We start from the raw sequence: 230,686 nt of genomic DNA, 5'->3' as shown, positions 1-230,686 counted from the left end.
CGAAAAGCGAGCCGATGCGCTGTTGCATGCCGTATCTGCGCACGTAGCCGAAGTCGAAACGATCGCCGATGAGGTGACGGCGAGCGTGGGCATCGCAAGCGCGCGCCCCGGAGAAGATTACGACGATTTGTACCGTCGCGCCGATGCTGCGCTCTACCACGGCAAAGAAGGCGGCAAAGGATGCGCTTCTATCGACGGGTAAGGGAGGCGTTGTGCAGACGAGCAAGGTAAAAAGCCGTTAGCGGTCGATGGCGTTGAACCCGCCACTCGTACGATCGATGCCCGGGAGCGGCCGAAGCACGTACGGCAAGTTCATCGAACCGGGTTAGTACTCACCGCTCTTCTCTATGCGATCGATGAGTTCCTGCCTACCGCCGGTGATCTCCATTTTCGAGTAAATATGGCGCACATGGGTTTGTGCGGTGCTTTTTGCAATGAACAGCTCATCGCAAATATAGGGGATGCTCCGCCCCTTGAGCAGCAATTCAAGGACTTCGGTTTCACGGGGTGAAAGGCGGTACGAATGTGCAATGGTATCCAAAGTGGACATTTTGTAAGAAGGCCCTTTTTCTCCAGACGACCCCTGTATGTCGAAATCGAAATACTGGCCTCCCATTTCCTTCGTCTCGTTGGCAAACCGCGATCCGTCCGACATTTGCCACGCCATTGCAACGAGCAAAAACAGAGAAACAATGCTGAGTGTTGCGACGTAATCAAAGCCGGGCTGCCGTATCGAGGTCAGAAACCAAGCGATAAGCTCCCCGACGGCGATACCTGCCAGCAGGGTGAGAAATCCCTGCGCGTACACGCGCAGAAACGGCAGCTTCCATTTTTGCGTGATGTTTCCCATGACGATCCAAAAGAAGACCATGAAGCTTCCGAATCCTGCAAACGCGATGGCCATGCAAAAAAGAGCGATTTCGGGGCTTGCAAACGGTAAGAAAAAAAACGCTACAGCTACGAGAATTGTAGCGGGGCGATAAGCGACAACGGGGTTTTCCCGGTGGATTCTCTTAACCATGTACACCGAAAGTGCAATTTCGATAAGGAAGAACGCGCCGACGTTGATAACGCCCGGCACCACCGATAAAACCCACACGGATTCTGTTTCAGGAAGTACGTGGCCAGCCAAGACGAAAAGCATTCCATAGAGGCCTATTGCCGCAGAAAGCTCTCGCCCGTACGGATGAAGAAAGGTGCTGCAGTTAGGGCGCGCAAACTTCGTTGGATGTTCCTGTTCCTGTTTGGTCATCTCGCTTGAATGCGGCGTGGCTGTGGCCGACTCTGCGTCGGATCGAACGCCTTCGGGTTCTGCCTGTTTCGAGCGCAGCGCGATCCAGCACATTGCCGAAGCGATGGGCAAGCACGCTCCGATAAACAGTGCGAAAGGTTGGGGAACGGCAACAATGCAAAAGTAAAGTACGCAGCCGCAGATGGCGCCGGCAGCTGAGGCCACGACGCGTTTTCTCAATCGAATCTCTGAAAAAGGCAGGGCCCAGCCAAAGCAAAGCGCTACAACCCCGAAAGCGACGAAAGCTGCTCCGAGGTCGTCCATGAACTGGTGAGATGCGAAGCGGTGAAGCAATACTCCGAAAAACGCAGCGGCACAACCCGCAATGACCGGTACGGTGAATCGCAGATTTCTGGAGCCTCCAAACCTTTTTGCTGCGAGGAGCGATACCGAAAACAGGATCGCGGTGCAGGCGACTGCGACGAGTCGCCAGGATATGCCTTGGGCAATGAGTGTCGGGGCCGCTGAGAACACCGGCGAAACGGCAAGCAAGAGCAGCCAGCAAACTGCAGTGGCCGTACCCGCCATCATGCGTGTGTCGCAGCTTTCCTGTAGATTGTCCCACCATGTGGCTAGCATTGTGCACCTCCATCGGTTTTATAGTCGCATAGCGGCGAAATCGGGTCAATCGTTGCTTTTTACCGATGCATTTTCCTGCGAATACACACTTCGCATCGATGGTAAAACCCCGTATTGATGCCAAGCTTAAACCATGATTGAACCGATGATCGGAGGGGTTTCATGGAAGAGACAAGAAGGAGTTTGAGTAGGCGCAGCTTTTTGGGATTGGGCGCCGCATCGATGGCTGCTGTGGCGGGCGCAAGCCTCGCTGGATGCGCACCGCAGGAATCCCAGGCGGTAGCTGACGCGAAAGCTGGAACGAAAACGTATTCATGGGAAACGGAGCCCGAGGCGATTGGTGAGACCGAAAGCAGGGAGACTGTCGACGTTGTCGTGGTAGGCGCTGGCATGGCGGGTCTTTCTGCAGCTTGTTCGGCAGCGGAGAAGGGGGCGAGCGTTCTCGTTCTTGAAAAGACGGGTATTGCGAATTTCCGTGGCATCGACTATGGGGCTATCGGAGGAACTTTGCAGAAAGAGGCTGGCATCGACCTTACTTCGCGCAAGGAAGACGTGTTGCAAGAAGTGCTTCGTTGGGGAGGCCATCGGGGTGATTATCGTGTGGTGAAGGCGTGGGTGGATCATTCAGCCGAGGCGCTCGACTGGGCTGCGAATATGCTTTCAAGCCATGGCGTGACCGTTGCGCCCATGCCTGAGGAAATGCAAGTCATCCCCGATGCGTGGTACGAGCACTTCGCGACCGATGCGTTCCAAATCGTTCCGACCGAAGAGCTTATAGCTGAGGGGGCCGAAGCGGGTTATGAACCGCCATTTGCCATCGGATGGGCAAAGGCATTTACCGCTTACGCCGAAGAACTTGGGGTGGAGATTCGTTTCAACGTAACAGCTGAGCAGTTGGTGCGCGAGGGGGACGGGCCGATAACCGGTGTCATCTACAAAGACGGATCCCGGTACGCGCAGATCGATGCGAAGAGCGTGGTGCTTGCTGCGGGCGGTTACGGAGCCGATACCGAGATGATGGATGCGTTCGTTCCCCATCACGAAGAAGACGTATACAATATCACGACGCCCGCCCACAATACGGGCGATGGAATCCGCATGGGCGCATGGGTGGGGGCTTCGATCGATCCCGCTCCCCATTGCCCAATGTATTTCGACGAGGGTGTCGAAGGGCTTGAGCATATGCCCTCGATTCCCTTGACGCGTCAGCCGTGGTTATACCTGAACGATTTCGGCGAGCGCTTCTGCAACGAGGACATGCCCTACGCATACGTCTGCCGTGCCCACAATGCCCAGCCGCGTCATATGAAGTGGGTTATATGGGATGCGAAATGGGAGACCGACGGGCCGGCTATGGGCATGGTTGTGTGCAAGGATTTCCGCTCGCCGCTTCACAACCCCGAAGAAGTACAGCAGTTTATCGAAGGGGGGCAGATTCTATCGGCCGATACGATCGACGGACTGCTGGCGAAGATGGAAGGCATCGACCAAAAGACTGCTAAGGCGACGATAGGGCATTATAACGAGCTGTGTGCGGCGGGAGTCGATACCGATTTCGGCAAACGCGCGCAATGCCTGAGCTCGATCACCGAGCCGCCGTTTTATGCTGTGCATTCGGGTACAACACTCCTGATTACGCTCGGGGGTCTGGAAATAAACGAATACCAGCAGGTGCTTGATGGCGATAAGAATCCGATCGAAGGACTATGGGCAGCAGGCAATTGCTCGGGAAGCTTCTTCTTCGACGACTACCCGATTACTATTTCGGGAGTAAGCCATGGGCGAGCATGTACGGGCGGACGTCGCGCGGGTCAATTCGCCGCTGAACGGGCGGTGGGTGCGTAGCGATCTGTTGCACCAAACGAAGTATTGAGTCCGCTGCACGGCGTGAAGCTGTGCAGCGGACTTTTCAGCGAAGTGCGACTAGGTTTTCCTTGAGCGAGATATTCTGTAAGAATTCGAAGTAAGAATTCAAGAACACATTCCTGCTTGTTTTGGCAAAGCGCGGCGTGCGCTATCATAGTGCAGCCGGTACGTTCGGCATGTTTTGGGCGGTGTTGGAAGTGGTGAGCTATGAACCATCTATTCGGAGAGCTGTCGATCGGGTCTTTGCGGGCGAAGAACCGGTTTGTGCGCGCGGCAACCTACGAGGCGCTCGCCACCGATGACGGCCACCTCACACCCGAACTGCTCGCGATTTACGAAGCGCTTGCCGAGGGTGGTGCGGGAACCATCATCACCGGGTACGCGTACGTGATGGCCGACGAGCATCCGAACCCGAACATGATGGGCATCTACGATGATTCGTTCGTGCCCGAATACCGCGAACTCGTCGATGCCGTGCATGCGCACGGGACGCGCATCGTTTTGCAGATCGTCTACGGAGGCTCGGGAAGCAAGCTCGATCCTCCGAGCAAGCGCATCCTCGGCCCCTCGGCACTCGCTAACCCGAAAACGGGTATCGTACCCGTTGAGGCGAGCCTGCGAGACATCGAGGCGCTTGTCGAGGCGTTCGCCGCCGCAGGACGGCGGGCGTGCGAAGCGGGCTTCGACGGGGTTGAGCTGCATGCGGCGCACGGGTATCTGCTGAGTCAGTTTTTGAGCCCGTTTTTCAATCGGCGCACTGACGCATACGGCGGATCCGTCGAGAATCGGGCGCGTTTGGCTATGGAGGCCGTTGAGGCGATTCGGGCATGCGTTGGTTCGGATTTTCCGATTATGGTGAAGATCAACAGTTCCGACGGTATCGACGGCGGCTTGACCGAGGCCGAGAGCCTGGCGGCAGTACGGTTGCTTGCAGGGTGCGGAATCGATGCTGTCGAGGTGAGCGGCGCGTGGCGGTCGTGCAGGACGAAGGACTTCGACGGAGAGCCCTTCTTCGCTGAGTACGCGAAGCGGCTTGCTGACGTTGTCGACATTCCGATCATCCTTACCGGCGGCAATCGCCGGTTCGAGGCGATGGAGCGCCTGGCTGCGAGCGGGGCGGTCTCCGGTTTCGGGTTGTGCCGACCGCTCATATGCGAACCCGATCTCGTGCGCCGATGGGGTGCCGATACGCAGGCGATTCCCCGATGCGTCTCGTGCAACGGCTGCGATGCCACGTACGGTCATCGGTGCATCCTGCCGAGCGCATAGGCTCAGGCGTCCGCTTATCGGCGGCTTGCTTTGCGGAGCGCTTCGGTTGAGCAACCAGGTCGCGTGCGGTGCATCGGCTTTTTTGCACAGTGCGCGGTGAGGCGCTCAATTTGGCCGCTGTTCGTTCGCGAAGTCTTTGGCCCTGCGTTTTGAGGTATCATACCGTTCATGAGTGGGACGTTTGGCCATGCGCTTGGTTCGTTCGGGCGTACGACCGCAATAATTCGCGCACGAAGGAGAATCCATGCAGTACATCCATTGCTTGAACAACATTTCGAATTACGGCACCGACCTTTTGCCCGGCTCCTACGAGCTCACCGACGAGTTTGGCAAGGCCACAGGCGTCTTGGTGCGCAGTGCCGCGATGCACGACATGGAATTCCCCGAGAGTTTGCTCGCCATTGCCCGAGCGGGTGCAGGCGTAAACAACATTCCGCTCGATCGATGCGCCGAAGAGGGTATCGTCGTCTTCAACACGCCGGGTGCCAATGCGAATGCGGTGAAGGAAATCGTCATCTGCGCGCTTCTGCTTGGCAGCCGCGGTATCGTCGAGGGCATCGAGTGGTGCCGCGATAACGCCGACGACGAGAACATCGCGAAATCGGTGGAGAAAGCCAAGAAGGCGTTTGCGGGCCGCGAGATACTCGGCAAAAAGCTCGGCGTGATCGGCCTCGGTGCCATCGGCGCGCAGGTTGCCAACACGGCGATCGATCTCGGCATGGACGTGTACGGCTACGATCCGTACGTGTCGGTAGGGGCGGCATGGCGCATGGCGAGCTCCGTGCATCACGTGACCAACCTCGACGACATTTTCCGCGAATGCGATTACATCACCATTCACGTGCCGGCGGTCGAGGGGACGATCGGCATGGTCGATGAGCGGGCCTGCTCGCTTATGAAAGACGGTGCGGTGTTCTTGAACTTCTCGCGCGACACGCTCGTGAACAACGAAGCCATGGCTGCCGCGCTCGAGTCGGGCAAGGTGCACGCCTACATCACCGATTTCGCTACCCCCGACGTCATGAAGATGAACGGCGCGATTGTGCTGCCCCACCTCGGTGCGTCGACGGCTGAAGCCGAGGACAACTGCGCGATGATGGCGGTACGCGAACTCGTCGACTACATCGAGAACGGCACTATCGTGAATTCGGTGAACTATCCGGCGTGTGACATGGGCGTCTGCCCCGAGGGTGCAGGTCGCGTCGCTGTGTTCCACGAGAACGTTCCCAATACGGTCAGCCAGATCACGAACGTGTTCGGAGCAAGCGGCGTGAACATCGAGAACCTCACGAACAAGTCGAAGGGCAACCATGCCTACACGCTGCTCGATCTTTCCGAGCCCGCTCCCGAAGAGGTTGTCGCCAAGCTTCAGGCGATCGAGGGGGTTCGCCGCGTGCGCGTGGTGTGCTAGCGGTTCCGTAGCGCAAGCGTTCAGGTTGTCGTATCATAGCACCCATGGCAAACGGACTCACATATTCAAGGCTGACCACCTCGACCGAGGCGACCAAGCAGTTGGCGGCAACGCTTGCTCCGTACCTGCGCGAGGGCGATGTAATCGTGCTCAACGGCGATCTCGGTGCGGGTAAAACGCAGTTCGTCCAAGGAGTCGCCGCGGGCCTCGGCATTGTGGGGCCGGTTACAAGCCCGACGTTCAACATTCTTTTGAGCTATATGGACGGCAAGCTGCCCCTGTTCCACTTCGATCTGTATCGGCTCGATCGCTCCGATCAGCTCGAGGATATCGGGTATTACGAGACGGTCGACGGACCGGGTGCGACGTTCATCGAATGGGGAGAGAAGTTTCCCGATGCGCTGCCGTACGGCTATCTCGAAATAGACATCACGGTTAACGACAGCGGCATCAGGACCGTGCAGGCGCACTCGTTCGGCGAGCGCTCGCGCAACCTTCTGTTCGTGTGGGCGAAAGATTCCAAATCGCGTCTCGCGCAGACTCAATAGCCGCTTCGGCGAGCGTGATGATCGGCGCGTAATCGGCGAAACCTGAGAAACGAAGACAGGCAGCATGAACGAACAGAACACTTCTTACCTCCTTGCGTTCGATACGGCAAACGAGGTTATCGCAATCGGACTCGGCATGCTCGATGCCGATGATTTGGCCATCGTCGAGGTGGCTTCAGTTGAAGTCGAGGCGCATCGTGCTTCGAATACCCAGCTGTTGCCCCGGATCGATGCCCTGCTTGCCGAGCACCGTATCGGCCGGGATCAGCTTGCGTGCATCGTCTGCGGACGGGGCCCTGGATCGTTCACGGGGGTGCGCATCGCCATGGCGACGGCGAAGGGAATCGCTTCCGCACTCGAAGTGCCGCTGTACGGCATCTCGACGCTCGACGCCCTTGCATGGAATATGCAGGATGCGGGGCTGCGGGGGTCTGCGGTCGTCGTGGCAGATGCCATGCGCAAAGAGGTGTACCCCGTACGGTTCGAACTGACGGATGCGGGCATCGAGCGCCTCGAAGCGGACAACGTGGTCAAGGCGGAGGTAGCAGCAGGGAGGCTTACGAACGCCCCGTCTGCGTCTGTCATTGCGGGGGATGCGCTCAAGAAATACGCCGAACTGTTCGAGGCGTGCGGCCGCTTCGCCGACGAGGCGCTGTGGACGCCGACTGGGCACGGCCTGTTGCTCGCAGCCCAGGCGGCGTGGCGCAAGGGCGCGATCGACCCGTTTGATGCGGCGTTCGGCAACCCCGCGTTCGCCCTGCCCGTATACACGAGGTTGTCAGATGCCGAAGAGAACGAGCGCATCCGTCTGAGCAAGAACGAGCCGAAGAACCTGCGCACCGGCGTGCAGGATGCGGGCATACGGCGCGACCAGCGTGCGACGGCGCACGATTCTGCCATCGCGAACGCGCAAGCCGATGAGAACGGTATCGTCTACCGTCCGCTCGACGCAGCCCATGCCGGGGCGGTAGCCCGGCTGGAGCAGGAGCTTATGGGATCCGATGCCTGGAGCGAATCGCTCGTGCTCGACGAGCTTCCGCGCAAAGATCGCGTGTGGTGGGCGGCCTTCGCGCCGTCCAAGGGGGGGAGCGCTTCGGAGTCGCATGCCTTGTCTCATCAGCTGGTGGGCTACGCAGGCGGCTGGATCGTCGACGGACAGGTGCAGATACTCAAGGTCGCAACCGTTCCCGAGGCGCGCAGGCGCGGCATCGCCCGCGGCTTGCTTGCACGGGTGGCAAGCGATGCGCGCGATCTCGGGGCGAAGGGCTGTTCGCTTGAGGTGCGCGCCTCGAACGAGGGAGCGCAGGCGCTGTATGCCGCCCTCGGGTTCGAGGTCCTCGGCACGAGGCCGAAATACTATTCCGACCGAGAAGACGCCGTCATCATGGAAGGCCCCTTGCCGCTTAACCATCACGATGTTGCCGGTATGGAACTCATGGTGCACGAGAGCGCTGGCGCCTGCCGAGTCGAGCCCGCTGCGGAATCCGCATTCGCCGCATCGGCCGCCTCGCCGTCTGCTTTGGCGAACGGAGCCGCGTCTGCGGCCGCATCGGCCGCAGTGGGGGAAGCCCTCGCCTCGTCCCAGCCGCTCATTCTCGCCATCGAGACGTCGTGCGACGAAACGGCTGCTGCCATCGTCGACGGAAGCGGTTCGCTCGTATCCGATGTGGTTGCTTCCCAGATCGATTTCCATGCGCGTTTCGGCGGTGTGGTTCCCGAGATCGCAAGCCGCAAGCACATCGAAGCCATCTGCGGTGTGACCGACGAGTGCCTCGATGTCGCCGCCGCCCGGCTCGAGGTACCCCGTCTCAGATGGCGCGACCTGTCTGCTGTGGCGGTCACGTATGCGCCGGGGTTGGTGGGTGCGCTTGTCGTGGGCGTTGCGTTCGCGAAAGGGGCCGCGTGGGCGCTCGACGTGCCGTTCATCGGCGTAAACCATCTCGAAGGACATATCTACGCTAACAAGATCGCCACGCCCGACATCACGCCGCCGCTCGTCGTGTCGCTTGTTTCGGGTGGCCACACCATGCTCGTGCACGTGAAGGCGTGGGGAGAGTACGAAACGATGGGCTCGACGCTCGACGACGCGGTGGGCGAGGCGTTCGACAAGGTGGCGAAGGCCATGGGCCTCGGGTATCCGGGCGGGCCGGTCATCTCGAAGCTCGCTGCCCAGGGTGATCCCGCCGCCATCGATTTCCCGCGGGCAATGCTCCACTCGGGGGATCTTCGCTTCTCGCTTTCCGGTCTCAAAACCGCCGTCATTACGTATCTTCACAACGAGGAAGCGGCGGGGCGCGTAGTGAACAAGGCCGATGTGGCGGCGTCGTTTCAGCAGGCTGTCATCGATGTACAGGTTTCGAAGGCCGAGATGGCGCTCAAGCTTACCGGTGCGAAGGAGTTCTGCCTCGGCGGCGGCGTGGCGGCCAATCCTGCATTGCGCGCAGCATACGCGGCGCTGTGCGAGAAGCTCGGCGTGTGCCTGACGCTCCCCCCGATGAGCGCGTGCACCGACAACGCAGGCATGATCGCGCTCGTGGCGCTCGATCGCTTCCGCGCGAAGAAATTCTTCGGCCTCGATGCCGATGCGCATGCCCACGTAAACATCGACGAGCCGTACTAAAGGAGGAAAGGACACAAAGGGACGGTCCTTTTGTGTTCCTCTCTTTGTGTTTTCATCGAACATCGCAGAATGAATAGGGTGGATCCGCGACACAGAAGGACCGTCCCTCTGTGTCCCCTCAGAAGGACCGTCCCCTTGTGCTCTTGCCCTTGTGCTCCCAAAATCTCCGATGGCTTTCGGGTGCTCGGGCTAGGCGCATGCCTCCCGCTTCGCCCGCGTTGCGGCGAACGCGTCGGTGAGCGCTTCCTCGAAGGTGGGATGGGGACGGATGACGGCTTCCATCTGCTCGATCGTGAGCCCGTTTGCGATGGCGGAGGCTGCTTCGCCGATGATGTCGGTGGCGCGCCCGCACATGAGATGTGCTCCCACAACTTTTCCGTCCTGGTCGGCGATCACCTTCATGAAGCTGCGGTCCAGATCGGCGATCACGGTTTTCGCATTGCTCGCAAGCGTGTACTTGCCGATGGAACTTGAACCTGCGTCTTTTGCATCGGCCGTCGTTATGCCGACGGTTGCGATTTCGGGGGTAGTGTACACGCATGACGGAACGACGGCAAGGTCGATCGCGCACGGTTCTCCTGAAATCGCCTTCGCGGCGATCGTGCCTTGAGCGGAAGCGGAGTGCGCCAGCTGCGGCTGCACGTTCGTCGCGTCGCCGACGGCGTACACGTTTTCGACCGAGGTGCGCATATGGTCGTCGACCGCAATATGGCCGTGGTCCAGATCGAGCTCGAATCCGTCTATGAACAGATCATCGAACGAAGCCTCGCGTCCGGTTGCCACCAGCACGGCGGCTGCCTCGACGGTGTGGGCCTCACCGCATCCGTCTTCGTAGCACACCGATAGGCGGCCGTTGTCGGTCTGCCCGATGGCCTTGACGCGCGATCCGGTCGCCAGATCGCACCCGCGTTTCTTCATGACCATCGCAAGGCTCTGCGAAAGCTCTTTGTCCATGGTGGCAAGCACGCGGTCGTCCGCCTCGATTACGGTGACCTTCGTGCCGAACGAAAGGTAGATGCCTGCGTACTCCATGCCGATGAAGCCGCCGCCCACGATGACGAGGCTGTCGAGCTCGGGAACCGTATCGAGCATCTCGTCGGAATCGTACACGCCCGGAAGGTCGATCCCGTCGATCGGCGGCATGGCGGGGGTCGTGCCCGTAGCAATGACGAGGGTGTCAGCCGAAAGCTCTTCGGTTGTGCCGTCTTCGAGCTCGACGACGATGCGGTCGGGTCCCGAAGTCGACGCCGTACCGTACAGCACCGTTATTCCGAGCTTGTCGAACGAGGTTTCAAGTCCCTGGTTCTGGCGCTCGACGACTTCTTCTTTACGGGAGCGCAGTATGTCGAAATCGATGGAAGCGTTTTCGATGCGCAAACCCATGTCATGTGCGTTGGCGGCATCGTGGAAGAGGTTTGCCGTGTGCAGGATCGTTTTCGTGGGGATGCACCCGCGATTGAGACACGTGCCACCGAGTGCGGATTTCTCGATGAGAACGGTGTCCACGTTGTGGCGCGCAGCTTCACGTGCGACCGCATTGCCGCCTGGGCCTGCGCCGATGATAACGAGTTCGTGATGGGCCATGAGATTGTCCTTTCGGTCTATGAGTAGAATCCTCCACAAATGAGCTCGGAACAATCTGCCCGCATCATCTGTTGGTCGGGTGTTTCCGTTTCGATGCCCATCAGTCGATTTTCCAGCGATGCACGGTCGTATCGGCAGCCTTCGAGCGCTGAGGCAAGCCCCGCGATGAGCTCGGCATCGAGCGCGTCGGAGGATATCCGAGCCGTATCGATGACGCCGCGGTTCACGACGAGCTCGACATCGAGGTTGCCCCATGCGTAGCGCTCGCCGAAGGCGTGGGTGAAGGGGATCGCCCTGCCGAAGCGCCACTCCCACGCGGAAAGCCGTGCTACACGCGCTTGCACATCGGCCTCATCGAGACGCTTGGTGGGGAAAGGCTGCGCGGGTGAGAGGAATCGCGCGGGAAGGAAGGGAGGCGCAGGCGTAGCGATGTGCGCGGGCGAGGCAACGCGTGCGGTTTGACCGTCGGTGGACGCAGCGACGTGCGCTGATAGCATGGCACTTTCGGGTAGAGAGACCTCTGAGGGCACAGGCTTGCCGCAGGCGGTCGTCAGCGCTTCGATGAGTGCAAGGGAGAGCGACTCGACAGTAATGCGCGGGCAAAGGTCGGACAGGTTCGCAACACGCGAGCGAAGGGAGTCAACCCCCTTGCTTGCGAGCTTCTTCGGATCGGGGTTGAGGTAGCGGGCGAGCTTAGCCGTATCGACATCGATCATGAGCGTGCCGTGATGGCAACGACGCCCGCTCGACCGGTAAAACGCATTACCCGAGAACTTGGCACCATCGATGGTGACGTCGTTGCGGCCCGAAAGCTCGGCTTCAAGCCCAAACGATCGTACGGCATCACAGATAACCTGCATGTTCATTGCAAGATCGTAGTCCTCGTCCGCGGCGATGAACGTGAAATTGAGGTTTCCCGTGTCGTGATAGACCGCACCGCCCCCCGAAAGGCGACGTGCGATCGTGCCGCCATCCTCTTCGAACTCGGCCACACGGCATTCCTTCCACGCGTTCTGATTACGGCCGATCACGATGGTATGGGCGTTCTGCCAGAGAAACAGCAGGTATTCTCCGGGCTGCACAGCATCCATGAGCGCTTCCTCGCAGGCGATGTTCGCGAACGGATCGGTCGTCTCGCTGATGAGGAAGAGCGGCTGCAAGCGCGCAGTTCGGAGGGCGGGTTCGGTGGGCGTTACGCGTGCAAACACAGCACTGTTCGCACGCGTGGGTTCGGTGAGCGTTACACGTGTGCAAGCATCGCCGCTCGCGGGTGCGGACACAGCCTACTCCCCCTCGCCGGATTCGGGCTTCCAGCGCACGATGGGCGAGCGGGCGGCCTGCACCTCGTTCGGGCGGCCGATGCGCGTCGTGTGGGGTGCCTCGGCGAGCACGCCGGGACTTTCGTGCGCCTCGTGCCAGATCGTGCGAAACGCCTCGGCTGCTGCATCCAGCGTCTCGCGGCTTTCGGTCTCGGTCGGTTCCACCATGAGCGCCTCATGCACGATGAGCGGGAAGTACATGGTTGGGGGGTGCATCCCGAAATCGAGGAACCGCTTGGCCACGTCAAGAGCGCTTGCGCCCGTTTCGTCTTTGAGCGGTCCGATATCCATGACGAATTCGTGCATGCAGGGGCCGGAAAACGGCATGGCGTAGAGATCGTCCAGCTTGCGCATGAGGTAATTCGCATTGAGCACGGCGGTTCGGGCTGCTTCGGGAATGCCCTCCTTGCCGAGTGCAAGCATGTAGGCGAGCGCGCGAATCGCAACGCCGAAGTTGCCGTAGAACGATTTCATACGCCCGATCGAATGGCGGGGTCGCTCAAAGGCGAATGCGCCGTCTTTCTCAACGACGATGGGCGAGGGCAGGAAGTCTTGCAGGTGCGCCTTGCAGCCGACGGGGCCCGAGCCGGGGCCGCCTCCCCCGTGCGGTGTCGAAAACGTTTTGTGCAGGTTCAGGTGCACGCAGTCGAACCCCATATCGCCCGGCCTTACGATGCCCATGATGGGGTTGAGGTTGGCACCGTCGTAGTAGCACAGCCCTCCCGCCTCGTGCACGATCTCGCAGATTTCGAGGATGTTGGGGTCGAACAAGCCGAGCGTGTTGGGATTAGTGAGCATGAGCCCTGCCGTATCGGGCCCCACGACTGCGCGCAGCGCCTCGAGGTCGACCCCGCCTTCGGCATTCGAGGCGACGTTGACCGTATCGAACCCAGCCATCGAAGCGGTTGCGGGGTTGGTGCCGTGCGCCGAGTCGGGCACGATGATCTTCGTGCGCGCGTCGTCGCCTGCAGCTTTGTGAAAGGCGCGGATAAGCAGCAGCCCTGCGTATTCTCCCTGCGCGCCTGCGGCGGGCTGGAGTGTGACGGCATCCATACCGGTTATCTCAGCGAGCGCATCGCACGTGAGCGCCATGGCCTCGAGTGCGCCCTGAACCGTGTTCTCGGGTTGCAACGGATGGATGTCGGAAAAGCCTGGAAGCGCGCTCAGCTCCTCGTTGATGCGCGGATTGTACTTCATGGAACAGGAACCGAGCGGATAGAATCCGTCGCACACGCCGAACGCTTCGTCGGCGAGATGATTGTAGTGGCGGTTGAGGTCGACTTCGGCAACTTCGGGAAGCGCGGGCGCGGTGTTTCGCAAGAAGGTCGCATTCGGAAGGGAGGTGGGCACATCGCATTCCGGCAGCAGCGATGAGGCGCGGCCCGGTTTGGAAAGCTCGAATACCACGTTCATCGCAGGACCTCCTTCACCAGATCGATCAGTTCGTCGATCTGGGCTTTCGTATTCACTTCGGTGGTGCACCATAGCATGCCCTGTACGGGCGAGTCGTCGGGTTCGGGGCATGCGGCGCTTTGGAAGATCTCGGGGTCGTCGCTGGTTTCTGCGCCTGCTACGGCTGTCGAAGCGGCGGCATCGGGCGGAAGGTTCACGGGCAATCCGCACAGCACGCCCGCATCGGCAAGCGAAGCCTCGAGCGTTCCGGCATCGATCGGGCAGGTGGTGACGAACTCGTGGAAGAACGGCTGGTCCCACAAAAGCCCGAACCCGATCTCTTCCAAGCGTTCGGCTAAGTAATGAGCTTTCGAGCAGCTGAGCTGGGCCGCCCGAGCAAGTCCTGTCGGGCCCATCGAGGCCAGATACGCGCCTGCTGCCAGTGCGCAGAGCGCTTCGTTGGAGCACACGTTTGACGAAGCCTTCTCGCGGCGGATGTGCTGTTCGCGCGCTTGCAGGGTCAGCACGAACGCGCGGTTGCCCTGCGCATCTTCGGTTTGGCCGACGATGCGGCCGGGTAGCTTGCGCATGAGCGCCTTCGTGCAGGCGATGATCCCGAGGTACGGACCCCCGAACGAAAGCGGCAATCCGAGCGACTGCCCCTCGGCTACGCAGATGTCGGCTCCGAGTTCACCGGGACTTGCGAGGATGCCGTGCGATACGGGATCGGCCGAAACGATGGCTTTCGCACCTGATCCGTGCACGCGTTCGATGAGCGCGCCCGTATCTTCGAGGATTCCGAAGTAGTTGGGCTGCTGGACGATTGCGCACGCGGTCGCATCGTCGAGTGCATCTGCGAACGCCTGCACATCGGTTGCTCCGTGCCGTGCGGCAACGATGCGCACCTCGACGTTGCGGCTTGCGCAGTACGTCTGTACCGTTTCGATCGTCTGGGGGTTTACCGTTTCAGATACTACGACTGCCGAACGCTTGCGGTCCTGACACATGAACACCGCCTCGGCGGCAGCGGTCGCCCCGTCGTAGAGCGAGGCGTTCGAGGCGTCCATGCCGAAGAGCTCGCACACCATCGATTGGTATTCGAAGATCGACTGCAGCACCCCTTGGCTGATCTCGGCCTGGTAAGGCGTATAGGCGGTTACGAATTCTTCCTTCGTCGTTACTGTTTTCACCAGTGCGGGAATGAAGCGACGGTATGCCCCTGCACCGCGAAATATCGAACGAAACACGGTGTTTCGGGAGGCCAGGGCAGCGATGCGCTCACGCACTTCGAATTCGGTGAGGCCATCCGGCAAGGCGAGCTCGACTACACGGGCCTCTTGCGGCACGCCAGCGTAGAGATCGTCGATCGACGCGTAGCCGAGGTCGCCGAGCATCTCCTCGCGTTCGGTCGGGGTCGATGGTAGGTAGGTTCCCATGCGATGCACCTTTCTGCTTGATCGGTTGGGCTGGCGTCGTGCAGGGAAGCATGAGCATCTCTGTGCTCGCCGCCGCGCGCCTTACTGCGAGCACAGCTCCTCGTAGGCGGGGGCGTCCATCGTGGCGACGGCGATAGAAGCCGGCTCGACGCGGATGAGCCATGCATCAAAGGGTGCTTCGTTGATGAGGGCAGGATTGTCGAGGAGCTCTTCGTTGATTTCGACGACTGTGCCGTCAACGGGGCTGATGACCTCCGAAACGGCCTTAACCGATTCGACGTCGGCAAACGATTCGCCACCCGTCACTTCGTCGCCGACTTCCGGCAGGTTGACGAACACGAGATCGCCGAGCTCTTTCTGGGCGTAATCGGTCAAACCGATCGTTGCGTTCTCGCCGTCGACGGCGACCCATTCGTGCGTATCGGTGTACATGCGGTCTGAGGGATGGTTCATGGTGTTCCTTTCGTCGTGTTGCCGGATTTCCGGCTCCGGTTTCCAAGCGGTCGCGCGCGCACTTCTTCGGCGGGCGTACGCTTTCGCGTGCGATAACTATCGGGATCTCTGGTAAAACGGCAGGGGTACCACGGCGGCTGCGACCCTGCGGCCGCGCACCTCGACTTCGACCTCGTCGCCGACGGCAACCGAGCCGGTATCGACAAGCGCCATTGCACACGCCTTTTTAAGGAAGGGGCAGAACGTGCCCGAAGTGGTGGTGCCGATGCAAACGTCGTCGAGCAGCACGGGTTCGTGCTCGCGGATAATGCCGCGACCGGTTACTTCGAGCCCTATGCGCATCCGAGCCGGATCGCCTTTTGCAACGAGAGCGGCTTTGCCGATGAACTGCGGTTTATCCAATTTCACGGCAAATGCGAGGCCGGCTTCGAGAGGATCGACCGTCTCGTCCATTTCGTGGCCGTACAGGGGCATACCCGCTTCGAGACGTAGCGTGTCGCGTGCGCCGAGTCCGCACGGTATAAGTCCGTCACCTGCGCCTGCTTCTAAAAGGGCACTCCAAATCGTGGGCGCATCGGTCGGCGCACAGTACAGCTCGAAACCGTCTTCGCCGGTGTAACCGGTACGCGAGACGAGGCAGTCGCATCCGGCAACGGAGACGTGCTCGCTGAACGTGTAGTATCGGGCAGGTAAACCGTCTTCGTCGGCCACCCGTGAGAGGATGCTTTGAGCAAGCGACCCTTGTACGGCAATTTGGGCGATGTCGTCCGAGAGGTCGCGCATTTCGGTTTCGCCAAGCAGGTTGTCGGACATCCATGCGACGTCTTTGTCCTTGTTGGCGGCGTTCACTACGGCGAGGAAGCGCTCTTCGCCGAGCTTGTATACGATAAGGTCGTCCACCATGCCGCCGTCTTCGTAGCACAGCGCCGTGTAACGGCAGCGTCCGATTGCCATATTGCTGAAATCATTTGTCATGAGGTGATTGAGCGTAGCGAGGGCGCCCGGACCCCCGAACAGCACCTCGCCCATGTGCGACACGTCGAAGAGCCCGCATGCGTTGCGTACGGCGAGGTGCTCTTTCATGAGCCCGGTAGGATATTCGATGGGAAGCAGGTAGCCGGCGAAGGGTACGATCTTGCCTTCGGCAGCCAAGTGGGAATCGTAGAGCGGCGTTCTGTGGTCTTTTCCTTGCTGCGCGCCTGTGCTATCGGTCGAAGGTCGAGCGTCGTGCGAGGGTGCCGGTTTTTCTGCATGCTGGTCCATAAGCCGTCCTCCAGATCGTCTGCCGGATGCAAAAAGGCGCGCTCGGGGATTCGCCCCGTGCGCGCCTCTGTCCGCTTACCTGAAAGATGAACCCTGCGGGTGAGCCGCAGAGCTTGCTTCTTCGGTGCCGATCGAACGGCTTTCCAGAGGTTTGTCGGATTCCAGTCCTTTTGCCTGAGAGTTTCTGCCCCTTCGGCTCCCACATGGTGGCGGGTATCTCCCGGAATCGTCATCCAAACGCTTCGTGCGCGAACAGGTTAGCATGGCCTCGTACTGCGGGGTAACCCGCCGTCTCGCGAACGGCGGGTTACACGGATGATCGGGCGTGTCGCGGTTACGCATGGGCGGTTGTTCGAGTAGGGGGTGTTTTATCGAGGGCCCCAAAAAGCAACGGCATTGCGGTAGCAGGTGGGCTCCGATGGCGGCCGCTGCGAGCACGCACCGCGTGGCTTTTGTGTTCCGGGTTTCCGAGATTACGGCACAAAATTGGAGGTTTGACAATTATAGAATACCTTCTCTTTTAGTTTGGACGCATTGAAATTTTGCGACCAGGCATTTCTCTGGCTTTGTAAACAAAATTTATTATGTATTTCATTACATAATTGTCAAACCTCCAATTTTGTGCCGGATTCAAAGAATTCGGGAACATACATGGCCATGAAAGGGATGCCTTTTGGAGCCATTGCCAGTTGAGCTTCATGGCCAGGATTCCATCGGGTGCTGGCGAGACTCCCAGCTCCTCGCTTCGGCGCGTCACTCGCCGGGCCACCACCCGCAACTCGCTCGCACCGCCACCCACCTGGCGGGCGCGTGTACCGTCTTAACGCCATCTTAATACGATGCCTGCGACCTTAACGTCGTGCTAATGCGCGTCGGACTACCCTAGGTTTCAGCCCGGGCACCCGTGTGCACACTGCCCGGGCGCAAGATTGAAACTTCGGAAAGGTTGGAACGAGATGGAAACGGTTGCCGGCATCATCGGCGTGCTCAGCATCATCGCGATGCTCTATCTGTTTTACGTGCTCTTGCAAGGCGGTGATGAGAGGTGATGGAAAACCTGCTGGAATACGGGATCTACCTCGCGCTTCTCGTTGCGCTCGCCATTCCTCTGAGCGGTTATATCAATCGCGTGATGGCTGGCGAGAAAACGGTGCTCGGCCGCGTGCTCAGCCCGGTTGAAGGTGTTCTCTACCGCATCATCGGCGTCGACAAAAAAGAAAACATGAACTGGAAGCGCTACCTGATCGCCGCGCTTCTGTTCTCGGCGATCTCGCTTATCGTGCTGATGGCTCTTCTCATGTGCCAGGGATTTTTGCCGTTCAATCCCGAAGGATTGCCCGGGCTTTCGTGGGATCTCGCCTTCAACACGGCGGTCAGCTTCGTCACGAACACGAATTGGCAGGCATACAGCGGTGAAAGCGCCTTGAGCTACTTCTCGCAGGCGATCGGCCTTACCGTGCAGAACTTCGTCACGCCCGCCGTTGGCATGGCGGTGCTGTTCGCGCTGTTCCGCGGCATGGTTGCCGAGAACAGCCCCGGTCTCGGATCGTTCTGGGTCGATGTCACGCGCGGCGTGCTGTACCTGTTCATCCCGCTGTGTTTGGTCATGTCGGTCGTCGGCATTGCCCAGGGTATGCCAGAAAACCTCTCCGACTACCAGGAAGTCGATCTCGTGGAACCGGTCGGCATCGATGCTGAGGGCAATGCGGTAGCGGCTGACGATCCGGCTGCCGTCGACATCGTCGACAAGCAGATCGTACCCATGGGCCCGCAGGCGAGCCAGGTCATGATCAAGCAGCTCGGTACGAACGGCGGCGGCTACAACGGCGTCAACTCAGCGAGTCCGCTTGAAAACCCGACTCCGCTCACGAATCTCATCCAGTGCATCGCGCTTCTGCTCGTGCCGATCGCGCTTCTCTTCAGCTTCGGGAGGTTCGTCAACGATCGCAAGCAGGGCAGGGCAGTGTTCGCGGCAGTGTTCATCCTGCTCGTCGGCTCGCTTGTGGCGATCGGCGTGTTCGAGCAGATGGGTACGCCTCAGCTTGCTCAAGACGGTGCGGTCTACATGGGCACGGGCGGCCAATCGGGCGGCAACATGGAGGGCAAGGAGACGCGCTTCGGCGTAACGGATTCGTCCTTGTGGGCGGCGTTCACCACCGCCGCATCGAACGGCTCGGTTAACTCCATGCACGACAGCTATACGCCCCTCGGCGGTATGGTGCCCATGATCCTCATGCAGCTCGGCGAAGTGGTCGGCGGCGGTGTGGGGTGCGGTTTGTATTCCCTCATCGGGTTCGTGCTGCTCACCGTGTTCATTGCGGGCCTCATGGTCGGACGCACGCCTGAATACCTCGGCAAGAAGCTCGGGCCGAAGGAGATGCGCATGGCGGTAATCCTCTGCATCACCACTCCGTTTGTGATCCTCGTGGGATCGGCGGCCATGAGCCTCGATCCGGCAACGGTGGAAAGCCTCAACAATCCGGGTGCCCATGGGTTCTCCGAAGTGCTGTACGCGGCCACCTCTGCGGGCGGCAACAACGGTTCGGCATTCGCGGGCTTCAATGCGAACACGCCGTTCATCAACGTGGTGCTCGGCATCGAGATGCTTGTGAACCGCTTCGTTCCGATCGTTGCGACATGCGTGCTGGCTGGCGGCCTTGCCGTGCGCAAGCAAGTGGCAACAACCGCAGGCACGCTCTCCACGAGCAATGCGATGTTCGTGTTCCTCGTCATACTCATCGTGCTCCTCGTAGGCGCTCTGACGATGTTCCCGGCTCTGGCCCTCGGCCCGATTGCCGAACAGCTTCAGATGGTCTTGTAGAAGGAAGGTGCAAACAACCATGGCAACTGCCACAATGAACAAGTACGACACGAAAGCGCAGGCGAAGCGGGCGGTTCGCGACGCATTCGTGAAGCTCAACCCCAAAGACCAGATCAAAAACCCGGTCATGTTCATGGTGTTCGTTTCGGCTGTGCTCACGACGATCCTGTTCGTGCTCTCGCTCATCGGCATCGCCGATTCTCAGCCGGGCTTCATCCTCGCGATTGCGGTTATCCTCTGGCTCACGGTTTTGTTCGCGAATTTCGCGGAAGCCATCGCGGAAGGCCGGGGCAAGGCGCAGGCCGATTCGCTGCGTGCCGCCAAGCGGGACGTGCAGGCTCACAAGATCACGCAGGGCATGCTCGCCGCAGGGCAGCATGAAGAAGACCCATCGCATGTATACCTTGCGCGCGCAGAAGAGGTCAGCTCGGCAACGCTTAAGAAGAAGGACTACGTGTTCGTGTGCGCTGGCGAGCAGATTCCGGCTGACGGCGAGGTCGTCCAGGGCGCGGCATCGGTCGACGAGAGCGCCATCACGGGCGAATCCGCCCCAGTCATCAGGGAATCGGGCGGTGACCGCTCGTCGGTCACGGGCGGCACGACCGTGCTTTCCGATTGGCTTGTCATCTGCGTCACGCAGGAAAGCGGCAAAAGCTTTCTCGACCAGATGATTGCGATGGTCGAATCGGCCTCCCGCAAAAAGACTCCGAACGAGATTGCGCTCGAAATCTTGCTCGTTGCGCTCACCATCATCTTTCTACTCGTCGCCGTCTCGCTGTTCACGTTCAGCGGGTTCGCGGCGGGACAGGAAGGTATCGCGAACCCCACGACGATCACTTCGCTCGTCGCGCTGTTCGTCTGCCTTGCCCCCACGACCATCGGCGCTCTGCTCTCTGCTATCGGCATCGCCGGCATGAGCCGCCTCAACAAGGCGAACGTGCTCGCGATGAGCGGCCGCGCGGTCGAAGCGGCGGGCGATGTAGATGTGCTTTTGCTCGATAAGACCGGCACGATCACGCTCGGCAACCGCCAAGCGAGCGCGTTCATCCCCGTAGACGGGGCCACCGAGGAAGATCTCGCCGACGCGGCGCAGCTCGCGAGTCTCACCGACGAGACGCCTGAGGGCCGAAGCATCGTCGTGCTTGCCAAGGACCTCTTCAACATCCGCGAGCGCGAACTCGGCGGTGCAGGCATGGTGTCGATTCCTTTTTCGGCGGCCACGCGCATGAGCGGCGTCGACTTCGAAGGCCATGAGATCCGCAAGGGTGCCGCTGACGCGATCAAAGACTACGTCGAGAAGGCGGGAGGTTCGTATTCCGATGAATGCAGAGAACAGGTCGAAGCGATCTCTCGGGCCGGTGGTACTCCGCTGCTTGTTGCTCGTGATCATCGTATTATGGGCGTCATCTATCTGAAGGACATCATCAAGCAGGGCATCAAGGAGAATTTCGCGAGCTTGCGGAAGATGGGCATCAAGACCATCATGATCACCGGCGACAATCCGATGACTGCGGCAGCCATTGCTGCCGAGGCAGGGGTTGACGATTTCTTGGCCGAGGCGACGCCCGAATCGAAGCTCGAGATCATCCGCACGTATCAGGCAGAAGGCCATATGGTTGCGATGACGGGCGACGGCACGAACGACGCTCCGGCGCTTGCCCAGGCCGATGTGGCCGTTGCGATGAACAGCGGCACGCAGGCGGCCAAAGAGGCGGGCAACATGGTCGACCTCGATTCGAGCCCCACGAAGCTCATCGACATCGTCATGATCGGCAAGCAGCTTTTGATGACGCGCGGCTCGCTCACGACGTTTTCGATTGCGAACGACGTGGCTAAGTACTTCGCCATTATCCCCGCATTGTTCGCGCCGCTCTATCCTGCGCTCGATGCGCTCAACATCATGCGGCTCACGAGCCCCGAGACGGCGATCCTCTCGGCCATCATCTATAACGCGCTCATCATCGTCGCGCTTATACCGCTTGCGCTCAAGGGCGTGAAGTACCGCGAAGCGTCGTCGCAGAGCCTGCTTGCGCGCAACCTGCTTGTGTACGGGCTCGGCGGCATCGTCTTGCCGTTTGTAGCCATCAAGGCGATCGACATGCTGCTTACGGTCTTCGGCATGGCGTAAGGCCGTGGCAACGTGCGGCGTGCGAGCGGGCGCGCCGCACGAGACAAAGGGCGCAAAGCCGAAAGCGCGCCCGCGCAGGAACGAACCGCACCGGTACCGAGTGCGATCACGTGAAAGGAAAGCGATCATGAACAACAAGAGTATCGGCAAAACGCTCGGAAGGGCCGCAGGGTTCTTCGTGATCATGAGCCTGATCACTGGCGTTATCTATACCGGCGTATGCTTGGGAGTCGGGCAGCTGTTCTTCCCCTTCCAAGCCAACGGGAGCATCATCGACGTCGATGCAGACGGCGACGGCACCGCCGACGCGCGCTACGCTACGCTGCTCGGCCAGCAGTTCGAAGACCAGGACCATCTGTGGGGCCGCCCGACGAACTATAACCTCTCGACGTTTACCGACGATGAGGGCAACCCGATTGCCTGGGCGGGTCCGTCGAACAAAACGCCTGCGGACGAGGAGTTCGAAGAGCTTGTGGCAAAGCGGGTGGAAGCGATCCGCGCGGCTCATCCCGAGAAAGGCGACAAGCCCATCCCGAGCGATCTGGTGACGGTATCGGGCAGCGGCCTCGATCCCGAGATATCGCCCGCCGCGGCCGAGTACCAGGTGGAACGGCTGGCGAAGAACACGGGCAAGAGCGCTTCAGAAATCCGCAGTATCATCGAAGCATGTACCGAACAGCCGCAACTCGGGATTCTCGGCGAGCCGCGGGTGAATGTGCTGAAGGTAAACCTGATGCTCGACGGGGTGCTATCATAGGAAAAACGCGCACGAGCGCTCTGCTTCGGCAGGGTGCCTGTGGGTAAAGAAGCGAAGCGAGGACATGGTTCATGGTTGACGAAGGCACCTTCGAGATCAGGCGAGATCCCGATGAGATACTGCGCCAGATCAAAGAGGCGGAAACGCTCGACGAGCCGGGACGCGGTACGCTCAAGATATTCTTCGGCTACGCGGCAGGCGTCGGTAAAACCTACGCCATGCTCGAAGAGGCCCATATCGCCAAAGAGAAGGGCTTCGACGTCGTCGTGGGCTATGTCGAGCCGCATACGCGTGCCGAAACGACGGCGCTGCTCGAGGGGCTCGAGCAGTTGGAATGCCATACGGTCGAGCACCGCGGCATCGCGCTGCGCGAATTCGACCTCGACGGCGCCCTTGCGCGCAAGCCGCAGATCCTCATTGTAGACGAGCTCGCCCACACCAACGCCCCCGGGAGCCGTCATCGCAAGCGCTACCAGGATATTGAAGAGCTGCTGCGCGCGGGCATCACGGTGTTCACCACCGTGAACGTGCAGCACCTTGAAGGTTTGAACGACAAGATTTCGGCCATCACGCAGGTGCGGGTGGCCGAGCGCATCCCCGATTCCATCTTCGACCGCGCCGATTCGGTGGAACTCATCGACATCGAACCCGACGATCTGATCGAGCGCCTGAATGCGGGCAAGGTGTACGTACCCGATCGCAGCTGGGTGGCGCTTTCGAACTTCTTCACGAAGAAGAACCTTGCCGCGCTGCGCGAAATCGCCCTGCGCCGTATGGCCGATCGCATGACGCGCGCGCCCGTCGTTGACGGAGCTGCATGCCGCGTCGAGGCGGGCGAGGATGTGCTCGTATACGTGACGCCCGATGCCGGCAACGTGAAGGTCATCCGAGCTGCTGCCAATATGGCCGAATCGTTCCACGGCGTGCTCACCGCACTGGTCATCGAGTCCTCGGAATCGAAGAAGCTCGATGCCGAGGAGCGAGGCCGTTTGCGCGCCAACATCGATCTCGCCGAAGAGCTCGGGGCGCACGTGGTCACGATGCACGGCGACGATGTGGCCATGCTCATCGCGCAGTACTCCGTAACGGCGGGCATAACCCAGCTCGTGCTGGGCAGCACGCAGAAGGGCAGAGGGTTCTTCAGTTCCAGGGAAAGCCTGGTGAATCGGCTTACGCACCTATCGTACGGAGCGGTCATCAACGTCGTGCCGGTGAAAGATCTTCCGAAGCAGATGAGTCGCTTCAGACCGGCGACCGGGTTCAAGTTCACGTCGGGCGATGTGGCGAAGGCCGTACTGGCCGTTGCGCTCGCGACCGTGATCGGCCTTGCAGTGCATGGGCTCGGACTCGCCTCATCGGTCATCCTCATGGGCTATATGCTCGTGGTGCTTCTGTTCGCCACCCGCGCTGACGGGTTCTTCTACTCGGTGTTCGCGGCACTTGGCAGCGTGCTCGCGTACAACTTCTTCTTCACCGTGCCGCGCTTCACGCTCGATGCATACGGCATCAACTACCCGTTCATCTTCGCGTTTTTATTGATATCCACGCTTGTCGCCTCGTCGTTGACCGTGCGCATGAAACGGCAGACCGAAGCGACTGCGCGACGCGCCTATCGTACCGAAGTGCTGCTCGAAAGCAGCCGCGAGCTGCAGGCGACCACCACAATCGAGAGTTGTTTTGCCACGGCGGCCAAGCAGATCATGAAGATACTCGATCGGCCTATAGTCATGTACCGCGCGGATTCCGAGGGAAGGCTTTCGGAGCCGAACGTGTACGACTTGGCTGGCAGCGGAGGTGGCGATGCGAGTGCCGTCGAGCTTGTCTCCCCCAACGAGGTTGCGGTTGCCACCTGGGTCGCCTCGAACAACGAACGGGCGGGTGCCACTACGGGCACGCTCGCCGAAGCGCGCTGTTTGTATCTTCCGATCCGCTCGAAGGGGGCGGTGTTCGGCGTCGCAGGTCTTGTGATGGAAGAGGACAGCGAGGATTTCGGATCATTTGAAAAGAACCTGCTCATCGCCCTTCTCGACGAGTGCGGGCAAGCGTGCGACCAAATCGTTTCTGCGCGCGAGCGGCACGAGATGCGCGTAAAAGCGGAGAAGGAAGAATTGCGATCGAACCTGCTTCGAATGATATCGCACGATCTGAGAACGCCGCTCACGAGCATCTCGGGCGATGCCGACATGTTGCTATCCGAAGGCGATAGGCTAAGCGAAGAACAGAAGCGGCGGATGTATTCGGACATGTACGAGGATTCGAGCTGGCTCATCTCGCTGGTAGAGAACCTGCTGTCGGTGACGCGCATCGACGACGGCAGCGTCGAACTCGATATGCAGCCCGAGATGATCGGGGACATCGTGCGGGAAGCCGTTTCGCACACGAACCGCAGGGGGGCCGAGCACGCGATCCGCATCGACGTTCCCGACGAACTTTTGATGGTGAAAGCCGACGCGCGGCTGATCATGCAGGTGATCATCAACCTGGTGAACAACGCCATATCCTATACGCCGCCCGGCTCGCATATCGAAGTATCCGCCCGCCGCACCCGTGGCGAGAATGGTGTGCCGGCGGTGCTCGTTGCGGTTTCCGACGACGGCCTCGGTGTGCCCGATGCCGATAAGGAGCGCATTTTCGGCATGTTCTTCACCGGCTCTTTGAGCGGGCCGCTCAAAGAGGGCGGCGACGCCCATCGCAGCATGGGCCTTGGGCTCGCGCTCTGCCGCTCGATCGTGCGTGTGCATGGAGGCGAGTTGACGATTTCGGACGCAACGCCGCACGGCAGCGTGTTTTCGTTTAAGCTAGCCGAGGCGACAGTCGGCGGCATCGAAGGTGTCGGTGCCAGGACCAGCCGATCCCAAACCGACCCGGACGACGATGCGAAGGCCGATCGGCTCCCGACCGATTTGCAGGACGGGGCGCAGGACGGCGCATTGGAACGCGAGTCGGCCGGCTCGGGTACGGATACCGCGATCGAGGAGTAGGCAGATGATCGACAGCGCACGGACTATTCTGGTCGTCGAAGACGATGCGGCGATTCGCAACCTGGTGGCGACGACGCTTCAGGTGCACGGTTACCGGCATCGCGAGGCGTCCACCGGTAACAGCGCGCTGCTCGAACTCACCTCGGCAACCGACATCGATCTCGTGATCCTCGATCTCGGGCTGCCCGATGCAGACGGCGTCGATATCATCCGTTCGGTCCGCGGCTGGTCGCGTATGCCGATCATTGTGCTTTCGGCGCGTATCGAGGATGCCGACAAGGTGGAGGCGCTCGATGCGGGGGCCGACGATTACCTTGTCAAGCCGTTCTCGGTTGAAGAGCTGCTCGCGCGGCTGCGGGTGGCGTTGCGCAGGCTCGATGCGGGTATAGCCGCAGAAGAGGAAGCGGTCTACGAGAACGGCGATTTGCGTATCGATTACCGCGCTGCAAGCGCGACCTGCCACGGCGAGGACATCCACCTCACGCCGATCGAGTACAAACTGTTGTGCCTGCTTGCCCGCAATACCGGCAAGGTGCTTACCCATACCTACATCTTGAAGGAAGTATGGGGCACGGCGCTCTCTTCCGACATCCCGTCGCTTCGCGTGTTCATGGCGACGCTGCGCAAGAAGATCGAACCCGATCCAGCTCACCCCGTCTACATCCAAACGCACGTGGGCATCGGATACCGCATGATGCGAGTGGAAGATTGAGTGCTCCTTTTCTTGTGCGGCGCGGGCGGCTCCTGTGCATTTGCGCTTGCGTGTCCGTTTGGCCCACGCGCCTTGTGCGCACCATCTGTCAAGCCCCTGTGCGCACCGCTGTCAAGCGCCGCGCCTTGCGCGCGCGTTTGTCCATGCTCTCGCCCGCACCTGTCGGCGCGGAAAGGCTAGCGCTTCCGTTTCGCATCCGGGGGGAAGGAAAACCAGGCGACAACCAGCGACAAGGCGATGCATGCGATCACGCAGCAGATTGTCGTTGTGAATCCGAACAGATCGTTTATCGCGCCCCAGGCTATCGATGCGATGCCGACCCCCACATCGGTGGCGAGCAGGTAGAGCGCGTTGGCGGCGCCCCATCGTTCGGCAGGCGTGTTCTTGACGGCGACCGATTGGCATATCGGCATGCTCGCTCCGAGGCAGGCGCCGTAGAAGATGCCTGCTAGGTAGTACAGTGCGGCAACGTCACCTGCGGCGAGCAGCAACAGGTAGGCGATGATGCCGCATGCAACCGCAGCGGCGAGCACTTTAAAAGGTGCGACGCGATCCATGAACGCGTTGGACTTCAGGCGCACGGCGATCATGCTGAGGGCGGACACCGAGAAGAACAGTCCCGGATTGCCGATCCCGAGCGTCGTGCCGTACAGGCCGATGAAGAAGATGCCGAAGCCGAACGCGGGGGAGAGCACGATCATCGGAAGCGCTCCGGGCAGCGCGCTCGGCTCGAACACGCGGCGCAGCCCCCGCTGTTCGGGCTCCGCTTCCGCATCTTCGCCTCGATCGTGCGCTTCGCAGCGCATGCGGTACACCGACGTATCAGGGAGCTTTTGGGGGTTGCGTTCGTAGCGGCACAAAAGCGCGAGCACGAACATGACGATCGACATCGCAGCCAGTCCGATGAAGAGGTTTTCGGGGGGATCGGTGGAAACGAGAAGCAGTGCGAGCGCCGGTCCGACCGACATAGCGAGCGCCTGGCCGAGACCGTAATACCCGATACCTTCCCCGAGACGAGAAAAAGGCAGCACGTCTGCTGCGGCGGTGGCTGCAGCTGTGGTGACGGCGGAGAATCCAACGCCTTGGAAAAACCGGCATGCTACGAATGCAGCCGTATCGTTCGTGAAGATGGGCACGATGATTCCCCCAGCGAAAAGGCCGCTGCCGATCACCATGACGATGGCGCGCCCCTTTTGGTCGATGATAGGACCGCAGAGCACGCGTGCGAAGGCTGCGGCCACCGAGAACACGGCAGCAAGCAGGCCCGCATAGGTTGCAGTACCTCCGAGCCGGTTGATGTAGACCGACGTACCCGAGTTCAGGCCCTGACCCACGATGAAGCAGCAGAAGGCAACTCCTACGATCAAGATGAACGCAGGGGTCCAAAGCTTCGGTTTGCCGGAGCCGCTCGAATGTTTCGTGTGCGAAGGCATGCTTCCATGATACCCGTTATGCGGGCGAACGGATCATCCTGGGGGGATGAATCGGCCGAAGAGCCCTGATCGCCTGGCTTTCGCAGTGCAGTGGCTGGTGCCGCCGTGGAATTGCGCGCTCGATGCCGCTTCGTCGTGCTTGCGCCTGCAAGGCGGGGCAATGCGACAAGCTGATGACAAAGGCGCGCCGTCGGTCCGCTACGTTTTGACCGCTGTGTGCACTGCCGCGATGCCGCCGGTGAAGTTTTTCCAATGGACGTCGTGGAAACCCATGTTTTCGAGCATCGAGGCGAACGTGGCTTGATCGGGAAACGCCTTAATCGATTTGCTGAGGTAGACGAAGCCTTCTTTGTCTCCTGTGATGAGCCCTCCCCAAAACGGGATCATGTGCTTGAGATAGAACCCGTACAGCGCACGCCACGCGGGATTCGGCGGTGTAGAGAATTCCAGACATACGAGCGTGCCTCCCGGCTTGAGCACGCGATTGATTTCACTGAGCGCGCGTTGTCGATCGGGCATGTTGCGGATGCCGTAAGCCATCGTCACGATGTCGTAGCTGTTGTCGGCGTAGGGGATGTTTTGCGCGTCGACCACTTCGAAGTCGATGGGAACGCCGCATCCGGCACCTTCGTCATAGTGCGCTTTCGCCACTTCGAGCATTTCAGGAACGAGGTCGGTGATCTGAATGTGCGCCGGGCGCGCTGAGCGGGCGATCGTGAAGGATACATCGCCCGTGCCTCCGGCGATATCGAGGATGCGGCTTTCTTCGGTGATGGGCGCGCATTCGATCATGCCTTTGAGCCAGCCTTTGTACGCTCCGAAGCTTGAAACCGCATTGAACCGCTCGTACTTCTTCGCGATGGCCGAGAATATCTCGTAGACGCGCTGCGACGAGAGCTCCGCAGGGGCCTCTTCGCCGGTTGCGGTGTCGATCGTATGAGATGGGGCTGTGCTTTCGGCTGTCATGGCATCCTTCCGGGCGGGAGCCTTTTCTTCGGGTAATCACCGATGATACCCGAACTGAAGTGTTTTGCCGAGGCCCGCAACGGTTTCGGCAAACTCGTGTCGGTGTCCGTCGCGTACCGCGCTCAGTCCCAGCGCACTTGGGATTCGCCCGCACGCCGTCGCTTTTGCCGTAATGAAGTGTTTCCCGCTCTGAAAACTGCCGGAAACATTGCGCCGATAGTTTGATAACGGCAAGGTAATCATGCGTACCGAGGCGGTCTCGTGATATTGTATCGGTCTGTACCTGATAGGACCGTTGCTCGGCATCGAACACGTCGTTTGCGAACCGCGGCAACAGGTGAGGAGTGGTAACGAACATGGCGAAAGTAACCGACATTTACGGCAGCATGGTCTTCAACGATGCGACGATGCAGGAGCGCCTTCCTTCAACGACGTACAAGACGCTGGCAAAGACCATCGAGGAAGGCAAGCCACTTGACGAAGAGTGCGCCAACGATGTCGCCCATGCGATGAAAGAGTGGGCCATCGAGAAGGGTGCGACGCACTACACGCACTGGTTCCAGCCGCTCTCCGGCATTACCTCCGAGAAGCACGACAGCTTCATCGACCCCACCCCTGAAGGCCGTGCCATCATGAAATTCTCGGGCAAAGAGCTCATCCAGGGCGAGCCCGATGCATCGAGTTTCCCCTCGGGCGGCCTTCGCGCTACGTTTGAAGCGCGCGGTTACACCGCATGGGACCCGACGAGTTACGCGTTCATCAAAGACGAGGTGCTCTGCATCCCGACGGCGTTTTGCTCCTACACCGGCGAGGCGCTCGACAAGAAGACGCCCCTTCTGCGCTCGATGAGCGCGATCGAAGAGCAGGCAAAGCGCGTACTCGCGCTGTTCGGCGAGCCGGAGCGCCACGTCGTCACCACGGTAGGCTCCGAACAGGAATACTTCCTCATTTCGGAAAAAGACTACGCGCAGCGTCAAGATCTCATCTTGACGGGACGTACGCTCTTCGGCGCACCGCCGTGTAAGGGCCAGGAGCTCGAAGAGCACTATTTCGGCGCCATCCGTCCGTCGGTGAACGAATTCATGAAGGAGCTCGACGACGAACTATGGGCGCTCGGCGTGCCGGCTAAGACCAAACACAACGAAGTGGCGCCTGCACAGCACGAGCTTGCCCCCATCTTTACGAACGCGAACCGCGCCATCGACGAGAATCTGCTCACGATGGAGAAGATGCGCCTTCTGGCCTCGCACTACGGACTCGTATGCCTGCAGCATGAAAAACCGTTCGAGGGTATCAACGGCTCGGGCAAGCACAACAACTGGTCGATTTCGGCCGGCAAGACCAATTTGCTCGATCCGGGCGAAACGCCGATGCACAACCTGCGCTTCCTCGTATTCCTTACGGGCGTCATCCAGGCGGTTGACGAATACCAGGAACTCTTGCGCATGTCGGTGGCCTCCGCCGGAAACGACCATCGCCTTGGCGCGAACGAAGCGCCGCCGGCCATCATTTCGATTTTCTTGGGCGACGAGCTCGGCGAGATCGTCGATGCGCTCATCGACGACCACGAGTACACGAACGCTGAGAAGGTTGCCATGGATCTCGGTGTGGCGGTGCTGCCGAACTTCCTCAAGGACAACACCGACCGCAATCGTACGAGTCCGTTCGCCTTCACCGGCAACAAGTTCGAGTTCCGCATGCCCGGGTCTGCGGTGAACCTTTCCGATGCGAACATGGTGCTCAACACCGCGATGGCGAAAAGCCTCAAAGAGTTCGCCGACGAAATGGAAGGCAAAGCGGGAGCCGATTTCGAGCAGGCGGCCATCGCCTACATTAAGAAGACGCTGACCGACCACCAGCGCATCATCTTCAACGGCAACGGCTATTCCGACGAATGGCCGAAAGAAGCCGAGCGTCGCGGACTTGCCAACCACCGCACCACCGCCGATGCGCTGCCGTGCTACATCGACCAGAAAAGCATCGATCTGTTCGAGGAATTTGGCGTGCTGAGCGAGCCGGAGGTGCACAGCCGCTACGAAGTCAAGCTCGACAAGTACAACAAGCTTCTGAACATCGAGATCCGCGTGATGAAGCGCATGGCGCGCCGCACGTATCTGCCTGCCATCAACGAATACATCGGCGAGTTGGCTTCGACGTTGAACTCGATCAAGGCGGCGATGCCCGATGCCGATACGACGCAGCAAGAGGCGACGCTTCGCAAGCTGACCGACGGCGTGGGGAAGGCCTATGCGGCGCTGAATGCGCTCGACGCGCTCCATAAGGAGATCTCGGTGCTCGAGGACGAGCAAGAGAAGGCGAACCGTTACGCGCACGAGGGCATACCGGCCATGGAGGCCCTGCGCACCGAGATCGACCTGCTTGAGAAGCTGACCGACCGCGACCACTGGCCGGTACCTACCTACAACGACATTCTGTTCTACGTGTAGTCGAGATCGAAGTCCGCAGAACAGGGGTGTTTCGCAGACTGACCGCGAAACACCCCTGTTCCTTGCGGGATCAGACAGGACTCGTGTCTTCGACGGCTTTCGCAAAGCGGTCGGATCGGGTAGTGGTTTTCGCGTCCCACTTCACAGTGAACACGGTACCCGTCTGCTCCGAGCTCTGTGCGCGTATCGTGCCGCCGTGCTCTTCGGCCACTTCGCGGGCGATTGCGAGGCCGAGACCGTAGCCGCCGACGCCGCGTACCCGCGCCTTGTCGGCGCGGTAGAAGCGGTCGAAGATGTGGGGAAGGTCGTCGGCGGGGATGACCTCGCCCGAGTTGGCAACCGAAAGCACGAGAGCCTTCTCGGTGAGCGAAAGGTTCACGCGAACGAATCCGTGCTCGCCTGCATACTTGTACGCGTTGTCCAAAAGCGTGCTCACGAGCCGCTCGAGGCGTTGGGCGTTTCCCGGCAGAAGTAAGCCCTCCTCGATCGAGGAGGCGACTTCGATATCCTGCTCGAATGCGAGCGATTCGAACTGCAGAAGGTTGCGCTCGACGATGTCGCTTATATCGACGGGGGTGAACTCGCCAGTTTGCGGACCCTGTTCGGGTGTGGCCAAAACGAGCATATCGCCGACGAGGCGCTGCATGCTTTCCGCCTCGGTTTCGATGCTCTCGACCCATTGGCTTTGGCTTGCGATGGTCTTCTCAGGGTGTTTGAGCAAAATCGACGTGTTTGCAAGCATAACGGTAAGCGGTGTTTTGAGTTCGTGCGACGCATCGGCCACGAACTGCTGCTGCGCGCGCCACGATTCCTCGACAGGTTTCAGCGCCCATTTCGAAAACAGGAGGCTGATGGCGAAGAACACGACGAGCGCCCCTGCGCCCACAGCGGCCAGCGTGAGCGCGAGGCTTTGCCATCCTCCAGCCGACGCCTGGTCGGCAAACGCGATGAACGAGCCGTTTTCGGTTGCCCGCTTCGCATAGTACAGACCGAGCGAATCGATGAGGCCCGATCCGTCGGCAAGTCTCGTTGCCTGGTTGGTTGCTTGCTCGAGCACATCGTCGGTGATGGCCGCCGTTGCGGTATCCGATACAGCGGAAAGCGAACCGTCATCGTTGATGCGGTACACAGCTACGGGGATGAATTGCCGGCCTCGTTCCTTACCGCCAATCTCGAACGGCTTGCCGCCCTGTTCGGGAACGCTTCCCGTCGCCGCGTCGGCTTCGCCCTGAGCGTACGGATCCTCGGCTTCCGCCCCCGATTCGCCCTGCCCGAAGGCACCCCCCGAGGTTCCCGCGCCCGGTTCGTCCCCCTGCGGGGTACCGTTTGGCGGAATGCCTGCAGAAAAAGGCTCCCTCGCCATAGCGTCGTGATCGATCGCTGCACTCAGCGCTTCGTATACGCTGCTTTCAGCCTGCTGGTAGTTGATGACGCAGATGGTCGAGAACACGGCGAGCAGCACAACCGATACGATCGCCATGATGATGGCGACGAATTTGACGCGGAGCTTTTTCAGTGTAGCGTCTACGAGACGGCCCTCGCTTCGGGATTCGCATCGGATTGCGCACCAACGATGCATTCTGCGGCTCGCTCCGTCTTCTCTGGCTCGGCTGCGGCGACGTCTTCGCCCGTATCGGTCAGCCCTGAATCCGCCGACGTTCCGGCGGCTCGTTCGGCTGTCAGACGATAGCCCGCTTTGCGCAACGTTTCGATTGCCGCCTTCGACCCGAGGAACTTGAGTTTCTTGCGCAGAAACGAGATGTACGCTTCGACGTTGTTGTCTTCGGCACTCGACTCGATGCCCCACACTTTGGAGATGAGGGTTTCTTTCGAAATGACCTGGTTCGGATTGAGCATGAGGATTTTCAAGATCGAAAACTCCTTCAAGCCCAGATGGATGGACTTTGCGGCGTAGGTAAGATCGAAACTTTCGAGGTTGAGAGTCAGATCGGCGTACTCGAGGGTTTCGAAAACCACCTCGCCTTGGCGGCGGGTGAGGGCGCGAAGGTGGGCGAGCAGCTCGGCGGGCGAAAACGGTTTAGTCATGTAATCGTCTGCTCCGCTGTCGAGTCCGGTGATCTTTTCCGGCACGGCGTCGCGCGCGGTGAGCATGAGCACGGCGGTATCCACTTTGCGTCGGCGCAGCTCGGCTACCACGTCGAAGCCGTTCATCTTCGGCAGCATGACATCGAGGATGATGACATCGTACATGCCGCTTTCGCCGTATTCGAGCCCCGTTTTTCCATCGTGCACGACATCGACTTTGTAGCCGTTTTCCTCGAGGATGTGTCCGAGGGCGGCCGCAAGGCGCGCATCGTCTTCGACGATGAGTATCTGCATGATGCGGCTCCTTTCTCTCAGGCTCATGTCGTGCGTTCGACCTCACGTGCAGTGGCGGCGAGACCGAACATGCAGACTCGCTTCTGCAGTCCGCAGCAGGCCGCTCGCGCGAGCGGTTCTCTGCCGAAGGTTCGCTTGCTCGTTTGGCAGCGAGCCATCGATGCAATAAACCTATTGTACCCGCTTAGCTGAAATTGCCCTGAAACCCTTAGGTAATGGTTGCTGCATACGGCATGGCGAGCACTTCGAGCAGATTTTCTTCGTCATCGTATCGGTACACGATGACGAATGACGACACGGGGATTTTCCTGAGGTTATTGCCAAAGCGGCGTGTGAGCGATTTCGCGTACGTTCGAAGAGCCAATCTCGGGTAACGTCTCGAGCAGTTCCAACCACCTATCGATTTCAGCCAGTACGGTTTCTGAGTAAACCTGGGCAACATCGTCGATGAACCGATCGGCGTAGACAATCTTATGCATGGCGCTTCCTGCGTTTCGACGCTTCGGCGAATACCTCTTCGCGTGTAGTGACGTAGCGTCCTGCCTGAACGTCTTCGATGCCCTCACCAACGGCTTTCAACAGATATGCTTCGTATGCAGCATCTTCCCGCTCCCTGCGGATACGCTCCTCGAATACTTTCTCGCTCGTAAAAATGTATGCGGCTTTTCCGTTCTCGGTGATGCGGACGACGTTCTCTTTCGCGCAGTCCTTCACTTCCTTAACGTCTTTCGAGAGAGCGGTCAAGGGATAGATCGGTTCCATACACGGGTCTCCTTTCGCTGGGTGTCTTATTGCGGGCTACGAAGCTCACGCTTTTGCTCGATAAATCTGAGTATTATCGGATTTTAATCAGATCATATGCGGAAATCAATAGTCTCCTCCTAAGCCACTGCTAAAAACACGCTATCCGAGGCTGTTTTACGTCTCGTACAAATGCCTTTCAGGGAAATTTAAGCAACGGCTCGTAGCATAGGGTCGATCGAAGCTCTGCGCGCACGTGTTTGCGCCCGAGGCATCGAGAACAGAAAGGAAACGATATGAGTACCTATTCAGATGTTTTCGCACGTAAAGAGATGAAATACCGCTTAAGCGCCAAACAGCACCGTTGCCTTCTTGCTGCAGTCGAAGAGCACATGGAGCTTTCGGAGTACGGTTTTTCGCAGGTGCGAAGCCTCTATTTCGACACGCCGGAATACGCGATTATCGAACGCTCGCTCGATAAACCGCTCTATAAGGAAAAGCTTCGGCTGCGCACATACGGCGAGGCGACCGACAACACGCAGGCGTTTTTGGAAATCAAGAAGAAGTTCGAGGGCATCGTGTACAAGCGGCGCGTTTCGATGACGCTCGCTGCGGCGAATGCGTATCTGGGAGGTGAATCGTACAAGCGCGCTTGCATGGCAGCTCCGCTTGACGATCCCCTCGCCGCCGAGCAGTCGCTTTCCCGGCGAAGCCTTCAGATTGCTGCAGAGATCGATTTTTTCCGGGAGCGTTACGAGCGGCTGGCGCCCTCGATGCTTGTCATCTGCGATCGGGGGGCGTATGCCGATCCGCTTGCAAGCGAGCTGCGCATCACGTTCGACGCCGGCATCGTGGCCGATAGCACGGCGAAAAGCATCCGGCTCACGGAGGATTCCGAGCCGCTTATCGAACCCGGCGAGGTCATCATGGAGGTGAAGAACGCAGGACCGCTCCCAACGTGGCTCGTCGATGCGTTGAGCGCGGCGCGCGCCTTTCCGCAGTCGTTTTCGAAGTACGGTGCGGCGTACCTCTCGCTGGTAGGAAATCAGTCGCTGCGCACGGAGGCTGAAGCGTTCGTCCCGGTTGCTTCAGCGGCTCTTCTTGCCGATACGCCGCAGGGACGCCATGCGAAAAAACGCTCCAAATTCGGCTTCGTTGAAGGTGTGAAAGCCGACTCGCCGCGACACGCGGGGATGGCGCCGTCGTGCAGGTGCACCTCCGATGCGATAACGGCTCCCGCTTCACGCGGCCGCACTGCCGATGCGATAACGGTTTCCCGTCGCACTGCGAGCGCGAAAGCTGACCACGGCCGTCACGGTGCAACAAACGAGAGGAAGAAAACCTATGCTTGATTCTATGTTTACCTCGGTGTTCGGCACGAGCGATTCGCTTGTTGCCAATATATCCTCGACCAGTTTTCTCTGGTGCTGCCTCGCTTCGCTTGTGCTCGGCTGTGCGGTTGCGATGGTGTACATGTTCAAGCACAACTACTCGAAAAACTTCGTGGTCACGCTGGCGCTTTTGCCGCTTATCGTGCAGATGGTCATCACACTCGTCAACGGAAACCTTGGGGCGGGCATCGCGGTGATGGGCGTGTTCAACCTCGTTCGGTTCCGCTCCATCCCCGGCAGCGCAAAAGACATCGGCAGCGTGTTCTTCGCAATGGCGATCGGGCTTGCCACCGGGATGGGCTTCTTGTGGCTTGCGGCTGCGTTCACCGTGATCGTGGGGTTTGCAAACGTGATCTATGTAGTCTCGCCGTTCGGCAAGAAGAAAGAGCCGGGCAAAGCGCTCAAAATCACGATACCCGAAGATCTCGACTACACAGGACTGTTCGACGATGTGTTCGATCGCTATACCGATTCGCATGAGCTCATCGAGGTGCAGACTACCAACATGGGAAGCCTCTTTCTGCTTGAATACGAAATCCAGCTCAAGCGCCCCGGATACGAGAAGAGCATGATCGACGAGCTGCGCTACCGCAATGGAAACCTCAAGATATCGTGCGGCCGTCCGGCCGTTGCAAGGGACGTGCTGTAACTATGAACCATTCTTCCGAAACCACCTTCAAAGCGAAAACCACTCCGGTATCGGCGAAAGCTTCTGCAATGGAAACAACCTCTGCGGAAAAGGCAACCTCAGTAGCGCCAACAACCTCTACAGACGAAATGACCTCCGCAAGGGAGGCAATCTCAGCAGGGGAAATGGCCGCTACGACGGAGGCAGCCTGTGCGGCGGAAACCGCCCACGGCGTGCGCTCGGCGCCTACGCGAAGATCGGTCGGAAGCTTCGCCCTTTCGATCGGGCTTGCGGCTGCGCTGTGTTTGCCTGCCTGCTCGATGTCCGCCGAATCGCCGACCGGCGAGGCGGGCTCGTCCGGCACCTCGTCTACAACCGCTTCGGCGACTTCGACGGCCGCCACGACGACGGGCGCAGACGTCGTATCGTCCGCCAACGTCGCGGGCATGGATTTCGAGTACACCGATCGCGACAAAGATGCAAGCTTTGACGAAACGACGGCCACGCGCATCGGGCTGTCGCAAGAAGGTTCGACCGTCGACGGTTCGGGAGCCGTTGCGGACGGATCGACGGTTACGATCGCCGAAGAGGGAACCTACATCGTGTCAGGGGAGCTTTCCGATGGGCAGCTTGTCGTTGAAACGGCCGATACCGTGAAGGTGCAGATCGTTCTTGACGGTGTTACCATCCACAACGAAGAGGGACCGGCTCTTTACGTCAAGCAAACTGACAAATGCTTCATCACGCTGGCAGACGGTTCGGTGAACACGCTTTCCGACGGCGCGAACTACGTGCTTGAGGACGGTTCCGACGAGCCGTATGCGACCTTGTTCAGCAAAAGCGACGTGACGATCAACGGAACGGGCGCGCTCGCGGTGACGAGCTCGTATCGCCATGCTATCTGCTCGAAGGACGATCTCGTGATTACGGGAGGCGCCTTCACGGTGCAGGCGGTCGAAGACGGCCTGCGCGGTCGCGACTGCGTGAAGATCCTCGACGGCACGTTCAGCGTTGTTGCGGGCGGAGACTGCATCAAGTCGAACAAGGATACCGACGAAGTACGCGGATTCGTGACCATCGACGGCGGTACGTTCGACCTGAGTGCAGGCGACGACGGCATCCAAGCCGTCACGTATCTGCGCGTCGCGGGCGGCACGCTTTCGATCGAAGCGACGGACGATGCGATACACAGCGATCTCGATGCGCTGATTTCGGGCGGTGACCTTACGATCGACGCGGGCGACGATGCAGTGCACGCCGAAACTTCGCTTACCATCGATGGCGGTACGATCGACATCCGAAGCTGTTTCGAAGGCTACGAGGCGGAGAAACTCTTCATCAACGGCGGTGATACGCACATCGTTGCTGATGACGATGCGATCAACGCAGCGGCAGCCGAAACGCCGGCCGATAAAGCCGCCGCCGAAGCGAGCGGCACAGGCGCGTCGGATGAGAGCGCCGCGCAAGGTCCGGGAGGCGGTATGGTGCCCGGCGGATCGTTCGAGCAGTCGGGCGAAGAGGGCAGCGAGCGCATGCAGAACGGCGGAGCGCCCGACAACGCGTTTGCCGAGGGAGGCATGACCATGGGCGACGAAAACTGCCTCATCGAGATAACCGGTGGCTACACGGTGCTCGAAGCGGGCGGCGATGCGGTCGATTCCAACGGCACCGTCGAGATATCGGGCGGCGTGCTTCTGGTGACCGGTCCCACGAGCAGCGGTGACGGCGCGTTCGACTATGATCTTTCGGCAAGCGTTTCGGGGGGCACCGTGCTCATGGTGGGCTCGACCGGGATGGCCCAGAACTTCACCAGCGGCGAACAGCCTTTCTCGTTCAATACGATCAGCGGCAGCGCTGGCGAGTCGGTTGCCGTGACCGACGAAGCGGGTACCGTGCTCGTATCCTATACTTCGACCAAGCAGTTCGGCATGGTGCTTGCAAGTTCGCCTCTTTTCGAGGAAGGCGGCACGTATCAGCTCGTCATCGGCGGTACGGTTGCCGATGCGAACGCCGACGGATACGCTGAATCGGGCACGGTGTCGGGCGGTACGTCGACTTCGATAACCGCTTCGACCACACCGACAGGCGGCATGGGTGGCGGAGGCATGCCGGCGGGAACCCCCGGCGATGTGCAGCGCGGTATGCGGGGGTAACGTCGAGCTCCCGCGTTCCCGGTTTTCGATTTCATCTCGTGCCCGCATACGTGCGGGCACGTGCGTTTTCGGCAGCATCTCATCAGGTAAATATGTAAGGTATTTTCTAAACACAAAAAATGTAGTATCCTGCATAATTATTAGGGAATATAGTACATGTGCAGGAAAGGGCTCAGGATGACACAAAATATTGTAAGTAGTTATATATATCGGGGGGGGGTGCATTTTCAGAGCTTTCGCATGGTGTCTGCGATAGCGAAAACGGCGACAGCGCGCATCGACGCGGACAGCGAGAAGAAAGCCGCGCATTCGTCTCGCGGTTAGCTGCGTTGTCTCGGCCAGCGCATGCGGGCGGGGCAGCCGCTACAGCACCTCCTAGATCACCGCAGGAAACGGGTACAACTTCGTTCGGGAAGCCGTACCCGTTCGCGTTTACGACGAAGGCCGCGCTTTTCGTGCATGTTTGCCCGCATCCGAATGATTGGGGCGGCCATGCGTGAAACCATGAAAGTGTGCCTCGATGTCAAGAAAAGCACCGACGCTCTTCTCAGGTCAGCCTACGGGAGCCTGACGGCTCGACAGTATCTCATTCTTGCGGCGGTTTCGGAATTCAGCGCTTCAGCCAGTTTGACTGAAGTTGCTCGCGAGAACCGCCTTTCCACGCAGGCTGCTCGGATGTTCGTCAACGAACTCGAACAGCAGGGCTTGCTCAACGTAGTCGGATCCCAATCGGATGACAAGCGTAAGATCACCATCCGCTTGACCGATTCGGGAGAAGAAATCATGAGGGCATGTCCCGAAAGCTATTCCGAAATCGATCACGAGCTCGTCAAGGAGCGGTTGAAGAAAATCATGTTCGACGCCGACCGTTTCTTCCAGGAATGGGCGTGTTCGTTTCGATGACGAATGCGCCATCGTGCGCTGCTTGCCGTCGGCTACAGGGTAACGAGATGAATTCACGTTGAAAGGAAACCTATGAACAAAAAAGCAATGCAACCATCGCGGGCGATGCGTTTTCTGCTCTCCGTAGTGCTCGCGTTCGGGCTCGTACCCGGGCTCGGCTTGGTATCGCCGCCGCACGCTGCGGCAGATGTGGGCGACGTACCGAACATGCAGCAGGGCGGCGCCCCTCAAGCCCCAAGCGACGAGGGTTTGCCCGAAAGCGAATCCCCCGAGTCCGGCGGAACCGGCTCTTCGGGTGTCGAGGAGGGAGACGTATCCGCAAACGATGCGCCTGCGAAGCCCGATGAACCGATTGCGACTCCCGAGGCGCTCGTCTCGCTCGCCGAGGCGCAGGACGGGGAAGTCGAGCTGCGTGCGGAAGCGGAAATCGATCTTTCCGCCTTGGCTGCGAACAGCACGATCGCCATCGACGAAACCAGCGTCGTTGCGGGCGGTTCGTCCGTTGCCCACGACGGCACGGTTGTCCTCAAGGGGTCTTCGGCGGCGTCGGATGCTACGGTAACGGTTGCGTCCTCCTTTCAGGGAACCATCGTCCTCGACGGCGTGAACCTGGAAAAGACCGACGCGTCCACGATGAGCCTTCAGCCTGGTGCGGTGGTGGACCTGCACGTGCGGGGCGCGGGAAACTCGATCAAAAACTCGGCAACAGCCGCAACGCGTTCCTATGCGGTGATCTCGGTACCTGCCGGTGCGGAACTGACCGTATCCGGCGAAACCGATTCGGGCACTGATTCCCTGGCAATCGAGGCGAACCATACCCGTGCGAACAGCTCGAGTGCCATAGTGACCTCGGGTGCCGTAATCGGCAGCGCGGCAAACACCGATTCGGGGCTGATAACGATCAAAAACGTAGCGCTTTTCGTAGCCGCGCAGACGGAGAACACCGCTACCGCGACGACTATGTATCCGGGTGCAGGGGTCAGAGGCGCGATCATCGGATCAGGCTATATCGGCGTTGCGGGCAGCATTTCAGTGAACGATGCGATCATCGATATCACGGCGACTCCGATCGTCGCCGGCAGCAATGCTGCGGGCGGCGTTAGCGGTGCGCTCATCGGTTCGGGCAGCGGCGATACGATGAACTACTCCACCATTGCGGTTACGTCGGGCGATATAACCATCGAGCGCTCCCAGGTAACTGCGATTGCAAAAGCGGCGCAAGGTTCGAATTCGGGTGCCGTCATCGGGTCGGGTGCCTACGGTTCGGCGGGGGGCACGATCCTGCTTTCCGACAGCACCGTCAAGGCCGTATCGGGTTCAAGCGGCACTGCGTACGGCGCCGCTATCGGCTCGGGCCGCTACGGAAGCGTTTCGGCCATTGAAATCGATGGAGGCGATGTGTTCGCGGTCGTCGAAGCGTCGGACGGAACCTACGGGGCGGGCATCGGATCGGGCGAGGGTAAGAATGCGACTACGAACCGCGTGTCGGTAGGTTCGATCCTCATCGACGGCAACCCGAGCGTTGTCGCGTCCTCGCAAGTACCGCGCGATAGTGCGACAACGCTGTTCGATACGGGGCTCGGGCTTGCGATTCCCACGTCTGCCTCGACGTCGGGTGCCGGCATCGGCGGCGGCAAGGATGCCGATGTGACGTCGATCGTCATCAACTCGGGAACGATCAAAGCGGCAAATCTCGCGGGTTCCGCGACGAACGGCGGGTTCTCCTTCGGCCCTGGCATCGGTGCCGGCGGACGGCACTCATCGGGCAAGGGAGGTGTTCTCGGTACCGTTACGATCAACGGCGGCATTGTCGAAGCGACCTCCAACGGGTGGACGTCGAACTCGCACGCCATCGGTGCGGGGGATGGCAGCAACCTGCGCAAAGGCACCGTGGTCATCAACGGCGGCACGGTGGTGGCGAAGTCGAAGCCAATCAATCCAACGGTGAGCAACGGCCGAAACGGCATTGGCGCCGAGTCGGTCGTCATCGACGGCGGATCGGTGTTTTCGGAGTACGGCGGGCAGAAGGACATTGGCATCATCGGATACGGGGATGGCAACTGGAAGAATAGCCAAGGAGCCCTTATCTTCCCGAGCGTCCTTTCGCTCGGCGCTGCCTCCGCTTCGGTAACGGCGGGTTCCATTGACGGCGTGGCATGTGCGGAGGTTCCGGGTGCCGGCGTGTACGGCATCAACGATGTGGTGTCGGATGCCGACGGCACGGTGTATCTCTGGCTTCCCGAGACCGGCGATGGCGAGGAAGGTTCCGTGGAATTGACGGCTCTCGATGCCGGCGCTTCCAAGGACTATGCCATCGAGTACGTGCGCAACAGCGCCGTCGACCGAAACATCTACGATCTGTCGAGCTGGAATGCCTATCATCCAGCTCCCATGACTCGCTATGTGACGGTTTCTTTCGTCACCAATACCGCTCAGGCGCTCGCCGACGAGCGGGTTGCCGTGGGCTCGCAGCTTGCGGAACCGTCCGGTCTTTCCAAGGAAGACCATACGCTTGCGGGGTGGCATACCGATCCGGGCTATGCAACGAAGTGGGATTTTGCCGATCCGGTTACCGAGGGAATGACCCTGTATGCGAAATGGGAGGCTCCGACAAGCCTTGACGTGCTGAACGTGGCGCGACTGTACGGGGCAGACCGCTTCGATACGTCCAAGAATGTGGCAACGTACGAGCGGGACATCGCCACCGAAAAGACGCTCATCATTGCGTCAGGGGCAGACCAGCATTTCCCCGATGCTTTAGCAGCAAGTTCGCTTTCAGGTGCTCACGATAATGCGCCGATCGTTTTATCCCAGCCCGATTACTTGGGCGATGCCGCGCGCTCGGTAGTGGAAGCTGCGCAGGCGGTGGAGAAGATATACATCATCGGAAGCGAGTACTCGGTGTCTGCCGAAGTGGAACAAGCGCTTGAAGCGCTGCATCCTGCGGCTGAAATAGTCCGCCTCGGTGGAGAAGGTCGTCAGCAGACCGCAGAGCTTATATACCAGGAACTCGGCTCGTCGGCATCGAAAACGGCTATCCTTGCCCGATCGATGGAATTTCCCGATTCGTTGTCGATTTCTCCCTGGGCGGCGGCCACGAACAGCCCGATATTCTTGAGCTCGTTTGACGAGCAGTCTTTCTTCCCGTCGACGCTCGACGCACTGCGGACGGGTGGATTCGATCGCGTGATCGTCCTCGGTGATGCATTTTCCATTCCCGAGTCGGCTGTCGAGTCAGTGCGGGCTGCGATGGGGCTTGCCGAAACGGATGTAATCCGATTGGGCGGAGACGACCGCATCGAGACCTCGCTTATCGTGGCCGAATGGGCTACCGATGCGGCGCGCGGTAATGCCGAGCGTCTGTCGTTCGATAAGCTTGCCGTAACGCGGGCCGATAAGCATGCCGATGCGCTTGCGGGCGGGGCACTCCAAGGGTTGCACGCCTCCGTCGTCCTGCTCACCCCGACGCATACCGTACACCAAGACGTGCTTGCGAAGATAGCCGCAGCATCCGACGATATATCCGAGATACGCTTCCTCGGCGACGAATATGCTATTGCCATCGATGTGGTGAAGGCTTACATAATGGCCATCCCTTGCGATGAGCATGCATGGAAGCCCGACGACTCGGTCCGCATCGATTTGAGTTAGGTGGCATAGGTACCGCATAACGCTCTGCGAGATTAGGCGCGTCCTTGGCGGCGCGCCTCTGCATGCGCCCGCCCTTTTGTGCCTTTCGTTGAAAAAAATACCCGCTGCCGAAAACCTTCTCGCGCTTTAGCCGATTGGAGTACAATGGACAGACTTATCAACCTGCGTGAATGCTCAGCATGATCTGCGAGAAGAAGGGACGTGGCAATGGCTGATCTAACCCCGGTCGACTACATCTGGAAAAACGGCGAGATGGTGCCGTGGGCAGAGGCCACTACGCACATTCTGTCCCACTCGCTCCACTACGGCTCGGGCGTATTCGAGGGCATCCGCTGCTATCAGGATCCCGACAGCAAGAAAAGCTACGTATTCCGTCTGCGCGATCATATGGAACGGCTCCACCGAAGCTGCAAGATGGTGCTCATCGACCTTCCCTATACGGTAGACGAGCTGTGCGATGCGACAGTCGAGCTCATCACGAAGAACAACCTGCCGGCCTGCTACATCCGCCCGGTCGTGTACCGCGGCTACGGCGTCATGGGCGTCGATCCTACGGGAGCCACCGTCGATGTCGCCATTGCCGTGTGGCCGTGGGACAGCTACCTTGGCGAAGACGCGCTCGAAAGCGGCGTTGCGGTGGGCGTGTCGTCGTGGCGCCAGCGCTCGAACAACGCTATCCCACCGGCGATCAAGGCCACGGCATCCTACATGAACTCGATCCTCGCCAAGCTCGAAGCGAAGCAGCACGGCTATGCCGAGGCGATCATGCTCAACGAGGCAGGCCTTGTGTGCGAGGGCACTGGCGAGAACCTGTTCGTCGTGCGCGACGGCATCCTTTCCACGCCCCCGCTTTCCGACGGGCTGCTCGAGGGGATCACGCGCGATACGGTGCTTTGCCTCGCTGATGATCTTGAGATTCCATCGGTTGAGGAAAGCTTGACCCGTGCAGATCTCTACATCGCCGACGAGGTGTTCATGACCGGATCTGCCGCAGAACTCACGCCCATCGGCAGCGTCGACGGCCGTGAGATCGGCAAGCCAGGCGAGGTTACCCGCGCGCTTCAGGAGCGCTTCTTCGACCTCGTATACGGACGCATTGAAGAGTACGCCGATTGGCTGACTGAAATTTAACACCTGCTTTCTCGAAGCGAAACCGCTTGTGCATCGCGTTGCGCCGTACAAAGCGGTTTCGCTTCTTCATGAGGCGAGCCGAGCCTATGCGATGCGCCCCGAATCTGCACGAATCTGTACGAATCCGAGCGAACCTGCGGAAACGATTATGACCGCACAGGCCTGCACGAACCTGTAAAGCCCGCACCCACCCGCAAGTGGCAGCACGAACCCGCCGATCAAGCAAGGAGCGATAAGCCGCATGGAACAGCGCATACTGACATACGACAGCACGCTACGCGACGGGGAGCAGAGCGAGGGCATTACCCTTTCGCTCGAAGACAAGCTGCGCATCGTCGAGCGGCTCGACGCGTTCGGCATCGATTACATCGAGGGAGGTTATCCCGCTTCGAACCCGAAGGACATCGCGTTCTTCAAGCGCGTTCAGGATATGGATCTTGCCCATGCGCAGATCGCCGCCTTCGGCTCGACGTGCAAGAAGGATACGGCTCCCGAAGACGATCAGGGTCTTGCCGATCTGCTCTCAAGCGGGGCACCTATCGTGACCATCGTGGGCAAGACGTGGGACGAGCAGGTGACCCGCGCTCTTCTGACTTCGCTCGATGAGAACCTGCGCATGATCGGCGAATCGGTTGCGTACCTGAAATCCCAAGGGGTGCGCGTCGTGTTCGACGCCGAGCACTTCTTCGACGGGTACAAGGCTAACGCCGAATACGCGCTTGCCTGCGTACGCGCGGCCAGCGACGCCGGTGCCGATTCGATCGATCTGTGCGAAACGAACGGGGGAGCGCTGCCGTTCGAGGTCGAAGAGATCGTCGCCGACGTGGTGAAGGCGCTGCCTGGGCAGCAGATCGGAATCCACTGCCACAACGATTCGGGATGCGCGGTTGCGAACACGCTTGCGGCGGTGCGCGCGGGGGCCGCTCAGGTGCAAGGTACCGTGAACGGGTTCGGCGAGCGCGTGGGAAACTGCGACATCCTCACGACCATCGCCGATCTCGAGCTGAAGATGGGCAGAACGACGGTGGGCCCCGAGAACCTCCGCGAGCTTACGGCCGTTTCCCAGTTCGTCGCTGAAACGTGCAACATGGCTGTACCGACGCATCATCCCTATACGGGGGCTTCGGCGTTCGCGCATAAGGGCGGGCTCCACGCAAGCGCTATCGCGCGGTTCCCCGAAGCCTACGAGCACACCGATCCGGAACGCGTGGGCAACACGACGCGCATGCTCGTGAGCGAACTTGCTGGAAAAGCGTCGCTTGTGAGCAAGGCGAAAAGCCTCGGGATCGATCTTTCCGACACCCCCGAAAAGACCCAGCAGATTCTCGACACCATCAAAAAGCGCGAACACGAGGGCTATTCCTACGAGGTGGCCGACGGCTCGCTCTACATGCTACTCCAGGCGCTGCTCGGTAATTTCAAGCCGCATTTCAGGCTCGAGAGCTTCCGCGTGATCGTCGATGATTACGAGGATTCGGGCGCACGCGCTAAAGACGCCATGAGCGAGGCCACCATCAAGATCCATGTGGGCGATCACCGCTTCGTGGCTACAGGCGAAGGAACCGGCCCGGTCGGTGCACTCGACACGGCGCTGCGCATGGCCATCACCGAGTTCTACCCCGAAGTCGCCGGTATCGAGCTCGTCGACTTCAAGGTGCGTATCCTCGACGAGAACGTAGGCACCGATGCCATCACGCGCGTCGTCATCACCTCGCGCGATGCGCACGGCGTGTGGGGCACCATCGGGGTATCCGAGAACATCATCGAGGCATCGTGGAACGCGCTCGTCGATTCGGTCGAATACGGACTCGCGAGAATGGGACGGTAAATGAGCGATCTCAGAACACCCGAAGTGGACAACCTCGCCTACGCGCTTGCCAAAATCGACGATCCCGATACCGTGTTCGCGCTGCTTGAGGACATGTGCACGATCCGCGAAATCAAGGAGACCTCCCAACGCCTCGATGTGGCAAGGCTTCTGGCCGGGGGAAAATCCTATTCGGTGATCGAGCAGATCACAGGCGCTTCCGCCACTACCATTGCGCGTGTGTCGAAATGTCTATCGTACGGCTCGGGAGGGTATGCGGCAGCGCTTGCCCTGCTCGACGAACGTGACGCCTGATACGGCGCGCCTTCCGGGCCCACTCCCGCTGGGCGGCTTTCCGCGTACCGGGTTCTGGCCCAGCAGCCTTCCGAGGCCCGCTTCGCGATTTATTGATAACTCCTTTCATATTTGCAGAATTCCTGTATTCTGGTAAGTAATTATATAATTACCGCTACACCAAGGTATTCGGTACGGTATATTACTATTCAGGAAGTATCAATTAAGATCTGCGGCCGAAAAAGGAGTGCGTCGGGTGTCGGGGAAGCGTAAAGAATCCAGGTATTATCGCGTATTCGACGACGCTCTGGCCTTGTCGGAATCGATCGAGCAAATGGGAAGAAAGCGGTTCGACGAACTGACGGGCAGGCAGGTCATCTTCTTAGCGATGATCTGCTCGTTCGATGCCCATCCTTCGCTTGGGGATATGGCACGCAAAGCGCGCTGCTCGCATCAGAATGCAAAAACCGTGCTCGCGGCGCTTCATGAGAAGGGTTTTCTCGAGTTCCAGCCCGATACGCGTGATCAACGCATCCTGCGCGTTCATCTTACCGATAAGGGTTCATCGGTCGGCCAACGCGCGCTCGGCGAACTCGAAAAGCTTGTCGAGGACATCGGTGAGAAAGTCGGGCCTGCGGATATCGAGGCCTTTACCGGCGTTATCGCCGAATTTTCGGCGGCATTCAGAGGTTCGTTCTCTTTGCTTGGGGATCCTTCTGCCGATCAAGAGGAAAAGCAGGCGACAGGGGCATAGCGCCTATCCGTTCGTCTCGATCCGCAAAAACCGACCCCTGAGCGCGACCGCTTAGTGATACCGCACCTCCCGCGCTATACTTGTCTTTTCACTGCAAAACCGACTGCATATGCGGGCTTCACCGTCGGATCTCTGCGACGGTGCGGCTTCTTCGCTGAGTGCGGCATACCGGGTGGGAGAACTCGATGGGGCAAAAACGTGGGAGTATGGCCGCTATGGCGACAGGCGAGAGCGGAAGCACACAGGAGTCTGCGCACAGCATCAAGTTCGTGCAGGATGCAGATGATGGGGGCTCTGGGGATGCTGCATGCGAAGGGAGCGCGCAGAAAGAGCGCGGCGGTTCGGTCAGGCGATTTCTCGCGCGTAAGAACATCGAGATATCCCCGAAACGATACGGGGTCGATGCGCTGTCTGCCATGGCGCAGGGCTTGTTCGCCTCATTGCTCATCGGCACCATCCTCTCCACGATCGGCGAGCAGGCAGGCATAGAGGCGCTTGTGGCCATCGGCTCCTTTGCGAAAGCGGCAACCGGGTTCGCCATGGCTGTATCGATTGGATTTGCGCTCCAATGCCCGCCGCTTGTTTTGTTCTCGCTCGCCGCCGTAGGAGGAGCAGCCAACGAACTTGGAGGCGCGGGCGGTCCGCTTGCCGTGCTCGTCGTGTGCATCTTCGCGGCAGAGGCGGGAAAAGCCGTTTCGGGGGAGACGAAGATCGACATTCTCGTTACCCCTATCGTCACCATTTTGGTCGGCGTGGGCTTGTCGCTGTGGTGGGCTCCCGGCATCGGGGCGGCGGCGAGCGCGGTCGGTGGCGCCATCATGTGGGCGACCGACTTGCAGCCATTTTTCATGGGCGTGATCGTGGCGGTGCTTGTGGGCGTCGCGTTGACGCTTCCCATCAGCTCGGCGGCCATCTGCGCAGCGCTCGGCCTCGCAGGGTTGGCGGGGGGCGCGGCGGTTGCGGGGTGCTGCGCTCAGATGATCGGTTTTGCGGTCATGAGTTTTCGCGAGAACGGGATTGGGGGCTTGTTCGCCCAAGGTATCGGGACCTCGATGCTCCAGATGGGCAACATCGTGAAGAATCCGCGCATCTGGATTCCGCCCATCATCGCGTCTGCCATCACCGGCCCGCTTGCAACATGTGTCTTCGGCCTGCAGATGAACGGTCCTGCCGTGGCTTCGGGTATGGGAACGTGCGGCCTTGTCGGGCAGATCGGCGTATACACCGGTTGGGTGAACGATGTGACGGCGGGCCTTAAGCCGGCGATAACGGCTCTCGATTGGGCGGGGCTTCTGCTCGTGTGCTTCGTGCTGCCTGCTGTGCTCACCTGGTTGATCGGGCTGCTGCTCAGGCGGCTTGGATGGATCAAGCCGGGAGATCTCACGCTCGATCTGTAAAGGCATGAGCGTCATACAGAAAACGCATTCGGCATGCTTGTATTCGCGGGTTTGGCGGCCGCTGGGTTTATGGGTGCCTCCGCTTATGCGATTAGACGCAGGAAGGGCTCACGTCGTCTTCCGGTCGATATGAGAGCTGCCGAAAGCATGCTGCGCTATGAGCGTTACCCGTCTGCAAGGCTCGGTGTCACCGTCGCGTTACCCGTCCGTCTAACCGCCGCGCGCCCTGTATGCGGCGGTTTTTTTGCGCTCTGAAACCATGATTGCCCTGCTTTCATTGTTACAGGGTTCCAACGTGCGCACTACGGCCCCCACACGAATTGTTGTCGGTAAAGTGTCCAATATAACAGCAGGTCAATGGGATGTTTTCGAGTCATCTTAGCGTCTATGAACGAGGAGAGAAGTGAGATAGGGTGGGCGTTAACACAACGATCAACCGCTTCCGCGAGTCCTCGAGGGCTTTGCGGACCGAAGAGAAAAGAGGACGGCATGGGAGCGATCAAACGCATTGCACTGCTCGTATTCGCGGTGGCAACTGTGCTCGGCGTCGGATATCTTGCGATCCTGTGGTTCGCATGGGGTCCGGTTATGCCCGCTGCGCTGTGGCTCGCCGATCAACAATGGTTCTTCATCGTCGAGGCGGTACTGCTCGGCATCGTGCTTGTGGGCACCATCGCGTTGCTCGTATGGGCAATCGCCGCACCGGGCACTTCGTCGCGTCTGCTCATCGAGCGTGCCGACGGCGAAGTGGACATCTCGAAAGACGCCATCGTTTCGACGGCGCGCAACACCGTCGAGGCGCATCGCGGTCTCACCGCAAAAGACATCCGCATGAAGATCGTCGGCAAGGGCGATCCGAAGCTGCGGCTGCGCATTAAGGTCGATCCAGGCCGCAACGGCATGCTCGAACAGCTCGGCAGCAGGCTTACCGACGAGGTTTCCGCATCGGTGAACGCGCTGACCGGCCATCCGATCGATAAGCTGCGCATCACGTTTGCGAAGCCGGATGTCGCCCACGCTAAAAACGGGTCGGTGAGCCAGACGGCGTACACGTCGAACTCCGCTTCTCAGGCTTATGCGCCTCAAAGCGCTGTACCGGTTTCTAACGTTTCGCAGGTATCGAACATGACGGTTGAAGAAATGGCAGACGAAGCCGTTGCGGGTTCCGAGGGAGCTTCCCTCAACACGGCCGCGGCGCTCGCACGATAGGAGGTCGAAGCAATGGCGCAAACAGCAACTATGCAAGCACCTGCGCAAGGTGCATCCGATACGAAGTTCTCGTATCCGCAGACGGCGCAGCAGTCGGCGTTGTCCGGGCCGCAGAACCAGGCGGCACAGGCGGCACAGGCGAACCAGAGTCAGGTATCGTCTCAGCAAAGCGCTGGGCAAACACCGGGTTCAAACACCGCATCCGGCACCGCGCAGCAGGACGGTGCCAAACAGGAAGAGCTCTTCCCGAACGCGAAGAAAGCGTGGTTCTCGTACTATCGCAACCACCGCAACCAAGTGATCTTCGCATCGGTCGGACTGCTCGTCGCAGCAGGATTTCTCATCATAGGCTTTTGGCCAACTCTGCTTTTGGCAGTGTTCATAACCGCAGGTGTTCTCTACGGACGCTACAAGGACGGCGACCGTAAAACGGTAGCCACCGTACAGGGCATCATCAGCAGGTTGGATTAGTTACAGCATCAATGCACCCCTACGAAAGGAGCTAGAAATGGCACAGGAAATGAACGGCAGCACCATGAATCAATCAATGCAGGACGGTCAGCGCATGCAGACCTCCCAGCAGAGTGAACCCGAGTACAAGCTCGTCATCGACGAGGTCGTTGTCGAGAAGATCGCCTCGTACGCGACGCAGAAGATCGACGGCATCGTCGAGATGAAGGGCAACCTGCTCTCCACTATCCAGGAAGGCCTCGGCGGCAACGATCGCACGAAGGGCGTTAACGCCGATGTGGAAGACGACGACAAGCGCGCTTCGGTCGATCTGTCCATCATCCTCGAATACGGCAAGTCCGCCGTCGAGGTATTCGACCGCATCAAGAAGGTTGTCGGCAAGAGCATCAAAGAGATGACCGGACTCGACGTCGATGAAATGACCGTGCATGTAGTGGACGTCATGACGCGCGAAGAGTACAAAGAGAAGCAGGGTAACAACAACTCCCAGCAAACGAAAGCTGCATAAGCTCCGAAGCAAATCCAGCGCCGGGTTCGAACCGGCGCTTTCTCGATACCGGGTCCCGCATGTGCGGGGCCCCCGTACAAGTCCAGCGCTTGAGCAAGGGCGTTTGAGAAAGGAGCCGAATATGGTGTACAAAACAGGAGAAAAGCCCGGACAAGGGAAGTACCGCTGCCTAAACTGCGGGCAGATCGTTGAACTCAAGAGTGACGACGACGAGCTTCCCCCTTGCCCGAACTGCCATCATGAGGAGTTCGAAAAGGTTTCGTAAAGCCGATCGGCAGGATAAACCATCGAAGCGAGGGGCTGTTCGCAAGGCAGTCTCTCGCTTCTGCTATGATAGGCGAAAACGAACGGCGCCGATTACCATCGACGCAGATAGCGAAGGAGCCCTTCATGCCACAGACCCTGTTCGTGAACGCCTGCATGCGCAAAGAGCTGTCGCGCACGCTTACGCTCGCCCGCGCATACCTTGCCGACAAAGAAAACGTTTTCGAAGTCGACCTTGCAACGCTTGGCCTTCTGCCGCTCGACGGCGAAACGGCAGCGCGCAGGGCCGATCTCCAGAAGGCGGGCGCATGGGACGATCCCATTTTCGATCTGGCCAAGCAGTTTGCGTCAGCCGACGAAATCGTGATTGGCGCACCGTATTGGGACCTTTCGTTTCCGGCGGCGCTTAAGGTCTATATCGAGCATGCCTCGGTGTGCGACATCGCATTTCACTATACCGAGCAAGGCCAGGCAGAAGGCATCTGCAAAGCGACCAGCCTCACCTACATCACCTCGTGCGGCGGATTCGTCGAGGGCGCGAACTACGGCTACGAGTACCTCTGCGGTATCGCGAAGATGTTCGGCATTCCCGAAACGCGCTTTGTTGCAGCCGAGGGTCTCGATGTGGTCGGGCTCGATGTCGAGGCGCAGATGCAAAAGGCGCTCGACACCATCGCAAAACTGAACGGGCGGTAGAGTGCCGAGTATGCTACCCTACTCGCTACATCGAACCAGGTGCGCAACCGCGCACCGTTCGCAACTGATTCGAGGAGCATCATGAAGAAACTGCTCATCGTTGTGGATTACCAGAACGATTTCGTAGACGGAACGCTCGGCTTTCCGGGAGCCGAGCTCTTGGAAGAACGCATTGCGGCCAAAATCGACGAGTACCGCGAAGCGGGTAACGACATCTGCTTTACGCTCGACATGCACGGCAAATCTTACCTCGACACGCTCGAAGGTACGAACCTTCCCGTGGAGCACTGCATCGAAGGTACGCCGGGATCCGACCTGTACGGATCGATCGCCGAGCGTGTGGGCGCGTGCGACCTCGTATTCGAAAAGCCCACGTTCGGTTCTAAAGAGCTGTTTTACCGTCTAGCGGGCATTCAGAAAGCAGCCGACGAAGTAGGCACGAAGCCGTTCGCGAGCATCGAGCTCGTGGGCCTTGTGTCGAATATCTGCGTGATCGCAAACGCCGTGCTGGCTAAAACGGCGTGTCCCGAAGTCCCCATCATCGTCGACGCTTCATGCACCGATTCGTTCGACAGAGCGCTGCAGGACAAGGCGTTCGATGTGATGGAAGGCTTGCAGATTCAGGTGATCAACCGCTAAGCGCCTCGGGCGTGCGGGTTCTCTCGACGCGGTTCGCTAGCAGCGTTGGAGTTCGTTGCGCGCGTCGCGGGCGAACGACTCCAGGATCAGCTGGCAACGCGTGCCGATGGGCGTCGTGTTCCCTTCGAGAAATGCGGCGACGTCGGCGATGGGAAGCGTGAACACCTCGATGAACTCAGACGGTTCGGGTTCGGCCTCGCGTTTTTTCTGCACGAACGCATACACCACCTGCACGCTTTCTTCCGTAAGGCCCGTTGACGAATAGCCCGCCTGGGGCAGCGCATGGTATTTCACCGTACCGTCGACAAGAGCCAGGCCGTACCCCGTTTCCTCTCGGAGCTCGCGCTCGAGGCAGGTTGCAAGATCCTCGTCTTCCTCGATGAGGCCCGCAGGAAACGCGATGCACCAACTGTTGAGCGGATAGCGGAATTCGCGAATCAGCACGAGCTCGTCTTCGGCCGTGCGCGGAACGATGCAAATCGCGTCGGGCGCCTGCGCGCCGCTTCCCGCGCGTTCGAGTTCGCGGCGGTACGCTTCCATTCCTTTTCGCGAGACCGATTCGTACGAGTACAAACTGCCGTCGGGCAGCGTATAGGTCAGGTTGTATTTTTTGATCCATCCGTCGCTTACCTGCTCGATGTCGTGCAGGGTCGGGGTTTGCTTTGGCGCGGGTGCGGTGCTCATGGCTCCTCCTAGAAATCGAAGACGTCGCCGACGTTGGCGGCGATGCAGAGATCGGCTTGACGATCGCGCGGCGTGGGCGTGCGGTTGATGATGACGAGGTGGCTGCCGGCGAAATAGTCGATCAAACCTGCGGCCGGGTATACGGCAAGCGAGGTGCCTGCTACGATGAGCATATCGGCCTTCGCGATGGCCTCCACGGATGCCTGAAGCACCTGCTGGTCGAGCGCCTCTTCGTACAAAACGACGTCGGGCTTGACGATACTACCGCATGTGGGGCAGCGGGGAATGCCGTCTTCTGATTGTTCGTGTAGGCCAAGCACGTCTTCGGCCGAATACGCATCGCCGCACTGCATGCAGAAGTTTCGCAGCACGCTTCCGTGGAGTTCGTACACCGTTTCGCTTCCCGCAGCCTGATGGAGGCCGTCTATGTTCTGCGTGATGACGGCGCGAACGATGTCAGCGCGTTCGAGTTGGGCGAGCTTGCGGTGGGCCTGGTTCGGTTTCGCATCGGTAAACACCATGCGGTCGCAATAGAAATCGAAGAAATCGGCAGGATGCTCGTCGAAAAACGTTCGGCTGATCATGGTTTCGGCGGGATAGGGGTACGTCTTCGTGAACAGCCCGTCGGGGCTGCGAAAATCAGGGATACCGCTTTCGGTTGAGACCCCTGCGCCGCCGAAGAACACCACGCTCTCGGGCGGAGCTTCGGCTATCCAGGTTCGGAAGGTTTCGATTGATCGATCCGTTTCGGGCTGAGCCATGGCAATGCACCCATCTGACATCGAGGACTTCTGTACGTATGCGCGCAGGGCCTATGATAGCAAAAACAGATGGGTAGCGGATAACACCGCCTCGGCGCGTCTATGCCGAGGCGGTGCGCTACGGAGTTATTCGAGTCCAGCGAGCTGTCGCCCGACGAGGTAGCCGAACGTCATACAGCGTCCGAGGCTGTTGCCTGCGTAACGGGTGCTGTACTGATTGGCGTAAAAATCTCCAGCAGCAAGGCCGATGGCGTACAGGCCCTCGACGGGAGTTTCCTCGGCGCTTAGCACCTCGGATTTTGCATTCACATGAAGCCCGCCCATGGAGGCAAGCGAAGCCGGGGCTGTGTAGATGGTAGCGAAATACGGACCGGTAAGTTCATGGAGCTCTTCAGGCTTCTTGTGAAACGCCTCATCGAGGCCTTGGGAGCAGAATCCGTTGTACTCGTCCACCGTTGCTTTGAGTGCGTCTGCGGGAAGGTCGTACGCTTCGGCTATCTCATCGAGGCTATCGGCTTTCATGAAGATGCCTTGTTCAACGAGGCCTTCCCATTTTTCCAAGAGCTGTTCGGGTGTCGCTTTCCAAGAAAGATCATCTGCTCGGTACGAGATGGCCGGCAGCTGTTCTGCATAATCGGCGTTCCAGATAGCGCACATGGTTGCACCAGGCTGGTTGAACTGAGCGGCTGCCATATTGGATTGGCCTGCCGTCTCATCGATAAAGCGGTTGCCAAGCTTGTTCACCAGTACGTTTTTGATACAGTTGGTCGAGCCCCAGAACATCATCGGGGGATGGTCTCCGTTGGCCTGCATGGTACCGCCAGCCCAGAGCGCTTGTTTGATCCCCGATCCATCGCCCATGTTGAACAAGGGAACTTCGGCTCCGCACGGGTTGTTGGCAATAGTCGGGCAGAAGTGGGCGTGCATATCGGGATCCTGGTCGTAGGTTCCTGTGGCGATGACGACGCCTTTCGTGCCGACGAACTTCTTGTACGTACCGTCGGAATCGGAGGCGATCACTCCGATGACGCGACCCGAATCGTCTTTTACCAGTTGCTCAGACGTATGCTTGAAATGCACGGATGCGCCTTTGGATTGGATGTGCTCCAGCAAAGCTTTGAGCAGATCGATTTCGGGAACGAAACCAAGGCCCAAATCTCCGTTATAGGGATCGTTGTCGATGCCGTTCGCGGGCTCATTTTCGCCGCCGATGAACAGAATGGTTCCCGGATAGATTTTCGTGATCGGCTCGTCGTCGGAGTGTTGGAGGACAGGATAGAGTCCATAGGGTTCGACAATGTCGGCGAACCAGTCTGCCGCTTCGCCTGAGCGGTTCGCCCAGGTCCATACTGCGGTGCCATCTACTTTGTCGTTTGCAATGTTCAGGAAATCCTTAACGGCTCTGTCGACATCGACTTCTTGCCCCAGCTTTCGCTGTGCGGCGGAGTTGAATACGAAGTGAGAACCGCCGTTCGCGTTGAACGTTTCGTTGCGCTCGAGGACTGCTACCGACAATCCGTTTTCGACAGCCGATGCGGCCGCATAGGTTCCCGAAGCGCCCAACCCTACGATGACGACATCTTGTTCGATGGTTTCGGAAACGGTGTTTTCATCGATGTCGCCGGGATAGACTTCCCAGGGATGCTTGCCGTCGGCTGTAGTTGCTTGCGACGCGGCTCCCTTCGTTGCGTCCGAGGCGGGCGCTGGCTGTGCGCACCCGGCAAGCCCTGCCGCTGCTAGGGTGCCTGCTGCCATGCTTCCGACAAGAAAACTGCGACGAGTTAGATTCTTTTCCATGATTCCCTCCGAATAGTAGTTTGGCCGATATATGCGGCTCGTCGAAAACGGCGAGCTTTCCGAAAGACCGTACCGAGGAAACGGGTTCTTGACTATCGTCGATACACCCCGATTCGTGCAATATCATGTGATTCACGTGATAAGGAATCGTCGTCCTCATGGCATACAATTGCCATGGGAGGTATGCCATGAAAAAACTAAACCACAATCAGCGGAATACTTCTGCCGTGTTGCTTCCGACGCGGCATATATCCGACCTTGGGTGGGGCTTCATCGTCGCATGGGGGATATCCATCATTTTCACCGGTACGTTTACGCATGACGATGCCTCGAACCTCGGGGTATTCTGGTTTACCTCTATGCTCGGCGCTCCGGTCGGATTGCTCGCATTCTTCTTTCTCAAAGATCCATTGAGCAACCGAAAGATGCGGGATATGCTTCATCTTCTCGCGCTTGCAGGCATGGTTGTCGGAACGGCAATGCTCGCTTTATCGCTGTACTCCGATGAGGCGTTGTCCGTTGCGCTGCAAATCATTGGGGGGATCGTCTCTTCGCTCGGCACGGCTGTGTATACGATTCTCTGGGGTACGTATTATACGTCGCTCGATATGCAGAGAATCGAACGTTCGGCAGCCTATTCGCTGATACTCGCGTTTGCGTGCTACGCGTGCGTACTCGTTTTGCCCGAACCGTTTGCCATTGTGCTTATAGCGTGCTTTCCCTTCTTCTCAACGCTTTTCCTGCGGGGAGGCGAAGGTTCGTCAGGGCAAGGCGCCGAGACGGACGGCACCCGGTCCCCTTCGCATTTCAATGTGCGAAGCTTTGTGAGAATCGGCCTCGGCGTAGTAGGCGCAACGGCTACTATCTCGCTGTTTTGGAGCATGGTCAACAACGGAACCGTTCCGTTGCCCCATACGCTTTTCGAGGCTTCCGTGCTTTCGGGAACGGCGGTAGCGGTGCTGCTCATGGTGTATATGACCCGGTTTTCCCGATCGCTCAACTTAGGGACGTTGTACCGTTGGGTGCTGCCGCTTGTGGCTGCTGCATTTGCTTTGCTGTTCATGCCGGGGACCATTTCGGTTCTTGTGGCATGCCTGCTTGCGTTCGCGGCTCAGGCACTTTTGAACCTGCTCACATTTGTGTACTTCGCAGAGCTTGCGAAGCGAACGAATGCGCCTCCGTACCGGGTGTTCGGACTCGGCCGCTTTTTTCTCGAGGTGGGATTTCTCATAGGTATCGTGGTCACGCCGGCTGCAATGCTGTTCGTCGACGCAACCGGTTCTTATCACGGTGTTTTCGCGATTGCGCTCGCAATCCTCATCGTGCTCGTTATGAGTTCGGTTGCGATTCAGGACAGGCTTGCATTTACGCTTGAAGATAGGGAAAATACGCCATCGACGAGCGGAACCGATGCCCTCGAAGCTGCGTGCGATACGGTTGGGATGCGCTACCGCATGACCAATCGCGAGCGGGAAATCCTCGCCTATCTTGCACAAGGCTATTCGCTTCCCTATATTCGCAACGAACTGTACATCGCGCAATCCACTATCGATACACACGTGCGCCATATCTACAAAAAGATGGGCATACACTCGAAAGAGGAGCTTATTACCGAGGTCCGCGATACTATGGAGTGAGCAGATCGTCCTCAAGACTGCAGCGTGGGCGTCGGCTGGGGGCGGCTTCAGCCTGGCACGCATGGCTGTTTGCTAAAAAAACGAGCCGGTGTTGGCGTGGCTACATCACATACGTGTTGCCGCAATGACGATCGGCCTACACGCAAAAAAACGGGGACAGCATCTCTGCTGTCCCCGGGAGGTAGAGCCGCAGCCAATAGGCGCGGCATGAACCTGCTAGCCCTCGATCGAGATGACCTTTTTGGTATCCTCTTCTTTGGGCTGTTCTTTCTTCGGGACCGTGATCTTCAACAGACCGTCTTCGAACTTCGCTTTGATGTCGTCTTCCGAGATGTCGTCTCCGACGTAGAACTTGCGGCTGCACGTGCCGCTGAAGCGTTCCTTGCGGATGAACGTGCCTTCGTCGTTCTTCTCTTCTTTCGATGATTCGGTCGAAGCGCTTACGCTCAGGTAGCCGTTTTTCAATTCGGCGGTTACATCGTCTTTCTTGAATCCCGGAAGATCGATGGTGAGCTCGTAACCTCCGTCGGTTTCCTTGATATCGGTCTTCATGAGCGTGGGCGAGGGCTTGGCCATTGCCGTTGCGTTGTCGAGAAACGTTTCGAAGGGATCGAGCATCAGGCCGTTGATGAGATCTTTAGGACGACGTGCTGGTACTAACATGGCGATCATCTCCATTCTTCTTACGCGGGCTGCATCGAAATGGCATCGCTTGTCATGGGGGTGCCCGCTTTGCTGGTTACATATATACCTATACTGCGCGCGAGCTCAGCAGTCAACAAATTGCGGATAAGGGTAACCGTTTTGTTACGTTGAGCTGGGAACATGGTACAATGAGTTCATGAAACCATCACGCGACATAGTCCCATCCGAAGACGCACGTTTAACCGTCGGAATCATCTCCGATACTCACGGGCAGCTCGACCCGAAAGCCTACGCGGCACTCGCCGAATGCGACCGCATCATCCATGCAGGCGACATAGGAGGTCCTGCGATTTTGCACGAGCTCGAGACGCTCGCGCCCGTAACGGCGGTGCTCGGCAACAACGACTACGACGAGTACGGCTCAGAGGTCGGACGGTTCGCGCATCCGGTCATCGGCGGTGTGCGCTTTTTGGTGGCACACTATCCGCGCGATGTGCGCATCGGTTTCAACGGAAGCGGGGCATTAGCACCCGGCGATCCGATTCCGCAGGTATGCGTCCATGGGCACACGCATGTGCCCGAGCTCGTCATGGGCAAAGAGGCGCGTCCGGCCGAGTTCCTCATATGCCCGGGCGCAGCGTTTCGTCCGCGCGGTGGTTTTCCGCGTTGCATCGGGCGTATGACGATCGAGGCTGGCCGTATTCATACGGTGCGTATCGAATCGCTCGATGGGAGGGTCGTGTTCGAGGCGTAGGAGTTGCGGCTGCGGCTGCAACGCGCATCTAGCAGTGCACGGGGGTTATCTCGCCCGTTTCCGAATCCATGATCCAGCCTGTTACGCGCACGTTCGGCGGCATGACGGGGTGTTCGCGCACCATGGAGACGCTTTCGCGGACCGCCTTTTCGGCGTCGCCGAAGCCGGCAAGCCAACGGTCGAAATCGACGCCGCAATGTTGTGCGAGTTTGATGCGGTCTTCTTCCACCCCGAGATCCTCCATAGCCTTGACCATCGAGGACCCGTCCATATGCTGCGCTCCGCACGATGAGTGCGCGACGATCATGATGTCCTCGACGCCGAGCTCGCATACGGCGATCAAAAGTGAGCGCATGACGCTGCCGAACGGATGCGACACTTCGGCTCCTGCGACTTTGATGATCTTCGCATCGCCGTTTTTCAGGCCGAGCGCTGCAGGCAGAAGTTCTACGAGGCGCGTATCCATACAGGTGACGATGCAAAGTTTTTTGTCGGGGTACTTATCGGTGCGGTAGCGTTCATAGGCACGTTCGGCGACGAACGTGCGATTGTGTTCCAGAAGGGTTTCGATGGTTTGCGAGAGGCTGTTTTCGTTTCGCATGTATAACCTGGCTTTCTTGAGCGAGCTTCTAGTGTAGCGCAAAACGCGCCCATCGTCGGCATGACGGCGGGCGCATTGCGTTCTTGAGACTGTGCTTAAGCCTTTTCGCCTTGGCAAAACGAAAAGACCCCGCATTGCGGGGTCTCGTGAGAGGTTTATGCGAAGCGGCTTAGAATGCGGTGAAGGTGCTCTTCGGGCAGAAGCAGATGGGGCACTTCTCGAAGTCTTCGCCTTTGTGGATGTAGCCGCAGATGGGGCAGAGGTAGTACGTGTCATCGTCGGCTGCGTCGAGGTTGTTGTACGCATCAAGGTAGCGCTCGGCGTGCACTGACTCGGCGAGCTTGGCGCGGGTGAATACCTGAACCGCCTTGGTTTCGCCCTCTTCCTGAGCCTTCTTGATGAAGGCCGGGTACATGTCGGAAGTCTCGTAGATTTCACCGCAAGCACCTGCGATGAGGTTGAGGTCGCTTGCCTCGGCGGCAGGGGCTTCGGCCGTGGGCTTCTCGTAGTCGGGATCCATCTCAGAAACGAGGCCGTACTCGAGACCGATGTGAATCTGCTCGGCAGCAGCGGTGGCCTCGAACAGGCGTGCGATCTGGTCGTAGCCCTGCTCCTTCGCAGCTTGTGCGAACGCCGTGTACTTGGCGGATGCGCCGGTTTCGCCGGCGATGGCGGCCTTCAGGTTGTCAAGGGTAGAGCCGACGACGGTTTTGCTGTCGCCTGCAACGTTGAAGTTGGTGGCGTTGTCGGGGGTCGGGATGGCGTCGCGCACTTTCATGGTCATTGAGTACTCCTCTTTGTCGCTATTGGGTCTCGTCTCTTATTGAGAACTTATCTCGATAAGGTATACTACACCGCTCGTCCGAGCATTTCAAGCCCGAGTTTGAAACTCGGCCCGTTTTCCCAAAGTTTGCACAAATCGGGGATGAGAAGGAGAGAAAGCCAAAGACCAGCCCGGAATGCGGACTAGTCTTTGGCCATGATGGTCACATCTTCTAGCTATGCCGATAGATGTTCTGCAGCACGTTTGCCTGAGGTAGCCGCCCAACCCTGCTGAGATCCTGAACATACATCGACATCATAATTGGATCCATAAAGGCCAGCCGCGTCGCCTCCTGCGGCATAAAGGCCCTCGATGGGCTGTCCCTGCATGTCGATAACGCGCATGTCTCCGTTTACTCGCAATGCTCCAACGGTGGTAAACAGCGTCGGAGTGATATGTGCTCCGTAATAGGGAGCTTTTTCTATAGAAAGGAGCTGATCGGCAGGTTTGCCAAAATCTTCGTCGATGCCAGAAGAGCAAAAGTCGTTGTAGCGCTTGATGGTTGCCGCGAGCGTATCGGCATTGAGCCCAAGTTTGTCAGCAAGCTCCTCGATGGTGTCGGCTTTCACGACGCCTGTGCATTGTTCGATTCCCTCGCGACATGCAAACGGTTGTCCAACGAAGGCACCGAGATTCGGCATCGGGCAAAACGGTCCTTGTTGCTCGATATGGTCGATGTAGGCGTCGTCGAAAATGACGTAATTTGCTGCATTGGTTGTGAGCACATTGCCTGTGGCTGAAAAGTCGCTTGTGATGGCTTCGTTGAAATAACGCTCGGCCGCTGCATGTACCCTCATGGTCGGCTGCATGGTCAAAACAAAATTAGGTATGTCGGAAAATGCATCGGTTCCTTCAATGCGCCCCGTGTGATACATGACAGCGCTCGGTATGTGGGTGTCGGCGTTTGCCGTTGAGATTGCTGCGGTGATCCCGTCGCCATCACGACCCGTCATGCCCCAGACATGCACCGATTCGTAGGGGCGGCCAGTGAATTTTTCATACAGCTCTGCGTTGTTTGCGTATCCGCCACTTGCGAGAATTACCGCTTGGGCCTCGATGAGCGTCTCGCTGTTTCCCGACCCGGTGTAAATGCCGATGACCGCTCCGTCCTCGACGGCGAGGTCGGTCATGGGTGCAGATGTACGAAATTCTGCACCAAGTTCTTTGGCGTTCGCTTGCAGTATTTCCAATACCGCTTGCATATGGGTCGGTGCCCCCGTCTCGTCGGCGGGAAGATGCCAAACCGGATAGGAATCGCCCAAAGCGACAACCGATGAAAAGACGACGCCTTGATCTTGGAGCCAATCAATCGTATCACCGCAGCTATCGATGAATGAGCGGACTACGGGCCCAAGGCATGCGTAATGATGGTACTTCATCGTATCGGCCAAGACGGCTGCTTTATCGATGGCGATACCCTGCTCTGCCTGAAACGACGAATCGATTCCGCAGAGACCTTCGGCAAAAACAGAGGTGCCGCCGAGCGCGGAGTTCTTCTCGAGACAGATAACCTTTTTACCCAGTTCGGCGGCACGCAACGCAGCGCACGTTCCTGCTGTTCCCGAGCCTACGACCACAACATCGCACTGTTCCGTAGAAGCGGGATTGTGGCTTACTGTCTCATCTGATGAAGCTGAGCCTGCTGGTGGTTCAGCAGGCGTTTCGCTTGCGGGAGAACAGCCGACAAGCCCCCCGACAACGAGACCTGCGCCTGCCAACAGAGATCCTGAAAGAAATGACCTTCTTGAAACATCCATGGGTTCCTCCTAACCCTTTTGGTACACTGTACCACACTATAATGGTACAGTGTACCAAAGTCAAGAAGGGGGTAAAAGGGATGCACGACAACCGTCAGACCGCTGTGCTGACGCAACTGTCCCTCGGCTATAATGGGGGCTACAGCAGAAAGGCAAACGCATGACGCAATCAGGTCGGGAAAAAACGAAATCGTTGACCAACGAAGAGCTTGCAAAGGCTGCGCTTGAGCTTGTCGATCAGGAAGGTGTCGACGCCTTGTCCTTTCGTAAGCTTTGCGAGAGAACAGGCGTGCCGACGATGACGATCATGAACCGCTTTGGGTCAAAGCGCGAGCTCATGAAGGCGGCGCTTGGCGTTATGCTCGACGAGACGGTTGTCGAACCTCTGCCGAATGAAACATGGCAGGAGAGCTTACGACGCGTAGCTCGCATGAATCGCGCTATGGCGCTTAGGCATCCAAAGGCTTTCATGATGTTCGTTCTTGTGCCTATCTTCGAATCCCCCGTCCTTGAGTTTACCGATCGCGTGTTCTCAACCCATGAAAATCAGAATTTGCCCCCCGAAATGCCTTCCGTATTTCTTTCTCTCATGCATTCTTTTCTTCCTGGTTTTCAACTGGCGGAGGCGTATGCGAACGAAGAACGGAGTCGAATGCGCGAAAACGCGGATTTCGAAGCGACGGAGCAGTTCGATCTCTTTACCGAAGAGACGTTCGACCGCAATGTTGAAATTATCATCACAGGGTTGACCGTTCAATACGGGCTACCCGAAGAGTAGACTTCTCTGCAATTCAGCATGCGCATGTCCCTGTCTTTGTAAGTTCTGTGCTCAGGTCCTTTGTCGGGGCAACGCGTGGATAATAGAAGACGAACGAAGAAGCGAAATCCATCCCGACTGCTCGCCTGCGGCACAGGGGAGCGTGTGGACGGCCGCATACGAAGAAGATAGGAGCATCTATGGAACGAGAGAACGCGTGGAAATCCTACACTGCCGACGACCTCGCCGCGCTTGAAACGCTCGCGCAGGGCTACATCGATTTCATCTCCACTTGCAAGACCGAGCGCGAGTGCGCGAAGTTCGCAATCGATCTGGTTGAAGAGAACGGTTATGTAAGTCTTGAGGCGGCCATCAAAGAGAAGCGGCCGCTTGCGCCCGGCGAGCGCGTATGGGCCCATGCTCACGGCAAGGCGCTCATCCTCGCAGTGCTCGGCCGCGAGCCGTTCGAGAACGGGTTCAACATCTTAGGCGCGCACATCGATTCGCCCCGGCTCGACGTGAAGCAGAACCCGCTGTTCGAGTCGAACGGGTTCGCGCTCATGGATACGCACTACTACGGCGGAATCAAGAACTATCAGTGGGTCACCGTGCCGCTTGCCATCCACGGCGTGGTGGCGAAGAAAGACGGCAGCGTCGTCGACGTCGTCATCGGCGAAGATGAAAGCGATCCGGTGTTCTGCGTGACCGACCTTCTCGTCCACCTGGCATCCAAGCAGATGGGAAAAAAGGCTAACGAGGTCGTCGAGGGCGAGGACCTCGATATCCTCGTGGGCAACCGCCCGCTTGTGATCGAGAACGGCGATTCCGAAAACGGGACCGAAGCGCACGACGAAAACAGCCCCGAAGCGAAGCGCGCAGAACTTGCGAAGAAAGAACCCGTGAAGGCCTACCTGCTTGATCTTTTGGCCGAGCGCTACGGTATCGATGAGGAAGATTTTCTTTCCGCCGAACTCGAGGTCGTGCCTGCTGGCCGTGCGCGCGATTGCGGTTTCGACCGCTCGATGGTGCTCGGTTACGGGCAAGACGACCGCGTGTGCGCCTACACCTCGCTTCTGGCTCAGCTCGCCGTCGAAGAGCCTGCGAAAACCTGCGTGTGCGTGCTTGTTGACAAAGAGGAGATCGGCAGCGTGGGCGCGACGGGTATGGCCTCGCAGTTCTTCGAAAACACCATGGCCGAGATCATGGCGCTTGCAGGTTGTCCGGGCGATCTGCCGCTTCGGCGTGCGCTTGCGGCGTCGAGCATGCTTTCTTCCGACGTCAGCGCGGGATTCGATCCCGCGTACGCAAGCGTGTTCGAGGCGAAGAACTCCGCGTTTCTGGGACGCGGCCTCGTGTTCAACAAGTACACGGGCAGCCGCGGCAAGAGCGGATCGAACGATGCGTCGGCCGAGTACATGGCCCGCATCCGCTCCATTATGGACGAGGCGAACGTGGCGTTTCAGACCGCCGAGCTCGGGCGCGTCGATGCGGGCGGCGGCGGTACGATCGCTTACATACCCGCAAAATACGGCATGGACGTCATCGACTCGGGCGTCGCGGTGCTCTCGATGCATTCGCCCTGGGAGGTTTCGTCGAAGGCCGATTTGTATGAAGCCTACAAAGGATACAAATCTTTTCTGAGGGAAGCGTAGTACAATAAGTGCACATGTCGCATCGTATCTGCTGATCGCAAAGGAGCATTGTCCATGGCCTACTATTTCGACGAACCGTCCCGTACTTTTAACGAGTACTTGCTGGTTCCCGGATTTTCCTCTTCAGAGTGCATACCTGCGAAGGTGAGCCTTAAAACTCCTCTCGTGAAGTACAAGAAGGGCGAAGAGCCTGCGATCTCGCTCAATATCCCCATGGTTTCAGCCATCATGCAGTCGGTGTCCGATGACGGCATGGGCATCGCGCTTGCTACCGAAGGCGGGCTTTCGTTCATCTTCGGTTCCCAATCGGTCGAGAGCCAGGCGGCCATGGTCGCGCGCGTGAAAGACTACAAAGCCGGGTTCGTCACAAGCGACGCGAACCTCGCGCCGACGGCAACGCTTGCCGACGTGCTCGCGCTCAAAGAGGAATACGGTCACTCCACCATGCCCGTCACCGATGACGGATCGGCGCACGGCAAGCTTCTCGGCATCGTAACCAGCCGTGATTACCGCGTGTCGCGCATGGATCCCTCCGAGAAGGTCGTCGACTTCATGACTCCGCGCGAGCGCATGATCGTGGCCCCCGAGGATACGAGCCTCAAGACGGCGAACGACATCCTCTGGGACAACAAGCTCAACTCGCTGCCTTTGGTGGACGGCGAAGACCACCTCATGTACATGGTGTTTCGCAAGGATTACGATTCCCATAAGTCGAATCCGCTCGAGATGCTCGACTCCCACAAGCGCTACATGGTGGGCGCGGGCATCAACACGCGCGACTACGCCGAGCGCGTACCGGCACTCGTCGAGGCCGGCGCAGATGTGCTCTGCATCGACAGCTCCGAGGGCTTCTCTGACTGGCAGCGCATCACGCTCGAATGGGTGCGCGAGCACTACGGCGATTCGGTGAAGGTGGGTGCCGGCAACGTGGTCGACGCCGAGGGCTTCCGTTTCCTCGCCGAATGCGGCGCTGACTTCGTGAAGGTGGGCATCGGCGGCGGTTCGATCTGCATCACGCGCGAGCAGAAGGGCATCGGCCGCGGTCAGGCGACCGCGCTTATCGAAGTCGCCAAGGCACGCGACGAGTACTTCGAAGAGACGGGCGTCTACATTCCGGTATGCTCCGACGGCGGGATCGTCTACGACCACCACATGACGCTCGCACTTGCCATGGGCGCCGATTTTCTCATGCTCGGCCGCTACTTCGCCCGTTTCGACGAGAGCCCCACGAACAAGGTCAACGTCAACGGCAGCTATATGAAAGAGTACTGGGGCGAAGGTTCGGCCCGCGCCCGCAACTGGCAGCGCTACGATCTCGGCGGCGACAAGAAGGGGCTTTCCTTCGAAGAGGGCGTCGACAGCTACGTACCCTACGCCGGCACGCTCAAGGACAACGTGGACCTCACGCTTTCGAAGGTGCGTTCTACCATGTGCAACTGCGGTGCGCTCACCATCGCCGAGCTGCAGGAAAAGGCTAAGCTCACGGTGGTCAGCTCCACGTCCATCGTCGAGGGAGGCGCGCACGACGTCGTGCTCAAGGACAAAGCGCCGTACGGCACCGGCTCCATGCGCTAGGGCGCAACGACAAAGTCAAGTTCGAAGGATGCCTCGGATCGCCGGGGCATCCTTTTTTGCAGAAGCATGCGGAAGGGGCCTTCGGATAGGTCGCGCGCGTTCCTTGGCACGCTGGGTAGCTGAAGGCAAGGCGCACGAGCGAAGTCTGCTTCTTCTGCCCGGTCTCTTTTGGCAGGCGACGATCTATTCTTTCGTATGATTGCCTGAGCGCTCACTGCTTTCTCGGGTGCTGGTACGCGAACGCGCCCGCGCAGCGTGGCTGCCGTACGAGGAGAACTCAGCGTCTTCGCGAGCGCGCCGCTTTTCACGCGCCGCATCTCGGGCGTTGTGGGCGCCGGCCTCCGCTTTCTCGGCTGCCGTCTGCCGCGACATCTCGTAGCGGATGCGGAAGTATTCCCAAATGAGCAGCACGAACAGAATGCACATCACGATGAGGTATCCGATGACGGCACCGGGCAGTCCCGTGAAGTTGATGAGCAGGATCGGGATGAACAGCGAGAAGCCGAACGTGATCAAATAAAGTTTCATGACCGCTTTTTGGCGGCGGAGCACGGTGATCACCTGGTAGACGAATTCGATGGCGGCCGTTACGCCGCCTGCGGCGAGCATGATGAAACACAGCTCCCGGAATGGCGCGAAGTCGATGCCGTACAGAAAGCTCATGATGGGCAGGCCGATCGATCCCATAATGAGCACCATCGCAAGCGTCATCACCACAATGGAGGCCAAGATCACGACGATGATGAGATCGAACCGTTTGCGTTTAGCGGGGTCGGCCCATACGTTTGCCATGCGCAGCAGAAGCGGCTTGTAGATGAATCCCGATGTCAGCAGGATCGCATGGGCGGGGAAGTACAGCGCATTGAAATAGAGCTGATTGTCGTAGGAGAGCACGCCCTCCATGACGAACTTCGGCATATTGTCGATGAGGTTGTACATGAACAGTGCGACGAACAGCGGGAAGCATTGCTTCAGCAGATCGAACACGCTGCCGAAGCTCCACTTTCGGGATTTCGGGGTTTCGAAGAGCGCGAGCGGGAAGGTGAGAAACAAGAAGGTGGCTGCCGAGGCGATGGCCATCGAGATGCACGCCGCTTCGAGGTTGCGCGAGACGAACAGCACAATGCTGAATACGATGACGACCACGACGGAGCGAAACCCTTGGGAAATGCCCGCGAGGTAGAGTTTATCCACCTGCTGGAGCCTTCCTTCGTACACATCAGCCAATCCGTCGATCATCTTGTAGAGATACACGCCCATGCTGATGAGCAGCATCTGATCGGTGTAGCCGCGCAAAGAGCAGTACGCAACTCCTGCAACAACCATGATGATGCAGGTGAGAATGCGATTGATCTGGTAATCCGAGAACGAGTGCTCTTCGTTGATGTCAGAGACTTGATAGGCTCTCACGCCATAGTTCGCCACGAACATGAGCATGAGGCCCGTAACGAACGCAAGCGAGAACATACCTGCCTGCTCCACGCCGACAAGCTGGGTAACCACGATGGTGAGCACGGGAAATACCATGCCCCACGCACCGACGCCGATGGTGTTCCATACGAAGTCGCGCGTTGTACGGTGGGCGGCGTATTCCTCTTCCTGTTCGGCAAGCGTTCGGTCGGAAACCGCACCAAGCAGGCGATTGCACCAGTTGTTGACGGAGCGAGTAACAAAATTCGGCTTGCGTTTCTTCTGCTTCTTGCCGCGCACGGCTCGGCCCGAAGGCCCGAACGTTTTTGTTTCGGAAGAGTCTTGCGCAGTTGGCTCGCTGTGGGTGCGCCCTGCCTGCTGCGCCGGAGTCGCCCGCTCGTGGCGCCCGATGGTTTCTGCCGTGCGTTCGGTCCGCCCGTCGCCGTCGCCCGTTGTTCGCTGCGGGCGCTCGCCGCGCAGTGCGGCAGACGCATGCTCGCGCTCGGCGGAAGCACCCTTGCCGAGCTTTCTCGTGCGCATATTCGGGTTGTTCGGATCGGGCAGGTGTCGGTTTACCACGGAGCCTGCTCACTTTCGCGCGTTGTGCTTGTCATGCCGATGTTCGCGACCTTCTGTAGTTCGATTCGATAACGAGAAGAGTATAGATCAAAGAACGCCGCGTACTCTTCAAGCACATGAGCAATCAACAAACCGTCCGTTTCTCTATACGTGCAAACGGGTTGGTTTTCGAATAAGGGATGCGGCCGTGCTCGGGCGGAACTCTTCCGCGTGCGAGAGGCGGATCGGGAAAACGGGTTCGGTGCCGGAAACAAGTCGGTGCCTGAGCAGGTGTCTCTTCCGCATACGACGGAGAAACCGCTATACTGGTGGCATGATACGAAAACACTACAACGACGAATCGACCGGCCTTTTTCGGGGTTCAGCCCGGGAGGCAGCTGTCCGCATGTGCGCGGGAGGTTCGCTCGAAACCCTGAGAAGATTCGCTCGCGACCACGATGCGACTGTCCGCATGTGCGCACGAGGTGCGCTCTGCTGCGTTCTTTTCTGGTGCGTTTTTGCTGCGATCCTGTGCGGCGCGCCCGTTTCGGCCCATGCGGACGAAGTGGCCGATGCTCAGGCAGCCTTGGAGGAAGCCGAAGCACGTTTGACGGAGTTGCAGGACGAGCGAGCCGCGCTCGAAGGCGAGATCGTTTTGCTGCAAGAAGAGATCGATGCAACGATCGAGCAGGTGAAAGAGGCGCAGAGGCTCTACCAAACGAGCCTCAAGCGCCTGCAGAACAGTGCGGTGTTCCACTACAAGCTCGGCGGCGTGACGCTTTATGACATGGTGTTGTCAACCGATTCGGTATCCGATCTCATCGATATGGTGAACTACCTCGATGCAATCGAGGCGTCGTTGGGGAAAGAAGCGCAAGCCCAACTTGACGAAAAGCAGGCTTTAGAGGACGTCATCAAAGAGCTCGATGCGAAGAAGGTTGAGCAGAACGCTCTGAGGGACGAACTTGCCGCGAAGGAGGACGAGGCTAAAGCGCTTGTGGACGAGGCTTCCGCACGCGTTGACGAGGCGGAGCGTGAGCGGCTCGAGCGTATGGCCGCCCTTGCTGCGCCGAGTGGGCCGCTGTTCGCGACAGGGGGTGCGATCGATGGCAGTTGGCAGCTAGGATTCGCTTCGGCCTACAGCTTTGCCGACAACGACGGATGGGACGCTACCGCGTCGGGCATTCCGCTCGACTGGACGTCGTATACGGTCGCCGTACCCATCAGCCAACGGTACCTGTTGGGCAGTGCGGTCGAGATCAGCTACAACGGCATGAGCCTCGTGGCAACGGTTACCGATGTCGGCGGCTTCGAATCGTATGGGCGTGCGCTCGATCTCGCACCTGGCGTGTGGAGAGCGTTCGGTGCGAACAACGTCAACGAATGGGGCGTGCGACAGGTGGCGTATCGGTTCTTGTAGCGACCGATGTTTTCGCGCACCGCATGCCGTGCGGAGGTTTCCAAACTGAATCGGGATACAGCAGATCCGAGCTCGCCCATGCGGCTCTGCGTTCTGGACGCCGCATGCGGAGATTTCACCCTGTCTGCTTCGCATATTCTGAGATATCACTATAATAAGCACCACTTGTGATTATGTCCGCTGCACCGCTCCGCTGCCCGCACCGATCGAACGGGCATCATGTCCGCAGCCCCGACGAGGAAGAAACGCCATGAAAGAATACAATCCGCACGAGATAGAACCGCGCTGGCAGAAGGCGTGGGAGGACGAGGGCCTCAACCGCGTGACAGAGGATCCCTCGAAACCGAAGAAGTACATCCTGGAGATGTTCCCCTATCCCTCGGGTGACCTCCATATGGGGCATGTGCGCAACTACACGATCGGTGATGTGCGCGCCCGCTACTTCCGCATGCGAGGGTTCGACGTGCTGCACCCGATGGGTTGGGATGCGTTCGGTCTTCCCGCCGAAAACGCAGCTATCCAGCATAACAGCCATCCCGCGAAATGGACCTACGCCAATATCGACACCCAGATGGAATCCTGCAAGCGTATGGGCTTCTCCTACGACTGGAGCCGTACGGTGGTCGCGTGCGATCCCGAGTACTACCGCTGGGGGCAGTGGATATTCCTCAAAATGTGGGAGAAGGATCTTGTCGAGCGCAAGAACTCGCCAGTGAACTGGTGCCCGAATTGCGCTACCGTGCTTGCCAACGAACAGGTCATCGACGGCACGTGCTGGAGATGTCATGGAGCGGTCGAGAAGCGCGACCTTACGCAGTGGTACTTCAAGATCACCGATTACGCCCAGGAGTTGCTTGACGACCTCGACCAGCTCGGGGGCTGGCCTGAGCGCGTGAAGCAGATGCAGGCGAACTGGATCGGCCGTTCCGAAGGCGCTGAGGTCGATTTCATCCTGTGCGATGCGGAAGGAAACGCTCCCGCCAAGCCGACCGAAGACGATATCATCACCGTGTTCACTACGCGTGCCGACACGTTGTTCGGGTGCAGTTTCTTCGTGCTTGCTCCCGAATACAAGGGTCTCGCCGATCTGGTGAGCGGCTCCGAATACGAGCAACCAGTGGCCGATCTCGTGGCTGCTGCGAGCAAGGTGAGCGCCGTCGAGCGCGCACAGGGCGATCGCGAGAAGCACGGCGCCTTCACGGGCCGCTACGTGCTCAACCCCATCAACAACGAAAAGGTGCCCGTATGGGTTGCCGACTACGTAGTTGCCGACTACGGTACGGGCGCGGTTATGGCCGTGCCCTGCGGCGATCAGCGCGACTTCGAGTTCGCTCGCAAATACGATCTGCCTATCATTCCGATTATCCTTTCCGAGGACGATCCGCTCTACCCTGAGATTGGGGGCGTTGCCGAGCGCGTGCGTACCGAAGTGCCGTGGGATCACGCGTTCGATGCCGAGGGTATTCTCGTTCAGTCGGGAGCGTACACCGGCATGGTGGGCGGCAAGCATTCGGAAGGCGAAGCGGCCATCGTAGCCGATCTCGAAGCCATGGGCCGCGGCCGCCGCAAGGTCGAGTTCCGCCTGCGCGATTGGCTCATCTCGCGCCAGCGCTACTGGGGAAATCCCATTCCCGCGATCCATTGCGAAACGTGCGGTGTAGTGCCGGTGCCCGAAAAGGATCTTCCCGTGGTGCTGCCGCTTGAGGTGGACATCACCAAAGGCGAGACGCTCAAGGATTACCAGCCATTCTACGAGACCACCTGTCCGGTATGCGGCGGCCCTGCCCATCGCGAGACCGATACGATGGACACGTTCACGTGCTCGTCGTGGTACTTCCTTCGCTACACCGATCCCCACAACGATACTGCGCCGTTCGATTCGGCCAAGGCGAACCGCTGGCTGCCTGTCGACCAGTATATCGGCGGGATCGAGCACGCGATCCTGCATTTGCTCTATTCGCGCTTCTTCGTGAAGGTGCTGCGCGACATCGGTCTCGTCGATTTCGACGAGCCGTTCCAGAACCTGCTTACGCAGGGCATGGTAAAGCTCAACGGTGAAACGATGTCCAAATCGAAGGGCAACACCGTGGCCCCCGAGGACATGATCGTCGAGTACGGTGCCGATGCAGTGCGCACGTACATCCTGTTCATGGCACCGCCCGACAAAGATCTCGAGTGGGAAGAAGACGGTCTTGCCGGTATTTACCGCTTTCTCAACCGCGTGTGGCGTCAGGTGAACGACCTCATGGGCCAGGCGGGCGATGATACGCTTTGCCAGGGCGAGGCAACTCAGGACGAAGGAGCCGCTGCCGCTGAGCTGCTCAACCGCGAACGCCATCGCGTAGTGGGCAAGGTGATCGACGATATCGATCGCAACAATTTCAATACCGCGCTCGCCGCCATCATGGAGCTCTCCAACGCCGCAGGCGACTACCTGCGCAAAGTCTCTGCTGATACGCGCGGCGGATGCGATCACCTGCCTAAGCTCGACCGCGATGTGGCCGAGACCATCGTAGTGCTGCTTGCACCCATGGCTCCGCACTGGGCTGAAGAGCTGTGGCGTACCGTACTTGGCCACGAGGATTCCGTGCACGAGCAGCCGTGGCCCGATTTCGATCCCGAACAGGCGAAGGCCGACGAGGTAGAGCTTGCCGTGCAGATCAACGGCAAGGTGAAAAGCCGCATCATGGTTGCCGCTGACGCCGAAGAGGGCGTGATCAAGGAAACCGCGCTTGCCGCTGTGTCGAACGCCATGGAAGGTAAGAGCGCTGTCAAGGTGATCGTGATCCCCGGTCGCTTGGTGAACATTGTGGTGAAGTAGAACCGCGCGCTTACGCGTGGACGCTGCTCGGGGTTTGCGGTCAGCCTGCCCCGACGCGTCAATCAGAGTTTGATGCATACGCCCGCTCGGTCGAAACCCGAGCGGGCGTTTTTGCATGCGGAATGCCGTATCTCAAGTGCTTGAGGGTGCAGTCAAGTTGTGCTTGTTAGGTTTGCGCGCGTAGTGCGCCTGCCCGCATCTTTGCAAGTGCGAGTACGTCGCATTTGTCGAGATCTTTACTATGCGAGCGGAATGATCTCGCGAAAGCCCTCTACCGGTACGTTTCTGTTCCCGAGTCGGCAAAATCTGGCACAAAATTGGAGGTTGGGGGTGCGGCAGGATTCTTGGACTGCTCAGGCCGCCAGCCCGAGCCTCCTGCGGCGGCCCTCGATGGTCTCGCAGGTGGCCTTCTTCCCGTTCTCCCTGAACGTCTTGAGGCGGCCGTCATTGTACCACGTGATGTAGCGCGCGACGGCCTCGAATATCTCGGCGACGGGCGCCCCCGCGCGCACGAGCGAATGGAACGCCTCGACCTTCGCCCGGCCGAAGAAGCCCTCGCACGCCGCGTTGTCGGGGCTGTGCCCCTTGCGCGACATCGAGCGCACGAGGCCGGCCCCCTCGCACAGCGCGATCCACCCCTTCCAGCGGTAGTGCCCGCCGCGGTCGGAGTGGATGACGGGACGCTGGCCCTCCCGAAGCGTCGCTATCGCGTCGGCGAGCGTGGAGTTCGCGAGCTCGGCGTTGGGGCTCTCCGAGGCGCGCCAGGCGACGACCTTGCCGTCGAAGCAGTCGACGACGGCGGACAGGTAGCACTTGCCGTCGCGCCCCCGCATCTCGGTGATGTCGGTGAGCCACAGCTCGTTGGGCGCGGCCGCCGAGAAGTCGTGCCTCCCGTGCTCGCCGAGCAGCAGGTTCCCGGGCGCGTCCGACACCTCGCCCGCGTACGAGCTCCATCTCTTCTCCGACCTGGAGCACCGGGCGACGAGCCCCTGGCGCGCCATCGACTCGCGCACCCTGCGCTCGGGCGCGCGGACGCCGCCGGCCTCCAGCGCCGCTCTGAGGCGGCGGTAGCCGTAGATCCCGCCGTTCTCCGCGAAGGCCGCGGCCACGGCCCCGTCGAAGCCCCCGTCCGTCATGCCGGACGGGCTATCGAGCCTCGCCCGGTGGTAGAGGTAGGTGCTCTTCGAGATTCCCAAGAACGTCGAGATCCGGGCCAGGGAGCACCCGCAGTCCCGCCTCAGCCTCTCGCCTAACCCGACGAGCCGCCTCTTCGACAGGCTCGCCGGGCTTGCGGCTTTTGGGTCGCGCATCAGCTCCTTGTAGACGCTCACCTCGAAGAGCGCCTCCTCGAGCTCGGCCCGGAGGGCCTCGATCCGCCTGTCGTCCGATCCCGCCGCCTGCCCCATGCCCGGCTTCGCCCCCTCGTCCTCGCGCGGCGCGCCCTCCGCGCCGGTCTCGGACATGATAGCGCTTTTGCGGGCCTTCCTGCTCCAGACCGATATTATGCTCGCTTCGGCGATGCCGAGGCGGCGGGCGATGTGCGCGGGCTTCTCCCCGAGGCCGTAGAGGCGGACGGCCTCCGCCTTGGTGGCCTCGGGGTAGCGGGAGTGGGGCGCGTGCTCGGCGCGCCCCTTCACCCTGGGCATCTCCGCCGGCAGGGAGCCCTCCTCGGCCTGCTCCAGCCACCGCCTCAGCGACTCCCTGGACGGGGTCCCCCATTTCCGCTCGGCGGCGCGGGGCGTGAGCCCCTCGGCCCACATCGTCTCGACGTAGCGGACCTTCTCCCTTTCCGTGTACATGCGGCTCCCTCCTCGCGGCCCCCGCGGGGGCCGCTCGATCGGTCGTGGACCGCCTGCCGGCGGTCCAGCTTCCTGCCGCACCTCCGGTTTGACAATTGTAGAACATCTTATATTTTAAAATCGCCCGTTTGAAATTTTGCGACCAGGCGTTTCTTTTGCTCTATTATCAAATTATATAATGTAAATAATTATATAATTGTCAAACCTCCAATTTTGTGCCAGAATCTGGTATCATGGGAACATGGATATCGTTATCGGATACGAATCGGCTCTGGCGTACTGGCGATCGGTGGGTCTTGGCTTCCTGCACGATAGCAAAGCTCGTCGGAGAGCGACGTTGCGTGCCCAAAAGGCGCTTGCTGTCGAAGAGAAGCCGCAGCTTGAGGGCGGCAACTTTCGTCCAGCGGGCTGTGGCCTTCCCGTACATACGCTCGTCGGCAAAGACGTATTGCGCACGCGCACCAAAAGCGTAACGAGCAGCGTCTGGGCCACCTTGCCCGAACGATCGATCATCGATGCCGGCATGGGGTTTCTCATGAGTTCGCCCGAATTCTGCTTCTTGCAGATGGCGACGCGCCTATCGCTCGCTAAACTCATCCAGCTTTGCTTCGAATTGTGCGGCACCTATGCCGTGGTTGACGACGGCTCTTCCCGAGAGCGAAGTGCGCCGCTCACTTCGGTTACCAAGTTGAGGGCGTTCGTGCAAGCAAGTTCGAATGCGCCGGGACGCACGAAAGCCCTGCGAGCGCTCTACTACTGCATGGACGGTTCGGCTTCGCCTATGGAAACGGTGCTTACTATGCTGCTCTGTCTGCCGTACGGTTTAGGGGGTTACGGGATCGAAAGGCCGCAGCTCAATTACCAGGTCGACGTGCCGTCCAGCATGAGAAGCGTTACCGATCGTGCGTACTGCAAGGCAGATTTGTGCTGGCCGGAGGCCAAACTGTGCGTCGAGTACGACAGCAAGAAGTACCACCTTGATCCAGAGCGTCAGGAAAGCGATTCCAGGCGGCGCAATACGCTTGTTGTTCTCGGCTTTACGATGATGGTCGTCTCTCGAGGTCAGATAGCAGATGGCGGCGCTTTCAACCGTTTGGCGAAGCAGATAGCCATACAGACCGGCAAGCGTCTGCGCTATAGGGATCCCGGCTTCACACGCAAGCACCTCGCTCTTCGCGATGAATTGCTCGAGACGCTGCACGAGGCGGAATAGTCGACTCTCGGTAGGCAGAAGCGGGGCGGCGATGGCGTAGCGCTGCTCGAGTCGGGTAGCGAATTCGCATCCACGGTTCGTTTCACGTCGGTACCTTGTTTGTGTACATTGCAGTTGAGGCTTACGCCCGCTTCGCTGCGTGTTGCTATACCGCTTCCGCTTCTTCTGCATGCTCAACGATGTCGATGAGCTCTTGCTGCGAATGGATTCCCATCTTCGTGTAGATGTGGCGCACGTGGGTTTTCACCGTGTTGTGCGAGAGGAACAGCTTTTCTTGGATGACGGGGCTCGTGCGGCCGCGTGCGAGCAACTCGAGCACTTCCGACTCGCGCTTCGTCAAGCCGAACCTTTCGGCGACGGTTCGGCAGTTGTCTTCGAGGCTCGGCGTGTCCTCGGCGGCGCTTTCGGAGACGGATTCGATTGCTGCAGGAGCAACGGGTACGATGCCCTGGATGGTCGATTCGAAGCTGAAGCGTTTCAGCACAACGAAATTGTAGAACATGAATCCGAAGGTGATGAACGCCGACGCCCACAGGATGCCTTCGGTATTGCCAGCCGTAAGCGTGCCGATCGCCTGGCTTGCCAGGGCCCCGATTCCTATGCCGCACCAGGAAGCGCCCATGGCGAAGGCGACGGTTGTAATGCCGCCGAGGGGATTGCGCGAGCCGACCACAGCGACGAGGAAGTACATGAGCAGGGTGAACGTGCTTGCTCCTGCATGGAGGAAGGCACCCGAAAGCTGCAAGCCTCCCGAAATTCCCGAGCCGATGAGAACGAGCGGCGCAATGAGGAAGCCTGCGAACACGAGCAGCGTCGAGGTCTGAAAGAGGATATCGGCGTTGAGTTTTGCGCGCCCTATCGCCACAGCAAAAAACACGATTGTGACCGGCACGTACGACAGTAGCATTTGAACGGGTGTTTCGACGGCGGTTTGGAGGTTCAAAGCGTAGCCGTACGCGGCATTGAACAGCATGATCGAAACGAATACCGGGTGGGAAAACGGCAGGTAGGACGACGGGTTCGTCACGTCGAGCACGATGGGGGAATCGACTGATCGGATGGTCCTGACCGTGTCGAGCGCATAGGTACGCACGAGGGCGAACGCAGCGAGCATTGAAACAGCGTACAGCACGAGCCCAACTGCGAAGGGAATGGCCATCAGAGAAAGCAGCATATTGATGACGTAGCTCAGCACGAAGGCGGCGGGAATGCAGAACGTGCATCGGGCGGGTCCGAGCTTCATGAGGGCGATGAACGCGAGAATAGTGGTCCAAACCGTTCCGATGCCGCCAAACGGACTGCCGATGGCAAGCAGGGGGGAGGAGCGTGTTGTAATACCGAAATAGAGGCACACGATACCGATGGCGATCGCGGCGAACGAAAGCGCCGACCACACCTTTTCGACGAAGACGCTCGGTTTCCGATAGGCTGCAATGCCGAGAAGAACAAAGAACACGACACCGCAATATGTCGATATCTCACGAGCGCCGTCGTTGATTCCGATGAATTGGGGGAACAGGAAGTTATTGAGCAGAAAGCCGTTCACAAGCAGCAGCGCAAGGCCTGCGCTCGTTCGTATCGCCATCGTTTTTGACGCCGTCACGTCGCTCATTCAAGTTCCTCCCAAATCCCCGTGGGTTTAGTGTAGCCGACCATTCGGCGAAACTGTAGAGGTGAAATGCCATTGTAGCGAGGTTCACCCTCTCGGGGCGATCGGCGCTGCGATTTGCATCCCAACGGTTTCCTCCGAAAGAAGGGAAAGTTCGCGTTCTCAGGGTGACGGCAGAATGCGGAGGGCGCGATAGAGTGGCGGCACACGATGCGAGCGGGGATACGGAAAAGCCCGCTCGATCGGAACCGAAATCTCTATGAAGGAGACCAGCTATGAGTAGTCAAGACCCGTAAAGCAGTTTTGCGAGGAATTTCACTTTGTAGATTTTTGCACTTTGACAGTCCCATATCGAATCACTCGGAACGCGATGCGAGGGGGTTCCTCGCGACCTCCGGGTCGTAGGGTTCTTGCCTCGAGAGCACGGCGTAAATCACGTGGACGAGCTTTCTCGAGACGGCAATCAGCGCCTCGCGGTGAGCCTTCCCCTCGGAGCGCTTCTCGGCATAGTAGTCGTAGAACGGCGTCTTCAGTTTGAGTTGGGCCATCGCCGCCAGGTAGAGCGCGCGGCGCAGGTAGGGCGATCCCTGCTTGGTGATGTGATTTTCGTTGGAGGAGAACTTGCCGGACTGGCTCACGGAAGGGTTGATGCCGGCGTACTTCACGACGGCGGGCGCGCTGCGGAACCGGCGAATGTCGCCGATCTCGGATACGATCCGGGCACCGAGCACGTGCCCGATGCCGGGGATCGTGAGAATCAGCGGCTCGACGGCCTCGATGCCGCTGCGGACCCTGGCCCCGACCTCGGCGATCTGCCCCTCTATGGAGTCGATCTGCTCGATGAGCAGCTTGATCTGGAAGGAGAAGACGGAGGCCGCCACGCTGATGCCGCACGACGTCCTGGCGATGCCCTTGATCTCGTCGGCCTTATCGCGCCCGAGATTGCCGCGGCTGGCCCTCTCGAGCGTCTTCGCCAGGGAGTCGGCTCTCACCCCGAGGCACTCTTCAGGTGTCGGGCACCTCTTCAAAAACGCTTTCGAGCTCTCGCCGAAGGTGTCGGAGAAGATGGAGCCGTACTCGGGGAAGACCTGGTCGAGAGCGACTACGACCTGACGCTTTAGGTCGGCGACGCTCTCCTTGAGCTCTTGGTGGAGACGCGTGAGCTGGCGCAGCTCGATCATGGCCTCGTCGCCCAGCTTGCTCGGCTCGAAGTCGCCGCAGCGCAGCGTCTCGGCCACGAGCACGCAGTCGATCATGTCGGTCTTCACGCGCGAGCTGCCCTTGAACCGGCGCATCGCGTCGGTGCGGATGGGGTTTACGACAGCGACGGCGTACCCCTCGTCCTGCAGGCGGCAGAACAGCGGCAGCCAGTAGTGGCCGGTCGCCTCCATGCCCACCAGCAAATCGCCCTTCGACTCCGCCAGCCCCTCGAGGTAGGCGACGCACCTGCCGAACCCTTCGGTGGAGTTCGCGAACGGCATCGGCTTCGCCGCGTCGCGGCCGCGCTCGTCGGTCGCACCGACAACGTGCTCGTTTTTCGCTATGTCTATCCCGGCATAGATCATGGTCCCGCCTTCCGTACGCGGCAGGCCCCTGCTCACCAAACGGGCTCGCAACCTCCTGAAGGAGATACGGGGTAGCCTCGATGAGGCTCCGCCATCCAGCTAATCCGCGATCCGCCCCGAATGGGGCAGGCTGTCAGTCTCCTTCGCAGGGTCGGAAACGCCCCAGGACACATGCCGACATGCCTGCCCAGCCAGTAACTGCATCGCATTCTGAATGATTCGATTGGAACAGTCAAAAAGCGATAAGAAGACTATAGGAGGGATTCATGGATAGCATGGACACAACGAAAAGCGGGCTCACCCGTCGCGGATTCATCGGACTCGGGGCGCTCGCCGCAGCCGGATCGGTAGTCGGACTTGCTGGCTGCTCGCCGCAGGACGATAGCGCTGGAAAGGCCGATGCCGCTCCGAGCAACGGCGCTCAGCCGGCAACCGATTGGCTCGGTGCCGAGCCCGAGGTGACCGATATCGCGAGTACCGAAGAAACCGATTTCCTCATCATCGGTGCGGGTACGGCGGGCATGTGCGCTGCCGGTTCGGCGGCCGATCTCGGTCTTGATTTCATTCTGTGCGAAAAGAACGATAGCGTGCAGGAAACGCGCGAGTACCTCGGCGCGGTCAACAGCATGTACGCCGAGCAGGCGGGCTACGAAGTCGATAAGGCCAAGCTCTTAAACGAGCTTACGCGCTACGCTTCGGGCAAGTGCGATCAGGACGTCATCAAGGTGTGGATCGACGAGAGCGCCGAGATGATCGAATGGTTCGCTCCGATGATGGAGGCTGCGGGCAAGCCTACTGTATTCGACATGCCGCCCGAGCATCCCACCGGCGGAACCGATTACTATCTGCCGTATCTCCAGCACGTGTACCTCACGCCCTATACGCCTCCTATGCGAAACGATATTCTCGCCGAGCATATCAAAAGCTTGGGCAACGAAATCCGCTACAAGCATGAACTGGTGAAGCTCGTCCACGAGGGCGAAGGGTCGAAGGTCACCGGAGCCATCTTCAACACGCCCGACGGCAACGTGCAGATCAATGCGAAGAATACCCTTCTTGCCACTGGCGGCTATGCGGCGAACCCCGTTATGATGAGTGCGTTGCAACCTGCTGCCCTCGAGTGCTGCACCGCTTCAAGTTACGCGCCGAACACTGATGGCTACGGTCTCAAGGCGGGGCTGTGGGCGGGCGGCGTGAAAGACACCGATCCCGCTCCGATGATCTTCGACCGCGGCGCCGTCGAGCCGGGCGTCGATTGCGGCTACGTCGGCGAAGGTGAAAAGGCCATGCTTCCCGGAACCATCTTCCAGGAGAACGTCGGCAGCCAGCCGTTCATGAAGGTGAACCGTAACGGCAAGCGTTTCGTAAACGAATCGATGCCCTACGACTTCATGTGCTTTGCGGCGAGCTATCAGCCGGGCGGCGTGTGGTGCCAGGTGTTCGACGGTAACGCGTCCGAAGACATCCTGCGCTTCTCTACCGTCGGCTGCTCGGCGTTCGCCAACCAAATGATGGCTGCCGGCATGCCTATCGACGAGTTCTGCAAAGTTGCGCTTGAAGCGGGCGTGATGGTGAAGGCCGATACGCTCGAAGAGCTTGCCGAGAAGATGCAGCTTCCGAAAGAGGAGTTCCTCGCCCAGGTCGACGAGTATAACGAAATGTTCGACAACCAAGTGGATACGCAATTCGGCAAGGAGGCATACCGTCTTTCCGAGCTGCGCACGCCTCCGTTCTACGGCTGCTGGTTCGGCGGATCGCTTCTGACTACGCTCGACGGTCTGCGCATCAACAAGGATTGCCAGGTACTCGACAAGGACGGCGGGGTCATCGAGGGCCTCTATGCTGCGGGTGACGTGTCGGGAAGCTTCTTCTCGGGCAACTATCCCGAGTACATCGTGGGCTGCGCCTCGGGTCGCACCTCCACGCAGGGCCGCCACGTTGCACGTCTACTGGCGGGCGACCTCTCGTAAAACTGGTTGATTCTTGCGATTTCGAACGTTGAATCGCACCATTCTCCCTCTAGGAAGAAGCGCCGGCATCGTCCGGCGCTTCTTTCCGTTCAAAGGTTTCAGCAACTGCGGTTATTGGATCACGAACCGCTAACGGGTCTCTGTGCGCCGATGGGTGTGTCGGATGCGGCGGGCATCTTGTGAAAGACCTGTCCCTTTTCGATAGGGTGAGGATGAAGGCGGCCGCGCGGGGCGGGGCGTTTGGTATCATCGGGCGCATGCCGAAAGATAGGAAACATGGAGTGGTGGGAACCTTTGCGCTGATCGTCGTTGCCGCGGTCGTTGTCGTTGTTGCTGTCGTGGGCATTACGAACGCCGTCGTGATCAAGACGGGTGACGATCGACTCGTTTCGGTTGATGAGGCTGCTCGTGAAAACGCTCAGTGCATTCTCGTGCTCGGTGCATCGGTGCTGCCCGATGGTACACCCTCGGGCATCCTTCAGGATCGTATCGACCGCGGCATAGAGCTCTATTTCGCCGGTGCGGCCCCTAAAATCATCATGAGCGGTGACAACGGCACCGAATCGTACAACGAAGTTCTCGCCATGAAGAACTACGCCATCTCGAAAGGCGTTCCGAGCGAGGATATTTTCTGTGACCATGCGGGTTTCTCTACCTACGAGAGCATGTACCGCGCCAAGCACGTATTCGGCGTCGAGCATATGGTGGTAGTCACACAGACCTACCATCTTTACCGCGCCCTCTATGCCGCAAATGGCCTTGGCATCGAGGTTGTCGGCGTTCCGAGCGACCTGCATACGTATGGTAACCAGGCTTGGTTCGATCTGCGCGAAATACCTGCACGCACGAAGGATTTCTTCCAAACGCTCATCGGCAATCCGTCGAAGTTCGTCGGCGACCCCATCAGCCTCGAGGGCTCGGGCGACGACATCGAGTAGCCGCTCTAGGAACACAGGGGGAACACAGGGGGACGGTCCTTTTGTGCTATCAAGATAGCACAAAAGGACCGTCCCCCTGTGTTCCTGTGTCCCCTTACTGGTACTGGTCGATGAGGTCGATGAGCTGCTGTTTGGAGTGGAGGTCGGTCTTTTCGAGGATGCGGCGCGTGTGGGTGCGGATCGTGTTTTCTGACACGTACAGCGCATCGGCGATCACTTTCGCAGAACGTCCGCGGGCGAGGTAGGGGAGCACCTCGGCTTCGCGGCGGGTCAGGCTGTAATCCTCGGCGATCATCTCGAACACGGCTTCAGGCGACAGGGGGGCATCGGTATGCGGCACGGATGCATCTGCTGCAGACAAGCCGGGTGTGTCGGAAGGAGGGCCTGGTGCAACCGCCATGGTCGTACCGGGTGCGTCGGCTGAAGCAGCCGGGAGGTCGGATGCGGCGCCCACTGCACTGGACAGTGAGGAATCCGGATGCACGACGCCCTGCGCATCCGGCTGCACCTCGTCGACCTTGTGTCCTGCCCGTGCGCGTCTGCCGCGGTTGAACAGGGCAATCATGGCGAGGGCGTATACGGCGCCGATGGACACGCCGATGATGAGCACGGGAGGATGGTCGGGGATGAGCATGACCACATAGCCGATGCCGATGCCCACGAGCCGCGCTAGAATGGAGAGCGCCCGCACGATGGCGCCGATAACGAAACCCGAAACGGCGAAGTCGTAGGCGGTCGAGGCAACCATATACCAGATGATCACATCGAACGCGCCGTAGCATGCGCTCATGACGGCGTTGAGCATGATCGGGTTCGTGTCCCAGAAAAACGGCAGAATGACGAACAGAAGCACGATTACGGGAACGATGACGCGAAACGCGAGTGCAAGATCGATGCGCTTGTGCGCGTACAGTACGAGCCCCACCAAACCGACAGCCACGACGAGGTTGGCGACAAGCGGGGTTTGATGGGCTTCGTTGACCGATCCCACCGAAAGGACGGCGTATTCCCAAACGAATCCGAACAAGCACGAGAGTACGAGGCTTGCCACGATGAGCGTGATGAGCGAAGTGATCGCCGAGAGGTATCGCTTCGATCCGGTCGAGCGCGCATAGTGGCCATCGGGGACCTCACGTCGGCAGCGGAGCAGGCATACAAGCGAGAGCAGCGGCAGCGGGATCATGAGCAGAAGCGCGGGGATGCCTGCCATCTCGGTTGCAAACGAGATGGCGATGAACAGCGCAGCGGTGAGCAGGAAAGCAACCGGGATGTAAAACGAGGTACGCGAGGGATGCATGCGCCCGAGGTATTCTGCCCAACCGCCCCAAAAGTAACCGTATCCGATGCCGGAGAACGCCGCGCCGGCGAACAGCATCACCAGGCGAACCACATCGGTTTCGAAGTAGCCTGCCCCATGCAGAAGGGAGATGCCGACGATGATGCTCGCGCAAAACAGCCCGGCTGGAAGACGCTCGAACGCGTGCGGATTACCTTCGATGCGTGCTGCGATGGCGAACAGCACAGTCATGTTCACCACGAACGATGCGATGACGACGAGCGTTTCGATTTCGGGGGTATTTGCGGATCCGACGAGCAAGATGGAGCTGCGAAACGTGAGCATGCTGCATGCCCAGAAAAACGCGAGTCCGATATGACGCAGCCGTAGCGTTTTCCATACCATGCGCATGCTGCGCCGATCGCGCAATTCCGCAACCTGATCGTCCACGCTCACCTCCTTGTTAGCCCCTTGGTTTGGCACCTGTTCAAAATCAAGCTTTTGAACAGGAGAAACAAGCAAATCATCAGAAACTGATTACCCGTCCGACCGCACCCGAGCCTACGATGGGGGCATCGGGAAAGGATGTGGCCGTGCAACGTGCATCGTATATTGTAAACGCAATTGAGTCCATCGGAGTCATGTTTACCCGTCTGGATGAAGAAGAGTACCGCGAAACGAGCGCTCCTGATGCGTGGGAGCCGGTGCGGCAGGCGGTCGAGCGCTATCGGTCGGAAAGCGGCTGCGCAGCAAGTGCGCGATACGCGTCGGCCGACGGCGTCTTTTCCGACGGCACGATCGAACTTGCGCAGCACGCTTTGATCGATAGATGCTCGGGTCTTGCGGCAGGTACGCTCAAGCCGCCTACATGGCCGATCCGCCGCATGCTCCAAAACGAAGTGCTCGTCGCCGGTATGCCGCTTGCGGCTCTTCCGGTCGAATCGCTGTACCGACCGTGGTCTCAAGCCAAAGGCAACAATTACGGTGCGCAACGCGGGCTGTACCTCGGCGACGCGGCGCAGCATGTGCTTGCGATATACGATGCACTCGGCGTTACGGTGCCCGAAGCATTTGCGGCGATGCCCGACCATCTGGCCCTCGAGCTCGATCTGCTTGAGCTGTTTCTTGAAAGCGGCAACGAAGAGGCGGCGCGCTCGTTTGCGTCCGACCATTTCGATTGGCTCGGCGAATACGACAACGCGCTTGCTGCGCGCAGCGAAGAAGTCGAGCGGGCCCGAATGCTCGACGATGAGAAGAAAGACTCCTTGCGCGTCGGGATCGCACATCTGCGTGCGCTCGTCGCGTTGGTCGATCTGCTTGCGGCAGATGTTGCGCAAAACGGGATTGCCGAGGACGCATGCGAAGGTGCACACGCGAGTGCATGCGATGCAGAATCGGCTGCATGTGCAGATGAGGGCGTGCGCGCGCTCACCCCTGCATGTGCGGGTGCGAGCGCATGAAACCCCAAGGACACTTCGCCTTATCCGGCGATGGTTCGATAGATGTATCCAATCGTCTCAGACGGGAAGATCAAACAAGGAAGGAGAGATGTTCATGCGAGACGTTTCAAGGCGGACATTCTTGAAGGGCACGGCGGCGACGGCGGCGTTAGCTGCAGCAGCCGGCTCGGTGTCGCTGGGCGCATGGCAGGCCGAGCGGGCACATGCAGCCGACGGCGTGGTAGCGGAGGCGCCGTCGCTGTGCAACGGCTGCTCGAGCAAGTGCGGGCTTGTTGCCACCACGGTCGACGGCCAGCTCTGGACCCTCAAAGGGAGCGATGTGCATCCCTACGCGAAGGGGCACATTTGCGGGCGCGGCCATGGCCTCGCTCAGATGGCGTATTCCGACGAGCGGCTTACCCAACCGATGCGTCGCACCGAATCGGGCGAGTTCGAACCGATCAGCTGGGATGATGCGTTTGCCGAAATCGGCCAGAAAGTAAAAGACATCATCGCGGCCAACGGCGCGGAATCGCTCGCCATCATCCAGGATCCGCGCCCCTCGGGCAAGTACTATGCCAAGCGGTTCATGAACGCGCTCGGATCGGCCAATGTGTACGCGCACTCCTCGTCGTGCAACCTGTCGAAGGAAAGCGCGTACACGCAGACCATCGGCGCGTCGAACTATTCGACCGATTTCGGCAACGCGAAGATGGTCGTGTTCATCGGCCGCAGCTACGGCGACGGCATCCGCCCCTCGTCGGTTGCGAGCCTTGCAGCTGCGGCTGAGGCCGGCACGCGTATCGTGACGGTCGATCCGCGCCTCAACAACTCCGCCATCTTCGCCGATGACTGGGTGCCGATCAACCCGGGTACCGACCTTGCGTTTTTGATGGCGCTCTGCAACGTTCTCATCGAAGAGGACCTCTACGATCATGAATTCGTCGAACAGAACACCGTCGGGTTCGAGGAGTTCGCCGCCCAGGCGAAAGAGTATACGCCCGCATGGGCTGAAGAGATCACCGACGTGCCAGCCGAAACGATCGAAGAGCTCGCCCGCGCCATGGCGGCTGCGGCACCCGCTGCGTCGATCGAGGCGGGATGGCGTGCCGTCATCGGCTGCTCGTACAAGAACTCGTTCGATACCGCCCGCGCCGCCACTGCGGTCAACGCTCTTCTGGGCAGCTGGGGCGCGAAGGGCGGGGCGCTTCTGACCTCGTCGCCGAAAGCGGGCAAACTCGACGACGCTCGTTTCGACGATCCACCGAAGCCCGAAGCTAAGGCCATCGGCGCGAAAGAGTACCCGCTTGCCCTCGCGAGCGCGGGCACGAACATCGCCGCGCTCGAAGCCATGCTTGACGGCAGGCTCAAAGGCGCGTTTTTCTACAACTCGAACGCAGCCAAGGGCTACGCGCAGCCGAAAACGTGGACCGAGGGGCTTCAGAACCTCGATCTCGTTGTTACGATCGACGTGCAGATGAGCGAAACGGCGCTGCAATCCGACTACGTGCTGCCCGAGTGCACCTACATAGAGCGCCTCGAGCTCCCCGAGTGGATCGGCGGCAAGAAGCACTTCGTCGGTATGCGAACGAAGGTGCTCGAACCCATCCATCCCGAGACGAAGGCGTGCGACGAGATATTCTCAGGCCTCGCCGAGGCGTGCGGTGTGGGCGAGTACTTCCAGTTCACTGCCGAAGAGCTTGCAACCGCCCAGCTGAAAACCGTCGGCGTCGACATCGAGACCATCAAGAAGGAAGGCACCGTTGAGCTTCCCGATCCGAAGTTCGCCTACGGAACCCCGACGTTCAAAACGGCATCGGGCAAGTTCGAGTTCAAGTCCGATGCAGTCGGCGAGGCGGGGCTCAACCCGGTTATCGGCTACGTGGAGCGCAAGGTGTTCCCGCAAGACGGCGAGTTTGCCATCGTGGGCGGCAAGCAGGGCATCCATTCGCATACGATGACGCAGAACATCGCCTCTTTGAACGCCATCTCGCGCCAGTACAACATGGAGCGCCTCTGGATGGCGGCGAAAGACGCCGAAGCGCTCGGCATCGCAGACGGAGACATGGTGGAAGTCGCTTCGAGCGAGCATACCGGGCAGGTCGCCGTGCACGTGACGCAGCGCATGAAGCCGGGCGTGGTGTACCTTCCCACTCACTACGGCGGCGATTCGCCCTATCAGACGCGCGCCTACCAGTACGGTATAGCGCTCAACGACTTCATTCCCTTCGATGTGGAACCGGGTGTGGGGTCGATGATGAGCCAGGAAGTTGCGGTAACGGTCAAGAAGGTGGAGGCATAACATGGCACGCTACGGAATGCTGATCAACACGAAAAAGTGCGTCGGATGCTACGCCTGCCGCATCGCCTGTCAGATGAAGAACCACCTCGAGCCATCCGAAGCGTACATCCACTACGAGGAGCGCGAAACCGGCGAGTACCCGAGCGTGTACAACGAGATCATCCCGCTTCAATGCCAGCACTGCGAAGACGCGCCGTGCGCGGCGGTCTGCCCGACGCATGCAACCTATACGACCGACTCGGGTGTGGTGCTTGTGGATGAGAGCAAGTGCATCGGGTGCAAATACTGCATGGCTGCGTGCCCTTACGGAGCCCGCATCGTGCACGAGGAAACCGGCGTGGTGGAGAAGTGCCGCTTCTGCTGGGAAGACGGCGCGCCGGGCAATCCGCCCGCCTGCGTGGGCACCTGCATCTCGGGAGCGCGCGTGTTCGGGGATCTCGACGACCCGGAAAGCGAGGTCTCGAAGGCTATCGCGAAGTACAACGCCCAACCGATCGCGGGCGACCTGACCAAATCCAAGATTTTCTACGTGAGGTGATGAAGCATGATCTGGGGTCCAATGATTGCATGGTACCTGTTCTTGGCCGGCGCCTCGGCCGGTGCCTTCCTAACTTCGGCGTTCGTCGAAGCGAAATATCCTGAGAGCAACAAGATGCGCATCGCCGGTCGCATCATCGCTCCCGTGTTCGTGGGCATCGGCCTGCTCATGCTGATGCTCGATGCGGAGGCCGGGTTGATGAATCCGCTGCGGTTCTTCTATCTCATCGCGAATCCCGGTTCGGTCATGACGCTCGGCGTGTACTTCATCTGCATCTACATGCCCGTTACGCTCATCGTGGCCGTGCTCGAGATCCTGAAGAAGAAGGTTCCGAAGTGGCTCACGTGGATCGGCATCGTGTTCGCGTTCGCCGTTGCGGCCTACACGGGCTTCTTGCTCGGCGTGGTAAAGACCTTCCCTTTGTGGAACAATGCCATCCTTCCCATACTTTTCGTGGTGTCGGCTCTTTCTGCGGGGTTAGCGGCAACGAGTCTTGTCGGTTTGATTACCGACCGCGAACGGTTCGAGCACATGTGGCTCATCAAGAAAAGCCACGTGATATTGTCAGCGATAGAACTTGTCGTGCTGTTCACGATGCTCATCATCGTCCATACGGGAAGCAGTGCCGGGGCGGCGACGGTCGATTCGCTCATCATGGGGCAGTATGCGCTGCCGTTCTGGGGAGGTATCGTTCTCCTGGGTCTGGTGGCACCCTTCCTGATCGAAGGCTACCCCGTGTTCATCACGAAGCGGGTCGAAACGTCGACCACGTCGCTTGTCTTGAGCGTGATCGGCGAATCGGGCGTGCTGATAGGCGGATTCCTTCTGCGTCTGCTCGTCGTGCTCGCTGCGTTGCCGCTCGTGTTCCTGTAAGGCGAATCGTGTCTGAGGCGCCGCAGGTTCGCCCTGCGGTGCCTTGCTTATTGCAGTGCGCTCGAGCGGCGTCTGCGCGAAGACGGATGGCGGCAAATTCCGCTAGAGCGCATGCGTGAGAAAGCACCGTGCGTGTGCGGATGAGAGAGAGGAACGCTATGGACGAGCAGCATGTTCCCCGATGGGGCATGGTTATCGACCTCGAGAAATGCGTGGGATGCGATTCGTGCACCGTCGCATGCAAGGCCGAAAACCGTACGCCACCGGGGATCACGTACAACATCGTACTCGAGCAGGAAACGGGAACGTATCCGAACGTGCGCATCGAATCGGTGCCGCGCCCGTGCATGCAGTGCAAAAACGCGCCCTGCGTTGCCGTGTGTCCGGTGCAGGCGACGTATCGCGGAGCCGACGGTATCGTCGTCATCGACTCGAACCGCTGCATCGGATGCAAGTACTGCATCGCAGCCTGTCCTTACGGTGCTCGCAGCGCCGACGAGGGCGAATCCTACGAGGGCGAGATGCAGGCAGCCGAGCAGGTGGTCGTGCCCGAATACGGCATGGACCGCGGGACGCGCGGCAAATACCGGGCCACGTACGGAACGGCGCGCAAGTGCACGTTTTGCGCCCACCGCATCGCGCGCGGCGAATCTCCCGCCTGCTGCGAAACCTGCGTCGGCGATGCGCGCCTGTTCGGCGATCTCGACGATCCGGAATCGACGGTGGCAAAGCTCGCCGCCTCGCCGCGCGCGTTCAGGTTGAAAGAAGAGCTCGGTACCGAGCCGTCCGTCTACTACTTGAGGTGATCGCCATGAAGCATCCTTCTTTGCAGCGCTGCGCGTCCGATACGCAGCCGTTTCCCCGCAAAACAACCGTCGTCTGGGCCGTCATCGTGGTCGCGTTGCTTGGTGCGGGGGCGTTTTTCATGTTCGACCGCCTTGCGAACGGCCTCTCTCTCACCGGTGCCACGAACGCCGTACCCTGGGGGCTTTGGGTTGCCGTCTATATCTGGTTCTCGGGCTTGGCAGGGGGCCTGTATCTGATTTCGGCACTCACATACCTGCTGCGCATTCCCCGGTTCGCTTCGGTTGCGCGGCTTGCGCTCGGGATGAGCATCGTTTCGCTCGTCGTGTCGATGATTTTCATCGGCATCGATCTGGGGGCCATTAGGAACTCGTGGACGGTGCTGCCGTTCTTCCACTGGTCCTCGCCGCTCTCATGGGAGATCAAGGCTTACATCTTTTTCTTGATCGTCTCGATCGCCCAGCTTGCGCTCGTACTGTACAACGACCGGCCGCGCGGGCAGAATCGGGGCAATGTGAACCTCGCCATCCGCGTTCTCGCGGGCATCGGTGTTGCGACCTCCTTCGTAGGGCCTCCGGGCGGCACGGGCATGTTCTTCGCTGCGGTGAAGACGCGGGGCTTGTGGGAGGGCGGCATCACATCGGTGCTCTTCTACGTCATGGCCCTCGTTTCGGCGGCGGCGTTTCTCATCGTCGTGTGCCGCCTGCTCGCCCGCCTGCGTGCGCAGCGCGTCGACGAAGCGGCGCAGACGGGACTCGTCTGGGTGTTCGTCGCCTCGCTCGCGGTCCTCGCGTTCTGCGTGTTTTTCCAGCTCGCGCCGATACTCCTTTCGAACGATCCGCGCTCGGGCGTGGCGGTTGCAGCCATGCTGCAGGGTTATCTCGCCCCACTCTTCTGGATCGGCGAGATAGGGCTTGGTTTCGTGGTTCCCGCGGTATTGCTGATAGCCGGCTACGCCACGCGGCGCGCGGGATTCACCGTTGCTGCGGCGCTCAGCGCACTCGTCGGCATCCTTTCGCTACGCTACGTGTTCGTGGTCGCCGGTTTTTCGGCTCCTTTGCTTGAGGGCTTACCGCAGCCGATTTACCTACCGAGCGTATCCGAAGTGCTCGTGGCGCTGTTCGTACTCGGCATGACGGTTGCCCTCTTCGGGCTTGCCGTGCGGTTCGTTCCGCTCGAGAAGGCGGGTGCTGCCGAGGGTTTCCCGGGCGAGCCTGATTCGTGTGCGCCGGCGGGAGGCGGGCCGCGCCCCGGCGATGCGATTCCCCTCGCCGACGACGCGGCAGCCTCGAGTTCGGCTGCACCGGCATCGCTGGATGCTTCCGCCTATTCGACCGCGTACGAGGGAGGTGCTCGTGATGGAGCAAGAGCGTAACGACCAGGTGCATCGCGCCGAAGTAGCGGGGACGAACGGCGATTACGCGCCAGTCGAGGGGGATTCGCACGATGGTCAGGCGCTGCCAGTCGAGGGAACATCGCACGACGAGCGGGCGCATCGAGGCGCGGCGGGGGCGCACAACGACGCACCTACTACGGCGTCGCCGTTCGGCACGCCCACGCGTCGCGCGGTGGTCGGCGCAAGCGCCGCAGTAGCGCTCGGAGCATTGGCGGGAGGCATCGGGTTGGGTACGTACATGGCAAACACCGATCAGTACACCGACCTCCCGCATGGGCGAGGCGATGAGACCGACGCCTATTCGGCCGACGATGTGATCTTCTCGATGTGCAACAACTGCAATACGTACTGCACGATCAAGGTACGCGTGTCCGACGCTGCCGAGGGCGAAGCGGCCGCGCAAGGCGCGACCGCCCTCGTGCGCAAGATCGCGGGCAACCCCTATTCGCCGCTCAATTCGCAACCGTACGCGCCCGTGCCCTACGCTGCGTCTCCCGAAGAAGCGCTTGCCCCCGACGGCACCATGGCTACGACCGGCCGTTCCTTCAATGGCGGCATGATCTGCCTCAAAGGTCAGGCGGGTATCCAGCTCGCCCACGATGCGCTGCGCATCACCCAGCCGCTTCGGCGCGTGGGCGAGCGCGGCAGCAACCAATGGGAGAGCGTTTCGTGGGATACGGCCATCGATGAGATTGTGAACGGATCGCCTGCGCTCGGCACGCCGGGTATCGTCTCGTGGTGGGCGTTCGCTCCGCAAAAGCAGGTCGAGGCGGATGTGGCGCGGGTCGAAGCGGGCGAGATGGAGAAAGCCGCCTTCGAGGAGAAATGGGCCGATACGCTCATCGATACCGACCATCCCGATCTCGGTCCGAAATCGAACCTGTTCTGCGCCTGCGGGGGCGATCGCATGTACCTCATCGGCGACCGCTTCGCCGAGCAGGGCTTCGGCACGGTAAATCAGTTCAACCACGGCGGCGTGTGCGGCATGACGGGCGTCATGGGTAACGCGCGCACTCATCCGACGACGGGACACAAGCGGATGTACGCCGATATCGACAACTGCGAGTGCCTCATCATCTGGGGTACCGAACCGATGACGGCGAACAAGGGGCCGACATGGCTCGCCCCGCGCCTTTCAGTTGCACGCCAGCGCGGCATGAGGCTTTTCGTGGTCGATCCCCGCCAGGGCAAAAGCGCGGCGAAGGCCGACGTGTGGCTTCCCGTAAAGCCGGGTTTCGACACCGAGCTCGCGTTTGCCATGGCCTCGTGGATCATCGACAACGAACGGTTCGACGCGCGTTATCTGAGCGCTCCGGGCAAGAAGGCGGCCGAGGCGATCGGCGAGCCCACATGGTCCGATGCGACGCATCTGATCGCGGTTGACAAGCCGGGGCGCCCCGTGGTGACGGCAAAGCTGCTCGGGCGCGCCGGTGAGCCAGGCGCATCGGGCGAGCCGCTCGCCGACGATGCGCGGTTCGTCATCGCCGAGGGCGAACTCGTGGAGGCGGACGGGTTCGACGGCGCAGCCGAGCTCGACGTGGACCGGGATATCGAGACCTCTGACGGCCCCGTGCATGTGAAAAGCGTGTTCGCACTTCTGAAAGAGCGTCTGGCCGAACATACGCTCGAAGAGTACGCTCGGGCTGCGGGCATCGATGCCGCGGTGGTTGCCGAGGTTGCCCGCGAGTTCACCTCGCACGGCAAACGCGCATGCGTGATGAGCTACCGCGGCCCCGCCATGCATACCAACGGGTTCGATGCAGTGAGGGCGGTCGGCTACCTCAACTTCCTCATCGGCAACCACGATTGGAAGGGCGGGCACATCGCCTCGGCAGCGAAGTTTGCCCCGCTTGCGGGGCGCTATGACCTCGCGTCGACGCCGCACGCCCATAAAGCCTGGGGCATTCCGATCACGCGCCAGAAGACGGTGTACGAGAAGACGAGCTACTTCAAACAGGACGGCTATCCGGCGAAGCGCCCGTGGTACCCGCTGCCGGGCAACCTCTCCCATGAGATTGTGCCTGCGTTGCGGGCGGGTTACGTGTACGATCATCTGGGCGCGCTGTTCATCCACCGCCATTCGCTCGTGGATTCTACGCCGGGTGGCGATAGGCTTTCCGATGTTTTGACCGATACCGACAAGATCAACCTGCTCGTATCGTTTGACGTCGAGGTGGGCGATACCTCGCGGTTCGCCGATTTCGTGCTGCCCGATCAGACCTATCTTGAGCGGTTTAGCCAGGAACCGATCTATCCGAACCAGCAGTACAAGCTCATCCAGCTCGGGCAGCCCGCCGTGCGCGCATACGAGGGACCGCGTCCGGTGGAGGACGTGTACATCGAGATCATGAAGCGCCTCGGGCTTCCGGGTGTGGGCGATGCGGGCGTGGAGCGCGGTAAAGCGGGTTCGGGCGAAACGGCTGCGCTCAACAACCAGTACGATTATTGGCTCAAGATGGCCGCGAACATCGCCTATGCGGGAGACCCCGTGCCCGATGCCGATGCCGACGAGCTCGATCTGTTCGAGCGCGTGCGCACCCGTTCGCTCAAAGATACGTTCGACCTCGGTACCTGGAAGGCGGCGGTCACCGAAGAAGAATGGCCGAAAGTCGTCTACGTGCTCAACCGCGGCGGCCGATTCGCCTCGGCCGATCCTGCGAAGGACGACGGCTACGACGGCGATCTCATCGCGGTACGCTACAACGGCCTGTGCGCCTTCTACGATCCGAAGACAGCCTCAACGAAGAACGCGCTCACGGGCGAGAACTTCGACGGGCTCGCGCGAGCCGCTGAAGTCGCCTACGCCGATGGCACGCCTCTCGAGCATCCGAGCGAGCGCCCGCTTGCGCTCATCAACTGGAAAGCGCGCACGAATGGAACGCACCGCACGATCGCGTCTGCCTGGTTGCGTGAGGTCACAACCGAGAATTTCGTGTGGATGGCACCTGCCGATGCCGAAGCGCGCGGCCTTGCAAACGGCGACGCGATCGAGATCGAAGGCCCTCATGGCACGTTCGGCGGCCACGTTCGCGTAACCGAGGGCATCCGCCCGGGCGTGGTTGGGTGCAACTATTCGTTCGGGCATACGGGATACCGTGCCGAACCGATCACCGTCGACGGCGAAGTGCTCGAGCCTGCGCCCGATTACCTGCAAGAGGCGGGCATCCTCGACGGCGACGAGCCCGGCAAACAGGAGACGGGCTATGCGGGCGGTCGCGGTCGGGGCTTCAGGATGAACGAGCTTCTGCCCGACGATCCGACGATCGAAGGCGGCGGCGGACTCAACGATCCGGTTGGGGGTGGAGCGGCCCAGCTCGATCTGTGGGTGGAAGTACGTAAGGCGTAAGAATCGAAACGTTCGATGATCCGACGTGGTGAGAGCCGTGTCCTGCGTATGCTCAGGGCGCGGCTCTCATCGTCTCGCCCAACAGCAAGCGTATTGCGGGACACAGGGGGACGGTCCTTTTGTGTTGTCTAGGACAACACAAAAGGACCGTCCCCGTGTCCCCTGTGTCCCCCTGTGTCCCTGTGCCCTCGGGCCTTCGCCTAGGCGTGGGCCCGCGCGCGCGTATCGGGATAGGCTCCTGCGAACTTGAGCAACGGTACGATGGCGTGATCGTTCCAGAACGTGATGAGGGGGCCGGCGAAGAACGCAGCGATCACCGTGAACACCCCGATGGGGCCGCCTACGAAGAACGCGACGATGGCAACCAGGATATCCTGTGCCATACGCACGGGCGTGTACGGTGCGGGCGTGCGGTTCGAGATGACGATCGCAACGGCGTCGTAGGGGGCGACGCCCGTGTCAGTGTTCATGTACGTGGATACTCCGAACGTGAAGAGCGCCACGCCGATGACGAGGCAGATGCCCGCCTGTACGAGCCCGCCGTCGAGTGGGAGCGTCGAGGTGAGCGCCCACGTGAAGAAATCGACAAGGAACCCAACGCCTACGAGGTTGATGATGGTTCCGATGCCGATCTGTTTACGCCCGAAAATGAAGATGGGTATGAGAATGATGAGGTTCACAACGAGCTGGTAAACGCCGAGCGAAATACCGAGCATGTCGCTGATGCCGATGTTCATCGCGGTGAAGGGGTCGACGCCGACGCCGCCGATGCGGTTGACGGCGATGCCGAGCGAGATGATTACGATGCCGAGCGTAGAGAAGGCGACGCGCTTCGCGAGTTTCTTCGTCTTCTCGGGTACCTTGTTTTGTGCCATAGGGCCGCCTCGTTTCTGCGGTTCGTCGGTTGTTGTACCCAGTATCGACGAACGCAGGGACGGCGGGCGAAACCGTTTCGAGGCAGAGAAGCGGCAGTTGCTCGGGCGTTATGTTGCCACCGTTCGGTTACGCTCGGCGGGTATCCGCCCCGCGCACGAGGTCGAATAGAAGCGCATGGGCGGCGCAGAGCACAGGGTCGAGCACGGGCACTCCCGTTGCGCGCTCGAGCGTCGGTGCTATATTCGCATCGGCGAGTCCTGTGCAGGCGAGCGCGATGGCGTCGATGTCCTTCTTTGCAAGCTCGCGGGCTGCATCGACGGTAGCCGAGTGCCCGGCATCGGTACGTAGATCGAGCGTGCAGGAAACGCCTTCAGGGACGATGTCGGCGACAAGGCGGTCTTGAAGGATGCGCCTAAAGGAAGCGGGAACGGTTTCGGTGATGCCAAGCACGCCGATGCGGTTGCCGAACCTGAGCGCCGCTTGGGCGGTGGCTTCGCCGGCACCGACAACCGGGATGTGCGCGACTGCGCGGATTTCGGGAACGCCTGGATCGTCGGCGCAGCTCACGATGATTCCGTCGAGTCCCGCAGATTCCAATTCGCGTGCAAGGGCAACGACTTTCGGTACGGCGAGCGCTTTTGTCCGGGGATCGTGGACGCCTTCGGGTTGGTCAGGCAGAGAACGCGAGACTGTCTCGAACTGGCCAAACCAGTGCTCGATCAGACGTCCGTGAGATTCGGTTGCCTCTTGGTCTTGCGTGAGCACGCGGATGATGCCGATGCGAAACGTGCGGGTGCCTTCCATGCTGCTTCCTTCCAGGCTTTCAGCGGCGAGCTCAGAGCGGCTGACATACGGGACAGAAGTACACGTTTCCGCCGAGAAACGCTTTGCGGGTGATAGGGCCGCCGCAGTGCGGGCACGGGCGTTCCTTCGTTTTCGCAGAGAGAATCGTCGCGTAGCCGCCCGGTTTGCCGAAGAAATCCTTATCGGTATCGCGTCCGCCTTGGGCGGTCATGGCGGCAAGTGTGGTTTTTACGCTCGCGAACAGCGCATCGATGTTGCTTCGGTCCATATCGCGCAGTTTCTTTTGCGGGTGCACGCCCGCGTTGAAGAGGATGTCCTGCAAGACGCCGTTGCCGAGGCCCGGTATACGCTGCTCGGTGGCTAAGAGGGCTTTCGCCGACAGCTTCGGATCGGCTTTAGCGACGAGGGCGTCGAAGTAGGGCTTGTCGAATGCGTCGGTAAGCGGCGAGGGCAATGTGCGCGCCACGTTGTAATAGAAGTTGTCGGTCACGCCGTTTTCGTACAGCATCATGCCGCCGTACATCTGCACCGAGCATACGATGCCGCCGCCATCGTCGAACCTTAGATAGAACTGATACTTCTTGGGAAGCGCGCCGCCCGCTTCGACGAAGCGCACGTTCGTGCCGTCGTTGAATGCAAGGTGAACGTCGCCTACGGTGACATCGACGATGCCACCTGCCGCTTCGCAGGTATCGAGTGTTTTGCCAACCAGAAGGTTCGGATAGGCGTCTGCGTCGTGGCTGTAGAAGGCGAACCCGTGCGGGGTGTGGGCCGCCTCGACGAAGGCGACCTTACGTCCTTCGAACGTTTCGGCGATCTGGCGGGCAACGGTTGTGCTCTCGGGAAGTTCCAGCATGGTAACTCCTTGCTTAAAAGCTGACGCGCCCATTATACCGAAGCAGCCGACGAACGGGGGAGTTCAGCTCAAATCGCTCGGATCGAACGCCTCGATAAGATCGAGAAGCTCCTGTTTCTTGTGAATCGCGAGCTTTGCGTAAATGCGCTTGCTGTGCGTGCGGATGGTGTTTTCCGAGACCACGAGCTCTTCGGCGATACGGGCGACGCTGTTGCCGCGTGCGATGAGCTCCATGACTTCGGTTTCGCGCGCCGAAAGGCGGTAGTGCTGCTGCAGCGCTGCCGCCTGCTTGGAGATGCGGTCGCGATACAGCGGCTCCTCAGCGGGCTTGGGCCGGGTAGCCATTCGAGCTTTCGAACCCTTCTTGGAAAGACGGGCCTCGGTCGCAGGCGTCGTTTGGCCGGCTTCGAAGTTCGGCGTCCCGTCGCGGGTCTGCTCGGCGTGGGGTTTCTTGGGGGCAAGCGGCATGAGCGCCACGAGCTCGATGCTGTCGGCGCCTGCTTGGCTGGGCCGCAGCGCCTGACGGAAACCGCCGTGTCCGATGAAGTGCATGAGTCCGAGCAGATACAGCGCCGCCAGCGCGACGGCTACGAGCGGGGGAATGCTCATCATGGTAACGTATTCGGCGAAGGTGCCGCTCATGAACCCTATGTCGTGGAGCATGTACACGATGCCGCCGAAGAATCCGTAGATGAATACCGGATTGATGCCGCGATCGCGTGATGCCTGAGCGCATTGAATCATCATGAGCATGATGGCGCAGCAGTACACCGCGTACAGCGCGCTCGCAAACGCGCCCGTGAATCCCTCGCCGAAGATGGGAAGAAGCAGAAACGCTGAGATGAGGAACGGAAAGAAGATGCGGTAGGCAGCCGTCACGTTCAGCCTGATGTTCTTAACTTGCCACACGAGCAAAAGCACGACGGCCGCCACGAGCGATGCTCCCATCGAAAGCACGTTCACGAGCGAACCGATTTCAGGATCGCCGATGGCGACCGAGCGCATGATGCCGCAGCAGAAGCCGAGCGTCCCGATGGCGAGCGCGCTGCGCCAGTAGTCGTTAAGTATTTGCCGATACACGTGAGGATGGGCGCGCGGCACATCCTCGAACATAGGCTGGTTGAGATCGATCGTCCTGCTTTTCAGCACGATGCACAGACCAAACAGGGGCAGGAACACAAGCGGAATCAGGTACGTGGTTACCGCTTGAGGAATGAGGTACAGCGAAAAATAGAGAATCGAAGCGTAGGCGGTGCCGAGGATGAGGTCGCGGTTGCCCACATCCGCTTCCTGGCTTGCGAACAGGCGCTGCCAGAGCATATAGAAGCCCGCCGATCCGAGGCCGAGCAAGGCGCCGCCTGCAACGACAAGCGCTACGGCGGCTTCGTCGATATAGATTGCGCCCACCAAAGAGCACCATCCCAAAAAGTACGGCACGCTTGCAGCGGCTACCAGAAACCTCCGCGTCGGACCGGGGAAGAAGTACACGCCAAGCGCGCTTGCGAAGTAGCTGAGCGAGAACACGAGCGATTGGGCGAGGAAGAAGTTGAACACGATCGCAGGCGTTTGGAATTCCATCGGCAAAAAGGGAAACACGCCGCCCCATACCCCCGCTGCGTTGATGGCGAGGAAGAGCGCGTAGCCGAGCGAGGTCACGTTCGGCTTGAGGATCGAAACGAGGCTCGCGAGGTTCATGCGCGCGTCTCCGAGCACCCCGCCGCTTTCAGGCATGCCGAAAGCGCGTTCGCAACGAAGCGCCCACCACGGCAAGGCGCTCTGAGCACGCGCATCGGCACACGTACGATCGAAGCGATGTGGTGCGGTGTCGAAATGGCCGTTCCCCTCGTTTTGCGGTGTTTCGGTATGCGATCAGTATAGCGCGAGTATCGTGCGCAAACGGGGATCGTCGGTAAAACGGTAAACGGGCACCAAGCTCTTGATCAGCATCTTTAAAAAGTTCGCACGTTTTATGTGACAAGCTTTCGTGCTTCTGAGGCATTCGTTTCTGCCATTTGGAGATTTTGTTACACGGAAAATCCAAACGGAGTACAATGAATATAAACTATGCGCGCGAAATGGGAGAACGGCACGAAAGCGGAGTGAGGCACATGTTCGAAGTGGGAAGCACGGTTTTGTACGGCAGCGACGGCGTTTGCACGATACAGGCGATCACGCATAAGGATGTCGGCGGTGTATCGGGGGAGTACTACGTGCTCGAGCCGGTGTACCAGAAGAAATCGACCGTATTCGTTCCCCTCGATAATGAGCGGCTGATAGGCAGGATGCGGACCATCCTTTCGCCCGAAGAGCTCATCGGGCTTATCGAGGACATATCCGATAAGCCGCTCATGTGGATCGAAGACGAGTCCGAGCGCAAGATCGCGTACCGCGAGGTGATCGCACGCGGCGATTGCGCAGAGCTCATGCGTTTGGTTAAGACCCTGTATCTTCATCGCGAACAGCAGCTTGAACGCGGCAAGAAGCTTCATGCGTGCGACGACCGGTTTCTCAAGACCGCCGAGAAGATGATCAACGACGAGTTTGCGATGGTTCTCGAAATAAAGCCCGAGCAGGTACCGGCATATCTGTCCGCTCGCATCGAGGCCAAAACGTCCGCGCGCAGCTCATGCGGTGCACGCAGGGGGTTTCGCGGCAGATAGCCTCAAAATCGCACGAATCATGTGATAGCCGAGCATGGTATTTGGGTATGCTGGTCTGTAAGCACGGTGCCTACTGAGTGGGATACAATGGTGGCGATCCAACGTGCTATCGAGAAGGAGACCAATGCATACGAAACTGAACGACGTCGAATTTCGCGGCGAGGTGGCGTTCGTCGGCGAGACGCTCGGCCCCTTTTTCCTGCAGGATCCTGTCAAGGGCGACGCGCAGGTTGCGTTCGAGGCGGTAGCCGTGCTCGAGCCGACTGAAGCAGGAAAAGAATGGCCTTTCGTTGCCGACGAGCGTGCCGAAGAGCTGCTCGCGTTGATGGTTCGAGGCCTTGAGGGCGGCATCGACGATGACGGGCTTGTGTGGGAGTACCTTCGGCTGTTCATCGGGCCCGCTAAAAAGCCCGCTCCCCCGTGGGGTTCGGTGTATACCGACCGCGAATGCGTCGTATTCGGCGAGAGCACGCTCAAGCTTCGCCGCTGGATGCGCGACAACGGCATCGAACGCACGACCGACGAGAAAACGCCCGAGGACCATATCGGTCTTATGCTCGTTTTGCTAGGCTGGCTGGCCGAAACCAAGCCCGAATTGGTCGAAGAATACCTGTGCGACCATGTGCTCACCTGGTCATCCCATTTTCTCGATGAGTTAGCGCAAGCGGCTGAACAGCCGTTTTACCAGGGGCTTGCGCTGCTTGCGAAAGAAAGCCTCGAGGGCATGCAGCGCGAGTTGGCGCTTGAGGTTACGTATCCGAGGTACTACCGCTAGCCGATGGGATCGGGATTCGAAACAGCGTTGGGCGAGATAACGCTTGTCCTGTTCACGACGCTCGCACCGTCGGGCGTGTTCGCGTTCATGATCATGAGCGCCGCTCTTGCGCGCGGTAAGATCGACGGTGCGCTTCGCAGGCGCATCGATCAGTTCCTCTGCATACCGCTCATGGTGTCGATGATCGGCCTCGTCGCGTCGGCAACCCATCTCGGAAACCCCGCGAATGCGCTGTACGTGTTCATGGGCGTGGGGCGCTCGCCTCTTTCGACCGAAGTGTTCTGCGCCGTGGTGTTTCTCATGTTGGCAGGGGTGTATTGGCTCTATTCGTTTTCGCAAAAACCCCGTATCGGTTTGCAGCGCGCATGGTCGGTAGCGATCATCGTAGCGGGGGCGGCATTCATCACGGCGGTCGCATTCGCCTACGATGCCGAAACCATCGTTTCCTGGAATACGGCCTTCGTGCCCCTCAACCTGTGGCTCAATGCGCTGGTGGGAGGCCCGCTTTTGGCCGTTGCCGCTCTGCGCGGGGCGAAAGCCGATTTCGTTGCGGGTTCGTTCGGGCGCGCGATGTGCCTGTGCGCAGCCGTTGCGCTCGTTGCCAACACTGCGGGGTTTGCCTTGCAGGGGGCCGAATACCCCGGGATGGTGAACGCCTTCGGAACCGCCGCCGACCTCGTGCCTGCCTATGGGCTTCTCGTCGCAGTGTTCTTCGTATGTTGCGCTTTGGGCATTGCGCTCGACTTTGCGGCCCTCTCGAAGGGGAAGCTTCCGAGCCTCGGCACGGTCATAGCTTCCTGCGCGCTTGTTCTTGCGGGCATATTCGTCATGCGGTTCGCGTTCTATATGGTGCACATGACCATAGGGCTTGCGTAAGCACTTCTTCGGCGATTGGCTCAGATCTGCGATTCGCTTATGGCGAACTGAGATTTTCCGTTTGCCTTCGCTTTGTAGAGGGCGGCATCTGCGCAGCGGTACAGTTCGTTTATCTCGCCTCCTTCATCCGGAACCAGGGCGATGCCAGCCGAAACCGACAGATTCACTTGCTCCCCATCGGGTGTGTCGATGGAGAACGCGGTCGTGCAGATATCGTTCGCCTTGCGTTCGGCACCTGCTTTTTCAAGCCCCGAGCAATACGCGATGAACTCATCGCCGCCCCAACGGGATACAACGTCGTCTTTTCTGAAGAACTTCTTTATGCTCTGTGCGATTTCTGAAAGGGCCTTGTCGCCGACGATGTGGCCGAATTGATCGTTTATGTGTTTGAAGTCGTCGAGGTCGAGGATTATGAACGCCCCTGAACCGCTTTCCTCCTTCGCTGCCGCGAGCGCCCGTTTGATGGCCCGCGACCCTGCCGAGCGGTTCAGGAGCCCCGTCAGCGAATCGCGGTCGGCTCGCGTTTTCAGATCGAGCACCCGCCTTTTGGTTTCGTCGATGTCCTCCAGATAGCCGATGGCTTTTGCAGGAGAGCCGTCGCTTCCGTACACCACTTCGCACGAGATCTTTACCCAGCGTTGATCTCCGCTCTTGAAATCGACGAGTATCTCGCATTCGGAATCGATACCGCGGCTCAGTCCCGAGAACATCGCCGCGAGCTTTTCTCGGCTGTCAGAGGAAAACGTGCTTGTGGCAAGCGCTTCGTCGAGGTCGATCGCAGCGGTCTCGTTGTGCTCGAGCAAACCGTTCGACGCGAGGAACCGCGCTGCCAAGCTTTCGCTCGAGATGTTTTTGAACATGAGCGAGTTCGTTTCGATATCGTAGAGCCATACGTTGAGGTCGGCCTGCTCGACGACGCTTTTGAGCAAACGGTCTTCCAGCTCGAGCTCGGTTTGCATCCGCACGGTTTCCGATATGTCGATGCACACGCTTGCAATAGCCAACCGCCCGCTTTCGGTGCGGACCACGCGGCCCCGATCGGCAACCCACGTCCACGACTTGTCTTTGCGCACCAGGCGGTACTGCGTATTGTACTCCAGGCCTTCGTAGTATTCGGGCCCGATATCCGAAGCGACGCTTTCCCGGTCGTCGGGGTGAATCGTGTTGATGACCTTCCCCCCAATTGCATCGACAAGATCGGCGTACGAATCGCATCCGAGCATGCGTACCATTTCGTTGTTGGCGAAAAAGATGGGGAAATCCTCTTCGCAGTACCCGCCTATAAGTCCGCTCGGCGCGGTTTGCGAGAAAACCTGAGCGGCGATCTGCTGGTTTTCGGCGGTGATGTCTCCGATGGCCTGATCCGACACATGGATGCCCATCACTTCTTCAAGCGCTTTCTGGGAGGCGCGCAGGGCTTCTTCCTGAAGCTTGTCGCGGGTGACGTCGAGCAGCGTCGCATAGAACAGCTTGCGGTTTCCCTCGTTTCGCAGATGGAACGTCTTGATTCTGATCCAGATCGTATCGCCGGCGGCGGTGAGGCGCCGAAACGTACCGAGCGCGCCCGATACGGCATGGCGTTCCGCTTGCTTAAACAGTTCGAGCAGCTGCCGCCGATCGTCGGGATGCACGTAATCGAGGATGCCCGCGCGCATTTTCGCCATGTCGCTCGGATCGCATTGCGTGACACGGTAGTACTGCTTGTTCACCTGAAGCAGTTCGAAACCGTCATCCGAAAGCGCGTACACGGCCATGGCGCCGACGACGTTATCGATGATGGAACGGCTTGCGAGATCGTTTTTGAATATGTCGTGAATCTCGATGATTTCAACGGGCTGGAAATTGATGCCGCGGTAGTCAACAAGATCCTTGTTCGCGAGCAGCCGCTCAAGCTCGTCGGTCGGAAGCGGCCGGTAAAAATAGTAGCCTTGTGCGTAGGTGCAGCCGATATCCTTGAGGAAATCGACCTGCTCTTTGGTTTCCGCCCCCTCGGCAACAACCGAAAGCTCCATGAGGTGGGTCATCGTAACGATCGATTCGAGAATGCTTTCGCCTCGGTTGAGTTCGTCTTGGGAAAGGTCGAGGAATTTCATGTCGATCTTCACCACATCGGCCTTGATCTCCCGCAGGATGTTGAGTGACGAGTAGCCGCTGCCGAAATCGTCGATGAACACCGAGAAGCCGCGTTCCTTGAAGGCGCTTACCGCCTCGATCATCTTCTCGTCTTCGGCGTAGGCGCTCTCGGTGATTTCGAGGTGCAGGACCGACCGGTCGAGACCGTACGAATCGACGAGCTCGGTGATGGATTCGACTATGTCGATGGAGTACAGATCGCCCCGCGAGATGTTCACGCAGGCGGGAATAGGGGTTTCGCCTCGATCGATCCAGCCTTTGATCAGCCTGCAAGCCTCTTCCCATACGTAGAGGTCGAGGCTTGCGATAAACCCGTTGCGCTCGAGGATCGGGATGAAATCCGCCGGACCCACCAGACCGCGTTCGGGGTGGTTCCAGCGTACAAGCGCCTCGACGCCGACGATCTTGCCGGTACGGGTGTTGCATTGAGGTTGCCAGTACAATACGAACTCGCGGTTTTCGAGTGCACGCTGCACTTCGATGAGTATCTTCGGATCTTCTTCGAGGCGCTGCGTCATACCCTGTTCGTACCAAACGCAGCGTTTCGCGTAGTTACCCTTGATGGAGAGCGCTGCGGTCATGGCGTGGTCGCATATGGTGCGCATGGGGATCGCGCCGCCCTGTGCAAAGCACGCGCCGATGGCGGGTTGGAACCCGATGCCCCGGTCGGCGGGAGACGAGATGGTTTTGAGGGCGTTTTCAAGATCGACCGACTCGGCGGTCCCGTAGGGCAGCAGTGCCACGAAATCGTCTCCCCCGAGGTATCCGGTTATTCCGCCGTGCGATGCGGCAAGCTGCTTGAGATGCTCGGCGATTGCCTTGAGCAGCCGATCGCCCGCATCGCGACCGAACCACTCGTTGAACACTTTGAAGTTTTCGATGTCGATATAGAGAAACTCGTAGGGTTTGCTCGGATCAACGGCTGCAAGCTCGGTTGCTTTCCTCATGAACGTACCCGAGTTGTACGTAGCCGTAAGCGGATCGAGGCCTTCAAGCTGTTTGACCAGCGCATCTTCGCGCGGCAGGGCGGCATCGCCGATCCAATCGTCGTTAACCTGCGAAATAAAGCACATGAGCACGGGTTCGTTTCCTGCCCCGCGCTTCACGGGGATGACGGTTTGCGTGGTCCAGCCCCATAACCCCGAAGCGGTTTTCCTGCGGAAGCGATCTTGCAGAGTGCCGCCTGCCTGCGTGATTCGGGTAAGGATGGTGGTGATGTCCCAGAATTCGACGAACCGCGCCCGATCGTCGGGGTGCACGAGACTTTCGAGTATGTCGTCGAGCATGTTGTCGATCGGCCCTGTTGAGGGGGGTGCGGCGAACAGGCCTTGTTCGCTGTACAGCACCTGGTAATTGTTTCGGGCGAGGTCGATTTCGAAGAGCTCGTCGTAGGCCGCCTCTTTCGTAAGCGCGAAGAAGAGGTTTTTGCTGCCCTCGTCGATCTCCTGCGACGAGAACAGCACGCAGGGACCGTGGCCGGGCCATTCGATTTCCAAGCTGAGAATCTCGTACCATCGGTCGAGTCTTTGGCTGTAGATGACTTCCTGGTTGAGCTCTTCGCCCGATTCGGGGTGCCACGGACAGTCGGTACACGGATTGTGGCGGTTGCGAAACGCTTCGAAGCATATATCGCCCTCGCGCCCGCGTGGAAACAGCTTTCGGGCGCGCTCGTTCATAGAGACAATGCGATACGAGTGATCGATCACATAGGAATGCCTGCCTGTATGTTTCGAATCAGCCATACCCCTCGATTCGTTCCGTGCCAAAGGCCGCCGTGCGTGTGTGGCGTATGATCGTACAGCATACCATGACTGGATAGCGTAGAGATACAGATTGCCGCGTACACGGTGGCGTCGGGCGGGGATCGTGGGGTCTCGGACGGTCACTTGCGATGATGCGACGAGTGCATGTCCCCCTCGATATCTTCGACTTTTCGCTCGATGACGCCTTCGAGGTTCGCGACGCTGCGTGCGAGCGCCTGTCTCTCGGCTCGAAGCGGCAGGTATTCGCTCACGACGATGCCTGCAAAGATGAGGCCGAATCCGACGAAGAGCGGGCCGGTGAGCACTTCGCCGAGAAACGCGATGGAGAAGACGACGCCGAACACCGATTCGGTGGCGAGGAAGAGCGAGGCTGGCGCGGGATCGACATGCGCGACGGCGATGTTTTGCAGCAGCAGGGCGATGCACGAAGCGAACACGACGAGGTATCCGAGGCTTATGTAGGTATCGAAGCCGAGCGTGGCGAAATCGGGCATGGGTTCGAACGCGAACGCTGCGATAAAGCCGAGCAGCCCCGCGACGACGAACTGGATGATGGTGAGCGCCATCATGTCTCGGCCGGATGCGAATCGGGAGGTGTAGACCACGTGGAAACTTAGGAACACCGCCGAAAGCAGCGTGACGGCATCTCCGAACCTCAGTGCGAAGTCGGTCGAGCCCGCAAACGAAACGCAGCCGACGCCCGCGACGCAGACGAGCGCTGCGGCGATGTTGAACTTCGTGGGACGAGGCCCTGAGAGCGCCCACATGAGAAACGGGATGATCACGCAGTACAACGAGGTGAGAAAAGCGCTGTTCGAAGCTGTGGTGTCGGTAAGCCCCGTCGAATTCGTCCAATAGGCGAGAAAGATGAACACGCCGAGGACGAAGCCCTTTTTCAGGTGATCGGCGTTCAGGTGCTTTTTGAGGCGTGGGAGCAAAACGATGCCGAGAATGAGGCCTGCAAACGTGAAGCGCACGCCGACGAGCCATGCGGGCGGAAACGAATCGACGGTAGCCTTGATGACCACCGTTCCCATTCCCCATATGGCGGCGGCAATGAGAAGGTAGCCCTTGAAGAGCCAGAGGGGCTTCGGCTTTGAATTGTCCGCTTCAGCATGAGACATAATCAGAGCATCATAGCACTGACGGGCCCGATTGCGAGGAAGCTTTTCCCTTGCTGCGGTAAGGATGGGTTCGATCGTGCGAAGCCGAGCGCACGTACCATCGGCGTCGAAGCTGTGCGAGGCACCTGCTTCGACGCCGAATGATGCCGGGCTAGAGGTTTGCCACCTGTTGGCCGACGAGCCAACCCCAGGTGAAGCAGCGTCCGTTCGAATTGCTGGAAACGGTTATCGGGTAGTCTACGGCATGGAGGTCGCCCGAGGTGTTGCCGACAGCGTACAGACCCGGTATACCTTCACCGTTTTCATCGAGCACCTGCAGTTCGGTGTTGATTTTCAGGCCACCGGTTACCACGAGAATGGCCGGTGCGCACATCGTCGCGTAGAAAGGCGGCTCCTTGATGGGGTAGAGGAACCCAGGCTCTTTGTGGTAATCCTCGTCCAGACCCTTCTCGCAGAACTCGTTATAGCGCTTGACCTCGTCGAGGAACGCTTCTTTGTCGACGCCGATCTTGTCGGCAAGCTCTTCAAGGGTGTCGGCTTTCCAGGCAACCTTCTCGTCTGCCGCTTGGCTTTCCACCAAACCGGTGACCATTTCGGGTTCGAATTCCTGCTCGGTACTGCGGCTCATGGAATCCCAGAACATTCCGCCGCCGTTGCTGAGGCTGTCTTTGGTGTCTTCGCCGAAGTTGGAATCGAAGATCGAGAACGCATAGTGGTTCGTTTGCTCCATGCACTTGATCGATTTCGCTTGAACCCACGTCGCCTCGTTGAAGAAACGGCGTCCTTCGAAGTTGACGAACATGAAAGGTCCATGGAACCACGCGCCGGCCTGCGGGTGCAAGGCGACTGGGAACGGAGATTCCTGCATGACGCCGCCTGCCCACATGCCCATCTTATGACCGTCTCCCGTGTTGATGCCGACGGGGGTATAGTCGCTGCGGATGACGTTCTTCATGATGTCTTCGCAGTAGTAGTCCATCATCTCCTGGTCACCGTGGATGTCGCCGGTTGCAAGAATGACCGCCTTCGACGCGTTGATCCTTTTCTTCGCACCCGTTGCGTCTTCCACGATCGCTCCGCTGACTTTGCCGCTGTCGTCTTTCACAAGCTGCAAGCCTACGTGCTCGAAGAGGAATTCGACACCAAGCTCGAGGCAGTCCATATAGGTTATCTGCGCGGGAATGTAGCGGCAGCTGAACGCTTCTTCGGGAACGACGCTCTCCCAATCCTCCGGTGCGTTGAACGTGTGATTCGACGGCTCTTCGGGAAAGTAGCCGCTCGTCGAATAGCCGGCGAACACCTGGTAGGTGACGTTGTATTTATCGGCTTTGTCGAGCAGCCAGTTCATGGCGTTGCCCGATTCGTTCATAAAAAGCGTTACCAAGCGCTCGTTGTTGCGGTTACCGCAGGTGCGGTTCCAGAAGTACTGAGCACGTATCACGTCGGTCGTTGCTCCGACTTCGTAGTTCAAACGGGAGTTCACCGCGCCGACGCCACCGCCGCGGCCGTTTACGGTCGCAGTCTTTTCGCACACGACGACCTTCGCACCGTTTTCCGCTGCGCTGCATGCCGAAGCCACGCCCGCGTTGCCGGCCCCGAGCACGAGCACTTCGGTTTCGATGGTTTCGCTGATATCGGAATCGGCTATGGGTGCGGGCGGAGTCGCCCATGAGGGCGCGTTGAAGTAACCGGAGCCTGGGGCTGGCGTGCCGGCGTTTGCGGGATCGCCCGCTGCTTTGCTCGCATCAGACGAGCTCGGCGCTGCCGATTCTTGCGGGCTGCATGCCGCCAAGCCTACGGTTGCGCCGCCCAGCGCTGCCATCGCGCCCGCAGCGGAGACCCCTTTGAGAAACGTGCGGCGCGAAACGCCCGAGTTGCGAGCGGCCGTGTCCTCGTTTGCATTCGTTTTGTTTTTCATGACATCCCTTCCTCTTGTGACGAACTTTGTTGCCGGTGCGCCTTGTTCGCGTCGGCTTGCGCAATCTCATCACGCTCGGCGGCAAGAGGCATCACCCGAATGGGCACAATCATGGGTCTGGAGGAAAGATGTACCGTTTCGGCACATAGAGAAAAAGGGGCTACTCGTTGCTGCCGGCGGTCGCGACGATGTCGTGCAGGCCCTGGCGGTCGGCTACCCCGATCTTGCGGTAGATGTTGCTGATGTGGCGCTTCGCGGTTCCGGGAGCGATGCAGAGTTCGTTGCCGATATAAGGTCCGCTCCGCCCGTGCGCAAGGAGGACGAGCACTTCTTCCTCGCGAGCCGAGAGGTTGTATTTTTGCGAGACGAGCTTGCAGCGTTGCTCGATCGACGTATCGAGCAAGAGCGCGGCAGGTGCGACCTGATAGATTTTTTGCAAATCTGATTCCGTGAACACCACAAAGCCGACAAGGATGACGAGCACCGCCGCCAAGAGGATCCCCGCCTGTATGTCGGCCTTTGAAAGAGGACCCTGAAAAAGGACGATCGAACTGCCGATGAACGATCCAACACGCGCTACGATGATAGCTAGTCCGAACCCCCATGCTACGGGAATCCGCTGCTTGTGGGCCATGTCGCATGCTACGAGCATGATCAGCATGTCGAGGCAGTATCCTCCTGTGATAGCGATGCCGTCGCCGACGAATAGCCACGCATCGGGAGCTATGACGATAAAGATCATGCCACAGGCGAGGGCCGGCATGACGGGCTTGAGCATGACGAGAGGCTCATCTGCGGGTTTGAGTGCCAGCAGAAAAAGAACGAGCAGAGCAAGCAGGAACCCGGCGAGGAGAAGGGCGTTGAGGGTGGTGTCGGCTCCAGGTGCACTGAGTCCCACGAGCTTCTGGCAAAGCCCCCATGCCAGGTTAAGCAATCCGATGGCAACGAGGGCGCGAAGCCATGGCACCCGAGGTTCGGGAGCCTCGCTTTTTGGCTTAACGCGGCGGGGCAGCTCTTCTGCGAATCTGAGTATGACAACGCTGATGGGCAGCAGGCATGCGGTAACGATGTCGATGACGGGCTCCGGTATCGTTCGTATGACGAAGAAGAGCATGATGGCGAACAGATACGACGAGTAGAGATGTCTTCCGACCGTACCGGTTGCCAAGGTGCTCCAAAGCTCGCCCCACAGCATGAGAACCAATGCATTACCCAGCGAGAATAAAGCAAGGCACAGCAGGTATCCCGGTAGGAGTACGCCTTCAGGGGAAGCGGTGCCGATGAGGAGCGACATGCCGAGTGAACCGCAGCCCGCCAAGATTGCAGCGAGCGCGTGAATGCCGCGCTTGCTTGAAATGGGTGCGAATCGCTTAGAAAGGAGGGCAACGCCCAGATAGCCCAGTACGGTGCCTGCCAGCATTGCGGCATTGAAGAACGAGGCGTAATCGAAGCCTCCTGCCTGTGCGGGATGCGCTGGGAGGGGAATCACGATTCGCGTGCACATGGCGGTAATCCACCATGCTTGCCAAAAACCCAAGCCGATAGGACTGAGTCTTCGCAGCTGTTGCTTCATCCCTGCACCCCTGAAAAATAAAAGGCAACTCTGCTTTGTGCCGCCCCGAGCGAATACGGTATGCATCATACCATGTTGTTTTTTCCGAAACGCGCGCAAAGATCCTGCCGCGTTTGCGGAATAGCGGATGTTGTGGGAGAATGGCTATCCGCACAAAACATGGGCGATTGGCGCAGCGGGAGCGCAGGAGTTTTACACACTCAAGGTCGGGGGTTCAAATCCCTCATCGCCCACCATATGAATCTCTTAAAGACCGTCGGATCTACCCGGCGGTCTTTTGCGTGTACCCGAACCTTGCATGTCGCATCGACGTAGGGGCTTTACGGCTTATAGGACAAAGCTTCGCGCGGTAGTCGATTGCCAAACCTGCGCCTTAGCGTATAAACCAGGCACGAACCGCGTAAGCTTTTTCTCCCTTTCGGGCGTCTTTCGTGTAGAAATTCACGGGACAATGCGTCCCTGGTGCGTAAGGTTCGCAGGCGATGCGTGAGGAAAATACGCAGATTCGCAGCGAGGAACCTCAGACGAAAATGCAAGGTCTCTTTGGGATGCTATATGCCGAACACCACAAGGCACCGTACCAAGGAGGCGGCAGTGAAGAAACCGGCAACGGTGATTATGGGCATCGTATGCGGCATCGTGTGCGCTGCAGCGGTTTTCATCTATCTGCAAGCCGTGCGTCACGAAGCGGACGAAGCCCGCGCCGAGGCGCTGTCTCGCTACGGTGGCGAACAGGTGGAGGTGTGCGTTGCGACACGCGATATCGCCGTAGGGGAAAAAGTCGATGCGACGAATACGACGGTTCGGCTGTGGCTTGCCGATCTTTTGCCGGCGGATGCCGTTCGTTCGGTGCGCGATGTGTCCGGCGAGCAGCTTGGCTCCCCGGTATACGAGGGCGAAGTCGTGACTTCTAAGCGATTTGAGCACGCGGATCGTGCGATCGACGCGCCTGCGGGGTTGAGCGTGCTGAGCATACCCGTGAAAGACGTCCAGGCTCTCGGCGGTTCGGTGAGCCCGGGGCTTCGGGTCGACGTGTATTCGACGGGCGCTTCCGGAACCGAGCTGCTCGCAACGGACGTGCCCGTCGTGTCTTCGAGCAACGAGGGGGAAGGGGCTATCTCGTGGGTTGCGCTTGCGGTCGATCCCCAGTCGGTTCAGGAGCTGATCGCAGCTTCGCAGAAAACGGAGCTCTATTTGGTAATGCCAGGTGACAAACAGGAAGGGGGCACCGCATGAAGCCCGAGGTAGTCCTTTGCGTCGATTCCGAAAGCGCGATGAAGCCGGAGATGATCGGGTTAGACGGAGAAAACCTTCTTGCCCAACCGTGGCTGCGGTTGTTCTGCAGCGCCGTAGAAGCTCGGAGCTATTTAAAGCAAGCCGAGGACATCAAAGAGGTTTGGGTTGCCTCGAGTGACGAGATGGAGCCGATAAACCTTGCAGCTGCTCTGAAGAAAGATGTGCAGGACCGCGGCGTTTATCTGCTCGCATTCGATGGGGGAGGCTCGCTTAAAAGCCGCGCAAGCGCAGCCGGAATCGACGCGGCGCTTACGCAAAGCGATTTCTCTTCGAAATACGCTCGGACAAAACTCGATGTGGCGCATTGCGCGGATGAGGGCCTTTTATCCGACGCTTCGGAAAACCGGGTCGTTGAAGCTCGGTCGTCGGACTCGAGGCGCCCGCTCGATACGGTGCCGTCCATCGAGCAAAACCCCGGCCCTGCCTTGGTTGCGCCGACGGGCAAAGCATCCGACGTTTCGGGCTGCGCGACCGCTGCGCTCTCTGCGCAAAGCGAACCGCGCTCTGATCCGAGTGCGGTAACGGCAAAGCTGGCAGCGAAAAAGACGGCGAACCTCGTCACCGTCGTCAGTGCGTGCGGCGGCGCGGGCAAGAGTACGGTCGCGGCGCTTGCAGCTTATTTTTACCAAGGGTTCGGGCGGAGAACCCTGCTGCTCGATGCCGATCTCCAATTCGGGGATATGCACTACATTACGGGTTGCGAACATCCGCTGACGCTCGACGATGCGGCGTCCGACGCATCGCGGATCGATCGCCTCGATGCCGATGGTGCCGAGCCGGCGCTTCTCGCGGCGCCACGGCGGCTCGAACAATCCGAAGTGCTGGGGGAGGGCCTGATTGCTGCCGTCGATAGGGCGAGCTCGCGGTTCGATATCGTGGTGGCCAATACGTCGTCGCATTGGGACGAACGGCTTGCCCAGTTGCTCGAGCGATCGTCTCGCGTGCTGTTCATCGTCGATCAGCGTGCGTCTTCGCTGCGGGCGAGTAAGCACGCGCTCGAAATGTGCTCGCGTTGCGGGATTGCAACGAGTCCCTTCGTGTTTGCGGTAAACCGATGCGCGAAAGGCGCATTGTTCTCGTCGTTCGATATCGCGTGCGCTTTGGGTGGATCGCATGCGGTCGAACTCAAGGATGGGGGCAAGGCGGTCGACGAGCTGCTCGGTGCGGGTCTTCCCCTCGATCTCATCAAAGAGCGCAACGAGCTGTGCCTCAGCCTGGAGCGCATGATCGTCGATATGATGCCCTCGGGCGACGCGGTGAAAAGCACTCCTGGGGTTTCGGCGAAAACGAAACGATTCCCCTTCGGTCGACGCAGGAAGGGGGCGGCATGTCTTTGATGAAACGGGCGGCGTGCGCGGTCGCCGACGATTCGCTCCATTCCCGGAGCTCGGCAAATCCGTCTGAATTGCTGAGGGAGCAGGTGTACGAGCGCATTCCCGCCACCGATATCGCTGCGATGGCTGCGAGCAATCCCGTCTTGGCGCGAAGCGAGATCATGAGCGCCTGCCGCGAAGTGTTCCATGATGGAACCTGGATTAAGGTCGACACGCGCGAGCGCGAAGAGCTGGTGGGCAAGCTGCTTGACAGCATATTCGGCTATGGGCCGATCGAAGGACTGCTCGCCGATGAAACGGTTACTGAAATCATGGTCAACGCAACGAACTCGGTGTATTACGAGCGAGACGGCGTGCTCGTTCGAAGTGAGAGCGTGTTCTCGGCAGACGATCAGGTTCGTGCTCTGATCGATCGGATCATCGGGCCTCTGGGAAAACGCATCGACGAGGCGTCGCCCACCGTCGATGCGCGCCTGCCGCAGGGTCATCGCGTGCATGCGATCATACCGCCGCTCGCCCTCGACGGCCCGATTCTAACTATTCGAAAGTTCGCGCCGTACGGCATGACGCTTGACGATATGGTTGCGACAGGTTCGTTCGATAGACGGATGAAGCAGTTGTTCCTCTGGGCGGTAGCTGCTCGCAAGAACATAGCGGTATCGGGCGGAACGGGTACGGGGAAGACCACCTTGCTCAACGCGCTGTCGTGCGAGATACCGAAAAAGGAGCGCATCATCACCATCGAGGATTCAGCGGAACTCAGGTTTCGCGAGCATCCTCATGTCGTTCGCCTCGAGGCGAGGCCGCGCAATGCCGAGGGCTTCGGTGAAGTGACGATCCGCGATCTGGTGATAGGGGCGCTCAGGATGAGACCGGATCGGATCGTTGTTGGAGAATGTCGCGGTGCGGAAGCGCTCGACATGCTGCAGGCCATGAACACCGGACATGACGGGTCTCTGACGACGCTGCATGCGAACGCCCCCGAGGAAGCCGTCATGCGTCTGACCACTATGGTTCGCTACGGGGCCGACCTCCCGGTCGATGTCATCGAAACGCATATCGCAAGCGCAATCGACCTGATCGTTCAGATTGCGCGTGCATCCGACGGTGCGAGATTCGTATCGAAGATCGCCGAATTGTCGCACGGGGACGACCATCGGGGCTGCAGCGTCAGAATCTTGTTCGATCGATCGTATGCGGATCGCCGAGGAAGCTGGAGCGATGCCCCTGTGTGGATAGAGGAGCTGCCCGAGCAGGGCGTCGCCCGAGCCGAGGAGGTGGCCCAGTGGAAAGCGCACGTGCAGCTTTGTGGTTAGCGCCCGCCGCAGCGTTTGCAGCCGGCGCGCTTCTCCTTCCCGCCGCATGCTCTTGCGCGCGGCGGCGGCGCTTTGCCGAAAGAACCCAGCAGCGGGCGCTCGAGGAAAGCGGTGTGGTTGCCGCGTTGTTGAGGAAGGGGATCGTATGGTGCATGCCTGTTGCTCGGTTGGTACTGCGCGTTTCTCCTATAGAACGGTTTTTCCGCGAAGCGGCGGGAGTAGTGCGCTCGAAAAGGTATGCCACTACCGTCGAAAACCTATGCTCGATCGGATGCGCTGGCCTCTTTGTTTCGGTCGTTGCCGGATCGGTCGTAGGCGCGTCACCCGTCTTCGGACTTGCGCTTGCGGCGTGCGCAGGCATCGCGTGCCGGTTTGCGCTCGAGCGCACGAAAGAAGCCCGTGTGCAGCGTTTGCGGGAAGGGGTGCCCGATGTGCTTCGCGCGATGGAATCGTGCTTTTTCGCTGGGCTGTCGCTTCTGCAGACGTTTCAACACATAGCCGCCGAGGTGGAAGGCCCCCTTGGCGAGCTGTTCGCCCGCGGCGCTCGCGAGCTCGAAACGGGGCGCACCGCAGACGAGGCCCTTGCCGCATTCAAAAGCCAGGCGGGTGTTCCGGAGCTTGCTTTCGTAGCCATCGCCTTGCAGGTGCAGCATGACGCCGGCGGAAGCATGCACGGAATTCTTTCTTCGGCAAGGGAATCGGTTGAGAGCGATTTGGAGCTGCGCCGTTCGCTGCAGGTTCAAACGGCGCAGGCGAAACTGTCTGCGCGTGTGGTCACTGCGATGCCGTTTGTGCTGATGGCTGTGTTTTCGCTGATAACGGAAAACTTTCTGGCGCCGTTTTTCACGAGCCCCATCGGGCTGGCTTTGCTGGTAATCGCTGTGACCATGCAGGTGGCGGGCGTGCTTATCGTTCGCTCGCTGTTGCGGGTAGGATTCGATTGACATGGAGCAGCTTGTAATCGCCCATGCGCTCGCATGTCTTGGTGCGGCTGGTGCGGGATGTGCCGCCACGGTGCATCTGTGCATGCGCTCAGGCGAAAAGAAACGCAGACTGCAAGCTAAAGACGCAGTCGGAAAGCCCGTCTTCGAGAGGATCGGCAAACTCGGTTGCACAGGTTTGACCGCTCGAATCATTCACTTGACTGTTCGCGAGAGCATCAAACCATCGTTCTCGTTAGCTGCCGTTTCGAAGCGGGAGTCAGCACAGGGAGCGACGGGGTCGTCACTTGAAGAGGCGGTGCTGAAAGCAGGGCTGCGCGATGCGGTTACCCGTTGCGGGTACGACTCTGCGAGAGTGTGCCTTGCACTCGGTTGTTTATGCGCAGGATCGATGCTCGGGGCGGTGTTTTCGCTCGAATTGGCGTGCTTGCTGGGAGTCGGGGGAGCTGTTGCGGGATGGTTTTCTGTACGGCGCGCCCTTCGAAAAGAAGCGCAGGTACGAAAAGAGAAGCTCGGATCCCAGCTGGGCGAAATGGCTGAGGTCGTGGCTCTCGGGTTGCGCAGCGGACTTTCGTTCGATCGCGCCTTCGCCTTGTACTGCGACCATTTCGAGTCGGGGTTCGCACTCGATTGTAGCGAGGCTCTCCGAAAATGGTCCCTCGGGCTTGTTTCGAGGGAAGAAGCCTTGCGCTCCCTTGCGCAAACGTACGATTCTGCGGTTTTGTCGCGGGTTGTCGAAAGCGTTATCCGCTCGTTAAGGTTCGGGTCGTCGCTTGCCGAAACGCTCGAATCGACTGCGGTCGAGTCGCGCAGCATCCACAAGGCCGAGGTCGAAGAGCGCGTTGCGAAGGCGCCGATCAAAATGCTCGTTCCCGTCGGAGCGCTCATTTTGCCCGCCATGCTCATATTCGTGCTGGGGCCGATCATGATCGATTTAATGAAGGGAATGTAGGGAAGGTATGAAAGTCATCACGAAGAAGGTTCAAGGGTGCGCTTCTCGACTTCATGCGCGAAGCGTTGGATTTGTTGAGGATGTACGAGGTCAGGGAACCACGGAGTATGCCATTTTAGTCGGCGTGCTCGTGGTGATTGCAATCATCGCGATCACGCTGTTCAGACCCAAGTTGCAGGAGCTGTGGGATGCAATCGCGTCGGGCATCAACGGACTGTGACCCGAGGCTTCGCCAGGGACACCGGTTGCGTGCGGCGGCTTCAAAGCGTGCTTTGGTTCGGCTTCGCGTGCGAGCATCCAGCTGCTCGCACAAGCTCGTGGGTACGAAGGGGCAGTCGACGGTCGAGTATGCGCTTGTAGTGTTTGCGGTGCTTGCGGTATTCGTCGCATGCGCGGCAGTGTGGCGTGCGCTCGAAGGCGGGCTGTTTGTCGATCATGCGGTTGCGGGGGCATCGCATCATGTCGGCGGCGCGTCTTTGGGCGCCGTCATCGATGTGCTTCTGTATTGACCGTTGCAAGACGCGGAAGGGATAGGCGAATGCGCGAACGAAGGGGAATGAGATGCGGTTGCACGAGGCCCTGGGCCGACGCCCGAAGCAAACTCTGCTCAGACGATCGCGGGCAGGCGACGGTCGAGGCGGCTTACCTCATCCCCGTGGTCTTTGTGTGCCTGCTGCTGCTCTTGCAGCCGGGAATCATCCTGTACGATCTTATGGTGATGCAGGCAGCGGCAGCCGATGGATGCCGTTTGCTCGCAACGAAAACCGACGCTGCGGGAGCTTCGTCCGAAGCATGCGCGGCGTTCGTCAAACGCCGTCTTGCCGCAGTGCCGCCGCACGATCAGTTCCACATCCACAAAGGAGGCTGTTCATGGGAGATCGAGGTCGGGGGTGACGAAACGTCCGAATACGTCCGCGTGACGATTAAAAACACGCTCAAGCTCCTACCTCTTGTCGATGCCGGCGGAATGCTTGCAGGCTTTGCCGATTCGTCAGGGGCCTTTCCCCTCGAGGTCACCTGCGAAATGCGCACGCAGCCTTACTGGGTTTCCGAAGGCGAATGGGGGCTTGATCCGCACGCGTGGGTCGGGGGCGGTCGATCATGAAACCCGTGGATTGCAGATGGGAGCGCTGTGCTTGGTTCGGCGTCGTCGGAGCAATGCTGTACAAAAAGGTGGCGAGCGCGTTTGAGCGCGTCGGTGCCCGACGGGGAAAGCGAGGCATTCTGTATGCCGAAGAGGGGTTTTCCACAGTCGGGATGGTGCTTGTCTTGCTGCTAACGCTTGCCCTTATCTTTACGGGAGCCCAGGTTTACCAGCTGGAATCAACGAGCTCGCAGGTTCAAAACGTTGCCGATGCGACGGCTCTTGCCGCCGAAAACGAAGTGGCGGAGTTCTTTATCGTGGTCCGCGTTGTCGATGCCGTCGTGCTTTCGATGTCGCTTACGGGGCTCGCAGCGATGGGTTTGGGCGTCGTTGCGCTCTGTACGCCTGCGACTGCTTCGATGGGAAGCAGCCTCATAAAAATGTCGTCGAACATCGTCGATGCGCGCAACTCGTTTGCCGAGCGGGCGTCAAGCGGACTCACCAAGGTGCAAGCGCTGCTTCCGTTTCTCTGCGCTGCGAACGGCGCTTCGGTTGCGCAAGCCAATTCCGATGCATCGAAAGGACTCGGCTATTTCGGGTTCGCGCTCGCTCTTCCCGTCGAATGCGATCCTATCGAAGTCGGTGCTTTGGACGTTGCAGACGACCTCATAGAAGACGTCCGCGAGAACGAAGAGGCGTTGAGAGAGGCGGCCGAGAAGGCCGAAGAGGCAGCACGGAAGGCGCGGGCCGAGAAGGAGCGCGCATTCATGGCCGATTGCGGAAGCAACCCCGCATATTGCATGTACGAACGGGCGGATCATCTGGCGGGTCTTTCCCAAGAAGACAACCCCCTGTACCGCAGCGTCGATACGTGGAGCTTTTCAGTTGCGCTCAAACGTGCCCAAGCCTATTACCCCGCACGGCTTGCTTCGGAGGGGCCGGGAGGCTCCTCGGTTGAAGAGGCCGCGCGTTCAGCGCTGCGCGAAAGGTTCTACCGCTACGCAGCCTCCGAGGTCGAACGCGGATACGTGCGGGAAACCGAAGATTCGTTCGACGCCTTATTCCCCCGCATGCCGAAGAACACTGCTGAAATGAGGGAAACCGAGCTCTATACCGAATCGGTGTATCCGATAACGGCAGGTGCCGAGGGACAAACGATGCACGCTTGGGCTGGGTGTCCTGCGGTGTCGAGAGGTCAGGCGGGCTTGGGGTCTATCGCTCAGATGGAGGCGGGCTCGTACGTTTCATGCGCTGCCTGCGGGTTCACGGCGGCGAGCATGGGAAAGGTAGCCGCCGCCTCCACTTCGATCGAGAACGGCTTCGAATACCACTACAACATAGTCGCCGATGCTGCCGAGGCGTATCGAAAAGCACGCGAAGAGGGAGATCCTTACGCAGAGGAGGCGAAGGGCAGGGCGCAAGGACTCTTCGATAAAGTCAGTGCGGCAATCGGGGATGTTGCCTCGTACCGTATCCATGCCGAGCCTCCCGGCCGCTTCGGCGCCGTTGCGTTTGTAGCTGACCTGTCAACGGTTTCGGTATCCGATGCCTTTTCTTCGTCGTTTGTGCGAACGGAAGGCTCGCTCGGCACGCGGGCGGCCCTTTCTGCGGCAGCGCTTGCACGTGACGATCCCGAAGAAGGCGCGTCTGTTATATCGGCGGTGCTCGACAACGTTGACGAGGCAGGCGCGGGCGGTGCGCTCGGGGCTTTGGGAATCGTGCTCGATCTCTGGTCATCGCTTCTTGCATATTATTCCCAAGGAGTCGAAGCACTTGGCAAAGGTGTCGACGATGCGCTTTCCGCCCTGCCGCTTGTAAGCGAAAGCGGTTTGGGACTATGGGCGTCGAGCGCTTTGTCTCGACTGCTTGAATCGCTTGGGCTCGAACCCGTCGATCTCGATTCGCCTAAACCCGCGCTGGTCAATTCGGCTCACGTGCTCGCTGCCGATGCCTCGCGTTTTTCTCAGACGCTGCTCGCTGCGAAGCAAGAGAGCATCGCGCTCGGCGATGCAGCGGGTTCGGATTTGTTCTCGACGGCGCTTTCGGTTTTCGAGACGTCGGCGCTCGATGCACTTGGCGGCCTGGAAGGTGGCATCGTTATCGCCGTCATCGAACCGTTCGGAAGTTCGGGCCCCTCGTTTCCTTTGACGTTGGCCCTTCCTCCCTCGGCAGTTTCTGCTGCGGGTCAGGCAGTGCAGGACTCGATCGCCCGCATGAAGAGCATCTACGGGCAGTACGGGGGAATGATGCGATGGGAGTAACGATGCGACTGGTTGGCAGTTCAGCGGATGGCGCGATGCAATCTGCTCCAAACAAGTGCTTACGAGAAGAATCGGGCCAGATGACCGTGGAGTTCGCCCTTGCGTTTCCCGTGATGATCGTTGTTGCGGTCATTGCCGTCAACGCGCTTCTGTTCTTTTCCGACTGCGCCCGTTTCGATCGGGTGGCGCGCGATGCGGTACGGGTGCATGCCGCTTCACCCGGATACGGGCAAACCCTCGCAGACAGCATCGGCCTTATTGCGGGAGATATCGAGGCCTCGATCGATGCCGACCGCCTTTCGGCTTCGGTAGCGGCGGGGGGCGGATCGCACGGGCATACGACGTTCACGGCAACGCTTCGCTTCGCACCGACGCTCTTCGGCATCGGCTTCAAGTCCTCGGTATTTGGGATTGAACTGCCCATGCTCGAGCATTCAGTATCGATGACGGTCGATCTTTACAAGCCGGGGGTGCTCATATGAGGCGAAGGTGCATCGCTGCATGCGTGATCGTGCTTTTTGGGATCGCGGCCGTGCTCGGCATCGAGGTTGCACGAGGACCGTCCTTGGATGCCGAGGCCCCGATGGCACCCCCGATAGATGAGCGGATCGAGCGAACACAGCGTTCGGATCACCGCGAATTCGAGGAGAGTCACAACAGGCTCGGTTCTCAGGAACGCGTCGGATCCGGATCGGCCGATGATTCCTCTGTGGGCGGGCAAACCGAATCGGGCGGCATTGAGTCGATCATCCCGTCGGTCGAATCCCTTGCAAAAACGAGGGGGTTTGCTACCGAGGTTCCCGAAGCGTTTAGAAGGGAGGCGCTCGCTTTCGGACCGTTTGACGAGGTGCTTGTTGCAGAGGGAGGATCGGTTGTCGGCATGGTTTGCCGCGGATCGGCTCCCGAGCTGTTTGCTCGTTTCAGCGACGAGCTTGAGGGGAAGGGATGGTTGGCGGTGGAAAGCGGACAAGAATGCGTCCGCACGTTCGTCAAAGCCCAAGGGGACTACACATGGCTGCTGCTTTCGTGTACCCAGGCGGGCTCATGGGCAAGCGCGACCGTGTTTGCGAGATAGGAGCCGAGATGGGATACGCAAGCGAAGGAAATCGCGGGGGAAACATTCGGGTGGCGACGACTGTTCCCTCGAGGCTTCGGGGGTTACTGGGTACCGAGCCGGGCAACGATCTGCTCGTGCTTGCCCCGTGCGCGAGCATCCATACGTACGGGATGAGGTATTCGATCGACATCGCGTTCGTAGATCGAACGGGAACGGTGGTGCTGTCGCGGCGTGCGGTCGAGCCCGGTACCTGCATCGGATGCCGTACGGCCTCGCTAGCTGTCGAGCGGGCCCATGCCCCATGCAAGCGCTGGTTCGAGCTGGGCGATCCCGTTGCGCTTGTTGTAGATGAGCCGAATAGAAGGGGAGAACGATTATGAAGGACTGTCCTGTTTGCGCGGCAACGACGTTCGACGACATGGAGGTGTGCTTCAGCTGCCTTCACCGCTTCGTCGGCGAGGACGAGTGCGAGAGCGAAACGCCTGCCGATCATGCGGGCTTCGGCAACGCGCGAATCCTGCGCTACGATGCGGCCGAAAGGCCAAAGTGCGGCGCAGGCGCTGAAGCGAAAAACAACAGGCGTGCACAGAAGCCGGGTGAAACGGGTGAGGGGCGCGCTGAGGGTTCGGACGAAAAACCCCTTGAGGCAGGGGGGTCGAACAGTGCGGCGCGCAGCTCCCCCGCGTCCGGCACCCAGAATGAAGCGCCATACCCGTCGTATCGTCTGGAGATAACGCTCGTGCCGGTGGGTGTGCAAGCGAGGTAGCCGTGTGAGGGTGCCCGGGATACAGGCGTCGGTCAGCGTGCTATGGGGTTTCGGTGCCTTCGCGCCACCAGGCATCGAGCGTTTCGACCATGCTGTCGATATCGGCGCTCTGGGTTTTGCGGCACAGCTTTCGGATGTAGGATTTCGCGGTTTTGGGTGTGACGCCGAGTTCGTCGGCGATCTCGTGCGCTTCGAGGTTTTCGAGGACGAGCAGCAGCGTTTCTGCTTCGCGCGGCGTAAAACCGAAAGCCTTTGCGGCCTCTGCGCAGAACTGTTCGGTCGATGCCGTCGGCTCGGGAAGCGGATACACCGTGTGCGACGGCTCGTGCACCGCAGGGGATGCATGCGAGAGCAAAAGCGCCGTGCCGAGTACGAAAAGCGTCGAGGGCAGTCCTAAGAAAAGCACCAAGGGCTGCGAGGTAGAAGCGGCGTGCATCGTAAGGAAGTATCCTGCGGTCAACCCCAGCAGGAGGCCTATCCATTGGGCGAGCGCGAGTCTCATCCATAAAGCCGAACGCACCATTACCGCTCCGAAAAGCACCGATGCCGCGAACAGGAAACCTCCGATGCCGAATGACATCTGTACCCCGAGACACGCGGGCATGAGCATAAGGGCGATTCCGAATCCCGTAGCGCACGATACGAGTCCGAACCCGACGAGCGAACGAGCCGTTGCGCGGTCGAAGCCGTTTCGAACCCTCGCCGCAACCGATAGGGGACGTGCTCGCGTCAGCCTGTCTTCGCTCTGTTCGCCCGTTTCGTTTTCGCGTACGGCGCTTGCCGAGACGTTTCTCAAACCTTGCGGGCGCATCCGATCGAAGGAGGTGCGGCAGAGTCGCACCGAGGTGATGAAGCATGCGGCGAAGGCGCCCGCACAGAGCGCCGCATGCAGGCAGACGAGGATCTTGCCGAGGAGCGTCTGGGCAACGTAGGGAGCAGTTGCGACAACTACGGCGGGGGCGGCAAGCGAGATGAGGACGCCGACGGCGAACACGCTCGCTTTTGGCTGCCGTATGCGCGTGCGCGGCGTGAGGGGCCGCGCCGTCAATTCGCCGAGGGCGAACAGGCACGCCATGGTATAGGAGAACGCGAGCACGAATATGAAGGCGCTGATAGGAAAGGGGGAGAGCGGAAATACCGGTTTGACGGCAAAGAGGATTACAACCGAAACCACGGGCAAGGAGAGCGTGACTGCGAAGGCAAGGGCTATTCCGAGTGCCCGTGCGAAACCGACGGCGTGTACGAAGGAGCCGTCGCCGTCGTCAGCAGAAATACCCGGATCGTTCGAAGGAAGCGCAGCAAGAGCAGGCGATCCATCGGCCGATGCCTCTTCAGCTATGAATTCCAGCGTGTGCCCCCTTGCGTCCGTTCGCGTCGGTCGTCGTGCAAAGCCGCCCGGCTGCGCCAAGCGGCTTTGATCAGTATACCCGAAGCTCTGCGGCTAGACCGTCGCTTTCGCAGCTGCTGCGTTGCCGCCGGCCTCCGCGCTGCGCAGGTTCAAACGTCCGACGGCGAGGGCCACCGCGAACAGCGCGACGGCGAACAGCGCGACGACGCCGATATCGCCGAGGACCGGCAGAACGGTTGCGGGCGTGAGCTCGGTGAGGTGAATCGCCTGGCCCACGGCTTCGGTGTACCACGATGTCGGTATGAACCGCGAAAGCGTCTGCACTTCGGGAGCGAGCAAGTCGAGGCTGATCCATGCGCCGCCGAGAAACGAGATCACCATGCCTGCGATGTTGCCGACGGCGTTGGCGACCATCTCGTTCGCCCCGATCTGTCCGAGGAAGAACCCGAGCGAAAGCGGCACGAGCGAGAATACGAATGCGGCGAACAAGACAAGCGCGACGGCCGAAACGGGAACACCCTCAAGGGACGATCCGAACGCGATGAGTCCGATACCGCAGGTCACTGCCCATACTCCGATTGTCACGAGCAAACAGGCGATCGCTTTCTGCAAACCGAGGCGCAGCGTGCTCACCGGTGCCACGAGGTTGCGGCGATGCACATCGGTGCGGTTGAATGCGCTCATGAGCAGCCCGACGCATACGACGATGGCCGCCGTCATGGTATAGGAACCCCACTGTAGGTAGAAGGCGAACCGATCTGCTGGCAGCGCAGCGTTAGGCGTCTGCACCGTTTCGACGGCGGCCGCCTCGGCAATCGATCCGTTCGCCCGCTCGAGTATCGAAGCCACGGATGCGTCCGGTTCGAGAACGGCCGTGGCGCGCACGAGCCCGAGATACTGGTTCACCTGTTCGTCGACCAGCGTTCCGGCCATAGTGCCGTAGCTGAACGTCGATTCGAGCACCGGTTCGTCTTGCCCCGATCGAGCGGCGGCGAGATAGTCGTTTTCGAACCCCTCGGGGACGACAAGCAGGTAGGTCACCATACCGGTGGCAACGGCGTCCTGCATCGCGAACGGATCGTCGGCCACCTCCACGAGCTCGCCCGTTTCATCGAGATAGGCCGTGAGGTTCTCGGACAGCTCGCTTCCGTCGCGATCGATGACGGCAAGGGGGGCCTTTGCAGCGGTATAGGTGCCCTCGTCGCTTACGCCCGCATTGATGCTGGCCGATATGAACACCCCCATGCAGCTGAGAAAACCGACGTAGACGAGCAGATAAACAGGATGGTTGAGTACGATGCGCAGGGCGGCTTTAAAGGCTTGCATAGCGCTGCCTCCTTACGAACAGGGCGGAAACGGCGAACAGGACGGCGGCCATGACGAGCAGGATGCCGGCCTTCTCGACGAAGGGCATGAGCGAGTCGTAGTAGTACAAGCTGTAGAACGCATCGGTGACCACTTTCGCCGGGTTGACGGCGGCGAGCAGCGGAGCTTCGCGTGCGATCTGATCCGCTAAATCCATGCACGGCTCGCCGTACAATCCAGCGAACAGGGAAAGCAGGCAGGTGAGTCCCGTGAGCAAACCTGTCTTCACGCCGAAGCCCACTTTTGGCAGCGATCCGAGCAACGTGCCGAGCGAGGTTGCGAACAGCGCCGCGACGGCGATGGCCGCCACGCAGGCGAGTTCGCGCCCGGCGAAGTCGACGCCTACGACAAAGCGGATGTAGAGGAACGCGGCCAAGAGGCATACAAACGAAATCGCCCAGCTTGCCCCAAGGGTCGCCGTGAGCGTTTTACCGCGGCTCGTGGCGCCTACGGCGCGGCGGGCTCCGAGAGCTGTGAGGTTCGGCTGGGTTTCGCAGATGGCGAGCATGCCCACCTGTCCGCAGAACAGCGCCGCCATGCCGAGGAGCGCATAGTAGTAGCGTACCGACTGGACGGGCGTCGAATGGGTAAGCGAGACCTCTACGGTCGCATCGTTGTGCGCAAGCGCTTCTTCGATGGCATTCGCATCGGCGAGCGCAAGCGGATTGTCCTGAGCGATGGAGGCCATGAGGTCGGCGTTTCTCACGTAGGTGTTCATGACCGTACTGAGGATGGTGCGGCCGATCTGCTCGACGCCGAGCCCTCCCGAATCCGGGGAGACGAAAAGCTTCGGCTCACCGTCGGCATCGACCGATACGATGCCGACGACTTCGCCCGACTCAAGCGCCGCGCGTGCTTCGTCGAACGTGGCAAACGTGCGAGCCTCAAGCAACTGATCATCGCCCGCCTCGGCAAGTTCGTCGATAACGCTCGAGAACGCCGTTGCCTCGTCGTAGTTCTCATCGGCTACGATGGCGGTTGCAACGGGATCAAACGCCGTCGCATCGTCGAGGTTTGAGAACATGAGCATAAACATGGTCGACAACAGGATGGGAAAGGCGAGCGACCAGACGAACAGCTCCCGCTTGCGGGTAAGGACGGTAAGCGCGCCCTTGAACACGTTGAACATGGGTGCCTCCTAATCCCTGAGCGCTTTGCCGGTGATTTCGAGGAACACATCGTTCAAAGTCGGCGGCTCTGCGTAGATACGCCCAGTTGCCACGCCGGCGGTGGCGAGCACGCCGAGCACGTCGGAGACGTTATGCGTGCCGTTCGTGCAGGCTGCATCGAGTGCCGTGCCGTCGAACGTCGCGCCGAGCACGTTCGGAAGCATGCGCAGCGAAGAGAGCACCTCGTCGGTGAGCGCGTTCACCTCCACACGGATACGCTCGCCGGTTCCGATCATGGCTTTGAGCTCGTCGTTCGTACCCGTTGCGAGCGCGTGGCCCTGATCCATGATCATGATGCGCGTACAGATTTCCTCGACTTCCTCCATGTAGTGGCTCGTGTACACCACGGTGGAGCCTTCGCGGTTCAAGCGCAGAATGCCTTCGAGGATGGAGTTTCTGCTCTGCGGGTCGACGGCAACGGTCGGCTCGTCGAAGAAGATGAGCTCGGGTTTGTGCGCGATGCCGCAGGCGATGTTGAGGCGGCGGAGCAGGCCGCCCGAGAGCTTGCGCGGGCGGAACTTCGTGAAGTCCTCCAAGCCAACGAACTCGATAGCTTCGTCGACGAGTGCGCGGCGTCGTTGCTTGTCATCGACGTAGAGCGCACAGAAGTAGTCGATGTTCTCGCGCACGCTCAGCTCTTCGAACACGGCTACGTTTTGCGGTACGATCCCGATCTTGCGCTTGAGGTCGTAGCGGGTGGGGGTCATCTTTTCTCCGAACAGGTTGATTTCGCCTTTGTCGTAGGTGAGCAGCTGCAGGATGCAGTTGATCGCGGTGGTCTTGCCGCTGCCGTTCGGCCCGAGCAAGCCGAACACTTCGCCCGGCTCTATGTGCAGATCGAAATGGTCGAGCGCGACTACTTCTTTGTAGCGTTTCACGAGGTTGGTGACATCGACGGTATGCATGGATCCTCCTGTAGTGGGTGTGGGTTCATTGTCCGCCGAAAGGGGGAAGTGCGGAAGTGAGTGCCGTCATCGGCATCCGTGACAAATGTCATGGCCTTCGGGAGCCGCCGATCGCTGGTGCGGGCCATGCATGCGAGCCGGCCGCGGGCAAGGGTGCCGTGCGTGAGAATGCGGGCCACTGCATGCGAGCCGGCCGTGGGCGCTCAAAGCGCGCGGCATCTCGGCGCCGCCCTGCCGAACCGAACGTTCGCGCCAGCGGCGCGCGATCGTTTCGGCTACAATGGGCGGATGGAGCGGCTTTTGGACAAAACGATCGTACTGGTGGGCTGCGTGGCGGTGATGCTCTTCATACCGTTTTCCGCATCCCACGTTGTCGGACTGCTCGTTGCCCTTGCGATAAGCGGCTTCGCCGAAGGGCCTTCCGTGCCGCAGCGGGTGCGTGGTGCACTGCTTGTCGCCTACGTTGTTATCGCGCTGTTCGTCCACGAATTCTCCCTGTTCGTCCCCCTGATCGCGTACGACTGCATGCGATCGGAATCGTATATCATGAGGTTTTGCTGGGTTGTATGCCCGCTTGTGGCAAACGATGTGCTGCCCGTTGTCGTCATCGTATTCGTGTTCGTCGCATCGGGTGTGGCGTGCACCCTGTCGTATCGTACGACTCAGCGAGCGCGGGAGCGCGTACGTTTCCTCGCGCTGCGCGACGAATTGCACGAAGCCTCGATGGCGCTCGAACGCAAAAACCGCGACCTGTTGGAGAAGCAAGATAACGAAGTCACGCTGGCCACGCTCAACGAACGCAGCCGCATAGCGCGCGAAATCCACGACAACGTAGGGCACCTGCTCACCCGCTCGGTTTTGCAGATTGAAGCGCTTCAAGTCGTGCATGCGCACGAGACGCAGGTGAAAGGCGAGCTCGAACAGGTTGGCGCGACGCTGCACGAGGCCCTCGATACGGTACGGCGAAGCGTGCACGACCTCCACGACGAATCCCTCGATCTGCGAACCCAGCTCACCTCCATAGCGGAAAGCGACCGTACCCTCGAAGTCGAGCTCGACTACAAAGCCGAAGAGGTACCGTCTGCCGTGGGATACTGTTTCATCGCGATCGTGCGCGAATCGCTTGCGAACGCCGCCAAGCACTCCGATGCCGAGAGGGTGCATGTTTCGGTGGTCGAGTACCCGGCTTTTTGGCGACTGACCGTCCACGACAACGGCAGTGCGCCGGAGTCGGATTCTGCTTCGGGTGCTTGGCTGGGAGGGGAATCGGGTAAGCGCACGGGGACCGGGATCGGCCTGCAAACGATGGAAGATCGCGCCCGGGCGCTCGGCGGCGTGTTCCGCGCCGAATACGAGCGGGGATTCCGCATATTCGTTACGATACCGAAGGAGACCGCATGAGTACCGAGAACGCGGCGATACGTGTTGCCATCGTGGACGACGACGAATTCGTGCGCTCGTCGCTTGCTACGATCCTATCGGCTGAGCGCGATATCGAGGTGTGCGCCACCGGATCAGACGGTGAGGAAGCCGCGCGCCTGTTCGATGAGATGGCTCCCGACGTGCTGCTTATGGATATCCAGATGCCCGGATGCGATGGACTCGCCGGCGCACGGCGCATTCTCGGCGCGCATCCCGAGGCGCTTATCGTGTTCCTGACAACGTTTTCCGATGACGAGTACATCGTGGAGGCGCTGCGCTTGGGGGTGCGGGGGTATCTCATCAAGCAGGAGGTCGCCAACATCGCTCCCGCAATACGTTCGGTTGCGGCGGGGCAGAGCGTGCTCGGCGGGGAGATCGTTGGCAGGGTGGATTCTCTCATGCGCGACAACCATGTCGAAAGCGGCGCACCTGGTGAAGCAGACGGTGGGCTTTCAGGTTGGGACGCCGCGCGGGCAGCGGGCCTTTCAGAGCGGGAATTCGAGATTGTCGAGCTCATCGCTCAGGGCTTCGACAATAAAGAAATCGCCGCGCGCGCGTTCATGAGCGAAGGAACGGTGCGCAACCACGTAAGCGCCATACTTCAGAAACTCGCATTGAAGAACCGCACGCAGCTCGCCGTGTACTACTATCGGAAGCTGAAAGGCGAACCGCTCGCGTAGCGCCTTAGCGGGAAGGCTGAGCGCACGAAAACCTGCTTGGGATCAGTAGGAAACGCACTAGGCTGTCAGGCAGAAGGTTACAGCAGCTCCTGCAAGGCTTTCTCGGCCATGTCGTTCATGCGGGAGTCGAGCTCGATGTAAGCATCGAGGATCTTGTCGCCCGCTTCGGTGAGAGTGCTTCCGTGAGCGCCGTCGCGGTCGAGCAGCTGCACTCCAAGCGCAGCTTCCGTTTCCTTGATGATGCGCCATGCTTTGCTGTACGCCATGCCCATGCCTTTGGCTGCCGCGTTGAGCGAGCCGGTTTCACGAACCCCCAAACACAGATTCGCGATGCCGCGACCGAACACCGAACCGCTCTCGGAAGCGGGGTTTTCGATGCTCAGGCGAATGCCGGGCTTAAGAACGCTCAGATCTGCCATTACGTACCTGCCAATCGGTCTTGGGCGGTTGCCGGTGGTTGGCGGCCTACCGCTGGTCCAGAAACTCTTCTACAGCCTGCTCGACGTCTGCAGGTGCACTGTCGATTATATCCGTAAACCTGATTTCCGTCTCGTCGAGATTCGCGAGGTTTGCCGGAATGTAGTCCAACCCTGTCTCGGTTGCAATCAAATCGTTGAGTTCGCATCCGGAAAGCGCCGCGATGTCGGCGGGAAGCGCTCCGCCCGGTTCGATGTCGTTAAGGGCCCGGTACACGTTCTCGCCGAATTTCGCCCAATGGGCGGTGCTTGCGATGAGCACGGGGTTTTCGCCGCGCAAACCCTGGGCGGCTTGGTATGCAACCGCCGTATGGGGGTCGAGCAGGTAGTTGTGATGCTCGAACACCTCTTTGATTGCCGCGAAACAGGCGGCGCTGTCGATGGAATCGGCCGAAAAATCGGCGCGCAGCTTCGAAAACGTGTTCTCATCGATGCGGAAGGAGCGCTTTTCGCGCAGGTCTTCCATCCAGGTGCGGATAGCCGTGCCGTCGCGCCCTGCAAGTTCGAACAGCTGCCGTTCGAGGTTCGACGACACGAGAATGTCCATCGAAGGCGAGGGTGTGAGCACGAATTCACGTTCGGAGATGTCGTAGGTTCCGGTGTTTATGAAGTCGGCGAGCACGCGGTTCTCGTTGCTTGCGCACAAGAGCATGTCGATCGGCGTGCCGATCTGCTTGGCGTACCACGCGGCGAGGATGTTGCCGAAGTTGCCGGTGGGCACGCACACATCGATGTGCTCGCCGGGCTCGATCTTGCCTGAACCTGCGAGTACGGCGTAGCTCGACACATAGTAAACCACCTGCGGCAAGAGCCTTCCCCAGTTGATCGAGTTTGCGCTCGAAAGAGCGATCTTGCGCGTAGCCATGAGCTCGTCGTTGAACGCCGCATCGCCGAAGACGGCTTTCGCGGCGCTCTGGCAATCGTCGAAATTGCCGCGTACGGCCCACACGTGCACGTTTTGGCCCGCCTGGGTGGCCATCTGCTTGTATTGGATGTCGCTTACGCCGCCATGCGGGTACATGACTCCGATGCGCACGCCGTCTTGGTCTTTGAACCCTTCGAGCGCCGCTTTGCCCGTATCGCCGGACGTGGCTACGAGAATGAGGAAATCGTGGTCGATCGCACCCTGCTCCCGAAGCGCTTCGGCGCTTGCGGAGAAGAAGCGGGGCAAGCATTGGAGCGCCATGTCTTTGAACGCGCTTGTGGGACCGTGCCACAGCTCGAGTACGTGCGTGTTCGCATCGAGCGAGGTGATGGGGCAGATGTCCTCGTCGTCGAAGTTTTCGCCATACGCTTCGCCCATGAGCGCCTGTATCGAATCGGCGGGAAGGTCGATATCGAAGGCCCGGTAGATGCGCGCTGCGCGCTCAGCATAGGAAAGATCGGCAAGCTCGAGAATCTCATCAAGCGTGAAATGCGGCAGGTGCTCGGGCACGTAGAGCCCGCCTCCGTCGGCCAGTCCGTTGACGACGGCTTCAGTGAAGGGAACGGGGGACTCGCAGAGCCCGCGCGTGTCGATGTAGCGATTCTGGGTCATGGTGCAGGTTCCTCCTGGCTGGTGGCACAACCGTATCAGTATACTATGTGCGAAAAAGCACCAACCTGTGAGCGGCCGCTTATTTCATGCAATGCGCACTATCGCTTCGGCGCATTGGGATCCGAAGGTTTGGATGCAGGTTCGCGACGAACGTCTTTTGCTTGCGTGTACTGTTCTCGCAAGAAGCGTCTCCCGGGCATGGTTTCGTAGCGCTGAAATCCCTGACGTTCACCGCAAAACTTGGCGGCGGAACGCGCCCGCGCCTTTGAGCGGCGGCTTTCGGGGTTGTCTCGCTCGCATCCCGTGCTTTAGCTAGTGAGCGTTTCGGTGGGAAGGATCAGGTGCATCCGAGACCGAAGCGTCGTCTTCGATCTTCACCCACGGGTTTTCCTTGCGTGCTTCGGCGATCAGCTCTTCGTTCGATTTGAAGAGCGCGCTTCCGATGACGCATACGACGGCGCACAGCAGACCCCCGACCGGAAACGCGATCCAGCTTACCGCGAAGCCGCCGTAGCCGCCTCTGATGTATTCTTTGAGCTCGAACTTATCGAAGCCGCCCGAGGCGAAATCTCCGACACTCGGCAAGAAGCCCCAGACGAGGAACACGACTACGGCAAGTATCATGATGGCGCCGCAGATGCATCCCAGGATGTGGTCGCGCTTGAGCTCCGTTGCCGTTTTGGTGCGAGGATCGTTCGGCTTGACGGTGCCGTCCTTCGCTATATAGGTGATTTCGGAACGATCGTACTTTTCTTTCTGCATGCCGGCGTACACGAGCACGCCTACGGCAACAGCCATGACGAAGAGAAATGGCCCCATGAACAGATCGAAGTGAAACGTTATAAAGCCCAAATCGACGATATCGACGTTTTCGGGCGAGAAACCGATGAGCGCGATAACGTCGAGCAGGATGATGCCGACGCCGATGGCGATCATAGCGGTAAAGCGCCTGCCGAATCGATCGAGCACGTCTGCCGGGTAGTGCGGATCGATGCCGGCGTGCTTGCGCTTGAACTCCGTGTGTCCGAGTCCCGTGACGATGCCGATTATGGAGGCAGCTATGATGAACATGAACAGGACAACCGTCGAGAGGTTCGACGGAAACCCGCTTGCGTCGAACATGATAAGCAATCCGACACCGATTAAAACGAGCGAGGGGATGGCTGCCACTGCAAGGCTGTGGCGGTTCATATGCGCGTCGTAGAGCTCGGTGTCGTGCACGTTGGCGATCTGCACGCTTCCGCGCATGAGGTCGTCGAGGTTCGTGTGGTAGAGATCGCACAGCATAAGCAGCTTATCGGTTTCGGGGAAGTTAATGTTAGCTTCCCACTTCGAAACGGTCTGTCGGGAAACGCCGAGCTGTTCGGCGAGGGCCTCTTGCGTAACGCCGTAATGCTGGCGGAGGTAGACAAGGTTGTCGGCAAAGCTCATCGGTAATTCCTTTCGTATTCGGACGTATTGTATCCGAAGCATTGCCCGTAGGCTTTCGAGAACATCGGATACACCGATACCATACGGGTGCGGGGCCGCAACCTCCATCAATCTGGTGTTGCGTTTCGCTCCTTTTTACGCGCGTTCAGGTTGCGCTTGCTTTGATCTGGGGATTTAAGTACCGTGATTTTTCGAAACCGTACGTATTGCGCTCGCCGTTTTCCCATGACATGGCCGTGCGTTTGTGCGACAATACGAGGCGAAAGCAGACGACTCGCACGTGAGGTATTGATTACATGTCAGCCCAGTTCAACATTCTGGCGGCAGACCCTGCCGCCGTTGCTCGCTTGCAGCAAGATCTCGGCTTGCCGCATTTCGTGGCAGCCACTCTTGTTGCGCGCGGTATCGGGGATCCCGAAGCCGCTCGGGAGTTCCTTTCGCCTTCGCTTGAGCGCGATTGGCTCGACCCGTATCTCATCCCCGGCTTATCTGACGTCGCCGACGCGCTCGAAGCGTGCATCAAAGAGCGCAAGCACATCGTCGTGTTCGGCGATTTCGACCTCGACGGTATCTCGGCAACCGCTACGCTCACCCGCGGTTTGCGCGATCTCGAAGCGCACGTGACGCCGTTCATCCCGCTGAGGTTCGAAGAAGGTTACGGGCTTTCGGCCGGTGCGTTCGAGCGCATCCAAAAGCTTGAACCCGATTTCATCGTCACGGTCGATTGCGGCATCGCCTCGAAGGCCGAAGCCGAGATCGTCAAAGCGGCCGGCGTCGGCCTTGCCATCACCGATCATCATGAACCGGCCGATCTCGTGCCCGAGGGCGTGCCGGTGGCCGATCCCAAATGCGAGACGGATTGCCCGAGTTCCATCTTGGCGGGCGTGGGCGTTGCGCTTAAACTCGTGCAGGTGCTCGGCGGCCGCCTCGGCAAGCCGCACCTGTGGCGCGAATACACCGATCTCGCTACGCTCGGCACGGTTGCCGACCTCATGCCCATGCGCTCCGAAAACCGTGCGCTCGTGGCCGATGGGCTTGCGCGCATGAACAAAGAACCCCGGCCGTGCATCGCCGCGCTTCTGGCAACGGCGGGCGTGACCGACAAAGAGCTCACCGCCACCAATATGAGCTTCTCCATCATTCCGAGGCTGAATGCGGCAGGCCGAATGGGCGATGCCCAGGCCGCGCTCGACCTTCTGCTTTTCGACGATTTCGAAGAGGCGAGCAGGAAAGCCGAAGAACTCGAAACCATCAACGATACGAGGCGCACCATCGAAGCGGAGCTCTCCGAAATAGCGAAGGTGCAGGCCGCCGAGCTCTACCACGGCCAACGCGCGCTTGTTGTCTCGGGCGACGGGTGGCACGAAGGCGTGAAGGGCATTGTTGCGAGCAGGCTCGTGAACACCTACGGTGTGCCGGCTTTGCTGTTTACCGTCGACGGCGACGAAGCGCGCGGATCGGGGCGCAGCGTCGGGCAGGTGAATCTGTTCAAAGCCGTTGAGGGCCTCGGCGATCTGCTGACGCGTTTCGGGGGACACGAAGCGGCCGTGGGCGTCACGCTTCCGGCCGACAAGCTCCCCGAATTCACCGAGCGCTTGTGCGCCTCGCTCGACGAGCTTCCGCCCGACAGCTTCCACCCGCGCATCGAGATCGATGCGTGCGTTGACCTTTCGGAACTCACGCTCGAAAACGTCGAAGCGCTTGAGCGGCTTGCGCCTTTCGGGCAGGAAAACCCGGTACCGCGGTTTCTCGCGCGCGACGTTACGCTTACCGGATGCCGTGCGGTCGGCTCTGAGAAGAACCACTTCTCCTGCCAGCTTTCGGATGGCAAGCAATCGGTGTCGGGCATCATGTTCCATTGCTCCGATCTTGAAAGCCTCATGCATTGCGACAGCGTGGTCAACGCGGCGTTCGAGGTACAGATCGACGAATGGCGCGGAAGGCGCTCGGTCAAGGCCATGCTCAAATCCATCGCGCCCGCCAAAGCCTGCGCAGGCCTCGAAGCGTGCCTCAATCCCGAAAACGTAAGCTTTGTGGGCGATCTGTACGCCACGAGCGATGCCGAAATATGCTCCGATTGTCGGGAAAGCGCCGAAGCCATCGAGGCGTACGAGGCGGCTCGCGAGAAAAACCGCGCGGCCTGGAAAGAGCGGGCCGCGCACGATCCCGCATCGCTCAAGAAGGCCGTCGTCGAGGCTCTCATCGGCGAAGGGCAGTTGCACGCGTCGCAGCAGGAGGTGCTCGATGCGCTTGCCGACGGCGCGTCGACGCTTGCCGTCATGGCAACCGGGCGCGGAAAGTCGCTCACCTTCCAGGTGCATGCCGCTTGCGAGGCGCTGCTGCACAACGCGGCGAGCCTATTCGTGTACCCACTGCGCGCCCTGATTGCCGACCAGGCGTTCCACTTGAGCGAGGCACTCGAGCCGTTCGGCATCGCTTCGGCGGTCCTCACCGGTGAAAATACGCCGGAGGAACGGCGTCAGACGTTTCAGGCGCTCGCCGACGGCACCTGCGATATCGTGCTTACGACCCCGGAATTTCTTGCCTACCATGCCGACGAGTTCGCCGCAGCGCGCCGCATCGGGTTCGTCGTGGTGGACGAGGCCCATCACATCGGGCTTGCCAAGGCGGGCCAACGCGTCGCCTACGCCCAGATGGGAGCGCTTATCGCCAAGCTCGGCGATCCGGTGGTGCTCGCGCTGACCGCAACGGCGAGCGCTGATGTGGCCGATGCGATCACCTCGACGCTCGGCATCGAACGTACCGTGCTCGATGCCACCCGGCGCACTAACCTCGATGTCGACGACCAGCGCAACCTCAAGAACCGCGAAAGCTATCTTGCGAACATCATCGCAGGTGGCGAGAAGACGGTCATCTACGTGAACTCGCGCGAGCAGTCGGTCGCGCTCGCCCGCGTGCTGCGCAAGCTCGCACCCCATATGGCGCCGCTTATCGGGTTCTACAACGCAGGGCTTTCGCGCTCCGACCGCAAACGTATCGAAGAGCTGTTCAGGACTGATGCTCTTGCGGTGCTGGTGGCCACCTCCGCGTTCGGCGAAGGCGTGAACATACCCAATATCCGCCATGTCGTGCTCTACCATATGCCGTTTAACGAAATCGAGTTCAACCAGATGAGCGGTCGTGCGGGACGCGATGGCGCAGCTGCGGCCATCCATCTGTTGTTCGGACGCGGCGATGCATCCATCAACGAGCAGATACTGCGCGATATGACTCCCGACCACGATTGCCTCGCCCAGGTGTACCGGGAACTGAGGCGCATGCAGAAGGAGAGCAGCGAAGCGTACTTCACCGCAAGCAACGCCGAGCTTGCAACGATTGCAAGCGAAAACCAGCATATGCCGGTAAGCGCTGCGTCCGCCGCGTGCGGAGTGGCGGTGTTTCGGGAACTCGGGCTCATCGAAACGCATACCGCCTTCGTTTCGGGGGAATCGATGCGCTCGATTCGCGTGCGCAACACCGACAGCAAAGTCGAACTCACCGACAGCGTACGCTATCGAGAAGGGCTCGGTGAGCGCGAGATATTCCATTCGTTTCGCGAATGGGCTATAAAGAGCCCGACGGAAAAACTGCACAGACGCGTCTCGGGACCGATTCTGCCCGACAACGCGTGCTGACGATATACGGAAGGAGGACGCATGGAGCAGTCCGAGCACAAAGCAAAGCGCCGCTCGGGGCGAGCAGCGACGAAGGATGTCGTCGTACCTGCCGCCTTGCATGCGATCCCCGATGCCGAGGATGATGCTGCAGAAAACACGCTGCCTGCAGCTGGTGGTAAATCCGCTGCAAAAAAAGCGCGTAAAGGAAAAGAAGAGCTCATCGGCGAGCCCGCTAAGCCTGCGAAAGCGACCAGGGGGGCTCATGCGGGGGGCGATGGGGAAGAGCTTCTCGGCCGACCCCGTGCGACCGAGAAGAGCTTCGCGCCCGAAGCGAAGGCCTCGCGCCTGAGGCTCGAAACGCCTGAGATGCGCTTCGCCGAGCTCAAGCGCCAGACATCGGCCTACCTGAACGAGCCCGACGAAGAGCTGCTCGAGAAAGCGTTTCTGTTCGCCCGCGACGCTCATGCGGGGCAGTGCCGCAAAAGCGGCGAGCCGTTCATTGCGCATCCGGTCGAGGTGGCGATCATCCTCGCCGATTTGCGCATGGATGTTGAGTCCATCTGCGCTGCACTTCTGCACGATACCGTCGAAGACACCAAGGTGACAAGCGAGCAGGTGGCCGAAGAGTTCAACCCCCAGATCGCCCAGCTCGTGGACGGGGTTACCAAGATCACCCGCATCGAAGTGGAGAGCCTCTCCGACGAACAGGCCCAGACCATCCGCAAGATGTTCGTCGCGATGAACAAAGACATCCGCGTCATCGTCATCAAGCTCGCCGACCGGCTGCACAATATGCGCACGCTTTCGGCGCTCAAAGAGGACCGCCGCATCTTCAAATCGCGTGAAACGCTCGAGATATACGCGCCGATCGCGCACCGCCTCGGCATCAACTCCATCAAGTGGGAGCTTGAGGACCTTGCGTTCTACTACCTCGAACCCAACAAGTTCAAACAGGTTTCCCGTATGGTTACCGAAAGCCGCGAAGAGCGCGAGAACTACCTTGAGCAGATCATCGACATCCTTCACGGCGAGCTCGACGGGGTGGGCGTGCAGTCCCAGATCATGGGTCGCCCGAAGCACCTGTACTCGATTTACCAGAAGATGACGAAGAAGGGCAAGGGCTTCTCCGAGATATACGACCTCATCGCCGTGCGCGTGATCGTGAAATCGGTGAAGGATTGCTATTCGGCGCTCGGAGCGGTGCACTCGCTCTGGCATCCGATGCCCGGCCGCTTCAAAGACTATATCGCCATGCCGAAGTTCAACATGTACCAAAGCCTGCACACGACGGTCATCGGTCCTGCCGGCCGTCCGCTTGAAGTGCAGATACGCACCGAGGACATGCACCGTACAAGCGAGTACGGCGTAGCTGCCCACTGGCGCTACAAGGAGAAGGGCAAAGACGATCTGGGCCTCGACCAGCAGCTCGCGTGGTTGCGCCAAATGGTCGATTGGCAAGACGAGACGAAGGACTCCCGCGAATTCCTCAAATCGCTCAAAGTCGATCTCGCTCCCAACGAGGTGTTCGTGTTCACGCCGAAAGGCGAGGTCATGAGTTTGCGTGCCGGATCGACGCCGGTTGATTTCGCCTACGCCATCCATACGGAGGTGGGCAACCATTGCGTGGGTGCGAAGGTGAACGGCGCGATCGTACCGCTCACCTATGAACTCCAGCTTGGCGACCGCGTGGAAATTCTCACGCAGAAAAGCGCCAGCCCTTCGCGCGACTGGCTGAACCTCGTGAAAACCCCCTCGGCTCGCAGCAAGATCCGTTCGTACTTCTCGAAGGTGAGCCGCTCGGACGATTTGCAGGCAGGGCGCGACAAGCTCACGCGCGAGATGCGCAAGCACGGCCTCGGCATCTCGAGCGCTCAGAGCATGCGCGCGATCAAAACGGTGTCCGAACACCTCGGCTACAACGATCCCGACGACATGCTCGTCCAGATCGGTACGAATAAAGAAAGTGCCACGCACGTTTCGAACCGGTTGCTGAAGATACTCGTCGACCGCGCCGAGAAGGATGCGGAAACGCCGGGGTTCGGCTCGTCGGACATGTCGACGGGCAAGCTTCCGCCCATGCTCACGAGCGTGAAGCGCCCCAAGAAGCACGAGGCGCACACCTCCAATGGCATCGTCGTCAAAGGCATCGACGACGTGCTCGTGCGTTTGTCGAGGTGCTGCAACCCAGTGCCGGGCGACGAGATACTCGGGTTCGTCACGCGCGGCCGCGGCGTGTCGGTGCACCGTGCCGACTGTCCGAACGCGCAGGATCTCATGCAGCATCCCGAGCGCATCATCGAGGTTTCGTGGGAAAACGAACCTAAGCAGAACGCATCGTACAAGGTCGAGGTGTTCATCGAGGCGCTCGACCGCATGAACCTTCTGCGCGATGTCGCCGTCGTGCTCTCGGATATGGGTGCAAACGTGCTTTCCTCGTCGACGACGTCGCATCGCGATGGCATGGTGGAGATGCGCTTTCTGTTCCAGGTTTCCGATATCGCCTACATCGACAAGATAACCGCCAAACTGCGCAGCATCGAAGGTATCTTCGAAGCGCGCCGCATGCTGCCCGGCGAAACGTCGCGCAAAAAGAACAAGTAACCGAAAGGACGCGTCTATGTATACCGTGAACGGAGCTTGTCTCGATGTCGAGTTCGTCGTGCTCGGCCCGATAGCGAACAACACCTACCTCATCAGCGACGGAACCGCAACGCTCGTCGTTGACCCGTGCTGTGACGCCCCGACCATCCTCGAGGCGCTTGGCGAGCGCTCCTTAGATGCGATCGTGCTTACGCACAGCCATTTCGATCATGTGGGAGCGGCGCGTGCGCTCAAGGATGCAACGGGTGCGCTTGTGATCGCCTCTGAAATCGATGCGCCGCTCATCGACGGTACAGCTCCCAAGACCCGGGAGAGTGGAAGAACCGAACCGTGTCCGGTCGACTCCAAGGTGGCCGACGGCGATATCGTGGAAATCGGCGGCATGGCATGGAAGGTCATCATGACGCCTGGGCACACAAAGGGCAGCATGTGCTTGTTCATCGATCCTCGGTTCGGGAACCACCCCGAGGGAGCCCCTGTGCTCATCTCGGGCGATACCCTGTTCTGCGCTTCGATCGGCAGAACCGATTTCGAGGGCGGCAGCATGGACGACATGCGGGCATCTTTGAAGCGGCTCGCCGTGCTCCCCGACCAGACTATCGTGTTGCCGGGCCATAACGACCTTACGACCATCGGCGCGGAGCGCAGGCGCGTGTTCGCCCAGTACGCTTAGCAAAGCGTTCGGCGACTTTACGAGAATTTTACACAGAAGACCGCATTCCCTCGAAAAAGCGGGGTATGCGGCCTTTCCCTTTGTTAAGAATACGTTAAACTAATGCCTTGTCTGCGCCACGGATAGACGCGGTTAAGCATCGTCGGAAGGTCGTACGTTGGTCATCGAATGGAGTGTATTTCTCTCCGAACTTATGTCCAATCCCGCTTTGGTTGCGGTAACCCTTTTGAACATCGGCGTCATCGTCGTCAACGGCGCTACCGATGCCCCGAACGCCATCGCTACCGTCGTCGGCACGCGGTGCATGTCGGCGAAGGCCGCCATTATCATGGCTGCCGTCTGCAACTTCTTCGGATTGCTCGTCATCACGCTCGTGTCATCGGCAGTCGCCAACACCATCTTCCATATGGTCGATTTCGGGGGAGATCACCACGCGGCGCTCATCGCGCTTATGGCCGCTATGGTGGCCATTATTGTGTGGGGCGCGGCGGCCTGGTTCTTCGGCATACCCACGAGCCAGAGCCATTCGCTCATTGCGGGCCTTACCGGTGCGGCCATTGCGCTGCAGGGTGGCCTGGCTGGTATCAACGGGGCGGAGTGGATGAAGGTCATCTACGGCATCCTGCTCTCGACGTTCATGGGCTTCGGTTTCGGGTGGCTGTGCGCGAAAATCATAGCGAAATGCTGCTCCAGGGCCGATCGCCAGAAGTCCGACCACGTGTTCAAATGGGCGCAAATTGCCGCCGGTGCTGGCGTGGCGTTCATGCACGGCGCGCAGGACGGCCAGAAGTTCATGGGCGTGTTCGTGCTCGCCATCACGTTGGCAACGGGGGTCGGTCAGGCCGATCAGATGATCCTTCCGGTATGGCTCATGATTTTCTGCGCGCTCAATATGGGGCTCGGCACCGCGATCGGCGGCAAGAAAATCATCAAGAGCGTCGGCATGGACATGGTCAAAATGGAGAAGTACCAGGGCTTTGCAGCCAGTTTCGCGGGAACGGTCTGCCTTATCATTGCCACGTTCGCCGGACTCCCGGTTTCGACGACGCACACCAAAACCACGGCCATCATGGGCGTCGGCGCTGCAAAGCGAAAGAGCGCGGTCAAATGGGGCGTTGCGGTCGATATGGTGAAAACCTGGGTGCTCACGTTTCCTGGGTGCGGTCTTCTCGGCTTCGCAGTTGCCAAGCTGTTCCTCATGATTTTGTAAGGAGTGAGACATGGGTAAGAAGAGCAAGAGGTTCGATTACTTCGATGCGTTCGAGCGTCAGACGGCGCTTGCGGTCAAGGAGTCGGAACTCCTCATCGAAGCCATTGAGAATTTCACGACAGCCGAGGCGGTCAAGGACCTCATGCCGCGCGCTCAGAAGATCGAGCACGAGGGCGACGAGATCAGCCACGACATGTACACGGCTATCGCGACCGACTTTATCACACCCATCGAGCGCGAAGATATCATCTCGCTTACCCAGTACCTCGACGACATCGTCGACTACATCGAAGATGTGCTCCAGCGCTTTTACATGTACGATATCCACTTCATGCATGACCGCGCTCCCGAGTTCGCGCGCATCATCCATAAGAGCTGCAAGGCGCTCGACCACGCAATGGAGGATTTCCGCGACTTCAAGAAGTCGAAGACGTTCAAGCAGTCGATCATCGACGTGAATTCCTACGAGGAAGAAGCCGACGAATACTACATGGACACGATCCGCGAGCTGCACACCAAGGATCGCGAGAACCCGCTGCGTGTGCTCATCTGGTCGCAGGTGTTCGCCCGCATGGAGAAGGTGACCGACGCGTGCGAGCACGCAGCCGACACCATGCGCACGATCATGCTGAAGAACTCGTAAGCTTGCGCCTGCCCCCAGGCGATTCGTATTCGCAGAGTCGGACGTTTACCGGTTGAGGGAGTCTTCGGGATCGGGCGTCTGCGGCTCGAAGGGGTCTTTGGGCTCCGACAGCGTATCGTCGCGGATTTCAGAGAGATCTTTCACGAGGATGCGGTCGCTCGGGTCGCTCGGTTCGACGTGGCGGGGGGCTGCGGATTCGCCTGCCCGACGGTTTCGCAACCTGATGAGCTTACCGCTTTTCTGAAGCTCCCGCTCCTTCTCGCGCTCGATTTTGCCTTTCGGCGGCCGAACGCGGCGTGCGACGCTTTGCACGGGGCGCGCGACGGCTTTGGTGACCACATCCGAATAATCGCGGGGCGGTTTCGTGCGCCATCCGAAAAACAGCGATGCGTAACGCAGGATGAGCACAAGCGCGACGCAGGCGAAGGGGGCCCACTGCTCAAGCAGGTGGTTCTGCCTCATGAGGGCGTAGACGGCCGAACCTACGAGCGCCGCCGAGCCGTAGAGCGTTCCCGCCTGGAACGCCTCGGGTTCTCGGTTCATGAACACATCGCGCATGATGCCGCCGCCCACAGCGGTTACCGTGCCGAGGATGATCGAGGGAACGATGTCGAGGCCCGCAGAAAGGCCCTTGCCCACGCTGAGCACGGCCCAGAGCGCAACCGAGATGTTGTCGAGCAAATCGACGATGGGGTCGAGGTAGGTGGCGAGCTTGCCGAAGTAGAACACCACGACGCCCGCGACGGCGCAGGCTAAGATGAGCGTCGGTTTCTGAAACGCATAGATGCCGTAGTTCTGCAGCAGCACATCGCGGATCACGCCGCCGAGCAGCCCGCAGGTACACGCGATGCACACGGTCCCGAAAATGTCGTAGCGGGCACGCACCGCGCTCATCGCACCAGAGATGCCGCCGGTTAGTGCGGCGGCGAGTTCGAGCCAGAAGGGGACGGGGAGGACGGTTTCGAGCATGGCGCTATTCGTCGTCTACGACGGTAAGCGTTGCGGTTGTAGGCTCGCCCGAAAAGTCGAGATCGCCCGTTATGGTGCGGGCGGCCTCCACATCGAAGTTCTTCGAAGCGAACGATGCGATGTTCCCCTTCGCCGTTTCCTGCGCCTCTTTGAATATGTCCCAAAAATCCTGTGTGCTCGTTTCTTTCGTGAAGGGGTTTTCCCATACGGCGTGCTCGTGGTTGCCGAACTGGCTTTCCATGATTTTGACCGGCCGATGGCTCATCGAGCGGAAGAACGAGTACGGACGCACGAGCTCCTCGACTTTGCCGATAAGCGCGCGCTTCGCTCCATTGGGCGAATAGAAGGCTCGCTGGACGAACCGGAAGTTGCGAACGGCGGTCTCGAACATGTTCGAGGGAATGAACAGGCCGTACACGGTCATAGCGACATAAGCGTACATCTTCGATATCGTCTCGAGTACAAAGTCGCTCGCTTTGAGGATCTCGACCGAAGGATCGAACGAAGCGATGGTTTGATGGCGAACCGTGTACAGCACCATCTCGTCGAACTCGCTTTCGATCGTGCCGTGCACCTCATGCCCGTCTTCGCGCGAGAGGCCTTCCACGCCTGCATCGCATACGGCGTACTCGTTTGCGAACACGAGCGGGTGCATCGACGAGTCGAGCGTGTAGTGACAGAGAAAGCCAAGCGCATAGGCATACCCGATGGGATATTCGTCTTCCGAAAGCACTGAGAGGGAATCCTTGAACGCCACGATAAGCTCGCTCGGCTTCACGTTGTGCATGGTCGAGCCAAGCTTGTGAAACGCACGCAAGCTCGGGCTGATCACCGTATAGAACAAGGGATCGGGCCCCTGGTTTCCGAGCAAAAACGCTTCGTATTCATCGCGCGTTTCGCCGATGGTCTCATGAAGCTCGTGGTAGACATCCTGACCGAAGAAATCGTGGGTTATGATTGCCGGCATCAACGGCCTCGCATTCTTGTCGATTATTTTACCGAAGCGCTGTTCCCCATCATATACAATTGGAGTAGAGTTGAAAACGTACACGTTACGCTCTTGTTGAAAGGATCATACGTGGCCAGACTGAAACTGACCAAGCAAGAGAAAAGCTGGGTTTTGTACGATGTGGGAAACTCAGCTTTTGTTTTGCTTGCTACGGCGCTCATTCCCGTGTACTTCCAAACGCTTGCCGAGCCCGGTTCGTCGGTGGTGGTTGCATGGGGGTATGCCGAAACGGTCGCTTCGCTTCTGCTTGCGTTGCTGATGCCGATTCTCGGGAGCATCGCCGATTTGAAGGGGAACAAGAAGAAGTTCTTCATCGGCAGCGTGGGTACCGGTGCCGTTGCGCTTGCGGCGCTGGGGCTGCCCACCACGGCGTTGCCGTTTTTGATCGTGTACGTGGTAGCGTCGATCATGCTCAACGGCTCCATGGTGTTCTACGACGCGTTCCTTGTCGATGCGGCGGCGACTGACGAGCGCTACGACGAGGTTTCGTCGCAGGGCTACGCGTGGGGCTACATCGGCTCGTGCATACCGTTCATCCTCTCGCTCGCCATCGTACTCGGGGGAGGCGCGATCGGCATCGATATGGCGCTCGGCATGAAGATCGCGTTTCTCATCACGGCTGCGTGGTGGGTGGCGTTCAGCATCCCGCTCATCAGAAACGTGCACCAGACTCACTTCAAGGAGCGTACGGCTCACTTGATCAAAGACACGTTCTCGGGCCTTGTCAGAACGCTCAAGACGATATTCAAAGACAAGCAGCTGCGCCTTTTCATGCTCGCGTTCTTCTTTTACATCGATGGTGTGCACACCATTATCAAGATGTCCACGAGCTACGGTACCGATCTCGGCATCGATGCGACCCAGCTCGTGCTTGCGCTGCTCGTGACGCAGTTCGTCGCGTTTCCCTCGGCTATTATCTACGGGAGGCTTGCGGGTAAGGTGGGTACGAAGCGCATGCTGCTCGTGGGCGTGTTCGCGTATCTGTGCATCACGCTGTTCGCTGCGTTTTTCCTCAAGAGCGCTGCCGAGTTCTGGATGCTCGCCATTTGCGTGGGGCTGTTTCAAGGCGGCATACAGGCGCTCTCCCGCTCGGAGTTCGGCAAGCTCATCCCTAAAGAACACGCCAACGAGTATTACGGTTTCTTCGACATCTTCGGCAAGTACGCGGCCATTATGGGTACGTTTCTCGTGTCGGTGTTCACGCAGATGACGGGCAACCCCTCGCTCGGCGTGCTGTCGATCGCCGTGCTGTTCGTGGTGGGCTTCATCCTTCTGTGGCGGATGCCGGAAGCAGGGAAGTAGTCAGCAAGCGCGCCAAGAGTATGACAGAGAGCAACAAAAAGCGTTGCTTACAGCGTCGTCTTCGGTTCGTTAGTGCGATCTTCATCGAGAATCGTGGTGCGCTGATCGCCCCAGCTGCGCTCTTTTGCTATAGTGTAGGGTCGTTGGCTCGGTATTCAGAAAGACGAAGACATGTCGCTCATAGTTGCAAAGTTCGGCGGGACATCGGTTGCATCGCCGGAGCGCATCCAGATGGTTGCGAAACGCCTCATTGCGAGTAAGCAGGCGGGAAACCAAGTGGTTGCCGTCGTATCCGCAATGGGCAAGACCACCGACGAGCTGGTAGGACTTGCGCGGGCACTCAACACCGATCCCCCGGCCCGCGAAATGGACCGGCTCCTCTCCACGGGAGAACAGGTGTCCATGACGCTTCTGGCTATGGCCATCGAAGCGCGCGGATACCGTGCGATGAGTTTCACGGGCAGGCAGGCGGGCATCGAAACCGATTGCATCCACGCGCGTGCCAAGATCAGCTGCATCCATGCCGACCGCATCAAAGAGGCGCTCGACGAGGGCTTCATCCCCGTGGTCGCAGGCTTTCAGGGCATCGACCAAAACGGCGATATCACCACGCTCGGGCGCGGTGGATCCGATACGACGGCGGTTGCGGTAGCTTGGGGCATCGGTGCCGACGTATGCGAGATATATTCCGACGTCGACGGCGTGTATACGGCCGATCCTCGCGTTGCGCCGCGTGCGAAGAAGCTCGACGAGATCAACTACGACGACATGCTCGAGCTTTCGAGCGCGGGTGCGGGCGTGCTGCAGATGCGCGCCGTCGAATTCGCCCGCAAATTCAACGTGGTCATCCATTCCCGTTCGGCGTTTTCAGACTCGATGGGAACGTTCATCAAGGAGGCGACATCTTCCATGGAAGAAGCGGTCATCACCGGCATCGCGCACGACACGTCCGAGGTCAAGGTGACCATCCGCGGCGTTCCCGATATGTCCGGCGTTGCGGCGAAGGTGTTTTCGGCGTTGGCGGGCAATTCGGTCAACACCGACATGATTATCCAGAACATCTCGCAAGACGGCATAACCGACATCAGCTTCACGTGCCCTGGTGCCGATCTGCCCCGTGCGAAGGAAACGCTCGAACGCATTGTCGGCGAGATCGAAGCGCGTGAGTATCTTATCGATGACGACATCGCGAAAGTGAGCCTTGTCGGCACCGGCATGAAGTCGAGTCCCGGCGTCGCTGCACGGGCGTTTACGACGCTCGGCGAAAACCAGATCAACATACTGGCGATCTCCACTTCGCCGATCCGCCTTTCCATGGTGGTCGACGCAGCTCAAGCCGCCGCCGCCGTGCAATGCCTGCACAGCGCGTTCGGGCTTGATTCGGACAGCGTGTTCGAGGAGACGCAGCTTTCGGCCGAGGAAATCGCGGCCAAAATGCAGAAGGGCCGCTAGACGTTTCGCACGAAAGCGGCGCATGTGAGAAGTGCGCCCGGTTTCGCGCTGGGAGGAGTAGATAATATGGGTTGGAACAAGGATATGCCTGCGAATCCCGTGGTCGCCATTGCGGGTGCTACGGGTGCAGTCGGCCAAGAATTCATGCAGGTGCTGCACGATCTCGATTTTCCCGCATCCGAAGTGCGGGCACTCGCTTCGGCGCGCTCTGCCGGCAAGACGATCGATTTTGCGGGTTGCGGGCAGGTGGGTGCAGGAAAGCTCGTCGTGCAGGAAATGACTCCCGAATCCTTCGAGGGCGTCGATATCGCGCTGTTCTCGTGCGGGGCGGGTATTTCGAAAGAGATGCGCGAAGCCGTCGTCGCGGCGGGAGCTGTGATGATCGACAATTCGAGTGCGTTTCGCATGGACGAAGACGTGCCGCTCGTCGTACCCGAGGTGAACCCGGGCGATGTCGCGTGGCATTCCGGCGTGATCGCAAACCCGAACTGCTCGACCATCCAGATGGTGGTGGCCTTAAAGCCGCTTTATGACATTGCTCCCATCAAACGGGTTGTCGTGTCGACGTACCAGGCGGCAAGCGGGGGAGGGGCGCCTGCAATGGAGGAGCTGTACAGCCAGACGAAGGATTTCCTCGACGGCAACGAACTCACTGTCGAGGTGTTCCAGCATCGCATCGCCTTCAACTGCATTCCCCACATCGATGTATTCATGGACGACGATTCCACGAAAGAGGAGTGGAAAATGGTCGTCGAAACGAAGAAGATCATGGGCGACGAGAGCATTGCGGTCGCGGCGACGTGCGTGCGTGTGCCGGTGCTTCGCTGCCATGCCGAATCGGTTAACGTCGAGTTCGCGGGTGAGGTGAGCGTTGAGGCGGCGCGTGCGGCGTATCAAGCCGCCGAAGGCATCACGCTCATGGACGACTGCGCTTCGAACACCTACCCGATGCCCGGATTGCTCGCGGGCACGAACGATACGTACGTCGGGCGCTTGCGTGCGGATACGACGGTCGAACACGGCCTTGCCCTTTGGGTGGTCGCCGACCAGATTCGCAAAGGTGCCGCCCTCAACGCGGTGCAGATCGCTCAACTTTTGCTGCCGTAAAAGCGTGCGTGGGAAGCCCTCGACGAGCCCGCCTTTGTGCGGGCTTTCTTCGATCTGCCACGGTTGCGGATCGGATGTGTCACTCGCCAACCGTTGAGCGGCATCGTGCAGCGGTTCGGACCGAAGGCCCAAGCGTCGTTCTCGATTGATCTCACGGAAAATACGTTTGAACAGGCACCATAGTAAAGTTCACATGAATTATGTGACGGGGCGACCGACTTGTCTGCCTACAATGGCGCCATCCGCTCGGCGAACGCCCGGCAGCAAATGCGGCGATGCACATCATCGCCGTGCACCAGACTCAGGGGCAAATCGCGCGCGGAAGGCAAGACGAGAGAAAACATGAAGGAGGGAACATGACGAGAATGGAAAGCTCCGCATTGTCGCGTCGTACGTTCGTGAAGGGCTCGGCCCTTGCAGGACTCGGCGTTGCGGCCATGGGTAGCACGACCCTGTTCGGGTGCTCGTCCAACGAACCGAAAAGCGAAGGAGGCGCCGCCGGCGGCGACCAAGCCGCACCCGTAGAGGAGAAGATATCGTGGGGTCATTGCGCGATCAACTGCCCCGGCAGGTGCAGCCTCAAGTTCCATGTACAGGATGACGAAGTCGTTTGGGTCGATACGTACACGAGCAAAGATGCCGATTTCGACGATCCGCAGCCGCGTGCATGCCTGCGCGGCCGCACGTACCGCCGCTGGATGAACCATCCGGACCGCTTCAATACTCCCATGAAGCGCGTCGGCAAGCGCGGCGAAGGCAAGTTCGAGCCGATCAGCTGGGATGAGGCGATCGAGACCGCAGCGACGAAGCTCAAAGAGGTCATCGAAACGTACGGAAACGAAGCCGTGTACGTCCCCTACGCGACGGGCGTTTCTGCGACCACGTCGCGCCCGTTCAACCGCTTCCTGAATCTGGTGGGCGGGTACCTGAACTTCTACAACAGCTATTCGACGGCCCAGATCTCGTGCATCACGCCCTACATGTACGGCGCGAAAGGCGCGGGCGGCAGCTCGTTCAGCGCTGCGGAAGACGCTGCGCTTATCCTGATCTTCGGTTCGAGCCCGACCGAAACGCGCCAGGGCGGCCTTACGACCCATTACGACTGGGTGCACTTGCGTGAGCGCACGGGTGCTAAGATCTACGTCATCGACCCGCGCATGAACGATTCGATCATGGGCCATTCCGAGCAGTGGCTTCCCATCAATCCCGGTACCGACGCAGCGCTCGTTGCCGCCATCGCGCATGAGCTCATTGCGAACGATATGATCGACCTCGAGTTTCTGCACACCTACTGCGTAGGCTACGACGAGGAGACCATGCCCGAGGGCTATCAGGGGCAGAACCTTTCGTACAACGCCTACGTCATGGGCACCGGTTACGACATGGTCGAGAAGACCCCCGAATGGGCTGCTCCTATCACTGGCATCTCGGCCGATCGTATCAGAAGCCTCGCTGAAGAGATCGGTACCACCAAACCGCTCTACGTGAACCAGGGCTGGGGTCCGCAGCGCCGCAGCAACGGCGAATGGACGGCGTGGTCCATCATGGCGCTGCCGTGTCTTGTCGGCCAAGTCGGTCTTCCGGGAACGAACAACGGAACGCGCGAAGCGCGCAACAGCCCGACGCTTTCTTCGCTTCCCGCCGGCGAGAATCCCGTAGAGACATCCATTCCGTGCTTCCTCTTTACCGATGCCATCGATCACGGTACCGAGATGACGGCTAAGAACGCGGGCGTCAAAAAGGCCGATGCGCTCAAGACCAACATCAAGTACATGATCAACTACGCCGGCAACTGCCTGACGAACCAGCATTCCGATATCAACAAGGCGCACGATATTCTTGCCGATGAAAGCAAATGCGAATTCATTCTGGGTATCGATACTGTGCTTTGCGACACCATGAAGTACGCCGACATCATCCTGCCTGACCTGTTCCGCTTCGAGCAGACTTCGCAGATTGCAACCGGCTCGGATTGGGGCTACATGATCACCGGCACCGCGTGCACGTCGCCGAAGTTCGAGCGGAAATCCGCCTACGAGATGGCTTCGCTCATGGCTGAGAAGTTCGGCGTGCAGGATCAGTTCACCGAGGGTAAAACCGAAGAAGACTGGATCAAAGAGCTCTACGAGCAGTCGCGTGAGAAAGACGACACGCTGCCTACGTGGGACGAAGCAGTCGAGATGGGCGTGTACACCCGCGCATACGATCCGGTTATCTCCATGAAGAAGTTCCGCGACGATCCCGTTGCGAATCCGCTCGAAACCCCCTCGGGTAAGATCGAGATATTCTCCGCCAAGGTGCTCGAGTTCACCGACGGATGGGAGCTCACCGAAGGCGACACGTTGCCCGGCATGGATACGCTTCCTGCGATTCCCGCCTACATTCCCGAGTGGTTCGGCGTTGAGACGACGACCGAGGAATTCCCGCTCGTGCTGAACGGCTTCCACTACCGCGGTCGCATCCATTCTTCATGGGGCGGCATCGAAGAGCTCAAGGAAGTCAATCCTCAGGAAGCCTGGATCAATCCGGTCGACGCCGACGCGCGCGGCATCGCTCAGGGCGATACGATCCGCGTGAAGAACCAGTTCGGAGAAATCGAGCTTCTGGCCAAGGTGACGCCCCGTACGGTTCCCGGAACGGTCGCGGTATCGCAGGGCGCATGGCACGATGCCGATATGGCGGGAGATCGCGTGGACAAGGGCGGCAGCATCAACACCTTAACGACGCAGCGTCCGTCGCCGCTGTCGAAGGGCAATCCGCAGCACACGAACATCTGCCAGGTTTCCAAGGCGTAAGCGGCGAGTAGAGAAAGGGTGATACAGTATGTCTCAACAGGCATTTTACTTTGACGGCACTCGCTGCACCGGATGCAAGACGTGCGAGATGTCATGCAAGGATTTCAAGGATCTCGGTATGGGCGTTGCATTTCGCAAGGTCTACGAGGTGACGCTTGGCGAAACGACCATGGATGATCAGGGGGCCGTGAGCACGACCTGCGTGAGCTACCCGGTTTCCATGGCCTGCAATCATTGCGATTCCCCGGCATGCTTCGGGGCCTGCCCCCAGGGCGCGATCGTCAAGGACGCCGACACGGGGTTGGTGACCATCGACGAAGAGAAGTGCATCGGCTGCGACGCGTGCATCGAGGCGTGTCCGTACAACGTGCCGGTGCATGACGACGACACAGACAAAGTCGTGAAATGCGACGGCTGCGCCGAGCGCGTGGCGGCAGGCGAGAAACCTGTATGCGTCGAAGCATGTCCGGCCCGCGCACTCGATTTTGGAGCCGCTGACGATATGGGCAACATGGGCGAGCGTGCAGCGATTGCACCGCTTCCCGATCCGTCCGAGACGCTGCCGAACTTCTTTGTGAAAGCTTCGGCCGATGCGGTGCCGGCTGATGCAGCGGACGCCATGATCGCCAATCCGCTAGAAGTGATGTAGGCGCAAGACCAGAGGCGTCGATGAGGCTGGCTGCGACGACAAAGCGGCGTGGCCGGCCTCAGGTGTTTTTTAGAAACGGGGCGTGCGATGAACGACGTCCCGTTTCGCGTATGTCCGCCGAAACGCACGCACGCAATTTTGTTCGCATCGGGCATCGAGTCCGTCTATACTAGGGGGCTATCGAAAGCGCACGGCGGCAAGGAGGTGACGGCCTGTGGAACAACGAGCGTTTTTCTTCGACAGCACCCGTTGCTCGGGTTGCAAGACGTGCGAATTCGCATGCAAAGACGTATGCGACCTCGATGTTGGCGTAACGTATCGAAGGGTGTATGAGTGCGGCGGCGGCGAGACGGTGCGCGATGCGACGGGTTGCCACGCGTCAACGTACTTCGGATACTATATGTCGGTGGCGTGCAACCATTGTTCAAATCCAATCTGCGTCAAGGTGTGTCCGACCGAGGCCATGCATAAAGATGACGAGACAGGATTAGTGGACGTTGACAAGAAGCGCTGCATCGGATGCGGCTATTGCCACCTGTCCTGTCCGTACCATGCGCCGAAAGTCGATCGCGCGAAAGGCCATTCTGTCAAGTGCAATGGGTGTGCTGACCGCGTGGCGGCGGGAGACGATCCGGTTTGCGTTGAAGCCTGTCCCTCGCGTGCGCTTGCATTCGGCACTGCCGAAGAGATGGCGCGACTTGGCGAGCGGGCGAACATCGCTCCGTTGCCCGACGCTTCTGCAACCGCGCCCAATCTGTTCATCAAAGCTTCTCGCGATGCGCTTCCTGTGGGGTCGCGCGAGGTGATCGTATCCAATCCGCTTGAGATCCGCTGAGGTCTCGCCGCGGTCTTCCAAAGTGCCAATCGCCGTTTTCGGGGGAGAGTGCGAGCATCGTAAGAAGCGCTGCTCCGCACAAAGCAACCAAGATGCCGAAAACGGTTCCGACAGCTACCATCATGGTAAACCTCCTCATTCCGTGCTCTCATTGTAGGGAAGACGGTGTTAACGGGGCATTAAGGTTGCTTCATGCAGATTAATGAAGCGTTAAGAGCGTTGTTTACGCATTGCGGTCTGGACGGATGCGCCGATGGAGCCCTTCGAATTCGATACATTGGAGCGTCGCTATCGCTTGGATTAGGCCGGCTTAAACAACGTTTTCGAAGCTGCGGCACTTGTCCGAACGGTTTCGCAATCGTGTGCAAACCGTGTATGGAAATATGCTCCCAATCCAGTCCTCTATACTGAGAACCAATTCGAGTGAGGAGGTACGATGGAAGAGGAGCTCAAGGGTCTCAGCTCTTCAGATGTCGCTGCGCGGATTGCCCGCGGCCACGTGAACGTCGATGCGTCGGTGAAGACGCGCTCGATCAAGCAGATCGTCGCCTCCAACATCTGCACGCTGTTCAACGCGATCAACTTCGTACTTGCGTGCTTCGTGCTCGTCACCGGTTCGTACAAGAACATGCTCTTCATGATCGTAATCGTGCTCAACACGGCAATCGGCATCGTGCAAGAAATCCGCTCGAAGCGCACGACCGATCGGCTGAGCATCATCGCAAGCTCCAAAGTCGAGGTGATCCGCGACGGCGTCAAGCAGGAGATATCAGTCGACGAAGTGGTGCTGGGCGACCTGATCGTACTCGGCCGCGGCGACCAGATACCGTCGGATTCTTTGGTTGTGCACGGAACCTGCGACGTGAACGAGAGTCTGCTTACCGGTGAGAGCAAGCTCGTGCGCAAAGAGGCGGGCTCGACGCTCATGAGCGGAAGCTTCGTGAACGCAGGCGTGGTGTATGCGCAGGTCACTCATGTGGGTGCCGATAACTATGCCGCTAAGATCAGCGCCGAGGCCAAGGAGCACAAAGCCGTCTACTCCGAAATCATGAACAGCCTGAACGGCATCATCCGGTTTGTGAGCATCATCATATTCCCGCTTGGGGCGGTCCTGTTCGCCCGAGAATACTTTACCGGCGCTTTCGTCGAGCTCAACGATGCGATACTCTCGACGGTAGCCGCACTTGTGGGCATGATTCCCGAAGGTCTCATTCTGCTTACATCGACCGTCCTTGCCGTAGCGGTGGTGCGTCTTTCAAAAAGCAAGGTGCTCGTTCAGCAGCTGTACTGCATCGAAACGCTCGCTCGCGTGGATACGCTCTGCCTCGACAAGACCGGTACGATCACTACCGGAAAGATGGAAGTCGACCGCGTGGTCACGTTGGGGGACTGCGGCATCGATGAGGCCGATGATGCGTTCTATTCGATTGCCGATGCCGATGAGGATCCCAACGAGACGGCGCAGGCGATCATCGAATACTACCAGGATGTCATCCCCGGGCCTGATGCAGCCCGTGCGCGCAAAGGTCGTCCGCGTTCGACCAGCCATGCGGCGAAGAAGCACGGCATCGAGCGCGTCATTCCGTTTTCTTCCGATAAGAAATGGTCGGGGGCGGTGTTCGACGACGGGTCGAGCTATGTTATGGGAGCTGCCCAGTTCGTGCTCGGCGACGCGTACGGCACGGTTAAGGACCGCGTCGAAGAGCTTGCCCGAAACGCGCGCGTTATGGTTCTTGCGCGGGTCGAAGGGTTTGACGACGATGGCGCGATGCGTGGAAATCCTCGGCCGCTTGCCCTCATCGCCATCAAAGACCAGATTCGATCGACGGCGGTCGAAACCGTGCGCTACTTCATCGAGCAGGGCGTCGATCTCAAGGTGATCTCGGGGGATGATCCGCGTACCGTTTCGGGCATCGCAAACATCGTGGGCATTCCCCATGCGGAATCGTACGTGGACGCGACTACGCTCCTGTCCGATGCGGCGCTCGAGAACGCCGCCACGTGCTACCACGTATTCGGCCGCGTTACGCCCGAGCAGAAAAAGAAGCTTGTCGGCGCACTGCAGGCTGCGGGCCATACGGTTGCCATGACGGGCGATGGCGTGAATGACGTACTGGCCCTCAAGGCTTCGGATTGCTCGATTGCTATGGCCGCGGGTTCCGATGCAGCACGCAACGTGGCGCAGCTCGTACTCGTGAACAACGATTTCGCCTCGATGCCCAAAGTTGTTGCCGAGGGCAGGCGCGCCATCAACAACCTGCAACGTTCGGCTTCGCTCTTCCTTGTGAAAACGGTGCTTTCGATGGCGCTTGCCGTGTGCTTTATCATCCTGCCGTGGCAGTACCCGTTCCAGCCCATTCAGATGACGCTCATTTCGGCGTTTACGATCGGGTTGCCCTCGTTCGTGCTCGCGCTCGAGCCCAACAAGGATCGGATCAAAGGAAAGTTTCTCGTCAACGTGATCGTGCGCTCGCTGCCGGGATCGCTCACGGCCATTCTTGTCGTGCTCGGCCTCAACATCGTTTCGTATACGGCGCTCGGGCTGGACTACGGCCAGGTGTCCACGATGTGCGTGCTTGCAACGGCATGGGTGGGGCTCTTGTTGATCGTGCGTATTTCGTATCCGTTCACGCCGATCCGCATCGCGCTGATCGCAGTGGTCGTCGGGGGCGTGATCTTGGGGTCGACCGTATTCGCAAACTTGTTCGGCATCGAGCCGTTCACTCAGACCATGATCGTTGCCTTCGCCGTTGCGGCGGTGGCTGCCGTGCCTGTATTCAACCTGCTCTACAGCGTACTCGGTTCGTGGCATGCGAAGCGGCAAAGCGAGCTTGTGTAGATAACCGACGTGCAACGGCGATAGGCTTCGGGGAAACCGGCGATATAATACGCTTATGAAGAAGATCAGACTTGATACGCTCCTCGTAAAGCAGGGTTATTTTCCCGATGCCGACGCTGCACTGCGTGCGGTGCTTGCCCACGAGGTAAAGGTGGGCGACGTGTACGCGACGAGCGCCGCGATGCCGGTAGCTCCCGATGCCGAGGTGACGGTGAAGGATCGCAAACGCTTTGTCTCTCGCGGGGGCCACAAGCTCCAAGGCGCCCTCGATGCGTTTTCGCAAGCGGTAGACGGTTTGCGCTGCATCGACATAGGATCGTCGACAGGCGGCTTCACCGATTGTCTCTTGCAGGCGGGGGCGGCAAGCGTTGCCTGCGTCGATGTGAACTACGGGCAGCTTGCATGGTCGCTTCGGCAAGATGCGCGTGTAACAGTGTTCGAGCGCACGAATATCAAGCTTGCCGATCCCGTCGAAATGGGCGCCCCGTTTGAAGTGCTCGTTGCGGATCTGAGCTTTATCGGGCTTGCGCAGCTTGCAGGCACGTTCGCACGACTGAGTGCCCCTGGTTCGGTGTTTATCGGACTTGTGAAGCCGCAGTTCGAATCTCGTTTCGGCGAGGCGGAAGGCGGCGTCGTGCGCGACGAATGCGTACGGGAGCGTGTGGTGCAGGAAGTTAGTGCGGCGTTGGACGCAGCGGGTTTTACGGTTACCGGCGTTGTCGAATCGCCGATCACGGGGCCTGAGGGCAACGTGGAATACCTCGTGCGGGCCGTGTACGGAGGCGATACGGAGCAGTTGTGCGACGCTGCTTGCGATTCGCTCGAGCAGCCGTGCGATACGACTCGGGAGCCTTTCGCCCCGTCGTGCGATACGGCTCGGAAAGGAAACGAATGAGCATTCTCGGCAACATACTCTGGTTCATATTCGCAGGGCTTTGGCAGGGTCTGAGCTGGATTCTGGTCGGTTGCCTCTGGTGCATCACCATCGTCGGCATACCCGTCGGCTTGCAGTGCTTCAAGATGGCAGGACTTGCATTTCTTCCGTTCGGGAAGGAAGTGGAGTACGGGGGAGGTGTGCCTTCTGCGCTTGCTAACATTCTTTGGCTCATCTTCGGCGGTGTTTTTCTCGCTCTCGAAGCGCTTCTCAATGGGGTTGTGCTTTGCATTACAATCATCGGCATACCGTTCGGACTGCAATGCTTCAAGCAGGCGAAACTCGCGCTCATGCCGTTCGGTGCCGAGGTTATGCCGCGGCGGTGACGCGCGGGGCGTTGATGGGGCCTAATCGAATTCATTATTATGCTTGACATAGGATCATTGCGGTCATTGACTTGGTATACATATATAGAATAATATAAAAGTAGAAAAGGGGTCGGCCCAGGACCATTGGGGAATGGTGGTTGCAACCTGGGGTATTCCCCCGACCCTTTTCAGCGCTGACTTTAGCCTGTAAGCAATCACAAGGGAAGGGGGACGAGATGGCGAGATACGGCATGGTAATCGATCTTACCCGCTGTGCAGGTTGTCAGACCTGCGTCGTTTCGTGTCAATTGACCAACAACCAAAGGCCCGGGATAGCCTGGGGAACCGTCGAAGCAGTGGAGGCGGGCGCATGGCCCGACGGCGATCGCCTGTATCTCCCGCACGCATGCATGCATTGCGATGATGCGCCCTGCGTGGACGTGTGCGCATCGGGAGCGAGTACCAAGCGCGAAGACGGCATTGTCGTGGTGGATTACGACACGTGCATCGGGTGCGGCTCGTGCGATGCCGCTTGCCCGTATGGAGCCAGAAGGATGTCGACTGAAGACACATGGTTCTTCGGGGCGAGTAGTCCTGCTCCCTACGAGGCCGAAGCGAGCCATCCTGCCGGCATTTCTGAGAAGTGCATCTTCTGCTATAAGCGGATTGAGCAAGGGTTGCAGCCCATGTGCGCAACTTCGTGTCCGACCGGTGCCCGCGTATTCGGCGATCTCGATGATGCTTCGAGCGATATCAATACCTATATTGCCGAGAACAAAGCCACCAATATGCCCGGAACAGCTATCTACTACGTGAAAGGCGATCACGACATAGACCTCGCGAGCGTTATCATGGTAGCGGGAAGCGCTGCTCCTCAGAAGGAAAAGCCCGAGAAGGCCGAAGAGGAAAAGGCATCCGAGGGAATCAACCCTGCTGTCGTAGGCGGCGGCGTAGTGGTTGCAGCGGCCGCAGCGGTTGGCATCGGCGTTGCCGTGAAGAAGTCGAAGGATAAGAAACCATCAGTCGAGGCAACGACGAAGGACGGTGAATAGAGATGAAGAAGACCTACGATACAAGTCTGTTCGGCGATATGTCCCGCCGTTCCTTTGTCGGGGCGACCGCCCTCGGGGCCGCAGCGCTCGCGCTCGGCGGATCGGCGTCACTCGAGCCCGTGCAGGCCTTCGCGGCTGACGATAGTGAAGAGACGATCGGCTATACCACCTGCAACATGTGCAACCAAACGCCGAAGTGCGGCCTGAAGGCTCATATCAAAGACGGCAAGGTTGTACGCGTGGAGGGCAACCCCGACCATGTCATGCCGACGCCGTGCGTCAAGGGGTATTCGAGCGTGCAAGCGCTCTATGACCCGAACAGGCTTCTCTATCCGATCAAGCGAACGAATCCCGATAAGAGCCCTGATGCTGATCCTGGTTGGGAACGTATATCGTGGGACGAAGCGCTCGATACCATTGCCGCCGAATTCAACAAGGCGAAAGAGGCGTACGGTCCCGACTCGGTTTTGTTCAACGTAGGCGACCCGAAGGAGAATCTCGGGGCGCTCAATCGATTGGGCAATTTATTCGGATCGGCGAACATCGCCTACGGTGGCGCCCAATGCCAGTATGGTCTCATAATCGCAGGCATTACCACCTTTGGTACGTTTTTGGCATCGCATCCGACCCCCGAGACGAAAGTGCATATCATCTGGGGATCCAACAATGCCTGGTCGGTTCCTATTTCGTATAAAGGTCAGCTCGATCGCAAGCGGGACGGCACGAAATTCATCGTCGTCGACACCCGCATGACTCCGAGCGTGGTGCAGCTTGCCGACCTTTTCCTTCAGCCTCGTACCGGTACCGATGGCGCGCTTGCTTTGGCGATCGCACACGTCATGATCGAAGAGAACCTGATCGACGAAGAGTTTGTGGGTAAATGGGTCGAGGGTTTCGACGAATTCAAGGAGTACGCTGCGCAGTTCACTCCTGAAAAAGCAGAAGAAATCACCTGGGTTCCTGCTGATTCCATTCGAGAAGCCGCACGTATGTGGGGAAGCGGAGAGCCGGGTACGCTCTGGGTGAGCCCGCATTCTACGACGCATCATACTAATGGGGTGCAAAACCAGCGCGCAATCAATGCACTCATCGCTTTAGCTGGTAATATCGATATCGAGGGCGGTATCAAAATAGCGACGAATCCCCTTCCGTACGATACATACGGATCGACTCCCGAGTTCGGCCGTTTCGATCTCATGGACGAGAAGAAAGACCGTCGTGCTGGTGTGGATCGCTGGCCGATTTGGTCTAAAGTCATGCGTCATATGCAAAACGACGGGCTCGTCGAGTACATCGATGATGGAATCATCCACGCGGCACTGTTCCTCGGCTCAAACGTCATGGTGTTTCCCCAGACGCGCCAATACCAAGAGGCAATATCAAAGCTCGATTTCGCTTGCGGGATGGATATGTATCTGAAGCCGATCACCCACAATGTGCTCGATATCGTGCTCCCTGTTGCAATGTGCTTCGAGCGTATGGCGCCGTTTGCTTCTGTGGGCGGTTCGACGATGTACGTAAACGACGTGCTTGTCGAGCCGCAAGGCGAGGCGCGAGAAGACTGGAAGATACTGCTCGATCTTGGGTGCAAACTCGGTTTTGAAGAAGAGTGCTTCCACGGCGATGTCGAGGCGGCCGTTGCAGCGCTTCTCGAAACGGGCAATCCGGGTGTAACACTCGAAGATCTCAGGGCAGCCCTTCCCGCTGGCTATAAAGTCGAAGGCGAGAAGTGGGTGCCGAAGAAATACGAAACGGGCGGCTTGCGCAAAGATGGAGAACCCGGATTCAATACGCCTTCGGGGAAAGTCGAGTTGGTTTCGGGTATGCTGAAAGCTGATGGCTTCGATGGACTGCCTGTGTACAACGAGCCATTGGCGAGTCCTATCAGCACCCCGGACCTGTTCGAGCAATATCCGCTTATACTTGGCACGGGGTCGCGCGTACCGCACTACGTGCACAGCAAGTGGCGCCAAATTCCATGGCTTAACCAGTTTATGCCCGAACCCGTCGTGTTCATAAGCCCAGAAGATGCAGAAGAGCGGGGGCTGCACGAGGGCGATGATGTGCGGCTCTACAATCAGCATGGTGAGCTGCGGGTCAAGGCGGCGATATCAAATATCATGAGGCCGGGAATCGTAGAGTTCCATCATGGATGGGAACAGGCGAACTCATGCGAGCTTATCGCGCGTGATTTTGATCCGATCTCGGGTTTCCCCCCTTATAAAGACGGGTTGTGCCAGGTAGAAAAGATATAGATGCCGCTTGTACGGATTTGGCAATCGGCAACGATGTCAGGGCGTCGGAGGCTGCAAGGCTTCCGGCGCCACTATCCGCGTGTCGGTCCGATGCCTTAATCTTTCGGTGAAAGCAGAAAAGCGGTTGGCAAGCTTGGGCTACCGTGAGACGAACAAAGCGAGGGATACCATGGGTTTATTCGAAAAAGAAGACGCATTGGGGCTCATTCTTGACGAGCGGGCTTCGATCTATGCGCTTCTGGCGCGGCTGTATCGCGAGGAAATACGCGATGACTTGTCGGAGCTTACGGAGATTTCGTTTCCCGACGATACGGCGAACGAGAAGGCGAATACAGGCGCTGTGCTCATGAATTCATATCTGAAAGAGGTAGGCACTGTGAGCGAAACCGAGCTTTCGGTGGATTTCGCCCGCCTGTTCGTTTTAAGAGAGCAGCATACTCGCAATGCGGCGTACCCGTTCGAATCGGTCTACACCTCTCAAACGCATATCGTCATGGATGATGCGCGCGACGACGTCCTTTCCGTCTATCGAGCGAACGAGTTTCAGAAGAAAGCAGACTGCAAGCTTGCCGAAGATCACCTTGCACTGGAGCTCGAATTCGAACAAATGCTATCCGTCCGTGCCCTCGATGCGTATCGCCGAAACGATGACGAACGCCTTGCATACGTCCTTGCACAGCAGCGATCTTTCTTGGAGCGCCATCTTCTCAACTGGGTGGGATTGTTTGCCGAGGCAATGGTGAGTGAAGCAAGAACCGATTTCTATCGCGGGCTCGCATGGTTCACGGTGGGATTTTTGGAGCTCGATCGTTCATTTCTCGAAAGCCTTGCCGACGACGAGTAACGCGATGAAGGCGAGTACCCGCTTCCGAAGCGAGCGTGCGCTTCGTGGGAAAAGAGGATCGGGTCGCCTGCCCTCAGTACTGAGCCTGTGAAGGCGTTGCAACTCTCAACCAGCATGGTAAGATGGCCCCGAAGGATGCTTCGGGGGGAAGTGCTATGACGAGATTCGGGATGGCAATTGATATGACGCTGTGCACCGGGTGCCAAACCTGCGTTGTCGCCTGCCAGCTTGCCAACGCCCAGCGCCCAGGGGTTTCATGGGCAAAGGTGGACGCCCTTGAATGGGGCCGATGGCCCGATGCGAAAAGGGCCTATATGCCTCATGCGTGTCTGCACTGCGACGAGCCGCTGTGCGTTCGGGTGTGTCCCACGGGGGCAAGCGTGCAGCATAACGATGGTACCGTCGGCATCGAGTATGACTTGTGCATCGGCTGCGGCGTGTGCGTAACTGCATGCGTGTACGGTGCTCGTGTCATCAACCGCAACGATTCGTGGGCCTTCGGGGCTATACGGCCTGCTCCCTACGAGATCGGATCGGAAGACAGGGTCGGGGTGGCCGAGAAGTGCACTCTGTGCCGCGATCGGACGGCGAAGGGCAAAAGGCCTGCATGCGTCGAGGCGTGCATAAACAAGATTCGGGTTTTCGGGGATCTCGACGATTCGGAAAGCGAGATCAACGAGTTCATCGAGCAGACGGGTGCGTGCCGGGTAGACGGGACGGCAATGTACTACGCAACGGGTACCTACGATATCGATCCTTACGACGCCATCGTGTCGGCGAACCAGGAAACGAGCGGCAACGGCATCGAGGAACCGGTGACGGAAAATGGAACAGGCAATCCCGCGGTCGTTGTTGCGGCGGGCACGGCGGCGGTGGTGAGCGCAGTCGGGATCGGCATTGCAGCGAAACGCAACGGCGATAAGCGTAAGTCGACAAAGGATTGACAGGCGGAAAACACGGATGTTCGGACAGATGGTCATATGGTATCTGTTCCTCGGGGGAGCCGGGGCGGGCATGGTCGCGATTATGACGCTGTTCGATCTGCTTTCGCAACTGTACGCCGCAAATCCCAAAAGGGTGTGCTTGCAATGGACGCGCTTGCTGACGAGAAGGTTCTTCTCTCTGGGGTATTCATTCAGCGTTTTCGTTCTTGTTCTCGGAGCGTTTTGCCTAATGGTTGATTTGGGCAGACCCGAGCGATTCTATTATGTGCTCACCCATCCGGCCGTATCGGTATTGGCGTTCGGTTCCTACGTGCTCGGTGCGACCATCGTGTGCGCAGCCGTTCTTGGAGCCATCTCGTTTTTCAAGGTGCGGAAGATACCGCTTTGGGCGCTGCGGCTTCTCGAGGTTCTTGCCGTTGCGGTGTCATCGGGAACCATGGTGTACACAGGCTTACTGCTTGTCGAAATCAGTTTCATCCCCCTGTGGAACAACCCCCTCCTGCCAGTTTTGTTCACGTTTTCGGCTCTTTCCGTTGGCATGGCTCTCGTAATCGCCTGCCTGTTTGTGACGTTTCAGGGAATACAGAGAACCGAGCTGATGCGAAAAGCGTCGCTTTTCGACGGTGTCTTCATTGTTCTTGAAGCAATTAGTTTGGGGGCGTATATTGCCGTGGCTATGTTTTCGATCGAGTCGGCAGCGGCTTCCGCGGCCATCTCGGAATTTTTTACAGGAATCAATGCGGCGGAGTTTTGGATTGGCTTTGTCGTGTGCGGACTTGCTGCGCCGTTGGTTCTCGATGCCGTTTACGCTAAAATCAACCATACTGCACTCATGGCTACGGTGGTTCCCCTTGTGCTCATCGGAGGGTTCTATCTGCGGTATTGTTTGGTTAACGTAGGCGTTGCGTAGGTTTGGGCAATGAGGTGCGATCGGTTCGGCACCGTGTTCGGCAAGAGCGAAAGGGCGATCATTGGCGCTTCTAGAGGTAGATGGACAAAGCGGGATACCCATCTGGGTCCAGCTGCGCAATCGGTTCATCTATCTCATCGATTCGGGCCATTATCAAAACGGCGACAAACTTCCTACCGTACGCTCTCTCGCCGAAGAGCTGAATATCAACTACCACACGGTGAACAAGGTGTACATCAGTCTCGAACACGAGGGATATATCAAATCGATTCGCGGCAAAGGGGCGTTTGTCGAAAAGTCCGTGAAGACGGAAAAGGGTCTCTCCTCGGTGGATGTCGTGATCACCGAATGCATTCGCCAGTGCTTGGAGCTGGGGATGACGGCCGAAGACATCAAGGGTCGATTCGGCGAGGTCATCGACGACTGCATAGCGAGCGGCAGTTTGAGAGAACGGACCGACGGAGAGTAACTGCGAGCAGATAGGCAGGTGCAGAACATGGGTAAGGGGAAACGGGGGACTTCCGCGCAGCAACTCGGCGGTTCCGCGCTTATGAATGAAGCGGCGACCCAGTATCTTCCGGAAAAGGCTACGAGATCGGGCGCTACGCTGTTCTCGATCGTTCTAGCGGTGGTGACGTTCTCGATCATCGTGCTGGTTTCGTATTACGGATTCGGGTTCGTGAACGTGTGGACCGTCGTTGCGGGATTCATCATTGCCGCGCTGCTCACGATGTCGATCCACATCGCCATGGAATGGGAGCGGCTCGTCATCTTCCGGTTCGGTGCGTTCAATCGCGTGGCGGGTCCCGGCTTGGTTTTCATGGTTCCCATTATCGAGCAGGTGGCATGTCGCGTTGACGTACGTACTATCGCAACGACGTTCGGTGCCGAGAAAACGCTCACGTCTGATCTTGTTCCTGTGAATATCGATGCGGTGCTGTACTGGATGGTATGGGATGCCAAGAAAGCGTGCGTCGAAGTCGAGGACTACTGCGCCGCCGTGCTCTACATCGCCCAGACTGCCATGCGCGATGCGATCGGGCGGGCGAGTGTAGCCGAAGTCGCTTTGAGTCGCGATCAGCTCGACGAGGAACTCAAGCAGGTCATCGAAGAGGAAACGGAACCATGGGGCATCGCGATACTTTCGGTCAAGATCCGCGATATCGTCATCCCCGAGGAGCTGCAAGAAGTCATGTCACTCGAGGCGCAGGCTGAGCGCGAAAAGAACGCACGATTAGTGCTTGCTTCTGCGGAGCAGGATATTTCCGAGATGATTGCGATGTCAGCTGGTGCCTACGAGGACAACGAAGCAGCGCTCAAGGTGAGGACGCTGCATCTGTTGTACGAAAGCATCAAGAAGTCGAGCGGCACGATCGTGACGGTGCCGTCGTCGCTAAGCGACGGGCTTGGCGGCGGTGCGGCCGATAGCTTGGCCGATCTGGGGGAGAGCTTTAAGCCAAAGCGGTAGGATTCAAAATTTGCCTGCTCGTATCCTTGTAGCGCCGACGATCGTCTTCGCGCTGATATATGCGTGGCAGCGAAGAAAGCTCGGGTCGGCGCGTCAGATCAACAAGATGAACATTCAGGATCTTTAGAAGCTCCCATCCGATAGCTTGCCGACTTCGCCGTTGGTTTGCCGCCTTTTTCACGCTGGTTGTACAGCTTATTGGGGGTTCTCGGCCTAACGGCTTACTCGGCCTCGGCCGTTCCCAGTTGTTCTCAGCGCGCTGTTTTTCGCTTGCCAAGGGATATTATTTGCATTACTATGTTGTACGTACAACATAGGAGGTTCGACATGGCAGATGCAATGGTGACGGCGCGCATGGCTTCCGAGAAAAAGGAAGCGGGCAACCGCATACTCGAGCAGCTGGGTACGAATTCGTCGCAGGTGGTAAATCGTCTGTACGACTACGTGATCGAGAATAAAAAGCTTCCGTTTCCCGGGACGGAACAGCGTCGGAAGATAACGCGGGAGGAGCTTGCAGAGGCCATCGCCTGGGTGGACAGCATACCGCGATTACCGAAAAACAATCGATTTGCAAATATAACCGATGACGAGATCAGATACGAACGACTTGCATCGCGTGGCCATTTTGAAGATGGGAGAGCATGATGCAGTATGTGATCGATACGAACATCTTCATAGACTTTTTTGCTCGCCGCGAGCCTTTCGATTCGTCTGCAAAGAAAATGCTGCTGCTCGGAGCGCTTCATGAGTTCACGCTATGGGCAAGCTCGTCGCAACTTACGGATATTTTTTTCATATTGACAACAGGTCCGCAGAGAATGAGCTGCGACCAGGCGAAAGCTGCTTTGCGAATGTTGCGCAAGCAAACGCGCATCTGCTCGCTTACTGAAGCAGACATCGATGCTGCGCTCGATTCGTCATGGAGCGATTTCGAGGATGCATGCGTCTACCAGTGTGCGCTCAAGCTGAAAGCTGATGCCATCATCACCCGCAATCAAAAGGATTTCGAGAAATCGTCCATCAGAGTATTCGATTGCGATGAGTTCTTCTCGTATCTCGAAGAGGAAAAAGGACTCGTTTACAAGGAGATCCCCTGGTAGCGAAGGCTAGCGAAAGCCAACAAGGCTTGATGCCAAACCCTGCGCGCAAAGCCTTTCTTGTGGTAAAATGATTACCAAGCACCAAGCGCTTGGTAAAAGGAGGTAGTAATGGGCGTGGCAGCATTGGCAGAGCCGCAGACGATAAAGATCTCAAGCAAACGGCAGATTACGATTCCTGCAAAAATATACGAAGAAGCAGGTTTCGGGGAATACGCGCTCTGCACGTGGACCGAACAGGGGCTGCTGCTGCAACCTCTCGACGTCGATGATGAGGATGTTACTGTGGATATCCTTCGCTATCTTGTCGAACAGGGACGCGAGGGCGAAGAGCTGATCGAGCAATACAGAGAGATGAAGAGAAAAATCGTACCGCTGCAAAAAAGGATCGCAGAAGCCGAGCTCGACATCGCCGAAGGAAGAGTAGGACCTGCGCGTGAAATGCAAGAGAGAATGCGCAAAAAATATGGCTTATACGATCGTTAAGACGGAGTCGTTCGAAAATGACTACGACGACATACTCGAATACCTTGTTAGCAAGTTGAAGGCCCCGCAAGCTGCTCTGAATCTTATTGGCGAAGTCGATAAGGCAATCGAACTGCTGTCCGAAACCCCCTTTATACATGCTGTTTCGAACAGACCGACTTTGCGAGCGCGAGATGCCCGCGAGCACTACATACGAAATTACGTAATCGTATATTGGATCGAGAACAAAGAAGTAGTGTTCGCCCGCATGTTTCATCAGGCGCAGGAGTATGATATGCGAACGGGCTCGCAATGAAAGCGTCTAGCGCGAGTCTCCGGCGTCCCGCCTAATTCTTCAACGAATTCAACGGAGCGGGGAAGCGGCCGCCGCGATGGGCGAACACGGAACCCGCGTACTGGTTTACGGGCATGACCGGCGCGTAGCCCAGAAGGCCGCCGAAATCGAGCTTATCGCCCACAGACTTGCCGATGGCGGGGATGATGCGCACAGCAGTCGTTTTGTTGTTGATCATGCCGATGGCGCATTCGTCGGCAATGATGCCGAAAATCGTCTCTACCGTCGTGTCGCCGGGGATGGCGATCATGTCGAGGCCGACCGAGCACACGCAGGTCATGGCCTCGAGTTTTTCAAGTGAAAGCGCTCCGTCCTCGGCGGCTCGGATCATTCCCGCATCCTCCGATACCGGAATGAATGCACCCGAGAGCCCCCCGACCGACGAGGAGGCCATAACGCCGCCCTTCTTCACGGCGTCGTTGAGCATAGCGAGAGCAGCCGTGGTGCCGGGGCCGCCGCACTGGCCGACGCCGATGGCTTCGATGATCTCCGCCACCGAATCGCCTTCGGCGGGGGTGGGGGCGAGCGACAGATCGAGGATGCCCTGCTGAACACCCAGGCGCTTCGATGCTTCGCGTGCCATGAGCTCGCCTGCGCGGGTGATTTTGAATGCGGTTGCCTTGATGGCTTCGGCGATGCTCGTGATGTCGGCGTCTTTCGGCATGTCAGCGAGTACGGCGCGCACCACGCCCGGTCCCGAAACGCCCACGTTCACGACCGCGTCCGCTTCGCCCGATCCGTGGAACGCGCCCGCCATGAAGGGGTTATCCTCGACGGCGTTGCAGAATACGACGAGCTTGCCTGCGCCGATGCATTGGTTGTCGGCGGTCGCTTCGGCCGTTTGTTTGATGATGCCTGCCATTTTGAGCACGGCATCCATGTTGATGCCCGCTCGCGTGGATCCGACGTTGATTGACGAACACACGTTGTCAGTCGTCGAAAGCGCATGGGGGATCGAGTTCATAAGCCGCTCGTCGGCGCTCGATGCGCCCTTATGCACGAGTGCAGAAAAGCCCCCGACGAAATCGACGCCGACTTCTTTGCCCGCCTTGTCCATGGCGATGGCGATGGGGGTGAAGTCCTGTGCGTCGGTCGCGGCGCAGATCTCGGCGATCGGCGTGACGGATATGCGCTTGTTGATGATCGGAATGCCGAATTCGCGTTCGAGCTGTTCGGCGGTTGGAACAAGCTCTTCGGCGGCGCGCGTCATGCGGTCGTAGACCTTGCCGGCCATAACGTCGATGTCCTCATGCGTGCAGCCTCGCAGATTCAACCCCAGCGTAATGGTGCGGATATCGAGGTGCTGCTTGCTGACCATCGCAAGGGTCTCGCGGATTTCGGCTGGTGTGATCTGCATGAGCGGCGTCTTTCTCTTATATAGGTACGCATAACGAATACAGCATAGCAAAAATCACTCCTTGTGCGGTCTGCGTAACTCGTATTCGAAGTTTTCGCACAGGTGGTTTGGGCGCTCACCCCTGACTTGTGCTCACTTCTCCGTAGGGCAGTTCAAGCGTGGTTTTATCGGGCAGCTCGATGACGAGCTTGAAGTCACGGGTAAGATCGATTGCTTTGGCGCGGATGCGTGTGCCGTTGCGCGTGATGACGATCGGTTTTCCGATAAGGAAGCAGCGTGAGCGGTATTCCTCGTAAAATGAGCAGTCTTCGATCGTTGCATACAGGTTCCAGAACGTTTCGAGAATGCATGCGGCGAGTTCGCTTCGCACAGCCCCACGTTCGTTATCGCAAATCGTCCCCGCAACGTCTACAAGGTTTTCAGGAAATCCTTCGGCGGGCTTCCTGACGTTGACGCCTATGCCGAGCACCGCATGTTCGAACCGCCCCGATTCCATATCGATGGTTCCCTCGGTCAGAATGCCCGACACCTTTTTGCCATCGCAGTAGATATCGTTCACCCATTTGATGAGCGCAGCAGATCCGGTCACCTGCTCGATCGCCCGCGCGGTCGCAACGGCTGCTGCACAAGTGATGAACTGGCCTTGGCTCGCTTGCAGGTTGGGATAGAGCACGATGCTCAGATACAGGCCCGTCGAGGCGGGGGAGTAGAACGATTTGCCGGGCCGTCCCTTGCCGGCTGTCTGCTCTTCGGCGACGATCACCGTTGCCTCCCGGACTCCTTCGAGCGCCCGTCTGCGCGCTTCTGAGTTCGTCGAATCGATTCGTTTCCGAACGGAAATCGCGAAGGGATGACGTGCGGGCAGATGGCGTTCGATGCTCTGGGGCGAAAGCGGGTCGCCTTTCTGCGAAAGCGCATAGCCCTTATTCGTAACCGCTTCGATGGTGTAACCCTCGGAGCGCAGGGCTTCGATGGCTTTCCATACAGCATTGCGGCTTATGCCGAGATCGCGTGCTATGGCCGCACCTGAAAGGTGACGTTCTTGGTTGTCTTCCAGTATGCGCAGAACCTTGTTTTTGGTGCTCATCATGCCTCCTGGGGTTCGGATGATACGAGAGCTGCACCCGAGCGTCAACCTCGAAAAGTAAATGAGGGTGACGATTGATCTGTTTCGAGCGGTTTCGTATCGGATGGCTGAGCACCGAGCATCTTTCGATGCTGCCCCGATAGGGGATTCGCACAAGCCTCGAATCTGGTACCAGCCTACCGTTATCCTCCATTGCAAGGTTGTTGCTTGCTATCGGCTTCGGCAACCAGTACAATGCTCTATTGAACAACGTGTTGATTATTGATCGTCCTGTTCAATTGCCGATGTGCGGGCCGACGGGTCCGATGACCGATGCTGTAGTCGAAAGAAGGCCTCATGACCCAATCAGCAGCCGCTGCCTGCGCCACCGCAGAACTCAAGGTCGCAGCCCGCTCGGAGGCTGACGCCTGTTCGGCGGCAACGGTTGCCCCCTGTGCCGTCGACCGTCGCATCATGCGCTCCAAGAAGGCGCTCAGAAGCGCGCTTATTTCGCTCATGGAAGAGCAGGGCTTCGACAGCATTACGGTGGGCGACCTCTGCACGCGCGCTGATTTGAATCGAGGGACGTTCTACAACCACTACCATGATAAAGAGCACCTGCTCGAAACGTTCGAAAACGAGATTATGCAGGGGCTCGACTGCTTTCAGAACAAGATGCAGGATCTGAACCTCAAAGAAATCCTCGCATACCAGATCAGGAAGAAACCCCTGCCGTTTCTGGTCGAGCTGTTCGACTACCTGCGCGAAGAGGGAGGTTTTCTCCATGCCGTGCTCGGACCGGGTGGCGATGTAGGATTCGGCCCGCGCCTGCGCGATTCGGTATGCACGAACCTCATCCAATCCATCCTTCACGAGCGGTACCGCGAAAACCCCACGCCGTTCGTAAACTACTACGTTGCATTCTTCGCCTCTGCGTACTTGGGCGTCATCACGCAATGGATCGAAACGGGCATGCAGGAAAGCTCGGAGGAAATGGCGCTCATCGCGATGCGCCTGCTCTTCATCAAACCGGGCGAATCGATCAAACTGTAAGAAACGGACAAGGGCAGCTAAAGGAGATACACCGTGGCCACCGAGTCAGTACTGGAAACCAACGAGTCCTTGCATATCGGCATCGATGTGGGGTCTACTACCGTGAAGCTGGCGATTCTCGACCAAGAGAACGCCGTGCGCTATTCCATCTACCGTCGTCACCACGCCGATGTTCGGGCGACGATTATCGAGGTGCTCGAAGAGGCCGCCGCCGATTTCGGCTCTGAGGCCATGACTATCGCGATCACCGGCTCGGGCGGTCTGCTTTTGGCGCAGTGGCTCGACATCGAGTTCGTGCAGGAGGTTATCGCGAGCAAAACCGCCGTTGAGACCTTTATCCCCAAAACCGATGTGGCCATCGAGCTCGGTGGCGAGGACGCGAAGATCATTTACTTCGATCAGGGTATCGAACAGCGCATGAACGGTACGTGCGCAGGCGGCACCGGCGCGTTCATCGACCAGATGGCGGCTCTGCTCAATACCGATGCAGGCGGATTGAACGAACTTGCGGCAAGCTGTTCGACCATCTATCCCATTGCGAGTCGCTGCGGCGTGTTCGCGAAGACCGACGTGCAGCCGCTGCTCAACGAGGGCGCACGCAAAGAGGATATCGCCGCCTCGATCTTCCAATCCGTCGTAACCCAGACCATCTCGGGGCTTGCGTGCGGCCGACCGATACGCGGCAACGTAGCCTTTCTCGGAGGACCTCTGCAGTACCTTCCCGAACTGCGTAAACGATTCTATCAAACGCTCGAGCTCGATGGCGAGCATTCGATCGTTCCCGAAAACGCCCACTTGTTCGTTGCCTGTGGCTGTGCAATCGCGGGCACCGAAGCGAAGGCAGAGCTCCTTTCCGATGTGGTCAGTCGCTTGAAGGGCCTCGGAGACATCCAGGGTTCGGAAGTCGTGCGGCTCGATCCGCTGTTCGCGAGCGATAAGGACTACCGCGAATTCAAGGAGCGTCACAGCTGCGAGCGCGTGGCGCGCGGCGAGCTCATGGATTACGAGGGCACGGCTTACCTCGGCATCGATGCCGGGTCTACCACGTTCAAGGCGGCGCTCATCGGCGAAGACGGGCGCTTGCTCTGGACGCACTACGCGAACAACAAAGGAGACGTGCTCGGGTGTGCGAAGACGGCGCTCGGCGAGATGTACAACGCGCTTCCCGTCGATGCCGCAACGGGCGAGCCGGTTGTGCGTATCGGACACGCGACGGTAACCGGCTACGGCGAGGGGCTCCTGCTCGAGGCGCTGCGCGTCGATTCCGGTGAGATCGAAACGGTGGCGCATCTGCGGGGCGCCCAAGAAATGCTGCCCGGAGTCGAGTTTATCCTCGACATTGGCGGGCAGGATATGAAATGCCTACGCGTGAAAGACGGCGTGATCGACCATATCATGCTCAACGAGGCGTGCTCCTCGGGCTGCGGCAGCTTCATCGAAAGCTTTGCGACGGGGTTGAACCTCGAGGTGGCCGAGTTCGCGCAGACTGCCATCGAAGCGGAGAATCCGGTCGATCTCGGCAGCCGCTGCACCGTGTTCATGAACAGCCGCGTGAAGCAGGCGCAGAAAGAAGGCGCGACGGTCGGTGACATCGCGGCCGGCTTGGCTATCTCAGTTATCAAGAACGCGCTGTTCAAGGTCATCAAAATACGCGATCCCCACGACGTGGGCGAGAAGGTCATCGTGCAGGGCGGTACGTTTTTGAACGATGCGGTGCTGCGTGCGTTCGAGCAGCTTTCCGAAGTGAACGCCGTGCGCCCTGATATCGCGGGTAACATGGGCGCCTACGGTGCCGCGCTGCTCGCGCGCGACCGGTGCCATGAAGCGCTGCTGCGCATGGGCTCGCGCGGCGAGGTTCGAACCTCGATGCTCACGCTCGATCAACTCATGGCGCTCAGCCCCTCGCATAAGACGGTGCGCTGCAAGGGTTGCTCGAACTCGTGTCTGCTCACGGTCAACGATTTCGGGAAAGACGAGGCTACCGGCAAGCACCGCCGTTTCATAACGGGTAATCGCTGCGAAAAGGGAGCCGGCACGCTCGACGAGAGCAAAAGCGTCCCGAACCTCTACGAATACAAGAGCAAGCGCCTCTTCGACTACGTACCGCTTTCCGCCGAAGAAGCGTCGCGCACAACGGTCGGCATCCCGCGTGCACTTAACATGTACGAGAATTACCCGTTCTGGTTCACGTTTTTCACAAAGCTCGGATTCAGGGTGGTTCTCTCCGACCCGTCGACGAAGAAAACCTACGAGGCGGGCATCGAATCGATGCCGTCCGAATCGGTGTGTTATCCGGCAAAGCTCTCCCACGGCCACATCATGAACCTGCTCGACAAGCATCCCGACTTCATTTGGTTTCCCTGTTCCAAGTGGGAGCGTCAGGAAGATGAGGGCGCTGGCAACCATTTCAACTGCCCGATCGTCGCAAGCTATCCTGAGGCGCTGCGCCTCAACATCGATGAGCTGCGAGAATCCAAAACGGTGTTTTTGAACCCGTGGTTGCCGTACGATCAGAAAGAGCACTTGAAGAAGCGTTTGTTCGTCGAGCTCGTGGAAGAGCATCGCGATCTTATGGGTGAAGGGATTCCCGCACCGACGCAGGCGGATATCGATGCGGCGGTTGAGGCTGCGTGGGCCGAGGACGAGGCGTTCAAGCGCGATATTCGCGCCAAGGGAGCCGAAACGCTTGCATGGATGGAGGAAACCGACACCCACGGCATCGTGCTTGCAGGCCGTCCGTACCACAACGATCCCGAGATCAACCATGCCATTCCCGAACTCTTGACGAGTTTCGGTCTTGCGGTGCTCACCGAAGACTCGGTTGCGCACTTAGGAACGCTCGAGCGGCCGATACGCGTGGTCGACCAGTGGATGTACCACACGCGTCTGTACGCTGCAGCCAAAGTGGCTACCGAGCGCAAAGACCTCGATCTCATCCAGCTCAATTCGTTCGGCTGTGGCCTCGATGCGCTCACAACCGATCAGGTGCAGGAAATCCTCGAAGCTGCGGGCAAAGTGTTCACCGTGCTCAAGATCGACGAGGTGTCGAATCTCGGTGCCGCGCGTATTCGCGTGCGGAGCCTTCTCGCAGCGCTCAAAGATCAGGCCGATGAAGAGGCGGAATCGGAAAGCATGAACCGGGGTTGTCCCGCGGCTTCTTCGCTCGTGAACCTCCTTAAGGAAACGCCCGAATCGGCCATAGACCGTAAAACAGGCGAAACCGAAGGCCGCATTGCGGCGGAAATCGCCGAAGCTTCGGTACCCGCCACGTTCACCGAAAAAGCCGCACCCGTTGCTGCCGAGGCATTCAGGCAGCGCGAGGGCGCGCCAACCGAGTTCGAGCGGGCGCAGTACACCGAGCAGATGAAGGCCGAGGGCTACACGATCCTCGCGCCGCAGATGGCCCCGATCCACTTCGAACTTCTGATCGACATCTTCCAGCGGTTCGGCTACAACCTCGAGCTGCTTCCGTCGGTGGACCACGGTGCGGTGGATGCGGGCCTGAAGTACGTCAACAACGACATCTGCTATCCGTCGATACTTACGACCGGGCAGGTCATGGAGGCGGTGATGAGCGGGCGCTACGACACCGACAAGCTGGCTATCATCATCACGCAGACCGGCGGAGGATGCCGTGCGACCAACTACATCGCTCTCATCCGCAAGGCACTCAAATCGGTGGGACTCGAGCACATCCCCGTCATCTCGCTCTCGTTCAAAAAGCTCGACGAGGAAAATCCCGGGTTCAAAATCACGCCGAAGATGCTTTTGCAGGCGGTCTATGCGCTCTGTTACGGCGATCTGCTCATGATGTGCTTGTACCGCACCCGGCCCTACGAAGTCGAGCCAGAAAGCGCGACGCGCCTGTTCGATCATTGGATGGAAACGTGCAAAAAGCAGCTTGCGGGGGGCCTTGGGCGCAGTGAATTCAAGCGGACGGTGCGCCAGATCGTAGAGGACTTCGATACGCTGCCGCTTAAGGGGGAGGGGACCAAACCGCGTGTCGGCGTGGTAGGCGAGATTCTCGTGAAGTTCCATCCTACGGCGAACAACCAGATCATCGACGTGATCGAGCGCGAAGGCTGCGAGGCGGTCGTTCCGGGACTCATCGAGTTCTTCCTGTTCGGCATCGCGGGAGCGATCTTCCAGAAAGATCCGCTCGGCCGCAGCTCGAAGGGCGCGATCGGTAGTCGCATCGCACTTAAATTCATCGAACGGTTCCGGGCTCCGGTGAACAAGGCGCTTGCGGCATCGAATCGTTTCGAGCCGCCTGCGAACATCTACGAACTCGCCGAATACGCGAGCGAGATTTTGAGTTTGTGCAACTCGATGGGTGAAGGATGGCTGCTCACCGCCGAGATGGTCGAGCTCATCCGCACGGGCTCTCCGAACGTCGTCTGCACGCAGCCGTTCGCCTGCCTGCCGAACCATGTAGTGGGCAAAGCCGTCATCAAGGAGCTGCGCCGTCGCTACCCCGAAAGCAACATAGTCGCCGTGGACTACGATCCCGGTGCCTCCGAGGTGAACCAGCTCAATCGCATCAAGCTCATGATCTCGGTGGCGAAGGCGAATCTTGCCGATAAGGTTGGGGAAGCGAAGGCTACGCGCGATGCGTTTGTGAAGTCGGAAAAGCCAGCACCTGCGAGCGAGAGGCTCGGTGCCGTGGAGTACGAGACAGAGAGAGCGTAAGTTGGTTTTCGAACACTGATTGCAAACAGGAAGGGGCCCCAAAGGCCCCTTTCCTGTAGATCGTGTTGGCGAAAGCTGGGAGTACTCGTGCAGCTGCTAGTTTGCCGCCGCCTTAGCCGCGGTTTCTGCGACTGCGTTTCCCGCGTCGTGAGCGATGCCCTTGGCGTCGAAAACGACCTCCGAAGCCTTCTTCTTCGTATGAGAAGCTGCCTTCGTCGCTTTCTCCTTCGCGCCTTCGACGGCGCTCGAGGCGCTCGAGGCGATATCGCTCGCAACCTCTTTGGGATTATTGCCGGTAAGCTTCGTGCCGATCAGAAACGCTGCTCCTAAAGCTGCAAGTGCGATCAGTGCGTTTTTCATGGGATTCCTTTCTTCGAGTTTCGTTAGAACCGGAAGCTGCCGCGCGATGCGAGCCGTCGCGCTCTGCGCGCGAGGAGCCTTTCGAAAAAGCTGTTCTTGTAGGTCCAGACGTTCACGGTGAAGGTTCTCGTGGTGGGATCGTACATGGCTCCTCCTTTCAGGTTTGTTCGTGTCGGCGCTTCAGCCGTTTTAGGGTATTCGACTGTATCAAACCAATGCGGCATCGACCGCCCGCACACAGCAGTTGGGGACAAGGCGACAAAGGGCCGTAATGCGCTTGTTTGCGAGCGAAGGACGCTGATGCCGAGGCGTTGAGGGGATGTTTGAATACCTTTCTTCAAAGGAACTCAGTCTGAAGTATAATCAAAAAATAATGCAAAAATAAATGCGTATAATAATACGCATTCTAAAATAAGTCTATAATGAAAGCATCAGATAGAAAGATTGGACCAAGGAGGACGCCATGCCTATCAGCGTCACCGCGACGGAAGTCGCCCGCGATTTCAACGGAGTAATGGAAAAGGTGCGGGTGGCAGGAAGCGTAACGGTTTTCAAGAACAGCCGCCCTATCGCTCAGATCATCCCGATCGAAGCCGCGAAACCCGATCAGGAAGAGGGAAGGACTGCCGACATGGTAGACGTAGCTAAAGGTTTTATCGATGAGTACGCAGACGTTTTTGCCGAGCTTGCAAAATGAAACGGGATTGGAGGTATCTCGAATTATCGGAAGTCATCGCGGTCCATGAGTACCTGCTTGATCAATTTGGCGGTTCCGAAGGAGTTCGGGATACCGATCTGTTGGAGTCTGCTCTCGCCCAACCGCGCCAAACGTTCGATGGGGAAGACCTGTATCAAACATCAGCGGAGAAAGCTGCACGCTACGCATTTGGAATAGTGAACAACCATCCTTTTGTCGACGGTAACAAACGGACAGGGGCAGCTTGTCTCGGCATGTTCCTCCGAGGCAACGACGTACGGTTCAAGCCACGAGGCGATGATTTGTATCGTACGATCATCGCTGTTGCCGACGGGTCTCTTTCGTACAACGAGTTCGTCGCGTGGGTCGAAGCCGTCATAGGGTAAAAACAAGCCTGTTTCGAGCAAGAATAAGGGAAGGCCGCTGGCGATGCGGCCCTCCTTGAAGCTGCAAAATCTACCTGTGCGCGTTTGCGCGTATGGGGTTTACGCGTCGCGTTAGGTGAACCACTCATCCTTTTCGGTAGCCTTCGGTGCTCATTAGGCTCGTAGAAGCCTGGCGCGCACTTCCGAGACAGCGACGCGCGCAAGGAGGGTGGCCCGCACAGCAGCTCTTCGGCAGGCTCTTTGCTATGAGTCCGCCATACCGGCTTCTCGATCGAGCCACTCGATCGCATCCCGGATAACCTGGTCGCGATCGAACTCGTTGAAAATCTCGTGGCAGAGGCCCGCGTAGACGCGCAGCGATTTGTCGGTTGAGGAAACCTCTTCGAACATGTCGAGGCTATCTAGCGGGTCAACGAGGCCGTCGTTTCCGCCGTGCAGCAGGATCACCGGGTCAATGAAATCCCCCGCGTGTTCTTTAAGCCAGGTATGACCGTCGTGCACGGCGCGTAACAGGCCGACCGACATCTCCTTGGCCACAAATGCATCCTCGCAATACGCCTTCACGACCGCCGGATCAGAGCATACGCCATCGCCGAGCTCGTTGGGCAGGTACGCGTCGTCGGGCATCCCTTCATCGACATTGGCTGCAAGCCCTTTGTGGTCACGCGTCCATGCGCCCGAAAGCACGTATCCGGCAAGTTCGCCTGGGTGCGCGGTGCCGAAGCTCGCCGCACCGAACCCGCCCATCGAGTGGCCGATCATGTACACGAGAAGATCGGGATACGCTTCGCGGGCAGCGCTGACGAACAGTTCAGTGTCTTTCACGATTTCCTCGCGGTCGCGGAAGAATACCAGCTTGCCCATCGATCGGCCGTGGCCCCGATGATCGAAGCGCACAACGGCGTATCCGGCATCGTTGAGCTTGCCTGTGAGGTAGTCGTACCGGCCGTAATGCTCGCACAAACCGTGTACGATGACGACGATTGCTTTCGGATCGTCGGGAGCATCGAGTCTTCCGCAAAGAAGAACGTTGTCGTGGGCTGTTTTGGTGAACTCTCTGTGCATGGCTGCTCCTCGTGGCTTGGATGCGTTTTTGGATGTACGGCCTTGAGCCAAGCCCATTCTACTCTATGGAAGCTGTGGTCGGGCGGTTCGGCACGGTGGTAATATGCGGGTTTTTGTGCCACGATACGGAGTGAAGAAAGAAGGTGGTTCTCGATGGAGCTTGAAGCATGTACGACGGCGTGTCTCGGTGACAGCATGATGCCGTTTGTCGTAGGGGGAATCATCGTGGCCGCCCTCGTCGTCCTCATAATCGCCTTCGTGCTCATGAAGCGCAGGAAGTAGGAGTCGTTATGACGAGCACAGGCAAGCTCATCATCTGCCCGACACCGCTGGGAAACCTCGGCGACATGACCGATCGCGCCCTTAGGGCGCTGCAAAACGCCGATGTCGTCTGCGCTGAGGATACGCGCGTCACGGGCAAGCTGCTTGCCGCCTTCGGCATCAAGAAACGGCTCGAACGCCTCGATGAACAGGCGCTGTCGACGCAGGCCGACCGTATCGTTGGGAGAGTGGAGCACGGCGAGACGATCGTGTACGCAAGCGATGCGGGTATGCCGGGGGTTTCGGATCCGGGACTTCGACTCGTGCGGGCTGCTCAGGACGCAGGCGTTGGCGTCGAAGTGCTGCCGGGCCCGACTGCCGTTGCGACCGCGTACGTGGCAAGCGGCACAGCGAGCCCCCGTTTCTACTTCGGGGGGTTCTTTCCCCGCAAAGCCGCTGAACGCACCGAAGCGCTCACCAGGCTCAAAAGTCTCGATGCCGCGCTCATCTTCTACGAAAGCCCGAAGCGGCTCGCCTCGACGCTCACCGCGATCGCCGAAGCGTTCCCCGAACGCGAGGTTGCGGTATGCCGTGAGCTCACCAAGCTCCACGAGGAGGTCGTGCGCATGCCTTCGGTTGAGGTCGCTCGCCTATTCGAAGCGCGCGAGCGCGACGCGGCCATTAAGGGCGAGATCGTCATCGTCATCGGCGGTCCGAGCGAGCGCGAAGCGGTGGCCGACGAAAAAGAGGCGCTCGAGGCAGCCAGAATGCGGGCGGAAGAGCTCAGGCACGAAGGCGGTTTCACCAAAAAGGACATCACGGCGGCGCTTCAGCGGGAGTTCGGCATTTCCCGCAACGACGCGTACGGAATTGCGATCGGGTAGGGCAGCGCGGTGGATGAGACGTTGGATGGTCCGATAGGCAAGCAATTCGCGCGCTACGTTTCGCTCAACGTGTTCGGTATGATCGCCATGTCGGTCTACATTCTCGCCGACACGTTTTTCATCGCAAACGGGGTGGGGGCCGACGGCCTCGCCGCGCTCAACTTCGCCATTGTCATCTGGACTATCATGCAGGCCACTGGACTCATGCTCGGCATCGGAGGCGCGACGAAGTTCCAGGTGTTCAAATCACAGGGAAACACAGGTGCTGCAAGCCGTACGTTTTCAAACGCGGTTATGCTCGCCCTTGTTGCCGCCGCGGTATACCTTGTGGCGGTGAATGTGTTCGCCACCCCGATCTCGCATGGCCTCGGTGCCGATGCCGATACGCTGGAGCTTACGAGCACATACCTCCGGGTCATCTTTTGTTTTGCGCCGTTCTTCCTCATGAACAACGTGCTTTTGCCCTTCGTGCGCAACGACGGCAGCCCGCAGCTTGCGATGGCCGGCATGATCCTCGGAAGCATGGCGAACATTCTGCTCGATTACCTGTTCATCATGGTGTTCGAGTGGGGTATGTTCGGTGCGGCGTTTGCGACAGGCATCGCCCCCATCCTCAGCATGGCAGTGCTTTCCATCCACTTCATCAAGCGCAAAAACACGTTCACGTTTGTAAAAACAAGGCCCGATTTCTCCTTGATGAGAAGCATTGCGGCGCTAGGCATCTCGTCGTTCATCGTCGAAATCACGGGCGGCGTCGTGTTGTTCATCTTCAACCTCATCATCCTTTCATTCGAAGGGAACACGGGCGTCGCCGCCTATGGAATCGTGGCAAATCTGGCGTTCGTCGCCACAGCGCTGTTCGTGGGCACGGCGCAGGGTATCCAGCCGCTTGCTTCGCACAACTACGCGCAGGGCCATACGGGCAATCTGAACAAGGTGCTGCGGTATACGCTTCTGACTGCACTTGTTATCTCGGTGCTCGTCATCGCAGTGGTATGGCTGTTTGCCGATCCGCTTGCGGCGGCGTTCAACCGCGATAACGATCCTCGTCTCACCGCGCTGGCTGCGGACGGCATGCGCATATACTTCGTCGGCTACCTGTTCGCGGGTGCGAACATCGTTGCGGCCGCGTTCTTCAGCGCGGTCGAGGAGCCTGCGCGCGGGCTCGCCATATCGATCGTGCGCGGGTTCGTCGCCATCGTCGCGTTCGTGTTCGTGCTTGCTGCGCTGTTCGGAATGACAGGCGTGTGGGCCACGTTTCCGGCAGCGGAGGCTGCAACCGCGTGTTTGACGGCCTTTTTCCTCGTGAGGTTTGTGCGCAAGAGGGGCGTGCGCCGTGCTGGGTAGGAAGAAACCCACCTCCGGGCGGCGGTCGTTTGAGGGACGCATGCACGCGGACAAAAAAGCGGAGAAGCATGCGCGTGCAGGCAGGCAAGCGGGGGCGGGCGCGGCTCAACGCACCGCTTCAGGTGCAGCCAGGCGTGCGGGCGCGGGGGCGAAACTTGGCGAGCGCGCGATCGAGGTGAACGGTATGCCCGTGGCCCTTACGGTGAAGCGCATCAAGAACGTGAATCTTCGGGTGAAGCCCGATGGAAGCATTGCGGTGTCGGCGCCGCCGTGGGTCTCCGATGCTCAGATCGCCTCGTTCGTCACCGAGAAGCAAGGCTGGATCGAAGCGCGCAGGCAGGCACATGCCGCGTCGCCGTACGGCCTTGCGCACGAAGCGACTCCCGACGAGGTGTTGGCATGGCGTGCGGCGGTGAAGGCCGCGGTGCCGAGCCTTGTGGCAACGTGGGAGCCGGTTATGGGCGTGCGCGCGGGCAAGCTCGCGTACCGGAACATGACGAGCCGATGGGGCAGCTGCAATCCGAAAACGGGCCGCATCTGCATCAACGTGCAGCTTGCGAAGTATCCGCCGGAGTGTTTGGAGTACGTGGTCGTTCACGAGCTGTGCCACTTGCTCGAGCGCGGACACGGGCCGCGGTTCAAGGCGCTCATGGATGCGTATCTTCCCGATTGGCGCGAACGGAGAGCGAAGCTGCGCGGATAGGTGCCGCGCCATGTTCGCTCGTCGGGGTCGATGCCGTCAATGCCCCGTTGCCCGCCTTCAATTCGCCAGTTTCGTGACGCATCGGCAACCGAACGGTTGACAAAGCGCCGATGTGCCCATAATGGGGAAATGGACCGTCCACCTGAAACACCGGATCCGACCGTCGTCGGTACTGCCCCTTTGCGCAATGAGGATTCCCCCATCGAATCCGGTATGCCCAAACGCAGGCGGACGATCGTGCTTGCCACGATGATGGTCGGCACGTTTATCGCATCGCTTTCGCAAAGCATGCTCATTGCGGCTCTGCCCACCATCATGGTGCAGTTCGGTGTCGATGCGACACTCGGACAGTTGCTTACCACGTCCTACATCTTCACGCTCGGGCTGATATCGGCCATGACGGCGGCACTTATCGGCAAGTTCAACACGAAGTACCTCTTCATGATCGCCATGACCGTTTTCGTAGCAGGGTGTGCGGCGGCGCTCGTCGCTCCCAATTACTGGCTTTTGCTCGCTGCGCGCCTGCTGCAGGCGGGGGGAGCGGGTGTGGCGCTTCCGCTTGTGCAAGTGGTGGCGTTGTCGGTCTATCCGAAAGAACAGTATGGGCGCGCTATGGGCATGGTGGGCCTCATCATCGGCTTTGCGCCCGCCATTGGGCCGACGGTTTCCGGATTCATGATCGATCTGTGGGGATGGAAGTCGATTTTCATCATTCTCGGGTCAATCGTTGCCGTCATCATCCTCGTATCGGTGTTCGTGCTGCGCGATGCTGCCGAACACGAACGGGAGCGATTCGATACGCTTTCGGCCATGCTCTACACCGTCGGGTTCGTGTGCTTCATGGTGGGGGTGACCGCGGTGGAGTCGCTCGGACTCGACGACGTTCGCGCCTACATCCCCTCTATTCTCGGAACGGTTGCACTCGTCGTGTTTGCCCGGCGGCAGTTCGTCATCGATAATCCGCTGCTCAAGCTTTGCTGTCTGAAAAACCGTCAATTCGGCATCGCGACGGTGCTTGTGGTGGTCACGCAGGTGGCGTTGATGGTAGGCGCGATCATGGTGCCGTTGTTCGTGCAGGACATCCAAGGCAAAAGCGCAACGGCCTCGGGTCTGACCATCTTGCCGGGTGCTATGCTGCTCGGATTCCTCAACCCGCTTACGGGTCGCCTTCTCGACAAGTACGGCGCCCGGCCCCTCATCGCCGTCGGATGCACGCTGCTTATTCTGGGGACGCTTGTGTTCGTGAAGCTCGGGACGGGCGTTCCTGCATGGATCGTAACGGTAACGTACGGCATCCGCATCATCGGGGTCGCATGTCTCATGATGCCGATGACGGCGTACGGATGCGCCGCGTTGCCGAGCGACGACCTTGCGCAAGGCACCGCGATCATGACATCGTTTCGTCAGATATTCGGTGCGATCGGAAGCTCGATCCTCGTGTCGGTCATGGCGGGCAACGCCGAAGCATCGACGGGGATCGATTTGTTCGGATTCGGCGTGAGTTTCGAGGTTCAGGCTGCTATCGTGTTCGTTGGACTTGTCGTGGGGCTCGCTTTCGTCCCGCATAAGCGAAAGACTGTACCCAAGAACGCCTGAGAAGAAAGCGAGCACATGAACAACGATATGCATCCGGCGCGCGAGCGCCTGGCATCCGGCGAATGGTGCGATGTGGCCGATCCCCTGATGGGTCGCGATCTCGAGCATGCCCGTGCGGTTGCATGCCGATTCAATACCGACCAAAGCCTGACAACCGACCAGCGAACCGATCTTCTGCGCGACGTGTTCGGATCGATCGGCGAGGGAGTGACGCTTTCGCTTGGGCTCTGGTTCGATTTCGGCTACAACATACACATCGGCAAAGGGAGCTTCGTCAATTTTAACGCAGTGTTTCTCGACGGTGCCCCGATTGTGCTCGGCAACGACGTATGGGTCGGGCCGAATGTCACGTTTTCGACGCCGATGCATCCTTTGCTTGCCGAAGAGCGCGTGCCGTTCTCCGACGAGACGGGAGATCACTTCTACGAGCGTTGCGAGCCCATTACGGTGGGCGATAACGTGTGGATCGCCGCAAACGTTACGATCAACCCGGGCGTGACCATCGGCGAGGGCGTCGTGATCGGATCGGGCAGCGTTGTCACCAAGGACATCCCTGCGCGTACGATCGCATACGGTAATCCATGTCGCCCCGTCCGCGAGATCACCGAAGCGGATCGGATCGGGTTGAGGCTGTGAAAGGGCGGTCTGTCCGAAACACGCTGCACTCGCATTCTGTGGGACAAGTCTGCATGGCAGTCGGACCAAATACCTTGGGTTATCGACGCTGTGCGCTAGAAGTAAACTACCTGTTCAAATGCTTATCTCTACCGTTTTAGGAGAGGGCAATTCAGGAAAATACGTTGTTTTTGGAGTTGTGGCTTTCCCCTTCGATTCGAACAATCAGGATAACGGGCGAAACGTGCCCGCATCGAATCGGAGGGAAAGAGGAAGTCATGGCAAATCAGCTGAATATGGATCGACGGCATTTTCTTGCAGGTGTGGCGGGTGCAACGGCTTTGGGTGTCGCGGGATGCTTCGTCGGGTGCTCTCCTGCGGCCGAAGGAAAATCGGATGCGGATGGTGCGGATCAGACGGCGGCTCCATCGAACGAAAACGCGCCAGCGGGCAAGAAGGACTGGCTCGGCATTCCGCCGGAGGTAGCCGACGTAAGTAAAACCGTCGATGCCGAGGTCGTCATCGTCGGTGCCGGGGTTGCGGGGCTTGCGGCTGGACTTGCTGCCATTGAGAACGGCGTGAAGCCGATTATTCTCGAGAAGGGCCAGACGTCTCGTTCGGGCGGCGGAGTCCATGGTGCAGTCAATACGAAGCTTCAAGCAGAGAGCGGTATAACGTTCACGGTTGAAGATATCGACAAATTCATCAAGGCCGAGATGAAAAATTCCGGCATGAACGCCGACGAATCGCTTTTGCGTGTCTGGGCCGCTGAAAGCGGAGCTGTCCTTGACAAGATTGTCGAGCTGACGGCGGCAGATGGAGTTGAAAGTCGTATCAACACGCTTCCTCTTCCCGATTACGATCAAGAAGAGCAGGAATACTTCACCGAAGGAGCTTATCCCGTCGGCCATGCAGTCGGTCCTGGTGATGCAAATGGACCAGCTATCGATGCGCTTACGAAAAAAATCCAAAGCGAGGGCGGAGAGTTCTACTATTCGACTCCTGGCGTTGCTCTTATCCAGGATGAAGCTGGCAATGTTACGGGGGTTTACGGTCAGCAGAACAACCAATACATTCGGTTCAATGCGAGTAAAGGCGTAATCGTTACAACGGGAGAGTACGGAAACAACCCCGACATGGTCGACGAATTCGTACCGCAGGTTGCGGGGCTTGGCCTCAACTGCTTCTATGCACCCCCCGTTAATACGGGAGACGGCCATAAAATGATGGTTTGGGCGGGTGCCGAGATGCAGCGCCCTCCCCATGCGCCGATGACTGCGTGTACGTTCCTCGTTCCACAGCCTGTTCCGTTTTTGCTGGTCAATAAACGAGGGGAGCGGTTCCAAAACGAAGCGAGCAGCAACTTTATTGCATTCAATTCGGTTGGGCATCAGCCCGATATGACAGCATTTCAGGTGTTCGACTCGCGCTGGGCGGATGTATGCAACGAGTTAAAGGTGATGACATGGGAAAATACGTTCCTTCCCGATGCTGAAAAGAAAGCCGCTATCGAAGAGGCTTCGCTAAAAGCGGATACGCTTGAAGAGCTTGCAGCGTTGATGGGAATCGATCCCGCAGCGTTTGCCGAGACGGTTGCTCGACGCAATGCGCTTGCCGATTCGGGCCACGACGACGATTTCGGGCTGCCACTCGATCGACTTGTCGCGACAAAAATTACGGATCCGCCGTTTTTTGCTAATCAAAACGTTCTCATTGGCTATGGCGTTTGCCTCGGTGGCGTTTGGGTAAACAAGAACATGCAGGTGCTCAAGAAAGACGGATCGCCGATTGACGGGCTGTACGCTGCGGGCAATACGGTTGGAAGGCGATTTGGAACGAGCTACTTTCAGGAGCTATGCGGCCTGAGCAACGGAATGGCCGATGCTCATGGGTACGTAGCAGGCCGTTCGGCGGCAACGCGAGCGTAAACCCGTTTCATTTCCTCTGTGCAACGGGGGTGCGTGCAACTCTGCGTGCCCCCGTTCGCTCTGCGGGCGGGGTTTCGTTTATAATCTCGGTGGGAGCGTTTCGCGTATCGAGGGAGGGCGATGAAACGTATCGGTGCTTTGCCGCTGCTTAATTCGAGGTACGTGCTGACCATGATCGGTTTCGGTCTGTATTGGTCGTGGGTCGATTGCGCTCTGTTCATGCCGATACTATACGAGCCGATCGCACAGGGTGCTGTTCAGCTTTCGGTCCTTCATTTGACAGTGATGGCGGTTGCGGTTGCCGTATCGGCGCTCGCTTCATTGGCAAAGAAAAACGTTCCGCTTTTGTCGAAACGAACGATCGTTTTATTTTCGCTGCTCTGTTTTTTCGGGAGCGGGTGTATCGTGCTAGCGAGCGTGCACTACTCCGAATTCGCGATAGCGATGGCCGCACTAACATGCGGATTAGGCATGGGAATCGGTGCGCTCTCCTGGGGATATCTTATATCGTCGTATCGCGTAGAGGGCGCAAGCATCTGTATACCGGGAACGTTCGTCGCAGCAGTATTGTTTGGGTTCGTCGTCACGCTGATGATCCCCGCTGCCGCTCGTATGATCGTCGTGCTTCTTCCGATTGCGTCGGGGTTGCTCTTGGTGTTGACGTTGCGCATCGGGAAGAGCGAGCGGATTGCCGCTTTTGACGCCGAGGACGAAAAGGCTGAAAACGATTCCGAGAGCGTCGCGATTCTGGGCGAGGTACCATTGCGCTTCCTCGTAATCCTATTCCTGTTTTGCGCAGCGTTTGGCATCATGCAATATCTTCTTGTTCTCCCCCATGACGGGGCGGACTCGATTGTGGGATCGAACATTGCGGTCCGAGGACTCATATCGCTTGTAGTACTCGTCGGGTTTGGCATATTCTCGTGGAAACCCGATATATCCTACAGAATTGGGCTGCTTCTTATCACAGCAGGATTCCTTGCCGCCCCGTTTACGAAGAGCATTTCTTTTTCGAGCGTTGTTGTTATGGCGGGGTACACGTGCTTCGACATGATGGGCTGGATTGTCGTTGCGGCGCTAGTCGCCCGGCATTGCATGGATGCGACGCGTATTATTGCGATTGCACGCGTTGCGGCTTTAGGTGGCGTGCTCGTTGGGGGAGTCGTTGGTTCGCTATTGGTCCCCTGGGCATGGTCAGATGACGCCAATATGGCAATAACGATGACCGCTGTCGCGTATCTTCTGGTAGCCGCTGCGGTTTTGCTGCTGTATGGGGGCTCTTCAAGCGTGTGGGGACTCATGAAGAAAGAGTCGGTGACGATCGATGTGGTCCAGCAAGCAACAGATGAGTCGGTTCGCAGCCTTGCCGCTCGGTATCGCCTTACGCCGCGGGAAACGGAGTTGCTTGGCTTGTTTGTTTCGGGAAGATCGATTCCCTGGATTGCCACAAAGCTCGGTGTGTCCGAAGGCACGATCAGATCGCATACGCGTCATATATACGAGAAAACGAATGTGCATTCTCGTCAGGAACTGATCGATTTCGCGCAGAAGGAAATCAGAGAGCGTGTCGATCGGGAAAGCTAGCTTTCGGTTAGGGATCAACCGCGTGCAGCGGCTTGTGGCTTCTCGTCTGCGGTGTAACCGAGGTAAACCAGAGTGGGGGTGAGGGACTCGGACGAAGGCAGAGGCAGAATCTGCGCAGCAGATGGTTCCGGACGTACACAGTGCGCATGATGAAAACCTTTAAAAAACTCAGCGAACCTACTGCTTTCGGAATGAAAATCAGTGAATCCGTGTCTGTTTCAGTACAAAATGACGTTTGCGAACGATCTTTTATAAAGATAGTTGTGTGCGAGTATTTTTGATCAGGTATATCGCCTAACTTCCCTATTTGGAGAAGCGGATTCAGGAGAAAAATCCGTTCGCAAACGTCATTTTGTACTGAAAAGCGTCCGATCTGCCGGGAATTGGATGATAGGCCCCATGCGTATCTTAGGTGGGATGCCGTGGGGCCGGACGCTCGCGTCGAGAATGCGGCGAAGATGGGTCTTGGATCGTCGGTGCATGCAGAAGTACTTGTACGGTATTGTGCGAGAAGGTAAGGTTGCTGAAGGTCGTTTGGGCTTGGGCATCCGAAATACTGCTCGCGCTGGCGCACGGCGCGGGTGTGCGGTGCCTGCATGAGCCTGCTAAATCATTTCCATCTGGGCGAGCGTGGTGTTGTACCAATGCTCCCAATTGGGTGGGCAGTACTTCTTCGCAGCGTCGACCGTTATCGTGTAGCCGTAGCCTCGTGCGAGTCCGCGAACGTGGGCATTGATGGCTTCTTCCCAGCTCGACCAGCTTATAGTGCCCCAGCCCCAAGCGTTGTGGGGATAGGCGCATGCAGCGCCTTTGGAGCTTTCGGTCAGCGAGATGGCAGGCGACCAGCGGGGGTCTACGCCGTAGTTCCATGCGGCTTCGGCGAACGTTTTGCCCTGGCCCGCCAGAGGTGAACCGGAAAGGTAGGCGTCGATGCGCGGCGTCCATTCGTTGACGAACGCCTGCTTGTCGGTCGACCAATCGACGTTTTCGCTCGGGCTTTCGGGTTCCTGCGTGACCGAGCCCGAGCTGCTCGGTTCATCGAGCTTCTGCTCGGTTTCTTCCGCTGCCTTCTTCTCGGCCTCCGCAGCTTCTGCCACCTTGGCCGCCTCTTCAGCGGCTTTCTGCTCGGCAGCTGCGGCTTCTTCGGCTTTTCTCTGCGCTTCTTCGCGTGCCGCTTGAGCGCTCTTAAGCGCGTCTTCGGCGCGGATCTTCTCGGTTTCGGCTTCCTGCTTCTTGTCTTCGAGATCCTTCTCGGTGTCTTCGAGCTCTTGTTTCATACTCGTGAGCCGATTGATCTCGTTCACGTTCTTGGTATGGATGCGGTCGATGTACTCGTAGGTGGTAAGGAAATCCTCGATCGTCCCCGCACCGAGCAGCATATCCATAAGCGAGAATCCCTCTTGTTGCAGGTTGTAGAGCGCTTTCAGGGCATCGCCGCTCTTTTCCTGCTGTGCGGGAAGGTTTGCGTTCAACTCGTCGATACGCGCATGGGTGTCTTCGATCTGCTGTTCCACGGCTTCCAGGTTGGCGACCGCCTCGTCGTACTCAGCAGCCGTTTGCTCGATTTTCTGTTGGAGCTCGTCGGGTTCGGCAATGATGGGATTCGTTTCGGCCTGTGCGGAAGCAGGGCTGAGCGACGGAAGTGCAAGGGAAAACGCAAGGACGAACGCAGCGAGGCATGCGATAGCCTTGCGGGCGTCGAACGTTGGCACGGTGCGGTTGTTGTGTAGTGTAGCCATACGAATTTCGAAGTATACCCGACGGTTATTCGTGCTTTGCCGCACGTCATGAAAGCCACACAAGCCGCTGAGCTTGTCCTGAGCGTATCCAGCGACGCTTCAACTTGCGGCCGAAGCCAGGTGAATGCATTGGCGGTTGCAGACCGAGCGGACCGTGCGCACAGGTATCGGTTGTTCTTATGGCGGCATATCGAACGGTTATGACTGCCTCGCAGAATCCTATTTCACCCATCTTCGGCGCGCGTCGTACACTCTTCTCGTTGGCATTCCATTTCAAGGAGGGATCTGGATATGAGTAACGAAACCGCATCGCACAACCATGCACAGACCAAGGGAATCAGCAGGCGCGACGCGCTCAAAGGCGCGGCCGTCGCTGGCATCGGCATGCTGGGTGCAACCGCGCTTGCCGCCTGCTCGCCCGCAGAAACCGGCGCAAGCACATCGACTTCGACCGATTCGACGACCTGGGACAAAGAGGTCTCTGTTCTCGTAGCGGGAACGGGTACGGCAATCCATGCGGCCATCGCCGCCGCCGAACTCGGCGCGGAATCGGTGCTTGTAGTTGAGAAGGACAAGGCGATGTTCGGCGGCACCTCGGCCACGTCGGGCGGAGGCTACGCGCTCGCGATGCTCGAGTTCAACGAAGCCGAAGGTATTTCCGATACCCGCGATCAGGTGCTCGAATACATGAAGCTCGTCGGCGATTCGCGCATGGACGAGAACGTGCAGGCGGCCTTCGTGGATAACGCGAACGATTTCTGCCGCTTCGTCCTCGATACGCACGGTTGGTCGAAGTGGGGCCACATCAACAAGGCGTTCGGCGATTACTACGAACTGTATCAGGGTTCGCTTCCCGATGCGTTTGGCCGTGGAAGCTGGTACCCCTTCGATGCGAACGGCGAATATCTGGCCGCGCCGGCCCAGTGGACTACATACCAAGAGTACGTGAAGGGCAGCGATGCGATCGAGCTCGCTATGGGCACCTCGATCGAATCGCTCGTTACTGATGCGGAGGGAGCCGTGATCGGCGCAAGGCTTTCCGACGGCACGAGCGTCAAGGCAAACGCCGTCATTTTGGGTACGGGCGGGTTCGAGCACAACGAGGATATGCGCCGCTTCTTCCTGCCCTTCCCGTACTACCGTTCGAATGGCTCGATGAACAACACAGGCGACGGGCATCGGCTCGGTGCCAAGGTGGGCGCACAGCTCGCCTACATGGATACGACGTTCGGCAACCCGTACTTCGATACCCAAAAAGAGTGGGAGCCCGGTGCGTTTCGCTACGACAACGCGGGAAGCGACGCCTTTGCGCCCCGCGGGTTCCCGCACAGCGTCATCGTGAATCGCAAGGGCAAGCGCTTCTGCGACGAATCGACGATGTACGATACGATGAATCGCGCGTTCGGCGTGTACGATACAGGCACGATGGAGTACGTCAACATACCCGGCTTCTGGATCTGCGATGCGACGTATGCGCAAACGTTCCTTCTACCCGGTTATTCGACACCGGCTGAGCTTCCTGAGTTCGTGTTCGCGTTCGACTCGCTTGAAGAGTTGGCCGAGGGCATGGGCATCGACAAGGAAGGTCTGACCGCTGAACTGGCTGCCTTCAATGAAAACGCGGCTCGCGGCGAAGACCCGCTGTGGCATCGCGGAGAGAAGGCTGCGAGCGCGAACACGCTTGCCATGATGAGCGGGCTCATGTCGCTTCCCGATGCCGAGATTCCTGAAACCGTGCTCGGCACGATGCAGGATCCCCCGTTCTACTGCTGCCGTTACGTCCCGGGTATGATGGGTGGTACGCGCGGCGGCCTGCACATCAACGAGAACGCGCAGGTGCTCGACGTCGACGGTAGTCCGATTGCGGGATTGTACGCGGTCGGCAACTGCTCGTCGGGCGTTGCGGGCTACTGGGCGGGCGGCTCGACGCTCGGCCAGGGTGGGGTTATGGGGTATGTGGCGGCTAAGCACATCACGGGGGCATAGCCCTTCGGCTGGAGCCTAACAGGCATCGAGAGCCCGGTTGAGGAATTCGTCGACGAACTCCTTCACCGGGCTCGTCTCGTTCTCCGCATCGGCAGTTCTGCATACGAGCGCAATCGGATAGGCAAGGTCGCATGTTCCAAACTTATCGAGAATCACGACGTCGCTTCGCTGATCCAGATAGGCGCGCGACGAGCCTCCTCCGCAAATGTAGATCGAGGACCCGAGATCCACGAACGCGAGGTTGCTCGTGCTTTCGAGCGTGTTCATGCGGAAGCCGACCTTGATATCGGGACCGATCATTGTTTGCACCATCTTGCTCCAGCGGTCGAAGTGGCTACCGCTGTTGATGACGATGGTTTGGCCTTCGAGATCGTGGCGGCTCAACTGATCGCGATGGGCAAGCGGATGGCTTGCCATCATGGCGAGAAAGCATCGGTCGGTGCCGAGCCGGCGGTAGGTTATGCCGAGAGTCTCGCTCTCTTCGCGCAGTTCTTCGATGCACGAATAATCCGAATCGATGGCGACGTCGACAAGCCCCTTGCGCAATGCGTCGGTCGCCGTCGTATTGAGATCAAGGTCGACGAACGTGTACGGGTGCGATTCGCGGTTCGGCAACGCAGCGTAGAACGGGGAATCGGGAGCAAGGGTGGCCGCTTTAATCGTCGGTCTGTTTTTTGCCGCGGCTTCGCTTTCCGCCAGCGCCTCGGCGTACAATCCGATAATGCGTTGAGCGTAGTCGAGCAGCACAGAGCCGGCGGGGGTGAGCGAGAGCTTCTGCCTCGTCCGGTCGAGCAGCGGGTAGCCGAGTTCCTTTTCCAATGCGCTCATGCGCGCGCTCAGCGATGGCTGGGAGATGTAGAGCTCCTGGGCAGCCTTGGTGATGTTCAGGTGCTTCGCAACGATAACGAACTCGTGAAGTGTTTCGAGCCTCATGCGTCTCCCTTCCTGTTCCCTCATCCATTATAGTGCGCTTTTCGCCGAATGGCATCGCGAGGGATTAACCCTATATCTGTACTGGGAATAATTCCGAAGAGGGAAGGCGTGGTATCATTTCTGCGAGGAGACGGGCCGGTGCCAAGAGGGCGCTCAACGCGGGAGTTGCGAGGGCACTCGGCATCGCGATGGCACAACGCGCGAAACGTTGCGGGAAGCACTCGACACCGCGATGGGATGCGCGTAAAGATTGCATGAGTCGACCGGCACCGCAGGATATCGCTTGGGCGCGAGGGGAGATAAGCGTGATCAAGAAAGCGCAGTTGCCGCTTCAGACGTTAGATCTGATCGCGGGTTTCACCGTATGGGTAATCCTGTCGTCGCTTCTACCGTTCATCAAGCATGATATCTTCATCCCCGACGACATGCTCGCTCTCGTGACCGCCGTGCCCGTGATCTTGGGCTCGGTGCTGCGTATCCCGTTCGGGTACTACGCGAACCTTCTCGGCGCGCGCACGGTGTTTCTCGCGAGCTTCATCGTGCTTTTGTTTCCCGTGTACTTCCTGAGCGTTGCGACCACGTACGTCGATCTTCTCATCGGCGGCGTATTCCTCGGGTTCGGCGGCGCGATCTTCTCGGTCGGGGTTACTTCGCTGCCGAAGTACTATCCGAAAGAACGTCACGGCTTCGTGAACGGCGTGTACGGCTTCGGCAACATGGGTACCGCCATTACCACGTACGCCGCACCGGTACTCGCCGTGCAGTTCGGATGGCAGATGGCCATCAAGTTCTATCTTGGCTTGCTGCTCGTGATGATAGCGCTCAACTTCTTTTTGGGCGATAGGCACGAACCCAAGGTCAAAACGCCCATCGTCCAGCAGATCAAAGCAGTGTGGAAAGACGAGAAGCTGTGGCTCTTCTCGCTCTTCTATTTCGTCACCTTTGGGGCGTTTGTGGCGTTTACCGTGTTCCTGCCGAACTTCCTCGTCAGCGATTTCGGGGTCGATGGCGTAACGGCGGGTATCTTCACCTCGCTTTTCATCGTCACGGCGGCGGTCGTGCGCGTGCTTGGCGGCTGGCTATCCGATCACCTCGATTGCTGGAAGCTCTTAGCGGGCGTGTTCGTGGCTATGATCGCCGGTGCCCTCGTTCTGGCTACGGTACCCGGCCTCGAACTCTTCATGGCGGGCGTGTACGTGATCAGCATCGCGTGCGGCATCGGCAACGGTGTCGTGTTCAAGCTCGTTCCCACCTACTTTGTCGCTCAGGCCGGCCCCGTAAACGGCGTCGTGTCGATGATGGGCGGCCTCGGAGGGTTCTTCCCACCGCTCGTGCTCTCCGCGTTTCTCGGAGCAACCGGGTCCTACGCCCCCGGGTTCATTGCGTTCGCCTGCTCGATCCTTGCGTGCTTAGTTGCCGTGGTGTGGCTCGGCCGAACCGAATCGCGTAAACAGCGTGGTGCTGCCGGGATGTAGCCTCGATGGTCTCGTGGCGTGCTAGAATAGCGGGCACGCATACAAACAAGGCGCGCGATGTCATCGGTCGCGAGGCCGCACGAGAGGAAGCACCATGGCAAAAGGAACCTATTCGTTTACCACGCCCATTTACTACGTGAACGCAGCACCCCACTTGGGGACGGCCTACACAACCGTCGCCGCCGACACCGTGGCCCGCTATCAGCGTATGAACGGCTACGATGTCGCATTCGTGACCGGTCTCGACGAGCACGGGCAGAAGGTTGCCGAAGTGGCCGAGGGCCATGGCATGACGCCGTTAGCGTGGTGCGACTCCATGGAACCGAAGTTTCGCGATGCATGGGATATGCTCGACATCACCTACACCGATTTCGTGCGCACGACCGAGCCGCGACACGCGCGTACCGTGCAGAAGTTCTGGACCGACCTCTACGAAAAGGGCTACCTGTACAAGGGCGCTTACGAAGGCTGGTACTGCGTACACGAGGAAACGTACTATACGGAAGGCGAACTCGAAAAGGATGAGGAAGGCGTGTTCGTATGCCCCGATTGCAAGCGCCCTGTTCGCAAAGCCTCGGGGGAGGAGAACTGGTTTTTCAAGCTTTCCGAGTTCGAGGATAAGCTGCTTGCGTTCTACGACGAGAACCCCGATTTCATCCGCCCCGAAACGCGCAGGAACGAGATCGTCTCGTTCGTGAGAAGCGGGCTGAAGGATCTTTCCATCTCGCGCTCCACGTTTGATTGGGGTGTGCCGCTGCCCTTTGACGAGGGGCACGTGGCCTACGTGTGGGCCGATGCGCTTCTGGCATACATCACAGGCATCGGATACGCCGATCCCGAGCGCGCGGGCGAATTCGAAGAGCGCTGGCCCATGCAGTACCATTTCGTCGGCAAAGACATCATCCGCTTCCATTGCGTGATCTGGCCCGCCATGCTCATGGCGGCGGAGCTGCCCATCACCCATACCGTATTCGGTCACGGTTTCCTGTTGACCAAGGGTGAGAAGATGTCCAAATCGAAGGGCAATGCGCTTTTGCCTGAAGACCTTGTCAAGGTGTTCGGGGTGGATGCGTATCGCTATTACTTCATGAGCGACGTGCAGTTCGGCCATGACGGCTCGATTTCGGTGGAGCGCATGGTACAGGTGTACAACGCGGACTTGGCGAACACCTGGGGCAACCTCTGCTCGCGCGTGTTCAACATGACGAAGAAGTATTTCGATTCGCTGGTGCCGAATCCGCCTGCTGCGGCAGCGACTAATCCCTTGCGCGCGATATCCGACGAGCTGTACGCCGAATACGATCGCTGTATGGGGCTCGTCAACTTTTCGGGTGCGGCGGCTGCGGTGCAGAAGCTCGCGGGCCGCGTGAACCTGTATGTGGAAGAATCCGCACCGTGGAACCTTGCGAAATCGGAAGAAACCGCAGACGAGCTTGCCGCCGTGATCTACAACGCGCTTGAAGCCATCCGCATCATCGCCTTGTACATGGCGCCGTTCATGCCGAACACTTCCGCCGAAGTGTTCAAACGCCTCTCGCTCGGCGCAGTTACCGAGGTGGACGATATCGAGGCTGCGACCGCGTGGGGCCAGCTGCCTGCGGGCAACGCCGTGGAAACGGGTGACCCGTTGTTTCCGCGCCTCGATGTTGAAGCGATCGACTTCGGGGTGGAATAGGGCGCATCGGCATGGCGCTGCGGGTCGTACGCCGAAACCCCCGATGGGCGTGCCCGCGGTGTAGAAAGCCGATCGGTACAGCCGGCAAAGCGGAGCCTGGTGTTTGCGGCACATGAAAGGAGTAGCGGTGACTGAAACGATACAGCAAGGCGACGTGTCTGCGTCCGCCGAACGGTGTGGGAACCCGGGCGAACAATCCGGGCCATCCGGCGATCGGCAGCATGAAGAACCGGTTTTCTTCGACACGCTGTTTCGCCAGAAGCGCAAGCACGGCGAATACCGCGTGATCGATCCGCCTGCACTGAATGCTCCTGTGGCCGATACCCACGCTCACCTGCAGCTTCTCGCCGATCCGGCGCTCGCGCTTGCGCGGGCGGGCATCCGCGACGTGCGATTCGTCTGCACGATCGTCGACGTGCACGAAGACGGTTTGACCACCTACGATCAGCTGAACGATTGGCGGTTCCAGGGTGCGCTCAACATCGCGCGTCTCGTCACGCGCCGCTGTTGAGGCGAACCTCGCCCGTGCGTGCCACGGGTTCGCATCGCAGCTGGCTGCCATCCCCATAACGCCAAGCACTACGACGACGCACTCGAGGCCGAGCTGTATCGGCTTTTGGCCGATCCGCGTACGTGCGCAGTCGGCGAGGTGGGGCTCGACTACCACTACGACTTCTCGCCTCGCGCAGATCAGATTGCGGTGTTCCGCCGCCAAATCGCTCTTGCCCACGAGACGAGACTGCCCCTCGTCCTCCATCTGCGCGAAGCGCACGAGGAGGCGTACCGCATCATGACCGAGGAGGGCTTTCCCGAAGGCGGTGTGCTGCTGCATTGCTTCAACCTTGATTGGGATACGCTTGCGCCGTGGCTCGACAAGGGCTGCTACGCCGCGTTCGGCGGCTCGCTTACGTTCAAAAAGAGCGACGACACGCGTGAGGCTGCACGGCGCATGCCTCTCGGTCGCATTCTCACCGAAACGGACGCGCCGTACATGACGCCCGAGCCTATGCGCGGCATGGAGTGCGGTCCCGATCATGTGATATTCACCGCCGAGCGCTTGGCAGAGGTTCGCGGATGCGAAACGGGGCCTGCGAAGCTCGAGTTTCTCGCGGATATCTACCGCAACGCGCTCGATCTTCTGAACCGCGAGCCGACCGCATGGCAGCTCGAGCACGGCGGCGCTGCACAGGTGGCTGCCGGGCCGAGCGGACCCTGGGGTACGTCCCAATGAACCGTCTCGTCATCTGCGGATCGTTTCGCCCCGAAGGGAAAAGTGCCCACCTCTGCGACGCGCTCGCGCGCCGTATGCACGACCTGTGGCCCGAGGACGAGATCAACCTGTTCAGTTTAGCCGACGACATCGACGTCGATCCGTGCATTGCCTGCGATTATTGCGAGTTGGGGGAAGGCTGCATCATCGAAGACGCGATGCAGGACCTCTATGCGCTCCTCGACGAAGCGGATAGCCTTGTTGTAGTGTCTCCCATCTATTTCGCCGGACCCCCCGCGCAGTTCAAAGCCGTGCTCGATCGGTTTCAGCGGTATTTTTGGACCGATGTCCGCACAAAACCGAAGCGCCCTGCCGAACTGTTCGCCATCGGCGATGGGGGAGACCCTCACGGCTTCGACCCGCTTACGGGCATCGTGCGCTCTGCGCTTGCCGTGGCTGGATACCGCTTGGGCGCGGTGCATGATTGCGTCGGCAAGACCCACGACGAGCTTTACGCGATAGCCGCTGCGTGGGAGCCTGCACAGGGTGGGATATCCGAGGTTTTTGGCGGTGGCTTGCCCTGCTCTGAAGACGAGCGTGCGGCTGGGGGCGCACGATGACCAAGCTATCCCCCTTGGCTACGCCCTCGGCGACACGTGCCGTTCTCGAAGCGCACGGCCTCTACACGAAGAAGGCGCTTGGCCAGAACTTCCTCGTCAACGATGTGATCCTCGAAAAGATTATCGCGTTTTCTCAGGTGAATGAAAGGGATTTCGTGCTTGAGGTGGGTCCCGGTATTGGCACGCTCACTATTGCGCTGCTCAAAAACGCGGGGTTCGTGGTGTCGGTCGAGCGCGATAAAGATCTGCCTGCGGTGCTCGATGAGACGCTTGGCCCCTGGGCCGACCGCTTCGCGCTTGTGGGAAAGGATGCGCTCGATCTGACCGCAACCGATCTTGCCCAAGCGGCTGAACAGGCGGGGCCGCCCGAGGTTCTTGCCGTGCATCCTATGCCGAACAAGTTCGTCGCCAACCTTCCTTATGCGGTAGCGGCGACACTCGTGCTCGATTACTTCGAGCGGTTCGAAAGCATCGAGAGCGCCACGGTGATGGTGCAATCCGAGGTGGCTGATCGCATGTCCGCAAAGGCGGGAACGAAGAACTACGGTGCTTACACGGTGAAGCTTTCTCTGTTCGCTGAGCCTGCGGGACGGTTTTCGGTGAGTCCCGGCAACTTTTTCCCGCCGCCTCGGGTTGAAAGCTCGGTGCTCCGGCTCGACCGCGTGCGCCCTGTAGACGATGACGGCGCTCCGCTCGATGCCGATGCCCTGCGCGCTACGTGCACCATGGCCGAGGCGGCGTTTGCCGCTCGCCGTAAAACCATCGCCAACTCGTGCAAGACATACTTCGCCAGCAAAGGCGAGCAAGGCTCGTCGATTGCTTCTGCGCTGTCGAGCATCTTCGAGCGCGCGGGAATCGACCCGGGCCGACGAGGCGAGACGCTCGTGCGTGCGGAGTTTATCAGGCTCGGCAAGGCGTTACACGACGCTTCGTTCTGATCAGGCAGACGGGAAACCCAGCGATCCCGCACGCGGTAGATCGTTGCCGCCTTCTGAGCCTTTGTGCTCCCGACTCTCCCTTTGTGTCCCCGAGCTCACCTCGTGTTCGCGGTTCTTCCTTCATGTCCCCGAGCCCACCTCGTGTTCGCGACTCGCCCTCTGTGTTCTCGGATCGCCCGATTCCGGCACAAAATTGGAGGTTTGACAATTATATAATCAGATACCTAATGAAATTCAAATCAAAGGCGGACATAATGCCTGATCGCAAGATTTCAAAGTGCTCAAAATTAAACATACGATATTCTCTAATTGTCAAACCTCCAATTTTGTGCCGAGATTTAGAAACTCCGGAACAGATTCCGGCGATGACCGGCACGGCGCAACTTCCAATGGGCTGCCGAGTTCCGATATCTCGGAACGGCGCAACTCCCAATGGGGCTGCCGGGTTCCGATATCTCTGCACACGTGTCAAGGCGCGTTCGAACCAGTGAGTATTTGGCCGCACGGTTCGTCCGTTTGCCGATTAACTTTGTTTGAAGTCCATAGCATCCCTGATCGCAAGGATCTTGTTGCGGACAACCATGATGGAAACGTGCAGATTCTGTCAAGCATTGACTGCCGTGGTATAATTTCAATCTGTTATTGCTGTAATTTGAGTCGCATGTAAGGATGAGTGAGCATGGATTTAGCTAAGCAGGCGAAAATCGTGGATGGAATCCACGATACGTTGCACGATTTCGTCGGCCAGCGGCTGAAGGTTCGCGCCAACATGGGCCGTTCGAAGATCGTCGAGAGCGAAGGCGTTCTCACGCAGGTCCACCCCCAGCTGTTCATCATGGAAGTCGATCGCAAGCGCGGCCGCACGGCGCGCCAGTCGTACCAGTATGTCGACGTGCTGACCGGCATGGTCGAACTCTCCCAGGATGGCGAGCCGCTGTTCGAGCCCTTCATCGAAGAGACTCCTATCGACGAGGCCCCCATGGTTCTCGAAGAGGATATCGAAGAGAAGGAAACGGTGCTCTCGTAACGTGCACCGCTTATGGCACCAATGAAAGAAGCGCCCGCATTCGTCGGGCGCTTCTTGATTCAGGCTCGTGAGCCTGCACTGGGCGCGAAGCGCGCAGGGCAATAAACCACCCGCTATGCGGGTGCGCGTCGAAGGTTTCACCCTTGCAAACCAAACGACCGCCGACCAGGGATAAGATGCAAGTGTTCAAGTCGCATCCGACCTGGAAAGGCGGTCATTATGGCAAACAAGGCGCAAAGCCTGTCGCACACGAAGTGGCTGTGCAAGTACCATATCGTGTTCACACCGAAGTATAGGCGCAAAATCATCTACAACCAATACCGGGATTCGCTGGGCGAGATATTCCGGCAGCTCTGCAGGTACAAGGGGGTCGAGATAATCGAGGGCCACCTGATGCCGGACCACGTGCATATGCTGGTCAGCATCCCGCCCAAGCTGGCAGTGTCGAGCTTCATGGGGTACCCCAAGGGCAAGAGCGCGCTCATGATGTTCGACAAGCACGCGAACCTGAAGTACAAGTTCGGCAACCGGCACTTCTGGGCCGAGGGCTACTACGTGTCGACGGTCGGGCTGAACGAGGCCACGATAGCCAAGTACATCAGGGAGCAGGAAGCCCACGACATCGCGCTGGACAAGCTCAGCGTCAAGGAGTACGAGGACCCCTTCAAGAAGGGGTAGCCTCCGAGAACCCCCTTCGGGGGTAGCCGGGTAGTACGAGCGCCGCTTCAAGCGGCTGCGACGAGTCAAAGGCGATGCGGCTTGAACGAAGTGAAAGGCGGCGCCTTTAGACGCTGCCGGCAGCCCTTGGCCTTATAGGCCCTGTGCAAACCACCCCTTGGAGGGGTGGTTCATGATTCTTGGGAGTCGATAGCTTCGAAGCTATTCCACTTCACCAGCGATGAAGCGGACTGCGTGGCGGCCGAACGTCATGTTGCGGCCGAGGCAGTTGCCCACGAGGTACACGGGGTAGTTGCCCGAGTAGTAGCTGCCCGAACAGGTGCCGACTGCGTACAGGCCCTCGATTGGCATCTCATCGGTGTCGAGTACCTGCGTATCCTTGTTGATGCGTACGCCGTCGAGCGTGGTCAGCAGCGAGCCGCCGAACCATGTGCCGTAAAACGGTGCAGTGCGGATTTCCGAAAGACGGTAGGCTTCCTTGCCCATATCCTCGTCGACGCCCGCATCGAACAGCTCGTTGTAGCGCTCGATCGAGGCGAGGAACTGCGTCTTGGCATCGCCCTCGAACCCGAGCTTGGTTGCAAGCTCGTCGAGCGTATCGGCTTTCTGCATGATGCCCGTGCTGATGTACTTCTCGTCGTAAGCCTCGTCGACGGTTTTGTCCTTAAGCTGCATCTTCCACGTCATGGCTGCGCAGCCCTGCGTCTTGAAGCGCTGCACGTCTTCAGGTGCGTTCACATCGAAGACCTGGCACCACACGCCGCCGGGATGGTTGCTCGCCGCGTGGCAGATGCCATCGTAGTTGCAGCTTTCGTTGGTGATGCGCGCGCCGTTGCGGTCCACTTTCAAGAACGGCTGGCTGCCAAGGTTGAACTGGCCGCCTGTGGCGAACTGCGCATCGGCTCCCTCGCCCGTGTACCCGGCGTCCACGCCTGGCTCGACCGAGCCACGGTCGAAGATCATAGCTGCGGGCGTCGTGTCCATGGCGGCTCCTGCCCAAAGCGCTGCCTTGATGCCCATGCCCGTATTGTTCAGATTGTAGTTCGTCGAGGTCACGCATGCGGGAATAATGGGATTCAGCGCTTGCACCATCACGGGGTCTGCCGGGTATCCGCCCGTGGCGAGCACAACGCCCTTGGCGGCGTTTATCTTCACTGTACCGTCTGGGGTGGTGAAGATGGCGCCGGTCACAGGGCCGCTCCCGTCGCGCACGAGCTTCACGAGGTCGTGGCTGTAGCCCACTTCGTAGCCTTTGTCGGCGATGAACTCGGTAAGCACTTCGATGTGGTTGATGCGGCCGCCTTCGCCGTCGGAGAACGTATGGCACTCGGGCGGGATGTAGTACATCGTGCCGCCCGCGCGCCCATCGCCGCCGTTTTCAACATCGACGGTTACGGTGCAGCCGCCGAGCTTCTCTTCGTAGAGGGCTTGCAGCCATTCGACCATCTCCGAGCTTTGGCGGATCCAGGTGCCTGCGACAGTCGAGTCGTTTTTGAACGATGCGTAGCGGTTGAGTTCGTTCAAGATGCGACCCTCATCGACGCTCTCACCTGTTTGCTCTGTGAACTTCGAGTTGATCGCGCCCACGTCGAAGTGGGGCGCTGCCGGCTCGGAGCCTTTGTCGACAACCAGGAAGTTGAGTCCGAGATCGGCGGCGGTTGCTGCGGCAGCCATACCCGACATGCCGGCGCCCACGATGAGAATGTCGCACTCCTTGGTTTCGGTGATATCGGCATCGGCCACTTCGGGCGCCGAACCCAGCCAGTCGTTTGCTGCCGGTGCCGTGTTGTCGGCGGCTTGCGCTTTCGGTTCCGCCTCTCCCGATGCCTGGGGAGCGCAGCCGGCGAGTCCGAGCGTGGCGAGAGCGCCCGTTGCGGCTGCCCCCGTCAGAAAGCTCCTGCGCGATATTCCTGCATGTTTGTGATCCATTCCGTATCCTCCTTGTAATCCCTTTTGAATCGTGCGCCGCCCGACGAGCTCGGCGCATCGTCGAACAATCCTACGGGACGCTTCACCTGCATGCGTCCCCCGCAGTGGGGCATTTGGGCGAGTCGGCGGGAAAAAATGCGGATCACCCACGATGGGGTATTGTTGCGTTCGCGGGTGGCGTCGGGGCCGAACCTCCTATAGAATTCGAAGGGGAGGAAACGAATGCAGCTGCTCAACCGGTTGAACATGATAACGCGGGACAGGATCGTGCTTGCATGCATGGTGTCCATATTCTGCTTTTCGTTTTCAGGCGCCATTCTCAACGCCGAGGTGTATGCGCGTATCGCCCCGTATTTCGGAGTGGGGCGCGAACTCTCGACGTTTATGCAGGCGGTGCTCTTCCTTGCAGTCGCCTTCGTGGCTGTGAAGAAGCCATCGCTGTTCGATGTGAAGACCATCAGCTTGGTAACCATTGCGGTTCTCGTGGTGTCGGGATTTCTGCTTGCGCTATCGCTTGAGCTGCAAAATCCCCTGTTCGTCATGGTGAGCCTGCTGTGCCGTGCCGCTGGCCAGGTGTGGGCGATTACGGTGTTCTCGGTGGCTCTAACCACAATCTCGTCGCTGAGGACCGTGCTCGTGACCGTGGGTATCGGGATGGTGCTTTCCGGATTTGTCTGGCAGCTCGTTCCCCCGAACCTTCCCGTTGCGCTCGGATCGTTCTTCGTCGTTCTGTGCGCGATCGTTCCCATTGCGCTTACCTGGAAGGTGAGCGTGCCCCTGTTTCAGACGATCAGGCAGTCGGCAGCCGCGTCAAGCATCGGTGTGAGCGATTCTTCGGTTTTCGTCGGCGTCTCCAAACTCAAGGGCTTGTACTTCTGCATGCTGCTCGTGAGCGTCGCTTCGGGCTATGCGCTCGCTTTCAACGAACAGTCGAACGCGCCTATTGTTACCGTGGTCGAGAATATCGTGCTTGCAGCCATCGTCGTCGTGGTTTTAATGGGGGATTCCGCAAAGGAGCACGAGGGAAGGGAAGACCAGCTGTTCTCGTTCGCGGCCCTGCTTATCATTGCGGGATATCTCGTTGCGCCGTTCTCGTTCGGACACGACACCACGGTTACGAACACGCTGTTGCGGGCGGGTCGTGATTGCTTCACTCTGCTGGTGTGGCTCGTGTTGGCCGCGATCGGGCGTCGTAATATCTTTTTGCTGCTGCCGATCCTCGGCTCCGTTCGGTTCATGAGCGCGATCGGCACCGATATCGGCGCAATGGCAGGCCACGTGACCAACGGTCTCCTTGCAGATTCTTCCACAACTGCTGCCGCGATCACGACGGCGTTCGCCTTCGCGTTCATCGCGTTTCTGTGGCTCGGGTTCCGCGATTTCAGCTTCACCCGTGTTATCAACGATGTGAAAGAGGTATCGGAGCCGGAGATACTGCGGGTCGGCGACCATATGGAAGCGCGGAGCCGTTTGTTGGGCATCGAGCACGGGTTGACCGATCGTGAAATCGATATCCTTCAACTGCTCGCCCGCGGCAGAGACGGTAAATTCATCGCCGAGGAGTTCGTCCTTTCGTACAACACGGTGAAAACCCACATCAAGCATATCTATCAGAAGCTCGGCGTGCACTCGCGCCAAGAGCTGATCGATCTGGTAGGGGAATCATAGGGCTGCGCAAGCCATGCGCGGCGGCACGCGCGCGAGAAGGTGCAAGACTGACGCAGCGTGTGCGGCGGTTCGCGCGCACGAAGTGCGTATAGCGCCGCCCATGCGACCTGGGTTGGGCGAGGGCTCCCGCAAAAGTCGAAGGAGCGCACGCGACGCTCCTTCCTGAACCAGGTGTTTACGCGGTGCTGTCGGAATGCGCGATCAGTGGGCTTCCGCCTCGGGGGCAGGAGCGCCGAATGAAAGCTCGGTGCGCGTGATCTTGCACGAGAGGAACATGCACAGCGGCTCGACCTGTATCGCCACGACGTAGCAGATGATCCACAGCAAGGGGGCGGGTGCGAGCCAGCGGTTCACGAACGTCGCATCGATACCCGAGATCATGGCGTTGAGGCAGAACGACAGAATGATGTACATGATGGTGCACAGAAGCACGTCTTTGAGCAAAAACCAACCGAGCGATCCCTCTTTGGCTCCGCACGATACGGCGAACTTCATCGAGAGCGGGATGACGGGAAGCACCGCCATGACGACGGTTCCAATCACCGTTCCGGTAAGCGTTCCCATCAAAAGCCCCATCGGCTCGACGGGAGCACCTGCGACGATCGGCGAGAACAGGCTCATCGTGAAAGCCAAAAACACCGACATGAGAAAACCCATGGCAATACGAAATGCTAATGACATTGCATACCTCTTTTCGACGAGGGCGAAAAGGCTGACAGGCGGCAGGGCGCAACGCAAGCAGTGACGGTCGTCTGGTTTCCCCCTTTCGATCTGACAGCCGCCGGGCATTTCGGCATCATGCTTTAGCCATACAATACGCCGGACACGTTGCATCTGAAAGCTAGTAAAATCGATAGTAGAGTGATGCAGCTATCCATTTTGATAGGTTGTGCTCGGTGCCGCCTGCTCCGTATACTGGTTCGAAGGCATGGCAGGCCTTACAAGGGGACATTCTTAACCTTTGGTTCGAGAATGTGGCGCGGGCGCGTGTAAAGCAAGCACGAGGAGCTGGGTATGCTTTCGATACTGGTTTACAGTAGTGACGGTGACTTCATCCATCGGTGCGACGTGGAAGACATGCAAGAACTGCTTCGCGTGTTCCGCACCGAGTTGCAGCCGCGGTATTCGGATGGGACGTTCGATGTTTCCATCAGCGGAGAGATTCTTTTGGTCGAGCCGGTGAAAGGCCCGCCGAGCGTCGCTCCCTCGCTCACCGAACGCCAACGTCAGATACTGCAGCTGATGGCTCGTTCGTTTGCCCCGAAACAGATAGCAAGCGAACTCGACATCTCCGAAGCCACGGTGCGAATGCATATCAATGCCCTCAAAAAGCGTTTTAACGCCGATAGCCGCGATCAGCTTATGGCGATCGTCGGGGCGCTCGAGTTATGCGATCCGTTCGACAAAAAGGGTGCAAAGCGCACCGCAGTCCATCCCTGTACCGATCGGTAACGGCAGCAGATCACACGCCGTTTCGAGCGGTTTAGGCAGTCGAACCCGCAAGCGTGCGCAACGCTTTCAGCATCATGCGTTTTCCAACGAGCTGGACGTGCTCATCACGGACAGAAGGGAAGGCGTTATGTCTAACATTGAATTGAAAAAATCACTGTGTTTCGGTTGCCACTCCAACTGCGGCGTCCTCGTCACGGTCGAAGACGGCAAGGCGACGAAAATCGAGGGGGATCCTCAGTGCCCCATCAACCAGGGCAAGGTATGCGAGCGTGTCGGGTTTCAGCTTGAGTGGCTCGATCATCCGAAGCGTTTGAACTACCCGCTCAAGCGTATCGGAGCTCGCGGCTCGGGCAAATGGCAGCAGATTTCGTGGGATCAGGCATGTGAGGAGATCGGTGCCGAACTGCGCAGACTCGCCGACGAGTACGGGCCCGAAACCGTCGTGTTCTCCCATGGTACCGGCCGCTCCGACGAGTGGTACATCTCCCGCTTCTTCAACCAATACGGCAGCCCTAACGTTGCCATGGGAGGAGCCGAGATGTGCTGGTGCCCCACCTATTCCATTGAGAGCACCACCTTCGGCCAGTTCGGCGCAACGTCTACCGCGCCGAATACCCAATGCGTCGTATTCTGGGGTCGCAATCCCGCTCAGTGCGGCGATTTCCCCGAGCACTGGGGTTACAGCCAGCTGTTCGAACACAATCCCGACGCGAAGATCATCGTCGTCGATCCGCGCTGCACCGAGTACGCGGCACGGGCGGATATCTGGCTGCGTCTGCGCCCTGGTACCGACGGCGCGCTCGCGCTCGGCTGGATGAACGTCATCATCAACGAAGAGCTCTACAACAAGGAGTTCGTCGAGAAGTGGACGTACGGCTTCGATCAACTCAAAGAAGCGGTACAGGCCTACACGCCCGAGAAGGTTGCCGAAATCACCTGGGTGCCCGCCGAGAAGATCCGGGCTGCGGCACGCATGTACGCGACTATTCGTCCGTGCTTCATGCCGTGGGGCCTTCCCACCGACACCATCGGACGCAACATGACGCAAGCGAATCGAGCGAAAGCGCTGCTTAAAGCGCTCGTCGGCGTCAACGAGATGGGGCAAACCTACCTCGCTCCGCCCAATGCTGTCCGCCCACTCGCCTCGATGGAGATGCCCGACTTGCTTCCCGTATCGCAACGCGAGAAACAGCTCGGGGCCGATCAATTCCCCATGCACAGCTGGCCGAGCTACCAGATGATCTCCGATGCCCAAAGCCGCGTGTTCAAGCACCCCTACTTTCTCAACCAGGATGCGACGTGCACGCACAATTGGTCAATCGTGAGCCAAGCCATCAAGACCGGCAAGCCGTATCCCGTTAAGGGCATGATCTGCTTCGCCTCCAACCCCTTCTCCAACCTTTCGAATTCGAACGATCTGTACGAGTGCATCAAGTTGCTCGATCTCATGGTGACGCACGAGTACACCATGACGCCAGCCGCGATGCTCTCCGATTACGTACTGCCCGCCGCAGGCTGGCTCGAGCGCGTGCAGGTGTGGGGCACCAACGGCGGCGGACCCGCCATCTCGGGTGTTGCCCTTACCGGCGAAGCCGCCATTGAGCCCTTGTACGAACGTCGCGACAACTACGCGTTTTGGCGCTCGCTTGCCGAGGGCACGTTCGAGAAGGAGGAGTTCGAGAAGTACTGGCCGTGGAAGGATTCCGAAGAGGCGAACGACTACATGGTTGAGCCGCTCGGGGTCAAATCGGCCGATACGGTGGGCAAGCCGGTGTTCTGCCCCTCGCCCGACAAGTGGCACGAGCTCACCGATCCGCAAACAGGCGAGCTGTACGGATTCGGCACTCCGACGGGCAAAGTCGAAATCTATTCGACCATTCTCGAAAAGCTCTTCTCCGAAGACGAGGCCATCCCGTACTACGAGGAGCCGTTCGAGTCTCCGGTATCGACGCCCGAGCTTGCGGCTGAGTACCCGCTCATTCTGACGGCGGGCTCTCGCTTCATGCCGTACTACCACTCCGAATACCGTCAGGTGAAAGGATGTCGCGAGCGCTATCCCGATCCGTACTTCCAGATCCACCCGGAAATGGCGGCGAACCTCGGCATCGGCGACGGCATGTGGTGTTGGATCGAGACGCTGCGCGGCAAGTGCCTCCAGCGCGCCAAGCTCGATTCGGGCATTATGCCCCAGGTCATTTCGGCGCAGCACGGTTGGTGGTTCCCCGAGCTTCCCGAGGAAGACCCCTGGCTCGGTGGCTGGTTCATATCGAATATCAACATGTGCACCGATAACGCCGTCGAGAATTGCTGCAAGCTGAGCGGCGTGTACAACATGAAACTTGCGCAGTGCAAGGTGTACAAGGCTGCCGAAGCTCCGTTCAACACGTTTACGAAATAAGTCAGCTGAGAGACCTCCGCCCTGCCTGCGGCGGAGGTCCGAGCGAACGAGAAGGTGCCATGTATTCACCCTATGTTATTCATATCGGCCCGTCGTGCTGCGGGTGCGGCGCGTGCGTGCGGCAGTGCGTGCGCGACAACTTCGCGCTTGCCGGCGATCGGCGCACAAGCGATTCCGCCCCCCTCGATGATCGAGACGGTGGGGGCTGTGCGGCCACCGACGATCGAGCCGAAGCGAAAAAAGATTACGTGTGCGTGGGGTGCATGGCATGCGTGAAATGGTGCCCGACCCATGCGCTTATCATAACGCCTGCAAAACCGGTGAGCGCTTATATACGTGCACGATGATACTGATTGCTGTTACCTGAGGAGATAGCCATGCTCAAGCATATTCACCTGGAAAATTTCAAAGCACAACAAGCTGCCGATCTCGATTTTTCGAAGATCAACATACTCACGGGATTCAACTCGACCGGCAAGACGACGGTCATTCAATCGCTCGCCTTCATCAAGCAGAGCCTGCAGAAGAAGGAGTTGAGTTTCAACGACTACCTTCTGCGCCTGGGCGACTACCGGGAGGTGGTGTCTCGCCACGACACCGAGCTCCCTATCAGGATTTCCGTTACGCTGAATGGGAGCGAAGAGGACCTGCAGTACAGTCTCGATGCATCCATGAACGGTGTGGTGGAGACGTTCGCCGTCGATGGCGAACAGGGTTGGCAATGGGACAGCCGCACCGATGGCGCCGTCGAGGCCTCGGGGCGTTTGTTCTTCCCGATAGCGGCCGGGGGTTACGGCGGCGGCGTGTTCACTTCGTCCGATCCTGCAAAAACCATGCAGGAGCAGAAGCGCACGATGGAATGGTTCGAGAACATGCTGTACCTTTCCTCGAACCGAGGGTTCACGAAGTACAACTATCCTCTGCTTGCCGGGAAGCCCACGGTCGAGGACATCTCGAACCGCACCGGCGACTCGTCTGCGCTCGAAGAGTGGCTGTCGAACCTGATCATATACCGCATCAATGAGGCGAAGCGCTATCCTGCGATGGAAGAGCAGCTCACGCGTATGACGGATCGGCTCTCTTCGCTCGGCGTCGAGATCAGCCCGTATGTGATGAGCGGCCCGAGTGTGGTCATCGACCTCGCCGAAAGCGGCATGTGGGTGAGCGCGGTCAACTCGGGATACGGCGTGAACCAATCGGTCGCCTCGATCGTTTTAGGGTCGCTGTCCGAACCGGGATCCCTCGTCATGATCGAAGAGCCGGAAACCCACCTGCACCCTCGCTTCCAGCGTACGATGGCCCAGATCCTTGCCGATTTCACGAAGGAGGGCAAGCAGGTGCTCATCACCTCGCATTCCGATCACGTGCTTCAGGAAATGAGGAAGCTCGTGTTAGACGGTACGGTGCCGAAGGACGATGTGAAGGTCTACCACTTCGCCAAAGAGGATCGCGTTACCCGCACCTCCGAAATCGATGTGACCGACGAAGCCGCCTTGCGCGAGCTGTTCTCGTAGGCTTTGCGGGTGTGCGTTGAAAGGAGGTCGGCATGGCTGTTCTCTACGAAGACTCGTTCGTGCTGGTGCGCGAAGCGTCGGAGCTGATGGATGAAGCGTTGTCGCAAACGGCCGATCCGAATGCGCGCGGACAGATACGTGCTGCATTCTACAAGCTGTATCAGGCGGCGAACTCCGCAACCATGATCAGCCCCCTGGATGTGCGTGCGGTTGCGGAGGGAAGTGAGGCGTACCAGCTCATCGTCGAGTACCCGTACAAGCTCTACTACCGCGAGGGAAGGTACCCTGTCGCGGATCTGAAGGCGGTATTCGACCGATGGGTTCTCGAGGTCAGCCGGTATGTGGACGACCTTTCGGCAAGCGCAAAGCTTTCGGTAGTGAAGCCATCGAGGGAGAAACGATGAGCGTCTCGTTTGCGACGAGCGACAGACGGATGCGATGAGTCGGGATTTAGGCCGGGCGATACGAGAAACGGTGGCGATAGATATGGATACGACGTATGCGACGCACGGAACCCTGTTCTTCATCGACGGGTTCTGCACGAAAGAGGGAATTGTCGGGTTGAGTCAAGAAGATCATCTGAACCTCATCTCGCGGGGCTTCGGCGACGAAGAGGTAGCGTTGACGGTTCGAAGCGCAGAGCGGTCGGGACGGACCGCGTGCGACGAGGGAGTAAGGCTTTGGGCGAGTTTGCTCACCATACGGGTCGACGGTGAGGAGAAATTCCAGATCAGGTTATCGGCTGAGGCGGTAGGGCGGCTGAAGGAGCGCGGCTTTCTCGATCTCGAGCCGGTAGCGCTTGAGATCGAGAAGCTTCCCTACACGATTCCTTCCGAGCAGTTCGACCCGGCGGCGTTCGAGCCCAAGCTCGATGAATCGCTGCTCGGTATGGGGCTGTGAAGCCGGCGATCGATACAAGCGAAATCAACGATATGTTTCAAGAAGGAAGGCATGTATGTGTTTTAGACCAGCGGCGGTAACGTCGGATAAGACGTGTCCGAAATGCGGCACGGTAAACGATTCTTCGGCGGAGGTATGCTCCGCCTGCGGGGCGAACCTGCCGGTAACGCAAACTTTTCCCGGTGCGCCCGGGGCGCCGGGGGCTCCGGGGGTTCCAGGTGCCTCCGGTCAAGCAGGCAACCCCGGTGCCCCTGCGGCGCCGAATTCGCCCGCGCCTCCGAAGACGCCGGGGGCACCTAAGGTGTAGCGGGGAAATGCGGCGAGAGCTCGCGGTTGGCGTGCGGAAGGGCGCGGTGTGTTTGCGGTCTGCCCGCGCCATACCGTTCGCGGTGCGCTGTTGCGCGTCCGCGGCCGATGTGCGTTGGGCGGCGGCGTCAAGTGCTCTGGCGGCAAGACGCTCGTGCTGGTTGCATGTCGCAGATAACGGCCTGCGTTGCCCGTTCGTGCGTCTGATGTGCAGATGTTCGGATTAATTCCACTTCGCATTTGACAAACAGGCGCGTTGCGGGGAAAATACTTTCTCGCGCACTGCGCACCTTCGTGGGGATGTAGCTCAGCTGGGAGAGCATCACGTTCGCAACGTGGGGGTCGTGGGTTCGAATCCCATCATCTCCACCACGGAAACTAACGGGCCCTCGTCCCAAAGGCGGGGGCCCGTCTTACAAAGACTGAATCAAGCCTTTCGATATTTCCTGTCGCGTGTTGCTCCTTCCGCAATGAGAAAGCCTCGCTCGACCATTGCCGCAAGGTGTCGCTGCGCTGTCTTCGATGATGCTCGAAGATCATCTTTGCTCAGGAATCGGTAGACTTTCCTCTCTGAATAATGATTGCGCTTGCGCATGTAGAGCCCTGCTACCTGATCGTCGCTTGTGATTTTGATGTCTACGTCTGCCATGCGGTCGTAAACGTCGCCTTTGTAGCGGTACACAGCGGACCCCATAGGAACCCAGATGCGAAGGACCATTTTTTCTTTGTACTCGATTGTCTCAAATTCGAGGGATGGGGTCAGGTTGAATGCGTTTGGATTTGACACGACGTTGATGATATTACGCTGCATGGATAATTCAGCTTGCCTTGGCACCCCCGATACCGTGCGATCATCTTGAACGCCAAGGAAGATGCTGCCGCCTTGACGGTTCGCGAACGAGCAAATAGTTTCATAGGTATCTTTTTCAGGCTGATTACCGCATCGCTTGAACTCGATCGTTAATCCTTCGCCCTTGGAAAGATGCTGCTCGAACTCGGATTGGTCCATTCGGGTTATCTTCATTTGTTTCGAGACATTTTATCATTTCGGGACATGTTTCGGGACATTTCCCCTATGCGAAGGTTCCATCACCATTTCAGGTTCTAAATCAATTGTAATGGTGCGCGATGCCTTGTGACTCCCTAAATTAATATGTTCTTCCCTATTTCTGCCACTTGACTAGTGACAAAATTACAAGAACATATATAATTCCTTCCATATATGTATAGCCTCTTACATGAATGAAGCATAAACGGACAAGGAGATACTATGATCGGGAGTACTCGGAGTGCGGGCGGCCGACAAAAACTGCTTGCGCTGCTCGTTACCTTCTGCCTGCTTTTGTCGCTCGTACCCATCTCGGGGTACGCGAACGAAGCAAGCGCGGAACAATCCCCCTCTTCGTCAACCCAGTCGGGGGGATCTGCTGACGACTCTGCGAGCGACCAAGGCTCTTCAGCGGGCGGTCAGGACAACGGCCAATCCGATACATCATCCGACGATGCCTCGGCCTCATCCAGCAAGGCGGATGACGCCGGATCCGCAGCGGGGTCTGAGGGAGAGGGCGGTGAGCAACGTGCAGCCGTCGACCCGCATGCCGCTGCTGCAAACACCGTCGAGCCGAACGCTTCCGAGGGCGAGCCCGTTGCTCCGTTGGCAAACGAAATCGCCCGGTTGACAGGCTCGGTAACCACCACGCCGACAAACCCGCTTTCAGGCGCGTCCTTCAAGATGACTATCGAGATGAACAGCATTTCGGAGGGTGCCTCGACTACCGAGGGCATCCGCGACGCGCAAGTGTCGTTCACCATCCCGAACAACGTGGAAATCCAATCGCTCCCCACCACGAACGGGCAGTACACGGTGTCGCCCGCGAATCCGCAACCAGGTGATACGGTTACCATCACGTACAATAACGAGCTTTCGGTGGGGTCGCTCCATAAGCTCGAGGCATGGTTCCGTTTCCCTGCGGGGGTGAGCTTGCCGAGCGAATCGTTCGAGCCCGTAATCGACCTTTCTGCATCGAACGCTTTCTCCCATACCATGACGCCCGACGAGGTGAATCCGGCCAACAACCCCCTCGGCACCGTCATGCAGGTGACTCCGCAGAACATCAATCCGATCTTCCTTCACAGTGCAACGATCGATCTCACGCGCGAGGCGTATCTCGGCGGTCTCAACCAGAACGACGCTTCGGTCACAATCGAGTTTCCCGGCGATGCCGAAGTTCTTTCGGTTGTGTACAAAGACGTTGAATATCCGGTAGTCGATGACGGCTCGGGCGGCAAAGTGGCAACTGTTCCGATAGGTCTGCTCGGAGTCGGCAACCAAAACGACAAGGAAACGATCACGGTTCTCTATAGCTATCCGCCGATGACGGCGCCTGGGGAAACTCAGTACCAGATCGATGTCACCTATACGGCCACCCGCTTCGATGGCACGCCCATCACGGAGACAGGTTCCATCAGCGAAACCGTCTCCTATCAAAACGGGGGAGCCGATGCGAACGCCTTCTTCATGAAGCATGCGGTAGGCCAAGTGTATCGAACGGGCGATCAGGCGGTCAGCTTCGAGCTCGACTATACCCCGTATGCCGATATGAAAGGCGCAACGCTCACCGATGATCCTCTTCGCGCAGGTGAAGCGAACTTCTTCGATGCCGTCGAGTACCGCACGGTGACGTGGGTTCCCTACGCGATTCTCGATCCTTCGCGGGGAGAAACCGTGCGAACGCAGATGCTTTACCAGACGGCTTCCGATCCCGGTGTATGGCGCGCTGCCGGCTCGCCGAGCGCAACGGGCCGGGTCAACATCGACAGCCTCGGACTTGCGGCAGGCGATTACGTCACGCAGGTCCAGTTCAAATTCTTCGGAGCGACGGGCGATGAGGTGACGGCTGGATCGAGCCCTGTGAAGATCAGGATTCTCGGCACTACGACCGACGGCATCGTGAATACCGGCACCTCCTACGACGACAATGCACTTACGAACGGTGCGTACATGACGGGCGAAATCCGTTTCCCTGGAAGCTCCACATACTCGCAGATCGAGGACGAAGGTATCAAGAACGCACGCACCACGACAACCAACGTGGTGGCGAACAATCCCGAGGTTGGCTTGGCTGGATGGGAAAGCCCCTCATCTCCAAACCCTATTATTCCCGGCAAAGACGTATCGTTCAGCGTCCGCCACTATATAACGAATTCGGTATTGCGCGATGCGACATCGTATCTTATCGTCGATCCCAACATCGAAATCCTCGACATGGAGCTTGACAGCCGGTTTCCCGATGCGACATGGTCCGTCTCTGTTGCGAATAACGGTTATCAGCTGGTTTCAATTACGTGGAACGGCGATATCACCAGTGCCTGGACGCAATACTCGGTGAATTTGAAAGGCATAGCGAAACCGGGTATCGGATCGGAAGCGTATTTCCGTTACCTCGTTGCAAGTGATGATCCTACGCAGCAGTACAGCGGGGGCGGTGCCGGCGTCGTGAACAGTTGGTATCTCAACCGGCCTGCCGACTGGGCCATCATCGACGCGCTTGCGGACCGTGCTTATGGCTCCACGTACCGATGGGGCATTCCCGTCGATAACGGGCTTGGCCTGAACCCGCAGAAGCTTGCATCGGTCAACGGATCAGACTACGCGCTCACCCAGACGACCGATACTTCGCTCGGCGCGCGAAGCGGGTACTTCTCGCTCAGCGCAACCAACACCGAATCGACGAACCTCGAGGAGGTGCGTATCATCGACATGCTGCCTGTGCTCGGCGATACGATGGCGCTGAGCAGCAACGCAAAAAAGAGCACTGCGCAGTTGCAGGTTGACAGCATGACGGATACTTCCGGAGCTGCTTTGTCGTCTGCGTTCGAGCTGTATTATTCCGAAGATGCGACACCCGCCACCAATCAAATCGACTTAACCGATTTCTCGGGAAGCTCGGGCGCAACCTGGACTCCGTGGGATGGCGCTTCAGCGCTTCCTTCGACGGCCAAGGCGGTCATGCTCGTCAAGACCGACGGCCTCAATGCAACCGACTCCTTCGAAGTGCGCCTCAATGTTACGATTCCAGAGAACGCGGCATCGACGACACTCGTGGGTTGGAATGCGATGTCGGCTGGTGGTAAGCACGCAGGTGGCTACATTGTGCCCGGCGAACCGCATAAATCGGGCATTTACATCAGCAAGAGTTCAGCCGACAAGAAACTCGCGGGCATCCTTTGGGAGGATGCCGATGGAAACGACACGCGCGATGCGAGCGAGCCTGTGTACGCGAACAAGATCGTGCGGCTTTACGATTGGGATGACAGTCTCGTTGCGCAAACGACCACTGACGCAGTGGGCCATTACGAGTTCGACAGGCTGTTGCCCGAGCGCTACCGTGTCGAGATCGATCTTCCGGTTAACCTTGAGATAACCGGATACCAGGCGATTTCCGACAAGGAAGTCGACAACGACTTTGTGCGTGCAGACACGTATCTTGCTTCGGCCACGGTGAACCTTGCAACCGAAAGCCACCCTGAAAACGTCGACGGTGGGTTTTACACCAAGGCGAGCATCGGCGATTACGTGTGGGAGGATACGGACGGAAACGGCGTGCAGGATTCTCACGAGCCGGGTTTTGAAAACGCGAAGGTGACGCTGTATCGCATGAACGGTAGTGTTGCGGAAGAAACCGGTTCCATGACAACGTCGGCAGGCGGTGCGTATTCGTTTACCGGATTGAAGCCTGGCACGTACAAAGTGGCGATCGAACCGCTCTCGACCCATATTCCGACCGATCTTGCTGTCGGGGGAGCGGGTGCCGAAAACGATTCCAAGCTCAAAGATACGTGGGAAACCGACGAGCTTGCCTTGGCAAGCGGCGATGCGCGCAGCGATGTCGATGCTGGCCTCACAGGTGCGCTCGATGGCACCGTAACGCTTACAAAGGTCGACCACAACGGCGATGGTCTCGCCGATGCTGTCTTCGGCATCTGGCCGTCGGGCGCCGATGTCGAAGCGGATGAGCCGCTTAAGACGGCAACGAGCCAAGCTGACGGCTCGGTGACGTTCGCCGATCTCGCAAGCGGCGAGTACCAGGTAAAGGAGATTACAGCTCCAGCTGGCTTCGATGCCGACTCAGCCGTTCATCAGGCTCGAATCGTGAGCAACTTGCAGCTTAACGTTGATCTCGGCACGGTTGCGAATACCCTGAGCCTCGGAACCATCGCCCTGACCAAGACCGACGGGGACGGGGCCGCATTGGCGGGTGCCACGTTCGGCCTCTGGTTGGCTACGGCCGACCCCGCACTCGATGATCCGCTCGAGACGGCTGAGAGCGGCCAAGACGGTACCGTTGTATTTACGGACAAGGCTCAGGGGTCGTATCTCGTGAAAGAAATCGCTGCGCCCGAAGGCTACGTGATGAGCGAAGACGTGCACCAGGTGACGCTTGACCGGACGACGCTTTCGTTCGATATCGGTCAGGTAATGAACCAGAAGGTAGAAGATCCCACGCCGCCCGATCCTCCGGGGCCTGTCGACCCGATCGATCCTGTCGATCCGACCGACCCTGCCGATCCCGCGGATCCATCGAACCCTGCGGCGAGCAAACCTGCTGCAACGCCAAGCGGTGCAGCTTGGGCGGCAACAGGCGATAGCGTGCTGCCCCTACTTGTGGCGATCGGAGCTTTGGCGGTGCTCGCGTTAGGAGTGCTCGCGGGCGTGGCGATAAGGGGCAGGTCGAACCGCCGCTAGCGTTACGGCTTGCACTAGGGCTGATCAGCGGCTAAGAACCATATGCTTTAGAAGATGGGCGGCTTCGGCCGCCCATCGGCGTGATAATCCGCTTGAAGTACGATACTCGGAAAGGATTGTGCCACGCTCGTCTGGCCGAGTGTTCCGACCCGCATGTTCGGATGTGCGCCCTATGCTTACTCGCGCTCTCGGTGGTCGCGTCGTCCTTTTGGTGCTCGAAACCCAAGTAGGTGCAAGAAATGACGGTTTTGTAAATGACACGTCTCCCATACGCGCACGGTAACATGCCTTTGATTTGCCGAGCTGGGGAAACGTCGCATACTTTGCTTTGGAGACCGTGTAGAGCACCTTCAGCATTTACCAATCCGCAATTTCTTGGCTGTGTTAGACCACTGTTGACAAGAACACTTGTACCAAAAAGGCTCTCCAACTATACTGAAAGTTATCAGACGACCAGTAAGGAGAAGAGCCTATGCTTGAGATTCTACACCAACTTTTGCCCCAGCTAACCCGCGCTGAGAAAATCGAGATGCTCGCCCACCTAAAAGAAGCCATTGCCGAAGAGCTGATCGTTAGCTCTGAAGGCAACGGACCTTCCGTTTGTCCGCACTGCGGCTGTGCGCGCTTCACCAAGAAGGGCCATGGCCGCTCAAGAGAACAACGATGGCTTTGCGGCGGCTGTGCGCGGACCTTTTCCGGTGCGACCAAAGGACTGCTGGCAAACTCGAAGCTCAGCGGAGGGGCGTGGATGAGCTTTGCCGCATGCATGGTGGATGCATTGAGTCTTCGGGAGTCTGCCAAGCGTTGCAATACCTGCCTTTCCACCGCCTGGTTCATGCGCCACCGCCTTTGTGAGGTGATGGCGAAAAGACTCATGCCTTTTCGTGTCGGGAAAGGGTCAGCCTGCCAGATCGATGAAACCATAGTCAATGAGAATCTCTCGGGGAACTGGACCAGATCAGGGTCTGTTTCGCTACCGAGAAAACCCCATAAGCGGGGGAACGCCATACATGTTTCGGGGTCGTCCAGGGAAAGGATCAGCATCTTAACCGGCATCAGTGACCGGGGAGACTGCTTCTGCGAGGTGTGCTGTCGGGGCAAATCGAGCATCGAAGATATCGAGGCGCTCCTAAAGGGCAAGGTCGAAAAAGGGGCCATCGTATCAAGTGACTGGGATGCAGCTTACCCCAAAGCCTTGGCATCGATCGGTGCGGGGCATAGGCGTTATTGCACATCATCGGGTAAGGGGTATAAGATCAACATGGTCAATGCTCTCCATTCACGCTTGAGGGATTTCCTATTCCCGTTCAAAGGTGTTTCCACAAGGCGCCTTAAACATTACCTTGACTGGTTTTGCTACGTTGAGCAATTCAGGAAAAGCGATGCTGACCGTCGTGAGGTGCTGTACTCAAATGCCATAAGCGGAACATACGAGACGACCAGAAGGAACTATCCTTCAACTCCGTTTCCCTTCGGAGAGTACTGGAATATGTCAACAGTGGTCTAACACAGCCAATTTCTTGCACCTACTTCGCGTGTGAGCACCAAGCGAGCGTATGGTTCGACCTGTCGCAAGCCGTCGGGTACGTGCAGCCCTTGGCACCGAGCTTCGCATAAGCCCGAAAGCGAAGGAGCGCGGCAAGCTTCAACTTGTCGCGCTCCTTGCGCGTATGCAGTTCGGCAGAACCGAGCTCGCGCGGGTCGGCTGCTTAAGCGCACAGGTTCGCGTGTCTGCTCGCTGGTTTGTGTGCTTGCTTGTTCATGCTTGTGGCAGTCTACACCGGCCTATGCTCCCACGTTCCAGTAGCTTGCGTGCGCTATGCTCCTGCGTTCGCGGCAGCCTGCGCGCCTGCCACTCGGCCGAAAGTCATGCAGTCGGCGATGGCGTTGCCGCCGAGGCGGTTGCTGCCGTGGATGCCGCCCGTGCACTCGCCGCATGCGTACAGGTTTGCAACCGACTTCCCCGATGCGTCGAGCGCGTGACAGTCAACGTCGATCTTGATACCGCCCATGGTGTGGTGAACGGTAGGCACCTTGCGGCATGCGTACCAGGGGCCTTCGGTCAGCTGCGTGTCGGCGGTGTTGCCGGCTTTGAATCCGAACTCGTCTTCCGCTTCGCCTGCGACGACCGCATTGTAGGCGTCGATGGATGCCTGGAGCTTCGCGGCGTCCATGCCGGTCTGCTCGGCCAAATCCTCGATCGTCTCTCCCTTGACGATGTGGCCGAGCGAGAGCATGTTCTCGATGGTCGCGCCGTTGGCATCAGGCTCGGTTTCAGAGGGGTAGCGCACCTTGTTGACCACGATCCAGTACGTCGATTCGGGCTGAGCGAAGATGGCCTCGCACAGCTTGTCGCGCTCGGCGCCTTCGTTCACGAAACGCGAGCCTTCCTTGTTCACGAACACGCGGTTGCGCCCCGAAGTGCGGATGTCTTCCATAAGGCCGGTTCCCGGCGTGCCGCACGGATGCAGCTGGATATCAGAAAGGCCTACCAATTCGGCACCGGCGCCTTCGGCGAGTGAAAGACCCTCGCCCTGCGCGCACGGCTTGATGTTCGTGCAGCCAATCGTGTCATCAAGGGTGACGCTCGACCATACGCCCGTATTCACCTTCTGACGGTACTCGACGTTCGCGCCGAATCCGCCTGTTGCGATCACGACCGATTTCGCCTCGACGGTGACGGGTTCAGTGCCGCGATGGAGCGCCTCTACGCCGACAACGGCGCCGCTCGAGTCGGTGTTGAGCTTGGTCACCTGCATCTCGTGGAGCATCGTGATCGTGTCGGAATTCTTCTCGATATAGTCGATGAACGAGCGGATATAGGTGTTGCCAGAGGGGGTGGCGGGGTAGTGGCTGCGCTCGCCGAGCGAGCCGGTGGCCGAACCTACTTCGTCTTTGAACGCGACGCCGAGCGACTCCATCCAGTGCACCGAATCGAGGGCGTTGTCGGTTAAGTAGTGGACAAGCGTCGGATCGCCGAGGTTGTGGCCGCCTTCCATGGTCGAGGTATAGAAGGTCTCAACGAAATCCTCGATGCCCTGTTTTTCCTGCCGCTCGGGGTCAACCGCGTTGAGCGCGCCCTCCGACACGTTGGTCGAGCCGCCTGTAATGCCGCACTTTTCGACGACGACGACCGTTGCACCCGCCTGGGATGCAGAAATCGCTGCGGCAAGTCCCGCACCGCCGCCTCCGACCACGCACACGTCGGCCGTGTACGTTTCGGCAATCTCCTCCTCGGGCGCGGCTGCGCTTTCGAGATCCTTTGCCGCACCCGCCTGCTCGGCGCACTCCTTCACGCCCTGTGCAAGCGACATGCTCGAAAGCGTCGCGCCGGTAACCGCATCGAGGTTGAGCGTCTGGAATTCCATCATCTTGGCCGACAGATCCTCAAGCGCGTACGCGCCCACGCCGAGCGATTCCTGGCTTGTGCTCGTATCGATGGCGGTGATGGCGCTTTCGGAGAACGTGACGTCGATGGTGAACGGCGCGTTATGACCCACCACATCGGCGCTGTACGTTCCAGCCTTCCACGCTGCCGCTGCCTTTTCTTCGGGTTTCGACGGTGCTGCGCATCCGGTCAAGCCGAAGCCCATGAGACCTCCGTACACGCCGAGCATTGCTGCTCCTCGCACAAACGTCCTTCTGCTGATGTTTTCAGGCATTGCTGCTCCCTTCCGCCCGCTTGGCGGGCCCTTGTGTCCGATCGATCCGCTCGGCGAATCTCGGCGAGCATAGGCTTATGGGTTGGGGCAAACTAGACTCGAAAGGTATCCTTGCGGTGTCCAAAATGTACCTTTTTGCAAAACCGCAGGTGAGGATCGTGCATCCACGGGTTTGGTTTCGCTAACGCTTTCCGCGACGCACCAGCCCAATGCTATAATCCCTTCTTCGGGGGTGAAGCATGAGGAAGCAACCACAGCGAACCGATATCGACGCAAACCTGCACACCGGATCCTTTGCAGACTTCAAGGTGGCGTTTTTGCCTGGCCTTTCCATCGCCTTTTTCGGAATGGGCCTCATGCGGCTGTGGTACCAGTACAATTTCTACAACCTCCACTTCTCGGCCGATTACGGACATGTCACGGTCGGCGCGAACATCGTGCGGGTCGGCGTGATTGCGCTTCTGCTGTTCCTGTCGTACAAAACGAAATTCTCCCACAGCTCGCAGTCGTTCTTCGCGTGGTCGGGCTTGGTGCTCATGACGCTTTCGGGTGCGTTCTACCTTGTCGATCTGTTTTTCGGCACGCTGTCGTTTGAGGTCGCTCGTTTCGTGATCGGGGGAGTCGGCCTTGTGGGCGGCGAGATCATCTGGGTGTTCTTCCTGCAGCGCCTCAAGCCGGGCGAGGCGTTTCTCTACGCAGCGGGCGGGCTCGCGCTTTCGTGCTTTCTCTCGTTGGTAGCGGGGTACCTGAGCGCCGACGTCATCGGCATCCTCAACCTGTTCGTACCGGCGCTTTCGGTGATCGCCTACTGGCAATCCATGGCGATTCTCGACAAGCGGGGCGATCCGGTAGCCGAACCATGCGATACGGCCTACAGTGAACGGTACCGCCCCTACATCTCCCAGATCGTCGTAGCGTTCGTTCTCTACGCGCTGCTGCTCGGCATGGCGCTCGGTTATCCCGACGGGCGCATCCGCGAACTGTCGCAGACGGTGCGTTCGGTCCATCAGCTGCTCGTGATCGCCTGCATTGTGTTCACCATTTGGTGGGTGCTCGTGCGCGGACGGGGGTTCAGGCTCTCGACGTATTGGGGTTTCGTGAACGCCCTCATGATCGTATGCATCGGGTTTCTCATGAGCGGGTGGCCGGGATCGGAAGAAGTGGGAACGTTCTTCGTGACGAACGCGATCACGTGCTTCTACATTCCCCTCGTATTTTTCATCTACCTGATCGGGCGCCACTCGCGCAAAGACACCGCGCTTCTGTACGGCATCGTCTACGGCGGTGCGCTTTTCGCCATGAGCATCGGACGTATCATCGTCTACGCGGTTGGCCCGACGCTCGATCACGGCCTGTGGCTGCTCATCTGCATGGCGTTCGTGGTGCTTGTCGAGATGGTGCTCGTGCTGCGCCCGCAACCCGAGGTGACCCAGCCACTTGCCTACGAACTCAAAGCGCTGCCTCGCGAAGAGAGCGCCGATCCTCTCGTTTCTCGAAGCGACATCGGCGATCCGTTCGATTCATTCGCGAAAGCCTTCGGCCTCAGCCCGCTTGAGGCAGACATCGTGCGCCTGATCGCCCAAGGCAGAAGCCGCAACGTGATCGCCAAGCAGCTGAGCTATTCCGAAAACACCGTGCGTAACTACACGCGAACTATCTACCGCAAAGTGGGCGTGCACTCCAAGCAAGAACTGCTCGATGCGATCGATCGGATCGAACCCTGAGCGACGGGGCTCGCTGCAAGTGCTCTATCCTCATATGTGCTTAATCTGGTTTCCTCAGTTTCCCGGTTGTCGCATTAAGTTTATCGCTAGGCGATCAGGCGGCCACACGGACAGGCGGCCAGGCGGCCACGCGAAGGCTACGCGCGGAAGCTCTTTGGGAATGCCGGTCAGCCATGCCACTCCGCGCGTGTCCATGCCCGAGTTCTTCGCTCTATGTTCCCAAGTTGACTGATTTGCTTGCTTCGGGAACGGGGTTGCCATCCCGATGCCTCGATTTCTTGCAGGGTGGAACGCGCCGACGCCGGTCTCATGTCCAGATTGTTTGCGGGGTCAGAACGCGCAGGACGCCGCCCGCGCTCCGAGCGAGTGCGTGCTTGCCGCAGAATCCATGATGATATCTCTCACAGTTGAGAATAAAGGGTTTTCTCCTACTCTTCGATGATGGAAAGTACCATGACGTAGCGTCGTCGCCGTATTCCCCACCGAATGTGTGTATATTTCGTGGTGGAGAGACGACGGGAGGAGAGATTATGAGAAAACGCAACAAACTCGCCCTCTGGTTAAGCACGATGTGCGCCATTGCGTTGTTCACGGGCCTGGTGGCCTGTGCGCCGCAGGCCGACAACACGGCAGATCAGAACAAGGGCACCGACGAACCGAAAGAGGAACCGAAGCAGGTTGAAACCCCCACGCCAGACGAGTTCGGGGTCGTAACCGCCGAGATGTGGAAAGACATCTACCCGAGCGAGTACGCAACCTACGAGGACAACGCCTCGAATTCGCCCGATTCGGGCAAGCACGACTACCTCGAGCTGTATCCTGCGCTCAACACGATGTACAAGGGCTATGCGTTCGCCTTGGGCTACGACGAAGCGTCAAGCCACCTGTACTCGCTTGAGAGCGTGAAGAACTCGCCGAGGACCATCGAAAAAGAGCAGCTCGCCAACTGCATCAGCTGCAAAACCCCGCAATTCACGAGCATGGTGAACACCGAAGGCGAGCAGGTGTACACCGAGAAGTTCAACGACCTCATCAACGAGTTCACCGAGCCTATCAGCTGCTGGAACTGCCACGAGAACGATCCGCAGTCGCTCACGGTGGGCAACCAGTTCTTCGTGAAGGCCATGGGCAGCGACACCAAGAACGTTCCCATGGAGGCTCAGGTGTGCGGCCAGTGCCACAACGAGTACTACTTCAATCCTGACACCAAGGCCACGTCCAACCCCTACGAGGGAACCGACGCGATGACGCCTGATGCCATCCTCGCGTACTACGACGAGATGGGCTTCAAGGATTGGGAGCATCCGCTCACCGGCGCTGCTATGATCAAGGTCCAGCACCCCGAGTTCGAGACGATCTACGGTGGCAAGCAGACCCAGATGGCCAAGAACGGCTACAGCTGCGCCGATTGCCACATGGGCACCACCACCGCCGATGACGGCACCGAATTCGTGTCGCATGAGTGGAAGAGCCCGCTTGAGAACCAAGAGCTGCTCGAAAACGACTGCAACAGCTGCCATGCCGACCTCAAGAAGCAGGTTGCCGATTGGCAGTCCGAGGAAGAGGAGCGCGTAACGGCCATCAGCGAGAAGATCGAAGACATGATCAACAAGACCGCTGAGCAGAAAGACGCCGGAACGCTGGCTGGAGACGATCTTGCCAAGGTCCAGAACCTCCATCGCACGGCACAGTTTTATTGGGATTTCGTGATGGTTGAAAACAGCGAGGGCGCCCATAACCCCGAGCTGACCTTCGAAACACTCGATAAGGCCGAGGCTGCTGTCGACGAAGCTCTGGCAATGTTGTAAACCGCGCATCTTCGAGTCTCTCCTAATGGGGGAAGGTCTCAAAGGCCTTCCCCCAAACCTTTGGCACCGAAAAGTTTGAGTATTTCGACCTGTTCACTCAAAAATGTGGGGCATTTCGGGCTAATTCCCCCTAAATGGGTGATAGGTTTTTAAGGACTTGTCGGATAGTATTCCTGTGGTAAAGTGCTTTTGTTTCGTATTGCGGCGTTTTTTCCGCAATGCCGCGAGGGGCACAACCGTATAAGCGAGAGAAAAAAGAAAGGGGGTATAGAAGAGATGAGCGAAGAGGAAACCAAAGTGGAAGCCGCTACCGAGGAAGAAACCGTTGCGACTCCGGAGGCAGAAGCTGCTCCTAAGAAGAAAAAGAAGAAGTGGCCTATCGTCGTCGGCGTCGTCGTGGTGGTTCTCGTAGCAGCCGGTGCCGGCTTCTGGGTTTGGCATGAGCAGCCCAGCTTCTGTAACGCCATTTGCCATACTCCGATGGACCCGTATGTGGAAGGCTTCGAGCAGGAGCCCGGCACGGCTGGTGTCGACAAGTACGGCAACGAGGTCTCTAATACGAGCGCCATGATGGCCGTTCAGCACAAGATCTCAAAAGATGAAGGCGGCGCTGGTACCGATTGCCTCGGTTGCCACGTTCCCACCATGCAAGAGCAGATCTCCGAGGGCATCAACTGGATCTCGGGTAACTATCAGTACCCGCTCTACGAGCGCACTGACGAGGATCTGGTCGAGGCTCGCGGCCTCGAGGCCGATCAGTTCTGCCTGAACGACGCCTGCCATGCGCAGACCCGTCAGGATCTGATCGCAGCTACCGCTGACATGGAGCGCAATCCTCACGTTGCACAGCACGGCGAGATCGCCTGCACCGAGTGCCACAAGGGGCACCGTGCATCGGTGAACTACTGCTCGCAGTGCCACAGCGATGCTGAGATTCCGGATGGCTGGCTGACCACCGCCCAGGCTAACAAGCTTGAAGGCGTAGCGTAGACCATCTGAGTTGTACCGCCGCCGAATCGTTTCGGGGCGGGCTGCAAAGCCGAAAAGCCGCGCAGCGAAAAAATTGCATACGCAAGAGGGAGCCCGCCAAGTGCATTTCGCGATGCCTTGACGGGCTCTTTGCTAGACGGGAAGCGCGATGGAACAGCTTTGGGTCCGAGCCGCTGCAGAATCGAACGCGGCGGACGTTCCCAATCGGTAAAAACTTTGTTTTCCTCGCGTATCGCGCTTCCCGTGTCTTTCAGGTAGGCGACAATGAACGAGTTTAGTTAAGGAGGCGAACGTGAACGCGAAAACTAAAAGGCGTATGGTCGTGGTAACGGGAATCATCGTTATCGTGCTGATCGTCGTGCTTGCCCTTGTCGGCGGCTCGACTGCGGCGAAATCGGTATCCGTAGCGCAGGCTGCTGACGGCAGTCATGCCAACGAACGTGTGCAAGTTTCCGGCAACGTCGTTGAGAATTCTTTCAAGACGACGGGGAACATGCTGACGTTTGCTATTTACGATCCCGAAGGCGATTCGTCGGTCCATCTATCCGTCAGTTACGAAGGCGGTGTTGCGGCAACGTTCGGAAACGACGTGACGGCCATCTGCACGGGAAAAATCGATGAAGAGGGCGTGCTTCACGCTACCGAGCTGGTAACGAAGTGCCCGTCCAAGTACGAGAACGCCACCGATGCCCTCAGCGTTTCAAGCCTTCTCGACTACGGCGAGAGCGTTGTCGATAAGCCGGTCAAAGTTACCGGCACGGTCAAGGAAGGCACCCTCAAAGCGGCGGGCCAGGGCGATCGCTTCGTTCTCGTCGATGCCGAAAGCGGAGCCGAGCTTCCCGTGAAGTTCGACGACGCCCTTTCCGACGAGGTGAAGGACGGCTCATCCCTCGTGCTGACCGGTTCGCTCAATTCCGATTCAACGTTTAGTGCGACCGATGTCGCGCTGGAAGGATAATACATGTCGACATACGGTTTGATCGGCCTGCTCATCGCCTTCGCCGGCGTTGCGGTGTCCATCGTGTGCCTGCTCGCAGGCCACTTTCTCGGCCGCAAGCGCGCAAGCGGCGGTGCCGATACGCTTACGTGGGGCGGCTACATCGCGTCCATACTCTCTGCGGTGGCGCTCACGTTCTGCTGCGCGCTGCTCGTGTTCTGCTTTATGACGGGCGATACCTCCATCCAGTACGTCGTTCAGAACCACAGCAATGCGGCGGGTGAGCTCGGATGGCTCTACAAGCTTTCGGGGCTGTGGGGCGGCCGCGAAGGTTCGCTTCTGTTCTGGGCGTGGCTCATCTCGGTCTTCAATGCGATCGTGGCCATACGCTCGATGAAGAAGATGGAAAAGCTCGACAACATGGCGCTGTTCGTCTCGCAGCTCGTGCTTGCCGCGTTTACCGGCGTGCTTCTGTTCTCGGAAACGAACATGCCGTTCACGGCCATGCCTGCGATGTACTTCGATTCCACGGGTGCGCTTACCAACGGCGCGCAGATCTGGGGCATGAACGCGCTTTTGGAGCACTGGGCCATGGCCATCCATCCGCCCACGCTGTTCATCGGCTATGCGGGCCTTACGATCCCGTTCGCGTACGCCATTGCGGCGCTCATCGTGAACGATCCCTCGAAAGCCTGGGTTGAGCGCAGCTCGCGCTACGCCATCTTCTCATGGCTGTTCCTCGGGCTCGGTATCGGGCTCGGCGCGGTGTGGGCCTATGTTGTGCTCGGCTGGGGCGGCTATTGGGGTTGGGACCCCGTCGAGAACGCGAGCTTGCTCTCGTGGCTCGTGGGCGTCGCCCTCATCCATAGCTTCACCGTGTACCGTCAGCGGGGCGCATTCAAGCGCTGGTCGGTTATGTGCGCGTGCATTACGTTCGCGTTCGTCATCGTGGGCACGTTCATCACCCGATCGGGTCTCGTGCAGTCGGTGCACGCGTTCGAAGGCGACAACGTATCGCTCGTGCTGTTCTTGGCTCTCATCATCTTGTCGGTGGTAGCCGGCATCATCGGCCTTGTCGTCCGCTGGAAGAGCTTCGGGCCTGCGAAGGGCGGCGAGGACGCCATCGAGAACATGGCTTCCAAGGATGCCGCGTACTACTTCAACAACGTCATCATGGTCATCTTCGCGTTTCTGCTCGCGTACCTCACCATCTCTTCGGCGTTGCCCTCATGGCTGCCGTTTGGAGGTCAGGCGCTTTCAGCAGGTACGTACAACACGATCGCGCGTCCGCTCGGCATCGTGTACTGCATGATACTTGCCGTGTGCCCGCTGCTCTCGTGGGGCAAAACCGAGGGCAAGCTGTTTTGGAAGCGTGCCCGCGTACCTGCCATATGCGCGCTCGTGCTGTTCGTCGGCCTCATGGTGTACTTCTTCACGTATCTGCTTCCGAGTTACAACGACATGGTGGCCGCAGGCGGTTCGACTGCGGCAAACGTGACCGATTACGGCCCGTCGTGGTACTACAACGGCCTTACCGTCGTCGGCTTCATCGTGGCGAGCCTGCTGTTCTTCAATTCGCTCTTCATGCTCGGACGCGGTCTTCGCGCCTACAAGAAAAAGAGCGGCAAAAACGTGTTCGCGTCGCTGTTCGGCATGTTCAAGGACCATGCGGCTACCTACGGCGGTTTCGTGGCGCATATCTCGATGGCTATCATCCTTGTGGGTCTCATCGGCTCATCGATGTACGTGACCGAGAAGGTCGCTTACCTGAAATACGACCCTGAGATCGACGGCACCACCGAAGAGTTCACCGTCCAGGACTTCACGCTCAAGTACACGGGCAACTCCATTGACGAGCTCGAGAACGGCACCGACATCCTCTATACGCTCGAGTTCGACGTGTACAAGGGCGATGACTACGTTGGACACGTGAACCCGTCGGTACAGCTCGTGACCACGACCCAGCAGCAGAAACTGCTCGCAAGCGTTATCAGCTTCCCCGAGGAAGACCTGTTTGTAGTCTACCGCGGTGTGAACGAGGCGGGCGATTACGCACTCGACGTGCGCGTAAACCCGCTCATCTCACTTGTGTGGGTCGGCTTCGGCCTCATGATGGTGGGCATCCTGCTTGCGCTCATCGGCAAACGCAAGCCGATCAAAAAGGGTAAACCCGGCGAGATCGACAGCGGCGATCTGGGCGGCTCGGATGGCGGTGGCTCGAAAGCGGGTCTCTCAAAGGCCAGCGATGGGGCAGACATTGCAGGCATTGCCATTGATGTGACCGAATCAGTCGGAATCGGAGTCGCCGCAGGTGTTGCAACGGCGGTTGTGGAAACGGTGGTTGAAACCGTTATCACGCCCGAAAAGCCGAACAAGGGCGATTCGTCCGCCGACGATACCGCGAAGAGCGGGAAAGAAGCATAGCCGTGGGCGAGCCTGCCATCACAACGTCGAAGCTCTCGAAGGTGTTCGGCAACCGCAAGGCGGTCGACAAGGTGACGTTCGATTTGCCGCAAGGTGCGTTCCTTTCGATTTTCGGTCCGAACGGCGCGGGCAAGACCACGCTTCTGCGCGTGCTGTCCACGCTTTCGAGAGCTACGTCGGGCACGGCGTCGCTCATGGGAATCGACATCAAGGAGGAGCCCGATAAGGTGAGAGACCATATCGGGCTCATCTCCCACAACTCCATGCTGTACTTGGATCTGACGGCTGAGGAGAACCTGCTGTTCGCCGCCCAGCTCTACGGGGTCGAAAATCCCGAGGAGCGCGTGCTCGAACTGCTCGAAGCCGTCGAACTCAAGCACCGCAGGCTCGATACGGTGCGCACGTTCTCGCGGGGCATGACGCAGCGCCTTTCCATCGCGCGCGCTCTCATCCACGACCCGGGCGTCGTGTTTCTCGATGAGCCGTACTCGGGCCTCGATCCGCATGCGGTCGAGATATTCGACGAGCTCATAGGGCAGGTACGGGAAAACCGCACGTTTGTGATGGTGAGCCACGATCTGCAGAAGGGCTTTGCCATGTGCACGCACGCACTCGTGCTCGCCAAGGGCCGCATTGTCGCATTCGACGAGAAGGAGAATCTCGATTTCGAGGAGTTCTCCCAGATCTATCGGCAAACCGTCGGAATGGGGGTTGCGTAGCATGGCCGTCATCGTCAAGCGCCCTTCGACGTTCGCGCAGTACAAGACGCTGCTCATGAAGGATCTCAGGCAGGAGTTCCGCACGCGTGAGATGCTCACCTCGATGGGGATCTACGCGCTGTTGGTGCTCATCGTCTATGGAGCTGCGCTTGCGCAAACCTCGCAGACGTTCGACATCCTGCAAATGAGCGGCGGTCTTCTGTGGGCGCTCATCGTGTTCACGTCGCTTCTCGGCCTCAACCGATCGTTCACGGCCGAGAAGGAGCAGGGGTGTCTCGAGGGCATCCTTCTCGTCCCGCTCGACCGCTCGGTCGTGTTTCTGGCCAAGGCAACCTCGAATCTCTTGTTCTTGCTGGTTGTCGAGATCATCACGGTACCGCTGTTCTATTTCTTCTTCCTCACCTCGACGACGCCGACGGCGAGCTTCTGGCTCATCATTGTGCCGCTCGTCGTCGGCACGATCGGTGTGGCGGGAATCGGTACCTTGCTCTCGACGATCACCATCAACACCCGCGGGAAGGACGTGATGCTTGCGGTGCTGTTTATCCCGCTCATCTTCCCGCTGCTCTACGCGTGCGTGTCGGCTACCACGGCGGTTATCGTGGGCGGCGATACGTACCTCGATACGTTTTTCCAATCGCTCGCGCTCGCCGGAGGCTACGATGTCATCATGGTCCTCCTGAGCTGGGTTCTGTACGACTTCGTTATCAGTGCCTGATCGGCGGCTTGGCTGCCAGGCAGGTTCGGTCGCACGGGTGAGAGTCCGGTGCGGCAAACAGACATAAGGAGAGAAGGAGAACTATGGCCGAAAAAGCGAAAAAGGCCCCCACGCTGCCCGAAGCGGGGCAGTGGCCCGACCGAATCGTGCCGGCAAGCCTCATCGGCGGTGCGGTGTTTCTGGTCATCGGGTTTCTGATGGCGTTTCTCGTCGCATCGCCCGTCAACGGAGCGATGCTCGAAGAACCGGTGCTCATCGGCGATCAGATGGTCACGCACGTGCAGCTGCTGTCGCAGAAGATATTCTACTTCCATATGCCGGTAGCGCTCGTGTCGTTCGGCGCTTTGGCGTTCGCCGGATACTACAGCATCCGCTTCCTCATGACCAAAGAGCAGCGCTTCGAAACGTGCACGAAAATCGCCATGGAGATCGCGCTTTTGTTCGTGGTGCTCACTATGATCACCGGCGAGATGTGGACGCGCTTCGAGTGGGGCATCTGGTGGACGTGGGATCCGCGTCTGACCACCTACCTCATCCTCATGCTCATTGTGATCGCGTACTTCATTCTGAGAAACGCGATCGACGATCCCGAGCGACGCGCTACCTATGGCTCGGTCATCAGCATCATCGCGCTCGTGGACGTGCCGATCTGCTACATGGTCACCCGCGTCATCCCCTCGAGCATCCATCCGGTTGTGCTGCGCGAAGGCGGCATGACCGGCGACATGGGCATGACGGTAGCCGTGGTTATGATCGGCATGATCCTGCTCGGATTCTCGCTGTACCGCATGCGCTTCCGCCAGGTAAGGCTGACCCAGCGCGTTGAGGCAATCAAAGAACAACTCGAAGACTGATGCGCAGCCGCTGGGCGCGTCGCCCGGTGCAGTGCGTGGAAATCGTTGAAACCAACTCGAAGATTAAGGAGCACCTACGATGAATGCCATTCTCGTTGATATCTACAGTACCGTCGTCCCCTCGGCCCCCTACATCATTGCGGCATACGCGCTTTTGCTCGTGACCCTGTTCGTGTACGCGTTCATGATCATGCGCGGCACGAAGAAGGCCGAAGCCCAAATCGCCGTTCTCGAAGAGGCTCTTGCCGAGAAGAACGCCGAGCACTAGCCGCTTTTCAAGTCCGCTACGGTTCCGCGGAGAAACGTCGAACCGCAGAGTCTGAATTTGGAGTCGTGATACAATCGACCGATGCATCCGATGCCGTGAGGCACGGCATCGGTCGATTTTCGTATCTGTGCGCCGCCGGGTGACCGACGGCGTTGTCGAGACCGAGGAGGAACATGAAAGCCCTCATTCCCGCCGCAGGCATGGGCACCCGTTTTCTGCCTGCAACCAAAGCGCAGCCGAAGGAAATGCTGTTGGTGGTCGACAGACCCGCGATCCAATATGTTGTCGAAGAGGGGCTCGCTTCCTCTGCCGACGAGGTCGTCATCATCAACAGCCGCGAGAAAAAGGCGATCGAAGATCATTTCGCACCCGCCCCCGCGCTGGAGGCGGCGCTGCGCGCTAAGGGCAAGGATGCGTTTGCCGATGCGGTGGCGCATGCGGGAAGCCTCAATGTGAGCTACGTCTACCAGGACGAGCCGTTGGGCCTCGGTCATGCGATACGCTGTGCCGCCGAAAAAACCGGCGATGAGGCATTCTATGTGCTGTTAGGCGATGTGCTCGTGCCCGATAACGCCATGCTGCCGCGCATGAAGGAGATTTCCGACGAGCACGGGGGGGCGAGTGTGATCGCTGTCGTGCCCGTGCCCGACGATCAGGTGAGCCGCTTCGGCGTGATTGCAGGCGCGGCGGTTTCCGACGATGTATGGAAGGTCGATTCGCTTGTAGAGAAGCCCGCCCTTGAAGAGGCGCCGTCCAATCTCGCTGTGTTTGGGCGCTATCTCTTGAGCCCGCGGGTTATGGAGCTTTTGGCCGATGTGAAGCCGGGCGTGGGCGGCGAGATCCAGCTCACTGATGCGCTCGATGCGGTTTTGCAGGAGGAGGAGATGTACGCGCTCGTCATCGATCCGGCCGATGGGTTCGATACCGGCACCGTCGAGAGTTGGCTGGAGACGAACAACGTACTGTATCAGAGGATGCGCGGGTAAAGCGCTTTCTATGTGCTAGCTTACGACATTCTGGGGCTTTCCTTCGATAAACGCGCGGACGTTTGCAAACACGGTGTCGAGCAAGCGGGTTCGTGCCTCGAGGGTGGCCCAGGCGATATGCGGTGTGATGACGAGGTTCTTGCTCTTGGCTTCAAGCAGCGGGTTGTCGGCACGCATGGGCTCGACGGCAACCACATCGGCCCCGAAACCGCCGAGCTTGCCCGAGAGCAGCGCGTCGGCCACCGCCTGCTCGTCAACAAGCGTGCCGCGCGCGGTGTTGAGAAGCATTGCTCCGTCCTTCATCTTCGCGATGGCGCCCGCATCGATAAGCTTGTCCGTTTCAGGCGTTGCGGGCGCATGCAGAGTGACGAAGTCCGATACGGCCAGAAGCTCGTCCAGATCGACCTGCGAGCAATGCTCGTTTTCGAGTTCGGGTTTGCGTGAGCGGTTGTCGAAGACGACTTCCATACCGAACGCAGTCGCCACCTTTGCCACTGCTTGTCCGATGCTTCCCATGCCGACGATGCCGAGCGTTTTGCCGGCTATCTCGACGAGCGGATGGTTCCAGTACGTGAAATCGACGCTCTTCACCCAATCGCCCTGCAAGACGCCGCGCGAGTGGTCGCCAACGTGCAAGCAGAGTTCGAGCATAAGCGCAAACGTCATTTGGGCGACGTCGGGCGTGGAGTAAGCGGGCACGTTGCACACGGTGACTCCCTGTTTGCGTGCGGCGTCGAGGTCGACGACGTTGAAGCCCGTCGAGGTGAGGGCGATCAGTTTGAGGTTCGGGGCTTTCGCGAGCGTCTCCGCATCCCAGGTTATCTTGTTGGTGACGGCGATGTCGGCATCGGCGACGCGGGCCGCCACCTCGTCGGGTTTCGTGCGGTCATACAGCGTGACGGAGCCAAGCTCCTCCAGCGGCTTCCAGCTCAGATCTCCCGGGTTGTTGACGTAGGCGTCAAGTACAACGATGTTCATGGTGCTTCCTCCGTAGTTCGCATGGCTCTCTCTGTCGTTTCCCGAAATTGTAGCATTCGGCATCAGCAGGTACCGTAGAACGGCTTCTTCGTCGGCAATATGTTTCGTGTCCGTGTCCGAGAGGGGATGCGCCGTGCCCGCAAGAACTCCGAGCTATTTGAGAAGGGTAGGCGCTTTTGGGGAACTCCACCGCAGACTCGCAAGAACTGCAACCGGCCTAGAAAAAGGATCGGCCCGGGGGAGAGGGGAGCTCCGCCCGGGCCCACAAGGAGGGGATGTACGGTGTCTAGCACCGCTACTGCTTTATGAGGGGTAAAAGCAGTGCAAACTGAAGGGGGGATGAGCCTTCTTTTGTTTGCGTGATGCCAGTATAAAAGCTTGCCTTGCAGATGGTATGTGCCGCGAGTGTGCGAATTGTGAATTGGATATCAGAACGGTAACAGACATGCTTAACTATCAGAATGAACTGGGAAAACGTAAGGCTAAACCAGAGGGATATGCGGGAAAACCCTGTGATGGAACTGTGAAGGAAGCCCTCTCGCGCGGTGATCGGTTGCTTGCGAGCGGGGAGCGGTCCGAGCGTCCGAGGACGCGGGCCTGCTTCAGCACGCGCATGGTTCGTTCGCCTCAGTTGGGCCAGCTTTCCATGCATGCTGTGACGGGCAAGCGAAACCATACTGCATATCCTTACAAAAGCAGCGCACCCTTGCAACAGCTTGCAGCGTCGAGAAGATTCGAATCAGAGCCCCTCGAAGCCCAAAAATCGCCGCCATGAAGGGCTTCGTAATGCATTACCGATGCAGGCAGATTCATCGACAACGATAACCCCTGTTCACCGGCCCGTCGGCTCCTCGGTGCATGCGACAGCCTTCCGCTTGCGCATCCCGTTGGCGGCTTAAAGCCCGCCGAACGCTTCACGGCGGCGATTTTTGGGCTTTCGAGCGGCTTTTCGCCGCAAGACCGCCGTCGGCATACGCCCGCACCCTTGCCGGTAGCGTCTATGCTCCTCCATGTCGTTCGGTATCGTTGGCGCTCGGAATTACGGCAAGCCCTACCGCTCGCTTCGCAAAAAGCTGCAACTGGCCCAGAAAAAGGATCGGTCTGCGGGAGGCAGCCCCGCGCAGACTCGCAAGAAGCTGCAACCGGTCCAGGAAAAGGATCGGCCCGGGGGAGAGGGGAGCTCCGCCCGGGCCCACAAGGAGGGGATGGCGGTGCCTCTGCACCGCTACTGCTTTATTGAGGGGTAAAAGCAGTGCAACTCGGAAAGAGGGGAGCTTTCCGTTTGCAGGGTATAGTATAAAAGTTAGCATTGAAGAACATATGCAGTACGCGTGTTTGTCTTGTGGATCGGAGGTTAAAAAACGGTTAACGGCTTCCTCATCTGGGGTATGTTTCGATGCGCCGCCGCTCACCCCAGAAAACGTTGCGTTCACGTTGACGGCATGCTGCCCGAAAACGCGTATCATGTCCTTCATGACTCGAAAACCTTCACATACTGACGGCCGCTCGCCGACAAGCACCCCAGCTGAATCCGCGGCCGGGCTGACCCCCGAACCTCAAGCAGCATTCGCGCGGGACAATGTAGACGCGCAGAAAACCGCGCAGCCTCCCGTCCAGAAGAAATACGGCTTCTTCACGGCCCTCGCGATGATCATCGGCATCTGCATCGGCTCGGGTATTTTCTTCAAAAGCGACAACGTGCTTGCGGCTACGGGAGGCAGTATCACGCTTGGCGTGGTCCTGTTCTGCCTCGCTGCTTTCGCCATCGTGTTCGGCGGCATCGCGTTCAGCGAACTCGCGGCCCGCACCGAGGGGCCGGGCGGCCTCATCGCGTACGCCGAAACGTTCGTCGGGAGAAGGTTCGGGGTGGCGGTCGGCTGGTTCACCATCTTCGGCTACCTGCCTTCGATCGTCGTGGTCGTGTCGTGGGCGGTGGGCATCTACACGTGCATCCTGTTCGACGTTGAGGCCGGTATCGGGCTGCAGATGCTCATCGGAGGCGGGTTCATGGTGCTCTGCTTTGTTTGGAATATGCTCGCTCCCCGTTTTTCGGGCGGATTCCAAAACGTCACGACCGTCATCAAGCTCGTTCCGCTTCTGCTGATCGCGTTTTTCGGACTCGTATTCGGTGATCCGATAGCGGGGCTGACCCAACATGGCGTTCAGGCGGCGGGTGTCTCCCTCGCATGGATTGCGGCCATTGGCCCGGTTGCGTTTTCCTATGACGGTTGGATCGTATCGTCGGCCATAGCGCCCGAGCTCAAGAACGCGAAGAAGACGCTGCCCGTTGCGCTTGTGGTCGCGCCGCTAATCATCCTTGCGATTTATGTGGGCTACTTCGTGGGCGTCGCCTCGTTCCTCGGCCCCGATACGGTCGTCTCGATGGGCGACGGGCACGTGTTTTACCTCGCTGAACAGTTGTTCGGGCCCGCGTTCGCCCGTGTGGTTGCCGTGACGGTGGTGATTGCGGTTATGGGTACCGTCAACGGACTCACGCTGTCGTTCGTGCGCATGCCCTTTGCGCTTGCGCTCACGAACGATATTCCGCTCTCGCGCTTCGTCAAGCGGTTGAACAGCAGGTTCGATATGCCGGTCGCCTCAGGCATCTTCGCGCTGTCCGTCTCCTTCGTGTGGGTTGCGCTTCATGTGCTCACCCAGCTTACGGGACTCCTGCCGAACTCGGACGTTTCAGAGATCACCATCGCCACAAGCTACATCATATACATCGTGCTCTACGCGAAGGTGTTTTCCCTGTGGCGGGAGGGGAGCATCAAGAGCCGTTTCAAGGGCGTTGTTGCCCCTGCCTGCGCTACCGTGGGCTCGCTGTTCATATGTATAGGTTCTATGCAGAATCCCGCATTCTGGGGCTGTCTTGCTGCAAGCCTCGCATTGTGCGCAGCGGGCGTTGTGTATGATAGGTTCAAACGCAAACCGGCTTCTTCGAAGAGGATCGCCGAAGACCGCTGAGACGGCCGTAATCCAACGCTCGGAACGCGCTCTCGGGAAGAGACCTGCATCCGATGCCGTCTGATCGTATAGGAGTGTTCGATGCCCGATATCGAGATGCGATTCAACCGCGACATGCTTGTTTTTTCCGCACCCATCGACGAGGCGCTCGGTCGTCAGGGAGTCGATGTCGAGAAGGATCGCGAATTCATAAGCCTCATCGAGCCCGAGGCGGTCCGTAACGTCTACCAGCTCGAAACGGTGGCGGGAGCTCAGTGCCTCGTCACGAACACGGCAGGCATCACCGCCGCGCGTCTTGCCCATTCGAACATGGAAGACCGCGCGCCGGAGCTTGCCGAAGCTGCTCTAGCGGTGCTTCGTTCACTGCGCCCCCAGCACATTGTCGCCGAGATAGGTCCCACATACCTGCCGATCGACGCATCGAGCGCGTCTTCGCTCAAGCAGAGCCGCAACCAGTACGCCGAAGCCGCCCGTGCGTTCGGAAGGGGTAGTGTAGACGCCCTGTTCCTCAACGGCATGGTGAGCTTGGCGGATCTGCAGTGTGCGCTCATGGGCGCGCGCATGGTTTTCGACGGGCCGGTATTCGCATCGGTCGACGTCGAAGGCACGGGGCTTATCGCGCGCCGTGATCAGCCGATCGAAGAGGCACTCGATCTTATGGCGGAGTACGGCGCCGATGTTGCGGGATTCTCGACGGCGGCTCCGCTCGATGAGGCCGTTGCCATTGCTCGGCGCGCCCGTGCAGCGTTCGGCGGTCCCGTGCTCGTTCAGCTTGCGGTGCGCAAGCACAATCCCCGGCAAGGCGCTCCGACCGCCGAGAATCCGTACTACTGTCCTGACATCATGATCGAAGCGGCAACCCGTTTGCGCGGTGCGGGCGTTCAGTTCTTACGCGCTACCGGAAACGCCACCTCGCCCTATACCGGCGCGCTCGTAGCGGCGAGCGCAGGCTTCGACGTCGTGAATGCGTGAGGGCGCGTATGGCTGTTGAGAAAAGCTCCGACTACGGAATCATGCAGAGGCTCACAGACGATCTGTTCGCTCATGACGAGGTTATCCGTCGTCTCGATGCGGTGCTCATGGCGGAATCGTACGATCTGCCGTCCGATCTGCTTGAGGTGATCGCGCTGCTGCCGCCTGGCACGTATACGCGCCAGCGTTTCTGCGACCAAGTCAACTCCTCGATTTCGGGGCACGGCTGGGGCTATGTCTACGGAACGGTGGAATAAGGCGTACGGTACTTTTGCCGATCCGATGCGAGGCCGCACGTCTCTGCTTCGGCGCGTCCGAGCTGAGCCTGAGCGGGTGCGAGGTACTTTTTGAGAAACTCGTCGGCAGGCACCGGCCTTCCATACGCGAAACCCTGGATGATGCAGCATCCCCACGATTTGAGCTGCTTCGCCTCGTCTTCCGATTCGATGCCTTCCGCTATGATCTCGAATCCCAGCTCTTCGAGCAGGTGGATGATGCCCATGAGCGTCGTGCGTCCTCGATCGGAGTCGATAGAGGTGCCGAAGAATGCGCGATCAAGCTTGATCGTATCGAAGGGAACGTCCTTGAGAATCGACAGCGACGAATACCCAGTGCCGAAATCGTCCATGGCAACCTTGAATCCGCGGGCGCGCAGCTTGTTCGCCGTTTCGACAAGCTGCGTGGTGCTTTCGGCAACGATGCCCTCCGTGAGTTCCAGCTCGATGAAGTCGTGGGGAATGTTGTATGAATCGACGATCCGCTCGATACGGCCCACGAGATCGGCGCTGAACAGGTTCTGCCGCGAAAGGTTCACCGATACGGGCACGCAGGCAAACCCCGCATCCATCCACTGGCGAAGCCGTATGCACGCACGCTCGAGCATGTAGTGG

The 230,686-nt window shown here is 59.2% G+C and carries 186 protein-coding genes, 2 tRNA genes, 1 pseudogene and 1 riboswitch (2 of these 190 only partly in view); of the genes and pseudogenes, 134 read left to right on the top strand and 55 right to left on the bottom strand.

Translation table 11 applies throughout. The features are described 5' to 3' along the window. On the top strand, positions 1-202 hold the final stretch of the coding sequence (locus tag FJE54_RS02135; protein ID WP_180326506.1) for a transporter substrate-binding domain-containing diguanylate cyclase. The gene continues 1,214 nt to the left of window position 1, outside the view; the window shows 202 of its 1,416 coding nt (coding positions 1,215-1,416); the start codon falls outside the window, past its left edge; the stop codon is at positions 200-202. Positions 203-325: 123 nt separating this feature from the next. Here FJE54_RS02135 and FJE54_RS02130 read toward each other — a convergent pair whose 3' ends face one another. After that, a complete protein-coding gene (locus tag FJE54_RS02130; RefSeq protein WP_139651067.1) occupies positions 326-1,870 on the bottom strand; it encodes a response regulator transcription factor in 1,545 nt (514 codons plus the stop codon). 162 nt (positions 1,871-2,032) lie between these two features. On the opposite strand from FJE54_RS02130, the gene FJE54_RS02125 reads away from it, so the two are divergent. From FJE54_RS02125 to tsaD, 5 genes are all read left to right on the top strand, one after another. Further along, complete coding sequence (locus FJE54_RS02125; protein ID WP_139651064.1) at positions 2,033-3,715, top strand: FAD-dependent oxidoreductase; 1,683 nt, start codon at positions 2,033-2,035, stop codon at positions 3,713-3,715. 228 nt (positions 3,716-3,943) lie between these two features. Next, entirely contained in the window at positions 3,944-5,005 is a 1,062-nt protein-coding gene (locus tag FJE54_RS02120) for an NADH:flavin oxidoreductase (protein WP_139651062.1), read from the top strand. Positions 5,006-5,249: 244 nt separating this feature from the next. After that, positions 5,250-6,416 carry a phosphoglycerate dehydrogenase gene (locus FJE54_RS02115; RefSeq protein WP_139651060.1) on the top strand — a complete coding sequence of 389 codons (1,167 nt, stop codon included), beginning with the start codon at positions 5,250-5,252 and terminating at the stop codon, positions 6,414-6,416. A 44-nt stretch (positions 6,417-6,460) separates the two neighbouring features. Next, complete coding sequence (tsaE, locus tag FJE54_RS02110) at positions 6,461-6,964, top strand: tRNA (adenosine(37)-N6)-threonylcarbamoyltransferase complex ATPase subunit type 1 TsaE (RefSeq protein ID WP_139651058.1); 504 nt, start codon at positions 6,461-6,463, stop codon at positions 6,962-6,964. A 64-nt stretch (positions 6,965-7,028) separates the two neighbouring features. After that, a complete protein-coding gene (gene tsaD / locus FJE54_RS02105) occupies positions 7,029-9,584 on the top strand; it encodes a tRNA (adenosine(37)-N6)-threonylcarbamoyltransferase complex transferase subunit TsaD (protein ID WP_139651056.1) in 2,556 nt (851 codons plus the stop codon). 189 nt (positions 9,585-9,773) lie between these two features. On the opposite strand, the gene lpdA is transcribed toward tsaD, so the two are convergent. The 6 genes from lpdA to gcvT form a co-directional block, all read right to left on the bottom strand. Then, positions 9,774-11,168 (bottom strand): dihydrolipoyl dehydrogenase, encoded by a 1,395-nt coding sequence (gene lpdA, locus FJE54_RS02100; protein ID WP_139651054.1) that lies wholly within the window; start codon positions 11,166-11,168, stop codon positions 9,774-9,776. 17 nt (positions 11,169-11,185) lie between these two features. Next, positions 11,186-12,448 (bottom strand): lipoyl protein ligase domain-containing protein, encoded by a 1,263-nt coding sequence (locus FJE54_RS02095; RefSeq protein WP_139651052.1) that lies wholly within the window; start codon positions 12,446-12,448, stop codon positions 11,186-11,188. Positions 12,449-12,451: 3 nt separating this feature from the next. After that, positions 12,452-13,900: an aminomethyl-transferring glycine dehydrogenase subunit GcvPB gene (gene gcvPB / locus FJE54_RS02090; protein ID WP_139651050.1), complete on the bottom strand. Its 1,449-nt coding sequence runs from the start codon at positions 13,898-13,900 to the stop codon at positions 12,452-12,454. Then, positions 13,897-15,315 carry an aminomethyl-transferring glycine dehydrogenase subunit GcvPA gene (gene gcvPA / locus FJE54_RS02085; RefSeq protein ID WP_139651049.1) on the bottom strand — a complete coding sequence of 473 codons (1,419 nt, stop codon included), beginning with the start codon at positions 15,313-15,315 and terminating at the stop codon, positions 13,897-13,899. Before gcvPA ends, gcvPB begins: the two co-directional genes overlap by 4 nt. Positions 15,316-15,396: 81 nt before the next feature. Next, positions 15,397-15,768 (bottom strand): glycine cleavage system protein GcvH, encoded by a 372-nt coding sequence (gene gcvH / locus FJE54_RS02080; RefSeq protein ID WP_139651047.1) that lies wholly within the window; start codon positions 15,766-15,768, stop codon positions 15,397-15,399. 96 nt (positions 15,769-15,864) lie between these two features. Continuing rightward, complete coding sequence (gene gcvT / locus FJE54_RS02075) at positions 15,865-17,031, bottom strand: glycine cleavage system aminomethyltransferase GcvT (protein WP_139651045.1); 1,167 nt, start codon at positions 17,029-17,031, stop codon at positions 15,865-15,867. A gap of 152 nt (positions 17,032-17,183) precedes the next feature. Next, positions 17,184-17,264: riboswitch (glycine riboswitch) on the bottom strand. 815 nt (positions 17,265-18,079) lie between these two features. On the opposite strand from gcvT, the gene kdpA reads away from it, so the two are divergent. The 5 genes from kdpA (at position 18,080) to FJE54_RS02050 (ending at position 26,430) form a co-directional block, all read left to right on the top strand. Continuing rightward, the gene (gene kdpA, locus FJE54_RS02070; RefSeq protein WP_255467173.1) at positions 18,080-19,852 is read left to right on the top strand and encodes a potassium-transporting ATPase subunit KdpA; all 1,773 of its coding nucleotides are present in this window, start codon (positions 18,080-18,082) and stop codon (positions 19,850-19,852) included. Positions 19,853-19,871: 19 nt separating this feature from the next. Beyond that, entirely contained in the window at positions 19,872-21,980 is a 2,109-nt protein-coding gene (kdpB, locus tag FJE54_RS02065) for a potassium-transporting ATPase subunit KdpB (protein ID WP_218971885.1), read from the top strand. 127 nt (positions 21,981-22,107) lie between these two features. Beyond that, complete coding sequence (kdpC, locus tag FJE54_RS02060; protein WP_139651041.1) at positions 22,108-22,737, top strand: K(+)-transporting ATPase subunit C; 630 nt, start codon at positions 22,108-22,110, stop codon at positions 22,735-22,737. Positions 22,738-22,808: 71 nt separating this feature from the next. Then, a complete protein-coding gene (locus tag FJE54_RS02055) occupies positions 22,809-25,718 on the top strand; it encodes an ATP-binding protein (RefSeq protein WP_139651039.1) in 2,910 nt (969 codons plus the stop codon). Between the two features lie 4 nt (positions 25,719-25,722). Then, the gene (locus tag FJE54_RS02050) at positions 25,723-26,430 is read left to right on the top strand and encodes a response regulator (RefSeq protein WP_139651037.1); all 708 of its coding nucleotides are present in this window, start codon (positions 25,723-25,725) and stop codon (positions 26,428-26,430) included. 176 nt (positions 26,431-26,606) lie between these two features. On the opposite strand, the gene FJE54_RS02045 is transcribed toward FJE54_RS02050, so the two are convergent. Together FJE54_RS02045 and FJE54_RS02040 are read right to left on the bottom strand one after the other, a co-directional pair. Further along, complete coding sequence (locus tag FJE54_RS02045; protein ID WP_139651035.1) at positions 26,607-27,863, bottom strand: MFS transporter; 1,257 nt, start codon at positions 27,861-27,863, stop codon at positions 26,607-26,609. Positions 27,864-28,061: 198 nt separating this feature from the next. Beyond that, on the bottom strand, positions 28,062-28,829 hold the full coding sequence (locus FJE54_RS02040; RefSeq protein ID WP_139651033.1) for a class I SAM-dependent methyltransferase: 768 nt from the start codon (positions 28,827-28,829) through the stop codon (positions 28,062-28,064). 356 nt (positions 28,830-29,185) lie between these two features. On the opposite strand from FJE54_RS02040, the gene FJE54_RS02035 reads away from it, so the two are divergent. Continuing rightward, entirely contained in the window at positions 29,186-31,276 is a 2,091-nt protein-coding gene (locus FJE54_RS02035; protein ID WP_139651031.1) for a glutamine synthetase III family protein, read from the top strand. A 70-nt stretch (positions 31,277-31,346) separates the two neighbouring features. Here FJE54_RS02035 and FJE54_RS02030 read toward each other — a convergent pair whose 3' ends face one another. The 4 genes from FJE54_RS02030 to FJE54_RS02020 all read right to left on the bottom strand — a co-directional run bounded on the left by FJE54_RS02030 (position 31,347) and on the right by FJE54_RS02020 (position 34,378). Further along, the gene (locus FJE54_RS02030) at positions 31,347-32,855 is read right to left on the bottom strand and encodes a sensor histidine kinase (protein ID WP_139651029.1); all 1,509 of its coding nucleotides are present in this window, start codon (positions 32,853-32,855) and stop codon (positions 31,347-31,349) included. Further along, positions 32,801-33,616: a response regulator transcription factor gene (locus FJE54_RS02025; protein WP_139651027.1), complete on the bottom strand. Its 816-nt coding sequence runs from the start codon at positions 33,614-33,616 to the stop codon at positions 32,801-32,803. The genes FJE54_RS02030 and FJE54_RS02025 overlap by 55 nt, the downstream gene beginning before the upstream one ends. 314 nt (positions 33,617-33,930) lie before the next feature. Further along, positions 33,931-34,095: a hypothetical protein gene (locus tag FJE54_RS15930; RefSeq protein WP_180326505.1), complete on the bottom strand. Its 165-nt coding sequence runs from the start codon at positions 34,093-34,095 to the stop codon at positions 33,931-33,933. Continuing rightward, positions 34,088-34,378 (bottom strand): hypothetical protein, encoded by a 291-nt coding sequence (locus FJE54_RS02020; RefSeq protein WP_139651025.1) that lies wholly within the window; start codon positions 34,376-34,378, stop codon positions 34,088-34,090. Before FJE54_RS02020 ends, FJE54_RS15930 begins: the two co-directional genes overlap by 8 nt. A 275-nt stretch (positions 34,379-34,653) precedes the next feature. On the opposite strand from FJE54_RS02020, the gene FJE54_RS02015 reads away from it, so the two are divergent. From FJE54_RS02015 to FJE54_RS01940, 16 genes are all read left to right on the top strand, one after another. Beyond that, the gene (locus FJE54_RS02015) at positions 34,654-35,709 is read left to right on the top strand and encodes a polyphosphate polymerase domain-containing protein (RefSeq protein ID WP_139651023.1); all 1,056 of its coding nucleotides are present in this window, start codon (positions 34,654-34,656) and stop codon (positions 35,707-35,709) included. Next, positions 35,702-36,397 carry a DUF4956 domain-containing protein gene (locus FJE54_RS02010; RefSeq protein WP_139651021.1) on the top strand — a complete coding sequence of 232 codons (696 nt, stop codon included), beginning with the start codon at positions 35,702-35,704 and terminating at the stop codon, positions 36,395-36,397. The genes FJE54_RS02015 and FJE54_RS02010 overlap by 8 nt, the downstream gene beginning before the upstream one ends. Positions 36,398-36,561: 164 nt before the next feature. Next, positions 36,562-38,529, top strand: a complete 1,968-nt coding sequence (locus FJE54_RS02005; protein ID WP_255467172.1) for a carbohydrate-binding domain-containing protein — start codon at positions 36,562-36,564, stop codon at positions 38,527-38,529. 492 nt (positions 38,530-39,021) lie between these two features. Beyond that, a complete protein-coding gene (locus tag FJE54_RS02000) occupies positions 39,022-39,432 on the top strand; it encodes a MarR family transcriptional regulator (protein ID WP_139651019.1) in 411 nt (136 codons plus the stop codon). 72 nt (positions 39,433-39,504) lie between these two features. Further along, entirely contained in the window at positions 39,505-43,083 is a 3,579-nt protein-coding gene (locus tag FJE54_RS01995) for a cell wall-binding repeat-containing protein (protein ID WP_139651017.1), read from the top strand. Between the two features lie 207 nt (positions 43,084-43,290). Continuing rightward, entirely contained in the window at positions 43,291-44,214 is a 924-nt protein-coding gene (locus FJE54_RS01990) for a branched-chain amino acid transaminase (protein WP_139651015.1), read from the top strand. Positions 44,215-44,455: 241 nt separating this feature from the next. Further along, positions 44,456-46,042 carry a citramalate synthase gene (gene cimA / locus FJE54_RS01985; protein WP_139651013.1) on the top strand — a complete coding sequence of 529 codons (1,587 nt, stop codon included), beginning with the start codon at positions 44,456-44,458 and terminating at the stop codon, positions 46,040-46,042. Continuing rightward, entirely contained in the window at positions 46,043-46,336 is a 294-nt protein-coding gene (locus FJE54_RS01980) for a YerC/YecD family TrpR-related protein (protein WP_139651011.1), read from the top strand. It begins immediately after the preceding gene. A gap of 235 nt (positions 46,337-46,571) precedes the next feature. Continuing rightward, complete coding sequence (locus tag FJE54_RS01975) at positions 46,572-47,069, top strand: MarR family winged helix-turn-helix transcriptional regulator (protein WP_139651009.1); 498 nt, start codon at positions 46,572-46,574, stop codon at positions 47,067-47,069. Between the two features lie 185 nt (positions 47,070-47,254). Continuing rightward, positions 47,255-48,466 (top strand): PTS sugar transporter subunit IIC, encoded by a 1,212-nt coding sequence (locus FJE54_RS01970; RefSeq protein ID WP_255467171.1) that lies wholly within the window; start codon positions 47,255-47,257, stop codon positions 48,464-48,466. A gap of 489 nt (positions 48,467-48,955) precedes the next feature. Beyond that, positions 48,956-49,675 (top strand): alkaline shock response membrane anchor protein AmaP, encoded by a 720-nt coding sequence (amaP, locus tag FJE54_RS01965; RefSeq protein ID WP_180326504.1) that lies wholly within the window; start codon positions 48,956-48,958, stop codon positions 49,673-49,675. 12 nt (positions 49,676-49,687) lie between these two features. Further along, positions 49,688-50,146, top strand: a complete 459-nt coding sequence (locus tag FJE54_RS01960; protein WP_218971884.1) for a DUF2273 domain-containing protein — start codon at positions 49,688-49,690, stop codon at positions 50,144-50,146. Between the two features lie 37 nt (positions 50,147-50,183). Then, a complete protein-coding gene (locus FJE54_RS01955; RefSeq protein WP_139651005.1) occupies positions 50,184-50,654 on the top strand; it encodes an Asp23/Gls24 family envelope stress response protein in 471 nt (156 codons plus the stop codon). Between the two features lie 61 nt (positions 50,655-50,715). After that, positions 50,716-50,919 (top strand): zinc ribbon-containing protein, encoded by a 204-nt coding sequence (locus FJE54_RS01950; protein WP_255467170.1) that lies wholly within the window; start codon positions 50,716-50,718, stop codon positions 50,917-50,919. A 125-nt stretch (positions 50,920-51,044) separates the two neighbouring features. Further along, complete coding sequence (locus tag FJE54_RS01945; RefSeq protein ID WP_139651001.1) at positions 51,045-51,614, top strand: NAD(P)H-dependent oxidoreductase; 570 nt, start codon at positions 51,045-51,047, stop codon at positions 51,612-51,614. Between the two features lie 81 nt (positions 51,615-51,695). Further along, positions 51,696-52,253 (top strand): cysteine hydrolase family protein, encoded by a 558-nt coding sequence (locus tag FJE54_RS01940; protein ID WP_139651000.1) that lies wholly within the window; start codon positions 51,696-51,698, stop codon positions 52,251-52,253. Between the two features lie 36 nt (positions 52,254-52,289). Here FJE54_RS01940 and FJE54_RS01935 read toward each other — a convergent pair whose 3' ends face one another. The 3 genes from FJE54_RS01935 to FJE54_RS01925 form a co-directional block, all read right to left on the bottom strand. Then, positions 52,290-52,937, bottom strand: a complete 648-nt coding sequence (locus tag FJE54_RS01935) for an NUDIX hydrolase (RefSeq protein WP_139650998.1) — start codon at positions 52,935-52,937, stop codon at positions 52,290-52,292. A gap of 8 nt (positions 52,938-52,945) precedes the next feature. After that, on the bottom strand, positions 52,946-53,719 hold the full coding sequence (locus FJE54_RS01930) for an NAD-dependent protein deacylase (RefSeq protein ID WP_255467169.1): 774 nt from the start codon (positions 53,717-53,719) through the stop codon (positions 52,946-52,948). Positions 53,720-53,824: 105 nt separating this feature from the next. Further along, a complete protein-coding gene (locus FJE54_RS01925) occupies positions 53,825-55,495 on the bottom strand; it encodes an FAD-dependent oxidoreductase (RefSeq protein ID WP_139650996.1) in 1,671 nt (556 codons plus the stop codon). 188 nt (positions 55,496-55,683) lie between these two features. Between FJE54_RS01925 and FJE54_RS01920 the strand changes: the two genes are divergently transcribed. Continuing rightward, complete coding sequence (locus FJE54_RS01920) at positions 55,684-57,132, top strand: response regulator transcription factor (protein WP_180326503.1); 1,449 nt, start codon at positions 55,684-55,686, stop codon at positions 57,130-57,132. A gap of 216 nt (positions 57,133-57,348) precedes the next feature. On the opposite strand, the gene FJE54_RS01915 is transcribed toward FJE54_RS01920, so the two are convergent. Continuing rightward, positions 57,349-57,801 (bottom strand): Hsp20/alpha crystallin family protein, encoded by a 453-nt coding sequence (locus FJE54_RS01915; protein WP_139652174.1) that lies wholly within the window; start codon positions 57,799-57,801, stop codon positions 57,349-57,351. 172 nt (positions 57,802-57,973) lie between these two features. Between FJE54_RS01915 and FJE54_RS01910 the strand changes: the two genes are divergently transcribed. Further along, the gene (locus tag FJE54_RS01910) at positions 57,974-58,531 is read left to right on the top strand and encodes a metallophosphoesterase family protein (protein WP_139650992.1); all 558 of its coding nucleotides are present in this window, start codon (positions 57,974-57,976) and stop codon (positions 58,529-58,531) included. A gap of 28 nt (positions 58,532-58,559) precedes the next feature. Here FJE54_RS01910 and FJE54_RS01905 read toward each other — a convergent pair whose 3' ends face one another. The 3 genes from FJE54_RS01905 to FJE54_RS01895 form a co-directional block, all read right to left on the bottom strand. Beyond that, entirely contained in the window at positions 58,560-59,132 is a 573-nt protein-coding gene (locus FJE54_RS01905; RefSeq protein WP_139650991.1) for a beta-class carbonic anhydrase, read from the bottom strand. A gap of 169 nt (positions 59,133-59,301) precedes the next feature. Then, complete coding sequence (gene ngr, locus FJE54_RS01900) at positions 59,302-59,916, bottom strand: nigerythrin (protein WP_369406380.1); 615 nt, start codon at positions 59,914-59,916, stop codon at positions 59,302-59,304. Between the two features lie 215 nt (positions 59,917-60,131). After that, positions 60,132-61,712 (bottom strand): FAD-dependent oxidoreductase, encoded by a 1,581-nt coding sequence (locus FJE54_RS01895; protein WP_139650989.1) that lies wholly within the window; start codon positions 61,710-61,712, stop codon positions 60,132-60,134. A gap of 160 nt (positions 61,713-61,872) precedes the next feature. On the opposite strand from FJE54_RS01895, the gene FJE54_RS01890 reads away from it, so the two are divergent. From FJE54_RS01890 to FJE54_RS01880, 3 genes are all read left to right on the top strand, one after another. Beyond that, the gene (locus FJE54_RS01890; protein WP_139650987.1) at positions 61,873-62,490 is read left to right on the top strand and encodes a TetR/AcrR family transcriptional regulator; all 618 of its coding nucleotides are present in this window, start codon (positions 61,873-61,875) and stop codon (positions 62,488-62,490) included. Between the two features lie 179 nt (positions 62,491-62,669). Further along, entirely contained in the window at positions 62,670-64,121 is a 1,452-nt protein-coding gene (locus FJE54_RS01885; protein ID WP_139650985.1) for an aminopeptidase, read from the top strand. 54 nt (positions 64,122-64,175) lie between these two features. Continuing rightward, positions 64,176-65,696 (top strand): IMP dehydrogenase, encoded by a 1,521-nt coding sequence (locus tag FJE54_RS01880; protein WP_139650983.1) that lies wholly within the window; start codon positions 64,176-64,178, stop codon positions 65,694-65,696. Between the two features lie 183 nt (positions 65,697-65,879). Here the strand turns inward: FJE54_RS01880 and FJE54_RS01875 are convergent, their stop codons facing one another. Continuing rightward, positions 65,880-67,685, bottom strand: coding sequence for a lipopolysaccharide biosynthesis protein (locus tag FJE54_RS01875; protein ID WP_255467168.1), 1,806 nt, complete (start codon positions 67,683-67,685; stop codon positions 65,880-65,882). Positions 67,686-68,070: 385 nt separating this feature from the next. On the opposite strand from FJE54_RS01875, the gene FJE54_RS01870 reads away from it, so the two are divergent. Further along, positions 68,071-69,084, top strand: a complete 1,014-nt coding sequence (locus FJE54_RS01870; RefSeq protein WP_139650981.1) for a coiled-coil domain-containing protein — start codon at positions 68,071-68,073, stop codon at positions 69,082-69,084. A gap of 250 nt (positions 69,085-69,334) precedes the next feature. Continuing rightward, the gene (gene leuS, locus FJE54_RS01865; protein WP_139650979.1) at positions 69,335-71,905 is read left to right on the top strand and encodes a leucine--tRNA ligase; all 2,571 of its coding nucleotides are present in this window, start codon (positions 69,335-69,337) and stop codon (positions 71,903-71,905) included. Between the two features lie 353 nt (positions 71,906-72,258). Here leuS and FJE54_RS01860 read toward each other — a convergent pair whose 3' ends face one another. Then, positions 72,259-73,704, bottom strand: a complete 1,446-nt coding sequence (locus FJE54_RS01860; protein ID WP_139650976.1) for an IS3 family transposase — start codon at positions 73,702-73,704, stop codon at positions 72,259-72,261. A 241-nt stretch (positions 73,705-73,945) separates the two neighbouring features. Here FJE54_RS01860 and FJE54_RS01855 point away from each other — a divergent pair, with 241 nt between their 5' ends. After that, positions 73,946-74,917 (top strand): putative endonuclease domain-containing protein, encoded by a 972-nt coding sequence (locus FJE54_RS01855; RefSeq protein WP_255467167.1) that lies wholly within the window; start codon positions 73,946-73,948, stop codon positions 74,915-74,917. 145 nt (positions 74,918-75,062) lie between these two features. Here the strand turns inward: FJE54_RS01855 and FJE54_RS01850 are convergent, their stop codons facing one another. Further along, on the bottom strand, positions 75,063-76,529 hold the full coding sequence (locus tag FJE54_RS01850) for a response regulator transcription factor (protein WP_139650974.1): 1,467 nt from the start codon (positions 76,527-76,529) through the stop codon (positions 75,063-75,065). 353 nt (positions 76,530-76,882) lie between these two features. Next, entirely contained in the window at positions 76,883-78,091 is a 1,209-nt protein-coding gene (locus FJE54_RS01845; protein ID WP_139650972.1) for an IS110 family RNA-guided transposase, read from the bottom strand. Positions 78,092-78,357: 266 nt separating this feature from the next. On the opposite strand from FJE54_RS01845, the gene FJE54_RS01840 reads away from it, so the two are divergent. Next, a complete protein-coding gene (locus tag FJE54_RS01840; RefSeq protein WP_139650970.1) occupies positions 78,358-80,061 on the top strand; it encodes an FAD-dependent oxidoreductase in 1,704 nt (567 codons plus the stop codon). A 284-nt stretch (positions 80,062-80,345) separates the two neighbouring features. Next, a complete protein-coding gene (locus FJE54_RS01835) occupies positions 80,346-80,999 on the top strand; it encodes a SanA/YdcF family protein (protein ID WP_255467166.1) in 654 nt (217 codons plus the stop codon). 94 nt (positions 81,000-81,093) lie between these two features. Here the strand turns inward: FJE54_RS01835 and FJE54_RS01830 are convergent, their stop codons facing one another. Next, positions 81,094-82,686: a helix-turn-helix transcriptional regulator gene (locus tag FJE54_RS01830; protein WP_439653129.1), complete on the bottom strand. Its 1,593-nt coding sequence runs from the start codon at positions 82,684-82,686 to the stop codon at positions 81,094-81,096. A 182-nt stretch (positions 82,687-82,868) separates the two neighbouring features. Between FJE54_RS01830 and FJE54_RS01825 the strand changes: the two genes are divergently transcribed. The 7 genes from FJE54_RS01825 to FJE54_RS01795 all read left to right on the top strand — a co-directional run bounded on the left by FJE54_RS01825 (position 82,869) and on the right by FJE54_RS01795 (position 92,973). Continuing rightward, a complete protein-coding gene (locus tag FJE54_RS01825; protein ID WP_180326501.1) occupies positions 82,869-83,735 on the top strand; it encodes a molecular chaperone TorD family protein in 867 nt (288 codons plus the stop codon). A gap of 88 nt (positions 83,736-83,823) precedes the next feature. Next, positions 83,824-86,016, top strand: a complete 2,193-nt coding sequence (locus FJE54_RS01820) for a molybdopterin-containing oxidoreductase family protein (RefSeq protein WP_439653126.1) — start codon at positions 83,824-83,826, stop codon at positions 86,014-86,016. A gap of 1 nt (position 86,017) precedes the next feature. Then, entirely contained in the window at positions 86,018-86,554 is a 537-nt protein-coding gene (locus FJE54_RS01815; protein WP_139650960.1) for a 4Fe-4S dicluster domain-containing protein, read from the top strand. 6 nt (positions 86,555-86,560) lie between these two features. Beyond that, positions 86,561-87,427 carry an NrfD/PsrC family molybdoenzyme membrane anchor subunit gene (gene nrfD / locus FJE54_RS01810; protein ID WP_139650959.1) on the top strand — a complete coding sequence of 289 codons (867 nt, stop codon included), beginning with the start codon at positions 86,561-86,563 and terminating at the stop codon, positions 87,425-87,427. Between the two features lie 158 nt (positions 87,428-87,585). Beyond that, a complete protein-coding gene (locus FJE54_RS01805; RefSeq protein WP_139650956.1) occupies positions 87,586-88,233 on the top strand; it encodes a 4Fe-4S dicluster domain-containing protein in 648 nt (215 codons plus the stop codon). Between the two features lie 5 nt (positions 88,234-88,238). Next, entirely contained in the window at positions 88,239-89,606 is a 1,368-nt protein-coding gene (gene nrfD / locus FJE54_RS01800) for an NrfD/PsrC family molybdoenzyme membrane anchor subunit (protein ID WP_139650954.1), read from the top strand. Next, positions 89,590-92,973 carry a molybdopterin dinucleotide binding domain-containing protein gene (locus FJE54_RS01795; RefSeq protein WP_139650952.1) on the top strand — a complete coding sequence of 1,128 codons (3,384 nt, stop codon included), beginning with the start codon at positions 89,590-89,592 and terminating at the stop codon, positions 92,971-92,973. Before nrfD (FJE54_RS01800) ends, FJE54_RS01795 begins: the two co-directional genes overlap by 17 nt. Before the next feature lie 200 nt (positions 92,974-93,173). On the opposite strand, the gene FJE54_RS01790 is transcribed toward FJE54_RS01795, so the two are convergent. The 4 genes from FJE54_RS01790 to FJE54_RS01775 all read right to left on the bottom strand — a co-directional run bounded on the left by FJE54_RS01790 (position 93,174) and on the right by FJE54_RS01775 (position 97,204). Beyond that, entirely contained in the window at positions 93,174-93,848 is a 675-nt protein-coding gene (locus FJE54_RS01790) for a YczE/YyaS/YitT family protein (protein ID WP_139650950.1), read from the bottom strand. 127 nt (positions 93,849-93,975) lie between these two features. Continuing rightward, the gene (locus FJE54_RS01785) at positions 93,976-94,653 is read right to left on the bottom strand and encodes an aspartate/glutamate racemase family protein (protein ID WP_139650948.1); all 678 of its coding nucleotides are present in this window, start codon (positions 94,651-94,653) and stop codon (positions 93,976-93,978) included. Between the two features lie 31 nt (positions 94,654-94,684). Continuing rightward, the gene (locus FJE54_RS01780) at positions 94,685-95,509 is read right to left on the bottom strand and encodes a zinc finger domain-containing protein (RefSeq protein ID WP_139650946.1); all 825 of its coding nucleotides are present in this window, start codon (positions 95,507-95,509) and stop codon (positions 94,685-94,687) included. Positions 95,510-95,572: 63 nt separating this feature from the next. Next, positions 95,573-97,204, bottom strand: coding sequence for a response regulator transcription factor (locus FJE54_RS01775; RefSeq protein WP_139652171.1), 1,632 nt, complete (start codon positions 97,202-97,204; stop codon positions 95,573-95,575). 356 nt (positions 97,205-97,560) lie between these two features. Between FJE54_RS01775 and FJE54_RS01770 the strand changes: the two genes are divergently transcribed. The 3 genes from FJE54_RS01770 (at position 97,561) to FJE54_RS01760 (ending at position 99,820) form a co-directional block, all read left to right on the top strand. Then, the gene (locus FJE54_RS01770) at positions 97,561-98,169 is read left to right on the top strand and encodes a CarD family transcriptional regulator (protein WP_139650944.1); all 609 of its coding nucleotides are present in this window, start codon (positions 97,561-97,563) and stop codon (positions 98,167-98,169) included. Between the two features lie 124 nt (positions 98,170-98,293). After that, on the top strand, positions 98,294-98,944 hold the full coding sequence (dmsD, locus tag FJE54_RS01765) for a Tat proofreading chaperone DmsD (protein ID WP_139650942.1): 651 nt from the start codon (positions 98,294-98,296) through the stop codon (positions 98,942-98,944). 3 nt (positions 98,945-98,947) lie between these two features. Beyond that, positions 98,948-99,820: a dimethyl sulfoxide reductase anchor subunit family protein gene (locus tag FJE54_RS01760; protein ID WP_139650940.1), complete on the top strand. Its 873-nt coding sequence runs from the start codon at positions 98,948-98,950 to the stop codon at positions 99,818-99,820. A 20-nt stretch (positions 99,821-99,840) separates the two neighbouring features. Here the strand turns inward: FJE54_RS01760 and FJE54_RS01755 are convergent, their stop codons facing one another. From FJE54_RS01755 to FJE54_RS01740, 4 genes are all read right to left on the bottom strand, one after another. Beyond that, positions 99,841-103,695: an EAL domain-containing protein gene (locus FJE54_RS01755; RefSeq protein WP_139650938.1), complete on the bottom strand. Its 3,855-nt coding sequence runs from the start codon at positions 103,693-103,695 to the stop codon at positions 99,841-99,843. A 140-nt stretch (positions 103,696-103,835) separates the two neighbouring features. After that, entirely contained in the window at positions 103,836-104,840 is a 1,005-nt protein-coding gene (locus FJE54_RS01750; protein ID WP_139650936.1) for a DMT family transporter, read from the bottom strand. Positions 104,841-104,991: 151 nt separating this feature from the next. Next, positions 104,992-106,758, bottom strand: coding sequence for an FAD-dependent oxidoreductase (locus tag FJE54_RS01745; protein ID WP_139650935.1), 1,767 nt, complete (start codon positions 106,756-106,758; stop codon positions 104,992-104,994). Between the two features lie 160 nt (positions 106,759-106,918). Beyond that, positions 106,919-108,331, bottom strand: coding sequence for a response regulator transcription factor (locus tag FJE54_RS01740; RefSeq protein WP_180326500.1), 1,413 nt, complete (start codon positions 108,329-108,331; stop codon positions 106,919-106,921). 161 nt (positions 108,332-108,492) lie between these two features. On the opposite strand from FJE54_RS01740, the gene FJE54_RS01735 reads away from it, so the two are divergent. From FJE54_RS01735 to FJE54_RS01675, 14 genes are all read left to right on the top strand, one after another. Then, positions 108,493-108,567 (top strand) — tRNA-Val (locus FJE54_RS01735). A 358-nt stretch (positions 108,568-108,925) separates the two neighbouring features. Continuing rightward, positions 108,926-109,567 carry a Flp pilus assembly protein CpaB gene (cpaB, locus tag FJE54_RS01730; protein WP_139650932.1) on the top strand — a complete coding sequence of 214 codons (642 nt, stop codon included), beginning with the start codon at positions 108,926-108,928 and terminating at the stop codon, positions 109,565-109,567. Further along, the gene (locus tag FJE54_RS01725; RefSeq protein WP_139650930.1) at positions 109,564-110,964 is read left to right on the top strand and encodes a CpaE/TadZ family protein; all 1,401 of its coding nucleotides are present in this window, start codon (positions 109,564-109,566) and stop codon (positions 110,962-110,964) included. Before cpaB ends, FJE54_RS01725 begins: the two co-directional genes overlap by 4 nt. Continuing rightward, positions 110,955-112,277: a TadA family conjugal transfer-associated ATPase gene (locus tag FJE54_RS01720; protein WP_139650928.1), complete on the top strand. Its 1,323-nt coding sequence runs from the start codon at positions 110,955-110,957 to the stop codon at positions 112,275-112,277. Before FJE54_RS01725 ends, FJE54_RS01720 begins: the two co-directional genes overlap by 10 nt. Before the next feature lie 152 nt (positions 112,278-112,429). Further along, positions 112,430-113,221, top strand: a complete 792-nt coding sequence (locus FJE54_RS16415; RefSeq protein ID WP_139650926.1) for a type II secretion system F family protein — start codon at positions 112,430-112,432, stop codon at positions 113,219-113,221. A 1-nt stretch (position 113,222) separates the two neighbouring features. Then, positions 113,223-114,170 (top strand): type II secretion system F family protein, encoded by a 948-nt coding sequence (locus FJE54_RS01710; RefSeq protein ID WP_139650923.1) that lies wholly within the window; start codon positions 113,223-113,225, stop codon positions 114,168-114,170. 7 nt (positions 114,171-114,177) lie between these two features. Further along, entirely contained in the window at positions 114,178-114,390 is a 213-nt protein-coding gene (locus FJE54_RS01705; RefSeq protein WP_139650921.1) for a class III signal peptide-containing protein, read from the top strand. A 67-nt stretch (positions 114,391-114,457) separates the two neighbouring features. After that, positions 114,458-114,679 carry a hypothetical protein gene (locus tag FJE54_RS01700; protein ID WP_180326498.1) on the top strand — a complete coding sequence of 74 codons (222 nt, stop codon included), beginning with the start codon at positions 114,458-114,460 and terminating at the stop codon, positions 114,677-114,679. A 29-nt stretch (positions 114,680-114,708) separates the two neighbouring features. Then, entirely contained in the window at positions 114,709-115,275 is a 567-nt protein-coding gene (locus FJE54_RS01695) for a TadE/TadG family type IV pilus assembly protein (RefSeq protein WP_255467163.1), read from the top strand. Further along, on the top strand, positions 115,272-117,515 hold the full coding sequence (locus tag FJE54_RS01690; protein ID WP_255467162.1) for a pilus assembly protein TadG-related protein: 2,244 nt from the start codon (positions 115,272-115,274) through the stop codon (positions 117,513-117,515). Before FJE54_RS01695 ends, FJE54_RS01690 begins: the two co-directional genes overlap by 4 nt. A gap of 80 nt (positions 117,516-117,595) precedes the next feature. Further along, positions 117,596-117,997, top strand: coding sequence for a hypothetical protein (locus FJE54_RS01685; protein WP_139652167.1), 402 nt, complete (start codon positions 117,596-117,598; stop codon positions 117,995-117,997). Between the two features lie 227 nt (positions 117,998-118,224). Next, positions 118,225-118,590, top strand: coding sequence for a hypothetical protein (locus tag FJE54_RS15925; RefSeq protein WP_180326497.1), 366 nt, complete (start codon positions 118,225-118,227; stop codon positions 118,588-118,590). After that, positions 118,527-118,952 carry a DUF192 domain-containing protein gene (locus FJE54_RS01680; RefSeq protein WP_180326496.1) on the top strand — a complete coding sequence of 142 codons (426 nt, stop codon included), beginning with the start codon at positions 118,527-118,529 and terminating at the stop codon, positions 118,950-118,952. Before FJE54_RS15925 ends, FJE54_RS01680 begins: the two co-directional genes overlap by 64 nt. Further along, a complete protein-coding gene (locus FJE54_RS01675; protein WP_139650917.1) occupies positions 118,949-119,338 on the top strand; it encodes a hypothetical protein in 390 nt (129 codons plus the stop codon). The genes FJE54_RS01680 and FJE54_RS01675 overlap by 4 nt, the downstream gene beginning before the upstream one ends. Positions 119,339-119,378: 40 nt before the next feature. On the opposite strand, the gene FJE54_RS01670 is transcribed toward FJE54_RS01675, so the two are convergent. From FJE54_RS01670 to FJE54_RS01655, 4 genes are read right to left on the bottom strand one after another with little or no spacing between them, the layout of a single operon-like run. Then, positions 119,379-120,746, bottom strand: coding sequence for a helix-turn-helix transcriptional regulator (locus FJE54_RS01670; protein ID WP_139650914.1), 1,368 nt, complete (start codon positions 120,744-120,746; stop codon positions 119,379-119,381). Positions 120,747-120,779: 33 nt separating this feature from the next. Further along, positions 120,780-122,012, bottom strand: a complete 1,233-nt coding sequence (locus FJE54_RS01665; RefSeq protein ID WP_139650912.1) for an ABC transporter permease — start codon at positions 122,010-122,012, stop codon at positions 120,780-120,782. Next, positions 121,999-123,180, bottom strand: coding sequence for an ABC transporter permease (locus tag FJE54_RS01660; RefSeq protein WP_139650910.1), 1,182 nt, complete (start codon positions 123,178-123,180; stop codon positions 121,999-122,001). Before FJE54_RS01660 ends, FJE54_RS01665 begins: the two co-directional genes overlap by 14 nt. Before the next feature lie 9 nt (positions 123,181-123,189). Beyond that, positions 123,190-124,125, bottom strand: coding sequence for an ABC transporter ATP-binding protein (locus tag FJE54_RS01655; protein ID WP_139650909.1), 936 nt, complete (start codon positions 124,123-124,125; stop codon positions 123,190-123,192). 300 nt (positions 124,126-124,425) lie between these two features. On the opposite strand from FJE54_RS01655, the gene FJE54_RS01650 reads away from it, so the two are divergent. Continuing rightward, the gene (locus tag FJE54_RS01650) at positions 124,426-125,526 is read left to right on the top strand and encodes a sensor histidine kinase (protein ID WP_180326495.1); all 1,101 of its coding nucleotides are present in this window, start codon (positions 124,426-124,428) and stop codon (positions 125,524-125,526) included. Further along, positions 125,523-126,227, top strand: coding sequence for a response regulator (locus FJE54_RS01645; RefSeq protein WP_139650905.1), 705 nt, complete (start codon positions 125,523-125,525; stop codon positions 126,225-126,227). Before FJE54_RS01650 ends, FJE54_RS01645 begins: the two co-directional genes overlap by 4 nt. Before the next feature lie 77 nt (positions 126,228-126,304). On the opposite strand, the gene FJE54_RS01640 is transcribed toward FJE54_RS01645, so the two are convergent. The 3 genes from FJE54_RS01640 to FJE54_RS01630 all read right to left on the bottom strand — a co-directional run bounded on the left by FJE54_RS01640 (position 126,305) and on the right by FJE54_RS01630 (position 129,671). Continuing rightward, positions 126,305-126,646, bottom strand: coding sequence for a winged helix-turn-helix domain-containing protein (locus tag FJE54_RS01640; protein WP_139650903.1), 342 nt, complete (start codon positions 126,644-126,646; stop codon positions 126,305-126,307). A gap of 46 nt (positions 126,647-126,692) precedes the next feature. Continuing rightward, positions 126,693-128,240, bottom strand: coding sequence for a threonine synthase (gene thrC, locus FJE54_RS01635; RefSeq protein ID WP_139650901.1), 1,548 nt, complete (start codon positions 128,238-128,240; stop codon positions 126,693-126,695). A gap of 312 nt (positions 128,241-128,552) precedes the next feature. Continuing rightward, complete coding sequence (locus FJE54_RS01630; protein ID WP_139650899.1) at positions 128,553-129,671, bottom strand: helix-turn-helix domain-containing protein; 1,119 nt, start codon at positions 129,669-129,671, stop codon at positions 128,553-128,555. A 296-nt stretch (positions 129,672-129,967) separates the two neighbouring features. On the opposite strand from FJE54_RS01630, the gene recJ reads away from it, so the two are divergent. From recJ to FJE54_RS01605, 5 genes are all read left to right on the top strand, one after another. After that, on the top strand, positions 129,968-133,306 hold the full coding sequence (recJ, locus tag FJE54_RS01625) for a single-stranded-DNA-specific exonuclease RecJ (RefSeq protein WP_139650897.1): 3,339 nt from the start codon (positions 129,968-129,970) through the stop codon (positions 133,304-133,306). A 21-nt stretch (positions 133,307-133,327) separates the two neighbouring features. Continuing rightward, positions 133,328-135,889, top strand: a complete 2,562-nt coding sequence (locus tag FJE54_RS01620; RefSeq protein WP_255467160.1) for a RelA/SpoT family protein — start codon at positions 133,328-133,330, stop codon at positions 135,887-135,889. A gap of 16 nt (positions 135,890-135,905) precedes the next feature. Next, complete coding sequence (locus tag FJE54_RS01615) at positions 135,906-136,562, top strand: MBL fold metallo-hydrolase (protein WP_139650895.1); 657 nt, start codon at positions 135,906-135,908, stop codon at positions 136,560-136,562. Positions 136,563-136,719: 157 nt separating this feature from the next. After that, positions 136,720-137,772: an inorganic phosphate transporter gene (locus FJE54_RS01610; RefSeq protein WP_139650893.1), complete on the top strand. Its 1,053-nt coding sequence runs from the start codon at positions 136,720-136,722 to the stop codon at positions 137,770-137,772. A gap of 10 nt (positions 137,773-137,782) precedes the next feature. Continuing rightward, the gene (locus FJE54_RS01605) at positions 137,783-138,415 is read left to right on the top strand and encodes a DUF47 domain-containing protein (protein ID WP_139650891.1); all 633 of its coding nucleotides are present in this window, start codon (positions 137,783-137,785) and stop codon (positions 138,413-138,415) included. A 45-nt stretch (positions 138,416-138,460) separates the two neighbouring features. Here FJE54_RS01605 and FJE54_RS01600 read toward each other — a convergent pair whose 3' ends face one another. Both FJE54_RS01600 and FJE54_RS01595 read right to left on the bottom strand, forming a co-directional pair. After that, a complete protein-coding gene (locus FJE54_RS01600; protein ID WP_139650890.1) occupies positions 138,461-139,384 on the bottom strand; it encodes a trimeric intracellular cation channel family protein in 924 nt (307 codons plus the stop codon). A 4-nt stretch (positions 139,385-139,388) separates the two neighbouring features. Next, entirely contained in the window at positions 139,389-140,351 is a 963-nt protein-coding gene (locus FJE54_RS01595; RefSeq protein ID WP_139650888.1) for a zinc dependent phospholipase C family protein, read from the bottom strand. 111 nt (positions 140,352-140,462) lie between these two features. On the opposite strand from FJE54_RS01595, the gene FJE54_RS01590 reads away from it, so the two are divergent. The 20 genes from FJE54_RS01590 (at position 140,463) to FJE54_RS16410 (ending at position 161,965) form a co-directional block, all read left to right on the top strand. Further along, positions 140,463-141,695, top strand: a complete 1,233-nt coding sequence (locus FJE54_RS01590; RefSeq protein ID WP_180326494.1) for an MFS transporter — start codon at positions 140,463-140,465, stop codon at positions 141,693-141,695. A 171-nt stretch (positions 141,696-141,866) separates the two neighbouring features. Further along, positions 141,867-143,147 (top strand): aspartate kinase, encoded by a 1,281-nt coding sequence (locus FJE54_RS01585; RefSeq protein WP_139650884.1) that lies wholly within the window; start codon positions 141,867-141,869, stop codon positions 143,145-143,147. 66 nt (positions 143,148-143,213) lie between these two features. Continuing rightward, positions 143,214-144,254: an aspartate-semialdehyde dehydrogenase gene (locus FJE54_RS01580; protein ID WP_139650882.1), complete on the top strand. Its 1,041-nt coding sequence runs from the start codon at positions 143,214-143,216 to the stop codon at positions 144,252-144,254. A 356-nt stretch (positions 144,255-144,610) separates the two neighbouring features. Continuing rightward, entirely contained in the window at positions 144,611-147,049 is a 2,439-nt protein-coding gene (locus FJE54_RS01575; RefSeq protein ID WP_139650880.1) for a DMSO/selenate family reductase complex A subunit, read from the top strand. Between the two features lie 28 nt (positions 147,050-147,077). After that, positions 147,078-147,698: a 4Fe-4S dicluster domain-containing protein gene (locus tag FJE54_RS01570; protein WP_139650878.1), complete on the top strand. Its 621-nt coding sequence runs from the start codon at positions 147,078-147,080 to the stop codon at positions 147,696-147,698. 214 nt (positions 147,699-147,912) lie between these two features. Then, positions 147,913-148,533 (top strand): 4Fe-4S dicluster domain-containing protein, encoded by a 621-nt coding sequence (locus FJE54_RS01565; protein ID WP_139650876.1) that lies wholly within the window; start codon positions 147,913-147,915, stop codon positions 148,531-148,533. 436 nt (positions 148,534-148,969) lie between these two features. After that, entirely contained in the window at positions 148,970-151,372 is a 2,403-nt protein-coding gene (locus FJE54_RS01560) for an HAD-IC family P-type ATPase (RefSeq protein ID WP_139650875.1), read from the top strand. A gap of 55 nt (positions 151,373-151,427) precedes the next feature. Then, positions 151,428-152,267 (top strand): TlyA family RNA methyltransferase, encoded by an 840-nt coding sequence (locus FJE54_RS01555; protein WP_139650872.1) that lies wholly within the window; start codon positions 151,428-151,430, stop codon positions 152,265-152,267. Further along, the gene (locus FJE54_RS01550; RefSeq protein WP_139650870.1) at positions 152,264-152,632 is read left to right on the top strand and encodes a YccF domain-containing protein; all 369 of its coding nucleotides are present in this window, start codon (positions 152,264-152,266) and stop codon (positions 152,630-152,632) included. The genes FJE54_RS01555 and FJE54_RS01550 overlap by 4 nt, the downstream gene beginning before the upstream one ends. 218 nt (positions 152,633-152,850) lie before the next feature. Next, positions 152,851-153,666 carry a 4Fe-4S dicluster domain-containing protein gene (locus FJE54_RS01545; protein WP_255467159.1) on the top strand — a complete coding sequence of 272 codons (816 nt, stop codon included), beginning with the start codon at positions 152,851-152,853 and terminating at the stop codon, positions 153,664-153,666. A 2-nt stretch (positions 153,667-153,668) separates the two neighbouring features. After that, positions 153,669-155,921, top strand: coding sequence for a molybdopterin-containing oxidoreductase family protein (locus FJE54_RS01540; RefSeq protein WP_218971883.1), 2,253 nt, complete (start codon positions 153,669-153,671; stop codon positions 155,919-155,921). Positions 155,922-156,090: 169 nt separating this feature from the next. Then, positions 156,091-156,765, top strand: a complete 675-nt coding sequence (locus tag FJE54_RS01535) for a TorD/DmsD family molecular chaperone (protein ID WP_139650867.1) — start codon at positions 156,091-156,093, stop codon at positions 156,763-156,765. A 155-nt stretch (positions 156,766-156,920) separates the two neighbouring features. After that, positions 156,921-157,709 carry a 4Fe-4S dicluster domain-containing protein gene (locus tag FJE54_RS01530; protein WP_180326493.1) on the top strand — a complete coding sequence of 263 codons (789 nt, stop codon included), beginning with the start codon at positions 156,921-156,923 and terminating at the stop codon, positions 157,707-157,709. 16 nt (positions 157,710-157,725) lie between these two features. After that, a complete protein-coding gene (gene nrfD / locus FJE54_RS01525) occupies positions 157,726-158,619 on the top strand; it encodes an NrfD/PsrC family molybdoenzyme membrane anchor subunit (protein WP_139650863.1) in 894 nt (297 codons plus the stop codon). A 61-nt stretch (positions 158,620-158,680) separates the two neighbouring features. Beyond that, positions 158,681-159,088 carry a GntR family transcriptional regulator gene (locus FJE54_RS01520; protein ID WP_139650861.1) on the top strand — a complete coding sequence of 136 codons (408 nt, stop codon included), beginning with the start codon at positions 158,681-158,683 and terminating at the stop codon, positions 159,086-159,088. 27 nt (positions 159,089-159,115) lie between these two features. Continuing rightward, positions 159,116-160,087, top strand: a complete 972-nt coding sequence (locus FJE54_RS01515; RefSeq protein WP_139650859.1) for a slipin family protein — start codon at positions 159,116-159,118, stop codon at positions 160,085-160,087. A gap of 327 nt (positions 160,088-160,414) precedes the next feature. Further along, entirely contained in the window at positions 160,415-160,732 is a 318-nt protein-coding gene (locus tag FJE54_RS01510) for a type II toxin-antitoxin system RelB/DinJ family antitoxin (RefSeq protein ID WP_139650857.1), read from the top strand. Then, positions 160,729-161,187 carry a PIN domain-containing protein gene (locus FJE54_RS01505; RefSeq protein ID WP_369406379.1) on the top strand — a complete coding sequence of 153 codons (459 nt, stop codon included), beginning with the start codon at positions 160,729-160,731 and terminating at the stop codon, positions 161,185-161,187. Before FJE54_RS01510 ends, FJE54_RS01505 begins: the two co-directional genes overlap by 4 nt. A gap of 108 nt (positions 161,188-161,295) precedes the next feature. Next, positions 161,296-161,670 (top strand): delta-aminolevulinic acid dehydratase, encoded by a 375-nt coding sequence (locus FJE54_RS01500; RefSeq protein WP_139650855.1) that lies wholly within the window; start codon positions 161,296-161,298, stop codon positions 161,668-161,670. Beyond that, the gene (locus FJE54_RS16410) at positions 161,651-161,965 is read left to right on the top strand and encodes a type II toxin-antitoxin system RelE/ParE family toxin (RefSeq protein ID WP_139650853.1); all 315 of its coding nucleotides are present in this window, start codon (positions 161,651-161,653) and stop codon (positions 161,963-161,965) included. Before FJE54_RS01500 ends, FJE54_RS16410 begins: the two co-directional genes overlap by 20 nt. 31 nt (positions 161,966-161,996) lie before the next feature. On the opposite strand, the gene FJE54_RS01490 is transcribed toward FJE54_RS16410, so the two are convergent. Further along, on the bottom strand, positions 161,997-163,361 hold the full coding sequence (locus FJE54_RS01490; protein ID WP_139650851.1) for a PFL family protein: 1,365 nt from the start codon (positions 163,359-163,361) through the stop codon (positions 161,997-161,999). A gap of 115 nt (positions 163,362-163,476) precedes the next feature. Then, a complete protein-coding gene (locus tag FJE54_RS01485) occupies positions 163,477-164,448 on the bottom strand; it encodes a biotin--[acetyl-CoA-carboxylase] ligase (RefSeq protein ID WP_139650849.1) in 972 nt (323 codons plus the stop codon). 336 nt (positions 164,449-164,784) lie between these two features. On the opposite strand from FJE54_RS01485, the gene FJE54_RS01480 reads away from it, so the two are divergent. Both FJE54_RS01480 and FJE54_RS01475 read left to right on the top strand, forming a co-directional pair. Beyond that, positions 164,785-165,480, top strand: a complete 696-nt coding sequence (locus FJE54_RS01480; RefSeq protein WP_139650847.1) for a TetR/AcrR family transcriptional regulator — start codon at positions 164,785-164,787, stop codon at positions 165,478-165,480. Positions 165,481-165,513: 33 nt separating this feature from the next. Next, positions 165,514-170,169, top strand: a complete 4,656-nt coding sequence (locus FJE54_RS01475) for an acyl-CoA dehydratase activase-related protein (protein WP_439653125.1) — start codon at positions 165,514-165,516, stop codon at positions 170,167-170,169. A 96-nt stretch (positions 170,170-170,265) separates the two neighbouring features. Here the strand turns inward: FJE54_RS01475 and FJE54_RS01470 are convergent, their stop codons facing one another. Continuing rightward, positions 170,266-170,529 (bottom strand): hypothetical protein, encoded by a 264-nt coding sequence (locus FJE54_RS01470; RefSeq protein ID WP_139650845.1) that lies wholly within the window; start codon positions 170,527-170,529, stop codon positions 170,266-170,268. 23 nt (positions 170,530-170,552) lie between these two features. Beyond that, positions 170,553-170,675 (bottom strand): hypothetical protein, encoded by a 123-nt coding sequence (locus FJE54_RS16215; protein ID WP_255467158.1) that lies wholly within the window; start codon positions 170,673-170,675, stop codon positions 170,553-170,555. A gap of 317 nt (positions 170,676-170,992) precedes the next feature. Between FJE54_RS16215 and FJE54_RS01465 the strand changes: the two genes are divergently transcribed. Together FJE54_RS01465 and FJE54_RS01460 are read left to right on the top strand one after the other, a co-directional pair. Further along, positions 170,993-171,226 (top strand): type II toxin-antitoxin system prevent-host-death family antitoxin, encoded by a 234-nt coding sequence (locus tag FJE54_RS01465; RefSeq protein ID WP_139650843.1) that lies wholly within the window; start codon positions 170,993-170,995, stop codon positions 171,224-171,226. After that, entirely contained in the window at positions 171,223-171,612 is a 390-nt protein-coding gene (locus tag FJE54_RS01460; RefSeq protein WP_139650842.1) for a type II toxin-antitoxin system death-on-curing family toxin, read from the top strand. Before FJE54_RS01465 ends, FJE54_RS01460 begins: the two co-directional genes overlap by 4 nt. A gap of 243 nt (positions 171,613-171,855) precedes the next feature. Here the strand turns inward: FJE54_RS01460 and FJE54_RS01455 are convergent, their stop codons facing one another. Further along, the gene (locus FJE54_RS01455; RefSeq protein WP_139650840.1) at positions 171,856-172,677 is read right to left on the bottom strand and encodes an alpha/beta hydrolase; all 822 of its coding nucleotides are present in this window, start codon (positions 172,675-172,677) and stop codon (positions 171,856-171,858) included. A 153-nt stretch (positions 172,678-172,830) separates the two neighbouring features. On the opposite strand from FJE54_RS01455, the gene FJE54_RS16210 reads away from it, so the two are divergent. The 8 genes from FJE54_RS16210 to FJE54_RS01420 all read left to right on the top strand — a co-directional run bounded on the left by FJE54_RS16210 (position 172,831) and on the right by FJE54_RS01420 (position 181,595). After that, the gene (locus tag FJE54_RS16210; protein ID WP_255467157.1) at positions 172,831-172,959 is read left to right on the top strand and encodes a hypothetical protein; all 129 of its coding nucleotides are present in this window, start codon (positions 172,831-172,833) and stop codon (positions 172,957-172,959) included. 8 nt (positions 172,960-172,967) lie between these two features. After that, entirely contained in the window at positions 172,968-173,822 is an 855-nt protein-coding gene (gene rsmI / locus FJE54_RS01450) for a 16S rRNA (cytidine(1402)-2'-O)-methyltransferase (RefSeq protein ID WP_139650838.1), read from the top strand. A 9-nt stretch (positions 173,823-173,831) separates the two neighbouring features. Next, positions 173,832-175,169 (top strand): MATE family efflux transporter, encoded by a 1,338-nt coding sequence (locus FJE54_RS01445; protein WP_255467156.1) that lies wholly within the window; start codon positions 173,832-173,834, stop codon positions 175,167-175,169. Between the two features lie 40 nt (positions 175,170-175,209). Next, a complete protein-coding gene (locus FJE54_RS01440; protein ID WP_139650836.1) occupies positions 175,210-175,872 on the top strand; it encodes a M48 family metallopeptidase in 663 nt (220 codons plus the stop codon). Between the two features lie 129 nt (positions 175,873-176,001). After that, positions 176,002-177,468 (top strand): DHA2 family efflux MFS transporter permease subunit, encoded by a 1,467-nt coding sequence (locus FJE54_RS01435; protein ID WP_139650834.1) that lies wholly within the window; start codon positions 176,002-176,004, stop codon positions 177,466-177,468. A 15-nt stretch (positions 177,469-177,483) separates the two neighbouring features. Continuing rightward, the gene (locus FJE54_RS01430; protein ID WP_139650832.1) at positions 177,484-178,104 is read left to right on the top strand and encodes a sugar O-acetyltransferase; all 621 of its coding nucleotides are present in this window, start codon (positions 177,484-177,486) and stop codon (positions 178,102-178,104) included. A gap of 257 nt (positions 178,105-178,361) precedes the next feature. Continuing rightward, positions 178,362-180,011, top strand: coding sequence for an FAD-dependent oxidoreductase (locus FJE54_RS01425; protein WP_139650831.1), 1,650 nt, complete (start codon positions 178,362-178,364; stop codon positions 180,009-180,011). A 120-nt stretch (positions 180,012-180,131) separates the two neighbouring features. Continuing rightward, positions 180,132-181,595, top strand: coding sequence for a response regulator transcription factor (locus FJE54_RS01420; protein ID WP_139650829.1), 1,464 nt, complete (start codon positions 180,132-180,134; stop codon positions 181,593-181,595). Between the two features lie 605 nt (positions 181,596-182,200). On the opposite strand, the gene FJE54_RS01415 is transcribed toward FJE54_RS01420, so the two are convergent. Continuing rightward, complete coding sequence (locus FJE54_RS01415; RefSeq protein ID WP_255467155.1) at positions 182,201-183,334, bottom strand: coiled-coil domain-containing protein; 1,134 nt, start codon at positions 183,332-183,334, stop codon at positions 182,201-182,203. Positions 183,335-183,625: 291 nt separating this feature from the next. Here FJE54_RS01415 and FJE54_RS01410 point away from each other — a divergent pair, with 291 nt between their 5' ends. Continuing rightward, positions 183,626-185,320, top strand: coding sequence for an FAD-binding protein (locus FJE54_RS01410; protein WP_139650827.1), 1,695 nt, complete (start codon positions 183,626-183,628; stop codon positions 185,318-185,320). A 15-nt stretch (positions 185,321-185,335) separates the two neighbouring features. On the opposite strand, the gene FJE54_RS01405 is transcribed toward FJE54_RS01410, so the two are convergent. Continuing rightward, the gene (locus tag FJE54_RS01405) at positions 185,336-186,253 is read right to left on the bottom strand and encodes a LysR family transcriptional regulator (protein WP_180326492.1); all 918 of its coding nucleotides are present in this window, start codon (positions 186,251-186,253) and stop codon (positions 185,336-185,338) included. A 305-nt stretch (positions 186,254-186,558) separates the two neighbouring features. On the opposite strand from FJE54_RS01405, the gene FJE54_RS01400 reads away from it, so the two are divergent. The 8 genes from FJE54_RS01400 (at position 186,559) to tnpA (ending at position 193,876) form a co-directional block, all read left to right on the top strand. After that, positions 186,559-187,728 (top strand): nitrate/nitrite transporter, encoded by a 1,170-nt coding sequence (locus FJE54_RS01400; RefSeq protein ID WP_139650823.1) that lies wholly within the window; start codon positions 186,559-186,561, stop codon positions 187,726-187,728. Between the two features lie 94 nt (positions 187,729-187,822). Next, positions 187,823-189,403 carry a methionine--tRNA ligase gene (metG, locus tag FJE54_RS01395; RefSeq protein ID WP_139650821.1) on the top strand — a complete coding sequence of 527 codons (1,581 nt, stop codon included), beginning with the start codon at positions 187,823-187,825 and terminating at the stop codon, positions 189,401-189,403. 127 nt (positions 189,404-189,530) lie between these two features. Then, positions 189,531-189,914, top strand: coding sequence for a nitrate ABC transporter substrate-binding protein (locus tag FJE54_RS01390; protein WP_255467154.1), 384 nt, complete (start codon positions 189,531-189,533; stop codon positions 189,912-189,914). A gap of 18 nt (positions 189,915-189,932) precedes the next feature. After that, positions 189,933-190,634, top strand: coding sequence for a TatD family hydrolase (locus tag FJE54_RS01385; protein WP_139650819.1), 702 nt, complete (start codon positions 189,933-189,935; stop codon positions 190,632-190,634). Continuing rightward, positions 190,631-191,233: a flavodoxin family protein gene (locus FJE54_RS01380; protein WP_180326490.1), complete on the top strand. Its 603-nt coding sequence runs from the start codon at positions 190,631-190,633 to the stop codon at positions 191,231-191,233. The genes FJE54_RS01385 and FJE54_RS01380 overlap by 4 nt, the downstream gene beginning before the upstream one ends. Further along, on the top strand, positions 191,230-192,171 hold the full coding sequence (gene rsmA, locus FJE54_RS01375; RefSeq protein ID WP_139650815.1) for a 16S rRNA (adenine(1518)-N(6)/adenine(1519)-N(6))-dimethyltransferase RsmA: 942 nt from the start codon (positions 191,230-191,232) through the stop codon (positions 192,169-192,171). The genes FJE54_RS01380 and rsmA overlap by 4 nt, the downstream gene beginning before the upstream one ends. A gap of 679 nt (positions 192,172-192,850) precedes the next feature. Then, entirely contained in the window at positions 192,851-193,198 is a 348-nt protein-coding gene (locus FJE54_RS01370) for a Veg family protein (protein WP_139650813.1), read from the top strand. Between the two features lie 219 nt (positions 193,199-193,417). After that, positions 193,418-193,876, top strand: a complete 459-nt coding sequence (tnpA, locus tag FJE54_RS01365) for an IS200/IS605 family transposase (protein ID WP_139650811.1) — start codon at positions 193,418-193,420, stop codon at positions 193,874-193,876. A gap of 201 nt (positions 193,877-194,077) precedes the next feature. On the opposite strand, the gene FJE54_RS01360 is transcribed toward tnpA, so the two are convergent. Continuing rightward, positions 194,078-195,805, bottom strand: a complete 1,728-nt coding sequence (locus tag FJE54_RS01360; protein ID WP_139650809.1) for an FAD-binding protein — start codon at positions 195,803-195,805, stop codon at positions 194,078-194,080. Between the two features lie 222 nt (positions 195,806-196,027). Here FJE54_RS01360 and FJE54_RS01355 point away from each other — a divergent pair, with 222 nt between their 5' ends. Continuing rightward, a complete protein-coding gene (locus FJE54_RS01355) occupies positions 196,028-197,473 on the top strand; it encodes a helix-turn-helix transcriptional regulator (RefSeq protein ID WP_139650807.1) in 1,446 nt (481 codons plus the stop codon). 201 nt (positions 197,474-197,674) lie between these two features. On the opposite strand, the gene FJE54_RS01350 is transcribed toward FJE54_RS01355, so the two are convergent. After that, positions 197,675-198,154 carry a hypothetical protein gene (locus tag FJE54_RS01350; RefSeq protein ID WP_139650805.1) on the bottom strand — a complete coding sequence of 160 codons (480 nt, stop codon included), beginning with the start codon at positions 198,152-198,154 and terminating at the stop codon, positions 197,675-197,677. A 333-nt stretch (positions 198,155-198,487) separates the two neighbouring features. Between FJE54_RS01350 and FJE54_RS01345 the strand changes: the two genes are divergently transcribed. The 8 genes from FJE54_RS01345 to FJE54_RS01305 all read left to right on the top strand — a co-directional run bounded on the left by FJE54_RS01345 (position 198,488) and on the right by FJE54_RS01305 (position 204,415). Further along, complete coding sequence (locus FJE54_RS01345) at positions 198,488-198,925, top strand: helix-turn-helix domain-containing protein (protein WP_139650803.1); 438 nt, start codon at positions 198,488-198,490, stop codon at positions 198,923-198,925. A gap of 127 nt (positions 198,926-199,052) precedes the next feature. Next, positions 199,053-201,323 carry a molybdopterin-containing oxidoreductase family protein gene (locus FJE54_RS01340; RefSeq protein ID WP_180326489.1) on the top strand — a complete coding sequence of 757 codons (2,271 nt, stop codon included), beginning with the start codon at positions 199,053-199,055 and terminating at the stop codon, positions 201,321-201,323. A gap of 59 nt (positions 201,324-201,382) precedes the next feature. Then, on the top strand, positions 201,383-201,670 hold the full coding sequence (locus FJE54_RS01335; RefSeq protein WP_139650799.1) for an RnfABCDGE type electron transport complex subunit B: 288 nt from the start codon (positions 201,383-201,385) through the stop codon (positions 201,668-201,670). Between the two features lie 30 nt (positions 201,671-201,700). Then, positions 201,701-202,837, top strand: a complete 1,137-nt coding sequence (locus FJE54_RS01330; protein ID WP_139650797.1) for an AAA family ATPase — start codon at positions 201,701-201,703, stop codon at positions 202,835-202,837. Between the two features lie 32 nt (positions 202,838-202,869). Continuing rightward, complete coding sequence (locus FJE54_RS01325) at positions 202,870-203,241, top strand: hypothetical protein (protein ID WP_139650794.1); 372 nt, start codon at positions 202,870-202,872, stop codon at positions 203,239-203,241. 82 nt (positions 203,242-203,323) lie between these two features. Next, positions 203,324-203,737, top strand: coding sequence for a hypothetical protein (locus FJE54_RS01320; protein ID WP_139650792.1), 414 nt, complete (start codon positions 203,324-203,326; stop codon positions 203,735-203,737). Beyond that, a complete protein-coding gene (locus FJE54_RS16405) occupies positions 203,709-204,044 on the top strand; it encodes a zinc ribbon domain-containing protein (protein WP_369406378.1) in 336 nt (111 codons plus the stop codon). Before FJE54_RS01320 ends, FJE54_RS16405 begins: the two co-directional genes overlap by 29 nt. 295 nt (positions 204,045-204,339) lie before the next feature. Beyond that, positions 204,340-204,415 (top strand) — tRNA-Ala (locus FJE54_RS01305). A 55-nt stretch (positions 204,416-204,470) separates the two neighbouring features. Here FJE54_RS01305 and FJE54_RS01300 read toward each other — a convergent pair. Continuing rightward, on the bottom strand, positions 204,471-205,052 hold the full coding sequence (locus FJE54_RS01300) for an AlbA family DNA-binding domain-containing protein (RefSeq protein ID WP_139650790.1): 582 nt from the start codon (positions 205,050-205,052) through the stop codon (positions 204,471-204,473). 261 nt (positions 205,053-205,313) lie between these two features. Here FJE54_RS01300 and FJE54_RS01295 point away from each other — a divergent pair, with 261 nt between their 5' ends. Together FJE54_RS01295 and FJE54_RS01290 are read left to right on the top strand one after the other, a co-directional pair. Next, positions 205,314-209,789 carry an MSCRAMM family protein gene (locus FJE54_RS01295; RefSeq protein ID WP_139650788.1) on the top strand — a complete coding sequence of 1,492 codons (4,476 nt, stop codon included), beginning with the start codon at positions 205,314-205,316 and terminating at the stop codon, positions 209,787-209,789. Positions 209,790-210,261: 472 nt separating this feature from the next. Then, complete coding sequence (locus FJE54_RS01290) at positions 210,262-211,296, top strand: IS1595 family transposase (RefSeq protein ID WP_139650786.1); 1,035 nt, start codon at positions 210,262-210,264, stop codon at positions 211,294-211,296. 310 nt (positions 211,297-211,606) lie between these two features. On the opposite strand, the gene FJE54_RS01285 is transcribed toward FJE54_RS01290, so the two are convergent. After that, positions 211,607-213,451: a flavocytochrome c gene (locus FJE54_RS01285; protein WP_139650784.1), complete on the bottom strand. Its 1,845-nt coding sequence runs from the start codon at positions 213,449-213,451 to the stop codon at positions 211,607-211,609. A 239-nt stretch (positions 213,452-213,690) separates the two neighbouring features. On the opposite strand from FJE54_RS01285, the gene FJE54_RS01280 reads away from it, so the two are divergent. The 10 genes and pseudogenes from FJE54_RS01280 to FJE54_RS01235 all read left to right on the top strand — a co-directional run bounded on the left by FJE54_RS01280 (position 213,691) and on the right by FJE54_RS01235 (position 224,879). Next, entirely contained in the window at positions 213,691-215,175 is a 1,485-nt protein-coding gene (locus FJE54_RS01280) for a response regulator transcription factor (protein ID WP_139650782.1), read from the top strand. A gap of 530 nt (positions 215,176-215,705) precedes the next feature. Then, the gene (locus FJE54_RS01275; protein WP_139650780.1) at positions 215,706-216,983 is read left to right on the top strand and encodes an ammonia-forming cytochrome c nitrite reductase subunit c552; all 1,278 of its coding nucleotides are present in this window, start codon (positions 215,706-215,708) and stop codon (positions 216,981-216,983) included. Between the two features lie 276 nt (positions 216,984-217,259). Beyond that, on the top strand, positions 217,260-217,973 hold the full coding sequence (cgr1, locus tag FJE54_RS01270) for a cytochrome c-type protein Cgr1 (protein ID WP_139650779.1): 714 nt from the start codon (positions 217,260-217,262) through the stop codon (positions 217,971-217,973). Between the two features lie 292 nt (positions 217,974-218,265). Continuing rightward, positions 218,266-218,931 carry a cytochrome c maturation protein CcmE domain-containing protein gene (locus tag FJE54_RS01265; protein ID WP_139650777.1) on the top strand — a complete coding sequence of 222 codons (666 nt, stop codon included), beginning with the start codon at positions 218,266-218,268 and terminating at the stop codon, positions 218,929-218,931. A gap of 3 nt (positions 218,932-218,934) precedes the next feature. Further along, complete coding sequence (locus FJE54_RS01260; RefSeq protein ID WP_139650775.1) at positions 218,935-221,334, top strand: heme lyase CcmF/NrfE family subunit; 2,400 nt, start codon at positions 218,935-218,937, stop codon at positions 221,332-221,334. Positions 221,335-221,387: 53 nt separating this feature from the next. Then, positions 221,388-222,053: pseudogene (locus FJE54_RS01255) on the top strand (ABC transporter ATP-binding protein); the annotation flags it as partial. A gap of 1 nt (position 222,054) precedes the next feature. Next, a complete protein-coding gene (locus FJE54_RS01250) occupies positions 222,055-222,771 on the top strand; it encodes a heme exporter protein CcmB (RefSeq protein WP_139650770.1) in 717 nt (238 codons plus the stop codon). Between the two features lie 83 nt (positions 222,772-222,854). Then, positions 222,855-223,625: a cytochrome c biogenesis protein gene (locus FJE54_RS01245; RefSeq protein ID WP_139650769.1), complete on the top strand. Its 771-nt coding sequence runs from the start codon at positions 222,855-222,857 to the stop codon at positions 223,623-223,625. Positions 223,626-223,704: 79 nt separating this feature from the next. Then, positions 223,705-223,893 carry a hypothetical protein gene (locus FJE54_RS01240; RefSeq protein ID WP_139650767.1) on the top strand — a complete coding sequence of 63 codons (189 nt, stop codon included), beginning with the start codon at positions 223,705-223,707 and terminating at the stop codon, positions 223,891-223,893. A gap of 173 nt (positions 223,894-224,066) precedes the next feature. After that, positions 224,067-224,879 (top strand): UTP--glucose-1-phosphate uridylyltransferase, encoded by an 813-nt coding sequence (locus FJE54_RS01235; RefSeq protein ID WP_139650765.1) that lies wholly within the window; start codon positions 224,067-224,069, stop codon positions 224,877-224,879. 15 nt (positions 224,880-224,894) lie between these two features. Here FJE54_RS01235 and FJE54_RS01230 read toward each other — a convergent pair whose 3' ends face one another. Then, entirely contained in the window at positions 224,895-225,857 is a 963-nt protein-coding gene (locus tag FJE54_RS01230; protein ID WP_139650763.1) for a D-2-hydroxyacid dehydrogenase, read from the bottom strand. Positions 225,858-227,330: 1,473 nt separating this feature from the next. Here FJE54_RS01230 and FJE54_RS01225 point away from each other — a divergent pair. The 3 genes from FJE54_RS01225 to FJE54_RS01215 all read left to right on the top strand — a co-directional run bounded on the left by FJE54_RS01225 (position 227,331) and on the right by FJE54_RS01215 (position 230,053). Further along, a complete protein-coding gene (locus tag FJE54_RS01225; RefSeq protein WP_180326487.1) occupies positions 227,331-228,824 on the top strand; it encodes an APC family permease in 1,494 nt (497 codons plus the stop codon). 81 nt (positions 228,825-228,905) lie between these two features. Next, entirely contained in the window at positions 228,906-229,796 is an 891-nt protein-coding gene (locus tag FJE54_RS01220) for a homocysteine S-methyltransferase family protein (RefSeq protein WP_139650759.1), read from the top strand. 8 nt (positions 229,797-229,804) lie between these two features. Beyond that, entirely contained in the window at positions 229,805-230,053 is a 249-nt protein-coding gene (locus FJE54_RS01215; RefSeq protein ID WP_139650757.1) for a hypothetical protein, read from the top strand. On the opposite strand, the gene FJE54_RS01210 is transcribed toward FJE54_RS01215, so the two are convergent. Then, positions 230,035-230,686, bottom strand: the 3' portion of a protein-coding gene (locus FJE54_RS01210; protein ID WP_180326486.1) for a bifunctional diguanylate cyclase/phosphodiesterase. 1,715 nt of this gene lie beyond the right edge of the window; 652 of the gene's 2,367 nt are visible here — the last part of the coding sequence; its start codon lies beyond the right edge, outside the window — the gene reads right to left on this strand; its stop codon occupies positions 230,035-230,037. The two genes, FJE54_RS01215 and FJE54_RS01210, sit on opposite strands and share 19 nt — an antisense overlap.

Origin of the sequence: Raoultibacter phocaeensis, from assembly GCF_901411515.1 — a bacterium.
GTDB classification, from domain to species: Bacteria; Actinomycetota; Coriobacteriia; order Coriobacteriales; family Eggerthellaceae; genus Raoultibacter; species Raoultibacter phocaeensis.
The sequence above is the reverse complement of the archived record's forward strand: the minus strand, read 5'-3'. Positions and strand labels throughout refer to the sequence as shown.

Excerpts from the sequence above, each read along its gene's own strand:
- FJE54_RS01505 (WP_369406379.1), top strand. The coding sequence starts at position 160,729 with ATGATGCAGTATGTGATCGATACGAACATCTTCATAGACTTTTTTGCT.
- metG (WP_139650821.1), top strand. The coding sequence starts at position 187,823 with ATGGCAAAAGGAACCTATTCGTTTACCACGCCCATTTACTACGTGAAC.
- FJE54_RS02040 (WP_139651033.1), bottom strand. The coding sequence starts at position 28,829 with ATGACAGCCGAAAGCACAGCCCCATCTCATACGATCGACACCGCAACC.
- tsaE (WP_139651058.1), top strand. The coding sequence starts at position 6,461 with ATGGCAAACGGACTCACATATTCAAGGCTGACCACCTCGACCGAGGCG.
- FJE54_RS01250 (WP_139650770.1), top strand. The coding sequence starts at position 222,055 with ATGGCCGTCATCGTCAAGCGCCCTTCGACGTTCGCGCAGTACAAGACG.
- FJE54_RS01785 (WP_139650948.1), bottom strand. The coding sequence starts at position 94,653 with ATGGAAGGCACCCGCACGTTTCGCATCGGCATCATCCGCGTGCTCACG.
- FJE54_RS01840 (WP_139650970.1), top strand. The coding sequence starts at position 78,358 with ATGGATAGCATGGACACAACGAAAAGCGGGCTCACCCGTCGCGGATTC.
- FJE54_RS01885 (WP_139650985.1), top strand. The coding sequence starts at position 62,670 with ATGGAACGAGAGAACGCGTGGAAATCCTACACTGCCGACGACCTCGCC.
- FJE54_RS01740 (WP_180326500.1), bottom strand. The coding sequence starts at position 108,331 with ATGAAGCAACAGCTGCGAAGACTCAGTCCTATCGGCTTGGGTTTTTGG.
- leuS (WP_139650979.1), top strand. The coding sequence starts at position 69,335 with ATGAAAGAATACAATCCGCACGAGATAGAACCGCGCTGGCAGAAGGCG.
- FJE54_RS02055 (WP_139651039.1), top strand. The coding sequence starts at position 22,809 with ATGGTTGACGAAGGCACCTTCGAGATCAGGCGAGATCCCGATGAGATA.
- FJE54_RS02050 (WP_139651037.1), top strand. The coding sequence starts at position 25,723 with ATGATCGACAGCGCACGGACTATTCTGGTCGTCGAAGACGATGCGGCG.
- FJE54_RS01600 (WP_139650890.1), bottom strand. The coding sequence starts at position 139,384 with ATGCTCGAAACCGTCCTCCCCGTCCCCTTCTGGCTCGAACTCGCCGCC.
- FJE54_RS01540 (WP_218971883.1), top strand. The coding sequence starts at position 153,669 with ATGAAGAAGACCTACGATACAAGTCTGTTCGGCGATATGTCCCGCCGT.
- thrC (WP_139650901.1), bottom strand. The coding sequence starts at position 128,240 with ATGACCCAGAATCGCTACATCGACACGCGCGGGCTCTGCGAGTCCCCC.
- FJE54_RS01750 (WP_139650936.1), bottom strand. The coding sequence starts at position 104,840 with ATGTCTCATGCTGAAGCGGACAATTCAAAGCCGAAGCCCCTCTGGCTC.
- FJE54_RS01225 (WP_180326487.1), top strand. The coding sequence starts at position 227,331 with ATGACTCGAAAACCTTCACATACTGACGGCCGCTCGCCGACAAGCACC.
- FJE54_RS01430 (WP_139650832.1), top strand. The coding sequence starts at position 177,484 with ATGAACAACGATATGCATCCGGCGCGCGAGCGCCTGGCATCCGGCGAA.
- FJE54_RS01955 (WP_139651005.1), top strand. The coding sequence starts at position 50,184 with ATGGCACAGGAAATGAACGGCAGCACCATGAATCAATCAATGCAGGAC.
- nrfD (WP_139650954.1), top strand. The coding sequence starts at position 88,239 with ATGAAGCATCCTTCTTTGCAGCGCTGCGCGTCCGATACGCAGCCGTTT.
- FJE54_RS16210 (WP_255467157.1), top strand. The coding sequence starts at position 172,831 with ATGGAGCTTGAAGCATGTACGACGGCGTGTCTCGGTGACAGCATGATG.
- FJE54_RS01605 (WP_139650891.1), top strand. The coding sequence starts at position 137,783 with ATGGGTAAGAAGAGCAAGAGGTTCGATTACTTCGATGCGTTCGAGCGT.
- FJE54_RS01945 (WP_139651001.1), top strand. The coding sequence starts at position 51,045 with ATGCCACAGACCCTGTTCGTGAACGCCTGCATGCGCAAAGAGCTGTCG.
- FJE54_RS16215 (WP_255467158.1), bottom strand. The coding sequence starts at position 170,675 with ATGTACGATCCCACCACGAGAACCTTCACCGTGAACGTCTGGACCTAC.
- FJE54_RS02000 (WP_139651019.1), top strand. The coding sequence starts at position 39,022 with ATGCGTGAAACCATGAAAGTGTGCCTCGATGTCAAGAAAAGCACCGAC.
- FJE54_RS01745 (WP_139650935.1), bottom strand. The coding sequence starts at position 106,758 with ATGAAAAACAAAACGAATGCAAACGAGGACACGGCCGCTCGCAACTCG.
- FJE54_RS01665 (WP_139650912.1), bottom strand. The coding sequence starts at position 122,012 with ATGCAAGCCTTTAAAGCCGCCCTGCGCATCGTACTCAACCATCCTGTT.
- kdpB (WP_218971885.1), top strand. The coding sequence starts at position 19,872 with ATGGCAACTGCCACAATGAACAAGTACGACACGAAAGCGCAGGCGAAG.
- FJE54_RS02045 (WP_139651035.1), bottom strand. The coding sequence starts at position 27,863 with ATGCCTTCGCACACGAAACATTCGAGCGGCTCCGGCAAACCGAAGCTT.
- FJE54_RS01870 (WP_139650981.1), top strand. The coding sequence starts at position 68,071 with ATGTGCGCGGGAGGTTCGCTCGAAACCCTGAGAAGATTCGCTCGCGAC.
- FJE54_RS01420 (WP_139650829.1), top strand. The coding sequence starts at position 180,132 with ATGAAACGTATCGGTGCTTTGCCGCTGCTTAATTCGAGGTACGTGCTG.
- FJE54_RS01380 (WP_180326490.1), top strand. The coding sequence starts at position 190,631 with ATGAACCGTCTCGTCATCTGCGGATCGTTTCGCCCCGAAGGGAAAAGT.
- FJE54_RS01755 (WP_139650938.1), bottom strand. The coding sequence starts at position 103,695 with ATGGCTGATTCGAAACATACAGGCAGGCATTCCTATGTGATCGATCAC.
- FJE54_RS01220 (WP_139650759.1), top strand. The coding sequence starts at position 228,906 with ATGCCCGATATCGAGATGCGATTCAACCGCGACATGCTTGTTTTTTCC.
- FJE54_RS01405 (WP_180326492.1), bottom strand. The coding sequence starts at position 186,253 with ATGAGGCTCGAAACACTTCACGAGTTCGTTATCGTTGCGAAGCACCTG.
- kdpC (WP_139651041.1), top strand. The coding sequence starts at position 22,108 with ATGAACAACAAGAGTATCGGCAAAACGCTCGGAAGGGCCGCAGGGTTC.
- FJE54_RS01830 (WP_439653129.1), bottom strand. The coding sequence starts at position 82,686 with ATGCGCATGGTATGGAAAACGCTACGGCTGCGTCATATCGGACTCGCG.
- cimA (WP_139651013.1), top strand. The coding sequence starts at position 44,456 with ATGGAACAGCGCATACTGACATACGACAGCACGCTACGCGACGGGGAG.
- FJE54_RS01460 (WP_139650842.1), top strand. The coding sequence starts at position 171,223 with ATGAAACGGGATTGGAGGTATCTCGAATTATCGGAAGTCATCGCGGTC.
- FJE54_RS01230 (WP_139650763.1), bottom strand. The coding sequence starts at position 225,857 with ATGAACATCGTTGTACTTGACGCCTACGTCAACAACCCGGGAGATCTG.
- FJE54_RS01350 (WP_139650805.1), bottom strand. The coding sequence starts at position 198,154 with ATGTCATTAGCATTTCGTATTGCCATGGGTTTTCTCATGTCGGTGTTT.
- FJE54_RS01595 (WP_139650888.1), bottom strand. The coding sequence starts at position 140,351 with ATGCCGGCAATCATAACCCACGATTTCTTCGGTCAGGATGTCTACCAC.
- FJE54_RS01550 (WP_139650870.1), top strand. The coding sequence starts at position 152,264 with ATGAGCATTCTCGGCAACATACTCTGGTTCATATTCGCAGGGCTTTGG.
- amaP (WP_180326504.1), top strand. The coding sequence starts at position 48,956 with ATGGGAGCGATCAAACGCATTGCACTGCTCGTATTCGCGGTGGCAACT.
- FJE54_RS01970 (WP_255467171.1), top strand. The coding sequence starts at position 47,255 with ATGGGGCAAAAACGTGGGAGTATGGCCGCTATGGCGACAGGCGAGAGC.
- recJ (WP_139650897.1), top strand. The coding sequence starts at position 129,968 with ATGTCAGCCCAGTTCAACATTCTGGCGGCAGACCCTGCCGCCGTTGCT.
- FJE54_RS02015 (WP_139651023.1), top strand. The coding sequence starts at position 34,654 with ATGAGTACCTATTCAGATGTTTTCGCACGTAAAGAGATGAAATACCGC.
- FJE54_RS01910 (WP_139650992.1), top strand. The coding sequence starts at position 57,974 with ATGAAACCATCACGCGACATAGTCCCATCCGAAGACGCACGTTTAACC.
- dmsD (WP_139650942.1), top strand. The coding sequence starts at position 98,294 with ATGCATACGAAACTGAACGACGTCGAATTTCGCGGCGAGGTGGCGTTC.
- FJE54_RS01780 (WP_139650946.1), bottom strand. The coding sequence starts at position 95,509 with ATGCTGGAACTTCCCGAGAGCACAACCGTTGCCCGCCAGATCGCCGAA.
- FJE54_RS16415 (WP_139650926.1), top strand. The coding sequence starts at position 112,430 with ATGCCTGTTGCTCGGTTGGTACTGCGCGTTTCTCCTATAGAACGGTTT.
- FJE54_RS01325 (WP_139650794.1), top strand. The coding sequence starts at position 202,870 with ATGGCTGTTCTCTACGAAGACTCGTTCGTGCTGGTGCGCGAAGCGTCG.
- FJE54_RS01860 (WP_139650976.1), bottom strand. The coding sequence starts at position 73,704 with ATGTACACGGAAAGGGAGAAGGTCCGCTACGTCGAGACGATGTGGGCC.
- FJE54_RS01290 (WP_139650786.1), top strand. The coding sequence starts at position 210,262 with ATGCTTGAGATTCTACACCAACTTTTGCCCCAGCTAACCCGCGCTGAG.
- FJE54_RS01410 (WP_139650827.1), top strand. The coding sequence starts at position 183,626 with ATGAGTAACGAAACCGCATCGCACAACCATGCACAGACCAAGGGAATC.
- FJE54_RS01435 (WP_139650834.1), top strand. The coding sequence starts at position 176,002 with ATGGACCGTCCACCTGAAACACCGGATCCGACCGTCGTCGGTACTGCC.
- FJE54_RS02125 (WP_139651064.1), top strand. The coding sequence starts at position 2,033 with ATGGAAGAGACAAGAAGGAGTTTGAGTAGGCGCAGCTTTTTGGGATTG.
- FJE54_RS01895 (WP_139650989.1), bottom strand. The coding sequence starts at position 61,712 with ATGGATGTTTCAAGAAGGTCATTTCTTTCAGGATCTCTGTTGGCAGGC.
- FJE54_RS01335 (WP_139650799.1), top strand. The coding sequence starts at position 201,383 with ATGTATTCACCCTATGTTATTCATATCGGCCCGTCGTGCTGCGGGTGC.
- FJE54_RS01675 (WP_139650917.1), top strand. The coding sequence starts at position 118,949 with ATGAAGGACTGTCCTGTTTGCGCGGCAACGACGTTCGACGACATGGAG.
- FJE54_RS01470 (WP_139650845.1), bottom strand. The coding sequence starts at position 170,529 with ATGAAAAACGCACTGATCGCACTTGCAGCTTTAGGAGCAGCGTTTCTG.
- FJE54_RS01465 (WP_139650843.1), top strand. The coding sequence starts at position 170,993 with ATGCCTATCAGCGTCACCGCGACGGAAGTCGCCCGCGATTTCAACGGA.
- FJE54_RS01775 (WP_139652171.1), bottom strand. The coding sequence starts at position 97,204 with ATGAACCTCGCGAGCCTCGTTTCGATCCTCAAGCCGAACGTGACCTCG.
- FJE54_RS01645 (WP_139650905.1), top strand. The coding sequence starts at position 125,523 with ATGAGTACCGAGAACGCGGCGATACGTGTTGCCATCGTGGACGACGAC.
- FJE54_RS01235 (WP_139650765.1), top strand. The coding sequence starts at position 224,067 with ATGAAAGCCCTCATTCCCGCCGCAGGCATGGGCACCCGTTTTCTGCCT.
- rsmA (WP_139650815.1), top strand. The coding sequence starts at position 191,230 with ATGACCAAGCTATCCCCCTTGGCTACGCCCTCGGCGACACGTGCCGTT.
- FJE54_RS01795 (WP_139650952.1), top strand. The coding sequence starts at position 89,590 with ATGGAGCAAGAGCGTAACGACCAGGTGCATCGCGCCGAAGTAGCGGGG.
- FJE54_RS01890 (WP_139650987.1), top strand. The coding sequence starts at position 61,873 with ATGACGCAATCAGGTCGGGAAAAAACGAAATCGTTGACCAACGAAGAG.
- FJE54_RS01535 (WP_139650867.1), top strand. The coding sequence starts at position 156,091 with ATGGGTTTATTCGAAAAAGAAGACGCATTGGGGCTCATTCTTGACGAG.
- FJE54_RS02120 (WP_139651062.1), top strand. The coding sequence starts at position 3,944 with ATGAACCATCTATTCGGAGAGCTGTCGATCGGGTCTTTGCGGGCGAAG.
- FJE54_RS01245 (WP_139650769.1), top strand. The coding sequence starts at position 222,855 with ATGGCCGAAAAAGCGAAAAAGGCCCCCACGCTGCCCGAAGCGGGGCAG.
- FJE54_RS02130 (WP_139651067.1), bottom strand. The coding sequence starts at position 1,870 with ATGCTAGCCACATGGTGGGACAATCTACAGGAAAGCTGCGACACACGC.
- nrfD (WP_139650863.1), top strand. The coding sequence starts at position 157,726 with ATGTTCGGACAGATGGTCATATGGTATCTGTTCCTCGGGGGAGCCGGG.
- FJE54_RS01330 (WP_139650797.1), top strand. The coding sequence starts at position 201,701 with ATGCTCAAGCATATTCACCTGGAAAATTTCAAAGCACAACAAGCTGCC.
- tnpA (WP_139650811.1), top strand. The coding sequence starts at position 193,418 with ATGGCAAACAAGGCGCAAAGCCTGTCGCACACGAAGTGGCTGTGCAAG.
- FJE54_RS01820 (WP_439653126.1), top strand. The coding sequence starts at position 83,824 with ATGTTCATGCGAGACGTTTCAAGGCGGACATTCTTGAAGGGCACGGCG.
- FJE54_RS01630 (WP_139650899.1), bottom strand. The coding sequence starts at position 129,671 with ATGAGCTTTGCCGACAACCTTGTCTACCTCCGCCAGCATTACGGCGTT.
- FJE54_RS01580 (WP_139650882.1), top strand. The coding sequence starts at position 143,214 with ATGGGTTGGAACAAGGATATGCCTGCGAATCCCGTGGTCGCCATTGCG.
- FJE54_RS01355 (WP_139650807.1), top strand. The coding sequence starts at position 196,028 with ATGCAGCTGCTCAACCGGTTGAACATGATAACGCGGGACAGGATCGTG.
- FJE54_RS01845 (WP_139650972.1), bottom strand. The coding sequence starts at position 78,091 with ATGATCTATGCCGGGATAGACATAGCGAAAAACGAGCACGTTGTCGGT.
- FJE54_RS01545 (WP_255467159.1), top strand. The coding sequence starts at position 152,851 with ATGGCGAGATACGGCATGGTAATCGATCTTACCCGCTGTGCAGGTTGT.
- lpdA (WP_139651054.1), bottom strand. The coding sequence starts at position 11,168 with ATGGCCCATCACGAACTCGTTATCATCGGCGCAGGCCCAGGCGGCAAT.
- FJE54_RS01500 (WP_139650855.1), top strand. The coding sequence starts at position 161,296 with ATGGGCGTGGCAGCATTGGCAGAGCCGCAGACGATAAAGATCTCAAGC.
- FJE54_RS01655 (WP_139650909.1), bottom strand. The coding sequence starts at position 124,125 with ATGCATACCGTCGATGTCACCAACCTCGTGAAACGCTACAAAGAAGTA.
- FJE54_RS01555 (WP_139650872.1), top strand. The coding sequence starts at position 151,428 with ATGAAGAAGATCAGACTTGATACGCTCCTCGTAAAGCAGGGTTATTTT.
- FJE54_RS01725 (WP_139650930.1), top strand. The coding sequence starts at position 109,564 with ATGAAGCCCGAGGTAGTCCTTTGCGTCGATTCCGAAAGCGCGATGAAG.
- FJE54_RS01995 (WP_139651017.1), top strand. The coding sequence starts at position 39,505 with ATGAACAAAAAAGCAATGCAACCATCGCGGGCGATGCGTTTTCTGCTC.
- FJE54_RS01560 (WP_139650875.1), top strand. The coding sequence starts at position 148,970 with ATGGAAGAGGAGCTCAAGGGTCTCAGCTCTTCAGATGTCGCTGCGCGG.
- FJE54_RS01710 (WP_139650923.1), top strand. The coding sequence starts at position 113,223 with ATGGAGCAGCTTGTAATCGCCCATGCGCTCGCATGTCTTGGTGCGGCT.
- FJE54_RS01530 (WP_180326493.1), top strand. The coding sequence starts at position 156,921 with ATGACGAGATTCGGGATGGCAATTGATATGACGCTGTGCACCGGGTGC.
- FJE54_RS01935 (WP_139650998.1), bottom strand. The coding sequence starts at position 52,937 with ATGAGCACCGCACCCGCGCCAAAGCAAACCCCGACCCTGCACGACATC.
- FJE54_RS01770 (WP_139650944.1), top strand. The coding sequence starts at position 97,561 with ATGAATATAAACTATGCGCGCGAAATGGGAGAACGGCACGAAAGCGGA.
- FJE54_RS01850 (WP_139650974.1), bottom strand. The coding sequence starts at position 76,529 with ATGAGCGACGTGACGGCGTCAAAAACGATGGCGATACGAACGAGCGCA.
- FJE54_RS16405 (WP_369406378.1), top strand. The coding sequence starts at position 203,709 with ATGAATCGCTGCTCGGTATGGGGCTGTGAAGCCGGCGATCGATACAAG.
- FJE54_RS16410 (WP_139650853.1), top strand. The coding sequence starts at position 161,651 with ATGGCTTATACGATCGTTAAGACGGAGTCGTTCGAAAATGACTACGAC.
- FJE54_RS01815 (WP_139650960.1), top strand. The coding sequence starts at position 86,018 with ATGGCACGCTACGGAATGCTGATCAACACGAAAAAGTGCGTCGGATGC.
- rsmI (WP_139650838.1), top strand. The coding sequence starts at position 172,968 with ATGACGAGCACAGGCAAGCTCATCATCTGCCCGACACCGCTGGGAAAC.
- FJE54_RS01940 (WP_139651000.1), top strand. The coding sequence starts at position 51,696 with ATGAAGAAACTGCTCATCGTTGTGGATTACCAGAACGATTTCGTAGAC.
- FJE54_RS01240 (WP_139650767.1), top strand. The coding sequence starts at position 223,705 with ATGAATGCCATTCTCGTTGATATCTACAGTACCGTCGTCCCCTCGGCC.
- FJE54_RS01680 (WP_180326496.1), top strand. The coding sequence starts at position 118,527 with ATGGCTGCTGCTTTCGTGTACCCAGGCGGGCTCATGGGCAAGCGCGAC.
- FJE54_RS01920 (WP_180326503.1), top strand. The coding sequence starts at position 55,684 with ATGAAAAAACTAAACCACAATCAGCGGAATACTTCTGCCGTGTTGCTT.
- FJE54_RS02020 (WP_139651025.1), bottom strand. The coding sequence starts at position 34,378 with ATGGAACCGATCTATCCCTTGACCGCTCTCTCGAAAGACGTTAAGGAA.
- FJE54_RS02035 (WP_139651031.1), top strand. The coding sequence starts at position 29,186 with ATGGCGAAAGTAACCGACATTTACGGCAGCATGGTCTTCAACGATGCG.
- FJE54_RS01615 (WP_139650895.1), top strand. The coding sequence starts at position 135,906 with ATGTATACCGTGAACGGAGCTTGTCTCGATGTCGAGTTCGTCGTGCTC.
- FJE54_RS01320 (WP_139650792.1), top strand. The coding sequence starts at position 203,324 with ATGGATACGACGTATGCGACGCACGGAACCCTGTTCTTCATCGACGGG.
- FJE54_RS01695 (WP_255467163.1), top strand. The coding sequence starts at position 114,709 with ATGCGCGAACGAAGGGGAATGAGATGCGGTTGCACGAGGCCCTGGGCC.
- FJE54_RS15930 (WP_180326505.1), bottom strand. The coding sequence starts at position 34,095 with ATGCATAAGATTGTCTACGCCGATCGGTTCATCGACGATGTTGCCCAG.
- FJE54_RS01690 (WP_255467162.1), top strand. The coding sequence starts at position 115,272 with ATGAAACCCGTGGATTGCAGATGGGAGCGCTGTGCTTGGTTCGGCGTC.
- FJE54_RS01640 (WP_139650903.1), bottom strand. The coding sequence starts at position 126,646 with ATGGCAGATCTGAGCGTTCTTAAGCCCGGCATTCGCCTGAGCATCGAA.
- nrfD (WP_139650959.1), top strand. The coding sequence starts at position 86,561 with ATGATCTGGGGTCCAATGATTGCATGGTACCTGTTCTTGGCCGGCGCC.
- FJE54_RS02010 (WP_139651021.1), top strand. The coding sequence starts at position 35,702 with ATGCTTGATTCTATGTTTACCTCGGTGTTCGGCACGAGCGATTCGCTT.
- FJE54_RS01660 (WP_139650910.1), bottom strand. The coding sequence starts at position 123,180 with ATGTTCAACGTGTTCAAGGGCGCGCTTACCGTCCTTACCCGCAAGCGG.
- FJE54_RS01880 (WP_139650983.1), top strand. The coding sequence starts at position 64,176 with ATGGCCTACTATTTCGACGAACCGTCCCGTACTTTTAACGAGTACTTG.
- FJE54_RS02005 (WP_255467172.1), top strand. The coding sequence starts at position 36,562 with ATGGCCGCTACGACGGAGGCAGCCTGTGCGGCGGAAACCGCCCACGGC.
- FJE54_RS01345 (WP_139650803.1), top strand. The coding sequence starts at position 198,488 with ATGCTTTCGATACTGGTTTACAGTAGTGACGGTGACTTCATCCATCGG.
- FJE54_RS01720 (WP_139650928.1), top strand. The coding sequence starts at position 110,955 with ATGTCTTTGATGAAACGGGCGGCGTGCGCGGTCGCCGACGATTCGCTC.
- FJE54_RS01480 (WP_139650847.1), top strand. The coding sequence starts at position 164,785 with ATGACCCAATCAGCAGCCGCTGCCTGCGCCACCGCAGAACTCAAGGTC.
- FJE54_RS01455 (WP_139650840.1), bottom strand. The coding sequence starts at position 172,677 with ATGCACAGAGAGTTCACCAAAACAGCCCACGACAACGTTCTTCTTTGC.
- FJE54_RS01585 (WP_139650884.1), top strand. The coding sequence starts at position 141,867 with ATGTCGCTCATAGTTGCAAAGTTCGGCGGGACATCGGTTGCATCGCCG.
- FJE54_RS01980 (WP_139651011.1), top strand. The coding sequence starts at position 46,043 with ATGAGCGATCTCAGAACACCCGAAGTGGACAACCTCGCCTACGCGCTT.
- FJE54_RS01930 (WP_255467169.1), bottom strand. The coding sequence starts at position 53,719 with ATGTCAGATGGGTGCATTGCCATGGCTCAGCCCGAAACGGATCGATCA.
- gcvH (WP_139651047.1), bottom strand. The coding sequence starts at position 15,768 with ATGAACCATCCCTCAGACCGCATGTACACCGATACGCACGAATGGGTC.
- FJE54_RS01490 (WP_139650851.1), bottom strand. The coding sequence starts at position 163,361 with ATGCAGATCACACCAGCCGAAATCCGCGAGACCCTTGCGATGGTCAGC.
- FJE54_RS01510 (WP_139650857.1), top strand. The coding sequence starts at position 160,415 with ATGGCAGATGCAATGGTGACGGCGCGCATGGCTTCCGAGAAAAAGGAA.
- FJE54_RS02115 (WP_139651060.1), top strand. The coding sequence starts at position 5,250 with ATGCAGTACATCCATTGCTTGAACAACATTTCGAATTACGGCACCGAC.
- FJE54_RS01440 (WP_139650836.1), top strand. The coding sequence starts at position 175,210 with ATGCACGCGGACAAAAAAGCGGAGAAGCATGCGCGTGCAGGCAGGCAA.
- FJE54_RS01340 (WP_180326489.1), top strand. The coding sequence starts at position 199,053 with ATGTCTAACATTGAATTGAAAAAATCACTGTGTTTCGGTTGCCACTCC.
- FJE54_RS01620 (WP_255467160.1), top strand. The coding sequence starts at position 133,328 with ATGGAGCAGTCCGAGCACAAAGCAAAGCGCCGCTCGGGGCGAGCAGCG.
- FJE54_RS01575 (WP_139650880.1), top strand. The coding sequence starts at position 144,611 with ATGACGAGAATGGAAAGCTCCGCATTGTCGCGTCGTACGTTCGTGAAG.
- FJE54_RS01260 (WP_139650775.1), top strand. The coding sequence starts at position 218,935 with ATGTCGACATACGGTTTGATCGGCCTGCTCATCGCCTTCGCCGGCGTT.
- FJE54_RS01215 (WP_139650757.1), top strand. The coding sequence starts at position 229,805 with ATGGCTGTTGAGAAAAGCTCCGACTACGGAATCATGCAGAGGCTCACA.
- FJE54_RS02025 (WP_139651027.1), bottom strand. The coding sequence starts at position 33,616 with ATGCAGATACTCATCGTCGAAGACGATGCGCGCCTTGCGGCCGCCCTC.
- FJE54_RS01485 (WP_139650849.1), bottom strand. The coding sequence starts at position 164,448 with ATGAGCACCAAAAACAAGGTTCTGCGCATACTGGAAGACAACCAAGAA.
- cgr1 (WP_139650779.1), top strand. The coding sequence starts at position 217,260 with ATGAGCGAAGAGGAAACCAAAGTGGAAGCCGCTACCGAGGAAGAAACC.
- kdpA (WP_255467173.1), top strand. The coding sequence starts at position 18,080 with ATGGAAAACCTGCTGGAATACGGGATCTACCTCGCGCTTCTCGTTGCG.
- FJE54_RS01805 (WP_139650956.1), top strand. The coding sequence starts at position 87,586 with ATGGACGAGCAGCATGTTCCCCGATGGGGCATGGTTATCGACCTCGAG.
- gcvT (WP_139651045.1), bottom strand. The coding sequence starts at position 17,031 with ATGGACCAGCATGCAGAAAAACCGGCACCCTCGCACGACGCTCGACCT.
- FJE54_RS01415 (WP_255467155.1), bottom strand. The coding sequence starts at position 183,334 with ATGGCTACACTACACAACAACCGCACCGTGCCAACGTTCGACGCCCGC.
- FJE54_RS01370 (WP_139650813.1), top strand. The coding sequence starts at position 192,851 with ATGGATTTAGCTAAGCAGGCGAAAATCGTGGATGGAATCCACGATACG.
- FJE54_RS01275 (WP_139650780.1), top strand. The coding sequence starts at position 215,706 with ATGAGAAAACGCAACAAACTCGCCCTCTGGTTAAGCACGATGTGCGCC.
- FJE54_RS01990 (WP_139651015.1), top strand. The coding sequence starts at position 43,291 with ATGGCTGATCTAACCCCGGTCGACTACATCTGGAAAAACGGCGAGATG.
- FJE54_RS01295 (WP_139650788.1), top strand. The coding sequence starts at position 205,314 with ATGATCGGGAGTACTCGGAGTGCGGGCGGCCGACAAAAACTGCTTGCG.
- FJE54_RS01705 (WP_139650921.1), top strand. The coding sequence starts at position 114,178 with ATGAAAGTCATCACGAAGAAGGTTCAAGGGTGCGCTTCTCGACTTCAT.
- tsaD (WP_139651056.1), top strand. The coding sequence starts at position 7,029 with ATGAACGAACAGAACACTTCTTACCTCCTTGCGTTCGATACGGCAAAC.
- FJE54_RS01790 (WP_139650950.1), bottom strand. The coding sequence starts at position 93,848 with ATGGCACAAAACAAGGTACCCGAGAAGACGAAGAAACTCGCGAAGCGC.
- FJE54_RS01905 (WP_139650991.1), bottom strand. The coding sequence starts at position 59,132 with ATGCGAAACGAAAACAGCCTCTCGCAAACCATCGAAACCCTTCTGGAA.
- FJE54_RS01855 (WP_255467167.1), top strand. The coding sequence starts at position 73,946 with ATGGATATCGTTATCGGATACGAATCGGCTCTGGCGTACTGGCGATCG.
- FJE54_RS01280 (WP_139650782.1), top strand. The coding sequence starts at position 213,691 with ATGAGGAAGCAACCACAGCGAACCGATATCGACGCAAACCTGCACACC.
- FJE54_RS01425 (WP_139650831.1), top strand. The coding sequence starts at position 178,362 with ATGGCAAATCAGCTGAATATGGATCGACGGCATTTTCTTGCAGGTGTG.
- FJE54_RS01760 (WP_139650940.1), top strand. The coding sequence starts at position 98,948 with ATGGGATCGGGATTCGAAACAGCGTTGGGCGAGATAACGCTTGTCCTG.
- FJE54_RS02030 (WP_139651029.1), bottom strand. The coding sequence starts at position 32,855 with ATGCATCGTTGGTGCGCAATCCGATGCGAATCCCGAAGCGAGGGCCGT.
- gcvPA (WP_139651049.1), bottom strand. The coding sequence starts at position 15,315 with ATGGGAACCTACCTACCATCGACCCCGACCGAACGCGAGGAGATGCTC.
- FJE54_RS01685 (WP_139652167.1), top strand. The coding sequence starts at position 117,596 with ATGACCGTGGAGTTCGCCCTTGCGTTTCCCGTGATGATCGTTGTTGCG.
- FJE54_RS01300 (WP_139650790.1), bottom strand. The coding sequence starts at position 205,052 with ATGGACCAATCCGAGTTCGAGCAGCATCTTTCCAAGGGCGAAGGATTA.
- FJE54_RS01570 (WP_139650878.1), top strand. The coding sequence starts at position 147,078 with ATGTCTCAACAGGCATTTTACTTTGACGGCACTCGCTGCACCGGATGC.
- FJE54_RS01285 (WP_139650784.1), bottom strand. The coding sequence starts at position 213,451 with ATGCCTGAAAACATCAGCAGAAGGACGTTTGTGCGAGGAGCAGCAATG.
- ngr (WP_369406380.1), bottom strand. The coding sequence starts at position 59,916 with ATGACCATGAAAGTGCGCGACGCCATCCCGACCCCCGACAACGCCACC.
- gcvPB (WP_139651050.1), bottom strand. The coding sequence starts at position 13,900 with ATGAACGTGGTATTCGAGCTTTCCAAACCGGGCCGCGCCTCATCGCTG.
- FJE54_RS01515 (WP_139650859.1), top strand. The coding sequence starts at position 159,116 with ATGGGTAAGGGGAAACGGGGGACTTCCGCGCAGCAACTCGGCGGTTCC.
- FJE54_RS01960 (WP_218971884.1), top strand. The coding sequence starts at position 49,688 with ATGGCGCAAACAGCAACTATGCAAGCACCTGCGCAAGGTGCATCCGAT.
- FJE54_RS01360 (WP_139650809.1), bottom strand. The coding sequence starts at position 195,805 with ATGGATCACAAACATGCAGGAATATCGCGCAGGAGCTTTCTGACGGGG.
- FJE54_RS01925 (WP_139650996.1), bottom strand. The coding sequence starts at position 55,495 with ATGGAAAAGAATCTAACTCGTCGCAGTTTTCTTGTCGGAAGCATGGCA.